The organism is Vibrio hyugaensis, from assembly GCF_002906655.1.
Lineage (GTDB): Bacteria > Pseudomonadota > Gammaproteobacteria > Enterobacterales > Vibrionaceae > Vibrio > Vibrio hyugaensis.
The window spans coordinates 1,496,275-1,726,960 of sequence record NZ_CP025794.1; the positions used below are offsets into that span (position 1 = coordinate 1,496,275).

Annotated in this window: 188 protein-coding genes, 4 tRNA genes, 3 rRNA genes, 1 other RNA gene, 1 pseudogene and 2 other annotated features (1 of these 199 cut by a window edge); of the genes and pseudogenes, 63 read left to right on the forward strand and 134 right to left on the reverse strand. The window is 45.2% G+C overall.

Features of this window, described 5'->3' with window-relative positions; all coding sequences use genetic code 11:
- Nucleotides 1-364 precede the first annotated feature (364 nt).
- Nucleotides 365-4,276, reverse strand: coding sequence for a phosphoribosylformylglycinamidine synthase (purL, locus tag C1S74_RS07560; RefSeq protein WP_045400157.1), 3,912 nt, complete (start codon nt 4,274-4,276; stop codon nt 365-367).
- A gap of 323 nt (nt 4,277-4,599) precedes the next feature.
- Between purL and mltF the strand changes: the two genes are divergently transcribed.
- Nucleotides 4,600-6,201: a membrane-bound lytic murein transglycosylase MltF gene (mltF, locus tag C1S74_RS07565; RefSeq protein WP_039975395.1), complete on the forward strand. Its 1,602-nt coding sequence runs from the start codon at nt 4,600-4,602 to the stop codon at nt 6,199-6,201.
- A gap of 483 nt (nt 6,202-6,684) precedes the next feature.
- Here mltF and tadA read toward each other — a convergent pair whose 3' ends face one another.
- The 6 genes from tadA to C1S74_RS07600 all read right to left on the reverse strand — a co-directional run bounded on the left by tadA (nt 6,685) and on the right by C1S74_RS07600 (nt 12,323).
- Entirely contained in the window at nt 6,685-7,218 is a 534-nt protein-coding gene (gene tadA, locus C1S74_RS07575) for a tRNA adenosine(34) deaminase TadA (protein ID WP_045495257.1), read from the reverse strand.
- 453 nt (nt 7,219-7,671) lie between these two features.
- Nucleotides 7,672-9,231, reverse strand: coding sequence for an AbgT family transporter (locus C1S74_RS07580; RefSeq protein ID WP_005440222.1), 1,560 nt, complete (start codon nt 9,229-9,231; stop codon nt 7,672-7,674).
- A 288-nt stretch (nt 9,232-9,519) separates the two neighbouring features.
- Nucleotides 9,520-9,930 (reverse strand): type IV pilus modification PilV family protein, encoded by a 411-nt coding sequence (locus C1S74_RS07585; RefSeq protein WP_045400151.1) that lies wholly within the window; start codon nt 9,928-9,930, stop codon nt 9,520-9,522.
- Nucleotides 9,920-11,161 (reverse strand): hypothetical protein, encoded by a 1,242-nt coding sequence (locus tag C1S74_RS07590; RefSeq protein WP_045400149.1) that lies wholly within the window; start codon nt 11,159-11,161, stop codon nt 9,920-9,922. The genes C1S74_RS07585 and C1S74_RS07590 overlap by 11 nt, the downstream gene beginning before the upstream one ends.
- Entirely contained in the window at nt 11,161-11,796 is a 636-nt protein-coding gene (locus tag C1S74_RS07595; protein WP_045400147.1) for a PilW family protein, read from the reverse strand. The genes C1S74_RS07590 and C1S74_RS07595 overlap by 1 nt, the downstream gene beginning before the upstream one ends.
- Before the next feature lie 11 nt (nt 11,797-11,807).
- On the reverse strand, nt 11,808-12,323 hold the full coding sequence (locus C1S74_RS07600) for a GspH/FimT family pseudopilin (protein ID WP_045400145.1): 516 nt from the start codon (nt 12,321-12,323) through the stop codon (nt 11,808-11,810).
- Nucleotides 12,324-12,426: 103 nt separating this feature from the next.
- Between C1S74_RS07600 and C1S74_RS07605 the strand changes: the two genes are divergently transcribed.
- A complete protein-coding gene (locus tag C1S74_RS07605) occupies nt 12,427-12,864 on the forward strand; it encodes a type IV pilin protein (RefSeq protein ID WP_045400142.1) in 438 nt (145 codons plus the stop codon).
- Between the two features lie 90 nt (nt 12,865-12,954).
- On the opposite strand, the gene dnaJ is transcribed toward C1S74_RS07605, so the two are convergent.
- The 4 genes from dnaJ to grpE all read right to left on the reverse strand — a co-directional run bounded on the left by dnaJ (nt 12,955) and on the right by grpE (nt 18,840).
- A complete protein-coding gene (gene dnaJ, locus C1S74_RS07610) occupies nt 12,955-14,103 on the reverse strand; it encodes a molecular chaperone DnaJ (protein WP_038868766.1) in 1,149 nt (382 codons plus the stop codon).
- 201 nt (nt 14,104-14,304) lie between these two features.
- Nucleotides 14,305-16,221, reverse strand: coding sequence for a molecular chaperone DnaK (gene dnaK / locus C1S74_RS07615; protein WP_045400140.1), 1,917 nt, complete (start codon nt 16,219-16,221; stop codon nt 14,305-14,307).
- 326 nt (nt 16,222-16,547) lie between these two features.
- Nucleotides 16,548-17,822 (reverse strand): dicarboxylate/amino acid:cation symporter, encoded by a 1,275-nt coding sequence (locus C1S74_RS07620; protein WP_038868768.1) that lies wholly within the window; start codon nt 17,820-17,822, stop codon nt 16,548-16,550.
- Nucleotides 17,823-18,243: 421 nt separating this feature from the next.
- Nucleotides 18,244-18,840, reverse strand: a complete 597-nt coding sequence (grpE, locus tag C1S74_RS07625; RefSeq protein WP_045400137.1) for a nucleotide exchange factor GrpE — start codon at nt 18,838-18,840, stop codon at nt 18,244-18,246.
- 145 nt (nt 18,841-18,985) lie between these two features.
- Here grpE and nadK point away from each other — a divergent pair, with 145 nt between their 5' ends.
- From nadK to bamE, 5 genes are all read left to right on the forward strand, one after another.
- Nucleotides 18,986-19,870 carry an NAD(+) kinase gene (nadK, locus tag C1S74_RS07630; protein ID WP_038868771.1) on the forward strand — a complete coding sequence of 295 codons (885 nt, stop codon included), beginning with the start codon at nt 18,986-18,988 and terminating at the stop codon, nt 19,868-19,870.
- Between the two features lie 241 nt (nt 19,871-20,111).
- Nucleotides 20,112-21,299 (forward strand): DUF3103 domain-containing protein, encoded by a 1,188-nt coding sequence (locus C1S74_RS07635; protein WP_045400135.1) that lies wholly within the window; start codon nt 20,112-20,114, stop codon nt 21,297-21,299.
- Nucleotides 21,300-21,467: 168 nt separating this feature from the next.
- A complete protein-coding gene (gene recN / locus C1S74_RS07640; protein WP_045400133.1) occupies nt 21,468-23,132 on the forward strand; it encodes a DNA repair protein RecN in 1,665 nt (554 codons plus the stop codon).
- Between the two features lie 21 nt (nt 23,133-23,153).
- Nucleotides 23,154-23,636 carry a GNAT family N-acetyltransferase gene (locus C1S74_RS07645; protein ID WP_045400131.1) on the forward strand — a complete coding sequence of 161 codons (483 nt, stop codon included), beginning with the start codon at nt 23,154-23,156 and terminating at the stop codon, nt 23,634-23,636.
- Nucleotides 23,637-23,887: 251 nt separating this feature from the next.
- The gene (gene bamE, locus C1S74_RS07650; RefSeq protein WP_045400128.1) at nt 23,888-24,247 is read left to right on the forward strand and encodes an outer membrane protein assembly factor BamE; all 360 of its coding nucleotides are present in this window, start codon (nt 23,888-23,890) and stop codon (nt 24,245-24,247) included.
- Between the two features lie 134 nt (nt 24,248-24,381).
- Here bamE and C1S74_RS07655 read toward each other — a convergent pair whose 3' ends face one another.
- Nucleotides 24,382-24,684: an RnfH family protein gene (locus C1S74_RS07655; RefSeq protein WP_038868778.1), complete on the reverse strand. Its 303-nt coding sequence runs from the start codon at nt 24,682-24,684 to the stop codon at nt 24,382-24,384.
- On the reverse strand, nt 24,674-25,117 hold the full coding sequence (locus C1S74_RS07660) for an SRPBCC family protein (protein WP_005424743.1): 444 nt from the start codon (nt 25,115-25,117) through the stop codon (nt 24,674-24,676). Before C1S74_RS07660 ends, C1S74_RS07655 begins: the two co-directional genes overlap by 11 nt.
- Before the next feature lie 119 nt (nt 25,118-25,236).
- On the opposite strand from C1S74_RS07660, the gene smpB reads away from it, so the two are divergent.
- The 5 genes and pseudogenes from smpB to C1S74_RS07680 all read left to right on the forward strand — a co-directional run bounded on the left by smpB (nt 25,237) and on the right by C1S74_RS07680 (nt 28,724).
- The gene (gene smpB / locus C1S74_RS07665) at nt 25,237-25,722 is read left to right on the forward strand and encodes an SsrA-binding protein SmpB (RefSeq protein WP_005440253.1); all 486 of its coding nucleotides are present in this window, start codon (nt 25,237-25,239) and stop codon (nt 25,720-25,722) included.
- Nucleotides 25,723-25,790: 68 nt separating this feature from the next.
- Nucleotides 25,791-26,158: a transfer-messenger RNA gene (gene ssrA, locus C1S74_RS07670) on the forward strand.
- 295 nt (nt 26,159-26,453) lie between these two features.
- Nucleotides 26,454-27,559 (forward strand): annotated as a pseudogene (locus tag C1S74_RS07675) (tyrosine-type recombinase/integrase).
- 156 nt (nt 27,560-27,715) lie between these two features.
- Nucleotides 27,716-27,841: a hypothetical protein gene (locus C1S74_RS26970; protein ID WP_269419989.1), complete on the forward strand. Its 126-nt coding sequence runs from the start codon at nt 27,716-27,718 to the stop codon at nt 27,839-27,841.
- A 55-nt stretch (nt 27,842-27,896) separates the two neighbouring features.
- On the forward strand, nt 27,897-28,724 hold the full coding sequence (locus tag C1S74_RS07680) for a tRNA(His) guanylyltransferase Thg1 family protein (RefSeq protein ID WP_045400126.1): 828 nt from the start codon (nt 27,897-27,899) through the stop codon (nt 28,722-28,724).
- Here the strand turns inward: C1S74_RS07680 and C1S74_RS07685 are convergent.
- The 13 genes from C1S74_RS07685 to C1S74_RS07740 all read right to left on the reverse strand — a co-directional run bounded on the left by C1S74_RS07685 (nt 28,694) and on the right by C1S74_RS07740 (nt 46,243).
- Complete coding sequence (locus tag C1S74_RS07685) at nt 28,694-29,995, reverse strand: hypothetical protein (RefSeq protein ID WP_045400124.1); 1,302 nt, start codon at nt 29,993-29,995, stop codon at nt 28,694-28,696. The genes C1S74_RS07680 and C1S74_RS07685 overlap by 31 nt on opposite strands.
- 310 nt (nt 29,996-30,305) lie before the next feature.
- Nucleotides 30,306-31,646 (reverse strand): McrC family protein, encoded by a 1,341-nt coding sequence (locus C1S74_RS07690; protein ID WP_045400121.1) that lies wholly within the window; start codon nt 31,644-31,646, stop codon nt 30,306-30,308.
- A 5-nt stretch (nt 31,647-31,651) separates the two neighbouring features.
- Complete coding sequence (locus C1S74_RS26860) at nt 31,652-33,661, reverse strand: McrB family protein (RefSeq protein ID WP_156145319.1); 2,010 nt, start codon at nt 33,659-33,661, stop codon at nt 31,652-31,654.
- 197 nt (nt 33,662-33,858) lie between these two features.
- Complete coding sequence (locus C1S74_RS07700; RefSeq protein ID WP_045400119.1) at nt 33,859-35,628, reverse strand: DNA/RNA helicase domain-containing protein; 1,770 nt, start codon at nt 35,626-35,628, stop codon at nt 33,859-33,861.
- A gap of 12 nt (nt 35,629-35,640) precedes the next feature.
- Nucleotides 35,641-36,036 (reverse strand): (deoxy)nucleoside triphosphate pyrophosphohydrolase, encoded by a 396-nt coding sequence (locus C1S74_RS07705; RefSeq protein ID WP_045400116.1) that lies wholly within the window; start codon nt 36,034-36,036, stop codon nt 35,641-35,643.
- 12 nt (nt 36,037-36,048) lie between these two features.
- Complete coding sequence (locus C1S74_RS07710; RefSeq protein WP_045400113.1) at nt 36,049-39,345, reverse strand: type I restriction endonuclease subunit R; 3,297 nt, start codon at nt 39,343-39,345, stop codon at nt 36,049-36,051.
- A gap of 28 nt (nt 39,346-39,373) precedes the next feature.
- On the reverse strand, nt 39,374-41,065 hold the full coding sequence (locus tag C1S74_RS07715; RefSeq protein ID WP_045400110.1) for an SWIM zinc finger family protein: 1,692 nt from the start codon (nt 41,063-41,065) through the stop codon (nt 39,374-39,376).
- Nucleotides 41,066-41,266: 201 nt separating this feature from the next.
- Complete coding sequence (locus C1S74_RS07720) at nt 41,267-42,586, reverse strand: restriction endonuclease subunit S (protein WP_045400107.1); 1,320 nt, start codon at nt 42,584-42,586, stop codon at nt 41,267-41,269.
- Nucleotides 42,576-44,180 carry a type I restriction-modification system subunit M gene (locus C1S74_RS07725; protein ID WP_045400105.1) on the reverse strand — a complete coding sequence of 535 codons (1,605 nt, stop codon included), beginning with the start codon at nt 44,178-44,180 and terminating at the stop codon, nt 42,576-42,578. Before C1S74_RS07725 ends, C1S74_RS07720 begins: the two co-directional genes overlap by 11 nt.
- A gap of 180 nt (nt 44,181-44,360) precedes the next feature.
- Complete coding sequence (locus tag C1S74_RS26410; RefSeq protein WP_156117790.1) at nt 44,361-44,606, reverse strand: hypothetical protein; 246 nt, start codon at nt 44,604-44,606, stop codon at nt 44,361-44,363.
- A gap of 180 nt (nt 44,607-44,786) precedes the next feature.
- Complete coding sequence (locus C1S74_RS07730) at nt 44,787-44,990, reverse strand: helix-turn-helix transcriptional regulator (protein ID WP_082039053.1); 204 nt, start codon at nt 44,988-44,990, stop codon at nt 44,787-44,789.
- A gap of 11 nt (nt 44,991-45,001) precedes the next feature.
- Nucleotides 45,002-45,217, reverse strand: coding sequence for a helix-turn-helix transcriptional regulator (locus tag C1S74_RS07735; RefSeq protein WP_045400102.1), 216 nt, complete (start codon nt 45,215-45,217; stop codon nt 45,002-45,004).
- Nucleotides 45,218-45,340: 123 nt separating this feature from the next.
- Nucleotides 45,341-46,243 carry a hypothetical protein gene (locus tag C1S74_RS07740; RefSeq protein WP_045400100.1) on the reverse strand — a complete coding sequence of 301 codons (903 nt, stop codon included), beginning with the start codon at nt 46,241-46,243 and terminating at the stop codon, nt 45,341-45,343.
- 301 nt (nt 46,244-46,544) lie between these two features.
- Here C1S74_RS07740 and C1S74_RS07745 point away from each other — a divergent pair, with 301 nt between their 5' ends.
- The 7 genes from C1S74_RS07745 (at nt 46,545) to C1S74_RS07775 (ending at nt 54,100) form a co-directional block, all read left to right on the forward strand.
- Nucleotides 46,545-47,267, forward strand: a complete 723-nt coding sequence (locus tag C1S74_RS07745) for a hypothetical protein (protein ID WP_045400098.1) — start codon at nt 46,545-46,547, stop codon at nt 47,265-47,267.
- A gap of 183 nt (nt 47,268-47,450) precedes the next feature.
- Nucleotides 47,451-48,068 (forward strand): hypothetical protein, encoded by a 618-nt coding sequence (locus C1S74_RS07750; protein ID WP_045400095.1) that lies wholly within the window; start codon nt 47,451-47,453, stop codon nt 48,066-48,068.
- A 47-nt stretch (nt 48,069-48,115) separates the two neighbouring features.
- A complete protein-coding gene (locus C1S74_RS07755) occupies nt 48,116-48,478 on the forward strand; it encodes a hypothetical protein (RefSeq protein WP_045400092.1) in 363 nt (120 codons plus the stop codon).
- Between the two features lie 318 nt (nt 48,479-48,796).
- Nucleotides 48,797-49,690, forward strand: a complete 894-nt coding sequence (locus C1S74_RS07760; RefSeq protein ID WP_045400089.1) for a LysR family transcriptional regulator — start codon at nt 48,797-48,799, stop codon at nt 49,688-49,690.
- Between the two features lie 99 nt (nt 49,691-49,789).
- Nucleotides 49,790-51,832 (forward strand): FUSC family protein, encoded by a 2,043-nt coding sequence (locus C1S74_RS07765; protein WP_045400087.1) that lies wholly within the window; start codon nt 49,790-49,792, stop codon nt 51,830-51,832.
- 145 nt (nt 51,833-51,977) lie between these two features.
- Entirely contained in the window at nt 51,978-52,553 is a 576-nt protein-coding gene (locus C1S74_RS07770) for a DedA family protein (protein WP_005440257.1), read from the forward strand.
- 179 nt (nt 52,554-52,732) lie between these two features.
- Nucleotides 52,733-54,100 carry a Na+/H+ antiporter NhaC family protein gene (locus tag C1S74_RS07775; RefSeq protein ID WP_038868783.1) on the forward strand — a complete coding sequence of 456 codons (1,368 nt, stop codon included), beginning with the start codon at nt 52,733-52,735 and terminating at the stop codon, nt 54,098-54,100.
- Between the two features lie 47 nt (nt 54,101-54,147).
- Here the strand turns inward: C1S74_RS07775 and C1S74_RS07780 are convergent, their stop codons facing one another.
- The 3 genes from C1S74_RS07780 to C1S74_RS07790 all read right to left on the reverse strand — a co-directional run bounded on the left by C1S74_RS07780 (nt 54,148) and on the right by C1S74_RS07790 (nt 57,782).
- The gene (locus tag C1S74_RS07780; protein WP_045400084.1) at nt 54,148-54,984 is read right to left on the reverse strand and encodes a beta-keto acid cleavage family enzyme; all 837 of its coding nucleotides are present in this window, start codon (nt 54,982-54,984) and stop codon (nt 54,148-54,150) included.
- On the reverse strand, nt 54,975-56,306 hold the full coding sequence (locus tag C1S74_RS07785; protein WP_045400081.1) for an aspartate aminotransferase family protein: 1,332 nt from the start codon (nt 56,304-56,306) through the stop codon (nt 54,975-54,977). The genes C1S74_RS07780 and C1S74_RS07785 overlap by 10 nt, the downstream gene beginning before the upstream one ends.
- A 207-nt stretch (nt 56,307-56,513) precedes the next feature.
- The gene (locus C1S74_RS07790; RefSeq protein ID WP_045400078.1) at nt 56,514-57,782 is read right to left on the reverse strand and encodes an O-acetylhomoserine aminocarboxypropyltransferase/cysteine synthase family protein; all 1,269 of its coding nucleotides are present in this window, start codon (nt 57,780-57,782) and stop codon (nt 56,514-56,516) included.
- Nucleotides 57,783-58,029: 247 nt separating this feature from the next.
- Between C1S74_RS07790 and C1S74_RS07795 the strand changes: the two genes are divergently transcribed.
- On the forward strand, nt 58,030-59,772 hold the full coding sequence (locus C1S74_RS07795) for an amidohydrolase (RefSeq protein WP_045400075.1): 1,743 nt from the start codon (nt 58,030-58,032) through the stop codon (nt 59,770-59,772).
- Nucleotides 59,773-59,826: 54 nt separating this feature from the next.
- Here C1S74_RS07795 and C1S74_RS07800 read toward each other — a convergent pair whose 3' ends face one another.
- The 4 genes from C1S74_RS07800 to C1S74_RS07815 all read right to left on the reverse strand — a co-directional run bounded on the left by C1S74_RS07800 (nt 59,827) and on the right by C1S74_RS07815 (nt 64,796).
- Nucleotides 59,827-60,963, reverse strand: a complete 1,137-nt coding sequence (locus C1S74_RS07800; RefSeq protein ID WP_045400072.1) for a lipase family protein — start codon at nt 60,961-60,963, stop codon at nt 59,827-59,829.
- Between the two features lie 3 nt (nt 60,964-60,966).
- Nucleotides 60,967-61,548: a DUF6795 domain-containing protein gene (locus C1S74_RS07805; protein ID WP_045400069.1), complete on the reverse strand. Its 582-nt coding sequence runs from the start codon at nt 61,546-61,548 to the stop codon at nt 60,967-60,969.
- A gap of 190 nt (nt 61,549-61,738) precedes the next feature.
- Nucleotides 61,739-63,688: a methyl-accepting chemotaxis protein gene (locus C1S74_RS07810; protein WP_045400065.1), complete on the reverse strand. Its 1,950-nt coding sequence runs from the start codon at nt 63,686-63,688 to the stop codon at nt 61,739-61,741.
- Between the two features lie 211 nt (nt 63,689-63,899).
- Nucleotides 63,900-64,796 (reverse strand): LysR substrate-binding domain-containing protein, encoded by an 897-nt coding sequence (locus C1S74_RS07815; RefSeq protein ID WP_045400061.1) that lies wholly within the window; start codon nt 64,794-64,796, stop codon nt 63,900-63,902.
- 106 nt (nt 64,797-64,902) lie between these two features.
- Here C1S74_RS07815 and C1S74_RS07820 point away from each other — a divergent pair, with 106 nt between their 5' ends.
- A complete protein-coding gene (locus C1S74_RS07820; RefSeq protein WP_045400059.1) occupies nt 64,903-66,159 on the forward strand; it encodes a D-amino acid dehydrogenase in 1,257 nt (418 codons plus the stop codon).
- A gap of 307 nt (nt 66,160-66,466) precedes the next feature.
- The gene (locus C1S74_RS07825) at nt 66,467-68,014 is read left to right on the forward strand and encodes an alanine/glycine:cation symporter family protein (protein ID WP_045400056.1); all 1,548 of its coding nucleotides are present in this window, start codon (nt 66,467-66,469) and stop codon (nt 68,012-68,014) included.
- 128 nt (nt 68,015-68,142) lie between these two features.
- Here C1S74_RS07825 and C1S74_RS07830 read toward each other — a convergent pair whose 3' ends face one another.
- From C1S74_RS07830 to guaB, 5 genes are all read right to left on the reverse strand, one after another.
- Nucleotides 68,143-68,736 (reverse strand): acetate uptake transporter, encoded by a 594-nt coding sequence (locus C1S74_RS07830; protein WP_009705589.1) that lies wholly within the window; start codon nt 68,734-68,736, stop codon nt 68,143-68,145.
- A 179-nt stretch (nt 68,737-68,915) separates the two neighbouring features.
- Nucleotides 68,916-70,625: a glycoside hydrolase family 19 protein gene (locus C1S74_RS07835; RefSeq protein ID WP_045400053.1), complete on the reverse strand. Its 1,710-nt coding sequence runs from the start codon at nt 70,623-70,625 to the stop codon at nt 68,916-68,918.
- 200 nt (nt 70,626-70,825) lie between these two features.
- Nucleotides 70,826-72,349, reverse strand: coding sequence for a Na+/H+ antiporter NhaC family protein (locus tag C1S74_RS07840; protein WP_045400050.1), 1,524 nt, complete (start codon nt 72,347-72,349; stop codon nt 70,826-70,828).
- A gap of 301 nt (nt 72,350-72,650) precedes the next feature.
- Nucleotides 72,651-74,204 (reverse strand): glutamine-hydrolyzing GMP synthase, encoded by a 1,554-nt coding sequence (gene guaA / locus C1S74_RS07845; RefSeq protein ID WP_039977093.1) that lies wholly within the window; start codon nt 74,202-74,204, stop codon nt 72,651-72,653.
- Nucleotides 74,205-74,330: 126 nt separating this feature from the next.
- Nucleotides 74,331-75,794, reverse strand: a complete 1,464-nt coding sequence (gene guaB / locus C1S74_RS07850) for an IMP dehydrogenase (protein WP_038869606.1) — start codon at nt 75,792-75,794, stop codon at nt 74,331-74,333.
- 233 nt (nt 75,795-76,027) lie between these two features.
- On the opposite strand from guaB, the gene xseA reads away from it, so the two are divergent.
- Complete coding sequence (gene xseA, locus C1S74_RS07855) at nt 76,028-77,359, forward strand: exodeoxyribonuclease VII large subunit (RefSeq protein WP_045400047.1); 1,332 nt, start codon at nt 76,028-76,030, stop codon at nt 77,357-77,359.
- On the opposite strand, the gene C1S74_RS07860 is transcribed toward xseA, so the two are convergent.
- From C1S74_RS07860 to trmJ, 21 genes are all read right to left on the reverse strand, one after another.
- The gene (locus C1S74_RS07860; protein WP_045400044.1) at nt 77,356-77,580 is read right to left on the reverse strand and encodes a zinc ribbon domain-containing protein; all 225 of its coding nucleotides are present in this window, start codon (nt 77,578-77,580) and stop codon (nt 77,356-77,358) included. The genes xseA and C1S74_RS07860 overlap by 4 nt on opposite strands.
- A gap of 71 nt (nt 77,581-77,651) precedes the next feature.
- A complete protein-coding gene (locus C1S74_RS07865) occupies nt 77,652-78,656 on the reverse strand; it encodes a sensor domain-containing diguanylate cyclase (protein WP_045400042.1) in 1,005 nt (334 codons plus the stop codon).
- A 296-nt stretch (nt 78,657-78,952) separates the two neighbouring features.
- Complete coding sequence (locus C1S74_RS07870) at nt 78,953-79,822, reverse strand: alanyl-tRNA editing protein (protein ID WP_045400040.1); 870 nt, start codon at nt 79,820-79,822, stop codon at nt 78,953-78,955.
- Between the two features lie 77 nt (nt 79,823-79,899).
- Nucleotides 79,900-81,396: a ribosome biogenesis GTPase Der gene (gene der / locus C1S74_RS07875; protein WP_038869600.1), complete on the reverse strand. Its 1,497-nt coding sequence runs from the start codon at nt 81,394-81,396 to the stop codon at nt 79,900-79,902.
- A 181-nt stretch (nt 81,397-81,577) separates the two neighbouring features.
- Complete coding sequence (gene bamB / locus C1S74_RS07880) at nt 81,578-82,738, reverse strand: outer membrane protein assembly factor BamB (RefSeq protein WP_045400036.1); 1,161 nt, start codon at nt 82,736-82,738, stop codon at nt 81,578-81,580.
- 12 nt (nt 82,739-82,750) lie between these two features.
- A complete protein-coding gene (locus tag C1S74_RS07885; RefSeq protein WP_045400035.1) occupies nt 82,751-83,365 on the reverse strand; it encodes a YfgM family protein in 615 nt (204 codons plus the stop codon).
- Between the two features lie 125 nt (nt 83,366-83,490).
- A complete protein-coding gene (hisS, locus tag C1S74_RS07890; protein ID WP_045400032.1) occupies nt 83,491-84,759 on the reverse strand; it encodes a histidine--tRNA ligase in 1,269 nt (422 codons plus the stop codon).
- A gap of 55 nt (nt 84,760-84,814) precedes the next feature.
- Entirely contained in the window at nt 84,815-85,933 is a 1,119-nt protein-coding gene (ispG, locus tag C1S74_RS07895) for a flavodoxin-dependent (E)-4-hydroxy-3-methylbut-2-enyl-diphosphate synthase (protein WP_005424674.1), read from the reverse strand.
- 5 nt (nt 85,934-85,938) lie between these two features.
- Nucleotides 85,939-86,895 carry a cytoskeleton protein RodZ gene (gene rodZ / locus C1S74_RS07900; RefSeq protein ID WP_045400030.1) on the reverse strand — a complete coding sequence of 319 codons (957 nt, stop codon included), beginning with the start codon at nt 86,893-86,895 and terminating at the stop codon, nt 85,939-85,941.
- A 413-nt stretch (nt 86,896-87,308) separates the two neighbouring features.
- Nucleotides 87,309-88,436, reverse strand: coding sequence for a dual-specificity RNA methyltransferase RlmN (rlmN, locus tag C1S74_RS07905; protein ID WP_038869592.1), 1,128 nt, complete (start codon nt 88,434-88,436; stop codon nt 87,309-87,311).
- 210 nt (nt 88,437-88,646) lie between these two features.
- Entirely contained in the window at nt 88,647-89,072 is a 426-nt protein-coding gene (ndk, locus tag C1S74_RS07910) for a nucleoside-diphosphate kinase (protein ID WP_042606296.1), read from the reverse strand.
- Nucleotides 89,073-89,171: 99 nt separating this feature from the next.
- Nucleotides 89,172-90,470, reverse strand: coding sequence for an aminopeptidase PepB (gene pepB / locus C1S74_RS07915; protein ID WP_038869587.1), 1,299 nt, complete (start codon nt 90,468-90,470; stop codon nt 89,172-89,174).
- Between the two features lie 171 nt (nt 90,471-90,641).
- A complete protein-coding gene (gene iscX, locus C1S74_RS07920; protein WP_038869586.1) occupies nt 90,642-90,836 on the reverse strand; it encodes a Fe-S cluster assembly protein IscX in 195 nt (64 codons plus the stop codon).
- Between the two features lie 47 nt (nt 90,837-90,883).
- Complete coding sequence (gene fdx / locus C1S74_RS07925; RefSeq protein WP_005424889.1) at nt 90,884-91,222, reverse strand: ISC system 2Fe-2S type ferredoxin; 339 nt, start codon at nt 91,220-91,222, stop codon at nt 90,884-90,886.
- A 13-nt stretch (nt 91,223-91,235) separates the two neighbouring features.
- On the reverse strand, nt 91,236-93,089 hold the full coding sequence (gene hscA, locus C1S74_RS07930; protein ID WP_045400027.1) for a Fe-S protein assembly chaperone HscA: 1,854 nt from the start codon (nt 93,087-93,089) through the stop codon (nt 91,236-91,238).
- 21 nt (nt 93,090-93,110) lie between these two features.
- Nucleotides 93,111-93,626, reverse strand: a complete 516-nt coding sequence (gene hscB / locus C1S74_RS07935; RefSeq protein ID WP_045400024.1) for a co-chaperone HscB — start codon at nt 93,624-93,626, stop codon at nt 93,111-93,113.
- 55 nt (nt 93,627-93,681) lie between these two features.
- Nucleotides 93,682-94,005: an iron-sulfur cluster assembly protein IscA gene (gene iscA / locus C1S74_RS07940; RefSeq protein WP_038869579.1), complete on the reverse strand. Its 324-nt coding sequence runs from the start codon at nt 94,003-94,005 to the stop codon at nt 93,682-93,684.
- Nucleotides 94,006-94,079: 74 nt separating this feature from the next.
- A complete protein-coding gene (gene iscU, locus C1S74_RS07945) occupies nt 94,080-94,463 on the reverse strand; it encodes a Fe-S cluster assembly scaffold IscU (RefSeq protein WP_005424883.1) in 384 nt (127 codons plus the stop codon).
- Between the two features lie 37 nt (nt 94,464-94,500).
- Nucleotides 94,501-95,715: an IscS subfamily cysteine desulfurase gene (locus C1S74_RS07950; RefSeq protein WP_045400022.1), complete on the reverse strand. Its 1,215-nt coding sequence runs from the start codon at nt 95,713-95,715 to the stop codon at nt 94,501-94,503.
- Nucleotides 95,716-95,743: 28 nt separating this feature from the next.
- Nucleotides 95,744-96,250 carry a Fe-S cluster assembly transcriptional regulator IscR gene (gene iscR / locus C1S74_RS07955; RefSeq protein ID WP_038881779.1) on the reverse strand — a complete coding sequence of 169 codons (507 nt, stop codon included), beginning with the start codon at nt 96,248-96,250 and terminating at the stop codon, nt 95,744-95,746.
- A gap of 125 nt (nt 96,251-96,375) precedes the next feature.
- Nucleotides 96,376-97,095, reverse strand: a complete 720-nt coding sequence (gene trmJ / locus C1S74_RS07960; RefSeq protein WP_045400020.1) for a tRNA (cytosine(32)/uridine(32)-2'-O)-methyltransferase TrmJ — start codon at nt 97,093-97,095, stop codon at nt 96,376-96,378.
- A gap of 231 nt (nt 97,096-97,326) precedes the next feature.
- Here trmJ and suhB point away from each other — a divergent pair, with 231 nt between their 5' ends.
- Nucleotides 97,327-98,130 carry an inositol-1-monophosphatase gene (gene suhB, locus C1S74_RS07965; protein WP_038869570.1) on the forward strand — a complete coding sequence of 268 codons (804 nt, stop codon included), beginning with the start codon at nt 97,327-97,329 and terminating at the stop codon, nt 98,128-98,130.
- A gap of 71 nt (nt 98,131-98,201) precedes the next feature.
- On the opposite strand, the gene C1S74_RS07970 is transcribed toward suhB, so the two are convergent.
- The 7 genes from C1S74_RS07970 to C1S74_RS08000 form a co-directional block, all read right to left on the reverse strand.
- Entirely contained in the window at nt 98,202-98,648 is a 447-nt protein-coding gene (locus C1S74_RS07970; RefSeq protein ID WP_231572692.1) for a hypothetical protein, read from the reverse strand.
- Between the two features lie 199 nt (nt 98,649-98,847).
- Nucleotides 98,848-99,795 (reverse strand): protein translocase subunit SecF, encoded by a 948-nt coding sequence (gene secF, locus C1S74_RS07975; protein ID WP_005440322.1) that lies wholly within the window; start codon nt 99,793-99,795, stop codon nt 98,848-98,850.
- Nucleotides 99,796-99,809: 14 nt separating this feature from the next.
- Nucleotides 99,810-101,666 (reverse strand): protein translocase subunit SecD, encoded by a 1,857-nt coding sequence (secD, locus tag C1S74_RS07980; protein ID WP_082039052.1) that lies wholly within the window; start codon nt 101,664-101,666, stop codon nt 99,810-99,812.
- Between the two features lie 21 nt (nt 101,667-101,687).
- The gene (gene yajC / locus C1S74_RS07985; protein WP_010446143.1) at nt 101,688-102,017 is read right to left on the reverse strand and encodes a preprotein translocase subunit YajC; all 330 of its coding nucleotides are present in this window, start codon (nt 102,015-102,017) and stop codon (nt 101,688-101,690) included.
- 165 nt (nt 102,018-102,182) lie between these two features.
- A complete protein-coding gene (gene tgt / locus C1S74_RS07990) occupies nt 102,183-103,316 on the reverse strand; it encodes a tRNA guanosine(34) transglycosylase Tgt (protein WP_039977015.1) in 1,134 nt (377 codons plus the stop codon).
- A 206-nt stretch (nt 103,317-103,522) separates the two neighbouring features.
- Entirely contained in the window at nt 103,523-104,575 is a 1,053-nt protein-coding gene (gene queA, locus C1S74_RS07995) for a tRNA preQ1(34) S-adenosylmethionine ribosyltransferase-isomerase QueA (protein ID WP_045400014.1), read from the reverse strand.
- 233 nt (nt 104,576-104,808) lie between these two features.
- Nucleotides 104,809-105,975 (reverse strand): trypsin-like serine protease, encoded by a 1,167-nt coding sequence (locus C1S74_RS08000; RefSeq protein WP_045400011.1) that lies wholly within the window; start codon nt 105,973-105,975, stop codon nt 104,809-104,811.
- Nucleotides 105,976-106,236: 261 nt separating this feature from the next.
- Between C1S74_RS08000 and C1S74_RS08005 the strand changes: the two genes are divergently transcribed.
- Together C1S74_RS08005 and C1S74_RS08010 are read left to right on the forward strand one after the other, a co-directional pair.
- Nucleotides 106,237-106,458 carry a hypothetical protein gene (locus tag C1S74_RS08005; protein ID WP_045400009.1) on the forward strand — a complete coding sequence of 74 codons (222 nt, stop codon included), beginning with the start codon at nt 106,237-106,239 and terminating at the stop codon, nt 106,456-106,458.
- 229 nt (nt 106,459-106,687) lie between these two features.
- The gene (locus tag C1S74_RS08010; protein WP_095760575.1) at nt 106,688-107,134 is read left to right on the forward strand and encodes a CBS domain-containing protein; all 447 of its coding nucleotides are present in this window, start codon (nt 106,688-106,690) and stop codon (nt 107,132-107,134) included.
- A gap of 108 nt (nt 107,135-107,242) precedes the next feature.
- Here C1S74_RS08010 and aceA read toward each other — a convergent pair whose 3' ends face one another.
- The 3 genes from aceA to C1S74_RS08025 all read right to left on the reverse strand — a co-directional run bounded on the left by aceA (nt 107,243) and on the right by C1S74_RS08025 (nt 111,845).
- Entirely contained in the window at nt 107,243-108,556 is a 1,314-nt protein-coding gene (gene aceA / locus C1S74_RS08015) for an isocitrate lyase (protein ID WP_038878398.1), read from the reverse strand.
- 148 nt (nt 108,557-108,704) lie between these two features.
- Entirely contained in the window at nt 108,705-110,333 is a 1,629-nt protein-coding gene (aceB, locus tag C1S74_RS08020; protein WP_045400007.1) for a malate synthase A, read from the reverse strand.
- Between the two features lie 606 nt (nt 110,334-110,939).
- Complete coding sequence (locus C1S74_RS08025; RefSeq protein ID WP_005440336.1) at nt 110,940-111,845, reverse strand: hydrogen peroxide-inducible genes activator; 906 nt, start codon at nt 111,843-111,845, stop codon at nt 110,940-110,942.
- A 200-nt stretch (nt 111,846-112,045) separates the two neighbouring features.
- Here C1S74_RS08025 and C1S74_RS08030 point away from each other — a divergent pair, with 200 nt between their 5' ends.
- The 5 genes from C1S74_RS08030 to C1S74_RS08050 all read left to right on the forward strand — a co-directional run bounded on the left by C1S74_RS08030 (nt 112,046) and on the right by C1S74_RS08050 (nt 116,069).
- Nucleotides 112,046-112,654: a peroxiredoxin C gene (locus tag C1S74_RS08030; protein WP_005424820.1), complete on the forward strand. Its 609-nt coding sequence runs from the start codon at nt 112,046-112,048 to the stop codon at nt 112,652-112,654.
- Between the two features lie 275 nt (nt 112,655-112,929).
- Nucleotides 112,930-113,673, forward strand: coding sequence for a copper homeostasis protein CutC (locus C1S74_RS08035; protein ID WP_045400005.1), 744 nt, complete (start codon nt 112,930-112,932; stop codon nt 113,671-113,673).
- Nucleotides 113,674-113,739: 66 nt separating this feature from the next.
- The gene (gene ppk2, locus C1S74_RS08040) at nt 113,740-114,516 is read left to right on the forward strand and encodes a polyphosphate kinase 2 (protein ID WP_045400002.1); all 777 of its coding nucleotides are present in this window, start codon (nt 113,740-113,742) and stop codon (nt 114,514-114,516) included.
- A gap of 9 nt (nt 114,517-114,525) precedes the next feature.
- Nucleotides 114,526-115,458, forward strand: coding sequence for a LysR family transcriptional regulator (locus C1S74_RS08045; protein ID WP_045400000.1), 933 nt, complete (start codon nt 114,526-114,528; stop codon nt 115,456-115,458).
- A gap of 134 nt (nt 115,459-115,592) precedes the next feature.
- The gene (locus C1S74_RS08050; protein WP_045399998.1) at nt 115,593-116,069 is read left to right on the forward strand and encodes a hypothetical protein; all 477 of its coding nucleotides are present in this window, start codon (nt 115,593-115,595) and stop codon (nt 116,067-116,069) included.
- A 3-nt stretch (nt 116,070-116,072) separates the two neighbouring features.
- Here the strand turns inward: C1S74_RS08050 and phoU are convergent, their stop codons facing one another.
- From phoU to C1S74_RS08070, 4 genes are read right to left on the reverse strand one after another with little or no spacing between them, the layout of a single operon-like run.
- Nucleotides 116,073-116,771 (reverse strand): phosphate signaling complex protein PhoU, encoded by a 699-nt coding sequence (gene phoU / locus C1S74_RS08055; RefSeq protein ID WP_045399996.1) that lies wholly within the window; start codon nt 116,769-116,771, stop codon nt 116,073-116,075.
- Nucleotides 116,772-116,802: 31 nt separating this feature from the next.
- Nucleotides 116,803-117,621, reverse strand: coding sequence for a phosphate ABC transporter ATP-binding protein PstB (gene pstB, locus C1S74_RS08060; protein ID WP_005424834.1), 819 nt, complete (start codon nt 117,619-117,621; stop codon nt 116,803-116,805).
- 2 nt (nt 117,622-117,623) lie between these two features.
- A complete protein-coding gene (gene pstA, locus C1S74_RS08065; RefSeq protein ID WP_045399994.1) occupies nt 117,624-119,297 on the reverse strand; it encodes a phosphate ABC transporter permease PstA in 1,674 nt (557 codons plus the stop codon).
- A 27-nt stretch (nt 119,298-119,324) separates the two neighbouring features.
- The gene (locus C1S74_RS08070; RefSeq protein ID WP_045399991.1) at nt 119,325-121,529 is read right to left on the reverse strand and encodes an ABC transporter permease subunit; all 2,205 of its coding nucleotides are present in this window, start codon (nt 121,527-121,529) and stop codon (nt 119,325-119,327) included.
- A 209-nt stretch (nt 121,530-121,738) separates the two neighbouring features.
- Between C1S74_RS08070 and ppk1 the strand changes: the two genes are divergently transcribed.
- A complete protein-coding gene (gene ppk1 / locus C1S74_RS08075; protein WP_045399988.1) occupies nt 121,739-123,829 on the forward strand; it encodes a polyphosphate kinase 1 in 2,091 nt (696 codons plus the stop codon).
- Nucleotides 123,813-125,318: an exopolyphosphatase gene (gene ppx, locus C1S74_RS08080; RefSeq protein WP_045399986.1), complete on the forward strand. Its 1,506-nt coding sequence runs from the start codon at nt 123,813-123,815 to the stop codon at nt 125,316-125,318. Before ppk1 ends, ppx begins: the two co-directional genes overlap by 17 nt.
- Before the next feature lie 30 nt (nt 125,319-125,348).
- On the opposite strand, the gene C1S74_RS08085 is transcribed toward ppx, so the two are convergent.
- From C1S74_RS08085 to phoB, 3 genes are read right to left on the reverse strand one after another with little or no spacing between them, the layout of a single operon-like run.
- A complete protein-coding gene (locus C1S74_RS08085; RefSeq protein ID WP_045399984.1) occupies nt 125,349-126,314 on the reverse strand; it encodes a PstS family phosphate ABC transporter substrate-binding protein in 966 nt (321 codons plus the stop codon).
- Nucleotides 126,314-127,612 carry a phosphate regulon sensor histidine kinase PhoR gene (gene phoR / locus C1S74_RS08090; protein WP_045399982.1) on the reverse strand — a complete coding sequence of 433 codons (1,299 nt, stop codon included), beginning with the start codon at nt 127,610-127,612 and terminating at the stop codon, nt 126,314-126,316. The genes C1S74_RS08085 and phoR overlap by 1 nt, the downstream gene beginning before the upstream one ends.
- Before the next feature lie 40 nt (nt 127,613-127,652).
- Nucleotides 127,653-128,342, reverse strand: coding sequence for a phosphate regulon transcriptional regulator PhoB (gene phoB / locus C1S74_RS08095; RefSeq protein WP_005424836.1), 690 nt, complete (start codon nt 128,340-128,342; stop codon nt 127,653-127,655).
- 224 nt (nt 128,343-128,566) lie between these two features.
- Between phoB and rdgC the strand changes: the two genes are divergently transcribed.
- The 3 genes from rdgC (at nt 128,567) to C1S74_RS08110 (ending at nt 131,304) form a co-directional block, all read left to right on the forward strand.
- Nucleotides 128,567-129,481, forward strand: a complete 915-nt coding sequence (gene rdgC / locus C1S74_RS08100; protein ID WP_038878364.1) for a recombination-associated protein RdgC — start codon at nt 128,567-128,569, stop codon at nt 129,479-129,481.
- Between the two features lie 165 nt (nt 129,482-129,646).
- Nucleotides 129,647-131,047, forward strand: coding sequence for a prephenate-dependent tRNA uridine(34) hydroxylase TrhP (gene trhP, locus C1S74_RS08105; RefSeq protein WP_045399978.1), 1,401 nt, complete (start codon nt 129,647-129,649; stop codon nt 131,045-131,047).
- Nucleotides 131,048-131,049: 2 nt separating this feature from the next.
- Entirely contained in the window at nt 131,050-131,304 is a 255-nt protein-coding gene (locus C1S74_RS08110) for a YfhL family 4Fe-4S dicluster ferredoxin (RefSeq protein ID WP_042606310.1), read from the forward strand.
- A 42-nt stretch (nt 131,305-131,346) separates the two neighbouring features.
- Here the strand turns inward: C1S74_RS08110 and C1S74_RS08115 are convergent, their stop codons facing one another.
- The 13 genes from C1S74_RS08115 to rluD all read right to left on the reverse strand — a co-directional run bounded on the left by C1S74_RS08115 (nt 131,347) and on the right by rluD (nt 144,046).
- Nucleotides 131,347-131,655: a hypothetical protein gene (locus C1S74_RS08115; RefSeq protein WP_045400207.1), complete on the reverse strand. Its 309-nt coding sequence runs from the start codon at nt 131,653-131,655 to the stop codon at nt 131,347-131,349.
- A 335-nt stretch (nt 131,656-131,990) separates the two neighbouring features.
- Nucleotides 131,991-132,830 (reverse strand): penicillin-insensitive murein endopeptidase, encoded by an 840-nt coding sequence (mepA, locus tag C1S74_RS08120; RefSeq protein ID WP_045400205.1) that lies wholly within the window; start codon nt 132,828-132,830, stop codon nt 131,991-131,993.
- 12 nt (nt 132,831-132,842) lie between these two features.
- Nucleotides 132,843-133,175 (reverse strand): DUF1904 domain-containing protein, encoded by a 333-nt coding sequence (locus C1S74_RS08125; protein WP_045399975.1) that lies wholly within the window; start codon nt 133,173-133,175, stop codon nt 132,843-132,845.
- Between the two features lie 397 nt (nt 133,176-133,572).
- Nucleotides 133,573-133,649: transfer RNA gene (locus C1S74_RS08135), tRNA-Trp, on the reverse strand.
- A gap of 36 nt (nt 133,650-133,685) precedes the next feature.
- Nucleotides 133,686-133,762 (reverse strand) — tRNA-Asp (locus C1S74_RS08140).
- Nucleotides 133,763-133,794: 32 nt separating this feature from the next.
- Nucleotides 133,795-133,911 (reverse strand): 5S ribosomal RNA (gene rrf / locus C1S74_RS08145).
- An 88-nt stretch (nt 133,912-133,999) separates the two neighbouring features.
- Nucleotides 134,000-136,890 (reverse strand): 23S ribosomal RNA (locus C1S74_RS08150).
- Nucleotides 136,891-137,198: 308 nt separating this feature from the next.
- Nucleotides 137,199-137,274: transfer RNA gene (locus C1S74_RS08155), tRNA-Glu, on the reverse strand.
- Nucleotides 137,275-137,316: 42 nt separating this feature from the next.
- Nucleotides 137,317-137,392, reverse strand: a tRNA-Ala gene (locus tag C1S74_RS08160).
- A 99-nt stretch (nt 137,393-137,491) separates the two neighbouring features.
- Nucleotides 137,492-139,044, reverse strand: a 16S ribosomal RNA gene (locus tag C1S74_RS08165).
- Together the 16S, 23S and 5S rRNA genes with 4 tRNA genes alongside form the textbook arrangement of a ribosomal RNA operon.
- Before the next feature lie 572 nt (nt 139,045-139,616).
- Complete coding sequence (clpB, locus tag C1S74_RS08175) at nt 139,617-142,190, reverse strand: ATP-dependent chaperone ClpB (RefSeq protein ID WP_045400219.1); 2,574 nt, start codon at nt 142,188-142,190, stop codon at nt 139,617-139,619.
- 148 nt (nt 142,191-142,338) lie between these two features.
- Nucleotides 142,339-143,067 (reverse strand): peptidoglycan editing factor PgeF, encoded by a 729-nt coding sequence (gene pgeF / locus C1S74_RS08180; RefSeq protein ID WP_045400221.1) that lies wholly within the window; start codon nt 143,065-143,067, stop codon nt 142,339-142,341.
- Nucleotide 143,068: 1 nt separating this feature from the next.
- On the reverse strand, nt 143,069-144,046 hold the full coding sequence (gene rluD / locus C1S74_RS08185) for a 23S rRNA pseudouridine(1911/1915/1917) synthase RluD (protein WP_038874005.1): 978 nt from the start codon (nt 144,044-144,046) through the stop codon (nt 143,069-143,071).
- 136 nt (nt 144,047-144,182) lie between these two features.
- Here rluD and C1S74_RS08190 point away from each other — a divergent pair, with 136 nt between their 5' ends.
- The 5 genes from C1S74_RS08190 (at nt 144,183) to yjjX (ending at nt 149,197) form a co-directional block, all read left to right on the forward strand.
- Nucleotides 144,183-144,911, forward strand: coding sequence for an outer membrane protein assembly factor BamD (locus C1S74_RS08190; RefSeq protein ID WP_038874006.1), 729 nt, complete (start codon nt 144,183-144,185; stop codon nt 144,909-144,911).
- A 152-nt stretch (nt 144,912-145,063) separates the two neighbouring features.
- Nucleotides 145,064-146,521, forward strand: coding sequence for an MltF family protein (locus C1S74_RS08195; RefSeq protein ID WP_045400226.1), 1,458 nt, complete (start codon nt 145,064-145,066; stop codon nt 146,519-146,521).
- A gap of 369 nt (nt 146,522-146,890) precedes the next feature.
- Entirely contained in the window at nt 146,891-147,217 is a 327-nt protein-coding gene (hpf, locus tag C1S74_RS08200; RefSeq protein ID WP_038868798.1) for a ribosome hibernation-promoting factor, HPF/YfiA family, read from the forward strand.
- Between the two features lie 108 nt (nt 147,218-147,325).
- Nucleotides 147,326-147,447, forward strand: a sequence feature (Phe leader region).
- 13 nt (nt 147,448-147,460) lie between these two features.
- Nucleotides 147,461-148,639, forward strand: a complete 1,179-nt coding sequence (gene pheA, locus C1S74_RS08205) for a prephenate dehydratase (RefSeq protein WP_038866429.1) — start codon at nt 147,461-147,463, stop codon at nt 148,637-148,639.
- A gap of 24 nt (nt 148,640-148,663) precedes the next feature.
- Nucleotides 148,664-149,197 carry an inosine/xanthosine triphosphatase gene (yjjX, locus tag C1S74_RS08210; RefSeq protein WP_045400229.1) on the forward strand — a complete coding sequence of 178 codons (534 nt, stop codon included), beginning with the start codon at nt 148,664-148,666 and terminating at the stop codon, nt 149,195-149,197.
- Nucleotides 149,198-149,296: 99 nt separating this feature from the next.
- Here yjjX and trpR read toward each other — a convergent pair whose 3' ends face one another.
- Nucleotides 149,297-149,599 carry a trp operon repressor gene (gene trpR, locus C1S74_RS08215; RefSeq protein WP_045400230.1) on the reverse strand — a complete coding sequence of 101 codons (303 nt, stop codon included), beginning with the start codon at nt 149,597-149,599 and terminating at the stop codon, nt 149,297-149,299.
- Nucleotides 149,600-149,612: 13 nt separating this feature from the next.
- A complete protein-coding gene (locus C1S74_RS08220) occupies nt 149,613-151,559 on the reverse strand; it encodes a transglycosylase SLT domain-containing protein (protein WP_039973771.1) in 1,947 nt (648 codons plus the stop codon).
- Between the two features lie 373 nt (nt 151,560-151,932).
- Between C1S74_RS08220 and ettA the strand changes: the two genes are divergently transcribed.
- From ettA to C1S74_RS08235, 3 genes are all read left to right on the forward strand, one after another.
- On the forward strand, nt 151,933-153,600 hold the full coding sequence (ettA, locus tag C1S74_RS08225; protein WP_038866420.1) for an energy-dependent translational throttle protein EttA: 1,668 nt from the start codon (nt 151,933-151,935) through the stop codon (nt 153,598-153,600).
- Between the two features lie 257 nt (nt 153,601-153,857).
- Complete coding sequence (locus C1S74_RS08230; RefSeq protein WP_045400231.1) at nt 153,858-154,226, forward strand: PilZ domain-containing protein; 369 nt, start codon at nt 153,858-153,860, stop codon at nt 154,224-154,226.
- 29 nt (nt 154,227-154,255) lie between these two features.
- Complete coding sequence (locus C1S74_RS08235; RefSeq protein WP_045400233.1) at nt 154,256-155,257, forward strand: M23 family metallopeptidase; 1,002 nt, start codon at nt 154,256-154,258, stop codon at nt 155,255-155,257.
- A gap of 68 nt (nt 155,258-155,325) precedes the next feature.
- Here the strand turns inward: C1S74_RS08235 and tyrA are convergent, their stop codons facing one another.
- The 3 genes from tyrA to nagZ form a co-directional block, all read right to left on the reverse strand.
- Nucleotides 155,326-156,453 (reverse strand): bifunctional chorismate mutase/prephenate dehydrogenase, encoded by a 1,128-nt coding sequence (tyrA, locus tag C1S74_RS08240; protein ID WP_045400236.1) that lies wholly within the window; start codon nt 156,451-156,453, stop codon nt 155,326-155,328.
- Nucleotides 156,454-156,478: 25 nt separating this feature from the next.
- On the reverse strand, nt 156,479-157,552 hold the full coding sequence (locus tag C1S74_RS08245) for a 3-deoxy-7-phosphoheptulonate synthase (protein ID WP_045400468.1): 1,074 nt from the start codon (nt 157,550-157,552) through the stop codon (nt 156,479-156,481).
- A gap of 239 nt (nt 157,553-157,791) precedes the next feature.
- The gene (nagZ, locus tag C1S74_RS08250) at nt 157,792-158,775 is read right to left on the reverse strand and encodes a beta-N-acetylhexosaminidase (protein ID WP_045400238.1); all 984 of its coding nucleotides are present in this window, start codon (nt 158,773-158,775) and stop codon (nt 157,792-157,794) included.
- A 100-nt stretch (nt 158,776-158,875) separates the two neighbouring features.
- Between nagZ and C1S74_RS08255 the strand changes: the two genes are divergently transcribed.
- Nucleotides 158,876-159,988: an anhydro-N-acetylmuramic acid kinase gene (locus C1S74_RS08255; protein WP_045400241.1), complete on the forward strand. Its 1,113-nt coding sequence runs from the start codon at nt 158,876-158,878 to the stop codon at nt 159,986-159,988.
- A 64-nt stretch (nt 159,989-160,052) separates the two neighbouring features.
- Complete coding sequence (gene murQ / locus C1S74_RS08260) at nt 160,053-160,979, forward strand: N-acetylmuramic acid 6-phosphate etherase (RefSeq protein ID WP_045400243.1); 927 nt, start codon at nt 160,053-160,055, stop codon at nt 160,977-160,979.
- Nucleotides 160,980-161,067: 88 nt separating this feature from the next.
- On the opposite strand, the gene C1S74_RS08265 is transcribed toward murQ, so the two are convergent.
- Entirely contained in the window at nt 161,068-161,397 is a 330-nt protein-coding gene (locus C1S74_RS08265) for a hypothetical protein (protein WP_005440588.1), read from the reverse strand.
- Between the two features lie 110 nt (nt 161,398-161,507).
- Complete coding sequence (locus C1S74_RS08270; protein WP_009707688.1) at nt 161,508-161,849, reverse strand: DUF2799 domain-containing protein; 342 nt, start codon at nt 161,847-161,849, stop codon at nt 161,508-161,510.
- Nucleotides 161,850-162,165: 316 nt separating this feature from the next.
- On the opposite strand from C1S74_RS08270, the gene C1S74_RS08275 reads away from it, so the two are divergent.
- From C1S74_RS08275 to btsR, 3 genes are all read left to right on the forward strand, one after another.
- Nucleotides 162,166-163,650, forward strand: coding sequence for a carbon starvation CstA family protein (locus C1S74_RS08275; RefSeq protein WP_045400245.1), 1,485 nt, complete (start codon nt 162,166-162,168; stop codon nt 163,648-163,650).
- A 138-nt stretch (nt 163,651-163,788) separates the two neighbouring features.
- Entirely contained in the window at nt 163,789-165,459 is a 1,671-nt protein-coding gene (locus C1S74_RS08280) for a sensor histidine kinase (protein ID WP_045400247.1), read from the forward strand.
- A 33-nt stretch (nt 165,460-165,492) separates the two neighbouring features.
- Nucleotides 165,493-166,221, forward strand: a complete 729-nt coding sequence (gene btsR / locus C1S74_RS08285; protein ID WP_045400249.1) for a two-component system response regulator BtsR — start codon at nt 165,493-165,495, stop codon at nt 166,219-166,221.
- A gap of 83 nt (nt 166,222-166,304) precedes the next feature.
- Here the strand turns inward: btsR and ispH are convergent, their stop codons facing one another.
- From ispH to murJ, 6 genes are all read right to left on the reverse strand, one after another.
- Complete coding sequence (gene ispH / locus C1S74_RS08290; RefSeq protein WP_045400251.1) at nt 166,305-167,270, reverse strand: 4-hydroxy-3-methylbut-2-enyl diphosphate reductase; 966 nt, start codon at nt 167,268-167,270, stop codon at nt 166,305-166,307.
- A 23-nt stretch (nt 167,271-167,293) separates the two neighbouring features.
- Nucleotides 167,294-167,725 (reverse strand): FKBP-type peptidyl-prolyl cis-trans isomerase, encoded by a 432-nt coding sequence (gene fkpB / locus C1S74_RS08295; RefSeq protein WP_045400252.1) that lies wholly within the window; start codon nt 167,723-167,725, stop codon nt 167,294-167,296.
- A 227-nt stretch (nt 167,726-167,952) separates the two neighbouring features.
- On the reverse strand, nt 167,953-168,459 hold the full coding sequence (gene lspA, locus C1S74_RS08300) for a signal peptidase II (RefSeq protein WP_005440576.1): 507 nt from the start codon (nt 168,457-168,459) through the stop codon (nt 167,953-167,955).
- Nucleotides 168,460-168,532: 73 nt separating this feature from the next.
- Nucleotides 168,533-171,361: an isoleucine--tRNA ligase gene (gene ileS / locus C1S74_RS08305; RefSeq protein ID WP_045400254.1), complete on the reverse strand. Its 2,829-nt coding sequence runs from the start codon at nt 171,359-171,361 to the stop codon at nt 168,533-168,535.
- A 64-nt stretch (nt 171,362-171,425) separates the two neighbouring features.
- Nucleotides 171,426-172,361 carry a bifunctional riboflavin kinase/FAD synthetase gene (ribF, locus tag C1S74_RS08310; protein ID WP_038866392.1) on the reverse strand — a complete coding sequence of 312 codons (936 nt, stop codon included), beginning with the start codon at nt 172,359-172,361 and terminating at the stop codon, nt 171,426-171,428.
- A gap of 70 nt (nt 172,362-172,431) precedes the next feature.
- Nucleotides 172,432-173,994: a murein biosynthesis integral membrane protein MurJ gene (murJ, locus tag C1S74_RS08315; RefSeq protein ID WP_039973782.1), complete on the reverse strand. Its 1,563-nt coding sequence runs from the start codon at nt 173,992-173,994 to the stop codon at nt 172,432-172,434.
- A gap of 294 nt (nt 173,995-174,288) precedes the next feature.
- On the opposite strand from murJ, the gene rpsT reads away from it, so the two are divergent.
- The gene (gene rpsT, locus C1S74_RS08320; protein WP_005440571.1) at nt 174,289-174,549 is read left to right on the forward strand and encodes a 30S ribosomal protein S20; all 261 of its coding nucleotides are present in this window, start codon (nt 174,289-174,291) and stop codon (nt 174,547-174,549) included.
- A gap of 133 nt (nt 174,550-174,682) precedes the next feature.
- Here rpsT and C1S74_RS08325 read toward each other — a convergent pair whose 3' ends face one another.
- Complete coding sequence (locus C1S74_RS08325; RefSeq protein ID WP_038866389.1) at nt 174,683-174,985, reverse strand: ArsR/SmtB family transcription factor; 303 nt, start codon at nt 174,983-174,985, stop codon at nt 174,683-174,685.
- A 126-nt stretch (nt 174,986-175,111) separates the two neighbouring features.
- Complete coding sequence (gene nhaR, locus C1S74_RS08330; protein ID WP_038866387.1) at nt 175,112-176,002, reverse strand: transcriptional activator NhaR; 891 nt, start codon at nt 176,000-176,002, stop codon at nt 175,112-175,114.
- 386 nt (nt 176,003-176,388) lie between these two features.
- Here nhaR and C1S74_RS08335 point away from each other — a divergent pair, with 386 nt between their 5' ends.
- Nucleotides 176,389-177,534, forward strand: a complete 1,146-nt coding sequence (locus C1S74_RS08335; protein ID WP_027726695.1) for a Na/Pi symporter — start codon at nt 176,389-176,391, stop codon at nt 177,532-177,534.
- 469 nt (nt 177,535-178,003) lie between these two features.
- On the opposite strand, the gene C1S74_RS08340 is transcribed toward C1S74_RS08335, so the two are convergent.
- From C1S74_RS08340 to rppH, 5 genes are read right to left on the reverse strand one after another with little or no spacing between them, the layout of a single operon-like run.
- The gene (locus tag C1S74_RS08340; RefSeq protein WP_045400257.1) at nt 178,004-178,855 is read right to left on the reverse strand and encodes a thymidylate synthase; all 852 of its coding nucleotides are present in this window, start codon (nt 178,853-178,855) and stop codon (nt 178,004-178,006) included.
- A 9-nt stretch (nt 178,856-178,864) separates the two neighbouring features.
- On the reverse strand, nt 178,865-179,686 hold the full coding sequence (gene lgt, locus C1S74_RS08345) for a prolipoprotein diacylglyceryl transferase (protein ID WP_045400258.1): 822 nt from the start codon (nt 179,684-179,686) through the stop codon (nt 178,865-178,867).
- 39 nt (nt 179,687-179,725) lie between these two features.
- A complete protein-coding gene (locus C1S74_RS08350) occupies nt 179,726-180,517 on the reverse strand; it encodes a sulfite exporter TauE/SafE family protein (RefSeq protein WP_045400260.1) in 792 nt (263 codons plus the stop codon).
- Between the two features lie 6 nt (nt 180,518-180,523).
- Nucleotides 180,524-182,770 (reverse strand): phosphoenolpyruvate--protein phosphotransferase, encoded by a 2,247-nt coding sequence (ptsP, locus tag C1S74_RS08355; protein ID WP_045400262.1) that lies wholly within the window; start codon nt 182,768-182,770, stop codon nt 180,524-180,526.
- 9 nt (nt 182,771-182,779) lie between these two features.
- Nucleotides 182,780-183,298 carry an RNA pyrophosphohydrolase gene (gene rppH / locus C1S74_RS08360; protein WP_005434895.1) on the reverse strand — a complete coding sequence of 173 codons (519 nt, stop codon included), beginning with the start codon at nt 183,296-183,298 and terminating at the stop codon, nt 182,780-182,782.
- Between the two features lie 616 nt (nt 183,299-183,914).
- Here rppH and mutH point away from each other — a divergent pair.
- The gene (mutH, locus tag C1S74_RS08370) at nt 183,915-184,595 is read left to right on the forward strand and encodes a DNA mismatch repair endonuclease MutH (RefSeq protein WP_038876241.1); all 681 of its coding nucleotides are present in this window, start codon (nt 183,915-183,917) and stop codon (nt 184,593-184,595) included.
- On the opposite strand, the gene C1S74_RS08375 is transcribed toward mutH, so the two are convergent.
- Nucleotides 184,596-184,907 (reverse strand): DUF6482 family protein, encoded by a 312-nt coding sequence (locus C1S74_RS08375; RefSeq protein ID WP_038866376.1) that lies wholly within the window; start codon nt 184,905-184,907, stop codon nt 184,596-184,598.
- A 154-nt stretch (nt 184,908-185,061) separates the two neighbouring features.
- On the opposite strand from C1S74_RS08375, the gene C1S74_RS08380 reads away from it, so the two are divergent.
- Nucleotides 185,062-186,096 carry an NADP(H)-dependent aldo-keto reductase gene (locus C1S74_RS08380; protein ID WP_045400266.1) on the forward strand — a complete coding sequence of 345 codons (1,035 nt, stop codon included), beginning with the start codon at nt 185,062-185,064 and terminating at the stop codon, nt 186,094-186,096.
- 124 nt (nt 186,097-186,220) lie between these two features.
- On the opposite strand, the gene C1S74_RS08385 is transcribed toward C1S74_RS08380, so the two are convergent.
- The 7 genes from C1S74_RS08385 to xerD all read right to left on the reverse strand — a co-directional run bounded on the left by C1S74_RS08385 (nt 186,221) and on the right by xerD (nt 194,951).
- Nucleotides 186,221-186,472, reverse strand: a complete 252-nt coding sequence (locus C1S74_RS08385; RefSeq protein WP_038866374.1) for a hypothetical protein — start codon at nt 186,470-186,472, stop codon at nt 186,221-186,223.
- A 505-nt stretch (nt 186,473-186,977) separates the two neighbouring features.
- Nucleotides 186,978-188,312 (reverse strand): cyclic-di-GMP-binding transcriptional regulator VpsR, encoded by a 1,335-nt coding sequence (gene vpsR, locus C1S74_RS08390; protein WP_045400268.1) that lies wholly within the window; start codon nt 188,310-188,312, stop codon nt 186,978-186,980.
- Between the two features lie 245 nt (nt 188,313-188,557).
- Nucleotides 188,558-190,090: a lysine--tRNA ligase gene (gene lysS / locus C1S74_RS08395; protein ID WP_045400271.1), complete on the reverse strand. Its 1,533-nt coding sequence runs from the start codon at nt 190,088-190,090 to the stop codon at nt 188,558-188,560.
- A gap of 35 nt (nt 190,091-190,125) precedes the next feature.
- A protein-coding gene (gene prfB / locus C1S74_RS08400) for a peptide chain release factor 2 (RefSeq protein WP_096030938.1) occupies nt 190,126-191,224 on the reverse strand; the annotation gives its coding sequence in 2 pieces (ribosomal slippage) (nt 190,126-191,148 and nt 191,150-191,224; 1,098 coding nt in all).
- Nucleotides 191,225-191,397: 173 nt separating this feature from the next.
- Nucleotides 191,398-193,137, reverse strand: coding sequence for a single-stranded-DNA-specific exonuclease RecJ (gene recJ / locus C1S74_RS08405; protein WP_045400274.1), 1,740 nt, complete (start codon nt 193,135-193,137; stop codon nt 191,398-191,400).
- 46 nt (nt 193,138-193,183) lie between these two features.
- Nucleotides 193,184-193,972: a bifunctional protein-disulfide isomerase/oxidoreductase DsbC gene (gene dsbC / locus C1S74_RS08410; RefSeq protein WP_009707701.1), complete on the reverse strand. Its 789-nt coding sequence runs from the start codon at nt 193,970-193,972 to the stop codon at nt 193,184-193,186.
- 61 nt (nt 193,973-194,033) lie between these two features.
- Complete coding sequence (gene xerD, locus C1S74_RS08415) at nt 194,034-194,951, reverse strand: site-specific tyrosine recombinase XerD (RefSeq protein WP_038876233.1); 918 nt, start codon at nt 194,949-194,951, stop codon at nt 194,034-194,036.
- Between the two features lie 157 nt (nt 194,952-195,108).
- Here xerD and fldB point away from each other — a divergent pair, with 157 nt between their 5' ends.
- Nucleotides 195,109-195,627 (forward strand): flavodoxin FldB, encoded by a 519-nt coding sequence (fldB, locus tag C1S74_RS08420; protein WP_045400276.1) that lies wholly within the window; start codon nt 195,109-195,111, stop codon nt 195,625-195,627.
- Between the two features lie 87 nt (nt 195,628-195,714).
- Here fldB and brnQ read toward each other — a convergent pair whose 3' ends face one another.
- Nucleotides 195,715-197,028, reverse strand: a complete 1,314-nt coding sequence (gene brnQ, locus C1S74_RS08425; RefSeq protein WP_038866441.1) for a branched-chain amino acid transport system II carrier protein — start codon at nt 197,026-197,028, stop codon at nt 195,715-195,717.
- A gap of 330 nt (nt 197,029-197,358) precedes the next feature.
- On the opposite strand from brnQ, the gene C1S74_RS08430 reads away from it, so the two are divergent.
- Nucleotides 197,359-198,078 (forward strand): tRNA1(Val) (adenine(37)-N6)-methyltransferase, encoded by a 720-nt coding sequence (locus tag C1S74_RS08430; RefSeq protein WP_045400279.1) that lies wholly within the window; start codon nt 197,359-197,361, stop codon nt 198,076-198,078.
- A 107-nt stretch (nt 198,079-198,185) separates the two neighbouring features.
- Nucleotides 198,186-199,409 (forward strand): ATP-dependent RNA helicase SrmB, encoded by a 1,224-nt coding sequence (srmB, locus tag C1S74_RS08435; protein WP_039977403.1) that lies wholly within the window; start codon nt 198,186-198,188, stop codon nt 199,407-199,409.
- Nucleotides 199,410-199,469: 60 nt separating this feature from the next.
- Here srmB and C1S74_RS08440 read toward each other — a convergent pair whose 3' ends face one another.
- The 3 genes from C1S74_RS08440 to C1S74_RS08450 form a co-directional block, all read right to left on the reverse strand.
- Nucleotides 199,470-200,105, reverse strand: coding sequence for an alternative oxidase (locus tag C1S74_RS08440; protein ID WP_045400282.1), 636 nt, complete (start codon nt 200,103-200,105; stop codon nt 199,470-199,472).
- A gap of 201 nt (nt 200,106-200,306) precedes the next feature.
- Nucleotides 200,307-201,083, reverse strand: coding sequence for a peroxide stress protein YaaA (yaaA, locus tag C1S74_RS08445; RefSeq protein ID WP_038876225.1), 777 nt, complete (start codon nt 201,081-201,083; stop codon nt 200,307-200,309).
- A 108-nt stretch (nt 201,084-201,191) separates the two neighbouring features.
- Nucleotides 201,192-202,628: an alanine/glycine:cation symporter family protein gene (locus C1S74_RS08450; protein ID WP_038876224.1), complete on the reverse strand. Its 1,437-nt coding sequence runs from the start codon at nt 202,626-202,628 to the stop codon at nt 201,192-201,194.
- A 722-nt stretch (nt 202,629-203,350) separates the two neighbouring features.
- On the opposite strand from C1S74_RS08450, the gene C1S74_RS08455 reads away from it, so the two are divergent.
- A complete protein-coding gene (locus tag C1S74_RS08455) occupies nt 203,351-203,536 on the forward strand; it encodes a DUF3545 family protein (protein WP_039977404.1) in 186 nt (61 codons plus the stop codon).
- Between the two features lie 228 nt (nt 203,537-203,764).
- Here C1S74_RS08455 and C1S74_RS08460 read toward each other — a convergent pair whose 3' ends face one another.
- The 3 genes from C1S74_RS08460 to nfo all read right to left on the reverse strand — a co-directional run bounded on the left by C1S74_RS08460 (nt 203,765) and on the right by nfo (nt 206,432).
- The gene (locus C1S74_RS08460; RefSeq protein WP_042599726.1) at nt 203,765-204,316 is read right to left on the reverse strand and encodes a hemerythrin domain-containing protein; all 552 of its coding nucleotides are present in this window, start codon (nt 204,314-204,316) and stop codon (nt 203,765-203,767) included.
- Between the two features lie 143 nt (nt 204,317-204,459).
- Nucleotides 204,460-205,140, reverse strand: a complete 681-nt coding sequence (ung, locus tag C1S74_RS08465) for a uracil-DNA glycosylase (RefSeq protein WP_045400287.1) — start codon at nt 205,138-205,140, stop codon at nt 204,460-204,462.
- A gap of 404 nt (nt 205,141-205,544) precedes the next feature.
- Nucleotides 205,545-206,432, reverse strand: coding sequence for a deoxyribonuclease IV (gene nfo / locus C1S74_RS08475; protein WP_045400290.1), 888 nt, complete (start codon nt 206,430-206,432; stop codon nt 205,545-205,547).
- Between the two features lie 326 nt (nt 206,433-206,758).
- Between nfo and grcA the strand changes: the two genes are divergently transcribed.
- A complete protein-coding gene (gene grcA, locus C1S74_RS08480) occupies nt 206,759-207,136 on the forward strand; it encodes an autonomous glycyl radical cofactor GrcA (protein WP_005434930.1) in 378 nt (125 codons plus the stop codon).
- A 111-nt stretch (nt 207,137-207,247) separates the two neighbouring features.
- Here grcA and C1S74_RS08485 read toward each other — a convergent pair whose 3' ends face one another.
- The 4 genes from C1S74_RS08485 to thrA all read right to left on the reverse strand — a co-directional run bounded on the left by C1S74_RS08485 (nt 207,248) and on the right by thrA (nt 212,740).
- Nucleotides 207,248-207,907: an NADPH-dependent FMN reductase gene (locus tag C1S74_RS08485; protein ID WP_045400293.1), complete on the reverse strand. Its 660-nt coding sequence runs from the start codon at nt 207,905-207,907 to the stop codon at nt 207,248-207,250.
- A 119-nt stretch (nt 207,908-208,026) separates the two neighbouring features.
- Nucleotides 208,027-209,307 (reverse strand): threonine synthase, encoded by a 1,281-nt coding sequence (gene thrC / locus C1S74_RS08490; protein WP_045400295.1) that lies wholly within the window; start codon nt 209,305-209,307, stop codon nt 208,027-208,029.
- Nucleotides 209,304-210,260, reverse strand: a complete 957-nt coding sequence (gene thrB, locus C1S74_RS08495) for a homoserine kinase (protein WP_045400298.1) — start codon at nt 210,258-210,260, stop codon at nt 209,304-209,306. Before thrB ends, thrC begins: the two co-directional genes overlap by 4 nt.
- Before the next feature lie 20 nt (nt 210,261-210,280).
- On the reverse strand, nt 210,281-212,740 hold the full coding sequence (gene thrA, locus C1S74_RS08500; protein WP_045400301.1) for a bifunctional aspartate kinase/homoserine dehydrogenase I: 2,460 nt from the start codon (nt 212,738-212,740) through the stop codon (nt 210,281-210,283).
- A 53-nt stretch (nt 212,741-212,793) separates the two neighbouring features.
- Nucleotides 212,794-212,913 (reverse strand) — a sequence feature (Thr leader region).
- 440 nt (nt 212,914-213,353) lie between these two features.
- Between thrA and C1S74_RS08505 the strand changes: the two genes are divergently transcribed.
- A complete protein-coding gene (locus C1S74_RS08505) occupies nt 213,354-213,824 on the forward strand; it encodes a ribonuclease regulator (RefSeq protein WP_045400305.1) in 471 nt (156 codons plus the stop codon).
- On the opposite strand, the gene C1S74_RS08510 is transcribed toward C1S74_RS08505, so the two are convergent.
- Nucleotides 213,821-214,303: a putative 4-hydroxy-4-methyl-2-oxoglutarate aldolase gene (locus tag C1S74_RS08510; protein WP_045400308.1), complete on the reverse strand. Its 483-nt coding sequence runs from the start codon at nt 214,301-214,303 to the stop codon at nt 213,821-213,823. The genes C1S74_RS08505 and C1S74_RS08510 overlap by 4 nt on opposite strands.
- Before the next feature lie 53 nt (nt 214,304-214,356).
- Entirely contained in the window at nt 214,357-214,767 is a 411-nt protein-coding gene (locus tag C1S74_RS08515) for a DUF3293 domain-containing protein (protein WP_045400311.1), read from the reverse strand.
- Nucleotides 214,768-215,128: 361 nt separating this feature from the next.
- On the opposite strand from C1S74_RS08515, the gene arcA reads away from it, so the two are divergent.
- Nucleotides 215,129-215,845, forward strand: a complete 717-nt coding sequence (gene arcA, locus C1S74_RS08525) for a two-component system response regulator ArcA (RefSeq protein ID WP_045400313.1) — start codon at nt 215,129-215,131, stop codon at nt 215,843-215,845.
- A gap of 68 nt (nt 215,846-215,913) precedes the next feature.
- On the opposite strand, the gene C1S74_RS08530 is transcribed toward arcA, so the two are convergent.
- From C1S74_RS08530 to mnmL, 4 genes are all read right to left on the reverse strand, one after another.
- On the reverse strand, nt 215,914-216,363 hold the full coding sequence (locus C1S74_RS08530; protein ID WP_038866326.1) for a hypothetical protein: 450 nt from the start codon (nt 216,361-216,363) through the stop codon (nt 215,914-215,916).
- A 1-nt stretch (nt 216,364) separates the two neighbouring features.
- Nucleotides 216,365-218,725 (reverse strand): aerobic respiration two-component sensor histidine kinase ArcB, encoded by a 2,361-nt coding sequence (gene arcB, locus C1S74_RS08535; protein ID WP_045400316.1) that lies wholly within the window; start codon nt 218,723-218,725, stop codon nt 216,365-216,367.
- A 220-nt stretch (nt 218,726-218,945) separates the two neighbouring features.
- Entirely contained in the window at nt 218,946-220,691 is a 1,746-nt protein-coding gene (locus C1S74_RS08540; RefSeq protein WP_045400319.1) for a sensor domain-containing diguanylate cyclase, read from the reverse strand.
- Nucleotides 220,692-220,741: 50 nt separating this feature from the next.
- A complete protein-coding gene (gene mnmL, locus C1S74_RS08545) occupies nt 220,742-221,686 on the reverse strand; it encodes a tRNA modification radical SAM protein MnmL/YtqA (protein ID WP_038878188.1) in 945 nt (314 codons plus the stop codon).
- A gap of 554 nt (nt 221,687-222,240) precedes the next feature.
- On the opposite strand from mnmL, the gene gltB (C1S74_RS08550) reads away from it, so the two are divergent.
- The 3 genes from gltB (C1S74_RS08550) to gltB (C1S74_RS08560) form a co-directional block, all read left to right on the forward strand.
- A complete protein-coding gene (gltB, locus tag C1S74_RS08550) occupies nt 222,241-226,791 on the forward strand; it encodes a glutamate synthase large subunit (protein ID WP_045400322.1) in 4,551 nt (1,516 codons plus the stop codon).
- Complete coding sequence (locus C1S74_RS08555) at nt 226,791-228,260, forward strand: glutamate synthase subunit beta (protein WP_045400324.1); 1,470 nt, start codon at nt 226,791-226,793, stop codon at nt 228,258-228,260. Before gltB (C1S74_RS08550) ends, C1S74_RS08555 begins: the two co-directional genes overlap by 1 nt.
- Nucleotides 228,261-228,711: 451 nt before the next feature.
- Nucleotides 228,712-230,686, forward strand: partial view of a glutamate synthase large subunit gene (gene gltB, locus C1S74_RS08560; RefSeq protein ID WP_045400327.1) — the 5' portion only. Its footprint extends 2,489 nt past the window's final position; the window shows 1,975 of its 4,464 coding nt (coding positions 1-1,975); its start codon is at nt 228,712-228,714; its stop codon lies beyond the right edge, outside the window.

The window sequence follows — 230,686 nt, forward strand, 5'->3', positions numbered from 1 at the left end:
GGAGACGGGAGACGGGAGACGGGAGACGGGAGACGGGAGACGGGAGACGGGAGACGGGAGACGATTTCATTTTGCCTATTGAGGGACAAATACTGTCAACACCTTTTGAATCCAACGCATTTTAATCGTCATCCTCAAGAACGAGGCACGTGTGAGTTGGGGATCTATCCCTATTCATTGTTAAAAAGAGATTTCCTACTCTTTCCTTCGTCAGTCTAGGAAATGACGCCGCTATTCTTTCTCGCATCTCGAAGCGCAGCGTCCTGTAGGACGAAGTCCGTTCTCGACTCCCTTAAATAAAGAAAGCGCCGGTCTCTCAACCAGCGCTTATCTATTTCGTTAACGTTGACGAACGACGTCGTGATTAACCGATGTTCTTACGTGCATTTTGGAACATACGCATCCAAGCACCGTTCTCGCCCCAACCTTCTGGAGACCATGAGTTAGCTACTGTGCGGAATACACGCTCTGGGTGCGGCATCATGATAGTTACGCGGCCATCTTGAGTCGTTAGACCCGTGATAGCATTTGGCGAACCGTTCGGGTTGTTCGGATATTGCTGCGTTAGGTTACCGTGGTTGTCCACGTAACGAACCGCAACCGTACCTGATGCTTCAATCGCGGCTAGATGGTCAGCATCACGCACTTCTACGCGACCTTCACCATGAGACACTGCGATTGGCATGCGAGAGCCTGCCATGCCGTCGAAGAATACAGAATCAGACTTCTGTACTTCCACTAGGCTAAAGCGAGCCTCAAAACGCTCAGATTCATTACGAACGAAGCGTGGCCATAGGTCTGCACCTGGGATTAGCTCTTTCAGGTTTGATAGCATCTGACAGCCGTTACACACACCTAGAGAGAAGGTATCTTCACGCTGGAAGAAGCCCTCGAACTGGTTGCGCGCTTGCTCGTTGAACAAGATAGACTTCGCCCAACCTTCACCCGCACCTAGTACGTCACCGTAAGAGAAGCCACCACACGCCACTAGACCTTGGTACTCTTCTAGAACAGCTTGACCTGTTAGGATGTCGCTCATGTGAATATCTGTTGCTTCAAAGCCTGCACGGTCAAATGCTGCTGCCATCTCAACGTGAGAGTTAACGCCTTGCTCACGTAGAATTGCCATCTTAGGCTTCGCGCCTGTATTTACCATAGAACCCGCGATGTAAGGTGCAGCGATGTCCTCGTTTACGTCGAAGCTTAGCTTAACGTTCAGACCTGGGTCTGAGTTATCTTTCTTCGCTTCATGCTCTTGGTCAGCACATGCTGGGTTATCACGTAGACCTTGCATCTTATGCGTAGTCTCCGCCCAGATAGTACGTAGTTCAGTACGATTACGCTCTAGAACTACCGTGTCACCAGAAGTAATCACTAGCTCATCAGATGCTTCAACGCTGCCGATAACGTGCGAACATGCTTCAAGACCGTTTGCTGATAGCGTTGAAAGTACCGCGTCTAAATCTTCGTTCTTAACCTGAAGTACTGCACCTAGCTCTTCGTTAAATAGTGCTGCTAGTACGTCTTCACCTAGGTCAGCAATATCTGCTTTCACACCACAGTGACCTGCGAATGCCATCTCAGCAAGAGTCACGAATAGACCGCCATCACCTTTATCGTGGTAAGCCACTACTTGGTCGTTCGCGACTAGGGTTTGAACGCCTTCGTAGAAGCCTTTCAGTTGTGCTGCGTTGTCTACGTCTGCTGGCTTATCACCAAGCTGCTTATAAACCTGTGCAAGAGCTGTTGCGCCTAGACGGTTTTGACCATTACCTAGGTCGATAAGTACAAGGCTAGAAGCACCTTTGTCAGTACGAAGCTGAGGAGTAATCGTCTTACGAACATCTTCAACACGTGCAAACGCAGTAATAACAAGAGATAACGGAGACGTTACTTCTTTCTGCTCGCCGTTCTCTTCCCACTTGGTCTTCATCGACATTGAGTCTTTACCAACTGGGATAGTTAGACCAAGTGCTGGACATAGCTCTTCACCAACTGCTTTCACTGCTTCGTAAAGACCTGCGTCTTCACCAGGGTGACCTGCTGGAGACATCCAGTTTGCAGAAAGTTTAATGTGTTTGATATCACCGATGTTTGTCGCTGCGATGTTTGTGATTGCCTCACCAACCGCTAGACGAGCCGATGCACCGAAGTCTAGAAGAGCAACTGGTGTACGCTCACCCATCGACATCGCTTCACCGTGGTAAGTGTCGTAACTTGCCGCTGTTACTGCGCAGTTAGCGACTGGAACCTGCCACGGACCAACCATTTGGTCACGCGCTACAAGACCAGTCACCGTGCGGTCACCGATCGTGATTAGGAATGTTTTTTCTGCAACAGTTGGAAGACGTAGAACGCGATCTACCGCTTCGTTTAGCTCGATACCGTCACGGTTAACCGCTGGGTTGTTCGCTTTAAGTGTTTTCGCATCACGGTGCATCTTAGGTGTCTTGCCAAGAAGCACATCCATTGGCATGTCGATTGGCGTGTTGTCGAAATGCGAATCTTCAAGTTTCAGTTCACGCTCTTCCGTTGCTACACCTACTACGGCGTATGGTGCACGCTCACGCTTACAGATCGCATCGAATACTTCCATATTCTCTGGTGCAACCGCCATTACGTAACGCTCTTGAGATTCGTTACACCAGATCTCAAGTGGGCTCATGCCCGGTTCGTCGTTTGGTACGTCACGTAGTTGGAAGATACCGCCACGCTCGCCATCATCGACAAGTTCAGGAAGTGCATTAGAGATACCGCCCGCGCCCACATCGTGGATGAATGCGATTGGGTTAGCATCACCAAGCTGCCAACAACGGTCGATCACTTCTTGACAACGACGCTCCATCTCTGGGTTTTCACGCTGTACAGATGCAAAATCTAGGTCTTCTGCTGATTGACCAGACGCCATTGAAGAAGCAGCACCGCCGCCAAGGCCGATGTTCATCGCCGGACCACCAAGTACGATTAGGCTTGCACCTACTGGGATCTCTTTCTTCTGAACGTGCTCGTCACGAATGTTACCCATGCCACCAGCAATCATGATTGGCTTATGGTAACCACGAACCTCTTCACCTGCATGAGAGTTTACTTTCTCTTCGTAAGTACGGAAGTAACCCAGTAGGTTTGGACGACCAAATTCGTTGTTAAACGCCGCGCCGCCAAGTGGACCTTCTAGCATGATGTCTAGAGCGGTAACGATACGACCTGGTTTACCGAAATCTGTTTCCCATGGCTGTTCAAAACCAGGAATACGTAGGTTAGATGTAGTGAAGCCAACAAGACCTGCTTTTGGCTTACCACCAATACCAGTCGCGCCTTCGTCACGGATTTCACCACCAGAACCAGTCGATGCGCCCGGCCAAGGAGAGATAGCCGTTGGGTGGTTGTGCGTTTCCACCTTCATTAGGATGTGCGCTTTCTCTTGGCTGTAACCGTATTGGCGAGTTTCTGGGTTCGGGAAGAAACGACCTACATCTGAACCCACCATGACTGCTGCGTTATCTTTGTACGCAGACAGTACGTTTTCTGGTGTCGTTTCAAATGTGTTTTTGATCATTTTGAACAGAGACTTCTCTTGCTTCACGCCATCGATAGTCCAGTCTGCATTAAAGATCTTGTGACGACAGTGCTCTGAGTTCGCCTGCGCAAACATCATGAGCTCAATGTCAGTCGGATTGCGTTCTAGCTTATTTACGAACGCATCGTAAAGGTATTCAATTTCATCATCTGCAAGTGCAAGACCTAGGGTAACGTTTGCTTTTTCAAGCGCTGCACGACCGCCTTTTAATAGGTCAACATCTGCTACAGGAGCAGGTTCTGCCGCTTGGAATAATGCGTTTGCCGCATCAAAATCAGTAAATGTCACTTCCATCATGCGATCATGGATGAGTGCTTTTACATCAGCAACTTGGGCATCGTTAAGAGGAGTCAATGTCTCTACGTAGTATGCAGTACCGCGCTCAAGACGTTTTACTTTGTCTAGACCACAGTTGATTGCGATATCAGTAGATTTAGAAGACCAAGGCGAAATAGTACCCGGACGAGGCGTAACAAGAAGTAGAAGACCTTCTGGCTCATGCTCTTCGATCGTAGGACCGTAAGTCAGCAATTTTTCCAGTTTTTCCAACTCTTGAGCATCAAGGTCAGACTTTAGATCCGCAAAGTGCATGAACTCTGCGTAAATGCCAGTGACAGGCAGATCTTGTTCACGACAAAGTTCCAGTAGTTTATTAACACGAAACTCAGAAAGAGCTGGGGAGCCACGCAAAATTCTCATGTGCTTAGGTCTCTTATTGCAAGTGATTAAGGTGATATTGGAATAAATTCAGTGGGTTATACTGTTTTCTTCGAAGCTATTCCCGAAGGTTTTTCAAACCTATGCCGATGCCACCTCTTCGTTGCGAGCGCATTATATAGCAATTGTTTTTGTGATGTAACATCAAAAGCAACCGTTTGCGTCATTTTTTTCGTCAAATTTGAATTACGACTAAAATGTCGATAAATCACACAATGTCGCACTCTATCTGCCTGATTCACTTTGCCCAACCAGCTCGCTTTGATATAAAGGCAACTAGAAATTTATCGAGACGTACCGAATTAATGCAAATAAGTCAGTTCAACCGACTCAAGCGCAGCGCCCTACTTTTCGCGTCTGTGCTTTTACTTTCTGCTTGCCAGATTGAATCGGAGCCAAAAAGTGAATTCGAGCAAATCCAAGAGCGTGGTGTCCTACGTGTTGGCACGCTAAACAACCAACTCTCCTACTACATCGGACCTGATGGTCCGGCAGGTTTGGATTACGAACTGGCACGAAAATTTGCTGAGCAGTTAGGTGTGAAGCTGGAGATTCGACCGGCGTTTCGCCAAGCGGATCTCTTCCCGGCACTAAAGAAAGGCGACATAGATATTATTGCGACAGGTTTAAACCAAACTTCTGAAGCTGTACAACGTTTTCGTCCTGGGCCCGCTTACTATTACGTCAGCCAACAAGTGGTTTATAAAAAAGGTCAGCTTCGTCCTCGCGACATTAATCAGCTGATCAATTATCAAGCTAAAAAAGACAGTAATGCGGAAGAAGGTTCAAATGCTGGGGCAGAAACCCTTCAGATAGTTGAACAATCTCAGTTTGTTCCAACCTTAACGGCGCTACAGAAACAATACCCAGATTTCCAATTTGAGATTGTTGGTGATGCGGATACGCGAGATCTGCTCAAGCATGTCTCAACAGGTGAGTTACGTTTTACGGTAACCGATTCAGTAGAACTATCTTTGGCCCAGCGCCTTTACCCGGATCTTGCTTTAGCCTTTGAATTGACAGAAGACCAACCCGTCTCTTGGTTTACTCGTCGCTCTGAAGATGAAAGCTTCTACGCAATGTTGATCGAGTTCTTCGGCAACATTAAACAATCTGGCGAACTGGCAACTTTAGAAGAGAAGTACATTGGACATATCGAAGCTTTCGATTATGTCGATACACGTGCTTTTATACGCGCACTGGACAATACCTTGCCTAAATGGGCACCGCTGTTCCAAAAATACAGTGAAGAGTTTGATTGGCGCTTGATTGCTGCATTGGCTTATCAAGAGTCTCATTGGAAACCAAAAGCGAAGTCGCCGACTGGCGTTCGTGGCATGATGATGCTCACGCTCCCTACCGCTAAAAGTGTTGGTGTAACAGATCGTCTTGATCCGGAACAATCCGTACGCGGTGGCGTGGAATACCTACGTCGTATTGTCGCACGTGTTCCAGATTCAATTAATGAACATGAAAAGATTTGGTTTGCCTTAGCATCATACAACGTGGGTTATGGTCATATGATGGATGCACGACGCCTGACTAAAGCACAAGGCGGCGATCCAAACGCGTGGGCAGATGTTAAAGAGCGTCTACCCTTGCTGCGCCAGAAGCGCTTCTACAGCCAAACACGTTATGGTTATGCTCGTGGTGATGAAGCACGCAACTATGTTGAGAACATTCGTCGCTACTATCAATCCATCATTGGTCATGTCAGCCAAAAGCCTGCGATTGACGAAGACACAGAAGATCTGCAAGTCATTCCACCACTCTCCCCAGATCTGTTAACGTCAGGAGCAGTGGAAACCTTAGCTGAGCAAGTTTCGGGAGCGGTCGAGACAACACCAAGTACTGAGGCCAGCCCAACTCAAAATGCAGAGCAAACGCCGAATCCAAAAGAAGAATAAACCTTTCGAAAATAGCGAGCTAACAGCTCGCTATTTTTTTATTGAGTCGACAACAGAAACTCACTAGAATCCCGTCTTTCGAGCTCATTTATCTAGCCAGTTTTTTCGTGAAATACCGAGTAACGGAAGAGAAACAGTGAGCTCAATTGGTCACCCTCTCCTTGATATGATGTCACCATCATCCATGAGTATGCATCATAAGAATGACATCTATTGATCATGAATCGGATACTTTGCTATGCGAGTGTCGGAGAGTGTGTTCGTTGTCTGCAAGAGGTTCTGATAATGAGAAAACGCAGAGTGCAGTCAAAACGTTTGAATAAAACAGTGGCTGCTAACCGCCGTAAGCGCACGCTTACAACCATGAAAAGAAAAGTCAGTGCACGTAATCGTGTTTTCGTTCACTTAGTGAATCACTGAAAACTTGAAGCAAACATCTACTGCACGGTAGGTGTTTGCTAAAAACAACCATCAAACTCCCTGTTATTCGTCTTTTGTTCCCTGTTCATTGTCCAACGCTTTTTGCGCCTGCTTCTTCGCTTTAATTTCTTTACGTCGACGTTTAAAGAACGCCTGTAACTGACCTCTGCATTCCTCTTCCAGCAAACCGCTTTCTACTGTCGCATAATGATACGCGGCTTGGCTCTCAAACAAATTCAGAACGGTCCCTGCAGCGCCAGCTTTAAGATCTGGTGCTCCATATACCACGCGCTTTACTCGACTGTGTAGTAACGCACCTGCGCACATAGGGCACGGCTCTAAGGTCACATAGAGCGTAGTATCAAGTAAACGGTAGTTCTCGAACGCCTCGCCCGCTTTACGCAAGGTTTGGATCTCAGCATGAGCGGTCGCATCGTGCGAACAAATAGAGCGGTTCCAACCTTCAGCGACCACTTCACCATCTTTCACAAGCACAGCCCCAACAGGCACTTCCCCTTCCGCTTCAGCTTGCTCTGCAAGCTCTATCGCACGGCGCATAAATAGTTCATCTTGAGGGGAGAATTGTGAGTCTGACAAAAGAGGCTCCAGTTTTGGGATCGGTCATTATGGAAAGTGGATTTTAACCTTCAAAGAGAGGAAGTGGAAGCGGGATGCGAGATGCGAGATGCGAGATGCGAGATGCGAGATGCGACTTATTTTGTTTTTCTAGGAGCAAGCTCTATCAACTTCTCTTTGAACTGCGTTTCTTTCACCAATCTTGCAGCACACACCTCTCGATTTCTAAAGCGAAGCGTTATTGAATCTCTCAGCGGAGCATTCTTTAGGACAAAGTCCGTTCTAGATTTACGAAAAAAAGCGCCAGTCTCTCGACCAGCGCTTTCGAATTGCCAATACCTACATAGTTGGTGTTATAGCTAGGCAACGAGCAAGTTCAGCCCTATGAGCATAGAGGCTCTATGTGATTAGGGCGGCCGGCGACCCAGTGAACTTGCGCAGTTAACAACGCTACAGCGCCAAATATGACGGTATTTACATTGTGTAAGTGTATGGCGCTTGGATACCTAGAGGAATACCTAGCATCCAGTAAGCAACTAGGAAGATAGACCAGCCGATTAGCATCGCAATCGAGAATGGCATCATTAGAGAAGCTAGCGTACCGATACCTGTCGACTTCACGTAACGTTGACAGTAAACCACTACTAGAGGGAAGAATACCATCAGAGGTGAAATGATGTTCGATACAGAGTCACCTACACGGTAAGCCGCTTGAGATAGCTCAGGCGAGATACCCACAGCCATTAGCATAGGCACTAGGATAGGACCGATAAGAGCCCATTTCGCTGATGCAGAACCGATTAGAAGGTTTACAGAAGCCGTTAGAAGAATCATACCGATGATAGTTGCTTCACCAGGTAGGTTCATCGCTTTCAGGCCTTCCGCACCGTATAGCGCTAGCATCGTACCGATATTTGATTGCGCGAACGCAGATAGGAACTGCGCACAGAAGAACGACATTACAATGTATGCGCCCATCGTAGACATAGTATCCGCCATCGCTTTGATGATGTCGTTACTTGTCTTGAACGTGCCAGAAACGCGACCGTAAACGTAACCCGGAATGATAAACAGGATGAAGATCAACGGAACGATAGACTTCATGATTGGCGCAGAGAACGCAGTGATTTCACCTTCAGGTGAACGCAGTGCAGAGTTTTCTGGGATAAGTGCCACAACAAGAAGTGCGATACCTGCCATCATAGCCCAACCAGCGTAACGGAAAGCTTTTGATTCAGTTTCAGTGAAAGAACCAAGATCTGGTGCTTTTTCTGCATCTTCATCAACAGGCGTGTTCGCTAGGCGAGGTTCGATGATTTTTTCAGTTACGTACCAACCAATAGCAACGATGATTACTGAAGATAGACCAGTAAAGAAGATGTTCGCTAGCGGGTTAACCACGTACTCAGGGTCAAGAACCTGTGCCGCTGTTTGAGTAAAGCCAGCTAGTAGAGGATCGATACCTGAAGGGATGAAGTTTGCAGAGAAACCACCTGATACACCAGCAAACGCAGCTGCGATACCCGCTAGAGGGTGACGACCTGCTGCGTGGAAGATGATACCACCAAGAGGAATAACTAGAACGTAGCCCGCATCCGCCGCAGTGTGCGATACGATTGCCACAAGAATTAGCATTGGAGTAAGAAGTTTTGCTGGCGTGAAGTTCAGCATCTTCTTAAGACCAGTGGTGATGAAGCCAGACGAATCGGCAACACCCACACCTAGCATCGCAACAAGTACGATACCCAGTGGAGCAAAGCCAGTGAACGTTGTCACCATGTTAGCAAGGAAACTTGCTAGTGCTTCACCCGTAAGAAGGTTAGTAATAGTAAGAGCTTCGCCAGTTCGAGGGTTTAGAAGGTCGAAAGAAACATTCGACAAAAGTGCAGACGCAGCCCAAGTAATGATTAGTGCCCAGAAGAACAGAATCGCTGGATCAGGAATTTTATTACCCGCTCTTTCGATAAAGTTCAGAAAGCGATCCATCCCGCTCGGCTTCGGTGACGGTGCTTTATTTACAGCTTGGTTACTCATGGTAACTCCATATGAATGATGTTGGTGCCATGGCCTATTTGAGTAATTATAACGGCCTATTTTCAACCGAGCATTCTATTAAATAGTGATTAAGAAAGCACAAGGTTCTATGTTTTTTTCCATATTTGGAGACATATTTTGCAAAAACGACATATCAATTAAACATAAAAAAAACAGTAGCACACCATTCGCATTAACAGTTCTAAAACCACCTATTAACCACCGAAAACAGCAATAAAAAGCACAAATGTTAACGACAAAGGTAATGACGAGAAAAATACAAAATCGTTAGTTTTCGAATTCACTGTACTGCGAAATCATTGTTTTCAACTCAAGGGATTGCGTCTCCCCTATCCTATCTTTCCAACTAGCAGTTATCGTGATGGTCTTGAGAGATCCGGAGATCGTTGCTGCAGGAACTTCCCATTCCACGGTATAGGCTCCCGTAGCAGAAGATCCTGTTGCAATCGAAGCAAAGGAAGCGGTAGAGATGGTAGAAAGCGCATCAGAAGCCCCGCGAGTCCTAAACCATTCGAGCTGGTTTTCAGCTAAACGCAGCGCTTCAATACTGTGGATAGCATATTCTGATTTACGCTCCATGTAGATTTGCAACTTTGTTAGACCAAGCGCTCCGATTCCCAATAACAGAAAAGAAATCAGCACTTCGATTAAGCTAAAACCTTTTTGTTTAGAGATCATGCCAAGAGCCTTTTTTCCATTTAACTGTCTTGTGATCATTTGGTACAGATGTGGAATCAAATTCCAAGTTAACAGCCGCACCAAATACACTTAACCCTCCAGGAGTGTCGAACACATACCCGCCAACCGGTTTAAATGATCCTCCAGAAAAAAAGGTTAGCTTACTTTTTTCCGTAGTAGAGAGGGCTCCTATTTGGGCAGAACCAGACACTTCAGATGACCACCTCGATGTCATATCACCCACCGGTGAGGTAAAAAGGTGATACACAGTTCCAGGAAAAGAGTCAGTGCCGAAAACTGACAATAACCCATTTTCGACAACAAGAAGTTTTGGGCTTGCTGTAGCACTAACGCCGAGACCACTCTCAAGATCACAATCACCAGCAACCCAAACAGCATCGCTCATCGCAAAAGCCGCAATGATTTTATCTGCACAAGATTGCGTTGTCCCAGAGGTAGTAGCCACACTACCATCTATGACGACGAACTCATTCTTTATATCTGCTAATTGGCTTCGCGGGTAACCAAAAAAAGCTTCAAAAGGGTCAAGGTTTGGGTCATGAATAAAATCATGCTCAAACATTTTTTCGTCACCAATATAATTTTGATTGTTACCGATGACTTTCACTTTGTAATCGTATATACCGCCTGAGTCATCACAATTAGAATCACCAGCTACACATAACCCTGAGCGCTGTGTGTTTGTCATTTGGGTTGGATTGCAAGCTTTTCCAGAAGGGCTAACTGTAACAAATGCTCCTTCTAGAGCAACAGACGTTTGGAAACGAACGGAAACACATGTGTCAGGGTCGACAAATTCAGGTGTAAAAAGATAAGACCCCGTTAACTTCAAATCAGAACGGGCTTGTATCGCTCCGGTAGGCCTGCCAACTACCTCAATACTTTTGAAGGTCTCAGTTCGGTTGTTCACACTCGAAGATAGCTCGTAGAATTTGGGGTCGACTAAAGATTGAGTTGCATTAACATTGCTTTGCGCACAACTAGAGTAGTCTTGCGTATTCGGTGCGCTCGACATATCCGCTTTGTTTAATGCGTAAGCGCACTCTAATCCCCCCTCAGCTAACCAATGTTCTTGTCGAGCTTCAATTTGGTTGTTTGCTCGCTTGATTTGATAAAAAAGGGATTTATAGCTTCCTAGTGACATCATCAGCGCTGCAACAAGCAACACACTGACGACCAATAACGCGGCGGCACCTTGTTGTTTTCTCATTACTGCCAATTCCTTTGCTTCACTGTAAACGACTGCTCTGTTCGAATATCAGTCGCATCTTTTAACTCTGTCCCTAACGTAACCGTTACCATTGCACTCTCGGCGTCGGTATTTTTTACCGTAGCCGCAGCCAACGTAAATTGATTCACATGAATCGCTTTCTTATCAAAAAGCGTGTTACATGACCCCGTTCCAGATAGAGCGATTACATCAGCCACACTCCAGATCGTTGTTTGTTTTTTTTCACATACAAACAGAGATTCTGGCGTATCGACGCGTTGTTCATATACAACGTTTTTATACAAAGCCGTCGCTCCGGAAGACCCGACATTGTAGGCGTAAGCAATAAGCCCCATACCCGGAGCATCAAGGGTGTAGATGGTATTACTGGCTCCTGAAATCTTCACGGAGTTACCATCAATACCATCAATACCATCGAATCCAGCGCGTTGAATGTCGTTCCTCAACATCTGTAAAACGCTGGCTGTATTTTGCAATAGCATCAGTTCCTTAGAGCGCTCCATTGCAGCCTTTTGACCGCTGATATACAGCGAACCAACAATAGCGAGAGAAATGAGCCCCAAAGAGGACGCAATCATAAACTCAACGAGGCTCGCCCCTTTTTGCTTTAACATATCAACCCTTACTAAGAGCAAGTGGAATAGCCAAAGTATTCAGTTGAGTTGTTATCACTGCATACTCGAACACGGGCGGAAAGTGTGTGGGAAATAAGCTTAAGCGCTTTTGCAGATTCTCCAACCGGATAGAATTGAATATTGCCCGAAGAAGGACGACCATGAACATCATCAAAGCTTATTTGACCAGACGAATAACTAGGTGTGACGACTATCCCGTCATAGGGAACGCCAGAAAAAGAAAACAATACGGTCCCAGCACCTTCGGTTCCATTGTCAGTTAATTCAATGCGCCAATCGCCATCGCTCGATGAGTTTCCAGACATGATGATATGCGCCCAAAGTCGCTCACGGCGCAATACCGCTTCAGATTTCCCCTGAATAACAAAGCCATGCAACTCATCTGCTAATCGCTGCATTTTGTTGGTTTCAAAAACATTTTGAAAAGATGGTGCCGCAACAGCTAACAATATGCTCATTACAGCAATGGTGATTAAGAGCTCCAACAACGTAAACCCGCGAGGCATTTCCCAAATTCCTATGCAAACGGCGAGAAGGCCGTAATTCATCTTGCACAGATGCTATCACCTGAGAAAAATAGTCGGAAAAGTGAAAAGGGAACTACTCGTCATGATTCGAATTTCTAGTTGTAACGGATACAACAGACGATTAAGAGGGATGACATTGATCGAATTACTGATTGCAGTCGTGATTGTTGGGATCATTGCAGCTATCGCTTATCCATCTTATTCAGGTCATACGATCACATCGCATAGAACGGTCGCGTTGAGTGATATTAGCCGTATTCAATTGGAGCTCGAAACATCTTACAACGGTGGCTATGACTGGAGCGGGATTATCTCTGGAGGTAGTTGTACGATTTGTGATTCGGACACAGACCGTTTCTCCTTTGCTGTCGCAAGTTCAGCAACAGTGGCATACACAATTACGGCAACCGCGAAATCTGATCGTGGGCAAGACGGGGACAGTTGCTTTCCTAGCGGCCAAGATAAAAAAATAACACTCACTTCAACCAACATTGAATCGCCAAGCGAGTGCTGGAACTGATCCAAGCAGCCTTCTCTGGCGACAAGAAAACAGATACGAAAAAGCCCGCATCAATGCGGGCTTCTTATTAAATTTTAACTTAGTCAGCAGTTAGCTAGTTAAGTCATCAAAGAACTTCTTCACACCATTGAAGAAACCTTCTGATTTTGGTTTGTGCTTAGTCGCAGCATCACCACCACAAGACTCATCAAACTCTTTAAGCAGTTCTTTTTGGCGAGAGCTTAGGTTAACAGGTGTCTCAACCACTAGCTTAACGATTAGGTCACCCACACCGCCGCCACGAACACCTTTCACACCTTTACCACGCATACGGAACATACGGCCAGTTTGCGTTTCTGTCGGTACTTTAAGGTTCACACGACCATCTAGCGTCGGAACTTCAACTTCACCACCAAGTGCCGCCATCGCAAAGCTTACTGGTACTTCACAGTACAGATTGTTACCTTCACGTTCGAAGATATGGTGCTCTCTTACGTGAACTTGAACATATAGGTCACCCGCTGGTGCGCCCATTTCTCCTGCTTCGCCTTCGCCAGATAGACGAATACGGTCGCCAGTATCAACACCTGCTGGGATCTTAACGTTAAGCGTTTTCGTTTTCTGTTTGCGACCTTGACCATGACATTCATTACATGGGTCTTTGATGATCTTGCCTTTACCATGACAGGTAGGACAGGTTTGTTGAACTGCAAAGAAGCCTTGACGCATCTGTACTTGACCATGGCCATGACAGGTGCCACAAGTTTCAGCCGTTGAGCCTTTCTTCGCGCCACTGCCATCACAGGTATCACAGTGAACTAGCGTAGGCACTTCGATCTCTTTAGAAACACCGCGAACGGCTTCTTCTAACGACAGTTCCATGTTGTAACGCAGGTCCGCACCACGTTGTGCACGCTGCTGACCACCGCCACGACGGCCGCCACCAAAGATATCACCAAATACATCACCGAAGATGTCGCCGAAATCAGCGCCACCGCCACCAAAACCGCCGCCGCCGAAGCCGCCACCGCCTTGTTCAAAAGCCGCATGACCATACTGGTCGTAAGCCGCTTTCTTTTGAGGCTCAGTTAGAATTTCGTACGCTTCTTTTACTTCTTTAAACTTGTCCGCAGCAGACTCATCACCCTGGTTACGGTCTGGGTGGTATTTCATCGCTAGACGCTTGTACGCCTTTTTGATATCGCGCTCAGAGGCATCACGGCTTACGCCTAATACTTCGTAAAAATCACGTTTTGACATGTTCTTCGTCACCAATTATTTACTGCAAACGGCATCGATTCACCGCTTGGTGTTTGTATCATTCTAGCTAAGTGCACTTATTGCAAAATACTTAGCTAGAAGGACAACGTTGACAAACAGACGGGCGTAAGAGTCACCCCAAACGCCCGTACACAAAGTCTTATCGACTCTAGGCGACCGTAGTCGCCTAGTTAAGAAAGCTTATTTCTTGTCGTCTTTAACTTCTTCGAACTCAGCATCAACTACGTCGTCTTCTTTAGACTGTTGAGCATCAGCGTCAGCACCTTGTGCTTGTTGAGCTTGAGCTTGTTGTTGAGCGATTTCCATTAGCTTTTGAGCTGCAGTCATAAGCGCTTGAACTTTCGCATCGATCGCTTCTTTGTCATCACCCTTACGAGCAGTTTCAAGCTCAGCGATAGCTGCTTCAATCTTCTCTTTCTCATCGGCAGGTAGAGCTTCACCAGCTTCTTCTACTTGCTTACGAGTACCGTGAATCATTTGGTCAGCTTGGTTACGTGCAGCCGCTAGCTCTTCGAACTTTTTGTCCGCTTCTTTGTTAGCTTCTGCTTCTTGAACCATTTTCTCGATGTCTTCGTCGCTTAGGCCGCCAGAAGCTTGGATAGTGATCTTCTGTTCTTTACCTGTTGACTTATCTTTCGCAGATACGTGAAGGATACCGTCAGCATCTAGATCGAAAGTTACTTCGATTTGTGGCATACCACGAGGCGCAGCTTGAATGCCTTCTAGGTTGAATTGACCTAGAGACTTGTTGTATGACGCTTGCTTACGCTCACCTTGAAGAACATGGATTGTTACCGCGTTCTGGTTGTCTTCTGCTGTAGAGAAAACTTGGTTCGCTTTAGTTGGGATAGTTGTGTTTTTCTCAACTAGCTTAGTCATTACGCCGCCCATTGTCTCAATACCTAGAGACAGTGGAGTTACGTCTAGTAGAAGTACGTCTTTTACTTCACCCGCAAGTACACCACCTTGAACTGCAGCACCAACTGCTACTGCTTCATCAGGGTTTACGTCGCGGCGAGCTTCTTTACCGAAGAACTCAGCAACTTTCGCTTGAACCATAGGCATACGAGTCTGACCACCAACTAGGATTACGTCAGTGATGTCGTTTACAGATAGGTCAGCGTCAGCTAGAGCAACTTTTAGTGGCTCAAGAGAACGTTGTACTAGGTCTTCAACTAGAGATTCTAGTTTCGCACGAGTCACTTTAACGTTCATGTGCTTAGGACCAGTCGCGTCTGCAGTAACGTAAGGTAGGTTTACGTCAGTTTGAGAAGTGGAAGAAAGCTCAATTTTCGCTTTTTCTGCTGCTTCTTTAACACGTTGCATTGCTAGTGGGTCGTTCTTAAGGTTGATACCTTGCTCTTTGTTGAACTCGTCAACTAGGTAGTTGATTAGACGAGTATCAAAGTCTTCACCACCAAGGTGAGTGTCACCGTTAGTTGCTAGAACTTCGAACGTTTTTTCGCCTTCAACTTCATCGATTTCGATGATTGAGATATCGAATGTACCACCACCAAGGTCGTATACCGCGATAGTACGGTCGCCGCCTGACTTGTCTAGACCGTATGCTAGAGCAGCCGCTGTTGGTTCGTTGATGATACGTTTAACTTCTAGACCTGCGATACGGCCAGCGTCTTTTGTTGCTTGACGTTGAGCATCGTTAAAGTAAGCAGGAACTGTGATAACTGCGCCAGTTACTTCCTCACCTAGGAAGTCTTCAGCAGTTTTCTTCATTTTTTTCAAGATTTCAGCAGAAACTTGAGGAGCAGCCATTTTTTGGCCTTGCGCTTCTACCCAAGCGTCACCGTTGTCAGCCTTAACGATTTTGTAAGGCATGATTTCGATATCACGCTGAACTTCTTCATCTTCAAAGCGACGACCAATTAGACGCTTAATTGCAAATAGCGTGTTAGTTGGGTTTGTAACCGCTTGACGTTTTGCAGGTTGACCTACTAGCGTTTCACCATCGGTATATGCAACAACCGATGCCGTTGTGCGTTCGCCTTCAGCGTTTTCAATTACACGAGGTTTGTCGCCGTCTAGTACAGCAACACATGAGTTAGTAGTACCTAAGTCAATACCAATGATTTTACCCATCAGGCTATCTCCGAATAAATTCTATTTTCGTTTTGCTATATCCCCTATGTGGGGACGTAGAATCGGGTTTCAACCCTTGCTCACAAACAAAAATAATTATGTTTGCTTCTCTTATGCCCAATAGATAAGGGCTGCAAATAGCTTTTCAAGGGAGAGAGCAAAAAAAAATTGAAAAAAGTTGCGTAAAAAATGAAATGCGGGATTCTCGAATCTCGGAGCGCAGCGTTCCATAGGACGAAGTCCGTTCCCGAAGCGAAGCGTCTCTAAAACGAAAAAGCGAGGCCCTAAGACCTCGCTTTGAATTCGATTAAGTGAGCGATTAAGAATTATGCACTAGCTTGTGCTGGCTCAGCATCTACGATTTCTTCTTTACCAATCTCACCTTCAGACTTAGCAACAATCGTGTTTACTGCTGTATCGCCGACTACGTTAGATGATGTACAGAACATATCGTTAATACGGTCAACCGCTGCAACGATTGCTAGACCTTCTGGTGGTAACCCCAATTGGTGAAGGATAACACCAACCATCACAACGCCACCGCCAGGTACACCGCCTGCACCGATAGACAGTAGCAGAACCGTGAAGCCAAGAGTCACTAGGTCAGATACCGCGATAGGCTGACCAAACGCATTCGCACAAAATACCGCTGCGATTGCGATGTAGATTGAAGCGCCCGCCATGTTCATGGTTGCACCTAGTGGGACACCGAAACCGGCTACCGACTTAGATACACCAATTTTGTCAGTAAGAGTGCGCATCGTTACCGGAATCGTCGCGTTTGAGCTTGCTGTCGATAGAGAAAACAACACTTGCTCACGCGTCTTACGAGAGAACTCACGCGCAGAAATACCCGTGAACATTTGAACCGCTAGTGGGTAAACCACGAAGATCCAAAGCACCAGCATTGAAACCACAAGAGCAACGTAACCGGCTACTGATGCAAGCGTACCCGCATCCAAGGTTGCGCCAAGTTGAATCATCAGAGCAAATACACCGTATGGCGCTAGGCTCATTACGAGACCAATCAGTTTCATCATGATTTCGTTCGCCATCTTAAAAGTACGAACCGCAGGGCCGCCTTTTGAATCAAGCGCTTGGATTGCAAGACCTGTCAGAATTGCCATAAAGATGATTTGTAGCATGTCGCCATTTGCAAACGCCTGTACAGGGTTGCTTGGAACAATATTCACAACCATAGAGAAGATGTCTGGTGTTTCTGTTGACTTAAGCGCCACAGAGTCAGAAATCGTACCCGCTAAGTTTGCCCCTGCACCTGGCTGAACAATCATAGCAACAGTAAGGGCAGCAATGATCGCGACGACGGTATTTAAAATGTAAAGAGTAAAAGTTTTACCACCCAAGCGACCAAAAGAACGAATGTCCTTAAGCTCTACAATGCCACAAACGATTGATACGTAAACCAGAGGTACAACCAAAAGCTTAATAAGCGATACGAACATACCGCCCGCACCTTCTGCTGCACCTAGAATATAGGTATCAAAAATCGCAATACCGCTAAATAAGTACTGAATAGCTGTACCCAGCACGAGGCCGGCGAACAAGCCGATAAAAATCTTACTAGAAAGCGATTTATCCATCATAAATCTCCGAAATGTTGTGTTTGCTATTTATGTTTTTATAGTTACATCTGCTGATTTTTACGGCAGACATCGCGAATAATACACATCAGGGTTACAAAATAAAGACTTTCTTTACAAGAATGTTAATAACTAACATTAAAAGTAAATCACCAGTTCTAGATTGATATTCAGAATTTAATTTTGAATACAAGTCATAACAGGTACTTATAGACACAGCATCCCATAAGTAAGCAAGATAAAGAGAGGATATCTCCTATAGGAAAATTATTTCCCAATAGGAAAAAGTTTGAAGAGGATCAAATTTCGAAATTTGGCTCATATTCAGAGGAGTGAATATGAGAATGACAATGTTTGAAACAAAAATGCCCACTGAGAGTCAGTAGGCATTTAAATAAATATATATCAGTAAGTTACTGAATTATTTTGCAACCATAACCATTGCAGGACGTACCACACGACCGTTTAGCTCGTAACCTTTTTGCATTACGAACATAACGGTATTTGACTCATGGTCAGGGCTTTCTTGAATAGACATCGCTTGATGGAATTCAGGGTTGAAAGCTTCACCTTCTGGATTGATCTCTTTCAAACCAAATTTCGATACTGCGTCTACAAACGTCTTATGCGTTAACTCAACACCTTCAAGAATTGGCTTAACCATTTCATGCTCAGCATCAGCAGCTTGGATGGCACGCTCTAGGTTGTCGATAACAGGAAGAAGCTCTTCAGCAAACTTGTTCAAAGCGTATTTACGCGCTTTATCGATTTCTTGCTCTGTACGACGACGCATGTTTTCTACTTCTGCTTTAGAACGTAGAACGGCATCTTGCTGATCTTTCACTTTCGTTTCACTTGATAGAAGTGCTGCTTCTAGTTGAGCAATCTTAGCGTCTTTTTCATCACCAATGTCTTCAAGTTCCGCTTCTGCTTCTTGAGCTGCTGCCTCTACTTTCTCAGCCTCTTCGATGATCTGATCAAGCTCGGCTTCAGTAACTTTGTTTTCTTCGTTGCTCATGATATCTCCAGAATCAACATAATGTCCTCAAAGCTCACGCACGTTTTGCGGGCTCTAACCACATTAAAATTCGCATATTTAGGTAACTTGCCATTATTATGGGGATGAAGATTCCTGATTCAAGCCTCTTTAATGCGGAAATGCTATGAAAAACCCATGTAACGTGATCGCGATTATCGGAAAACCTCGAGATCAGCAGGCTATTCAAACTCATAGAGAGCTTTACCAATGGTTAACCTCTGAAGGTTACCAAGTGTTTATCGATGACCGCCTTGCTGCAATTTTAGACGATATTCCACAAAATCAATTTGCCAGCCTAGTGGAACTTGGTAAAAACGCCGATCTTGCTATTGTCGTTGGAGGCGATGGCAACATGTTAGGCGCAGCTCGCATTTTATCTCGCTTTGATGTCGCAGTGATCGGTGTGAACCGAGGTAACCTTGGTTTCCTAACGGACCTTAACCCCGATGATTTCAAAACGGCATTGAAAGCCGTTCTGAATGGCGAATATATTGAAGAAGAGCGATTTTTACTTGAGGCCGAAGTGCATCGTCATGGCCAAATTAAAAGCCACAATGCCGCCCTAAACGAAGCAGTGCTTCACCCTGGTCAAGTCGCACATATGATCGAGTTTGAAGTTTACATTGATGATAGCTTTGCGTTTTCGCTGCGCGCCGACGGTTTAATCGTTTCAACTCCAACAGGTTCAACCGCTTATTCCCTTTCCGGTGGTGGTCCTATCTTGTCACCAAGCTTGAATGCTATCTCTTTGGTACCGATGTTTCCTCACACTCTTTCAAGCCGTCCTTTGGTGGTTGATGGAAAACGACGCATTAAATTGATCGTGTCACCGGAAAACCGCGGTACGCAAGAAGTCAGTTGTGATGGACAAGTCTCACTACCGGTTTCTCCAGGCGATGAAGTTCATATTTATCAAAGCCCGAATGTACTTAAACTGATCCACCCGAAAGACTACAGCTACTACCACGTGCTAAGAAACAAGCTCGGTTGGTCAAGCAAATTGTTTTAACAAGAAAGGTTGATGTGAAGGCATCAACCTTTTTTTTATGCTCTCATTAACTCCAATTTCATCGCCCACCCAAGGCGACACAGATTAATTCCTTGTTAAATTTAATTTTATAAAACCTGATCTTGTGGGTAAATTCTATACAAAATTCTGAGCTCAAATTGAAAGGTGTCCGACTGATGATATTCTCAGCATGAATAGAATATAAACTCTAATTCATACTTATTATCTCAAAGGGCACATTATGAAAAAAACAATGATATTGTCCGTTCTCAGTACGTTAGCGCTTGCTGGCTGTCAATCTGAGGATGCAAAGGTTACCGATATATCAAACGCAAAAGCCGAGGACATCTCGAATACCAAGCGGACACTGGCTCTGCAACTCAGCGAAAGTTATGCCAACATAGAACCCATGCTGCGCAAAGACATCACTGCCGAACACATTAATGTCCCCCTTTCCTCGTTCGCCGAACAGAAACCTTTATCAGCATTTAGCCAACAACTCATACAAGCCGATACACAAATTCGAGCGTGGAAAGGCATCTCTGAATACTCCGATCAATTGCTTGAAGTTCGACTTGCAAATGAAGAAATGCTCGGCGTGTGGCAAGAAGGGACCGTCGACCCACTCTTTGCTTTCGAACCAACAGGGGATGATGAGCAGTGGCAATACATCGAAGCTTACGATGTTTATGGCCAAGTCCACCAACTCGATGTCTATCAACTTCCAGACGTGCCTGTATTGGTTGTCGACAGCAACAGCTCTGCAGAGCTAAAAGCTGGGCTACAGGCTATGCAGGCAGAAATGAGCAAGCTTGGGCAAGCAACCATGGTCCAACCCTATATGACTGACATCGCAAAGGCTCAAAAATCTCTTTTCTCCCACGCAGAAAGTACACCTCAACCAATTCAAACTACGGTTTTGAAGAAGATTCGTCTTGCCAATGACCAAGAGCCTTGGATTTCAGGAAAAGCTGAAATCTACGCCATTGTCACAGGTGTAAACCCTACGCGTGATGAACCCACTTTGGATCTCGTCGAGCTACCTTATTTGGATTACGACAACACCACCTACTTACCCAACCAAATCATCATTCACTGGTCTCGTTACCGTTGGGGGGCGGCGGATATCGTCTTAATGGAGCAAGATGACGGCACCGATTACAAACAGTTAGCCAAACTGCTTGTTCAGGTTGCAGAAGAAGTCCTGAAGGCAATTCCAGATCCCGAAGTTCAGGCCTATGCCATTATTCCTCAGATCACCAACAAAATTATCGATGCGATTCCGGATGGCGCACTCACTAACGATGACGATTTTATCGATGTGTATTACACCCTGATGCAAGACACTTCCTATGTCGACCATCCTGGAGCAGGGGTTAATACTGTGGCAACGTTTGAGCCGCTCACAATTAACCCAACTCGACCGTAACTTGTTCAATTTTAATAGGTCGTTGCATTTGCTCGGCCTATTTTTCTCTTCACCATCACAAAAAATACCTTCTTCCTACAAAAAATCCAGCAGCCACCTTTACTGTATAAAGAAACAGTATATACTGTTTTCTTATACAGTATTGTTCAGTTATACAGGTAAATAAAAATGCTGGCTCATCTAAGTGTTAATAATTTTGCGATTGTTAAGTCTTTACAGCTCGAGCTTTCAAAGGGCATGACCACCATCACTGGTGAAACAGGTGCAGGTAAATCTATTGCAATTGACGCATTAGGTCTTTGTTTAGGCGGGCGTGCCGATGCAGGCATGGTACGACAAGGCGAAGAGAAAACAGAAGTCAGCGCCGCCTTTTTACTGGACAACAATCTACACGCAACGCGTTGGCTAGAAGATAACGACCTGCTGGATGGCAGCGAATGTATCTTGCGTCGCATCATCACGAAAGAAGGCCGTTCTCGAGCCTTTATCAATGGCAGCCCAGTCCCTCTTTCACAACTCAAATCTCTTGGGCAGTTATTGATCAACATCCATGGACAGCACGCGCATCATCAGTTGATGAAGAGCGAGCATCAAATGGCCATGCTGGACCAATATGCTGGACATTTAAACCTACTAAAAAGCACACGCAGTGCTTACCAGCATTGGCGTCAAGCAGACAACAACCTTAAGCAACTAAAAGAGAACAGCCAGCAAAATCAGGCCCAAAAACAGTTGCTTGAATACCAAATTAAAGAACTGAATGAGTTATCGCTAGGTGAAGAAGAATTCGCAGAGCTCGAGCAAGAGCACAAACGACTGTCCAATAGTGGTGAACTCGCCACTACCTGTCAGCAAGCCCTCGAACTTATTTACGAAGGTGAAGAAGTCAATGCGCTTGGTATTTTGCAATCGGCCAATCACTCCCTAATCCAGTTAGCCGAATTGGATGAGAAGTTAGCTGAATTGCCAAACATGCTGGCAGAGGCAATGATCCAGCTAGAAGAAACCAAAAACGAACTTCGCAGCTACCTAGATGGCATTGATGTCGATCCCGGTCGCATAGCTTATGTCGAAGAACGTTTTTCTAAAGTGATGTCGATGGCTCGCAAACACCATGTTATGCCCGATGAGCTATACCAACATCACCAAGATCTTCTTGCACAAATCGAAGCATTAGATTGCTCTGACGAGCGTCTGGATGAACTCGCTCAAGAAGTAGAACAGAAATACCAAAGCTTCTTAACTCAAGCAGAGAAGCTGCACAAGTCACGTAGCCGTTACGCAAAAGAGCTGAACAAACTTATCACGCAAAGCATGCACGAATTGAGCATGGAGAAAGCGGTATTCAGCATCGAGGTAAACAATGAAAACCTCCACCCATCTCCATTGGGTATGGACAGTGTGTGTTTCTTGGTCTCAACCAACCCAGGTCAGCCATTACAACCTATCGCTAAAGTCGCATCAGGTGGTGAGCTATCACGTATCTCGCTAGCAATACAAGTTATCACCGCACAAAAAGTGGATACGCCAAGCTTGATCTTCGATGAAGTGGATGTCGGTATCAGCGGCCCAACGGCTGCGGTTGTCGGTAAGATGCTGCGCAAGTTAGGCGAATCGACTCAAGTGATGTGTGTAACCCACTTACCGCAAGTTGCTGGCTGTGGTCATCAACAAATGTTTGTTGCTAAACACACCAAGAGTGGGCAAACCGAAACCAAAATACATGCCCTAGATGAACAACAACGTGTGGCAGAACTCGCTCGTTTATTGGGCGGAAGCCAAATTACCGACTCAACATTAGCCAACGCAAAAGAATTACTCATCGCGGCTTAACCATTCAACAAGGGATGAGAAATGGATATCAAAGCCATCAGCAAAGAAAACTGTTTAGAGCTCGTCCCTCTTTTTATTGAGTTAGAGTGCTATTACTTCAAAGAGGACGCCGCATCAGAGAATGAATTGACGCACTATCTAAAGCACCAAGTCTTCTCTGAGCATTCTAGTATCAAAATCATCGCAGCTTATGAGCACGACTCTATTATTGGTTTTGCGTCTTACACAGTGATGTACCCTGCCCCTAAACTTTCCGGCCAAATGTACATGAAGGATCTCTTCGTTTCTTCAATCGCGAGAGGAAAAGGCGTTGGTATTCAACTAATGAAACATTTAGCAACCCTAGCGGTTACCTCAGGTTGCCAAAGACTTGATTGGACAGCAGAAAACACCAACCCTATCGCTGGTCAATTTTACCGCTCCATCGGTGCAGCACACCTTGTTGAAAAAGAATATTATCGGTTTGAAGGTGAAACGCTCCAAGCATTTTCCCTCCCGCAATAATGCAACGCACGACCAACAGTGGTCGCCCTCGCGAAATATTGCGGACATTCTCGTAAATCCCATATCATAAAAAGCACACAACATGCTTGATGAGTCATGTTCCGCCAGTTATCGTCTAATATCAGCGAATAAATGCAACTCAACTCAAAATTCGTTGTCAGATTTTCTACCATACGACGCATAGCTTTTTACATCTGCGTCGAGCTTGTTTATTATCAGCGCAGTATTTTAAAGGTTACTAAGAAATTATTATGCAATTAAAGAAGTGGTTAGTTGCCGTACCATTAGCAATGACTTTGCTGACAGGATGTTCGGTATTGGAAAAACTGGTTTATCGTATTGATATCAACCAAGGCAACTATGTAGAACAAAGTGCGGTTGATAAATTAAAGTTTGGGATGACTAAAGCACAAGTTCGCTACGTTCTTGGTTCGCCTATGTTGGTTGAAAATGGCTATCCAAATACTTGGTACTACATTTACCATCACACTCCTGGGCACGGTGAATCTGTGCAAAAAGATCTGGTTGTTCAATTCAATGATCAAGGTACGTTAGCCGATCTGACTGGCGACTACCCGAAAAGTGATGCCTTTTACGAGAAGATTCAGTAACCCATCTTTATTTTCACAGAATTCTCAAAGCCTCCTCGCTGGCTGTCTCTTATACACAAATCCCCAAGCTTGTAGCTTGGGGATTTGTGTATAAGAGACAGCCATTTGGGAGGTTTTTCAGCTGTCCATAAGCGTTATTTAGCTGCTTTTGCTTGCTCTGCACGTTTACGGCGAATTTCTTTTGGATCGGCCAATAACGGTCGATATATCTCGATACGATCTTTATCACGGATAGTCGCATCTAAACGAACATTACGGCTGTATACGCCGACTTTATTCTTTTTCAAATCAACTTCAGGGTACAGTTCCAGAACACCAGATTGACGAATGATCTCTTCAACTGTCGCTTGTTTGTTCACAACTAGATTAAACACACGTTGTTCTTGAGGAAGCGCATACACCACCTCAACGTGAATCATGTCCGACTCAATACTCATAACACTCGTACACCTGTTTCGCACGTTTAGTAAAAGCGTTCACCATATTACTGGTTAGCTCATTAAATATTTTGCCGAAAGCCATTTCGATCATTTTGCTCGAAAACTCAAACTCAAGCTTCAGTTCTACTTTACACGCTTGCTCATCCAACGCAGTGAAGATCCAACCACCACGGAGCGTCTTAAAGGGACCATCCACCAAGTTCATCATAATAGCCTGACCTGGGATGAGTTCATTTGAAGTTGTGAACGTTTTGCTGATACCCGCTTTCGCAACATCGACAGAAGCCACCATACCCTCGCCCGAAGACTCAATGATTCGTGAACCTGAACAACCAGGTAGAAACTCAGGATACTTCGAAACATCATTGACCAGATCGAACATCTGCTCTGCACTAAAAGACACCAAAGCAGAACGGCTGATTTGCTTCATACACACTCCTATCGATACGCGTACATGTTTTAAGGCTTGTGCCAATTTTACTTTTATTCCACGATAGCGCAAATAAAAGGATTTCCTAACGTATATCCAACCCGTATAATGAGCCCATTATGGTAAAGAAAAAATCAAAGCAAAAAGCGGGTAGCAACACTATCGCGCTGAATAAAAAAGCTCGCCACGAATACTTCATTGACGATGAAATTGAAGCTGGCTTAGAGCTTCAAGGCTGGGAAGTGAAAGCCCTTCGCCAAGGAAAAGCCAATATCGCCGAAAGCTATGTTTTCATGCGTGACGGAGAGGCTTTTGTGAGCGGAATGACCATCACTCCTCTTAATCAAGCATCAACTCACGTTGTCGCAAACCCTACACGTGTGCGCAAACTATTGATGAGTCGTCGTGAACTCGACAACCTTCTTGGCCGCATTAACCGTGAAGGTATGACACTAGCAGCATTGTCGCTGTACTGGTCTCGCTCTTGGGTGAAGATCAAGATCGGTGTTGCGAAAGGTAAAAAACTTCACGACAAGCGTACCGATCTGAAAGAAAAAGATTGGGCTCGTGAAAAAGCACGCGTGATGAAGAGTTCACTGCGTTAAACTTGACCACTTAGACGCATAGTACTGGACAGCCAAGGCTTTTCTGTTACTATGCCGATATTACCTCTGGGGCTGATTTAGGATTCGACGGGAATTCAGAAGTCTGAGGTGCATGCCGAGGTGCGGTAGGCCTCGTTAACAAACCGCAAAAAAATAGTCGCAAACGACGAAAACTACGCACTAGCAGCTTAATAACCTGCTCAGAGCTCTCTCGCCCTAGCTTCCGCACGTAAGACGGGGACCAACGAGGGATCAAACCCAAACGCGCTAGTCCGGATTCTCCCGCCTGAGAGATGAACGACGAATTATAATTCAGGATAGTCATTTACTAGCGTGTCGGTTCGCAGGTGGATGGTGAATTTAAAGATCGACTAAGCATGTAGTACCAATGATGAAAGGTTTTCGGACGCGGGTTCAACTCCCGCCAGCTCCACCAATTATCATATTAAAGACGTCCTAGGGCGTCTTTTTTATTGCCCCCAATTCAGTAAAATCAATAACTTACACTCCATAGACATCTGAACGCTTCCGAGGGTTACTTTGTGTTTTAGGTACACAAATTAATACACTGTGTACACAGCAACCAATTCTGTGTACCAATTATGGCAAGAAAGGCATCATATCTAAGCAACAAAGAAATCAAAGCGGCTAAGCCGAAACTTAAAGAGTACCTGCTCATTGATGTAAATGGTTTACGCCTTAGCATTTCACCAAATGGATAAAAGCGCTAGTTGGTAAACTACAAAGACCCTATCACCGAAAAACGTACTAACCTTTCTCTAGGCTCTTATCCTGTGATCGCTTTAGCAAAAGCCAGAAAGCTCACCATGGAAGTACAAGAACTCATTGAGTTAAGTATCAGCCCTAAAGAACACCGCGACGAAAAGCGACGTCAGAAGCAAAGTATTTCCGGGCATACTTTTCTCAATGTTACTTCTCAGTGGTTCGAGCTAAAGAAAGACTCCATAACCGATGATTACGCAGTCGATATTTGGCGATCTTTTAAAAATACCTCTTCCCTAAATTCCAAGACACGCCAATAAAAGATTTAACCGCTCCTGATGTAATAATGGCTTTGAGACCGATTGAAGCTAGAGGAAACCTTGAAACCGTTAAGAGACTCGCTCAACGAATCAATGAAGTAATGGTTTATGCCGTTAACTGTGGTCTAGTCTTCTCAAACCCTCTTGCAGGCATTAAAGAAGCATTCAAAAAGCCGAAGAAGCAGCGTATGGCAGCACTAACACCTGAAGAGCTACCTGAACTAATGCTGACGCTTGCCAGTGCTTCAATAAAAAAGTTACCCGTTCATTGATTGAGTGGCAACTTCATACAATGTCACGCCCAGCTAAAGCTGCGAGAGCAAAGTGGGAAGAGAGCGATTTAGAGCAGCGTATGGACAATTCCACCAGAAAGGATGAAGAAGAACAGAGAACACAGGATTCCACTCACCGACGAAACCATCTCTATTCTCGGGAACTTAAAACCAATTACTGGTCATCGGGAATACCTATTTCCCTCAGATAGAGACCCGAAAAAGCACTGTAATAGTCAAACGGCAAACATGGCGCTGAAACGAATGGGATTTGCAAATAGACTCGTTAGTCATGGCTTAAGATCATTGGCGAGCGCTACCTTGAATGAGCAAGGTTTTGAATCTGATTTAATTGAAATGGCGTTAGCTCATGTCGATAAAAACCAAGTTCGCAGTGCTTACAACCATTAAGACTTTCGAGAACGGCGCAGACCTATGATGAGCTGGTGGAGCAAACATATTGCTGAAGCAGCTCAGGACAACCTTTCGGTTACCGGCACCAAACAATTCAAAGTCATTTAGTCTACCTCCGAGCATTCACATTCCCATTGCTTGATGCAGTCTTCATCAAGCAATGCCCTCTTTTCTGAATCTTTGTAATTTTGGAAATTTCCCCCTCTTCTCAGCGTGTAGCTCTATTTGTCATCATAAGCCCGAACATTAAAACGGAAATACACAATGGAAAAACATGATTGGGATAATTACTCCCGACAGCTAGATCCAGAACACGATGCGTACTGGCAAAGCCGAGGAGGAGAAGAAAGACCTGACGACTGGCAAGAGCAGTTAGAAGACGGTGAATAAAACTCTGGGGGGCGAGGTAACTTCCTCCTCCCCTATTAAGAACAAGGAAGAGAAAATGTGTATTGCTTCTGAAATAACAACCTTATGTGATAAGCACGCTAAATTCAAAGCTATCGAACAACGCTCAGCAAAGATGAGCTCTGTCCCGGAAGACACGTACCTGGTTATTCGGCTAGATGGTATTGGCTTGAGTAAGAGATGTCTAAAAGACCATCTCGAAAACAAGCTATTTCAAAAAGTAATGTTAAAAGCAGCTCAAGATACATACTACGTAATGAGAAGAAAAACCCCATCCAACGCGCAGCAGATCTTTTTAGGTGTGCTCATCGCTTCAGATGAAGTTTCTTTTATCTTGAATACCAGCAAGAGTTACCTTGATCATTCAATAATGAAGCTAGTAACCACGATAGCATCAACGTTCAGCTGTTTTTTTACAAAAAATGGGCTTGCCCAAGCCCCTCAGACTAAGCTTTCAGGGTCATTTGATGGAAGACCTTTAGTGCTCTCAACAACTGAAGAAGTAAAAGAATACGTCGCCTATAGAGCTGCAATTTACAACAGGAATACGATGGCAAAGGCTTTGAGGTTAAAAGGGGTACCTGACGAAGAGCTGTTCGGCGACAATGAAAATGACACTGAGTATTACTTTGAAAAATACAGAGAGTTAAGGCTTAGCACTGAAGACATAAACAAAGGTTGTATATTCTTATCACCATGCAAAGACAACTCTAAGCTGACGAGTTACCAAAACAAGTCTCTATCTAAGTTTATGTCTCTTTACTCTAGGCAAATCGACTTCACAGAACAAAACCTCCGCGAGCTTAATAGCTCCACAAGATCAGAGTACGACGATCACAAAGAGTTATCTACAATTCCTTCATAACGTTCGCAGTGGAACTTGTAGTATTCACTGTAAGCACCGAAACATTGCTTCCAGATAGAAAACACATCAACTTCGTCGCCAAACTCTTTATTCACTAATGAGCTCTTAACCATTAGAGCTCTATCAATCGCAAATACGCTCGAAAATACATCCCCTAACCCATAATCGATTGTTGTTCCTGTTTTAGCTGCAATGACCTGGAGAAAGTCATTCAACGCATTATGGGACGGTAAATCAATGCTTCTTAACCATTTATATAGCTTATTCTTTTGAGCGATTAACACATCTGCTTCATCGGTAGTACCTTCCGAGACTTGGTAAGGAACACAAGAGGCTAAATCCGTGAAAGTAAAATCAATGTCATGTTCCTTAAACCACTCAAGTAAGACTTCCACAAGGCATCGAGTCGATGTATGAGAATTATCCTTATGCGTGTACCTTTTTAGTACTTTCGATATCAACCACCTCTTGTCAGTCTTTGGCTCCTCTCCATGGGAAACAACATAGTCAACCTCATAAGAAGCTAGCAAATTGAGATAAAATTCATATTCAATATCGAACATACAACGAACCAACACAGAGGTTTGATGCTTGTCCAACTGACTTGTATCTAGCTCTTCTTTTACTAGGTCACCGATGAAGTTCAATACTTCTTCATTGATCAGTGAATGTTCTGCATAAAGGGGGGTAACCCAAGAGCCCCAAGGTGAACTGAGGCTTTTGTTACTATTTCCACCAGCCGAAGCTGCTTTGACACGTTCCAACAATTCAACTTGTTTATTACTCCGCTCGACAATAAATGAGCTTAGACAACGAAAGTTATTAGATGCTTGAGCGTTTAGAGATTTTGAAAAGCTCAACCATTGAAGGGCGTTAATACTAACCCTACTAGCCCTCTCAAGCTCCTCATCCTTACCCAAAAGAAAGCGAAGCATTGGGCTCATCAGAGATGCCGCTATTGGCTGCGTAAAAACGCTCATGAACCTTTTGAATACTGACTTCCCAACACCATTTCGCCCTATTTCATGAAGGGCACTTGAGGATATGTTCGGACGTTTAACTCCAGCCTCTTCCAACCTATCCAGCATAGTAGTCGCATTGTGCTTTACACCTAATAACTCACAAGCATCTTGCATGGAAGGTAAGAAATAATTCTGCGGACCATGGACAAACTTAAAAGGCCTGTCCTTTGTAATGTCTAGGCTGGCTCTTACAATTGCAGACTCTAGCTCTTCAAGTTCAGTTTTTATTGGAGCCTGTTTTTCTAACACAAGTAATTCCTTTAATTACTATAAACTCGTCCGACTTTATAACGTCGCATCCTTGATGATTCCTCATGCATTAACTTGGTCATTCTTTTTTTCTTTAGAAACCAGGAGCACAGTTGGGCTGGCCCCCAAACCGGTATGAGAGGGAGTAAAATAAAAAGAATAGAAACTCGCCAAGCTGTGGAATCACTAACCGACACATAAGGAACTCGGAGCTTGAATGGCCGATTAGCTAACTCCTTATAATGTTGGTACATATCTTCTGGGTGTGGACGTCGTCTTCTCATTACTCACCTCTTCCTATTACTAATAGCTATTTGCTACGAAGCAGTTCCAACTCGTCAGGAACAACAAACTTTGCTTCTCCTGGTCTTCCAATCACAAAAGGAACAACCCACAGTTTATGCTGTTCCCCAAGGTCAAAAGAATGAGGAAGAGGTTGATCGAAGTTATCTTGCGAAGGATACACCAACACAACGTCACCTCTTTCTCCGGGCAAATACTTCTTGGCGTAAGCAAATAACTGATAAACATCAGACTGCGAGACGTTGGCATTGGTGAGAGATACATCCAAGAGTTTCCACTTCGTATCCAATACCATCCGGTTCTGCTTACCTTCAGTAATAAGTAAGTCAGGACGTAGGCTAAATTTGTTCATCCCGTCATAACTCGCAAGGAACCGACCTTTAGCTTGAGTAATGACATCTAGCAAAGGGTGGCTTGAGGTAAGCTTTGACTTTAAATGCTTTGCTACATAATCTTCGAAGACTTTCTCCATAGGAAATAAGAGCGAAGCTGCATGGTTACTACCTTTCATAGTTTGTGGCGAGAACCCCTCAAGGATCAGCTTGCACCAATCTAATGAGGCTTGGTAATAGATCATTCCCCGATTAAGGTTTAATTTGGCGAAGTCCAGCTTGTGATCATAGCTCTCTGGTACCTCGTGAAATACAAACTCTAGTTCTTGCAGAAGCTTTTGGTTATTGGCACTTCGACTGAGACTTTTAGCTTTCTTTAGCGCAGCGTGAATAAGTCGGTTTGCAGGGCGGTCTAGCTGAAACTCATCATACTCACAGTAAAAATGATGCTTATTTACTGCGTTATGCCTTAGTTGCTTACCAATGTTGAGCTTCCCTTTCAGATAACTTAAATTATCCTCCCTTCGAATATAATCACTACGAAGCCCCCGTTTAACCAAGTCATTTACAGACTGTAGAAACTGACTAATAAACACCTCTAGCAGTGGCATTTTTTGCTTATCAATATTAGCGTTTGAGGTCTGTACATGCGCAAAGCCTTTCAAGCTCTTCAACATGATAAGCAATGACTGACGAGCTTTTTCATGCGCGTTTAAGCGCCCATCACCATCCTCCTTAAAGCTCTTACCAAGTTTTGGTAACACTTCTATTTGAGTCCTATCTGGAGTAAAAATTACCCCAGCGTAATTTTGAACTTGAAGAACCTCTAACCCACAGCGGCGACGCAGTTGTAAAAGGTTGCGCTCACTCTCTTCACTTAGACAAAGCTGCTTGAGATATTGATAAGCTCTGTCAGCTACAACGTGGATGCTTGAAGGTACGCGCTTACCTCCAAGCTCTCTCTCACCAACCAAACAATCGTATTCAAAAAGGATAATCTCGTTCTTAGCTTTCACGGTGACTACTCTTTGTTGTTTGAATACATACCAACATAAGCCTCAGGTTCATCCCATACAGAGCCCTTCTCAAAAGGTCTAAGGGCATAAGTGACTTTCATATCATCGTATAGGTCTAAGTCATGCTCAGAGCCGAACAAGCTGGCGTACGATTGCTCTATCTTCCTTAGGAAATGAAGATTCTTCTGCTCATTTCCTTTCAAACTATCCCCCAACACTAGGCGGATCTTATTCCAATCTTCGAAAAAGTACTCTTCAAGAAGAGGGATTATCTTATTCTTAAATGCATCTCGAAGAGCTACAAAAGCTTCATCGTTTTTGCCTTGCTTTACCAAGTCATATGCAGGGAACAAGAACGCATGGCCAAGCATGTGTTCACGATCATAGAGAACTTCAATACGGGAATTCAGGGCGCTGAGCATGCTCTCGAAATTAATGCTACACCCACCTTGAACAAGCTGGTGGTCACGGAACAAGCTTGGTTTTGGCATCATTTCTTTAAAATCAAAGCGACGACGTAAAGCAGTGTCCATCATTGCCAGAGAGCGGTCTGCAGTATTCATTGTACCGATGATGTATAGATTATCTGGCACTGAGAAAGTATCACCAGAATAAGGTAAGGTGACTTCTAGCGGCTCCTGTGCACCTTTGCGCTTAGAAGGTTCAATCAAAGTAATCAGTTCACCAAAAATTTTTGAGATATTACCTCGATTGATCTCATCGATAACTAACACATAGTTTTGGCGTTTTATCGCAGGCTGTTGCTCGATATCCACTAGCCCCTTTAAGTAACGAACCAGTGGGTTATAGTAAACACCAAGACCTGTTGAGTATTCCCTTGAGCCTTCAAAGATCTGCTTTAGCGTATTGATGCTAAGAGTGTGATCTTTCTTACCGTTACTTTTCTCAAAGAAAATGCGCTTTTCATTGAAATCAACAACATGAAAAGAGGTTTGTGACATGTTAATTTCAAGACTGTCTACTTCTGCTAGCTTTGCTGCGAAAGCTTGCCAACATACCTCAAAGTTGTGGCCTTGTGATGCTGCTTTTTCAGTACTGTGTTTTTCTGCTTCCTTGCAGATTTCCCGGAACACCCCTTTCTCGACGTCATAAGAGATATCACCACCCTCAGAATTTGCTTTTAACCCTTCAACAAACTCTTCATAGCCATAGCTTTGATGAAAAGTAACAAAGCGAATTTGACCAGTTCTTGTGAGCTCTTTGTATTTTTCCACCAACTTTGTTCGCTGTTCTTCTGATGCGCCACCAGCTTGTTCGCTAATATTAAGGTTGGCGTAAAACCCTGGTTCTGCAGCTTGAACCGCCGCTTCAATAGTGTGGTAGGTTTTGCCTGTCCCTGGTGGTCCATACAAAATTTGGTTAAGCGGAGAATTGATTTTGTGATTACTAAATTCCTGGCTCATTTGGCTTTCCTTCTCACTAGCATGCTTAACTCTCAGTTCATCCAAAGTCATCGAGTAGTATGGTTGGAGGATGCTCTCTTCGAATAGGTTTAAGTCTTGTTTTTGCTGATATACCTTTGCAAGAGTACTGTTGTAGTTTGGTGCCCAACCTTTACTTGGACCGGAGTACTTTTGTAACTCAGGCAAAGAGCGGACTAACTCATACTTTCGAAACGCCCAACCACTATCTAAAGGAGATTCATCATCGAACAAAGCCTCTCCACTGACTCGAACCAAGGCCTTTAAATAACCGCTGCGAGAAAGGCTTACGATATCACCAACTTTGACTTCCTTGATAAACCGACTGCCCTGGCTTTTAGCCGTTTCGCTATGTACAGCTAGGTAGTTATTTTCGTCTAGCCACTGAGATACGCTTTCAGATATTTCGTTGAAGCCATGGGAAACTTTCCAAATACTAGGGATAGCTTGTAGTGGGTCTTTGTTGACCAGTTTATATCCATGCTTTTCAAAAAACCTCTCAGCGTCAGAGGTGTGACACTTACTGTGGTGAACATCAAAAACCACACTGTAGAGTCTTTTTGCTGGATACAAATTGCCCTCAATTTCAACAAAGTGATGAAAGTCCTTTTTCGTAATAACTATCTTGCTTCAACTGAGCTACTGCATCCTCAATTGATCGCTTTGAAACGTCCATACCTAGCCTCTTTCCTTACTATTTTTCTTGCTTTGTCCTGTCCTAACAGGCTCTGATAAAAACAACTGTAGTTTTGATTGAACGATTAGTGCCTTTAAAGCTCTTGTCCGCCTGCACTTTCAAAAAAGGCATAAGTTTCATCAAATAGCGACTCTTGAGGGAAGAATAAAATCACTCCATCTCTACCCCTAGTCATCAAAACGCGATAACTATTAAGCTTTATTTGATAGGGATCTCTTACATTTCGCTTCGATTTGTGAAGTTGCCATCCTTTCCCATCAAAAAGAAAATCATCAGCCCAAACAAGAATCGGCATATCAAGCTCTAAACCTTGGCACTTAAATTCATCAATGGTCCGCTCAAATCGACAACACGATTTTGGAGCACTCACATCATCATGAAACCATGGACCAACAGATTCTTCAGTGTACTTAGTATTACTGGAAGAACTTAGTAACCCATACTTCTTGGCAGTGCCTTGGTACCTAGTTCGGCAATACCTTTTAGCTTTTTCCAAATCTCTCGTCACATAGATATTGAATCCATTTTTAATAGCCTGCTTTGCTAAATCATCATCGGACTGCCCTCTTAATACTCCATCAACCCAGTTAGGGTATAAATTTGCACTGTGAGAACGTAAAGATTGATCAAGATTAAGCAATGGGTTCATTCTAACTCTCTCACTGCTTAAGAAATTAAAATGATGCTTCAGCGTTGGCGGGCAAAAGATTAACCAAGGTTTACAGCTCTCTTTGAGTGCATCACACCATAAAGAGATACCAACTTCTTCACCGGTATGTATTTCTTGTCCTTCCCCTATCAGGGCAACATAGTGACAAGGTTTAGGGTCTTTATCGGCAATATGAATAATGCAAGAAGGCTCAGACATCTGGTAATTTTTGTTTTTCTGTTCATCCCACATCCTCTGAGCTTCATCAAAAACAATCAAATTCGTGTGGGGCTTACTACCTTGTTTCATATATTGGCGTTTGAAGTCCTTTAAGGCGCGAACAAACGTTTTATTTTTTAGAGCGTGCTGCAATACATCGACTAAAGGGCCGTTCCCAGATAGAAACTGGCCTGTTTTGTTTCGATGAACAAACTCAAGGCCTAGTAATGTCTTACCAGCACCAGGAACACCAGTTACCAGGGTTAGTACATTGGCTTTATTTCGATTCCCCGCGCCTTCGACCCACTCAGTAACCTTGTCTAGCTCATTCAGCGCGTCATATATTCCTGCACTTTTGGCACTTTTCAGCTCGTCTATTGGGTTGTCATTAAATATTTCGACCGCCGCATCAACTAGGTTTGGTAACGGTACATACGCGGATTCAAGCCATGATTTCAATTCAGTACAGGTTGGAGCCCCGGTTAGATGCTTATCTAAGAAAGCTCTCAACTTATCGCTAGATAGAATAGAAATATCGCTTTCGATTTCAGCTAGCTTACTGGTGGATTGAGTTAAAACCAAACCGGCAATCACATCTAACTTTGCACTTTCATGATGATAATTACAGATATCTCGATAGTAACCACACAACTGATCATAATCGGCCCGTTGGTAACCATCTTTCATTTTAAATTCTAAAATGAACAGCTTGTTCTCGATAAGCAACAGGACATCTGGCCGACGCCCTCCTTCCATAGGCAGGACATATTCAAAGATTATATAACCGTCAGAAAGAGTACACTTGGACAGCTCTACTTGAAGGTGTTTAAAGCAATCGGCCCAAGCTCGCTTTTGAAGATCTCCAAGCTCTAAACCTGGGAAATTACTCTCAAACTCAGAGCTCATTTGAGTTAACCATTGCTCTTCTTGCACTTGAAGAAAGGCACCAATCTTATCGGCATAACAATGTGTCATTGAAGTGCCCTCTCAGTTTCTAAGAAGCTTTTCAACGATAGGAACATCAGCTTCAGCCCAATCTAGAGAAGGCAGTTCTTCGCGATTTAACCACTGAGCATCAATGTGTTCAGTAAGTACAATCTTTCTATTCTCTACCGGGCATAGATACGCGTGCATAGTGATGTGAAAATCAGGGTAAGTATGCTCAACCGTCATAAAATAATCGACATGCTCAACACTTAAATGCAGTTCTTCCTTCAACTCCCTTTTTATCGCACATTCACGAGACTCACCTACCTCGACCTTACCTCCTGGGAACTCAAACTTTTCATGAATATAAGCCAGTTTCGAGGGGCCACGTTGAACACATAAAGTTATACCTTCATGTTGAATAACGGCTGCCACTACTTCAATCTTTTTAGCCAAACGGACTTCCTTTTAACTATTCTTCTTATAATTCTCAGCCTGCTCTAGCACGCCTTTATAAACATCATCATTTGCGATTGGCGGGAAGCCGAACCTGTGCAGAAGCAGAATCAGGTCTACCTTAAGCTTGGCTTTGATATCATCCCGCCCCGCCCAATCTGGGTACTGGGCAACGTCATCGACAATCACTTTCATCTCTTTGGCAAGCTCTAGCATCTTGTCGTCTTCGTATTCAAATTCATACTTGGTGCGCATGTGCTCCAAGATATCGAGGAAAGCTTTCTCTTCCATGTCGATGCCAAGGTCTACGAACGAGGAGAGTTCAGTCACCATCTCGCTCATTAGAGAAGTCATCTCTTTGATGATCCCTTCAAACATCTCATCCACGAATGGCTCGAACTCCTCACCTCGTAGTTCGTTACCTTCACGGCGCTCGTTGTATTGGTCCACCAGCGATTGTAAGCGCTTGGAGAAGTCGACACCTTTGAGCTGGTTTACCTTTTTAAAGTCACTAATGGCTTTGCCTAGCAGCTTTTGGAGCAACTGGATTTTGGTATGAGGCAGTTTAAGCTTTAGAACACGTTCCATGTACTCGTCATCGAAGATATCGATAGACTCAGCTTGCTCTTCACCGATAGTGAAAATTTCTTCTACGCCTTCAGCACGTAACGCTTCTGCCACTAATTCGCGAACATGCTTGTTCATTTGTGCCGTGTCTGGCGCATCACCTTTGGTCAGCTTGTAAATGATTGACCGAACAGCAATGTAGAAATGAATCAAGTCACGTTCTTGCTTAGAAAGCGACTCGCTACCACAACATACGTCATAAGCCGCCTTTAAACGCTTCACTAAGCCCATGAAGCGGTGTTCACTCTTCTTGTTCACCAAGACAAACTCTGCGGCAAGATTTAAGCACTCAAGCTGCAATCTAGGTTCGCCACTAAAGTATCCGGAACGGTCAAAGTTATGGAACATCTTACCCAGTAGGTCGATGTGATTCTTAACCTCCACTACCGAGAGTTGCACATCCTCAAAGTTGCTTTCATCGGCCTTTGAGTACATCGCAAGTGCTTGGTTCATTCGAGACTTGATGCCGATATAGTCAACGACCAAACCTTTGTCTTTGCCTTCAAACTTACGATTTACACGTGAGATAGTTTGAATCAAGTTGTGCTTTTGTAGTGGTTTATCGATATAGATGGTGTCGAGCTCTGGTACATCAAACCCCGTTAGCCACATATCCACGACTATCGCGATCTTAAAGTTAGATTTCGGAGTTTTAAACTGAGCATCTAGTGACTTGCGGTAATCTTTGGTTCCGAGTAACTTGTAAAGCTCATCTTCATCGTTACTGCCACGAGTCATCACCATTTGTACCATTGCCAAAGGCAGGGTCTCTTTAGCTTCTTGCTCAGTTAAGGTTTCACCCTCTAGGCATTTTTTAACTTCGAACCACTCAGGGCGAAGTCGCTTCACTTGTTTGTAAAAGTCGTAGGCAATTTCACGGCTGGCACACACAAACATTGCCTTACCTTTTACTGTCGACCCCTCCGCGACACGCTCTTCATAATGGGCAACAAAGTCTTTGGCTAATGCTTCCAAGCGGTCTTCATCACCTAAGATGGCATTCATGTTGGCAGAGGCTTTTTTGCTCTCTTCAATCTGATGCTCACTAGCGCCTGCCTCAGCACATTTCTCATAGTACTTCTCGACTTCTTGCAGCTTACTGTTATCGAGAATAACCTTTGCCGCTCTGCCCTCGTACACAATGCGTACCGTGATTTCATCATTCACAGACTCCGCCATTGTGTAGCTGTCTACAGGGTTACCGAACACATCTAACGTGGCATCAATTGGCGTACCTGTGAAGCCGACATACGTTGCACTAGGCAATGAGTCATGAAGATACTTAGCAAAGCCGTAGCTCTCTTTTACATCAACAGCGACACCATCTTTGTATTGCAGTGTGACCTTTTTATCGAGATTGACTTGAGAGCGGTGCGCCTCATCCGAGATACAAATAATGTTGGTACGGTTAGAAAGTACTTCTATATCTTCAGTGAACTTGTGGATGGTAGTGAGGAACACACCACCACTTTTTATTCCTTGGAGTTTGTCACGAAGGTCTTGTCGGCTCGTGACAGAAACCACCATCTCGTCACCGATATAATCACTGGCATTGCAGAACTGTTCAGAGAGCTGAGCATCTAGGTCGGTACGGTCAGTAATAAGAACAAGGGTTGGGCTTTCAAAATCAACGCTCTTCATTAACAAGCGAGACAAAAACTGCATGGTGTAGCTCTTACCACAACCTGTCGCCCCAAAATAAGTACCACCTTTACCGCTACCCCATGGCTTACGCTCTTTGTCGATGTTGTAATAAAGCTTACGAGCGGCGTAGTACTGAGGATAACGACAACACACTTTCACTTCTTTCTTCGAGGTATCAGGGAAGAAGATGAAGTTTTTCAACACGTCTAACAATCGAGTTTTATCAAACAGACCCGATATCATGGTATAGAGCGAATTGATGCCTTGTTTCTCAGTGGACTCGTTGCCAGTCACCTTGCGCCAAGCGTAGTAGAAGTCATAAGGGGCAAAGGCGTTACCCATTTTGTTGTTTACGCCATCGCTAATAATCGTCAGGGCGTTAAACACAAACAATTTAGGAATAGCACGCTTATAGCGGATGTGGATTTGTTCCCACGCATCATAGATGGTCGCTTGCTCTTCACGTACAGCGCTTTTGAATTCAAACAGGACTAGCGGTAAACCGTTAATGTAGAGAATGCCATCAGGGATACGTTCTTCATCACCATTTTCAATCTTCAATTGATTTACGACTTTGTAGATGTTTTGGTCTACAGGTTCGAAGTAACTGAGCCGATCTTCTGCGACTTTTGGCTCAGCAGATTGTGCTTTGTCTTCCAGAAGAGGCACAAACATTAATCGCAGTGCTTGTGCCAAGTGTTTGGTGTCTATCAGCTCAACATAGAGGTCTTTCTTGGAGCGGTCTTCACGCTTAAGTAGAAAACCATTAGCAAGCCAATCACAAAACGTCTTGTTGCTTTCGTATAAGTCACTAGCAGGTAGGCGATTAAGCTGGTGGACGATTTGGTCAATCTCACCTTCGGTAATGTCGTCCGCTTGATATTGCTTGGTAAGGTAAGTGCGTAAGTCATCAAGAAGCAGCACCTGTTCTGTATCTTCACGGGCTATTTGCTCACCAACGACATGCGGATAACCTTGCTCGCCCAATAACTCAATGATGGCTTGTTCGAGTTTGGCTTCAGTAAATTTTAAGCTCATGGTTTAAGGCGCTCCCTACATCAAAAGGTTACAAATGGGCGGCATAGTGCTGCTTGAACAGCTTTAACATATTACGCTTGCGCTTATAGGTGCTTGCTAGCTCTGCCACTTCACTATAAAACTGTGCTTTCTGTTTATCGTGTGGCTCAAGCAGCGATTCGGCTTTTCTCAACAATTCGATAGCAGAGGTATAAGCGTCATTATTGGTTTGTTCTATATAAACAGTAACGACTCGCAAATAGTAACTTAGCGTGTTATCGGGCTTTTTATCGACCACTGCATCAGCAAGCTTTAGCAACACATTGGTCGAAACTTTACGTGTTGACACCCAGTCACACGCTTCGCTTAACTGATGGTTATCCATATAGAACAGCACCAAGGCATCCATCACATCAGACAACGAAAAAGATTGGCTTGGTGGCTGATAAGCCTTCTTAAAGATGCGCTCAACACGAGTAAGAAATTCATCATCCTCAACTTGATAGTTTTGTTTAAACTTCGCTAAGCGTTGGTAACGTTGAAAGCTTGGCAGTTGTTCTAACTTTCGGTTGGCTAACATCCACGCTGAATGGATTTCACCCAGCTCTACATAAAGGCGGAACTGAGCCTCATCACAGGCGTTAAGCTCATACTGACTGGCGTTCTTTCTTGCTTTTGCGAGCCAATATTCGGCTTCTAACGGCTCGTGGTTATCAATAAACATATCAACAACCTCAAGGTAATCACGGTGCGTTCGCGCAATTTTTTGCTTGATCGCCACCACTTCACGCCAATCAGAACTTTGTTCAATCAGTGGCATCGCCCATGATCGCAGGTTCCAACCACTTTCATCCTGTGAAGCTTGTTCAATTGCTTGGCGGCATAAATTGAGGAAACAGGTGTTGGTTTGCCAAAGCGATTTAAAATGCTCTTCAATAGAGGGAAACACATCAAACTCATAATGGGTTAAGCGTTCAAACATCCACTCTGCTTTCGCCTGTTCGCTCCAATTCAGTTTTGCCAAAATAGCAGGCATGTGGGTATTAATCAGCGCTTCAATATCAAGCCGATCACCACTCGAATCATCAATATACTCAAGCACTTTATTCAGGCGCTGCACTAAATATTGGATGAGCTTCCATTGTTGATCCGCTTCTAAGCTTTGCATCGACTCAACAATCATACTGAGTTGTTCATGTGCTGAATGGAAATAAGCGGAACTTTCGCGCCAATCCCAGATCTCCTCGCGAGGAAGAGCTTGAGTAACGAGTTTTTTTAATTCGCTGTATACGGCCGGCTTTTCACGTATTTCAATTTTTGTGAGCAGTGCATTCCATGCGTATTCATCCTCTTCGAGGTAATCAAGCAGCATCTCTAACGTGGCCTCTTCACCGAGACTTTGCAGATGTTTTTTGATTATCTTCCGCTCACTTTGTTGATCAGCCAGAAGATCTTGGTCTTGAAGAATCATGGCAAGCGCAACGGCATGCTTACAGACGTTTTGATACTGAGCTGCAGGGCAATCACACGTCGCTGACAGTGACGTGGAGCAATCAAGGCTAACGTGATAGTCATAACTGCCTCTTACTATGGCATTGGCGGTATGCTTTTCGACAATGACGTTACGCACTGCACCATTGCGGGCGAGCTGTATCCCCTTTTGTAAGGTCGCGGTTTCACACATGGACATCAACTCAGGTAATTGAGGCCATTCAATGCCTGTCGAGAGGTGTTTATTCATACTCGTTTCCTTTACTTCACCAATGCTTTGGCTTGCTCTACTTCAGATGCTCATTCCCTTCGTTATCTCAGAACCTTCCACTTCCGTCATCTCAGAACCGAGGGACGAGGCATCTGAGATCTCGCTTTTCGTTCGCATTACCGCATTAAAAGCGAGATTCCGGATAAGTTCGTTCCTCACTTTCCGGAATGACGATACGGGTTAGTCCACTAGCGCTTTGGCTTGCTCAACTTCCGGAGAATCAAGGCGCAATTCGCCCGAGATTAGCTTTGGAAGCAGTGTGTCACGGAGTTTTGTTAACACATCAACCTCAGAAGCAATCAATGACATTTTTTCTATGGTTGGTAGTACATTCATCTCAAATTGCCTTTGAATATCAGAAGATCCAATTACAACCTGCTGATTTCCGAAGTCACCTTTCCTGAAAAACTCACGGGCGCTTCCTGATGCTAACCCTTGATTTTTTAACACCAAATTGTCGAGCATGTGCTTAATAAAACTCTGGGAGGCAATGCTCTTATCCTTTGCCCGAAAACACCACATGTTTTGATTACGCAACGCTGGCAAATGATGCTCGAAAATCAAAGCACATTTCCCAACACTAGCTCCAACCATGACCAAATGATAATCAAGGGGCTTACAAAGATACTTACTATGACTATCTAAAAACTTATCCGGTAGGAATACGTCATCATGTGCCTTTTTAACTTGGTTTTCAGAAAAATTCTTAGTTCTCAAAACAAAATTTCCAGACGTCACATAGTCTTTACTTTTAAAAGCAAATCCATTGAGAATGTCAGATATTTCACTAACGCTTGTTACGCTCCACCCCTTAGGCACCCAACCCAACCCACTCTCTTCAAATTCACTTGGGAATAGCTGACGTACATCATCAGGCAGTGGCTTAAAATCCGCACTTTCACGCACGGCTTTACGGCGCTCAACACGGGCTTCAAATACCTCTGGAATGTAACTGCCAGCATCAAGGGCGTTATCAATCACAGGGTCAAAATCGACAAACCAAGATTTAAACAACGTTTGCGCCATTTGCTCTAGGGTTTGGTTAATTTGGTTGTTTAGAGAAATCTTTTTATCAAATGCTCTCAATTGGCTTGCTAGCCTATTTTGATACTTAGGGCATACAGGAACACGCACCTTCGCCTTATGAAGATGATTTCGGTTGATTCCGGGAACAGCAGCTTTGTCGGTATAATCTTTATATGGAATAGTCTTCAAAAAATAATAGATAAATAGAGGGTCATTACCTTTAAAGTCTCTTACATACAATGTTGTATTTAGAGGCCAAAAGTTATCTTCAACATAAAATACTTGACCAATAGTTCCATATCGACCAGTTACAACACCTGGTGCAGAAACTTTATATTCATTGTGTTCTCCAGACTCTCCAGAGGAGGAAATAACGGGAACAACACCGTCCTCTCTTTTCGTCTTTGGTAAATCGTAGCCACGTTTGAGCTCTAATACATCTCCAAGCTCACACTCTTTCCACTCACTCCCCATAACCCAATGCCTCCAAGTTACTGCGAATTGCTTTATCTAGCGCTTCGGCTTGGTTCATTTGGCTATATAGAGTTTGGGATAGCTCACGCATCTTGGTTTCAAACGGAATACCATCATCTTCAACTTCAGCAGCCCCCACGTAGCGCCCCGGAGTAAGTACAAAGTCATTAGCTTTGATCTCATCGAAATTCGCTTGCTTACAAAAACCAGCAACGTCTTGGTATTGTTCAACTTTGCAGTCGCCACGCTCTACACGAGCTTTTAGCTCGACTTCATCACTGCGCCATGCGTGGTAAGTATCCGCAATAAGAGCAATATCATCTTTGGTCAGCTCTTTATGTACACGGCTGGTCATAGTGCCCATTTCACGTGCATCAATAAACAGCGTCTCTTTTTCACGCTGGCGGTAGCCTTTCGAAGTATTGGCTTGCTTGTTCTTAGTGATAAACCAGATACAAACTGGGATTTGGGTTGAGTAGAACAGCTGACCCGGTAAGGCGATCATACATTCCACCACATCGTTCTCGATAAGCTGTTGGCGGATCTCACCTTCACCAGAAGTGTTTGAGCTCATTGAGCCGTTTGCCAATACAAAACCTGCTGTGCCTGTTTCGCTTAACTTAGACAGCATGTGCAGAATCCAACCGTAGTTGGCGTTACCTGTTGGCGGTGTGCGGTAGCCAGAGAAGCGAGGATCTTTAGTTAGCTCGTTCTCATCACGCCATTGGCTGATGTTGAACGGTGGGTTCGCCATAATGTAATCGGCTTTAAGGTCTTTGTGTTGGTCTGCAAAGAAGGTATCCGCTGGGCGCTCACCCAAGTTGCCTGATAAGCCGCGAATGGCTAAGTTCATCTTGGCTAGCTTGTAGGTGGTTGACGTCAGTTCCTGACCGTAAATTGCGATGTCTTTGGTACGGCCTTCATGTTGTTTAACGAACTTCAAAGACTGAACGAACATACCGCCCGAGCCACAGGCAGGGTCATAAATTTTGCCTTGGAATGGCTCTAGCATTTCTGTAAGTAGGGTTACGACAGACTTTGGCGTATAAAACTCACCGCCTCCCTTACCTTCGGTTGCAGCAAACTTACCAAGGAAGTATTCGTAAACTCGACCGACGAGATCTTCTTCGCTCATGTCACATTCATTGGCGAGCGTGCCGATGTTCTCGATGGTATCGATCAGTGACGCAAGCTTTTTCACTTCTAGGTCTTGGCGAGAGAAGTAGTTGTCTGGCAATGCACCTTTTAAGCTTGGGTTGGCTTTTTCAATATTAGACAAAGCGGTATCGATGATGACTGCAATGTTGTCTTGCTTAGCGTGCTTTTTCACGTATGACCAACGAGAAGCTTCTTCTAGGTAGAAAATGTTGTCTTGTTGGTAAAACTCTTTCATTTCAACAAAAGCTTCTTGCCCTTCGTCGATCATCTGTTGGCGACGTGATTCGAATTTATCGCTAATGAATTTAAGGAACACAAGGCTTAATACAACGTGCTTGTATTCTGATGATTCAACGCTGCCGCGCAGCTGGTTGGCGGTATCCCAAAGGGTTTCTTCAAAACCTTTTGCAGGTTTCTTTGCTGGTGCTTTTGCCATGTTTGGTACTACTTATATTAAGTTGAGACTTTGCTGGTGGAACAAGTCATTCATGGCGTGGGATTATATATGAAATGAGATTCGTTGGGTTGATATGGATTCAATATTTGCGGATGTTACAGAGAGAAGGGAGCTCCCCTGTAAGGTCAGCACTTTAGAAAACTTAAAAGTGACATGTTTTTATGCTGGAGTAACTTTAACCTTATCTAATCGACTGTTTAGATAAGGAAAGTCATTCGTAGATATGGATAAAGTTGCAATAAGTCTGCGTTCTCCACCTGCAACTCTTAGCCTTCCATCGCGGCCAGTTGCTCGATACTTTTCCTTAATTTGGTGAGTAAAAATTGGCATACCTTCACGTGCGTTAACTTCATACACTTTTCCTTCATATCGCAAGTAAGGTGAGCAGGATTGATGTTTCTTCATATCACTCCTCTCATCCTTTGGTGGAAGGGGAAGTAGGTAGACAATATAAAATACCTACCTCCACAGCGATGATGTAAAACCATCTACCCCAGAGGTCTGAAGGTCTGAAGGTCTGAAGGTCTGAAGGTCAAAATAATAGAGGCCAACCAGATAACGAATGTAGGTATCTGGCGCTCAAATTCATTCACCATCATGCAAATGCGTTTGAACACAAGAGGATAGCCCTCTTAGCCACTGTTCTACAGACTCTTTGTCCCATCCAAATGTTCTACCGTTGTACTGCAATGGCATAGGGAATCTTCCCGTCGTCCACCGGCGGTAAAGCGTAGACGGAGAGCGTCGAACCATAAGGCAAACTTCATGTGTAGTGAGTATTTGGCTCATGATGTTCCTCCCTAAAATGACTTGCTGTATAAAGGTTTATTCAAACGGGAGCCTCGCAGTCTCACTCTAGAATCAATCCATTCACAAACCTCTGACTCAAGCCATCCGACTGCGCTTCCACTAAAATTTACATTGGCAGGAAATTCATCCATCGACATTCGTTCATAGATAGTGGAACGGGATAAGCCAGTCATAGCCATAACTTCTTTTAAGCGGACAATTCTCATTTCTTTTCCTTTAACGTGTGTTGTTAAGACGAAATGAGATTAATCGGGATCAGAGCGGACTATTGGACACTTTGAAAAATGTCTAAACGAGAAACAAAATGTCCAAAGTTCATCTCTCTTTTGCTAGAGGGTTAACTTATCTTTGTAACCCCCTTTTAACCAACGCAATAAAGAGCGGAGGTTTGGAAAGTAGCTATTGAGAGAAATACCTTTCCGTGCGAACAAATGCTCAACACGATGATGGAGTTCACTAGGTTTATTAAGTAAGTCAGCGCCTAATTCTGGATGAGAGGCAATGAGACCACATATCATGGCCAGAGCTTGATCTGCTGGTTTTCTCGGTTTTCTCTCTGGTGTGAGCTGAGTTTCACCATACAACCCAAGCTGAGTCATAGGTTTTGCTAAGTGGTAAGCTTCGAGCATTCGGTACGTATCTAGGTAACTGATGACGAGTTGTTCTCGACGAGCGTTTACTAAGAACCCTGTAACTCTGACCTTTCCAGTTTCAGCTTCTAGTTCTTGATACCAACATTCATCAACGTAAGGTAGAACTTCTACCATGAGTTCTTCATCGCCTTCTATATTCAGCATCTTGACTGCTTCTTCGTTGCTGGTTATCTGCCAAAAACCATGCAAATACGCACTAACTTCACCAATGCCTGTGCCGTGCGCTTCATAGCCAGTAACAACGGCTTGCGATGCATTACTCGAAATAAGTTCATCGATATTAGACAACATGAGCTTCTGGAAAGGGCTAACACCAATAACGTTATCGTCTGCTATTAACTCGGGTTCAACAACCTCAACATTCCCAAGCACTCCTTCACACCCAACAACACACGATGAAGACTGGCAAGGGGCACGGCTATCTAACAGCACACAAGGGCGAATGAGGCCACAAACAATCGCTTCCTCAATATACTCGATAGACACGCCAATTTGATTCGCAGCTTGTTGTAAAGAGAAATACGGGAGAGGGAAGAGTTTAAATTGTAAAGAATGAGAACTTTTTTGATCTGATGCCATCAGTAACCCCATGTCATAACGCATGATTTGTGTAGGAGTGCACATTTTTGCGTTTTACTGAATGAAGGTCGAAATAATTAATAACTAAGTGCGTACACGATCACACTGAAAATTAATAATAAGTAAAACAAATTCAATAAGTTACATATCAAGTTCATTTCCTAAACGTCACAAAAAGTATTGAAGCAAACATAGTTTAAGATTCTATACATACAGTAACATATGGAGTATAAGGCATATTAAATCATGCACTTATTCATGATAAACGACTTAAAAGCTGTAATGAAAGAGTACGTAAAAAATGAGCAAGAATGTCGCCCTTTTGGTTGCTGAAGCACCGTGGTTTTCGTTTAAAAAGAACCACGACCAAGCAAGCTGTTTGCCTTTCTTTGAAGGAGTAAAAAAGCTGGTAAATGATGGTACTGATAAACCACAACTTAACATCTATCACTGCCACTACTACGACAACAAATCCCTTTCCTATGCCCTTGACCACTTGGTCGATACAAGTGAGAACATTCAGATACTTTACATCGGTGGCCATGGTGATGGTAAACGCATCGCAGATGCAACAATCAACAAAACAACAGAGCTCATTAAAGAACGAGGAAAGAAAATCAAAGGCCTCATCGTGAGCTCATGTATGGCCGGCTTGACCGATAAATTAGCCGCAGCAACAGAAAGTTCAATCTCTGCAAATAGCCTTTCGACTCTGTGGGTGAATGGTCCTAACTGGGTTATCTCTTATAGATATGCTGTTGATTGGTTTCCATCTGCACTGCTAGAGACGGCAATCATCAAAGAATTCAGTGAGTCCTATCACCAAGAAGGGAAGCTGAATTCCAAAGCAAGCATTCTTGAATGTATGCAGAGAGCACTCGCTCCTTTTGATTTGAACGCAAGATTCGCGTCAGACGGAGATACATCAAAAACAATCAAAAACACTTTACGGATCTGGGTTCGCGCTCAAGGGGCAAGTAACCCTACAGAGATTACAGAAGAGTTGTTTGACAGCTTCTTGTAGTAAGTAATCCAGACAGGAACTCACGTAACGACCTGAGTTTTCGGCAGAATCGTAAGATTAATTTCTCGCGTTTCGGTATAACCAAGATTCAACACACCTCTTTACGATACGACGCCCTTTCATTCCCATGCTAGGGCGTTTTTCTCTTCTATAACTTTTCCATTTCAGAAGTAAGGAAACATAATGGCTATAAACAGAAGAAAAGAAGCACAAGAAACCCTATCAGCCAAACAAGTGGCAAAACTCATCCTTCTCATCAATGCGACGTCTCCGGAATACAAAGAGGAACTGAAACCTAAGTTTAAGATGCAAGAAACGGCAGTTCAGCAAATTCTGGGGATGCCACTTTCCGATGAAGACCGTAAACTCATCGTCCGAGAGCTAAATCTTCTTGGGTGGGAAGTCGCAATCAACTGTCGCTATTGGCTTGTATTTACAGCAGATGATACTCATCTATGGCATGAAGCGGGCACTAAAATGCAAATGGCAGTGCAGGCTGATTTCTCAGATGCCTCTGCATTTTCTTCTTTTAGCATTCAATCTCGCACAAATTCTCTACCAAATGACGTAGCTAAATTTCAAGAATACACAGATGACGAAGTTCGCGATGAGCTGATCCAATACGCTTATGGCCGTGCTTCGGAGTCGGCCATTGAGAAATTCGAAGATACAGATGATGAGTCCTATTTGGGTATTGAAGAAGGAGCACAGCTTCCCATTTGTCACTTTACTTACTGGGAGTACCTTGATTACTTTTTGGCAAAGAAAGGCTTGAACAGAAAAGCGCCTCTAGTCGTGTAACCACCAGCCCCTCTCTGCTGTTGTCTGGGAGGGGAAAGGAAGTACTTATGGACCCCAAATGGCTATCAAAGCTTCCGGACAGTATTGCAACAGCTCTTGTAGAGGCATATGAATCGCTGGACGAAATGAAGCGCACGTCAGATTTACTCACTGAGCAGGCCGCACTTGCAGAGCTCCAAGTTTACCTGCTCAACGTAAGTCTTTTAAGTACACAAACGTTTGAGCCGGGTTTAACTATTTTTTCTGTACCAAAACTAAAGCAGCTCGCCCGTCGTTTTCGCTCTTTTTATCGGCAATTGGATGATTTGGGATATCACTTCGGATGGATTCAAATTGACTCATCATTTCGACAGAGGGAACTGGAAAAGTATCTTTCGGAACAAATTGAGAATCTAGAGAGCCCCGGTTAGCCTTCAATAAACTCCCGACAACGACGCCTATATGTGCGCACGTCCACATTTTTGTAATTTTCCTTGTTCAAGGCTCAAGAATTAGTACACAACCGCGTACACAACACAAAACTTGAATCGATACATTACCTTAAATTTCATAAGGTTAGATATTGAATTCAAATTACGCCAGCTCCACCGAACGTTTGGAAAGGGCCAACTCGAAAGGGTTGGCCCTTTTTGTATCTGCAATTTGTATCTCCCCCTCAACTCATCGCTTTGATTCCCCATCAAAATCTCTTAGTCTGTAGTTAAGCATTCTTCAATGGACATGAGTTTATGCTAAAAGGCAGTGAGTACCCTTCTATTCGTGCGCTTCGAACCTTTGTTGCGGTTGCCAACCATCTGAGTTTTTCTAAAGCGGCAGAGAGTTTGTGCGTGACCCAAGGTGCGGTGAGCAAACAGATTGCGACGTTAGAGCAACTGGTTGGGTTGCCTTTAATTCAGCGTGGTATCAATGGTATTGAGCTCACCGAAGAAGGAAAACGTTACTTACCCAAGGTGACCGAAGCGTTGGAGATCATCCAACATGCGACGGCAAACTTGATTCAAACCAACACAGAGCAAGAGTTACTGGTAGTCGATGTAACCCCTTCTTTCGCCAGTTTGTGGTTAGTGCCTAACATTGAGGTATTCCATCAAATCCATCCTGATATCCGCGTTAAACTTCGCACCAGTGATGGCCCAATAAATCAGCTAGACGTAGACAGCGACATCACCATTCGTTGCCTTCCTCTCTCCAGTCACTACGAACATGGTCGATTGTTGCGTCAAGAAACGCTGCTGCTAACGGGCTCATCAAGTTCTTCAACGTGTAACGACAAACAATCCATTACGGATTTCGCTTTTATTCCTCAAACGACGCGCCCACAGTTGTGGGAACAGTTCAAACTAGAACAATCTCTGCAAAGCGCGATTCATTATCACCCTGTCGGTCATGAGCATTTCTATCTTTCTTATGAAGCGGTAAAGCTTGGCAAAGGGCTTGCCCTCATTCCTGATTTTATGGTGCAGCAGGCGATGTCGAGAGATGAGGTCTACCACATCCAACAATTGAGTATGCATAGCCATTATGGCTATTACGTATTTGTGCCGAACTACCGTTTAGCGGCGCGAAAAGTCTCGTTGTTCAATGATTGGCTATTTACTCAGCTTGGAGAAGGCGTCGGTTAGATAACGACTCCGCTTCAATTTTTCAATCTGTGGTTGAAGCCAGCATATCTAAAGATATTCGCGTTACACTGAAGGTGTTGCCAACTGTAATGAGGGTTTATGACGTTATCTCCTGCCTTTCTGCGTAAAATCTGGTACTCCCCTTCTGTCAACCTTGGCCTACGTGCCACCAGCGCGATTGTTCTGTTCATGGGATTGGGTCTGCTATTCAACCAAATCAATCTCGCCATGACAGCTTTAATGACCATGCCCGCAGCATTAATCAGTGGTTTAGACACTGCCGGTCCTAGACGCTGGACCCGCTTTGCGATTACCGCTTTCACGTGGAGCATTACGCTCATCATCAGTTATGCTCTGCTGAATATGGGCTTACCACTGTGGCTGACTTACGGCGCGATGGGAGCAGTATTGGCGAGCACAGCAGTGAATGGTCCGTTTTGGGGACGTCTTGGCATGTCGAGCTTACTGATCGCGGTCGTGAGCTTGTCGCTGCATAACTCCAGTGCGGTACTTGGCCTCTATCCTATGTTGGTGTTGGGACCTCTCACTTTTGCGCTGTTCAGTTGGCTTTGGTTTGCTTTATGGAAGCATTACGCGCTGCGTGTTTGTCTTTCTGCGATTTACGAGACGCTAGCGGACTACATTCAATATCGCCAAGCTTTCTTACTTGGAAGCGAAAACGACGCCCCGAAACGACGCATCAAATATCAGTTGATTGAACTATTCCAACAAGCCCTGCAATCTGAATCTTTTCGCTCGAAACATGAAGATGCCAACTCACTACGTCAGGCTCTGTTTTTGGCGCTCGATACATTTGAAGTCGTCTTGAGTAGCCATACCAGCAACCCTGATCTGCTCAAGCAATTTCAATCCAGTAAACCGAAACGAGATCTGCTCTTGGTTTGGAGCCAACACTGTCAGCAAAGATTAAGACACAAAGCCAAGCAGCTTTTGCATAACACGCATGAAGAGATGGAACACTTGAGCTCACTAGAGCAAGAAGCCCATGATTTAATTGAGGCGGTGAAGCTAGAAGACCAACCTCGCTTTCGCTACTGGGCATACGCGGTAAAACACATTTCTCGTCGTATTGAGCTGAATGAACCCGCTTATGAACGCTCATTTGAGGTACAACCGTTCGAGCTGTCTTTTCGTCTACCAAGCCGAGGTAACCCGGTTTGGCGCCACGTGACTCGCGTTGGTTTGATGTTTGCTCTTGGTGCTGGGATTGCCGAATATTTTGAATTGATTCGCCCGGATTGGGTATTGATTTCCATGTTGATGGTGATTCAACCGAGCTTCTTGGCAACCCGAAGTAAAACTTGGCAACGCTGTTTAGGTACGGCGCTTGGGGTATTGTTCGCCACCTCCTTGATTCATCTTGGCGTACCAACGACCATCCTGTTTGTGTTAATAGCTGTCCTATTACCCGTCGCGATGCTCAATATTATGCGTCATTACTCGCTGGCGATTGGTTGTATTACCGCACTGTTGATTTTGGTTTATCAGACCATGGCACACCAAGGGCTCGACTTTGCCGCTCCGCGCTTGATCGACAATGTCGTCGGTGGCGCAATTGTCTTGCTCGGTTATGGCTTATTGTGGCCGCAGTGGCGAGGTAAGGAGATTCATACCCAAGCATTAAAAGCACTCGATAGTTCAAAAAGCTTATTTGTGTATTGCTATGAGCAGTTACAAGTCGACACAGAGCAACGTGATCATATGGCGCTCACTAAGCAACGTGCCGCTATGCTCACTGCTGAAAGCGACCTTGAGCTGATTTACAACGAGATGCAGCAAGAGCCAAGGCACACTCGCGCCGATCCGCATTATTACGAAGATATGTTGAGCCATTATCGCTTGTTGAGTCACTACCTCTGCTTGCTGATCCCTCTAGTGAGAACGGGCACCCACTACCAAGGCTCACTGCAAGTCGAACGTCTGATTCATGATGCGATGGATGCGTTGATCAGTACGATTTGTGACAATCGCGTGCATGAGCTTCCAGCACTGAGCAATAAAACCGATGCCAATCATCCCTCCTCAACGGCTGGTCAACGATCTGTCGAAGAGATCATCTGGTTAGCATTGATGACGATTAAACAAATGCACGACTTAGTAAGGCGTAACCTAAAAGACTAAATCCGCAGCACTATTATCAACGGCGTGTCAGACTTTACTAACGGAGAACAACGTCGATTGACCAAGCGAACTAACAGGAGTATCACTCCAGCTTCGTTCCAGTTTTGTTAGAGGAAAGCGTTTGGAACACATAAATGAACTATTAATGGCGATGAAGCCGCTGCTTGAGCAATATGGCTATCTCGCCCTTATCGTCAGCATCTTTCTTGAAGGCATTGGCATTCCTATGCCCGGGCAATCGCTGATGATTGCGGCGTCTATCATCTCATCTGAACATGTCATGAACCTCAGCTTAGTGATGATAGTGTCTTGGTTGAGCTGTTTTTTTGGTAACACGTGTGGCTACCTAATTGGCTATTACTTCGAAGGTTGGCTAGATAAGAAAGGCTACATTTCTGGTCCTAAAATGCAGAAGCTGCAAAGTACGATTCAGAAGTATGGTCCTGCTTGTTTGGTTGTCAGTCGCTTTGTTGAAGGGATGAAACAGTTTATGCCGCTTGCTTGCGGTATTGCTAAGATGCCGCGCAAAGAATTCTTGTTAGGCAACGCGCTTGCAACCACCATTTGGGTTGCCGTGTTCAGTTTGCTCACTAACTTTGCGTTTGAGCATCTGAGCGTGCTCAGCCAGTTCTATACCGATCATCGCTACGTAGTTTGGTCTAGCGCAGCACTGCTGTTCTCACTGATGATCTTCGCACTTCTCAAACGAAAAAAAGCGTAAATGCTCTAAAACAATATAATTCCACAAAGGCTCGCTGTATCAATAAGATATGTTATGTGAGCCTTTTTTATTGGTCTTTTCCATTTAAAATAACCAGCCATTTAGACGTCTAGACGTTGACAAGTCTTTGGTGTCCGATTAGTCTGCTCGCCTTATTTGTTGATTATGTTGTCGTTCACATGTCTGGTTCTAAAAATTCTAATAAAGCAATCGCACCATCAGCGGTCGCACTTTTACCTTTAGTACTATTCCTTGCGCTGTTTATTGGCGTGGGCACTTACTTGTCTCTGCAAGGGGTAGATTTCGCGTTCTACCAACTGCCAGCGCCTATCGCAGTATTGCCTGCGGTGATCCTTGCGCTCATCCTAAGCAAAGACAAACTCAATCGTTCTATCGAACACTTTATGCGTGGCGTAGGTCATCCAGACATCATCGCGATGTGTATGATCTATCTACTTGCAGGTGCCTTTGCTGCGGTAGCAAAAGCGTCTGGCGGTGTGGATGCGACTGTTAACCTTGGTCTTTCTGCGATTCCAACCAGCATGATCTTGCCGGGTATCTTCCTGATTTCTGCATTTATCGCGACAGCGATGGGCACCTCAATGGGCACTATTGCAGCAGTTGCGCCTGTTGCTCTGGGCATTGCTCAATCTGCAGGTATGAGTCTTCCACTAACGGCAGGCGTAGTGCTAAGCGGCGCAATGTTTGGTGATAACCTTTCGATCATCTCGGACACCACCATTGCGGCAACACGCTCTCAAGGCTGTGAGATGAAAGATAAATTCAAAGAAAACATCCGTATCGCACTGCCAGCAGCACTGGTTGCGCTTGTTATCTTCGCCTTCAACAGCACAGCGACTCAAGTACCAGAAACCGGTTCTATTGAGTGGTTGAAAGTACTTCCTTACATAACGATTCTTATCCTTGCGGTATCAGGCATGAATGTGTTTGTCGTACTGACTATTGGTATCGTTTTGGCGGGCGGCGTGAGCTTGTCTTCTATCGAAAATTACGGTCTAACCAACTTCGCTCAAGACATCTACTCAGGCTTTGGCAATATGCAAGAGATCTTCTTGCTGTCCATGCTGATTGGCGGTTTGAGTGAGCTTATGCGTCGCCAAGGTGGTCTCGCGTTTCTGACTAACCTAGTGAGCGGCATCATCCGTACGTTTGGTTCTAGCCACTCGAAAGAAGCAAATGGTCGTGCAAGCGAACTAGGTATTGCTGGTCTGGTTTCGATGGTGAATACCTGTACCGCTAACAACACCGTTGCCATCATCGTATCAGGTAGCGTGGCTCGCCAACTGGCAGAAGAGAACAACGTTTCACCGCGTCGCTCTGCAAGTTTGTTGGATATCTTCTCGTGTGTTATCCAAGGTGTATTGCCATACGGTGCACAGGTTCTGCTATTGGGCTCGGTATTTAACCTTTCTCCACTAGAAGTTGTTGCGAACTCTTACTACTGTTTTGCTCTGGCAATTGCCGCTGTCGTAGCAGTGTTTATCAAACATCCAGCGCGCCAAACAGTGACTCAGGCTGAAAACTAAAATACATTTGAAGAAGGCTCCGATTGGAGCCTTTTTTGTACCTGTTGCTAAATGGATTCTCGAAAACTCTCCGCATCATGCAGTGGCACATCGAGCAATTCACAGATCTCTTTTAATCGTTGAACTTGCTCCGCATTGCTGTTCGCGGGCTGACCATCAGCACTCAAATGGTTGTTCTCAAAGCCTACCCGAACATCCAACCCCAATAACAATGCATGGGTTAAACAGTCTTGCTCTCTCGCGCCAAACGCGCACACGGCACACCTAACCTTCTCTTCGATAAATCGCTCTAAATGCAGTGCCCGTAAATCCCATGGCGAAGATTGTTGAGCCTCATGATATCGACCAAGTACAACTAACGCGTGTTTGTTTTGCTTTGGTAAAACGCCTCGCTCTCTTAGGGATAAATAGCGCTCAATGTCTGCCTGATCATACAAAATGATTTGGCTGAGAATGCCCTGTTCAGCGACCCAGTCAAAAAAGACAAAACCTTGCTCTTCACTCTGCTCATCAGGAATCAGTTCACGCAAAGCAAAAGAAGCGGCTTCTGGTTTTACCGCTTTAACCAGCGCCATTTGCTGTTGTGGCGAATACGTCCCAACTGCCTCAGTCGTGAGCTGAACAATCATCGAATCACCAACCGCAGCTTTCACCGCGTGGTAGATTTCTAAGTTGTCATCAACCTCTAGAGAATGCCTGCCTTGCGCATCTCTCGCGTGCAAATGGATCATGGCAGCCCCTGCCGTTTGACATGCTTTCGCCTCGACAACCATTTCTTCAATAGTCATCGGCAATTGAGCATGGGCTTGCTTGGTTTTTCTCGCTCCATTGGGCGCAACAATAATCGCGATTCGAGCTCTTTCAGTTGGGGAACTTATTGCCATGTTTGCGACACCTCTTTGAGTGTACGAGAGAGCTTTTCCACCAGCTCGTCAATGTGGTTTCGTTCGATGATAAAAGGTGGGGCAAGAAGGATATGATGTCCGCTTACACCATCAATCGTTCCGCCCATTGGGTAACACATCAACCCATTTGCCATCGCTTGTTGCTTGATCTTTTTGTCTGCCAAAGTTGAATTAGGCAGCGGTGTTTTACTTACTTTGTCTGCTACAAGCTCAATGCCAAGAAACAGCCCTTTACCACGAATATCTCCAAAATACGGGAAGTCTGAAAGCGCCGATTCGAGCTCTCTTTTTAACATCGCCCCTTGTTGATTGACGGCTTGCAAGAGCTTTTGGTCACCGATGGTTTGAATGGTTGCAACGGCAGCTGCGCACGCAACAGGATGCGCCATAAAGGTATGCCCATGCTGAAAGAAACCGCTACCAGACGCAATCGCCTGATAAACTTTATCGTTGGCAACAACGGCTCCGATAGGTTGATAACCCGCTCCTAAACCTTTCGCCATGCAGACTAAATCCGGGACGGCTTGCTCTTGTTCAAAAGCAAAAAAGCTACCGCTGCGCCCAACGCCACACATCACCTCATCCATGATCAGCAACACATCATAGCGATCGCAAATCTCTCGTATTCGTTTGAAGTAACCTTGAGTGGCTGGCACTGCACCAGCTGTTGCGCCAACAATCGGCTCTGCAACAAACGCCATAACGTTATCCGCACCCAGTTCTAAAATCTTAGCTTCAAGCTCATTGGCGGCTCTCAGTGAATAATCGAGTTCTGACTCATCTTCTCTTTGATAACGATAGGCATAACACGGCGCAATATGATGGCTTGGGTGCAAGATGGGTTTAAAAGGCTCACGCCGCCATTCATTACCACCAACAGCCAACGCACCAAGTGTATTACCGTGGTAGCTTTGTTGGCGGGCAATAAACTGCTTTTTCTCAGGTTTGCCACATTCCACAAAATATTGCCTTGTCATCTTTAGCGCAGATTCAACCGCTTCAGAGCCCCCACTGACTAAGTAGACATGATTAAATTGCGATGGCATTTGCTGGCAAATCAACTCAGCCAACTGCTCACTAGCTTCGCTAGTAAAAAAGCCCGTGTGAGCAAAAGGCACTTTTTCGATTTGGTCGAGCATGGCTTGTTTAACAGCTTGGTGGCTATGCCCAAGGTTTGAAACGGCAGCACCGCCGCAAGCATCGAGGTATTGGTTGCCTTGATTATCGAACAGGTAAACCCCTTCCCCTCTGGCGATAGTGGGCAACTTGGTGTGGCAATGACGGTGAAACACGTAAGACATGAGCGTCCCTTCCTAGTGACTATTTTCTAAGCATAGTCAGTAAGATGAGACTTATACGCAAGGTAAGAAAAGTACACCATCATGAGCATTTGGAATACCGCAACCCAAATAATAAAAAATCATTATAAATAAGTACGTTATAGAAATAAGGCCAGCTTTTATTAAGGCTGGCCTATGGGTAACCCAAAGCTCTGTTAGAAAGTATAATTACGCGTTCAGCGCTTGTTCTAAATCAGCCAGAATATCATCGATATGTTCAATGCCGACAGACAAACGAATCATCTCTGGAGAAACGCCCGCTTGCTTTTGCTCCACCTCACTCAACTGTCGGTGTGTAGTTGATGCAGGATGACAAGCAAGCGACTTCGCATCACCAATGTTCACCAGTCGCTTGAATATCTTAAGCGCATCGTAAAAACGTACACCCGCCTCGTAACCATCTTTCAACCCAAACGACAAGATCGCCGACGGCTTACCTTGCATGTATTTCTCAGCCAACGGATAGAACTCAGAGTCAGGCAAGCCTGCGTAACTTACCCAACTCACTTTATCGTGCTGGCTTAAATATTCCGCAACTTTGAGTGCATTTTCGGTGTGTCTCTCCATACGCAGCGACAGCGTTTCCAGTCCCTGCATCAACATAAACGCATTCATCGGTGACAAGGCTGAACCGGTATTACGCAAAGGAACGGTACGAGCACGGCCAATAAACGCTGCCTCTCCAAATGCCTCGGTGTAAACCACGCCGTGGTAAGAAGGTTCAGGCTGATTAAATACTGGGAAACGATCTTTGTGCTGCGCCCAAGGAAACTTGCCCGAATCAATGATGATGCCACCTAATGTCGTACCGTGACCACCCACATACTTAGTCAGTGAATGAATCACGATATCAGCACCAAATTCGATTGGCTTACATAGCACAGGAGTTGCGACTGTATTGTCTACAATCACAGGTACGCCCTGCGCATGAGCCAACTCAGCAACACGTTCAAGATCGATGATATTGCCAGCCGGATTACCAATGCTTTCACAGTAAACCGCTTTGGTATTCTCATCGATAAGCTCAGCGAGACTTTCAGGTTTGTCATCCTTGGCAAAACGTACCTCAATACCTTGGTTCGGCAACATATGCGCAAATAAAGTGTAGGTGCCACCGTATAGCTGAGGAGTAGAAACGATGTTATCGCCGGCTTGCGCAAGCGTGAGAATGGCGTAGTTAATTGCCGCACTGCCTGCACTAACAACCAAACCAGCAATACCGCCTTCTAGTGCTGCCATACGCTTTTCCAACACATCATTGGTTGGGTTCATAATTCGAGTGTAAATGTTTCCCGGAACTTCGAGGTTGAATAGATCGGCACCATGCTGAGCATTATCAAACTCATACGCGACGGTCTGGTAAATCGGTGTCGCAACAGATTTGGTTGTTGGGTCGGTTTCGTAGCCAAAATGGATCGAGAGTGTTTCGTCTTTCATGCATCTTCCCTGAACTATTGAGTGAATGGTTATTCTTTTATATTGCCGATTTTTTCAGCAAAGAAAAGCGCCCTAAGTCACACAACTTTTGCGACTTTAATCCCTCACTGATCAAGCCTCGGCTAACAGATTTCGCACGCATATTCCCTATTTACCTGATCGGGCTTATAAATCCATGCAACATTGTACACACCGCAACAGATATGCACTAAATTGATTAAAATCAACATCAGAACGGAGTCTTTATATGAAATCAACGTGTATTCCCATCGCCCTTTCAAGCCTTATACTTACGGGATGCTTTTCTGAAGAAACGAAACAAACAGAAGCCGTTGCAGAACCAATCAAAGTGACCGCTGCCGATAAGATCTATTTTGGTGGCGAAATCCTCACAATGGCAGGAGACACCCCAGAGTACGCCGAAGCAATTGCGACATTGGGTGAAAAAATTATCTACGTAGGCAGCAAAAAAGGCGCGATGGAACATCAGTTTGGTAAAACCCAACTGGTTGATTTAAAAGGCAAGGCTTTACTTCCTGGCTTTGTTGATCCACACAGCCATGTTTATGGTGTCGGCTTGCAGGCAATGGTGGCAAATGTTCTACCTTCTCCTGATGGTCAAGCAGACACTGTGGATGAAATTGTGGCAATTCTAAAATCCGCTGGACAAGACGATACACAACGCCTGTTCATTGAGAAAACCGATTGGATACTAGGGTTTGGTTACGACGATGCACAACTAGATCGCTATCCAACCAAAGCCGATTTGGACAAAGTCAGTACCGAAAAGCCAGTGATGATCATTCATACGTCCGGACACTTGAGTGTCGCGAACAGTAAAGCGCTTGAATTAGCAGGTATCACAGCGGAATCTCAAGATCCTCAGGGTGGCATCATTCGTCGAATGGAGGGCAGCCAAGAACCAAACGGGGTATTAGAAGAAAATGCGCACTTTGCTATGCTCTTCGGTCTCACTAAGGTTATAGACCTTGAACTGCAAGACATGATGCTCGAAGCCGCTCAGAAGATGTATGCCGAATATGGTTATACAACGGCTCAGGAGGGGCGCGCTACTATCGAAGGTTATGAAGCGATGAAACGAGCCTCCAAAGACGGCAAATTGATCATCGATTTGGTTGCTTACGCCGATATGGTTTCAAGCAGTGAATTTATGAACTCGGAATACAACTCGCCAACCTACACAAATCACTTCCGTATTGGTGGTGTTAAACTCAATTTTGATGGCTCCCCGCAAGGTAAAACAGCATGGTTAACGCAACCATATTTCCACCCACCTCATGGACAAGCAAAAGATTATGCAGGGTATCCAACATTTAAAGATGAACAAGCTTATCAATACGTTGAAACCGCTTTTAAAAATAATTGGCAGGTGCTAACCCACTCAAATGGTGATGCCGCAATAGAGCAATTTATTGATGCTGTCGCGAAAGCCAACGAAAAGTTAGGCAAAAAAGACCGACGCCCAGTACTGATACACGGGCAAACCATTCGCCAAGATCAAATTGACCGCTTAGCTGAACTTGGGATATTCCCATCTCTCTTCCCAATGCACACGTTCTATTGGGGAGATTGGCACGCTGAATCCGTTCTTGGCCACCCTCGAGCGGACTTTATATCACCAACAAAAGCGGTACGTGAAGCCGGTTTGATGTTCAGTACTCATCATGATGCCCCTGTTGCTCTACCAAACTCATTCCGAGTATTAGATGCAACTGTCAACCGAACCACTCGAACAGATGAAGTCTTGGGACCTGATCAAAGGGTAAATACCTACACGGCGCTGCAAGCCATGACGATTTGGCCCGCTTATCAGCATTTTGAAGAAACGAAGAAAGGCAGTTTAGAAGTAGGCAAGAACGCCGACTTGATCATCTTAGATAAAAACCCACTCAAGGTGGAACCCGCAACCTTAAAAGACCTAAAAATCCAAGAAACAATTAGCCGCGGAGAAACGGCTTATAAGCGCTAAACCTGTTGGATATCGGAACCAAAAGCCGCCTCATTTGAGGCGGTTTCTACATAATTAGAACGTTGTTTTAAGGGCAGCTTTAACCGCTTGATTCAATTTGCCTAAAACCAGTTCGAATACCCAGCGGATAAATGAATAGGTAAACTTAATCGCAATCTGGGCGACTTTACCTGCAAACACTAACATGTGACCAAGCAAGCCTTTTACACGCTCAGCAAACTCGCTAGAAAGTTCTGAGATTTTGACCATAGAACGAGCCATCGCATCGTAAATGGTCGCAATCGCTGCGCCACCACTTTGTAGAGCAAAAACCGTCGCCGCAAAGCCACCATCGATTAACAGGGTGAGGATTGCCGCTGAAATCTTGTCTGCCCAATCAGCAGACGGTTTCGCTTGAAGTCGGTTTTCGTAATTCAAAACAACTCGTTTAAAGGCTGAATTCGCTTTTTGATGACCAAGGCTATCCCACGTTGCTGTTTGTGTATAAGAGCTATACTCCGACATAAAATGTGCGCTAGGAAGAAGCCCCTGAGCACGATTCAATATGTACTCAGAACCATCATAAGGCACATGATAAAAAGGCCACACTGGCGCTTTGGTAACTGGATCAGCACCATTCACACAGCGGAAATGCGACGATATACGCGGCGAAGAGTTCAGCGAAAAAGACTTCATTCCAACTCTTGGTGAGCCAAAGGTATACAAATTCACTTTTCCTTTAAACTCAGGAGAGGCCGATATCCAGTTCGCAGCCAAAGTCGCTAATGCGCCACCTAAACTGTGTCCAACACAATGAATAGTGCCATTGCCAGTTACCGGATTATCACGCAGAAAACGAGTAAGTCCTTTTTTCATTGAATAAAAAGTCGTTTGAAACCCCGAGTGAACAATCTCTCCAGTCCCCGTTCCTTTTCCACTACACGTTAAGTCAGTAATTCCATCCGCTAATCCCGCTGTGCCTCTAAAAGCTAAAACAAGGTCGTTCTTATGGCGCTGACTTTTTCCTTTTCCTAGCAAAGCAAATCCAGTTTCTGGGCGAAAGAAAAAGCCACCAGATGTACCTACTTCTACTTTCGAAAAACTAAAGTGATTATCAACAACAGCAGGCAGTTTCACACGTTCAAGGTTATGCTTAACCTCATAAGCAGTAATACTTAGTTCACTAGCCATTAAAGGAGAAATAGTGCTCATTAATTACTCTTCCTTGGTCTTGTTTTTCAACACGTGGGTATCAGTACTTTCATCATATTCGTATGTATCAATTTTCTGATTGTGCCAGTCACATACAGAATGAACGGGAGTGCGCCTATTACTTTCTGGAGATATTTCAACCTCATGAATTCGCTTACTGTTTGATAACTCACAGTCTACGTTCATTAGCATCCAACTCAGAGATTCCGCACCTTCAGTTGGCACCCACGCGCCCCAGATTTCTTTCTTTTCAGAGTCGCAATCAACACAGATGTTTTGATAGACCTTCAAACTACCTCCAAAGAGATCTCCAGGAGCACTAGAACGAACAGTGATACGTTCAAAAGAAAACTCTCCTCGCTCATTGGTCTGAGCTTCGTCTGTTAGGGTTTTGCCTTTTTTGTACCCTTCATAATAAAGCTCTCGATAAACCGTTAACCCTATCTGCGGCACGCCATCAAGTTTGATGACACCGCGTACTTCTGGAGACATTTCCACATCGTATTTTTTAAACGGCCAAAACATTGCACTTGCTCCTACCGAAAATAGAGCTAGGGCCAACATAAGGAAGGATCTTTTAGCCATACTCTTTCTCTATCCATTGATTATTTTTTGGATGATATGGAAAAAGACGCAAGAGTGAGAGGAGTTAATAAACAGGAAGTAATTTGTGGGAAGCAATTCGAAGTATCATGTAATTAAGAAATTTGTTTTTATTAATTCTTGAACACGACTTAAAAGAAAAACCGCCTCAATTGAGACGGTTTAACCAGAATTAGACTTTAAAGTCGTCCACGATGTCTTTTAAGTTCACGGCGACACGAGCCAGCTCTCGGCTGGACGCAGAGGTTTCGTGTGCTCCTGAGACGTTCTGAGTTGCAAGATCTTGGATGGTCAAAAGGCTACTGTCTATGCCGCCTGACACCTTAGCTTGCTCTTCCGTGGCTTGGCTAACAGACGACGTTTGGCGATGAATTTGCTCCATGGTACCAACCACCGTTTCAATCATGGTGCCCGTTTCTTGCACTTGCTCCATCGTTTGTCCTGCCACTAACTTACAGTTATTGATGATAGCCTCGGTTTGCTCTGCCTGTTGATTAACCTTGTGCACCATTTCTTCAATTTGCTCAGTCGACACTTGCGTGCGCTGCGCTAAGTTGCGAACTTCTTCTGCTACCACCGCAAAACCACGTCCACTTTCACCAGCTCGGGCAGCTTCTATCGCGGCGTTCAAAGCAAGTAAATTGGTTTGGTCGGCAACACCACGAATCACATCAAGTAACGTGCTGATTTCACGAACTTGTTCTGCCAATTGCACAACGTTATTGTTGCCTTCGTCAACTTGTTCAACCAAACCTGAAACGGTATGTACCGTTTGGGTGATTCGTTGAAGCTCTTGCTGACAATCTTGGTTCGCGTCCGCGGCTGAAACAGACACCACACTTGCACTGCCCGCCACTTCACTGATGGATGACGTCATTTGATGAATGGCTGTGACGGCTTGCTGAAGTTCGTCATTTTGAACATGTAGGCTTTGTTCTGATTGCTCAGTCACTACGCTCAGTTCTTCAGACGTGGCGGCAAGTTGAGAGGAGGCATCACTGATGTCTTTGATCATCACCGTTAAATTGCTCGCCGTCGTGTTCAACGTCTGTTTTAAGCTGCCCTCTTCGGCTTGAGAAATATTCAATCGCAGATCGCCCTGAGCCAGCTGATTCATCAGTTCTTTCATCTCCTCAGGTTCGCCGCCCAAAGGTTTCATGACTGCACGAGTGACAACAAGTGCAACACCAACGCCTGCAATGACGGCTAGCAATAATACAATGCCATTCAATGTCATGAGTTCCTTGATAGGTTGCTCCGCTTCTGCCACATCTATCTCGGACAACAACGCCCAGCGGTGCCCATACATATCAATAGGAGAATAGGCTGACACGACCGGATTACCGTTGTAATCGATAATCGTCTCAACGCCAGATGTACCTGCCAATGCACGTTTTACTGCGTCACTGTCTACGCCATTGTTTTCCACCGTGCCCGCAAAAGAAGCTTGGATAGTTCGGCCGACAGGGTCAAGGAATGAGTCAGAACGCATTCTAAAGTCGGAGCCAACAAGGTACGTCTCTCCAGACTCCCCCATACCACTACGAAGGTTCATCAACTGATTAATACCATCAATCGACATCTGAGTAGCGACCATCCATTGCTCCCCCTCGACTTTTAGAGGAACGCCAAGGAAAGCGGCTGGGTCACCATTCGATGGCGCATAAGGGGCAAAGTCGACCGCCGCAAAATGCTTGCCCGCTCGAAGGGCACGGTAAACATCACCGAGACCTGAGTTTGAATAAGCCCCCGCGACCAAGTTGGTTTGATAATCAGCTTCTCGTGCGACGGTATAGATAACCTCACCCGCTTCATCGACAATGAAAATATCGTAGAAATCGAGTTCTCGATTTAAGTCCGTCAATAACCGATGAAAGTCATCGCTCAACAATTGGTCTATATTCATCGAAACCACCTGAGCAACCACTGAAGTATTGTTCTGATAGCGTTCGAACAATTCATCAAGACGCGCTTGTTTGGTATCTCGAAGCGCGACCAAACGCTCCTCATTCAAGGTGTTCAAACTTTTTGTAGAGGAATAAACGGAGACGAACAGAGCCACTAATACCGGAACGATACTCGTGAAAACCACCCAACCTTTGACTTGTGTACTGAACTTCATTAACGACTCCCTGCTCAGAAAAGAGATTGCTACTGCTCACGTCACTTTTGCAGCACGCAAAAAGATCAGTAAGCTAGCAATCACAACAGATATTTAACACACGCCGGATGGTATGAGCTTGGTTCCGCACAATCAAGGAAGTTACTGATACTTAAGTAGATTAAATGTATCAGGAAGTGAACAGCCAACAGCTTTAGTGAATAGGCTCGAATTATTGTTGAATTTGCCGCACCAGCCACTGTCGAAACCGTTCGGTTGGCTCGCTTTTTGTATTGATAATCAGATAGTAACCAGCATTGGCATCAACCGGTTCAAATGGCGAAACCAAACGACCAGATTCGAGTTCGTCTTCCACCAGCGCCATACGTGCCATTGCAATACCCACTCCTGCTTCTGCCGCGGACATCGACATATCCGTACGATTAAAGAAATGCCCAGAATCCGTTTTAAAATCCAACCCCATATTCGATGCCCAATAAAGCCACTCATAGTCGCGTGGAGCTCTATCCCACGGCATGGCATCGTGCAGTAACGTCGCGTCTCGCCACTGTGCAGGTGTCGCCGCCGGAGTTTTTAACCACCCATGTTCCTCAAGGTATTTTGAGCTCATTACAGGTAAAAGTTGCTCATCAAGAATCCGCTCCGCGCTCTTGTTTCGATAAGGATGGGGTCCATAGTCTATCGCAACGTCATAGTCTTTTAACTCGCTATTCACTAACGCGCCCTCTGCAAAAATCTGCACTTGGAGATCGGGATTATCTAGGTGGAAACTTTCTAGTCTTGGAACCAGCCATTTAAACGCAAAAGAAGGCGTCAGCTTGAGGCGAATTTCATTGTGGGGCTTTTCAGCTTGTAACTCTTCAACCATTTTCCCGAGTTCGGTGAAGTGAAATTGCGTGGATTGGGACAGCTGTAGCCCTTTGGGCGTCAGTCGAATCCCGCGCGAATGGCGTTCAAACAAAGTAAAGCCTAATTGCACTTCTAGCTGGATGATTTGCTGACTAATGGCGCCTGTCGTCAAGTGCAATGCCTTTGCTGCACTGGTAAAACTGCTGTGCCCCGCCACTTGGTTAAATAACCACAATCCACTAACGACGCTACTTTTCATCCTTGAGCCTATAGTTTTTCTAAACGCTGAATGTAATTTATATCGATTGTTAATAAAAGGTAAAGAAGACACACTGCGCAACATCGAAAATGTGTGGAGCGCATCAATGGAAGTCATCGTATTAGGCAGTGGAGTTATCGGTTTGACCTCAGCTTGGTACCTATCTCAAGCAGGTTATCAGGTCACCGTGATCGATCGTCAACCAAGCAGCGCGATGGAAACCAGCTTCGCCAATGCCGGACAAATCTCTTACGGTTACTCCTCTCCATGGGCAGCTCCGGGCATTCCACTCAAAGCCATAAAGTGGCTCACTGAAGAACACGCACCACTCAAAATAAAACCTTCTCTCAGTCCGGAGCTTATCCGCTGGGCTACGAAAATGGTGTCTAATTGCACCTTGTCTCGCTATCAGATTAACAAAGCAAGAATGCTATCCATTGCCAATCATAGCCGCGCTTGCTTAGAGCAGCTGCGCCGTGATCATGCGATTGAATACCAAGGACGCCAGTTAGGAACCTTGCAAGTATTTCGATCTCAACAGCAGCTAGACGCCATAGAAAAAGACCTTAATTTGTTAGAACAAAGCGGTACACGTTTTCAGCTAATGAATGTCGAGCACTGCATCAAACAAGAGCCTGGGTTGGCATTAGTAAAAGAAAAACTGGTCGGTGGGTTATACCTGCCCGATGACGAAACCGGGGATTGTTTCCAGTTCTGCCAACAGTTAACAGAGCTAGCGAAAGCCCATGGTGTCAGGTTTGAATTCAATACTGAGGTGAGTAATTGGGTTACTGTAGGCAAAAAGATCATGGGTGTCCAAACGGACCGTGGTTTGTTTAAAGCAGACCAGTTTGTCCTTGCCTCTGGCAGTTACTCTACAGCGTTACTCAAACAGCTTGAGATCGACATTCCTGTCTATCCCGTCAAAGGATATTCACTGACGGTTCCCATTGAATGTGAGCAATTTGCGCCGCGTTCTACGGTCATGGATGAAACCTATAAGGTAGCAATGACGCGTTTTGATGATCGTATTCGCGTCGCAGGAACCGCAGAGCTTGCTGGCTTTGATCCTTCGTTACCGCAAAAACGCAAAAATACGATTGAAATGGTGATTCGAGATCTGTTTCCGCAAAGCGCCGATTTTACTAAAGCCGAGTTTTGGAGTGGATTTCGCCCTATGACTCCCGATGGTACGCCCATTATCGGGACAACACCTTACGAGAATTTGTTTACGAACACAGGGCATGGCACGCTCGGTTGGACTATGGCTTGTGGCTCAGCTCAGATACTGACAGACGTCATCATGAACGCCGTTCCCAAAGTGACAAATCACTCAGAATTGAACCTGAGTCGTTACGCCTAAACACCTGCAAACCATTTCAAACAGTGCATTACTCTACAAGTTGAATGGCATTTGGAAGATATGACTTCCAACTCAAGCAGCACATTTTCATGACAATGTGCTGCATATTCAATCAATTCATTGTTATTTCCAATAAAAACCACACAGATACATAACAAGAACCAATTTTTAACAATATTTAACCATTCTGTGCCCACCATCACGCTACAAAGGATTTTTAGTTAAAAAGATTAACAATTGCATTACAAAAAAGGGTAATGTGTTGTACGAAAAACAACCACAACCATAACAAACAGGGAAAATACTCATGCAGTCATTAGTTGATTTTCTGAATGGAATTATCTGGAGTCCGGTACTGATTTATTTGTGCCTTGGCGCTGGTTTGTTCTACTCAATCATGACGCGCTTTGTGCAGATTCGTCACTTCTTTGAAATGTGGCGCTTGCTACTTAATGGTAAGAGTTCAACCAAGGGGATTTCATCATTTCAGGCTTTGGCCGTTTCACTATCTGGCCGTGTAGGTACAGGTAACATTGCAGGTGTTGCAGCCGCTATCGGCTTCGGTGGTCCAGGTGCAGTATTCTGGATGTGGGTTGTTGCCTTCTTTGGTGCAGCAACTGCATACGCAGAATCAACACTCGCACAGATTTATAAAGAGGAAGACGAAGGCGAATTCCGCGGCGGTCCAGCTTACTACATCGAAAAAGCAATGGGTCAGAAGTGGTACGCATGGATCTTCGCTATCGCAACCATATTTGCATGTGGTGTTCTACTTCCTGGCGTTCAATCGAACAGTATTGGTAACGCAGTAGAAGCAGCATTTGGCTCAGGTGACATGATTGAAACCGCTATTGGTACCTTCAGTTTCGCTAAAATTTTCACTGGTACGGTTGTCTGTGTCATTCTTGCCTTCATTATCTTTGGTGGCGTAAAACGCATCGCGAACTTCACGCAGATTGTGGTTCCTTTCATGGCGCTGGCTTACATCATCACAGCGTTCGTTATCATCCTACTTAACATCGGTGAAATCCCACGTATCGTTGGGATGATTCTTGGTGACGCATTCACGCCGATGGCTGGTATTGGTGCAGCGATTGGTTGGGGTGTAAAACGTGGTGTTTACTCTAACGAAGCAGGTCAAGGTACTGGCCCTCACGCAGCAGCTGCGGCAAGTGTTGATCACCCTGCCCAACAAGGTCTGGTTCAATCCTTCTCTATCTACATCGATACACTGCTCGTATGTTCTGCAACGGCGTTTATGATTCTGATCACGGGTGCATACAACGTACAAGGCGCAGTAGAAGGCTCATTCTTAGTGCAAAACCTACCTGCAGATATCGGTGCGAATGGCCCTGTATTTACGCAGATGGCGATTGAAAGCGCTCTACCAGGCGTTGGTAAACCATTCATCGCAGTTGCATTATTCTTCTTCGCTTTCACTACAATTCTGGCGTACTACTACATCGCAGAAACTAACATTGCCTATATTCGTCGTACGGTGAAGGTAAATGGCTTGATGTTCATTCTAAAGCTGGTGCTCATCTCTGCGGTATTCTACGGTACTGTAAAGACTGCAAATCTTGCGTGGGCAATGGGTGACGTGGGTGTAGGTCTGATGGCATGGCTAAATATTGTCGGTATTCTGATCATCTTCTTCATGTCTAAACCTGCACTAAAAGCGTTAGCCGATTACGAAGAGCAACAAAAACGCGGTGTGACTGAGTACACCTTCAACCCTGTTGCACTTGGTATTAAAGGTGCAGATTACTGGGAAGAGAAGTACAAGCGCAAAACAGGTAAAGCGCCAACCGCAGACAGTGATACAACAGAAACGGTAGAGCAACCATCTACCTAATGCTTGATTTGATCACCTCCCCTAACGGGTTGGCAGGTATATAAGAAAAAGCAGTGGTCCGAATAACGGACATTAAAAAAGGGTTAGCCAGTGGCTAACCCTTTTCTTTTGCATTCAATTCGGAGCGATTATGCAGCGATTTCTTGCGTAGCAACTTGAGGCTTTTGCTTTTCACCAACAGGAAGTACGGTACGGCCGTATTCGTTGTTTAGTACTTGAGCCATTGCAAAGTAGATTGCGCTCGCGCCACAGAAGATGCCTTCGAAGCCTGCGATAGTACCGATCAACTCGCTACCAGTGAAGTCACGTGCCGCTAGTAGGAAGAATAGGATAGTAAGAGAACCAAATACTACTTGCTTCGCTACTGGGTAGCATAGAGAACCAATGAACATGAAGCCAGTGAAGATGCCCCATAGTAGTAGGTACCAACCCATGAAGTGTGCTGGGCTTGCTGGAAGGCCCATGTAAGGCATTACGATTAGACCAACCAGTGTTAGCCAGAATAGACCGTAAGAAGTAAATGCAGTCGTACCGAACGTGTCACCACGCTTGAAGCACATCATGCCAACAAGTACTTGGCTTAGACCACCGTAAAAGATGCCCATAGCCAGAATCATAGAATCCATTGGGAAGAAACCTGCGTTGTGGATGTTTAGCAGGATGGTAGTCATACCAAAACCCATTAGACCTAGTGGCGCTGGGTTAGCCAGTTTTGTAGACATGTACATTACCTTTTCAAAAATGTTGATAAAAATTGCGCGCGAATTTTAATGGACTCAAAAACAAAAGAGAAAAGACGTTATTGAAAACTTAGATTGCACAAATAAGCAACCAAACGAATAAAAAAAGACCCTGCTAAAAAGCAGAGTCTTTATAGATGGTTAGACTATTTATTGTTCAATTACTGGCAAGAGATCTCATCCCAGAACCAATTGCTCTGTGTCGGTGATTCCCATACACCCGGTCCATTTTTCGCGATAAAGCATTTTCCTTGATAAGTCACTTTGTCGCCATTAGCCACTTGAGTCACACCTGGTTCCCACGCAATAAAGTCACCCGATACTGGTGGTTCAGTAACCGGAGGCTCTGTCACTGGCGGCTCGGTGACGGGTGGTTCTGTTACAGGAGGCTCAGTCGTTGGCGGTTCAGTCGCTGGTGGCTCTGTTGGCGTACCTGAGACCAATTTCCAAGGGTCACCTTTAGTAGGCTCATTACCTTGTGACCACCACTTCGCTTCATATACCGCCCCCTTGTAAGAGACTTGGTCGCCTGTGTTATAAACCTTTCCAGCATCCCATGCACCAACACCACCTACAGGTGGATCCACCGGATCGACAGGGTCTAATTTATCGACAACGCGAACTTCAGGCCAACCAGCATGAGATTGGTAGAAGTTAGTAACACACTTCTCGTAATCACCAGCCACTAGCGCTGAATACGCCGTTTGGAAGCCCACTAACTCACACTCAAACGAATGACCACCTGGGCGATCTGAGTAGTACTTCCAGTTGCCGTCCCAGTTGGTGTAGAGCACGTCGGTTGCACCATTGAGATTTAAGCTACCGTAAGGCGTTTGTTGCCAACAGGTATTGGTCTCATCGGCTTCGATAGGAATCTGATAGTGCGCCGCTAGACCTTCCCAGTAACGAATACGGTTAACTGGCTGACCTTTATCTTTGTTTTGCTCACCACATTCAATACCACCGTTGATGACGTTGATGGTGGTACCAAAGCCGTAACCAATGCCCGCGTCGATTTCACGTTGTGAAGGCACCCAAGTACGGTCAATCACGTGCAGCATTGCTGGTTTTGGCGCTTGAGGCGTGAGGAAGAACCAAATTGCTGAAGCTAAGTTCAACCATGAGTCAGCGACTAAGCCCGGATTTTTCAGTAATACTGATGCATCGCCATCAAACATCACTTCAGAGAACGCGCCGTAGTTAAAGTGGTAAGAAAGCTGTTTTGCACCACGACCGAAATACCCTTGACCTGGTTCACAAGGCCAACGCTTATTTTGCCAATCGTTCTGACCACAGCCTGTGGTGTAGCCTTCTTGACCTTCAGACCATCCCATTTCACGCACATGAACCAATGCTTGTTGCCACTCTTCAAGTGCAAGCGGGTTGTCAGATACGTTATCGACGGCAATATGACCACCGGTTTCCTGAGCAAAATGCGCGAATGCTGTCACGATGGATTTCTTACAAATCGCGTCTGAATCACGCCCGTCCGTGTACTCACCACAGAATGCTGGGAATTTACCGATCGCACGCAAGAAACGTGTGTACGTATATTCCGGTGCCGCCATCTGAGTAAGGAAGTTCCATTCGCTCTCAGGGAAGACACGTTCAACTCGCTTAACGTTGTCAGGGTTGCTTGCTGCTCCCGGAACAATCGCTTCAACAACCGTATTTGGACGAGTTTCTAACGCTTGTGCCCAGATGGCGTACATAGGGTCAGAGGTTTTGCTTTGCTCTACAGCTTGAATGTCGCCACGAGCAATAACGTAACCATTTGGATTTTGTGGATCAGGTTGGATATTCATGCTGGCATGAGCTTGTGCAGCAAGTACACAACCCAATGCGAGAGGCAGATGTTTGAGTGCAAACATGTCTAATCTCCGTATTTAACAATACAATATACAAGGAATAACTAGACACATAGTGGATCATGTAGAAAAAACGCCGAGTGAAGTGCATTCATTCTGCGACGCAACGTTTATAAATAAATACTGTTACACAGCGAGTATCACAAAAACTGTTACCTTGACTCAAAAGAAAACGGGGGATAATCCCCCGCTCTCATTTATTGCTATTGCTCTACTGTTGCTTGCTCTAACGTTGGTGAAGATTGCTGCTTAGAGAGCACCAAGTAAATGGCAAACTGCACGACTATTGCCACCAGCACAATCACAGGAGAAGCCATCACACCCGCAACAAGGAAGCTCGTCAGGGCGATAGCGCCGTTGAGTACCGCATAAGGCAACTGGGTTCTAAAGTGCTCATACTGCTCACAACCTGCCCCTGTAGAGGACAAGATGGTGGTTTCTGAAATCGGTGAGCAGTGGTCACCAAATAAGCCGCCAGATAGCACCGCACCGATACACACCAACAATGGTGCATCAATCGCCACTGCGGTTGGAATGACCAATGGCATCATGATGGCAAAAGTACCCCACGACGACCCCGTAGCAAAGGAAATAATACCCGCCAATAAAAACGCCACAGCAGGCAATAGCCAGTATGGGAAGCCAGCTTGTGCTTGCTCTGCAATATAGGCCGCAGCACCAAGCTCTTTACCGACAGAACTCAGTGACCAAGCCAGCACCAAGATCACCGCAACGGACATCATGTTCGACATCCCTTTTAGGTAAACCTGAATACCATCAGAGAGTTTTCTCACACCATAAAACGCCATCAGGCTGATCAAAGTAATCGCAGCAAAGAAATACGACGACGACAGTGCTGCACGGAAAGTTGAGCCTGCTACTTTCTGAAATGGAAAACCGTGAGGAACCAATATTGAACAAAGCACCACAAGCATAACGAGCAGCGGTGCCCAAACAAAACTTGTTTTTGCATTTTTATGCTCAAACACATTCAATGAATCTTGCACTTTTCCAAAATCAGAACCCTGCTCTGCAAGCTGCTCGGCTTTCGCCATTGGTCCAAAATCCAGTTTGAAGAAAGAGACAATCGGCACAATTGCGATCGCTAAAAAGGCATAAAACTGGTAAGGAATCGCGCCAATAAAGGCATCCCAATCACTGATACCCATATCCAGCGCATCAAACTCTTTTTGAATCAGGCTCATGATGTAAACGCCCCAACCAATGAAAGGGATGAGGATAGCCACAGGGGATGAAGTGGAATCAATAATAAACGCAAGCTTCTGGCGGGAGACTTTCAGTTTATCAAAAAGAGGACGAAAAACAGGGCCAACAATCAAAGGCGTACCAAGGTCAGAAAAGAAAATAACAACGCCTCCAAACCAAGCAGAAAGCTGCGCTTGGCATTTACTGGCAACCCATTGAGTGACCTTTTTAGCGAACGCCACGCCACCGCCAGATTTTTCCATCAAGGCCACAAAGCCACCAATAAAGACTAAGAGCAAAATGACGCCCGCATTGTAACTGTCAGTCAGTTGCGGTAACAGGTAACTTTTCATCAGTGCGCTAAACGAATCGAGCGGACCTTTATCGACGAATGTGCCTTCTAACATAGCCACACCACTAACAACGCCGGCAAAAAGACCGACAACAACGTTTCTTGTAGTTAGCGCGAGGACTAACGTAATAATGATGGGGATGAGGGAGGTAACTTCTGCCTGTTCCATAGCAATACCAACTTTAATATTTAAACACTAAAAATGAATATACATTCAACAATCTCGCATGTATATCTTTTCTAATAAAAAAGTTGAGACCTGCGTTCACACTTTTCAGGCATAAAAAAACCAGCCCGAAGGCTGGCTTTACTATTTTAATCTTTACGTCAAATACGAAAACTAATTCCCAAAATAGTTGGAGTTGCAACTAGGCGACAAGCCATTTCAGCCCTATGAGCATAGGTTTACTATGTGATTAGGGTGAAATGGAGAAGTCAACAACGTTGCTACTTCAAATATGAAGGGAATATTATTCCCATTCGATTGTCGCTGGTGGCTTACCAGAGATGTCGTAAACCACGCGAGAAATACCTTCAACTTCGTTGATGATACGGTTAGAAACCTTACCTAGGAAGTCGTATGGTAGGTGCGCCCAATGCGCAGTCATAAAGTCGATAGTTTCTACCGCACGTAGAGATACAACCCAATCGTACTTACGACCGTCGCCCATTACACCTACAGAACGAACTGGTAGGAATACCGTGAACGCTTGAGATACTTTGTTGTATAGGTCCGCAGCGTGTAACTCTTCAATGAAGATAGCGTCTGCACGACGTAGCAAGTCACAGTACTCTTTCTTGATTTCACCAAGAACACGAACGCCTAGACCAGGACCTGGGAATGGGTGGCGATAAAGCATGTTGTATGGAAGACCAAGCTCTAGGCCGATCTTACGAACTTCATCTTTGAACAGCTCACGAAGTGGCTCAACAAGACCCATTTCCATGTCATCTGGAAGACCACCCACATTGTGGTGTGATTTGATCACGTGCGCTTTACCAGTCTTAGATGCAGCAGATTCGATAACGTCTGGGTAAATCGTACCTTGAGCTAGCCATTTCGCGTTTTTCAGCTTCTTAGACTCTTCATCGAATACGTCTACGAATACGTGACCGATTGTCTTACGCTTCTCTTCAGGATCCGCTTTGCCTTCTAATGCATTTAGGAAACGCTCTTCTGCGTCAACTTTGATGATGTTCAGGCCGAACTTGTCGCCAAACATATCCATAACTTGTTGACCTTCGTTTAGACGAAGCAAACCGTTATCTACAAATACACACGTTAGCTTGTCACCGATTGCACGGTGAACCAGCATCGCTACTACAGATGAATCCACACCACCAGATAGACCTAGGATAACTTCGTCGTCACCCACTTGCTCTTTAATACGAGCAACCGCGTCTTCGATGATAGATTCAGAAGTCCATAGACGCTCACAGCCACATACGCCAAGAACGAAGTTCTCTAGCATTTGTAGGCCGCCTTTCGTGTGCGTTACTTCTGGGTGGAACTGAACGCCGTAGTATTTCTTCTCTTCATTCGCCATCGCAGCGTACGGACATGTGTCTGTCTCACCGACTTTCACGAAGTCAGCAGGAATTTCGACTACTTTGTCACCGTGGCTCATCCACACGTCTTGAGTTAGCTCAAGATCTTTAAACAGTGCAGATTCACCAGAAACTTTAACTTGTGCGTAGCCGAATTCACGTTCAGTAGAACCCGCTACTTTACCACCTAGCTGCTCAGCCATAGTTTGCATGCCGTAACATACACCTAGTACTGGCACACCAGAGTCAAATACGTATTGAGGAGCGCGTGGAGAGTTATCTTCCGTTACGCTTTCTGGACCACCAGATAGGATAATACCGTCTGGATTGAATTCACGAATATCCGCTTCTTCAACGTCCCAGCTCCACAGTTCACAGTAAACACCGATTTCACGTACACGGCGCGCTACTAGCTGAGTGTACTGAGAACCGAAGTCCAAGATCAGAATACGTTGGTCATGAATATTTTTAGTCATTTTGAGCAGTCTTATAAGCTAGGTTATTAAAACGGAGGCGAGTGTACTCGCCTCTTATTAATGCTTCAAGGAAAAAAGCAAACGTTTACGTCGAGTGTATAGGTTTTATTTTTACAACAGTAAAAATTAACCGCGACGGTAGTTTGGAGCTTCCTTAGTGATTTGAACGTCGTGTACGTGTGATTCAGCCATGCCCGCACCTGAGATACGAACAAATTCAGCTTTAGTACGCATATCTTCAATCGTTGCAGAGCCAGTAAGACCCATGCTTGAACGTAGACCACCCATTTGTTGGTGTACGATTTCTTTTAGACGACCTTTGTATGCGATACGACCTTCGATACCTTCTGGTACTAGCTTGTCTGCTGCATTGTCAGACTGGAAGTAACGGTCAGATGAACCTTGAGACATCGCACCAAGAGAGCCCATGCCACGGTAAGACTTATAAGAACGACCGTTGTAAAGAATCACTTCACCCGGTGCTTCTTCTGTACCTGCGAACATTGAACCAACCATCACACAAGATGCGCCAGCCACGATTGCTTTACAGATGTCACCAGAGAAACGGATACCGCCGTCAGCGATAACTGGAATGCCGAATGAATTCGCCACTTCTGCCGCGTCTGCGATTGCTGTTACTTGAGGAACACCAACACCCGTTACGATACGAGTTGTACAGATTGAACCAGGGCCGATACCAACTTTAACTGCGCTAACGCCCGCTTCGATAAGTGCCTTAGCACCAGCACCTGTCGCAACGTTACCACCGATGATGTCTAGATCTGGGTAAGCAGCACGAGTTTCGCGGATACGGTTTAGTACACCTTCAGAGTGACCGTGTGAAGAGTCGATAAGTAGAACGTCAACACCAGCTTCAACCAAAGCAGCAACACGCTCTTCGTTACCAGCGCCAGCACCAACAGCTGCGCCAACACGTAGGCGACCACGCTCATCTTTACATGCGTTTGGTTTACGTTCTGCTTTGTGGAAGTCTTTCGCAGTGATCATACCGGTTAGTTGGAAATCATCATTCACAACCAGTACTTTTTCAACGCGTGCTTCGTGCATCTTTTCTTGCACTTCTTCACGAGTTGCACCTTCTTTAACTGCTGCAAGGTTTTCTTTTGCTGTCATTACTGACGACACTTTCTTAGAAAGATCAGTAACAAAGCGCACATCACGACCAGTGATAATGCCTACAAGCTCGTTGTTCTCTGTGATGACAGGGAAACCAGCGAAGCCGTGTTTTTCAGTTAGAGCTACCACGTCAGCGATTGTCGCTTCAGGGTTTACCGTTACTGGGTCAGAAACGACACCAGCTTCGAACTTCTTAACTTTACGAACTTCAGCAGCTTGCTGCTCAATAGACATGTTTTTGTGGATAAAGCCAATGCCACCCTCTTGCGCTAGCGCGATAGCTAGACGAGCTTCAGTAACAGTGTCCATAGACGCTGAAATCATTGGGATGTTTAGGGTGATGTTCTTAGTCAACTGAGTGCGAAGATCAGCTGTGTTTGGGAGAACAGTGGAGTGAGCTGGCACGAGTAGTACGTCATCGAATGTCAGCGCTTCTTTGGCAATTCTTAGCATTTGCAATATCTCACAATTAGAGGAGTAGAAAGAACAATCCAATCTCATCGTTTCGCATAATGAGGGTAACCAGTTTTAGGTTGTTGGCTACATTTGGATTAGATATTGCGGAGGGATTATACGGTTAACGCAATCGCTTGACCACAAATTTTTTAATTTTTTTTCTTGCAATTACCCCCTTGCTATGTATTATATTGCCGCTAATTTCCATACTCACGTCTACGGAATTAGCTGTGCTCTCCCAGACCAATCAAAACATCTTCACTGTTTCTCGACTCAATGCGGAAGTCCGCCTGTTACTTGAAAACGAAATGGGGATAGTCTGGCTTGTCGGAGAGATATCCAACTTCTCAGCTCCTGTCTCTGGTCACTGGTACCTCACCCTTAAAGATTCTCGCGCTCAAGTTAAATGTGCCATGTTCCGTGGTAACAATCGTCGCGTCACTTTCAAACCTGCTAACGGCAATCAAGTATTAGTTAAAGCACGTCTGTCTCTGTATGAGCCACGTGGTGACTATCAATTGATCATCGAAAGTATGCAGCCAGAAGGCGATGGTCGTCTGCAACAAGAGTTTGAAGCACTTAAGATGAAGCTGGCGGCAGAAGGCTTGTTTGCTCAAACCAATAAGCAGCCCTTACCAGAACACCCAAAACGCGTTGGTGTGATTACCTCAAAAACCGGTGCTGCACTTTACGACATCTTAGACGTATTGAAACGCCGTGATCCTTCCCTACCCGTGGTAGTTTACCCAACCATGGTGCAAGGTGAAGAAGCGGCCATTCAAATTGCGCAGGCAATCGGCCGTGCAAACAGTCGTGACGAATGTGATGTATTGATTGTTGGTCGTGGCGGCGGCTCGTTAGAAGACCTTTGGTGCTTTAACAACGAAATTCTTGCTCGCACTATTGCTGCAAGCCAAATTCCGATCATCAGTGCAGTTGGTCATGAGGTTGACGTGACTATTGCCGACTTTGTAGCGGACATGCGAGCGCCGACTCCATCAGCGGCGGCTGAATTGGTAAGCCGCGATAACAGCCACAAAGATCAAGCTTTGGTGACTCGCCAACATAAGCTAGCCAGTGCAATGCGTTACTACCTAGCGCAACAAAAACAGCAATCGGCTCAACTGATGCACCGTTTAGAGCGCCAACATCCAAGCTATCAATTGCAACGCCAGACGCAACAACTTGATGAGTTGGAGATGCGCCTACAACGCGCGATGCAACGATTCATTACTACACGCCAACAAGCTGTTGAGCGTAAGCATCATCGCCTACAACTGAACTCACCAGTAAAGCGCTTGGCTGAGCAGAAGTCGAAGCTTGATCGAGTTGAGCAAAAATTGCTGGATGCGATGGACCGTAAGTTACTGACCATGCGCCATCAACTGGCAATCGCGGCAGAGAAGCTAGATACGGTAAGCCCACTGGCAACGCTAAAACGTGGCTACTCGATTACTCAAACTGAGCAAGGTCAGGTTGTTACCCAGGCGAAAGATGTAAAAATGGGCGACGTTTTAGTCACCCGCTTATCTGATGGTGAGCTTCGCTCAACCGTTAATTAACGGACTTTTTGAAACTCAAATCGAACACGTGATTTCGATTTGAGTTCATTACAACTATTGCAGAAATAGTTAGCCGCACCGCAAGCTTGCAGCTTTTCTAGTTCAGCATCGCAATCTGGACAAAATCCCACTTTCTTATAATCCGACTCACATTGATTACAGTGGTATTGACCTGTCCACTCCAGCTCAATATCGCATGTTGGGCAAATATTCGGTTGCATGGTTACCCCTAAAAACTTCTATTTACTGACTCACAGTCTAATCATACGGCAATCTTGTGCTTTGATCTTAATCACGCTCGTTTGGCACGCTTGTTTTGATACATTGCCACATCAGCTTGTTGAATAAGCTGCTCTAACACTGCGCGTTCACTCGCTAAACTGCAAGCCCAACCAATACTTGCCCTAACTGAATATTCTTCTAAATGACAGATTTGGTTGAGCTCCGCTTCTAAACGGATACCAAACTCTTGATAAGCGCGATCATCAGCAAAGCAGCTAAACCCAACAAACTCATCCCCTCCATATCTCCCTATCACTGAACATGAACGAAAGACCTGCTTTAAATGCTCAGCCACTAAAATAAGCACTTGGTCACCCGCTTCATGACCAAAACGATCGTTGATGTACTTAAATTCATCGATATCGACAAAAAAGCAACCGACAACGGCATTCCGGCCACATTCACCATTCACTTTGTGGTCAACCTCGGCCAATAAAGCTCGACGATTGAAACAGTGAGTTAATGAATCTCGACTAGCATGAAAGTGGAGCTGCTCTTCCAGGCGAAACTTCTCCAATGCAATCGCATACAAAGCCGCAAGCATTTCTAGTACTTCAATTTCATAAGGGTGCGGTGTTGATGGCTCAGTACTGTAGACCGCAAATGTACCAAGCACATGACCATCGGAAGCAATAATAGGGACAGACCAACAAGAATGCAGATTCGCTCGCTGAGTAAATTTAAGAAAAGCCGCCCAGTTAACATGATGATCAATATCACTCACTACAACGGTTTGCTTTAAAAATGCGGCAGCCCCACAAGAACCAATATCAGGTCCAATAGGAACTCCTTCAATCGCTTGGTTATAAAAATCAGGCAAATGCGGGGCAAATTCTAAATGAAGTGTGTTTGTATCTGGCTGTAATCGTAATATTGAAGCTTGCCTCTTTCCGAACAAATGTTCACTTAACTCAATCACTTCATGATTAAGTTTATCGCGACTCATCCCAAGAGCAAGCTTACCTAAAAGACGATTGACTGCTCGGTGAGCATCTAACAGTCTATCTTTATCCATCGTATTGCGTATTCACATTGTTATTATGTTTGTTAGCTAGGAATATAATAAATCTATTAATATTACACAGGTAGCTAACTCACATTATGCGCACGCGACACTATAAAAGATCACATACTGATCTTCGGATATTTCCCCTTTGATCAGCGATCACCCCTTAAAAGAATATTTATATAACCACATACCGAAAGCATAAGTTACATATGCTGTCTTTCAATTTTATTTGGCATTTAAAACCAAACCAAACTCTTAAAAACCAAAATTTAAGAATTTAATAAAAAGATCAAAATCCTAATTTAGCGTTTTACATCGGTGTGCATTTCAACTGTCTGTGCATCTACTTCCACTAGGGTGACTAGGATAGAACCAAAGTCATTCAAATGGCTCGCATGCGTTCCCCCACAAGGGATGACAGCGATTTCACCTTCACCCAAATCACACTGCCAATAACGTGAGTCCGTGAGGTGTTCCCCATGGCAATCGACAGTGATCGCAGCGTCTCTTTTTAACCAATCCCCCAACAGAACATTCACCTGTTGTTCGATACTTTTCAGGTCAGACAGCATATCTGCACTGTTTAAACCCCTTTTGCGGAGTGTTTTGCCTAAACGATACGTATCCAGACATTTGTCTTGGGTGACAAAACTGGTTTCTTGCGCATAGCTATTGAAATCGTAGTTACCATGCGGGTCTTTACGGTCAGCATCTTTACGCCAATAGTTCTGCGCCAGCACCTTATTGAGCGCAAGATATGCGATGTGTCCTGCGCTATGACCGCGACTTAGAGACAGTTGGTATTCTTTGTCTACTTCCAGCAACGCAATATCACCAGCATCAAACGTATCGGTGAATGGCAAGACATGCACTACAACAAACGCCCACCCTTCCGTATCACGTTTTACCGGAATAGCTTGGCCAATATATAACTCGCCGCTTGCTAGTTCTACAGCACCAACTTGGCAGTCAACCACTTCAAACTTCATTCCTTTTATAGTTAGTGTGCCTTTATCCGCTGGATGATCTGGCCAAATATGGCTGACTGGATGAAAAGGCGTGACATCAGTAACAACATGGGTAGCTTCTGATGTAGATTGAACAAATTGTACGTGCGCCTCTAACTGCCAAGTTTGATGACAGAAGCGAGTCTTGGTTGCTGTTATTGCCATGTGTTATTACTTCTTATAAAAGCTTCGAATAAAAAAATACCCAAGTCGAAACTTGGGTATTCAAAATTTGATATCAATTACTTGTTGCGATTTTTAACCGCAGACATCATACGTTTGCGCTTACGCTCTTGAGAAAGAGTCAGTTTCCCGCCACGGTTCTCATATGGGTTATCGCTGTTTTGGAAGTTAATACGGATTGGTGTACCCATGATTTCCAGCGACTTACGGAAGTAGTTCATCAAGTAACGTTTGTACGAATCAGGTAGATCGCGAACCATGTTACCGTGAACAACCACGATAGGTGGGTTGTAACCACCCGCGTGCGCGTACTTCAGTTTGATTCGACGGCCACGAACCATTGGTGGTTGGTGATCGTCTGTTGCCATCTTCATAATACGAGTCAGAACAGAAGTACCAACACGTGTCGTTGCCGACTTGTACGCTTCTTGAATCGACTCGAACAAGTGACCAACGCCTGTACCGTGCAATGCAGAGATAAAGTGAATACGAGCAAAGTCAACAAAGCCTAAACGGCGGTCGAGTTCTTTCTTCACGTTCTCTTTTACATCGTTATCCAGACCGTCCCACTTGTTTACTGCTAGTACGATTGAACGACCAGCATTCAGTGCGAAGCCAAGTAGGCTAAGATCTTGGTCAGAAATGTTTTCACGCGCGTCGATAACCAATAGAACCACGTTTGCATCTTCTACGGCTTTCAGCGTTTTAACAACAGAGAATTTTTCTACTGTTTCGTTGATACGACCACGACGACGTACGCCCGCAGTATCGATCAGCACATACTCACGACCATCACGTTCCATTGGAATGTAGATAGAGTCACGAGTGGTTCCTGGCATGTCGTATACCACTACACGTTCTTCACCAAGAATACGGTTAGTCAGCGTTGATTTACCTACGTTTGGACGACCAATAATTGCCAGTTTGATTGGCTGATCTTGCAAACGTTTGAACTCAGCTTCTGCGTCTTCTTCGGTGTAATCTTCGATCGCTAACTCTTCATCTTCGAATTCAGTCAGATCTTCGATCTCACCTTCTTCAGACTCACTTGCCAGTAGATCATCGAAAAATGGCGCTAATGCACGCTCTAGCAATGCCGTTACACCACGACCGTGTGCCGCAGCGATTTGGTACATATCGTCAACACCAAGCTGCCAGAAATCGGCACATGCGGCGTCAGCATCAATACCATCGATTTTGTTTACTACCAACATCGCTGGCTTTTCGATTTTACGCAGATGCGCAGCAATCGCTTCATCCGATGGCGTTAGTCCAGCACGACCGTCAACAAGGAACAGCACTACGTCAGCTTCATCAATAGCCGCTAACGATTGTTCTGCCATTTTTGTTTCTACGCCTTCTTCCGTACCATCAATACCACCGGTATCAATAACGATGAATTCGTGTTCCTCACCAAGGCGAGCTTGGCCATATTTACGGTCACGCGTTAGGCCAGGGAAGTCCGCAACCAACGCATCACGAGTACGAGTCAATCGGTTAAATAGCGTAGATTTACCTACGTTTGGACGCCCCACAAGAGCAACAACAGGTACCATAACAACCTCTACAATAATCTTTCTTCTGTAGTTATAGGTAACGACTTGCCTAATGCCAAATCAAACCAGCTTTTTACCTATAACCACGTCAGGAATAACTGTTAATAAATAATAATTTCAAACAACAAAACGGCCCCTAACTGTTACCAGCCAGGAGCCGAATGTGAATTATATCACGATATTATTCGTTAATGGTTAGTTTCTTTACATCGCCATTGCGAGTGGTAATCACGTAACCATCTGACAACAGGGTTGGCCCCACAGCGAAACCGCTGTCATCGACAAACTGTTGTGCTACGAACTCACCCGTTGAACGATCCATCCAGTGCAAGTAACCCAATGTGTCACCAACAACAAGATAGTTATCAACAAGAACAGGTGCTGTTAGCTGGCGGTACTCAAGCTTGCTGTTTTCCCAAAGCTCAGTACCACTACGTGCATCAACAGCGACCACATGATCTTTCTCTGTAATCACAAAGATACGACTACCATCTGTCGCAATATCTGTGGCTGATGAGTAGTTACGTTTCCAAATTGGGTTTGCGCTGCGCAAGTCGATAGCAATCAACTGACCGTTGTAACCAACAGTGAAAAGAGTACCGCCAAGAACGATAGGAGAAGAATCTACGTCAACCAGACGATCAATCTCAGTTGCGCCTTTTGGTGTTCCAACCGGCTGTTGCCAAATCAACTGACCGCGTTCAACGATTGCCGCCGCAAGACGTCCATTCGCTGTACCCCAGAATACACCACCACCGATTGCAGTTGGTGTGCTATCGCCACGCAAGGTTAGGTTTGGAACTTCAGTGCTCAGTGCCCAACGTTGCTCACCAGTGCTTTCGTCAAGCGCAATGAGAGTGCCACGGCTAGTATTAACGATGATCAAACCTGAGTCTGCGATTGGCTTCGCCAATACTTCACCGCCAACTTCAATACGCCAAATCACGTCACCAGTTTCTTGGTCAAGCGCGATCACTTCACCGTTTTCAGAACCAATATAAAGATTTTCGTAAGCCGCTGTAATACCGCCAGAAAGACGAGCAATCACATCTTCTTCTAGATTTACTTGCCACTTCTGCTTGCCGTTTTCTGGGTCCAATGCTTTAACTAAACCATCACGACTAGCAACAAACAGAGTGTCATTGGCCATAACAGGAGACAGCTTAGAGAAGTAATGACCTACGCCATCTCCAATTGATGTACTCCATTCACTGTTTGGTGTGAACTGGCTATCTACCTGAGGCAGTGGAGCCATAACAATGGTGTCTTCCTCGCTAGCACAACCGGCAAGAATTCCCACTGTTAATACCCCTAACAAGGCTTTCTTAAAGACTCTTTTCATCCAATGCGGTCCTTATTTCGCCAGATCGTCCAATTTCATTTGTAGCGTCGGGCTAGCATCTGCTGCTTGCTGAGCTTCCGTGTAAGCTGCGTATGCCGCTTCTTTGTCACCTTGACGAAGTGCGATATCACCACGAAGTTCTGCAATGCGACCAGTCCATGCTGCATCTGTTACTTTGCTTAGCTCAGCATTTGCTGCGTCAAAGTTGCCCATTTCCGCTTCAATGCGCGCAATACGGTAGCTGATAAGTGGAGTTAGCGCGGCATCTTTCGTGTTGCTTTGAGCCCATTTCAATTGCTCAAGCGCAGCGGCAAGATCTTTTGCATCAACCTGAACTTTTGCTAATTGAAGTGATGCAAGTACTGAGTACTCTTTCACTTTATTTGAATCAATGAACGCTTGAATATCTGTTTGAGCATCTGCGCCTTTCGTTTGCAAAGCATTCATCGCTGTTGTGTAGCTTTGAGAAGCTGCTTCACTCGCCTGAACGACAGAATCCTGGTAGTAACGCCAGCCAAATAGACCACCTAAACCAACAACCGCACCGATGATGACGGCTTTGCCGTTTTCCTTCCACCAGTCTTTAATGGCTTCAACTTGTTGTTCTTCAGTATCGTAAAGTTCCACTTCCTGTCCTCTTAAAACATGTAAATGGCAGCAAGAGCTACCATTGCTCCTATTCGTCGAAAGGCTCCTATCTTGGGAGCCTCGTTATTACAAATTAGGATATAATCTTTAGCTTATTAAAAGACTTAGATAAGTGCTGCGATCTTCTCAGCAACTTCTGCTTGATTGTAAGTCTCTTGCTCACCACCAACCAAATCTTTTAGTACTACGGTATTATCCGCAACTTCGTTTTCGCCCAGCACTAATGCTACAACAGCACCGACTTTGTCTGCGCGTTTAAACTGTTTCTTGAAGTTACCACCACCGAAGTGATTCATCACACGAACACCTGGGACAGCTTCACGAAGCTGTTCTGCTAGCTTCATGCCTACCATCATTGTGCCTTCGCCAGCTGTCACTACGTAAACATCGACACTTCGACGAACATCGGTTAGCTCTAGTGTTTCTAGCATCAAAACAAGACGCTCTAGGCCCATTGCAAAACCAACTGCTGGTGTTGCGTTACCACCTAATTGTTCTACAAGGCCATCGTAACGACCACCGCCACATACTGTGCCTTGAGCACCTAAGCTCTCAGTGATCCACTCAAATACCGTGCGGTTGTAGTAATCCAGACCACGAACTAGACGCTCGTTAACTGTGTATTCGATACCTGCAGCGTCTAAAAGTTCACATAGACCTGCGAAGTGTGCTTTAGATTCTTCACCTAAGTACTCAGAAAGGCGAGGTGCATCGCCTAAAATAGCCTGAACGTCAGGGTTCTTCGTATCCAGAACTCTCAGTGGGTTCGTGTGCATACGACGCTTACAATCTTCGTCTAGCACATCGATATGTTGCTCAAGGAATGCAACCAGTGCCGTGCGGTAATCTGCGCGATCTTCTTGAGAACCGATAGAGTTAAGCTCAAGACGAACATGTTCATGGATACCCAGCTCACGCCATAGACGTGCTGTCATCATGATAAGCTCAGCATCAACATCTGGACCATTTAGACCGAACACCTCAACACCACACTGGTGGAATTGACGGTAACGACCTTTCTGCGGGCGTTCATGGCGGAACATAGGCCCCATGTACCATAGACGTTGTTCGTCACGGTTGATCAGACTGTTTTGAATACATGCACGTACACAGCCAGCTGTACCTTCAGGGCGAAGTGTTAGGCTGTCTCCGTTACGATCATCAAAGGTGTACATTTCTTTTGAAACGACGTCTGTCTCTTCACCAACCGCGCGGCTGAATAGGTTTGTTTCTTCAACGATTGGCATGCGCACTTCGTTGTAGCCGTATGCGCTCACGGTACTTTTTACTGCGTTTTCAAGTTTCTGCCACAGCGGAGACTGAGTTGGAAGGCAGTCGTTCATGCCTCGGATTGCTTGGATTTTCTTTGCCACAATAATTACCGTCGCTTAGTAACCCGAGCACACTTAGCGTGCTCAAGCTATGAGATTAATCTTCTTGTTTGATATCGATGCGGTTAGCTTGGTCTAATACAGACGCTTTCGCACGGATTTTCGCTTCTAGCTGGTTCACTAGATCATCGTTGTCGAAACGCTCTTTCTGACGTTTGCCGTCTTCGTAGAATGCGCTCTTCTTATTGCTGCCAGCTAGACCTAGGTGTGAAACCTCAGCTTCACCTGGGCCGTTTACTACACAGCCGATGATAGACACATCCATAGGTGTGATGATGTCTTCTAGACGCTCTTCCAGTGCGTTAACTGTGTTAATCACGTCGAACTCCTGACGTGAACAGCTTGGACAAGCAATAAAGTTGATGCCACGTGAGCGAATACGCAAAGACTTAAGAATATCAAAGCCAACTTTGATCTCTTCTACTGGATCTGCCGCCAATGAGATACGTAGCGTATCACCGATGCCTTCAGCCAAAAGCATACCAAGACCAACCGATGACTTAACAGCGCCAGCTCTTGCACCACCTGCTTCGGTGATACCTAGGTGTAGTGGCTGGTCAATCTGTTTTGCCAATAGACGGTATGAATCCACCGCTAGGAACACATCCGACGCTTTCACACTGACTTTAAACTGGTCAAAGTTAAGACGATCTAGATGATCCACGTGACGCATCGCCGACTCTACCAATGCCTCTGGCGTTGGCTCACCGTATTTCATCTGCAGATCTTTTTCCAAAGAACCACCGTTTACACCAATACGGATAGGGATGTTTTTGTCACGGGCACAATCAACAACAGAGCGAATACGCTCTTCGTTTCCGATGTTACCTGGGTTGATACGCAAACAATCAACACCGTACTCTGCCACTTTCAGGGCGATACGGTAGTCAAAGTGAATGTCCGCAACTAACGGCACAGACACTTGCTGTTTGATGAGCTTAAAAGCTTCCGCAGCATCCATAGTAGGAACAGAAACACGTACAATGTCTGCACCCACTTTTTCTAATGCTCGGATTTGTGCGACTGTAGCTTCCACATCAGTCGTGCGAGTGTTTGTCATTGACTGTACAGCAATCGGTGCACCATCACCAATTGGCACATCACCCACATAAATACGCGTCGATTTACGACGAATAATTGGAGATTCGTGTTGCATAATATTTATAACGGTAAAGTGAATCTAGCGACTTTGCCTGAAGTATACCCAGAAAGGTCGACAGGTTCACTTGCAAATGTCATGGTTACGCCTTCTGGTGCGCCTAATATCACTTTAAAAGGTGCTTTTCCGGCAAGTTCTACGTCTTGACCCGGTTTACGGGTCCCGCTTACTAGCGTTTTGCCATTCGAGTCCTTAACCTGAATCCAGCAGTCTGCTTTAAACTTCATGGTTAATAACGTCATGCCCTCTGGCACAACAGGCGTCATTGGTTCTTGAGTTGCTTGAGCATCTTCGATGACCGCAACAGGCTCTTCTGCCACAGCTTCTGTCACCGCTTCTTCAGTTGCTGCTACCGCGCTTTCTGCTTTACTTACCGTCTCGTCAGCAGATGAAACGGCTTCAGTAACTTCTACCACTGGCGCAACTTCCGCAGGCGTGCTTGCGATAAGTTCATCGGCACTCATTAGATCGATATCAGCATCGTCCGCTGTTTGTTCCGTTTCTGAACTTGATTCTGTCACAACTTGAGCAAGGCTGTTTTCTTGCTGGTTCTGCCACCACCAAGCGCCAGAGATACCAGTAATCACAATCGCAATCGCCCATGTGAGCAGCATAATTCGGCTATTGTGTTTCTCGTGTTTGGTTTTACGAGAGAAACTTTGCATCTCTGTTTCTTGTGGCTTAACGTGAACTTCAGAAGTTTGCTCTAAAGCTGCCAAAACAATCTTTTCATCAAGCCCAACAAGCTTTGCATAAGAACGTAAGTAACCACGAGTAAACGTAGTAACTTGCTGTGCTTCAAATCGATTGTTTTCAATATCTTCAATAACAGAAACGCGAAGTCTTAGGCGATCAGCAACATGCTTCTGAGTCATCCCTAGAGATTCGCGTTTGTTTTTTAGTAACGTGCCAGCTTCCATAGAAAGCGGGACTTCATTGGTGTTTTCGTGTTCTGTCATAATGGCGGTATTTAATCTGTTTGGTGGCTAACACAGTTATTTATTTTCGTTTTTGTTCTTAAGCCTCACTTAAAGATAGCTAGCCTAAACGCGTTAACCAAAATAATCTTTTAGAAATTCTCAGTGTTCAGAGTATGAATGCTCGCTTGCAATGAATCAGCAAACGTAATTGAGAGAATACTGAGAATAGTCAGTGTCTTTGTTATATTTCGCTCACCATGATAAGCGAATGTATAAGGAAGACAAAAACTCTTTGCTCTCAAATTAACAGATAGCTCAAGCTTTTGTCCAAAAATTGACACAGCTAAGTAATATTTCTACTCACAACGCTGTGTCTATAAGGATACAGTGTAGATATTACAAACAAAATAGCCAGAGCATAAGGCTCTGGCTATTCAAGAATTTGTTACAACTTATACTGCTTTTACGTCGATGGTTTCTGCACCACGCGCAGCTTTTAGAGATGCTGTACGTTTGGTGCGGTCAATAACATCACCAACTAACTGCCCGCATGCGGCATCAATATCATCACCACGCGTTTTACGAACCGTTACCGTGTGTTCGTATTGCATCAATGTTTTCTGGAAACGGTCGATGCGTGAGTTACTTGGTTTTTTGTAAGGAGAACCTGGATACGGGTTAAACGGAATCAGGTTGATCTTACATGGCGTATCTTTCATTAGCTCCGCAAGTTCACGAGCGTGGTCCATATCATCATTCACATGATCAAGTAGTACGTACTCAACGGTTACTTTTCCGCGGTTAGCATTCGATGAAGCGATGTAACGACGAACTGATGCAAGGAAATCTTGAATGTCCCAACGGTCGTTGATCGGCATAATTTGGCTACGTAGTTCATCGTTTGGCGCGTGTAGAGAGATCGCCAATGCGACGTCAATTTTACCCGTCATCTGATCAAGACCAGAAACCACACCAGAAGTAGATACGGTGACACGACGTTTAGACAAGCCAAAACCAAGATCATCAAGCATGATTTCAAGCGCAGGGATAAGGTTCTTCATGTTTAGAAGAGGCTCACCCATGCCCATCATTACCACGTTAGTGATTGGGCGACGACCGGTTTCTTTTTGCAAACCAACTTCGCGCGCAGCACGCCATACCTGACCAATGATTTCAGAGACTTTTAGGTTACGGTTGAAACCCTGTTGAGCGGTTGAACAGAACTTACATTCCAGCGCACAACCTACCTGAGACGATACACATAATGTCGCACGATCTTCTTCTGGGATATAAACCGTTTCTACGTCCTGATCACCAACCTTCATCGCCCACTTGATTGTGCCGTCTGAAGAGTGCTGAGCTTCTGCTACCGTTGGTGCTTTGATTTCGCACTTGTGTTGCAGTTTTTCACGTAGCTTCTTGTTGATGTTCGTCATGTTATCGAAGTCATCAACACCGAAATGGTAGATCCACTTCATAACCTGATCCGCACGGAACGCTTTTTCGCCTAGCTCTTCCGCGAAAAATTGACGCATGCCTTTGCGATCAAAGTCGAGTAGATTGATTTTTTCAGTGGTCATGTTGCCTCTCAATGACTGAAACAAGAATAAGGGCGCGAATTGTACAGCCTTTATGCAGCTACAACAAGGGCTCTAAGACCCTGAGTTTGCTAAGGCATTAAAATCTTATAGATTAAATTTTAGACAATAGGTGTAATCAGTTCTCAGTCAATTTTCGATAATAAAAAGCCCCGGAAAATTCCGAGGCTCAACATTCATATTAGAACAAGATTAACGCGGGCAAATCTCTGACTCAGGGAAGAAGAATTCAATCTCACGAGCTGCAGATGCAGGACTGTCTGAGCCATGAACAGAGTTGTAACGCATACTAAGTGCGTAGTCTGCACGGATAGTGCCACATGCCGCTTCTTCTGGATTTGTTTTCCCCATTAGCTCACGGTAACGAGCGATTGCATCTTCACCTTCCAAAACCTGAACCATGATAGGGCCAGATGTCATGAACTCTTTCAGTGCAGGGAAAAAAGGTTTGCCTTCATGTTCTGCGTAAAAACCGCTCGCCTGTTCTTCTGTCAGATGAACCATTTTTGCAGCAACGATGCGTAGACCAGCTTTTTCAATGCGGTGGTAGATCTCACCAATCAGATTGCGTTCTACAGCGTCGGGCTTAACAATTGAAAACGTTCTTTCTAGAGCCATAAAGTTTCCTTTTTGTACTTGTAATAATAGTTTTATATGAGGGACTTGCGTCTCTCTTAGTTATACCAGTACAGACAAAAGTCTGCACTGGCAAAAGTCTTATTTTGTGGCTTGTTCGTTTAGGAAACGGGCAAGAGTACGAACCCCCATACCTGTCGCACCAGCAGACCATTTATCTGACGCTGACTTACGGTAGGTACCCGCGCAATCAAAATGCAACCAACCTTTCTTGTAATCTTCAACGAAGTAAGACAAGAATGCCGCGGCAGTGCTCGCACCAGGAGAGTAATCACCAGAACTGATGTTAGACAGGTCAGCAAAGTTTGATGGCAGCATGCCACGGTGGAAATCAGCAAGAGGTAGTGGCCACAGACCTTCTTTCTCTTGGTTCGCGGCCGTTAGCGCTTGATGAGAAAGCTCGTCATCAAAACTCATTAGTGCATGGTAATCATTACCTAGTGCGTTCTTCGCTGCGCCTGTCAGCGTTGCACAGTCAATGATGAGCTCTGGGGTTTGCTCACTTGCGTAAATAAGACCATCAGCAAGTACCAAGCGCCCTTCGGCGTCGGTGTTCATGATCTCAACCGTCTTACCGTTTTTGTAGGTAATGATGTCGCCAAGTTTAAGCGCACGACCAGATACCATGTTCTCAGCACAACAAAGAATCAGCTTCACACGCTTGTTCAGACCACGAAGAATAGCGAGACCAAGACCACCAGTAATCGTACCTGAACCGCCCATATCAGCCTTCATTGCCGTCATGAAGTTTGATGGCTTAAGGCTGTAGCCGCCTGAATCAAAGGTAATGCCTTTACCAACTAAACATGCAAATACCGGTGCGTTTTCATCACCTGTTGGATTGTAGTCAAGTTGCAGCATTGCTGACGTTCGCTCAGAACCACGACCCACTGCGTAGATACCTTCCCAGCCTTCCGACAGTAGGTCTTTATCTTTTACGATACGAGCAGTAACTGTACCTTGAGGCGCCACAGATTTGATGAATTCCGCAGCCATGGTTGCCAGTTGACGAGGGGCAACTTCTTCTGCTGTTTTGTTGATAATGTCACGAGTAAAGTCGGTTGCAGTGATGCGAGCATGAAGCTCAGCTTGGTCTTTTTCAGACAGAGCAATCCACTCTAATGTGCCGTGTTTTTTCGGGTTGCGGTAACCTTGGTGGAAAGCCCAAACGCTTTCAACATCCCAGTTATCACCAGCAAGTAGAATTGAACGAATTCCTTGGCCATCTAGTTGACGAGCTGCACGTTGGACTGCGCCAAGATCATGCCCTTCACCTAGGTGAATCGTTGCGCCATTTTCAGCGAAAGAAAGCAATGCTTTGTCGCCCCAATGTGGTGCCGCTGGTTCTTGGCTTAGAAATACAGACATCTGTGTAGACATGGTTTCTCCTTGTCTTATAACGGCGTTGCCTACGCCTCTTCTTTTTAATAACTAACGGATGTTAGCATTATGTAGGGTAAAAATGTCAACTTGATAAAAAAACGGACCTTGAGGTCCGCTTTTTTTAGTGAGAATTGTTAACTCTGCTGCGTTTTACCGCCGAATCGAGCATTAGTCAGCTTCATCCATCCAGCACAAGATAACGGCTTCTAGGATCTTTTCATTAGAACGGTTTGGTTCATCGTCAAACTCTTCCAATTCAGTGATCCATTGATGTAAATCCGTAAAACGTACCGTTTTAGGATCCGTATCAGGAAACTTGTCACAAAGCTCAATCGCGATGTCGCGAGAATCTGTCCATTTCATTGCTCATCTTCCTTTTGCTTCGCCCCTATATTATTGGGGAGATAGTATTAGTGATCTTCTGACGCGTGGTTCAACGTGTATTTCGGAATCTCAACAACCAAATCTTCATCAGCGACCTTCGCTTGGCAACCTAAGCGAGATTCTGGTTCCAGACCCCATGCTTTATCTAGCATATCGTCTTCTAGTTCTTCACTCTCTTCCAGTGAATCAAAACCTTCACGAATGATCACGTGGCAAGTTGTACAAGCACATGACTTTTCACATGCGTGTTCAATACCGATACCGTTTTTCAGTGCTACGTCTAGAACGGTGTCACCAGTGTTTGCTTCCAACACTGCACCTTCTGGGCACAAATCTTCGTGCGGTAATACAATAATCTTAGGCATAACTACTTATCTCTTATATATCATTAACTGACTGACCAGACAGTGCAGCTCGAATTGATTTATCCATACGTCGCGACGCAAAGTCTTGGCTTGCTTTGTCGGTGTCTTTAATACCTTGTTCGATTGCTGCGACATCGTCGCCATTGCGCAACTCGATCAACGCTTCAATAACTTTAACTAATGCTTGTTTTTCTTGCTCTGACAGCAATTCATCGCCATCAGCTTGCATTGCCGCAATCAAGCCCTCAATCACTCGGTCAGCTTCAACACATTGCTCCGCTAGAGCTCGAGCTTGCATGTCTTCTTTCGCAAACGCCATTGAATCACGTAGCATGTTCGCGACTTCGTTATCACTCAGACCGTACGAAGGCTTCACCTGAATCTCAGATTGTACGCCTGTGCTTTTCTCCATCGCGGTCACGGACAATAGACCGTCAGCATCCACTTGATAAGTCACGCGAATGTGTGCTGCACCTGCTGCCATTGGAGGAATGCCTTTCAATGAGAAACGAGCTAGTGAACGGCAATCGTCCACCATTTCACGTTCACCTTGAACGGTGTGCACTGTCATAGCCGTTTGACCATCTTTAAATGTGGTAAATTCTTGCGCTCGTGCTACTGGGATTGTGGTGTTACGAGGAATAATTTTCTCAACCAGACCACCCATGGTTTCAATACCAAGAGACAATGGGATGACGTCAAGCAGAAGCATTTCAGAATCAGGTTTGTTACCTGCCAAAATATCCGCTTGGATACCGGCACCGATTGCGACGACTTCGTCTGGATTGATCGTAGTAAGCGGTTTGCGACCAAAGAAGTCACCGACCATTTCGCGAACAAGTAACGTTCGTGTTGAGCCACCCACCATTACGGCTTCAAGTACATCTTCTGCATCGACATCTGCATCTTTCAATGCTCGACGACAAGACATCAGCGTTTTCTTAACCAGAGGACGAATCAAATCTTCGAACTGCTCACGAGTCACTGAGCCTTTCCAGCCAAATACATCAACATCAACGCGGTCTTGCTCAGAGAACGCAATTTTCGTCTCGGTTGCAATGTTCAGCAACGCACGGTTTTTCTCAGCAGAAAGCGGCGCTTCTAAGCCAGCTTGCTCCATCAGGTAGTCTGCTAAAAGATGGTCAAAGTCATCACCACCTAGCGCCGAGTCACCACCTGTTGCTAATACTTCAAATACGCCTTTCGACAAGCGTAGGATAGAGATATCAAACGTACCACCACCCAAGTCGTAAACCGCAATAACGCCTTCTTGGCCAGAATCTAAACCGTAAGCAATCGCAGCCGCTGTTGGCTCGTTAAGCAGACGTAGTACATGAAGACCAGCCAATTTCGCCGCGTCTTTTGTACCTGCACGTTGAGCGTCATCAAAGTAAGCTGGAACAGTAATTACCACGCCAGCTAATTCACCACCTAGCGTTTCTTCTGCACGCTTGCCAAGCGCTTTAAGAATGTCGGCGGACACTTCAATCGGGTTTTTGTCACCTTGAGCGGTTTGCAGAATTGGCAGACCGTTGTCGCTTTCTTTAAATTGGTAAGGCAAAGATGGGTAGCGAGCTTGAATGTCTTTTAATGAACGGCCGAGCAGACGTTTTACCGAGATGATGGTGTTTGCTGGTTCTAGCTCTGCTTTTGCTTTGGCATCGTAACCAACTGACGCTGAATCTTGCGTGTAGTTTACCACTGAAGGCAAAATGCTACGGCCTTGGTCGTCTGTCAGTGTTTTTGCGTCGCCGCTTCGAACTGATGCAACCAAAGAGTTAGTGGTACCTAAGTCGATACCCGCTGCTAACTTATGCTCATGAGGTGCCGAGCTTTGGCCCGGTTCTGCGATTTGAAGTAGTGCCATGATGGGTCCTTGTCACGCTAACTAGCCGAGGAGTTTGTCTTCAACCAGTTCAATTTCGTTCTTTAGTTTGGCAATAAATTTGAGTTTTCGAACTCGGTCTGCGGCTTCTGGCCAAAGACTATTATCAAGTTCTTTTTCTACACTCGCCAAATGCTGTTTGTACATTTTGCTGACCTTAGAGTCGAAGTCAAAAAGCGCTGATTCCGGATCAGAGCTGTCAGCAATTTCTTCCAATTCTTCACGCAATTCCATTTGTTCCATCAAGAACATTGGGTCTTGCATAGTTTGTTGTTCACCACGGATTTCAATGCCATTTTCAGCCAAGAGATATTCCGCACGTGAAATAGGCTGCTTTAGAATTTGATAAGCATCGTTAATTTGCGCTGCTTTTTGTACCGCCATCAAGCGATCACGCTCAGAAGCAGTAGCAAAGTTATCTGGGTGGAAGCGTTTTTGTAGTTCTCGGAACTGAGAAGAAAGAAGGCTACCATCCAGCTTAAACTGACTTGGTAGCCCAAATAATTCAAAGTGATTCATTAAGATCGGGTCCTAGTAAAGCCTTCTGGACTCGGTCGCCCAGAAGGACGAACAATTAGACGTTGAAGCTTTCACCACAACCACATTCACTTTTTGCATTCGGGTTGTTGAATTCAAAGCCTTCATTCAACCCTTCCTTCACGTAATCTAACTCGGTACCGTCTAAGTACACCAAGCTCTTCTGATCGATAATGATTTTCACACCTGAAAGGTCAAATACTTCATCTTCTTCGTTAAGATCATCGACAAACTCAAGTACGTAAGCCATGCCGGAACAGCCTGTCGTCTTCACTCCAAGACGCAAACCGACACCCTTGCCTCGGTTGTCTAGAAATGCTTTTACGCGACTTGCCGCTGTTTCTGTCATTGTGATGGCCATACTGCACCTTAAGTTTGTCTAAATTACGTTTTGGAATGGGAGCGTTTTAAGGGCTCCCATTATATACGGAATACTTATTCCTGGTGTTTTTTCTTGTAGTCAGCAACTGCTGCTTTGATTGCGTCTTCCGCTAGGATTGAGCAGTGTACTTTCACTGGTGGAAGTTCTAGCTCTTCGGCAATCTCTGAGTTTTTGATAGATGCTGCTTCGTCGATAGACTTGCCTTTTACCCACTCAGTTACTAGTGAGCTTGAAGCAATCGCACTACCACAACCGTATGTTTTAAACTTCGCGTCTTCAATGATGCCTTCTGGCGTCACTTTGATTTGAAGTTTCATTACGTCACCACAAGCTGGTGCGCCAACCATGCCGCTGCCTACTGATGGGTCTTCTTTATCGAAAGAACCAACGTTACGTGGGTTCTCATAGTGATCAATTACTTTTTCGCTGTATGCCATGATAAATTACCTCGAATCCTCTATTCAGTCCGTGAGATTAATGGTGAGCCCATTCAACAGTGCTCAGATCAACCCCTTCCTTGTACATATCCCATAGAGGAGACATGTCGCGTAGCTTAGTCACTGCAACGCGGATTTGTTCAATTGCGTAATCAATTTCTGCTTCAGTTGTGAAACGACCGAATGAGAAACGTACTGAGCTGTGCGCCAATTCATCGTCTAAACCAAGAGCACGAAGAACGTAAGATGGCTCTAGGCTCGCTGATGTACAAGCACTACCAGAAGAGACTGCTAGGTCTTTTAGTGACATCAGTAGAGATTCGCCTTCTACGAATGCAAAGCTCACGTTTAGGTTGTGTGGAACACGCTGTTCTAGATCACCATTCACCGTTACTGCTTCTAGATCTTTAACGCCATCTAGAAGACGGTTACGAAGTGCTAATGCGTGATCGTAATCTTTTTGCATGTCTTCTTTTGCTACGCGGAACGCTTCACCCATACCTACGATCTGGTGAGTTGGAAGTGTACCCGAGCGGAAACCACGCTCATGACCGCCACCGTGCATTTGCGCCTCAAGACGGATACGAGGTTTGCGACGTACGTAAAGTGCGCCGATACCTTTAGGACCGTAAGCTTTGTGCGCAGAAAGTGAAATCAGGTCAACCTTCATTTCTTGTACGTCGATTGGCAGTTTGCCAGCAGATTGAGCAGCATCGACGTGGAATACGATCTTACGCTCGCGACACAGTTCACCGATAGCAGTGATGTCTTGAATAACGCCGATTTCGTTGTTTACGTGCATGATAGACACTAATACTGTGTCCTCACGCATTGCCGCTTGCAGCTTGTCTAGATCAACTAGGCCGTTTGCTTCTGGCTCTAGGTAAGTCACTTCAAAGCCTTCACGTTCTAGTTGACGACATGGGTCAAGAACGGCTTTGTGCTCTGTTTTACAAGTGATTACGTGTTTACCCTTCTTAGAGTAAAAGTGAGCCGCACCTTTGATTGCAAGGTTGTCTGACTCAGTCGCACCTGATGTAAATACGATTTCGCGAGGATCTGCATTTAGAAGGTCAGCAATTTGCTCACGAGCAGTATCTACAGCTTCTTCTGCCTGCCAGCCATAACGGTGCGAACGCGAAGCTGGGTTGCCAAATGTGCCATCCATTGTCATGTACTGAACCATTTTTTCAGCAACACGAGGATCGACTGGACATGTAGCGGAATAATCAAGATAAATCGGCAGTTTCATTCTCTACTCCAATGTAAAATGCTGACCGCTAAGAGCGGACGTTTACACCGATGGGCGCGGTGGTTGTATTTTTGTTTGATAACCCATGAGTGACCACAAGATCAATGTCCTGACGATCAGAAATTTCTAAGACTTCATTATCTGTCATTAGCTCACCGAGCGTAATGTTATTTAAGAAGTCACTAATACGAGAGCTTAGGTCACGCCACAAAGTGTGGGTTAAGCAGCGAGTGCCACCTTGGCAGTCGCCTTTGCCTTGGCATTTGGTTGCGTCAACTGACTCATCAACCGCTGCGATAACAGTGCCAATAGCAATGCTGTGAGCGTCAGTACCAAGTCGGTAACCACCGCCAGGACCACGAACGCTGGCAACAAGACCGGCTTTGCGCAATTTTGAAAAAAGCTGCTCTAAGTATGAGAGCGAGATACCCTGACGCTCTGAGATATCTGCTAGAGGTACTGGGTTTTGTTGCGAGTGCAGTGCCACATCCAGCATGGCCGTCACCGCATATCTTCCTTTAGATGTAAGTTTCATACCACACCGTATCCACATCGTTTGTAATGATTAGGATTTTTCCATACCCGACTAAAATGGTCAAGTATTTATTTGACTAAAATAGTCAGGTATTCATCCTTACACCTAAAGTGGTTATTCTTTGTTCAGAGTTTCTTTTCAATCGCCGTCAAAACACCACGCAAAATATTAAGCTCTTGAGCCTCTGGTCGAGCTCGTGAATACAAACGACGAAGCTTGTTCATCACCTGACCAGGCTGTTCTTTGCTAATAAATTGGGTCTCCACCATTACTTTTTCAAGGTGTTCGAAGAACATTTCTAATTCTTTATGGCGAGGGTACTCTTCAGGCTCACTTGGCGTGTACTGGCTTTGTTCTAGGTTGAGGTGTGCAACACGCACTTCATAGCTCAGCGTCTGTACGGCCATCGCTAAGTTGAGCGAGCTGTATTCAGGGTTAGCTGGAATGCAAACATGGTAGTGACACTTCTGCAATTCTTCATTAGTGAGGCCTGTTCTTTCTCGGCCAAATACCAATGCAACAGGGTGCTTTTGACCTTCAACGGCAAACTTTTCACCACATTCACGTGGTTCAAGCATTGGCCATTCTAAAGTGCGTGAACGTGCACTAGAACCCACCACTAGACCACAATCTTCAATGGCGTCTTCTAGTGTTTTTACTACCTTGGCATTTTGTGCAATATCACCTGCCCCTGCCGCTAGTGCTAGGGTTTGGTCGTCGACCTCACATTGCGGATCAACCAATACAAGCTGGCTTAAACCCATGACTTTCATTGCTCGAGCTGCCGAGCCAATGTTGCCTGAATGAGAAGTTCCGACGAGTACGACTTTTACTTGATCCAACATCTGTGATTGCTACCTAAATTAAAACCGAAGGATGTTACCATAATTTTTTAACACACCCTAGGGTGAAGCAGGTTTCTATTCGCATTCTCATCAATTGTTTTTCAGCTTTAAGGTAGAGCCAATAGTGCGGCTTTCACATGCGGCCAAAAAATAACCACTTCCCTTTTCTCTGCACTCTGGTATACTCGCCGCCGCTTTAAATTGTTCTTTAACATCCGTTGGGAAATTCGTATGCATCCAATGCTAAACATTGCTATTCGCGCTGCGCGAAAAGCAGGCAATCATATTGCTAAATCATTAGAAAACACAGATAAAGTTGAGTCTACGCTAAAAGGCACTAATGACTTTGTTACTAACGTAGACAAAGAAGCAGAAGCTATCATCATTGATACTATCAAGCACTCTTACCCAGAGCACTGTATCGTTGCTGAAGAAGCTGGTCTTATCGAAGGTAAAGATAAAGACGTACAATGGATCATCGACCCACTGGATGGCACCAATAACTTTGTAAAAGGTTACCCAACTTTCGCAGTATCTATCGCGGTTCGCTTCAAAGGTAAAACTGAAGTGGCTTGTGTATACGATCCAATGCAAAACGAGCTATTCACTGCACAACGTGGTGCTGGCGCTCAACTAAACAACGCTCGTATTCGTGTAGCTCAACTGAAAGACCTTCAAGGTACTGTTCTAGCAACTGGCTTCCCATTCAAACAGAAGCAACACGCTGAGTCTTACATCAAAATCGTAGGTTCTCTATTCACTGAATGTGCTGACTTCCGTCGTAGCGGCTCTGCTGCTCTTGACCTATGTTACGTGGCTGCAGGCCGTGTTGATGGTTACTTCGAACTAGGTCTAAAACCTTGGGATATGGCAGCAGGTGAGCTTATCGCTCGTGAAGCTGGTGCAATCCTAACTGACTTTGCTGGCGGCACTGAGTACATGAAGTCTGGCAACATCGTTGCTTCTAGCGCTCGTGGCGTTAAATCAATGCTTAAACACATCCGTGAAAACGGCAACAGCGCGATCCTTAAGTAAGATTCTGAAGTCATACTAAGCCCGTCACGCTGATGACTTTTGAATAGCCCCGCTCATTGAGCGGGGCTTTTTTATTTCGAGCAATCTGCCTGTTGGTAAAAACGGTCGTAGTCAGGTAAGTAGTCTATTTTTGCGTGCTTAACCTTCCATATTTTTTCCTTCATTAGAAACTGCAACGAAACCGTGACTGGCTGGTATACATCGCCAAAGCCGTTTACGGAAAGACACCCAACTCCTCCATCCTCACTGTATGCTTCAAAGTAAGACAGCTCCGTAATCAAACTTGATGGGATGGATGACAAAAATGGAAATTGATGACCAAATTTTATTGGGTGAGACTGAATTTCTCGTTTCTCTTTAGGGGAAAGCTCTAGCTCTGCAATAACCTTCAATACCTCTTCATATTGCATCTGATACAAGTCTTTTCTGATCGTTAAGTAGGTTTCATGGAGTTGACCTGCAACAGCACCTGGTACATTCATGATAACCAAACAGAAAAAAGATAACCCAAACTTCATCACCATCTTTATACTGAGCTCGAAAAAGCCCTGCTCTCCTATCAATCTTGAAACAAAGAAACATAGACATTCCTATTCCACCGATCAAAATGGAGCATCAGAGCCTCGAAACAGTTCAAAGAAAATTGAAAGGCAGAATTTTAGATACAAAAAAACCGCTGACTGCTCAGCGGTTTTTGTTTTCGGTTCTCAACCTGCCTTATGGCATCTCGTCGAACTCTGCACCTTCTTTTTCTACTTGAGGTGGCATCAAGTGCTCTTTCTGGATACCCAGTTTTAGCGCTAGTGCTGATGCTACGTAAATAGAAGAGTAAGTACCTACAGTGATACCTAGTAGAAGTGCGGTTGCGAAACCGTGAATCATCGCACCACCTTGCATGAACAGTGCAATTACTACGAACAAGGTTGTACCTGACGTAATCAATGTACGGCTCAATGTTTGAGTGATTGACGCATCCATGATGTCTGAGGGTTCGCCCTTACGCATCTTACGGAAGTTTTCACGAATCCGGTCGAATACAACGATGGTATCGTTGAGCGAGTAACCAACAACCGTGAGTAGTGCCGCTACGATGGTTAGGTCCACTTCGATTTGCATCAGTGAGAAGACACCCAGCGTGATAATGATATCGTGTGCCAGTGCCATTACCGCACCAGCCGCTAGACGCCATTCGAATCGCATTGATACGTAGATCAGGATACAGATCAGCGATACAAGAATCGCTAGGCCGCCTGCTTCTGTTAGCTCATCACCAACGTTTGGACCTACAAATTCAATACGACGCATTTCTACGCTTTCGCCAGTGCCTTCTTTGATTGCACCAATGATTTGGTTACCTAGCGTTTCACCAGACATATCGTCACGAGGACGAAGACGAACCATTACATCGCGAGCACTACCAAAGTTTTGTACTGTCGCATCGCCGAAGCCTTTTGAATCTAGTGCTGCACGAATCTCTTCAAGGTTTGCAGGTTGTTCAAAACCCACCTCGATAAGCGTACCACCAGTAAAGTCTAGGCCCCAGTTCAACCATTTGGTTGATAGCGTGAAGATAGAAGCTGCGATCATAACAATAGAGAATACGAACGCGACTTTCGACCAACGCATAAAGCCGATCGTGTTTTCTGCTTTTAGAATTTGAAACATATTAATTCCCAGCCTTAGATCGACAATTTATCAACGCGTTTGCCACCGTAAATCAGGTTCACGATACAACGTGTACCCACAATAGCGGTGAACATTGAAGTTAAGATACCGATAGATAGTGTTACCGCGAAACCTTTCACCGCGCCGGTACCTACTGCAAATAGAATGATTGCAGTGATAAGCGTTGTGATGTTCGCATCGGCGATAGTACTGAATGCGTTTGCGTAACCTTGGTGAATCGCTTGTTGTGGACTACGCCCATCTCGAAGTTCTTCACGGATACGTTCAAATATCAGTACGTTGGCATCGACTGCCATACCGACCGTCAATACGATACCGGCAATACCAGGCAGCGTCATTGTCGCCCCCGGAATCATCGACATAACACCAATAATCAAAACCAGGTTCGCCATCAATGCAATATTGGCAATCAGACCGAACCCACGGTAGTAAAGCAGCGTAAATAGCATTACGGCTACCATACCCCAGATACACGCTTGAATACCCATATCGATGTTTTGCTGACCCATTGATGGACCGATGGTTCGTTCTTCAACGATTGAGATAGGCGCAATTAGAGCACCAGCACGAAGTAGAAGTGCTAGGTTGTGAGCTTCAGCAGCAGAGTCGATACCGGTAATACGGAAGTTACGGCCAAGCGCAGACTGAATCGTTGCTTGGTTGATCACTTCTTCGTGTTTATCCAGAATCACACGACCTTCTGGCGTACGACGACCACTATCTTTGTACTCTGCAAACACGGTTGCCATTAGCTTACCGATGTTCTTTTTAGAGAACGCAGACATCTTGTTACCACCTTCGCTGTCTAGCGAGATGTTAACCTGAGGACGACCGTATTCATCAACACTTGAACTTGCATCTGTGATGCTTTGGCCACCGAGAATTACGCGTTTCTTCAGAACAACAGGACGGCCATCGCGATCTTGCTTAATCTCGCTACCAGCTGGTGCTCGACCGTTTGCCGCAGCAGAAAGGTCAGCTTTGTCGTCGACTTCGCGGAATTCTAGTGTTGCCGTAGCACCTAGGATTTCTTTTGCACGAGCGGTGTCTTGAACACCAGGCAATTCAACTACGATGCGGCTAGTACCTTGACGTTGAACCAATGGCTCAGCAACACCAAGTTCATTTACACGGTTACGAAGAATCGTGATGTTTTGTTCTACTGCGTAGTTACGTATTTCTTGTAAACGTTGCTCGGTAAAGGTGGCAATCAACGCGTAACGACCATCAGAATCAGAATCGACAAAATTCATGTCTGGGTGATTCTTTTCTAACGTAGCTTTCGCTTCAGCTAGTTGCTCTTCATTACGTAGCAATACTTCCACGCCTTCTTTACCAGAAGGACGGATTGCGCGGTAGCGAATCTTAGCTTCACGAAGTTCACTACGGAAAGCTTCTTCTTGTTGACCAACCAGCTTTTCCATCGCCGCGTCCATATCCACTTCCATCAAGAAGTGAACACCACCTCGTAGGTCAAGACCTAGCTTAAGTGGTGACGCACCAATTGCTTCTAGCCAATCTGGCGTAGCTGGAGCAAGGTTGAGTGCAACAATTTTATCTTTGCCAAGCGCTTCACTGATGATATCGCGGGCACTGATTTGAGTGTCAGTGTCATTGAAACGAACAAGGATTGATCCATTCTCGAGAGCAATGGATTTATGAGAGAGATGCTCTTTATCAAGAGCTTTGGTGACAGCATCCAGCGTTGACATATCTACAGAGGCACCACGTGCCCCTGTAACTTGAATAGCCGGATCTTCACCGTAGATATTTGGAAGTGCGTACAACGCAGCGGTGATGATGGCAAAAAATACCATCAAGTACTTCCATAATGGGTAACGGTTTAGCACAGCGAGGATCCTTTAGCTGTTTTATAGAGACTTCAGCGTACCTTTTGGTAGCACTGCAGTTACGAAGTCTTTCTTGATTACAACTTCATTGTTTGCGTTAAGCTCAATTGAAATGTAGTCATTGTCTTCAGCGATTTTCGTGATTTTACCCACTAGACCACCGCTTGTTAGCACTTCATCGCCTTTGCCCATGGAAGACATCAGGTTTTTGTGCTCTTTTACACGCTTAGATTGTGGACGGTAGATCATGAAGTAGAAGATCACCGCGAACATGCCTAGCATGATTAGCATTTCAAAACCGCCGCCAGCTGGAGCGCCTTCTGCTGCTGCATGAGCTTGAGAAATAAACATTAAAACATCCTCATTATATTTTATTGATAATCCAACAAGTTGGGCTTTCGTAATTTAGATTCAAGTCTAAGAGTGAGTAATAGAGATCACCTTCTCAAAAATAACGTACGTTAGCCTACTTTATTAGCAAAAGCCTCTGGCGACATGCCAAAGGCTTTAATTCTTTTATGCTTTGCTTAGTGGTGGCACTTCGCGGTCACGACGAGCGTAAAACTCTTGAACAAACTCATCGAAACGGTCTTCATCAATCGCCGTGCGAATGCTTTCCATCAAACGCTGGTAGTAGCGCAAGTTATGGATAGTATTCAAACGCGCGCCTAGAATTTCATTACAACGCTCTAGGTGGTGAAGGTACGACTTGCTGTAGTTTTGACAAGTGTAACAGTCACAGTGCGGATCTAGCGGAGTTGTATCCGTTTTATGTTTCGCATTACGGATCTTGATCACACCACCAGTCACAAATAGGTGACCGTTTCGTGCATTACGCGTTGGCATTACACAGTCAAACATGTCGATACCGCGACGAACACCTTCAACCAAATCTTCCGGCTTACCTACGCCCATTAGGTAACGAGGCTTATCTTCTGGAAGCTGTGGACACGTGTGCTCAAGGATACGGTGCATGTCTTCTTTCGGTTCGCCTACTGCAAGACCACCAACTGCGTAACCATCAAAACCGATTTCAGTTAGACCTTTAACCGATACGTCACGTAGGTCTTCGTAAACACCACCTTGAACAATACCAAATAGGTTGTTCGGGTTTTCTAGTTTATCGAAATGGTCACGTGAGCGTTGTGCCCAACGTAGTGACATTTCCATCGATTTTTTCGCTTCATTGTGTGTCGCAGGGTATGGCGTACACTCGTCGAAAATCATTACGATATCAGAGCCTAGGTCTTTTTGGATTTCCATCGACTTTTCAGCGTCCATGAAAATCTTGTCACCGTTTACAGGGCTGCGGAAGTGAACACCTTTTTCGGTGATCTTACGCATTTTACCGAGGCTGAATACTTGGAAACCGCCTGAGTCAGTAAGAATAGGACCGTGCCAGTTCATGAAATCGTGCAGGTCACCGTGCATTTTCATCACTTCTTGACCAGGACGTAGCCATAGGTGGAACGTGTTACCTAGCAGAATTTCTGCACCAGTGCCTTTTACTTCTTCCGGAGTCATGCCTTTAACCGTACCGTAAGTACCTACTGGCATAAACGCTGGAGTTTGAACAGTGCCACGTTCGAAGGTCAATTGACCACGACGCGCATTGCCGTTTTTCTTTTTAAGATCGAATGATAATTTCACGATGCCTCCGAGTGTCAGAGAAACAGTCTGACTATGTATCTTGGGGGTGTTCCCCACTTTAAGGAGCGGTCGCTTTCCTTGCGAGAGACAAAGCAGAAGTTCTACTCTGTTTCCTAGCGTACTGCTAGCACTCGTAAATCATTAGCTTTCTCCCCCTCCTAACCTCCCCCCTTTCACAAGGGAAGGGCTAGGGAGGGGTTAAAACATTATGCCATTTTCTTCTTAATAAACATTGAGTCACCGTACGAGAAGAAACGGTATTGGTTATCCACAGCGTGCTTGTAAGCATTCATGGTGTTCTCGTAACCTGCGAATGCACTGACCAACATAATCAATGTTGACTCAGGCAAGTGGAAATTGGTGATCAAACAATCCACCAGCTGGTACTCGTAGCCAGGGTAGATAAAGATTTCAGTATCACCAAAGAATGGTACCAATTCCGTACCTTTCTTCAGTGCGTCTTGCGCTGCACTTTCAAGCGAACGAACTGATGTAGTACCTACGGCAACGATTCGGCCACCGCGTGCTTTAGCTGCATTAATCGCATCAACAACATCTTGCGGTACTTCAACGTATTCTGCGTGCATGTGATGATCGTTAATGTCGTCCACTTTCACTGGTTGGAACGTACCGGCACCAACATGAAGTGTTACGTAAGCAAACTCAGCGCCTTTCGCCTTGATCTTCTCAAGCAGAACATCATCAAAATGAAGGCCTGCCGTCGGTGCAGCTACCGCTCCTGGCTTTTGGTTGTAAACCGTTTGGTAACGCTCTTTATCTGCGTCTTCATCTGGGCGGTCGATGTAAGGAGGAAGTGGCATGTGACCAATTTCTTCCAGAATTTCTAAAACCGTCTTATCTGACTCAAACTTCAGTTCAAACAGAGCATCATGACGAGCAACCATTTGCGCTGAATATTCATCGTTCTCGCCAACAATAATAGTCGAACCTGGCTTTGGTGATTTTGAACAACGAACGTGAGCCAGAATGCTCTTTTCGTCCAACATACGCTCTACCAACACTTCTAGTTTGCCGCCAGACTCTTTTCGACCAAACATACGCGCAGGGATAACGCGAGTATTATTGAAAACCACTAGATCACCAGCTTGAACTTGGTCCAACACATCAGTAAATGTGCCATCAATAAGTTCGCCAGTATTGCCATCCATTTGCAGCAGTCGGCTAGCGGTACGCTCTGGTTGAGGGTAGCGGGCGATAAGTTCATCTGGAAGGTCGAAATGGAAATCTGATACTTGCATGTTACTTGTCTTATATATTGGTCAAATCACGTCGAAAACGACGATAAAATTGCGACGAGTTTTTCGCAGCAGACTAGTATATGTTTACATGCTGCAATAGCAAGCAAATCCCCTTAGATTGACTGTAAAACCTTTCACTAAGAGTGTAATAAAACGTGAAAGTATCAAGATTAGCAGCAATAAAAAAGCAGCGGAGTTCGCTGCTTATCTTTTCTATCTATTGCGGCCTGATTTTATACTTTACGTCGGCGCAACCATGTAAATGAAGCTAAAACACTCAACCACCAAATTCCTAAGCTACCACCATCGTCTTCAGAGCCTCTAAAATCACAGTTGTTGGTCGCAATACCATCGTGACACTCTTCTTCTCCCCCATTGTCATCATTGGCCTCTTTAATAAAGTTGGGTTCAATGATGTAACTGCTTGGGGGGGCGTCAGCGGTAATGTAAGACTGTACCCAATCATGATATTGGCTCACTTTGGTGTAGAAACTTGGGATAGTGAGTGAACCACATGTCGGAAGAATAAGAGGAGCACCGCTTACAATACCGATCTGCTTCCCCGTTGCGACATCGATGAGTGGACCACCACTGTCACCTTTACATGCAGAATTGCCATATTGGGTATTACTCTCCGAGTCCAGCACTTCATTCCGAGTTGGCAAAGTACATATTTTGGTTAAGTTCTCACGTGAATCAATGATTCCCGGAAAGCTGCTGCCAATTTCTAAGCGCTCATAACATTTGTCGATGGGTAAAAAGGTGCTAATGGTGGTTTTAAGTGTATCTGAGGATTCAGACGCATCAGGTTGAGTGGTTCCCCAACCAAATACTTGCACGTTTTCCACACGCTGATTAGTTAGATAATTGTCGTTCCAATCAGCAGCCAGACGCGCTTCAATATTCTCCATCTCAGTTTTGTTTGCTAAGTCCGCAAATCTTGCATTCGCGACCGGACGAGTGAGATACAACAATGCAATATCAGAATCTAAACCCGTTTGAATTGGTTTGACGTTGCCGTTACTGTCGATGTCCGCTTTAGATATACGCGTGTAATCCGGATGCACTACCACATGTGAAACTGGATAGAAGTTATCAAGCCCTGCAGTATTTAGATCATACACATTGGCATTCACGGACAGTTCACCCGGAGGGGTCACATAATAGCTAGCTTCATTAGTTCCCTGCCCCATCACCACACAGTGTGCCGCAGTTAATACCCATTGTTCCGTCAGCATGGTACCGCCACACAGCGGAAACTCTGCCATGTTACTTGCGCGTAAAGTCACGCGATCAACCGGGTCGGTTTGCTCATCTCCTAACACAATCGCTTGAGCGGATTGCACACTGAATGCCGCCACTGCCAAAGCAATGAGCTTGTTGCACGTCGTTCGTTTCATTTAGGTTGTTATCTTCAATCTGGTAAGCCTGAGCGTATCTTCTTCCACAGACTTACCTTGGAAAATCAAGCAAGTAAAAATGTGCGATTCAATTCATTGGATTAACTGCGCCCTACACACCTTATCAGTCAAAAGTGCAAACTGACTCGCATTGAGTTCCCACCCTGCAATTACCAATTAAAAACAAACTTATCAATAGGGATGAGGGGCGACTATATTGATAGTGAGCGATACGCTCTTTGATGATAAATTGAGGTAAGTATGAAGATCTTTCTAGCCACTTTAAGTGCTTCAATATTGTTGTTTTCTGCCAGCAGTTTTGGCGATGGGAGAACAGATTTGTTTCGTGCTCAGCAACAAGCTTGTGCCTTAAAACAAGTCCCTCGCCACTGCGCTGTAAACGTACCTGGTAAACACTACATCGGTCGCTGTGTCGATGCGAAAGCGTATGGTCTTATCTGTGTGCATTTCAAGCAACGTTAAGAGTAACCAAAGGTTTCAACGCCTTAGCTTTGGTTATTTATGATAGCGCTTACATCCTAACATCACCCCAAATGAGTAGCTGGAATTATGGAAAACTCCAGTACATTCTCACCTCTGATTGATCTCCATCTAATCGTTTTATTTTATTAGTGAAAAACGAGGCAGCTCCCAGATATACGGAAAAATATTCTCTATATTTAAAGGAAGGACAATGCCGCTGGAGGTCTCTATGATCAAGGTTGAAGACATGATGACTCGCAACCCTCATACCTTGCTGCGTGAGCACACATTACGTGACGCAAAAAGCATGATGGAAGCGCTTGATATTCGACATATTCCGGTTGTTGATGCCAATAAACACTTACAAGGCTTGGTGACTCAACGCGATATTCTTGCCGCACAAGAATCCTGTTTACACCCAGATGAGGCTGAACAATCTTTTACCCTCGACACCCCGCTTTATGAAATGATGCACACCAACATCATGACAGCAGAACCAAGAGCTGGATTAAAGCAAAGTGCTATCTATATGCAAAAACACAAAGTAGGCTGTTTACCTGTGGTAACTAAAGGTCACTTAGTCGGGATTATCACCGACACAGACTTTGTTTCCATCGCAATCAACTTACTAGAGCTTCAGGAAGAGGTTGAACCTGAAGAGCTAGAAACAGAATAGTTTGAGCAGAACTTATTGCACTCACAACAAATAAAAAGCAAAAAAAGAGCGGCTAATTCGCCGCTCAAGATGTCATTACTAACGTAGTAATTATGGACTCTATGCTTGTTAGAATTGGTCTTCTTCGGTAGACCCTGTCAGTGCTGTCACTGAAGATTGCCCGCCTTGGATAGTATTGGTCATTCTGTCAAAGTACCCCGTACCTACCTCTTGCTGGTGCGCTACGAACGTGTAGCCTTTCTCTGCTGCTTCAAACTCAGGACGTTGAACTTTCTCAACGTAATGACGCATGCCTTCACCCTGTGCGTAAGCGTGTGCCAGTTCAAACATGTTGAACCACATGTTGTGGATACCTGCTAGCGTGATGAACTGGTACTTATAGCCCATATTCGCCAGTTCTTGTTGGAACTTAGCAATGGTTTCTGCATCTAGGTTTTTCTCCCAGTTGAATGAAGGCGAACAGTTGTATGCCAACAGTTGGTCTGGGTACTCGGCATGAATCGCTTCTGCAAACTTACGAGCTTCTTCTAGACATGGCGTTGCCGTCTCACACCAGATTAGATCCGCGTATGGAGCGTAAGCTAAACCACGAGAAATCGCTTGGTCGATACCTGCACGAACACGATAGAAACCTTCTGGAGTGCGCTCTCCTTGAATAAAGTCTTTATCGTATGGGTCGCAATCAGACGTTAGCAAGTCGGCTGCGTTTGCATCGGTACGCGCAATAACCAGTGTTGTTGTGCCAGCAACATCCGCGGCTAGGCGAGCTGCTACCAGTTTTTGCACCGCTTCTTGAGTTGGAACCAGTACTTTACCACCCATGTGACCACACTTCTTCACGGATGCCAGTTGGTCTTCAAAGTGAACACCTGCCGCACCTGCGTCGATCATCGATTTCATTAACTCGTAAGCGTTAAGTACACCACCAAAGCCTGCTTCTGCATCCGCGACGATTGGTAGGAAGTAATCAATGCCGCCTTCATCTTCTGGCGATTTACCTGCTGTCCATTGAATTTGGTCTGCACGACGGAACGAGTTATTGATGCGTTTAACGACCGAAGGAACAGAATCTACTGGATACAGAGATTGGTCTGGGTACATCGTAGACGCAGTATTGTTATCTGCCGCTACCTGCCAGCCAGATAGGTAAATCGCTTCGATACCTGCTTTCGCTTGCTGTACGGCTTGACCACCCGTTAGTGCACCAAGGCAGTTAACATAGCCTTTCTTTGAGCTACCGTTGACCAGTGACCAAAGTTTGTCAGCACCACGTTGTGCAATCGTGTTCGCAGGTACCATAGAACCACGCAGTGTTACTACTTCTTCCGCAGTGTAGGTGCGTTTTACGTTTTTCCAGCGTGGGTTGGTTGCCCAATCTTTTTCCAGAGCTTCAATTTGTTGGCGGCGAGTTAAATTAGTCATTGGTCTATCCCTCTTATAATGTGCACTTGTGCATGTGCGTTGAGTTTTCCGTTCTCAGGCAGTACATCCTTATCTGCCTCGAATCCTTCACGTATTGGTTAAATAAACATGTATTAGTTAGATAAATTGAGTGTTTAAAATCTTTGGGTTAATCCAAGTAGTCATAACCTGGAATGGTTAAAAAGTTGGTCAGTTCATCGCTTGTGGTGAGCCTAGCCATCAAGTCTGCCGCTTCTTCAAATCGACCTGCTTGATAGCGTTGCTCGCCAATTTCTTGCTTCACGACTTCAATCTCTTCTTTCAGATAGAGTTCGAACAACTCTTTAGTGACCTTCAATCCGTTGTCGAGCGACTTACCGTGTTGAATCCATTGCCAGATAGAAGCACGTGAGATTTCTGCGGTAGCAGCGTCTTCCATCAGTCCGTAAATCGGCACACAACCGTTGCCAGAGATCCAAGCTTCGATGTATTGCAGCGCAACGCGGATGTTATGGCGCATACCCTCTTCTGAGCGTTCACCCTCGCACGGTTCAAGTAACTCTGTGGCGGTGATTGGTGCGTCTTCTGCACGGCTTACCTCCAATTGGTTAGTACGCTGTCCCAATGTGGTGCTGAACACTTCCATTGCAGTATCTGCCAACCCTGGGTGAGCAACCCAAGTGCCATCGTGACCGTTATTGGCTTCCAATGACTTGTCGTTGCGGATCTTATCCAGCACTTTTTGGTTTTCTTGTGGGTCTTTAGCCGGAATAAAGGCCGCCATGCCGCCCATCGCAAATGCGCCACGTTTATGACAAGTACGCACCAACAATCTTGAGTAAGCGTTGAGGAATGGCTTGTCCATGGTCACCACTTGGCGATCTGGCAGTACGCGATCTGGGTGGTTTTTCAGTGTCTTGATGTAGCTAAAGATGTAATCCCAGCGACCACAATTCAAACCAACGATGTGTTCTTTCAGTGAGAACAGAATCTCATCCATTTCGAATACGGCTGGTAAGGTTTCAATCAGCACAGTCGCTTTGATGGTGCCAGTATCCAAACCGAAATACTCTTCGGTGAAATGGAACACTTCGCTCCACCACTTCGCTTCATGATGCGATTGCAGCTTTGGAATGTAGAAGTAAGGACCGCTTCCCTTTTTCAGTAGCGCCTTATAGTTGTTGTAGAAGTACAGAGCGAAATCGAATAGCGCACCTGGAATGATCTGACCGTGCCACGTTACGTGTTTTTCTTTTAGATGCAGTCCGCGAACACGGCAGATCAACACCGCTGGGTCTTCTGCCAGCTGATAGTGTTTGCCATTGCTAGAATTGGTGTAGCTGATGGTGCCGTTAACAGCATCGCGCAGGTTAATTTGACCATCCAGAACTTTACTCCATGCAGGAGACATCGAATCTTCGAAGTCTGCCATGAACACTTTTACATTCGCATTCAGTGCGTTAATCACCATCTTGCGATCAGTTGGTCCAGTAATCTCCACTCGGCGATCTTGCAGATCTTGCGGGATTCCAAGGATCTTCCAACTTCCTTCACGAATGTCTTGTGTTTCTGGTAGAAAATCTGGCAGCTCACCAGCATCAATGCGTGCTTGCTTCTCTTCTCGTGCTTCCAGTAACTGTTCAACACGTCCGGCAAATTTTTCACACAGTAGAGATAAGAAGGTTTGGGCTTCAACATGGAAAATTGCTTGATGTTCAGGAGCAACGACTCCATTCACCTCAAGCATGCCTTGGGTTTGCTTTAGTTGTTGTGTTTTTTGTTCTGTCTGAGCAAGCATAATCATTCATCCTTAACGTGCTTTATTCATCTTGGGCAGTCAGCCTAAAGCTACATTTGTAAGTTATGAACAACAAATTACATCCTTTGATTTGGCGTTCACTTCGCTTCGTTATGTCTATACCTTGCGCAACCTGAATTGCTTTTTCAATCTAGACATAAGTCTTACAAGCCTTTAATTAAGCTAACCCAACAAAGGTTTAAGCGAAACCCCTCAAGTAAACAAAACGTTAAATTCAAAGTTTTATTCGGTATCAAACAAGCGTTTGATTTTTGAGCTCAATTTGTAATTTATTACGTAATTTAATTACATTAATTTTACAGGTCATTTTTAAATTCAAACAATCGTATGAATAGTGAGGCGGGAGAAAAATCCTTGTATTCACAAGGGCTAGGAAGAGGGAATTAAACGCGACTTAAACGCGTTACACAGGTAGTTGTGTAAAATTAACATTGTGAAATTTCACTATTTTATGAAAGCTTCATGAAAGTTCATCTGTAAAATTTTACAAGTCAAAGTTCACGCACAGAATAAAATGCTAAAAAGCGCACTATTTCTAGTGCGCTTTTTGATATTAGTTCGGGAGTAGCAGGCTAATACTAATAGCTAAAGCAGTTCAGAGACGACTTCTGCCAATTGATTGAAAGTGTTTGATCGTGACGAACTCGGACGCCAAACCAAACCAATATCGCGATATGCTTGCTGACCTGGAGGGTCGATCACCACCAAGTTCTGGTTGTGAAGTAAACCGTGATCAATCGCCATTTGCGGAATAAACGTGGTACCCAGACCATTAGCAACCATCTGTACTAAGGTATGAAGACTGGTCGCGGTGAAGGGGTTGATCTTCTCTTTATCCGTCAACTTACACGCTGAAACCGCGTGTTCAGTAAGACAGTGCTCTTTCTCTAATAAGAAGACGGATTCATCTGGCAAATCTGCATAACGGATCGGCACAGGAACGGAATCCGCTTGATTGGCGCTGATCACCATGCGGAACGGGTCTTGCCCCACCACACGGCTTTCCATTCCTTCTATCTCTACAGGCAGAGCCAGAATCAACACGTCCAACTCACCGTGGCGAAGTGCTTGCAGCAAGTTGGTCGTCGTGTCTTCTCTTAATAGAAGGTTTAATTGCGGGAAGCGGTAGTTCACCTCTTGAACAAGGTCGCACAATAAGAAAGGAGCAATGGTCGGAATACAACCTACTTTTAGCTGCCCTTCCATATCATCACCTTGGCATAGGCGCCCCAGCTCAACAAGATCTTGCCCTTTAGCGAGCAATTCTCGACCATGTTGCACCACCATCTCACCAGCTTGGGTGAAAACTAATGGGCTTTTTTTATCTTTCTTTTCATAAAGCGGGCAACCAATCAACTCTTCAAGGTTTTGGATGCCTTTACTTAAGGTAGATTGACTGACAAAACAACGCTCAGCAGCATCACTAAAATGTCGAGTTTCATGCAGAGTGACCAAATAGTGTAACTGCTTCAAGCTAGGCCATTTATTCATAATTCTATTTGTATCTATTGCTGTTCCAGTGATCGAGATAATAGTTTCGGTGTTATCGCTTTTTTCGATGAACTCAATCTATTTATTTCGCTTTTTTCAATACTACAATCTGTACTATAGTTTGTCTCGCACAAACACGGACCAAACCTAAATAACTGAATGTAGGTTTGGAGCAAACCAAAATTTTTAGGAGCAAAAAAATGGTACTAGTAGGTCGTCAAGCCCCTGACTTTACTGCAGCAGCTGTTCTAGGTAACGGCGAAATCGTTGAAAACTTCAACTTTGCAGAATTCACTAAAGGTAAGAAAGCAGTAGTATTCTTCTACCCACTAGATTTCACGTTCGTTTGCCCATCTGAGCTAATCGCATTCGACAACCGTCTAGCTGATTTCCAAGCTAAAGGTGTTGAAGTAATCGGTGTTTCTATCGATTCTCAGTTCTCTCACAACGCATGGCGTAACACGGCTATCGAAGATGGCGGTATCGGTCAAGTTAAATACCCTCTAGTTGCTGACGTTAAACACGAAATCTGTAAAGCGTACGATGTAGAACACCCAGAAGCAGGCGTTGCTTTCCGTGGTTCTTTCCTAATCGACGAAGACGGTCTTGTACGTCACCAAGTAGTTAACGATCTACCACTAGGTCGTAACATCGACGAAATGCTACGCATGGTTGATGCACTAAACTTCCACCAGAAGCACGGCGAAGTATGTCCTGCACAATGGGAAGAAGGTAAAGCAGGTATGGATGCATCTCCAAAAGGTGTTGCAGCGTTCCTATCTGAGCACGCAGACGACCTAAGCAAGTAATAGACACTGCCGCCCAAGCTCAATGGGTGTGTTGGTTGGATGTATATATAAAGCAAAAAGCTATAGCGGAAAAACCGCAAACGCCAATCAGTCTAAGTAAAGTCATAAAAAAGCCCAGAGTTCGCTCTGGGCTTTCTTTTTATCTGCACTTTTGAAAAGCAAAAGAGGCAAGCATCACGCAAAAAGTTTACCTCTATTTCCCTGCCTTCTTATAAAGATTCTCCTCTTTCGTCCTGCTAGTATTTGCTGTAATTACAATAATTCAGGACAACCTCGTGAACACTCAACTTGAAGTCTGTATTGATAACATTGAATCACTCCACAATGCGATTGCCGGTGGTGCAACCCGCATCGAACTCTGCTCTTCACTTGCTTTGGGTGGTTTAACACCAAGCTATGGCTTTATGCAGCAAGCCGCTAAACGCTCTACTATTCCGGTTTACGCGATGATTCGCCCTCGCCAAGGCGACTTCTTCTACAGTGAGGAAGAAGTCGAAATGATGCGTTGGGATATTGAAGTAGCCAAACAAGCAGGCTTGAATGGTGTCGTGCTCGGCGTGCTCACTCAAGACGGCGACATTCATATGCCTTACGCAACAGCACTGTGTGAATTTGCCCAAGCGCTTGGTTTAGGTGTTACCTTCCATCGTGCCTTTGATCAGTGTCGCGATGCTGAAAAAGCCTTAGAAGAAGTGATCAGCTTAGGCTGTGAACGTATTTTGACTTCCGGCCTTGCACCTTCTGCACCGCAAGGTATCGATGTGCTTAAAGCCTTAGTTGAACAAGCACAAGGACGCATTGCGATCATGGCGGGCGCCAGTGTGAATGCAGACAATGTAGGTCAGATCGTTGAACAAGCCAAAGTCACCGAAGTGCATTTATCTGGCAAGACAACTCGCCCAAGTCACATGACCTTTATTGCCGAGCAAAGCAAAATGGGCGCTGCCGATGTAGATGATTTTTCGATTCCAGTCACCAATACCGAAGCTATCGCTAAAATGGTAACAGCTCTCAATTAAGGGCTTTCAAATCCCGTCTTTGGTTATTGAGTGCTAACATATTGATAACTAAGGACGGGAGGAAACATGGCGAAACTGAAGAAAAAGGAATACGAAGAAGCACTAGAACAGCTGCAAATTGAATTAGTTAAGCTCCAAGAATGGGTCAAACACAAAGGGCTTAAAGTCGTGGTACTGTTTGAAGGACGCGACGCTGCTGGCAAAGGTGGCACCATCAAACGCATCACTGAAAAACTCAACCCTCGTGTCTGCCGTATCGCAGCCCTTCCCGCCCCAACAGAAAAAGAAAAAACACAATGGTACTTCCAGCGCTATGTAGCACACCTGCCTGCTGCTGGGGAAATCGTGCTGTTTGACCGCAGTTGGTACAACCGTGCTGGCGTAGAGAAAGTCATGGGCTTTTGTACCCCTGACCAATATGAAGAGTTTCTCCGCTCTTGTCCTGAGTTTGAACGCATGTTGCAACGCTCTGGCATCATCTTAATTAAGTACTGGTTTTCAGTCTCCGATGAAGAACAAGAAAAGCGTTTCTTAGAACGCATCAATACCCCAATCAAACGTTGGAAGTTCAGCCCGATGGATTTGGAATCACGTAATCGCTGGGCAGAATATTCAGAGGCAAAAGATAAGATGTTTGCCTACACAGACACGAAAAACTGTCCTTGGTGGGTGGTCCCTTCTGATGATAAAAAGAAAGCTCGGCTGAACTGCATCAGTCATTTACTCAGCCAAGTCGAGTACGAAGAACTTGAGCATCCCGTTATCGAATTACCAGAGCTGAGTAAAGAAGGTTATGTTCGTGCCCCTATCGACGATCAAACCTTTGTCCCTGATAAATACTAGAGAGACACCATGGCGAAAGACTTGTTTCATACCCTTGATCTGAACTTACTCAAAACCTTTATGATTTTGATGCAAGAGCGAAACATGCGTAAAGCGTCACAACGTCTATTGGTCTCGCAGCCAGCAATCAGCCAAGCATTACAAAAGCTGCGTAATCACTTTGATGACGAGCTGTTTGTGAAAGTAAAAACAGGTCTTGAACCGACACCTTTCGCCGAATCCCTCGCTAACGATATTACGCCGCTCCTCGATGGTTTAGCTTCGGCAGTTAATCGTTCCCATCAGTTTGATCCTATCGAAGTGGATATAAAAATACGTATTGCGCTTGCGCCAATTACAATGACTTGCTTGCCCGGTTTCCTCTTCGAACAAATTAGAATATTAGCCCCTAACGCCCAACTTGAACTGGTCGGTTGGTCAAACAGTACTGTGGATGAAATCTTAAAGGGTGAAACCCTGATGGGCATAAACTACGAATTACTTCTGGCAAACAAAGAGATTTATGCTCCTAAAGTACTCGATTTGAAAGGACGAATTTTTGTTCGAGAAGGTCATCCAGTCACAAAATCTCACGTTGAGCCACGTGATCTTAGCGGTTACCCAATTGCTTCTTTAATTTCCCCAGGGTGGAACGACAAATTTAGCTATGCATCTGAACTTCTTACCGAAATGGGTATCGAGCACACGATTGGATTTCGCTCTGAGTTAGTCATGGCGATCATTGATGTGGTGAAACATACCGATATGTATTTACCTCACTCCAATCTATTTCCTATAGAGCAGTTTCCGGGCTTAAGGGCTGTCGATTTGACCATCAATGGTCAACCACAAATGAAGTCTGTACATTGCCACATACACGTCCGAAACCGGAATAACCCTTTAGTAAACTGGCTAAAAGGTCTGATTGAAATGGCGTTAATTGATGAGTCTAATAAGCATTGATTATCACTAAAATAATGAAAGCTATTTAGTTATAAAAATTACTTCTCAATAGAATGACTTGTCCCTAGCTAACTGAAAGGATGTCAGCTCAAATTTGCAAGGAGGCCTCTTAGATAAATGCATTGAGAAGTTACATGAAAAATATCCTCCCTTTACTTGCACTCTTCGTCCCCTTATCAGTAAGCGCATCAGGGCTTTATATCTCTCCAGAAGTTAAGATTGGCTCATTTCGAGGGGCTGGTATCCAAATGGGTGCGTCCGATATGGCGGGCTTTGATGCGCTGTATTTTGATTACTCCCAGATTACTTATAAGAGCGGTAATTATGATGAGACCATCGACGCCTATCGCATTGGCTTCCAGCACTTATTTGGCCACCAGCCGCAGATGGGGTTTCAAGCAAGCTTAGGATTAGCTCAGTACGATGGAACGTACAAAAGTGAACGCAGAGAGACAAACGGATTGAGTATTGGTGGCGCTTACGTATATCAAGTTAACCCAATATTGTCGGTAAGAGCAGGGGCGGATTTAGACGTTTTCATGAACGATAAAACCCACACCTTTACTGATACGGCAATTAACTTTTCTCTGGGCTTTGGCCTGCGCCTTTAAGACTTACTTCAGTACGTCATCGATGCTTTGATCACCAAGGTGACGTACGTCTTTGCCTTTCACGAAATAAATGATATATTCACAGATGTTTTGACAACGATCGCCCACACGCTCAATGGCACGTGCCGACCACATCACTTGCAGAATATGTGGAATGTTTTTCGGGTCTTCCATCATGTAAGTCATCAACTGACGAATCACCGCTTCGTATTCCGCGTCCAACTTATCATCAAGCTTGTGTACTTCTGCTGCGGCTTCTACGTCCATACGCGCAAAGGCATCGAGCACTTGGTGTAACATTTGGATCGCTTGACGACATAAAGGCTCTAACGAGACTTGGAATTGGCGCTCTTTCGATGATGGGCTTTCAATTGCGACATAAGCAATGCGCGTTGCAACATCGCCAATGCGCTCAAGATCTGTGATGGTCTTAATAATCGCCATGATCAAGCGTAAGTCTTTTGCAGTTGGCTGACGCTTGGCAATGATACGGGTACAAGCATCATCAATAGACACTTCCATCGCGTTCACTTTATGATCATCACGCACAACTTTACGCGCCAGTTCGATGTCTTCCTTATGCAAGGCTTGAATAGCATACGACAGTTGCTGCTCTACCAAGCCGCCCATGGTAAGTACATGGGTACGAATCGATTCTAGCTCTACGTTAAATTGTCCTGAGATGTGACGTCCAAACTGCATGGCTTTCCTTTAATCCTTAAGAGATCGTGACTTAACCGTAACGACCGGTGATGTAATCTTCGGTTTGTTTCTTCATTGGAGAAGTGAAGATCGAATCCGCATCCGAGTATTCAATCAACTTACCCATATGGATAAATGCAGTGTGGTCACTGACGCGCGCCGCTTGTTGCATGTTATGGGTAACGATAACCACAGTATATTGAGTCTTGAGCTCATTGATAAGCTCTTCAATAGTTAAAGTTGATATTGGGTCCAATGCCGATGTCGGTTCATCCAATAATAGAACTTCGGGTTCGATAGCGACGGCACGAGCAATCACCAAACGCTGTTGCTGGCCGCCAGAAAGTCCAAATGCGTTTTCATGCAGACGGTCTTTTACTTCGTCCCATAATGCCGCAGATCGTAGTGAACGCTCGACCGCATCATCCAGCATGCGACTGTTCTTCACACCTTGCAGACGAAGGCCATAAACCACGTTTTCGTAAATCGACTTAGGGAATGGGTTTGGGCGCTGGAATACCATGCCTACGCGGCGACGCAGCGTGGCGACATCCACACTTGGGTTGTAGACGTTCTTACCATGCAAACGTACTTTACCCGTCACTTTACAACCTTCAACTAAGTCGTTCATGCGGTTGATACAGCGCAGCAGTGTGGATTTACCACAACCTGACGGGCCGATGAACGCCGTTACGCGCCCTTTCGGAATGCGCATGGAGATATCATGTAGCGCCTGAGCCTGGCCATAGAAAAGATTAAGGTTCTCAATCGAGATAGCCGTTTGTTCATCCGTCAGGTTATGCACATCCAATGGTGGCTCGTAACCCAATGTATTATCAAAGTTAAACATGCTTAATCTTGTCCTAAAGTTCTGTATTTCTCTCGCAGATTATTACGAATGCTGATTGCTGTTAAGTTTAGTCCGACAATAACCGTCACGAGTAAGAAAGAAGTCGCGTAAACCAGCGGGCGCGCGGCTTCGATATTCGAAGTCTGGAAGCCAACATCGTAAATGTGGAAGCCTAGGTGCATGAACTTTCTGTCCAAGTGCACATAAGGGAATTGCCCATCCACTGGCAAGCTAGAAGCCAGCTTCACAACGCCCACCAGCATCAATGGCGCCACTTCCCCCGCAGCTCGGGCAATTGCGAGAATTAAACCTGTAATGATCGCAGGGGTTGCCATAGGCAAAACCACACGCCACAGCGTTTCGAACTGCGTTGCGCCCAACGCCAACGATCCATGACGAACAGAACTCGGAATACGGGTTAAACCCTCTTCCGTCGTTACAATCACCACCGGTAGCGTCAAGACAGCCAGAGTCAGTGCCGACCACAACAAGCCAGGCGTGCCAAAGGTTGGAGCGGGTAACCGCTCGGCGTAAAACAGGTTATCGATAGAGGCACCAATGGTGTAAACAAAAAAGCCCAAACCAAACACGCCGTAAACGATCGAAGGAACGCCAGCAAGGTTAATAACTGCAATACGGATCACTCGAGTAAGCGCATTGTTCTTGGCATACTCATGCAAGTAAATCGCCGCAACCACACCCAATGGCATCACTATGATAGACATGATGATAACCAAGAAAACCGTACCGAAAATTGCTGGGAAAACACCGCCTTCAGAGTTCGACTCTCGAGGGGCTTCGGATAAGAACTTCCAAACCTGTTTCCCCCAATGGGCAACCTTCTCAGGCAATGACATTTGGTTTGGATACCAGTAGTCCAAAATGTCTTCTAATGGAATCGAAACCTGAGTTCCAGTCATGTCTTCGACAATGAGAGAATAATCAGAGAAGCCTAAACGTAACCCATCAAGCTGAGTATCTAGCTTCACGAGTTCCGCTTCAATTTCGGCTTTTCGTTGGCTATTGTTCACCAAAAACTCGTCCGTGATGGTGTCGTTGAGCTCGTGCTTGCGTTTGTCTAAGCGAAGCTGCTCTAACTGCCATCCCAAGTCTTTTACTTGATCATCCACCAACATATCAATTTCATGATGTAAGGTTTCTGCATCATCGAGCTTCTGATCCAAAAGCGTTTGGATGTTGTTTTCGTAGCGTTTTTTCCCGTCTTGGAAGGCTACAAATTTACCAAAGAAGTAGCCACCACTGCTGCGTTCGATCACCGCCCATTCACTCGGCGTCGTCGGATCATCCAACTGTATTTTCAGCACAGAAATAAAATCTGATGGATACAATTCACGGTTAGCAATTTTGATGTTTAAGCGCGTCGCGAATTCTTCATCATCCTCGAGTTTATTCGCCGCATCTTCTGGTAGGTAACTTCTTGGTACAAAACTGCGCTCGTAAACTTGACCAACAAGAGTCGAGTTTTCATGCAACACTTCGCCTTGCACAGGAGTCAGCGCAGCAACATTCCATTGATAAAGTGGCGCGGGCCAGAAGTATGTGAGTCCCTTCCAACCAATCAACAGCAATAAACCAAGGACAGAAAGCAAGCTGATGCTTACCGCTCCCCCAGTTAACCATATCCAAGGTGCGCCAGAACGAATCCAATTTAACACGCTATTACTCGCTCTTTCATTAACTGATTACAACGCACGATATTTATCTCTAAGTCTTTGACGAACCCATTCCGCCAATGCATTCACCGCAAAGGTGAAGACAAACAAAATTAATGCTGATAGGAACAATAATCGGTAGTGAGAACTGCCCACTTCCGACTCTGGCAATTCAACCGCAATGGTTGCCGACAAACTACGTAAGCCTTCTAGCACGTTCCAATCCATTAATGGTGTATTGCCCGTCGCCATTAACACAATCATGGTTTCACCCACAGCGCGACCAAGCCCCATCATGATTGCCGAGAAAATCCCCGGACTGGCTGTCAGCAGGACGACATAAATCAAGGTTTGCCATGGCGTGGCTCCCAGAGCTAATGAGCCATCCGATAGGTGCTTCGGCACTGAGAAAATTGCATCTTCTGCAATGGTAAAAATCGTAGGGATAACCGCAAAGCCCATCGCTAAACCAACCACCAGCGCGTTGCGTTGGTCAAAGCCAATACCATGATCAGTCAGGAACAAACGCATGTCACCACCAAAGAAGGCTTGCTCAAGCATTGGCGATACCCACACACCTAAACCAATCAACAGCAAAATCAAAGGCATTAACACCAAAGCATGCCATCCGTTTGGCAGGCGGTTACGTATTGGTTGTGGGATCAGCGCCCATAGTCCGCCCATCACCATGGTGCTCAGAGGCAAAACAAACAGCATCACCACAACGGTAATCAGGTGGTCTTCCACAATCGGAGCGAACCAAAGCCCGGCAAGGAAACCAATGATAACCGTCGGCAAAGCTTCCATTAACTCAATTGAAGGCTTCACCACACGACGCATTCGAGGCGACATAAAATAAGCCGTATAAATCGCTCCTAGTACCGCCAAAGGTACCGAGAATAACATCGCGAACATCGCCGCTTTAATGGTCCCAAACGCAATTGGAACCAAGCTGAATTTCGCTTCGAAATCATCACTGGCCGAGGTCGATTGCCATACAAACTCTGGCTCAGGGTAACCTTCATACCACACTTTTTGCCATAAAGATGACAACGATACTTCTGGGTATGGGTTATCAACGAACGCCACATTTAACTCGTCATTTTGCCAAGTAATCAGATAACGCTCGTTATTCGACATTCCCGCCATCACAGGTGCCTGCTTGTATGCACGCTTAAACAGCACCAGTTTCTCGCTGGTGGTGTAATGGCTCTGCAACGTTCCGTTAGTGTAGAAGCTGTAAAAACCTTTGCGGTGGGAATCCGGCAACAAGTACTTAAGCTCCGATGCCAACTTGAATTCACGAATGTGCGTCAAGGTGCGTTGATCACCTTGTAGGGTATCAAACCATTGAGAAACGTGACCATCGTTATGAGTAACCAAGATGGAATAAGCGCCGGCTAATAAGTCAATGGTTCTCACCGAATGTTTAGTATCACCTTGAGTAAGATCGATGACCTCACGCACAGAGAACTTATCTTCTCCTTTCACTAACACAATCAGCTCGGAGCCATTACGTAGGTACAAGTTTTTTCCGTCGGGTGTTAGTAACATTTGATCGGGTGAATCAAAACCTGATGAAAAAGTGTAATCAATGGTAATCGGTGGTGCGTCTAATAACTGTGGCTCTTGCCAGCGAGCTTTAAGCACTCCTGTCTGAGTCTGCCATACTAACGTTGGGGTTTGGGTCGAAGCACTAAAGACAAACTGTGTTACCGGATCGCTGGCATCTGTTAGCTGCATATCCATGCCAGAGCTAAAAGGAATGACCTCTGGTGGACGGGTATTTTCTCTTAATGTCGCGTTAAATTCTGGCTTAAAAAGGTGAGCGAAACCATTTTCATCAACTAATCCATACCAACCTAAACCAGGGGCTGATTGAGCAAACGCGACAGGGTTACGAGCCATTTGTTGTGTGTATAAAGCTGGCTTACTTGGGTGATCCAGCGATAAGAAACGAACCTCCCCCGACTGGGTTAACACCAGTCCAATTTGAGAATAGTCATCGACAGAAATTGCGAGAGGCTTCCCACTTTGGGTTACTCTAGAGGCATAATTGGTTTCGATCTCTGCATCAGAAAACAGAGGGATGATCACCATTGCAAGGTAAACGAAGATCAAAACAAGGGCTGCTAAAACCCCTACGCCACCGGATGTCACTGCAAATCGAACTAAACGATCTTTGATCAATCGTTTCTTATCTTTTTCCTGCAATGAAAACTCGGCTTGTGCCATTGATCTCTCTACCCTTTTTGACTTAGTACTAGAATATGTCGTTAAGATGACAATTATATTACAGATCACATTAAACGACTGAAAAGAATACAACTCTTATGCATGCCGTGGTATGAAATAAATCTGTAATGAAAAACTCATAATGTTCACACTCCTCTTTTATCCCACGATGAGTGCGGATTTACTTCTTTTTTAGGCTAGGTAAGGTTATGAGCGCAGAAAAACTATATATAGAAAAAGAACTGAGTTGGTTATCTTTCAACGAACGAGTACTGCAAGAAGCTGCCGACAAAACCGTCCCTCTCATTGAACGAATTCGCTTTCTTGGGATCTTCTCTAATAACTTAGATGAATTCTACAAAGTGCGCTTTGCTGACGTAAAACGTCGGATCTTGATCAGCCAAGAACGAGGAGGAAGCGACAACTCTAAGCACTTGTTAACTAAGATGCAAACCAAAGCGTTGAAGCTTAACGAACAATTCGACGAACTGTACGGTGATTTGATCAGAGAAATGGCACGACGCCGTATTTTCTTAGTTAACGAAAACCAACTCGATGATACGCAAAAGCGTTGGATCACCAAATACTTCCGCAAAGAAGTCATGCCACATATCACCCCTTTACTGATCAAAGATGACATCGATGTGTTGCAGTTCCTTAAAGACGAATACGCCTACATCACGGTTGAACTGCGCAAAGAAGAACATTCCCAATATGCTTTGCTCGAAATCCCGACCGACCACTTGCCTCGCTTCGTCATGGTACCGGAACAAAAAGGCAAGCGACGCAAAACCATCATCTTACTCGACAATATCATCCGTTATTGCCTCGATGAACTCTTTAAAGGCTTTTTCGAATACGATGAGTTGAACGGCTATGCAATGAAAATGACTCGCGACGCCGAGTATGACTTACGTAATGAAGTCGAATACAGCTTACTCGAGCAAATGTCAGAAGGCGTTAACCAACGCCTGACCGCAATGCCAGTTCGTTTTGTTTATGAACGTGACATGCCACAAAAAATGCTGAGTTTCTTATGCGATAAATTAGGCATATCAAATTACGATAATTTGATCCCTGGTGGGCGTTACCACAACTTCAAAGACTTTATTGGCTTTCCTAACGTTGGTCGAGATTACTTAGAAAACAAGCCGATGCCGCCGATGAAATGTGCGGATTTTGAAGGCTACGCAAACAGCTTTGAAGCGATCAAAGCCAAAGACATATTACTCTACTATCCGTACCACACCTTTGATCATATTTCTGAGTTAGTACGACAAGCCTCTTTCGATCCTAAAGTTCTTAGCATCAAGATAAACATCTATCGAGTGGCGAAAGACTCTCGCCTCATGAACTCACTGATTGATGCAGTGCATAACGGTAAAAGTGTCACCGTCGTTGTGGAACTGCAAGCTCGCTTTGATGAAGAAGCCAATATTGAGTGGTCTAAAGTGCTTACCGATGCCGGGGTGCACGTGATCTTTGGTGCTCCAGGTCTAAAAATCCACTCAAAACTGCTACTGATTAGCCGCCGTGAAGAAGGTGAAATTGTACGTTACGCCCACATAGGGACTGGAAACTTTCATGAAAAAACCGCACGTATTTACACCGACTTTTCCCTGCTTACTGCCGATCAGGAAATTACTAATGAAGTGCGCAATGTGTTCGGCTACATCGAAAACCCGTATCGCCCAGTAAAGTTTAATCATTTGATCGTTTCTCCACGTAATTCGCGAACGCAACTTTACCGTCTTATTGATGGCGAAATTGCCAATGCAAGAGCCGGAAAGAAAGCGGCACTGACGATAAAAGTCAATAACTTGGTCGACAAAGGCATCGTCAATAAACTTTATGGAGCGAGCAATGCTGGAGTGAAAATCAATATGATCATCCGAGGCATGTGCTCATTGGTTCCAGGGATTGAGGGAGTGAGTGAAAACATTCGGATCATCAGTATCGTCGATCGCTTCCTAGAGCACCCTCGCGTCGTGATTACTCACAATGACGGTGACCCACAGGTGTACATATCCTCAGCGGACTGGATGACTCGAAATATCGATCATCGTATTGAAGTTGCAGCCCCCGTACGTGATCCACGTTTGAAACAAAGAATTATTGATATAACTAACATCCACTTTACCGATACAGTAAAGGCTCGCCTGATAGATAAAGAGATGAGTAATGCTTACGTACCACGCGGTAATCGTAAAAAAGTTCGCTCACAAGTTGCCATCTACGACTATCTTAAAAATATAGAGAAGCAAATAAGAAAACAAAAAGCAGATGCCTCAAATACTTGAACAAGATGTACGCCATATCGCTGCCATTGACCTCGGGTCAAACAGTTTCCATATGGTGGTAGCGAAAGTTGTCGGTAGTGATCTTCAACTTGTCAGTCGCCATAAACAACGTGTCCGGTTAGCCGCTGGACTCGATTCAGAACTCAATCTCAGCCATGCGGCAATGGAGCGTGGCCTCGAATGTCTCGTCATGTTCGCAGAGCGACTGCAAGGCTTTGAGGCGTCGAATGTAAGAATTGCCGCAACTCACACTTTAAGGCGAGCCAGTAACGCTCACTTATTTATCCAGCGAGCCAAAGACGTTTTACCCTTCCCTATTGAAATCATTCCCGGCGAAGAAGAAGCTCGCCTTATTTATCTGGGTGTCGCCCACACCCAAGTCGAATCGAACTCAAAACTGGTGGTTGATATTGGCGGCGGCAGTACGGAAATGATCATTGGCCAAGAGTTCGAGCCCGAGTTACTCAACAGTAAACAAATGGGGTGTGTGAGCTTTACCGAACAATTTTTCAACAATGGCAAGTTGTCTCGTAAAAACTTTAGCAAAGCGATTCTGGCCGCCGAACAAAGCATGGAATCCATTGCCAACAAATATCGTAAGAAAGGCTGGGATATCGCACTAGGCTCCTCAGGGACCATCAAAGCAATTCGTGAAGTATTAATTGGTCTTGGCCATGAAGATGGACTGATCACCAACAAGCGTTTAGGCAAGCTTATTGACACACTGTGCGAGTTTGAATCCATTGATGATATAGAGCTGGTCGGCCTGACTGACGAACGCAAACCGGTTTTTGCTGCTGGTGTCGCTATCTTGTCTGCGATATTCCACTCGCTCAAAATCAATCAGATGTTCTTCTCCGATGGCGCATTACGAGAAGGCTTGCTGTACGAAATGGAAGAACGCTTTGCTCGGTCTGATATTCGAATGCGTACGACTGAGAATTTAGCCAAACAACATCGCGTCGATATCGAACATGCGGCTCGCGTAAAAGGTCATGCACGGGAAATGCTATGCAATGTTCGTTCTGAACTTGGAATCAAGAAGAAGAGTGAGCTGTTTGATTTACTGGAATGGGCAGCTTTGCTGCATGAAGTCGGCTTGAGCATCAGTCTACGCGGTTTCCATCGTCACTCGTTCTACATTCTGCTGCATTCCAACTTACCGGGCTTTAACCGCGAACAACAGCTCGTTTTGGCGACCTTGGCTCGCTTCCAACGTAAATCTCTTAAGTTGAATGAGTTCCCAGAGTTTAACCTCTACAAAGAGAGTGACATCATCAACTTAATTAAGGTTCTGCGTCTAGCTATTGTGGTCAACGGTCAACGCAATGATGACCCGCTACCAGAGCTTACACTATCGATACAAGAAGATAAGTGGGTACTTACCTGCGTAGAAGAAGATTGGTTGGAGAATAACAAACTGCTCGATGCCGATTTGCAGGAAGAACAGCAACGCTGGGAAAGCGCAGGATGGGAGTTAAGCTTCTAGCGACTAACGTCAAGAAAGAATAAGGTCGGCTTATAAACCGACCTTTTTTAATTCCTCTGCAGCAAAATCAGCAGTAATCGGAACATAACCGTCTTTCGCGACCAGCGCTTGTCCTTGGGCAGAGAACATAAAGCGAATGAATTCCGCTTCAATAGGACTTAATGGATAATCCGGATGTTTATTTACGTATACATATAGGTAACGTGATAGTGGGTACTTACCTGAAATAATATTTTCACGTACTGGGCTAACATAGTCTGTGCCTGTTTTTGCAATTGGGACTAAACGAACACCCGCCACGCGATAACCTACACCGGAGTAACCAACACCGCTAATCGTAGATGCCACAGACTGCACTACTGACGCTGATCCAGGTTGTTCATTCACACGAGTTTTAAAATCACCACCACATAAGGCATTACTTTTGAAGTAACCGTAAGTGCCCGATACCGAGTTACGTCCAAACAACTGCAGATTACGTTTCGCCCACTCGGCTTTGATGCCTAACTCACGCCAGTTAGTGGTGAACTCACTTTCACCGCAGCGCAATGTCGCAGAGAACATCGCATCCAACTGATGGAAATTAAGCCCTTTGATTGGATTGTCTTGATGAACGAAGATGCCAATCGCATCAATAGCAACACGAAGTGCCGTTGGCTTGTAACCATGCACACGCTCAAATGCTTCGATTTCACGCATACGCATAGCACGACTCATTGGACCGAATTGCGCCGTTTGTTCCGTTAACGCCGGCGGCGCAGTCGATGAGCCAGAAGCTTGAACCTGAGCATTAATGTTCGGGTAGATAGATTTAAACTCTTCCACCCAAAGCGTTGTCATGCCCGCTAGCGTATCCGAGCCGACAGACAATAAGTTGCCCGCAATCCCCGTTGTCTTTTGATAATTCGGCAGCGGTTTATCTTGTGCAACAACCACGCTAGAAAACACTAACGTGGCTAGAGTGATTTTTTTAATAGCTTTGGATATGACACTCATTACTTCACCACCAAACGACTTGGTAGGATGAAGGAGAACTTACTGCCGACACCAACTTCACTGTAGATTTCGAGGTGAGAGTCATGGTGGCTCAATGCGTGCTTCACGATGGCCAGACCGAGACCACTGCCCCCCGTATCACGAGAGCGTGCTTTATCCACGCGATAGAAACGTTCCGTCAATCGATGTAAGTGTTGTGGCTCAATACCATCACCGCTATCCTCCACTTCCAGACACGCGCCTTGCGCGGTTTGATACCAACGGACATTAACGTGAGCACCTGGAGGGGTGTACTTCACCGCGTTGTAAACCAAGTTGGAGATAGCACTGCGTAACTGGTCATCATCACCAAGGACACGTAAGCTAGAATCAACATCGAACGTCAACTGGTGCTGATCATCACCACTCAAACTGACCGCTTCTTTCTCAAGCACTTCTAACATACTTGGTACGTTCACAACTTCTTCTAGCTCATGCATTGGTGCCGCTTCGATCTTAGACAGCGTTAATAACTGGTTCACCAAACTGTTCATTCGGTTTAGCTGCTCGGTCATTACACCATGTGCTTTACTCCACATTGGACCAACGATCATGTCTGGATCTTCCGTCATCTCTAAATAACCTTGCAGTACCGTCATTGGGGTACGCAGTTCATGAGATACGTTAGCGAAAAAGTTACGGCGCATACCTTCAAGCTGTTTAAGTTGGCTCACATCACGTACCACCATCAAGTGCTCGCCTTCGGTGTAAGGCACGATACGCAATTCCAACATACGTTCGACGTTGAGCGGCGAACGCATTTCTAGCGGCTCAGAGAAATCTTGCTTGTTGATGTACTTGATAAAATCAGGAGTACGGATGAGATTAGAAATAGGCTGTCCAGAATCTTCTGGCCAGTGGAATCCTAAAAGGTGCTGCGCAAGCTTGTTACACCACACAATATTGCCTTCAGCACGAAAAACCACTACCGCATCCGGTAGCGATTCAGCACCATTACGGAAACGGCGAATTAAATTGGTGAGCTCTTTACGTTTTCGACGCTGACGTTGTTGTAAGCGGTATAAACCGTTAAACAAAGATTCCCAGTTACCACTACCTGATGGTGGAGTCAGACGCTTTTCATCCCATAACCAAGCCGATAAGCGAACCTGATTATGCAGATGCCAGACAAGCTGCAAAGCCGTGGCAGCTAAAAGCAACCACGGCATATAACCGAATATCCATCCTATGATCACCCAAGGGGTGTAAAAAAAAGCCAGCTCCCAGGCCAGCTTTTTCCAAGTTAATCTTTCAACCACTCATAACTCCAGAAATGGTATTGATAAGCTGCTAACGATGTTATGCCTTCGTCGAGAAACGGTAACCTGCACCACGAACAGTTTGGATGAGTTTGTCGTGACCTGCCGCCTCAAGCGCTTTACGCAGACGACGAATATGTACGTCAACCGTACGGTCTTCAACATACACGTTGGTGCCCCAAACGTTGTTTAGCAGTTGTTCACGACTGTAAACACGCTCTTGGTGCGTCATAAAGAAGTGCAGCATTTTGAACTCTGTTGGTCCCATATCAACCGCTTCATCATTTGCGGTCACACGGTGAGAAACAGGATCCAATTTCAGACCTTGTACATCAATCACATCTTCAAGCGCAGTCGGCGTCACGCGGCGAATAACGGCCTTAAGACGAGCAACCAACTCTTTTGGTGAGAAAGGTTTCGTGATGTAGTCATCCGCACCAACTTCTAAGCCGCGCACTTTGTCTTCTTCTTCACCACGAGCAGTCAGCATCACAACGGGAATGTTGCGCGTTAACTCTTCACGCTTCATGTGTTTGATGAAGTTAATACCACTGCCACCTGGTAGCATCCAGTCTAGTAGCACTAAATCCGGGAAGGGTTCAGCCAGTTTGGTTACCGCAGAGTCGTAATCTTCTGCTTCTACTGCTTGATAACCTTTCTGTTCAAGCACGAAGCATAGCATTTCGCGAATCGGAGCTTCGTCTTCAACAACCAGAATCCTTCTAGACATAATTGAATAACCTTATGTGAGTTGAGCTAATGAATTTAAAGGACAAAGCGCCCCTCTATGCATAAGCATTATTACTACCAATTATGACACTTTTGTGACCTTTGAAAACAAATTTTCATATAAGTTTCTTTTGAGATTCATCGTGATCTTTTTCAATTCTATTAGGACATCAGTGGGAAAATTCCCTATGATTAGTCCCTTGTCATCAAGCCTAGAGAAGATTTATGTGGTTTAAAAACTGTCTGGTATACCGTGTTAACCGTGAGGTTAGCTTCAACGCCGATCAACTAGAAACTCAACTTTCAGAGTTCCGATTTACCCCTTGTGGCAGCCAAGATAAACAAAAATTTGGTTGGGTTAGTGCAATGGGCAGACACGGCGACATGATGACGCACGTTTCTGAAAACCGCATTCTTGTTTGCGCTAAGAAAGAAGAGAAAATGCTTCCTGCATCAGTGATCAAAGATTCATTGAATGCCAAAGTTGAAGCAATGGAAGCGCAAGAAGGTCGCCCACTCAAGAAGAAAGAGAAGGACAACCTCAAAGATGACATCGTGATGGATCTACTACCACGCGCATTTAGTCGCAGTAGCCACACTCACGTGCTTATCATGCCAAAAGAAGGCTTCATCCTTGTTGATGCAAGCAGCTACAAAAAAGCAGAAGATGTATTGGCACTTTTACGTAAAACAATGGGTAGCCTACCTGTTGTGCCTGCAATCCCTGAAGTCGCGATTGAAACGACCTTGACTGAATGGGTGAAAACTGGCGACACGCCACAAGGCATTTCTATGATGGACGAAGCAGAGCTTAAGTCTGTGCTAGAAGAAGGCGGTGTGATTCGTTGTAAGAAGCAAGAACTGACAACTGATGAAATCCGCAACCACATTGCTGCAGATAAGGTGGTGACTAAGCTAGCACTAAACTGGCAAGATCGTATCGAATTCATCATGGCAGAAGATTCAGGCATCAAACGTCTTAAGTTCTCCGACGAACTTAAAGATCAAAACGACGATATCCCGCGTGAAGATCAAGCAGCTCGCTTCGATGCAGACTTCTCTCTGATGTGTGGCGAGTTCAGCGCGTTCCTACCAAATCTGTACGAAGCATTGGGCGGCCTGCCAAACCCTAACGCTTAATTTCGCACAAAGATCAACCATAACGCCCTCACTTTTTTTGAGGGCGTTTGTTTGTCTGAACCATAATTCTCCTAGTCACAGGTCACATTTTGACGTAAAATTTGCGCCCCATTTCCATGAGGTGGAATTGGCCTGACTTGTGATCAGATATAAGAGAATTGAGCAATGACAACAGAGAAAGTATTCGTACCTGAGCTACTATCCCCAGCAGGTAGCCTTAAAAATATGCGTTACGCATTCGCCTACGGCGCAGATGCAGTTTACGCAGGCCAACCTCGCTACAGCCTTCGTGTACGTAACAACGAGTTCAACCACGAAAACCTACAAATTGGTATCAACGAAGCGCATGCCCTAGGCAAAAAGCTTTACGTGGTATGTAACATCCAACCGCACAACTCTAAGCTTAAAACTTTCATCCGCGACCTTAAACCTGTGGTAGAAATGGGCCCAGACGCACTTATCATGTCTGATCCAGGTCTTATCATGATGGTTCGCGAAGCGTTCCCAGAAATGCCAATCCACCTGTCTGTACAGGCGAACGCAGTAAACTGGGCAACAGTGAAGTTCTGGGCTGCAAACGGCGTTGAACGTGTGATCGTTTCTCGTGAGCTTTCTCTAGAAGAAATCGAAGAAATTCGTGAGCACTGTCCTGAAACTGAATTAGAAGTTTTCGTTCACGGTGCTCTATGCATGGCTTACTCTGGTCGCTGCCTACTGTCTGGTTACATCAACAAACGTGACCCTAACCAAGGTACTTGCACTAACGCATGCCGTTGGGAATACAAAGTAGAAGAAGGCAAAGAAAACGACACTGGCGATATCGTAGAAAAATTTGACCCAACGGAAACGCAAGCAATCGAAGTCGCTGACGAGCGTCCTGAGACAACCATCGGTCGCGGCAAACCAACCGATGAAGTAGTTCTGCTTTCTGAAGCGCACCGCCCTGAAGAAAAAATGGCAGCGTTCGAAGACGAGCATGGTACTTACATCATGAACTCGAAAGATCTTCGCGCAATCCAACACGTTGAGCGCCTAACTAAAATGGGCGTTCATTCATTGAAGATCGAAGGTCGTACTAAGTCGTTCTACTACTGTGCTCGTACTGCACAGGTTTACCGTAAAGCAATCGATGATGCGGTCGCTGGCAAGCCATTCGATGAAAGCCTAATGGGCACATTGGAGAGCCTAGCTCACCGTGGTTACACAGAAGGCTTCCTTCGCCGTCATACACACGACAGCTACCAAAACTATGACTACGGCTACTCTGTATCAGATGCTCAGCAATTCGTTGGTGAGTTCACAGGTAAGCGCCGTGGTGACATGGTAGAAGTTGAAGTTAAGAATAAGTTCATCGTTGGTGATAGCCTAGAGCTAATGACGCCAAAAGGTAACGTAATCTTTACGCTAGAAGCGATGGAAAACCGTAAGTCAGAATCAATTGAAGACGCAAAAGGTAACGGCCACTTCGTATTCATCCCAGTACCAGAAGATATGGATCTGGAATACGGCCTGTTGATGCGTAACTTAAATGCAGGTCAGGATACCCGTAACCCAACTGGTAAGTAATCATGGCACTACTTATTACCGATAAGTGCATCAACTGTGATATGTGTGACCCAGAATGCCCTAACGGTGCTATTACTATGGGTGACAGCATTTTCGAGATTGACCCTGCTCTATGTACAGAGTGTAAAGGTCACTACGAAAAGCCAACATGCCAGTCAGTGTGTCCTATTACGAAATGCATTATCACCGACCCGAATCATGTAGAAACAGATGAGCAATTGCTAGAGAAGTTTGTAATTATTCAAGGGTTAGCGTAATTTGAAAGAGGTTCAACTTTGCATTCAAAGTTGAACCTTTTTTTAACCCGATTTTTCGATAGGGATGATATTGCAGAACAGCTCTTTCTCGAAATGATATTCTAGCCTTTCGCGCCAGTTTTCAGCTTGAGAAACCGGTATCAAATAGAAGCTTTCCCGACTCGTATCAGTAACGAAAGCCATCCCATATTGCATTAGTTCGTAATGCACATCATTAACAAACCCTGGATCAAGACGTTGGCGTCCAGTCAGGTGATTAACATCCTCTCGAGTCAAAAAGACCCCTTTATTATCACTGCTAAATCTGTGTCTTAACCACTCTGCAAATTCTTTTGCACAAATCATAGTCATGGTTTTATCCTTGATTAACTCTTCGATGGGATTAAGCTTCCATCCCCCACCTAAATACACTTGTCTGCGTTGTCGTTTATCCTTTACCAACCAACAGACATATTGCTAAGAAATCAGAGAATCGCGACGAAAGATCTTTTAAAAACTCAGTTGCCACTACTTGTGTAACACCTGCAACTCTGTGTTTATTTTAGATTTCTATAATATGCCAACAAAACTAATCTGATTAGTTTTGATACTGGTACTATTCAATGTAGACAAAACTATGATGTTTCTCCAGTTTCATAAAAGAGATACAAATAAGAACTTTTAGCCCGAATGAGAAAAAGTAAGGGTTAGCGTTTAGTGATTAGAGGCAGACATCGAGAAGGAATGATCTTTCTCTTCTTAGGTTTAGGCGGAATCTTAGTTGCATTCTTTTTAACTGGAGGTGGGGTTGCCTTCGGTTTCCAACTTGCAAGCTCAGCACCACAACCATCACCAGCAGGAGGTGGTGCTTGATCCACACAGTTAGCGCTTGATGTCGGACAACTCAACCTTACATGAAAGTGATAATGATGCCCCCACCAAGGTCGAACCTTACGTAGCCAATTACGCTCACTCGCATTTTCCTGTTTACATAATTGCTCTTTGATCACTGGATGAACAAAGATCCTAGCTACGTCTTCATTTTGAGCTGCGCTTCGAATAATTTCAAAGTGTCGATCTTCCCAGCGATGCTCTAGAATCTTGTATTTTTTAAGATCAACGACGCTAATTGGCTTCGGCAACTGCAACTCATTATAAGAAAGCGGCTCATCAGCTAAACGTAGCCAAATATCTATGTCTAGCCCTGTTTGGTGGCTCGTGTGACCCGAAGAGAAACGTCCACCACGAGCTAAAGACAAGTCACCAATAAGCAGTGTCGTATTAAGGTCGTGATTTGCTTGCTTTGCCAATTCTTCAACAAAGCTAATAGTATGAGGATGCCCATAGTAACGTTTCGTCTTACTACGTAGGACCTGATAGCCAATGCCATTTAAAGGGAGAGGGGATGCTCCATCCAAACAGCCATTCGCATAACTACCAATGGAAGAGGATGGGTTATTTGTGGGACCAGAGACCTGCTCCCACGGGGTCGCGTAAAGTGAAGCTGAGAATAGAAAACTTAAACAAAAAGAAAGACTCAGCCTCATCATGCGTATCCCTTAGTAGTGCTCACCATTATCATAGTAGGCATTTGGAGAGAGCGCAGAAAAAATTACCGCAACATCGATATCGGCACCAACAACACCACGTACTTGCTGAGTAATCGCCTTCGCAACTTTATCCTGCGTATCTTGCCCACGGTCAAACCACAGAACTTCAACAAAAGGATATGCACTGCTTACTTCACCTTCACTGAAGAAAGTACTGTAGATGTATTCAAACGTGAAGTCTTCACGAGGACATTCCATTAATGGCTGTAATTCGTCAGTAAGAGGCTTTGATAAAGCTTGAACGGTTTGAGGCTCTACTGCGCGAAATCGAAGATGTGGCATAACATTACTTCCTAATTATTAGAATTCAGCGCCGATGATAACAGGAAGTCACCTTCTAATCACGTTGAGCGCTAGCTATGCACTACAAAATGGCGCACATACCGCAAGACATAAGTAAGAGTTACAATTTAATGAGGGAGCAGAAGCTCGATTCGTCTGACGGTGCCATTACCGCCAAATTTGCGCCTGCTTGGCAAAGACACAAATACAAGAAAGGCTCAATATTTCTATCGAGGTTTTCGAATATGACTGGGATGGACTGGGTCGGCACTCCGGAGATTCGATAGGAAATGCAGCCAAGCGGACTACGCTCCAAGGGGCGCCAAGTTATCCTAATATCACTTGTAGAAGTGATAAAAACGAAAAGGCTCCAGCATTTCTGCTAGAGCCTTAGATATGGCAGGGGTGGAGAGATTCGAACTCCCAACACGCGGATTTGGAATCCGCTGCTCTGCCAATTGGAGCTACACCCCTGTAGTTCGTGTTTAGTGAGACGACTCTCGGAATAAGTGGCGGAGCGGACGGGACTCGAACCCGCGACCCCCGGCGTGACAGGCCGGTATTCTAACCAACTGAACTACCGCTCCGCACTGGTTAGACTCTTGAGTCTAAATTTAAAGCCTGGCGATGTCCTACTCTCACATGGGGAAACCCCACACTACCATCGGCGCTAATTCGTTTCACTTCTGAGTTCGGAATGGAAGTCAGGTGGGTCCAAATCGCTATGGTCGCCAAGCAAATTCTTTAATTCGGAAAGCTGTTTCTAAGTTCTTACACATTCAATCGTTCTTGCATTGAGTCCATCAAAACCCCTTGGGTGTTGTATGGTTAAGCCTCACGGGCAATTAGTACAGGTTAGCTCAACGCCTCACAACGCTTACACACCCTGCCTATCAACGTTCTAGTCTCGAACAACCCTTTAGGATACTTAAAGTATCAGGGAAGACTCATCTCAGGGCTCGCTTCCCGCTTAGATGCTTTCAGCGGTTATCGATTCCGAACTTAGCTACCGGGCAATGCGTCTGGCGACACAACCCGAACACCAGAGGTTCGTCCACTCCGGTCCTCTCGTACTAGGAGCAGCCCCCTTCAATCTTCCAACGCCCACGGCAGATAGGGACCGAACTGTCTCACGACGTTCTAAACCCAGCTCGCGTACCACTTTAAATGGCGAACAGCCATACCCTTGGGACCGACTTCAGCCCCAGGATGTGATGAGCCGACATCGAGGTGCCAAACACCGCCGTCGATATGAACTCTTGGGCGGTATCAGCCTGTTATCCCCGGAGTACCTTTTATCCGTTGAGCGATGGCCCTTCCATACAGAACCACCGGATCACTATGACCTGCTTTCGCACCTGCTCGAATTGTCATTCTCGCAGTCAAGCGGGCTTATGCCATTGCACTAACCTCACGATGTCCAACCGTGATTAGCCCACCTTCGTGCTCCTCCGTTACTCTTTGGGAGGAGACCGCCCCAGTCAAACTACCCACCAGGCACTGTCCGCAACCCCGATTAGGGGTCGACGTTAGAACATCAACACTACAAGGGTGGTATTTCAAGGACGGCTCCACACAATCTAGCGACTGTGCTTCAAAGCCTCCCACCTATCCTACACATGTAGGGTCAATGTTCAGTGCCAAGCTGTAGTAAAGGTTCACGGGGTCTTTCCGTCTAGCCGCGGGTACACTGCATCTTCACAGCGATTTCAATTTCACTGAGTCTCGGGTGGAGACAGCGTGGCCATCATTACGCCATTCGTGCAGGTCGGAACTTACCCGACAAGGAATTTCGCTACCTTAGGACCGTTATAGTTACGGCCGCCGTTTACCGGGGCTTCGATCAAGAGCTTCGACCGAAGTCTAACCCCATCAATTAACCTTCCGGCACCGGGCAGGCGTCACACCGTATACGTCATCTTACGATTTTGCACAGTGCTGTGTTTTTAATAAACAGTTGCAGCCACCTGGTATCTGCGACTCTCGTCAGCTCCATCCGCAAGGGACTTCACCATCAAGAGCGTACCTTCTCCCGAAGTTACGGTACCATTTTGCCTAGTTCCTTCACCCGAGTTCTCTCAAGCGCCTTGGTATTCTCTACCCGACCACCTGTGTCGGTTTGGGGTACGATTCCTTACAATCTGAAGCTTAGAGGCTTTTCCTGGAAGCATGGCATCAATGACTTCACTACCGTAGTAGCTCGACGTCGTGTCTCAGCCTTAAGAAGAGCCGGATTTACCTAACTCTTCAGCCTACGCACTTGAACCTGGACAACCGTCGCCAGGCCCACCTAGCCTTCTCCGTCCCCCCATCGCAATTGTAAGAAGTACGGGAATATTAACCCGTTTCCCATCGACTACGCCTTTCGGCCTCGCCTTAGGGGTCGACTTACCCTGCCCCGATTAACGTTGGACAGGAACCCTTGGTCTTCCGGCGAGGAGGTTTTTCACCCCCTTTATCGTTACTCATGTCAGCATTCGCACTTCTGATACCTCCAGCATGCTTTACAACACACCTTCAACGGCTTACAGAACGCTCCCCTACCCAATGAAGTAAACTTCATTGCCGCAGCTTCGGTTTATTACTTAGCCCCGTTACATCTTCCGCGCAGGCCGACTCGACCAGTGAGCTATTACGCTTTCTTTAAATGATGGCTGCTTCTAAGCCAACATCCTGGCTGTCTGAGCCTTCCCACATCGTTTCCCACTTAGTAATAATTTGGGACCTTAGCTGGCGGTCTGGGTTGTTTCCCTCTCCACGACGGACGTTAGCACCCGCCGTGTGTCTCCCGGATAGTACTTACTGGTATTCGGAGTTTGCAAAGGGTTGGTAAGTCGGGATGACCCCCTAGCCTTAACAGTGCTCTACCCCCAGTAGTATTCGTCCGAGGCGCTACCTAAATAGCTTTCGGGGAGAACCAGCTATCTCCAGGTTTGATTGGCCTTTCACCCCTAGCCACAAGTCATCCGCTAATTTTTCAACATTAGTCGGTTCGGTCCTCCAATTGATGTTACTCAATCTTCAACCTGCCCATGGCTAGATCACCTGGTTTCGGGTCTATATCCAGCGACTAAGTCGCGCAGTTAACACTCGCTTTCGCTACGGCTCCCCTAGATGGTTAACCTTGCCACTGAATATAAGTCGCTGACCCATTATACAAAAGGTACGCAGTCACACCACGAAGGTGCTCCTACTGCTTGTACGTACACGGTTTCAGGTTCTATTTCACTCCCCTCACAGGGGTTCTTTTCGCCTTTCCCTCACGGTACTGGTTCACTATCGGTCAGTCAGTAGTATTTAGCCTTGGAGGATGGTCCCCCCATATTCAGACAGGATATCACGTGTCCCGCCCTACTCGATTTCACTGAATGTGCGTTGTCAACTACGGGGCTATCACCCTTTATTGCCGGACTTTCCAGACCGTTCGTCTAACGCATATAAAGCTTAAGGGCTAGTCCAATTTCGCTCGCCGCTACTTTCGGAATCTCGGTTGATTTCTTTTCCTCGGGGTACTTAGATGTTTCAGTTCCCCCGGTTCGCCTCGCTGCGCTATGTATTCACGCAGCGATACTAACTTATGCTAGTGGGTTTCCCCATTCGGAAATCCCAGACTCAAGTGGTTTTTACTACCTAATCTGGGCTTATCGCAAGTTAATACGTCCTTCATCGCCTCTGACTGCCAAGGCATCCACCGTGTACGCTTAGTCACTTAACCATACAACCCGAAGGAGTTTCGAGTTGATGTTCAAATCACCAAAGTTGTCTCTCATTATTTGAATGAGCGAGAGACATTTCGATTTTGCCGGACTCAATTTCGAATAATCACTGTAAAAGTGATATTCCCAAGAACACTGAATGTGTTTTTTGGTGTTTGTCATAAAGACAAACATTGAGAACTTTACAAGTAATCTTAAAGATTACTTTGTCAGCTTTCCAAATTGTTAAAGAGCTAATCACTTCTTATGAAGTAACCATTTTTAAGAACACTTAAGACTTTTTATTTAAAAGAAATGCACTTAAAGATGGTATCCCGTAGGGGAGTCGAACCCCTGTTACCGCCGTGAAAGGGCGGTGTCCTAGGCCTCTAGACGAACGGGACACTGTAAGCTTGTTTTGCTAAAAGCAGAAACAATATAGCTAGTGGTGGAGCTAATCGGGATCGAACCGATGACCTCTTCGCTGCCAGCGAAGCGCTCTCCCAGCTGAGCTATAGCCCCACATAAAATCGCTTCAGCATTTTATGCAGAACCAATCTTTTGCTCTGAAATTTAAACCATATCAATCTGTGTGGACACTCATCGTGAGTAATCATCGTATAAGGAGGTGATCCAGCGCCAGGTTCCCCTAGCGCTACCTTGTTACGACTTCACCCCAGTCATGAACCACAAAGTGGTAAGCGTCCTCCCGAAGGTTAAACTACCTACTTCTTTTGCAGCCCACTCCCATGGTGTGACGGGCGGTGTGTACAAGGCCCGGGAACGTATTCACCGTGGCATTCTGATCCACGATTACTAGCGATTCCGACTTCATGGAGTCGAGTTGCAGACTCCAATCCGGACTACGACGCACTTTTTGGGATTCGCTCACTATCGCTAGCTTGCTGCCCTCTGTATGCGCCATTGTAGCACGTGTGTAGCCCTACTCGTAAGGGCCATGATGACTTGACGTCGTCCCCACCTTCCTCCGGTTTATCACCGGCAGTCTCCCTGGAGTTCCCGACATTACTCGCTGGCAAACAAGGATAAGGGTTGCGCTCGTTGCGGGACTTAACCCAACATTTCACAACACGAGCTGACGACAGCCATGCAGCACCTGTCTCAGAGTTCCCGAAGGCACCAATCCATCTCTGGAAAGTTCTCTGGATGTCAAGAGTAGGTAAGGTTCTTCGCGTTGCATCGAATTAAACCACATGCTCCACCGCTTGTGCGGGCCCCCGTCAATTCATTTGAGTTTTAATCTTGCGACCGTACTCCCCAGGCGGTCTACTTAACGCGTTAGCTCCGAAAGCCACGGCTCAAGGCCACAACCTCCAAGTAGACATCGTTTACGGCGTGGACTACCAGGGTATCTAATCCTGTTTGCTCCCCACGCTTTCGCATCTGAGTGTCAGTATCTGTCCAGGGGGCCGCCTTCGCCACCGGTATTCCTTCAGATCTCTACGCATTTCACCGCTACACCTGAAATTCTACCCCCCTCTACAGTACTCTAGTCTGCCAGTTTCAAATGCTATTCCGAGGTTGAGCCCCGGGCTTTCACATCTGACTTAACAAACCACCTGCATGCGCTTTACGCCCAGTAATTCCGATTAACGCTCGCACCCTCCGTATTACCGCGGCTGCTGGCACGGAGTTAGCCGGTGCTTCTTCTGTCGCTAACGTCAAATAATGCAGCTATTAACTACACTACCTTCCTCACGACTGAAAGTGCTTTACAACCCGAAGGCCTTCTTCACACACGCGGCATGGCTGCATCAGGCTTGCGCCCATTGTGCAATATTCCCCACTGCTGCCTCCCGTAGGAGTCTGGACCGTGTCTCAGTTCCAGTGTGGCTGATCATCCTCTCAGACCAGCTAGGGATCGTCGCCTTGGTGAGCCATTACCTCACCAACTAGCTAATCCCACCTAGGCATATCCTGACGCGAGAGGCCCGAAGGTCCCCCTCTTTGGCCCGTAGGCATCATGCGGTATTAGCCATCGTTTCCAATGGTTATCCCCCACATCAGGGCAATTTCCTAGGCATTACTCACCCGTCCGCCGCTCGACGCCGTTATCGTTCCCCGAAGGTTCAGATAACTCGTTTCCGCTCGACTTGCATGTGTTAGGCCTGCCGCCAGCGTTCAATCTGAGCCATGATCAAACTCTTCAATTTAAGATTTTGTTCGGCTCAACGAATACTGACTTCAAAACTCATCCTTACTCGAAAGTAAGAAGTAATTTTAAAGCTATTATCATTCCAACAGAATGATAATGAATTGACTGTGCCAAGTCCCCTAATGTTGCCAAAAGAAGTCTTGATTGGTCACTCAGTTCATTGAAACCTAATTTGAAACCGAAGTTTCTAATTGGATTATCATCAACGAGTGCCCACACAGATTGATAGGTTCTTATTTTTAAAGAGCACACTCTGAAGTTCTCTTCAAAGTGGACGGCCATTTTAGCGAGATAACTTATCGTGTCAAACACTTTTTTAAGTTATTTCTCTGTGAGTTACTTTCGAACTCACTGACCTTGTCATCTCGGCTTCGCTTTGTTTGCTTTCCCGTGACAACGGAGGCGCATTATAGGGAGTTCGTTTAAGAACACAAGCCTATTTTTCAAAAAAACTTGCCTTTTTAACTCGTTCGATTAGAAAACAAGCAAAAGCCGATAAAAGTGGAGCAAAAAGGGGGCTTACGCCCCCTAAAACTTGAACTTCGTCTCACTTTCACTGCATTAATATAATTACTGGTGAGCGATGATTTGGTCATTATTCACAATCAGCTGCACTTTCTTGTCTGGCAAGATTTGACCAGCCAAGATTGATTTCGCTAATGGGTTCTCAACATTCTGTTGAATTGCACGTTTTAGAGGTCGCGCACCATACACAGGATCAAAACCAACTTGAGCAATCAAATCGAGGGCTTTTGCGGATACCTCTAATTGGTAACCTTTTTCTTCTAAGCGTTTAGCTAGACGTTCCAGTTGAATAGAAGCAATCGACTTTATGTGCTCTTGACCAAGCGGATGGAATACAACACTTTCATCAACACGGTTTAAAAACTCAGGACGGAAGTGCTTACTAACCACATCCATAACTTCATTCTTAATGCCTTGGTAATCCAGAGTAGCAAAGTTCTCTTGGATGCGAGCTGAACCTAAGTTCGATGTCATGATCACTACAGTATTACGGAAATCAACCGTTCTACCCTGACCATCAGTTAATCGACCATCATCCAATACTTGCAGTAAAATATTGAACACATCGGGATGCGCCTTTTCTACTTCATCTAATAGGATGACAGAATAAGGTTTGCGACGAACCGCTTCTGTTAGATAACCACCCTCCTCATAACCAACGTAACCCGGAGGCGCACCAACTAACCTTGCCACAGAATGTTTCTCCATGAATTCAGACATGTCGATACGTACCATTGCATCTTCGCTATCGAACATAAAGCTCGCGAGTGTCTTACACAATTCCGTTTTACCCACCCCCGTAGGGCCTAAGAATAAGAAGGAACCAATTGGTTTGTTTGGATCTGATAATCCGGCTCGACTACGGCGGATTGCATTCGATACCACTTCTACCGCTTCTGCCTGACCAATCACACGTTTGTGCAATACTTCTTCCATGCGGAGCAGTTTTTCTTTTTCTGCTTCGAGCATTTTAGAGACTGGTATACCCGTTTGCTTAGATAGTACTTCTGCAATCTCGTTGTCCGTCACCTTATTGCGCAGTAGCGTCATCTCTTGCATCTCAGCTTGAGTTGCAAGGTCGAGTTGTTTTTCAAGTTCAGGAATACGACCGTATTGCAATTCAGACATACGGTTTAAATCACCAGCGCGGCGAGCAAAATCCATATCCATACGCGCTTGCTCTAGTTCACCTTTAATATGTTGTGTACCAGAAAGGGCCGCTTTTTCAGCATTCCACACTTCTTCAAGCTCCGCGTATTCGCGTTCTTTTTCATCCAACTCTTCATTAAGTGCATTTAAACGTTTTTCACTCGCTTCATCATGTTCATTACTTAATGCTTGTTGTTCGATTTTAAGCTGAATGATCTTACGCTCTAGCTTGTCTAGTGACTCAGGCTTGGAGTCAATCTGCAAACGAATGCTAGAAGCCGCTTCATCAATTAAGTCGATCGCTTTGTCTGGTAATTGACGGTCTGACACATAACGGTGTGACAAACTGGCCGCTGCTACAATCGCAGGGTCGGTAATCTCTACATGATGATGAAGTTCATAGCGCTCTTTTAGACCACGCAAAATCGCAACGGTATCTTCAACACTAGGTTCGTCCACCAGCACTTTTTGGAAACGACGCTCAAGTGCGGCATCTTTCTCTATATACTGACGATATTCATCCAATGTTGTTGCACCGACACAGTGAAGCTCGCCACGTGCCAACGCTGGTTTAAGCATATTGCCTGCATCCATAGAGCCTTCGCCTTTACCAGCGCCGACCATAGTATGTAATTCATCGATAAAGAGAATAACGTTGCCTTCTTCTTTGGCTAATTCATTCAATACCGATTTCAAACGTTCTTCGAATTCACCACGATATTTCGCTCCTGCTACGAGCGATCCCATATCTAGTGAAAGCACACGACGCCCGCGTAGACCTTCCGGAACTTCATTATTAATGATGCGCTGCGCCAAACCTTCCACAATAGCGGTTTTACCCACGCCCGGCTCACCGATAATGACAGGATTGTTTTTAGTTCGACGTTGCAGTACTTGAATGGTTCGACGGATTTCATCATCGCGACCGATCACAGGATCCAGCTTACCCTGCTCTGCACGTTCGGTAAGGTCAATCGTGAACTTTTCCAAGGCTTGGCGAAGCTCTTCTGCATTGGGGTCATTGACCTTTTGACCACCTCTGATCTTTTCGATTGCTTGGCTAACTTTTTGCTCAGTTAAGCCGAGCTCTTTAAGCAATTGACCAAGAGGACCGCGGTCTTCCATTGCAGCAAGTAAGAAGACTTCTGATGAGATGTAAGAGTCCTGACGCTTTTGAGCCACCTTGTCACACAGGTTAAACAAAGTCCCCATTGAACTAGACAATTGAACATCACCACCAATACCGCTTACTTTTGGCAATCGGTCTAACATCTCGCTCAACTTTGAACGTAACTGAGTAACGTCGACATCTAACATTGTTAGCAATGGACGAATTGGGCTACCGTTTTGATCCAGCAAAGCCACCATAAGATGGACTGGTTCGATGTATTGATGATCGCGCCCTAACGCCAGTGACTGAGCATCAGAGATAGCGATTTGAAACTTACTTGTGAATCTATCAAGACGCATATCTTCCTTCCTAACCTCAACTTAAGAGAATTCTTTTGACAGTTAGAAAGATGGATACGCAAAGGGGGAATTTCAAGGGAGTGAATCAATAAAGATAGCTTTGCAAAAATAGAGCTATGCATCATAGCGAATTTGCGCTTGGTCAGAGTTAATCTTCAATCCAAATAAAAGTGGCTTGTCGACCAGTCACACCATCACGGCGATAGGAATAAAAGTCATCTTTGTCTTGAAAAGTACATAGACCTGAATCAAATACTTGAGTGACACCAAGTTTATTAAGACGCTGAGTTGCAAGCTTGGACATATCCGCTAACCACTTTCCTTCAACATCACGAGGGGTAAAGGCTTGATGAGCTTGTGAGTCGAAATCCATAAAGGCTTGGAGGACATCCTCCCCCACTTCAAATGCTTTTGGTCCAATAGCAGGACCAAGCCACGCCATTACCTCACCAGAAAACAACTCTAATGCGTTTTCAATGATACCATTCGCTAAACCACGCCAACCGGCATGCACCGCAGCAACTTGGGTACCTTGCATATTGGTCAGTAAAACGGGTAAACAATCTGCCGTCATAGCAGAACAGATAACATTGCTTGAAGACGTATATATGCCATCCGCATCGAGCACTTGCAAAGTCGGAGCACTCACTTGAGTGACAACCGTCGAATGAGTTTGGTTTAACCAGATAGGTGCGGTCGGCATATTTGCCTGTTGCGCTAACCATTCGCGGTTTTTTTCAACTAATGACAGTTCATCCCCAACGTGTGCACCTAAGTTAAGCCCTTGATACGGAGCAGAAGAAAAGCCCCCTACTCTCGTAGAGGAAAAAGCTTTTACATTCTTAGGCGCAGGCCAGTTGGGAATAACTGTCTTCATATTAGAACTCGTCTGGTAGACCGTATTCTTCTGTATCTTTGCGCAACGCTTCTGTCATGACGACCATATCCGCAGGCACTGGAGCATGGAACTCAAGCTCTTCACCAGTGATAGGATGTTCAAAGCGAAGCATTACCGCGTGCAGTGCTTGACGGTCAAAGCCACGAATCATCGCAGTCACTTCTTCTGAAGCACCTGTCGGGATACGAGCACGACCACCGTAAGCAGTATCACCTAATAGCGGATGCTGCAGGTAAGACATGTGCACACGGATTTGGTGTGTACGACCGGTTTCTAGACGAAGACGAATGCGTGTATGCTCGCGGAAGTGCTCAGCAACACGGTAGTGTGTTACTGCTGGCTTACCCAGAGGTGCTACAGCCATCAGCGTACGCTTAGTAGAGTGACGACCAATTGGCTTATCCACTTTACCGCCTGCTGTCATACGGCCGATAGCAATCGCTTCGTATTCACGTGTAATGTTACGTTTTTGCAGAGCACGAACTAGACGAGTTTGCGCCGGAACGGTTTTTGCGACCACCATTAGGCCAGTCGTATCTTTATCCAAACGGTGCACAATACCTGCACGAGGTACTTCTGCAATATCAGGATAATGATGCAATAGCGCGTTGAGCACGGTACCATCTGGAGTACCCGCACCAGGGTGAACAACAAAATCACGAGGCTTATTGATTACGATGATGTCATCATCTTCGTAGACGATATCTAGAGGGATATCTTGCGCTTCCCAGCGTTCTTCATCTTCCAGCTCGGCTTGCAAGGTAATTTCCTCGCCACCCATAACTTTGGTGCGAGGTTTAGTGACAACTTCACCATTCACTTGTACTTTCCCGTCAAGAAGCCATTCTTTCAGGCGAGAGCGAGAAAAGTCTGCGAATAATTCGGCGATAGCTTGGTCCAAACGTTGACCTAATTGGCTATCTTTTACGGTGTTGGTTAAAACAATCTGCTGAGCCATATCGAACTTTTTTAAAAACTGTGAGACTAATGCTCACGACTGTGGAAAAATAGACTATTACGTCATTGTATCTGTTACTGGAAAGAAAGTAACGGCAGCTTAAGAAATATTTAGATTCAAGGAACAGACTCCTGATATGAAACATCAGACTTTAACAGGCCTTTTAGCGGTATCCCTTCTGTTTGGCTGTGCAAGCAAAGAAGAAATCGTTCCTGATGTGCCACCTTCTGAACTGTATGCTGACGCGCAAACGTCGCTTCAAAGTGGTAACTGGCTTTCTGCTATTGAGAAATTGGAAGCTTTAGATTCGCGTTACCCGTTTGGTGCCTACTCTGAGCAGGTACAACTTGACCTTATTTACGCGTACTACAAAAACGACGACCTAGCATTAGGTCTTGCAACGATTTCTCGCTTTATGCGTTTGAACCCAACTCATGAAAAAATGGACTGGGTATTGTACATGCGTGGTTTGAGCCACATGGCGCAAGACCGTAACTTTATGCATGACTTGTTCAATGTTGACCGTAGTGACCGAGATCCAGAGCCAGTTAAGAAAGCATTTGATGATTTCAAAAAACTGCTAGAGCGTTACCCAAACAGCCCATATGCTGAAGATTCACAAAAACGCATGGTGGCACTGAAAAACCGCTTAGCAAACTACGACCTTGCTACTGCGGACTTCTATCTACGCCGTGAAGCTTGGATTGCTGCGATTAACCGTGCCCAAGAACTTCAAAAAGCATTCCCAGATACTGAAGCAGCACGCAAGTCACTGGATATTCAGTTAGAAGCTTACAAGCAACTGGAACTAAAAGATGCAGTTGCCAGAACGGAAGAGCTGATAAAGCTTAACCCAGTAAAATAACACCAACCGCCACAGCTTTGCTTGTGGCGGTTTTGTTCCCCCCTTCCTTATTTTTGCTTTATCCTTTCTCGTTACCACATTCATTACCTTGATGATTTTTTAAGCGACACATATGCTTAAGGTTCTCCTTCACCATCAACATGGATGTGAACATGGCATTATCAAAGCTATGGACAGGACTTCTACTGTTACTCTCAGCATCAGCATTTGCTTTAGAGTTGTCCCCTCTGAGACAGCCCCCTTACACAGGTGATCTCGATGTCATTAAAGAGAAGAACGTCTTGCGTGTGTTGGTATCTGCCGATTTGGGTTTCTACTACATAGAGGGAGGTGAACCAAAAGGGATTGGCGCTGAGTTGCTTGCGCATTTTGAGAGAGATTTACGCAAACTCAAACCTAAGATCAATATTCAAATCATTCCTGTATCTCGTGATGAGCTGTTTCCTTCCCTAGAACAAGGGCTGGGAGATCTGGTTGTTGCGAACCTCACCATTACCGACGCACGTAAGAAATTGGTTGATTTTAGTGATCCTGCCATTACGGGAATTGAAGAGTGGGTGATCACCGACAAAAAAACACCTGTGATGACCAAGCTTGACCAGTTAAGCGGCAAGGAAATATGGGTACGTGCCAGTTCAAGTTACTTCGAGAGCATTCAGGCATTAAACAAACAACTTAATAAGAAAGGCTTACCACCTGTTGTTGTGCATTTCATAGAAGAAACACTACAAGACTACGAATTGGTGGGAATGCTCAACAATGGCTATGTCAAAGCCATCGTTCTTGATAGCCACAAAGCCAAGTTGTGGATGAGCTTTATGGATGATATTCGCTCTCATACCAAAATCCCCCTCCGCACCGGCGGTGAGATAGCATGGGCAATGAGGCACGATAGTCCAGAGTTGAAGAAAGTGGTGAATAAATTCATCAAGACATCAAGATCCGGCACCTTATTGGGCAATGTGATTTACGGCAAATATATCGATAATACTAATTGGCTCAACAAAGCCCTCAACCCGAAAAAAATCGCGCAATTAGAAAAGCTCTCTTCCTTATTCTCTAAATATGGAGAGAAATACGATTTTGATTATCTGCTTATCGCCGCAGTGGCCTATCAAGAATCTGGATTTAACAATAATCTAGTATCGAGTCGAGGTGCAGTTGGCATCATGCAAATTCTGCCAAGTACTGCCAGCGACCCAAACGTAAACATTAAAAACGTTCGAAACTTGGAGAACAATGTCCATGCTGGTGTGAAGTACATGGCCTTTCTACGTCAATACTACTTCAGCGATGAAGCAATCAGTAAAGAGAACAAACTGTACCTAACGCTTGCCGCATACAATGCAGGGCCTGGAAATATAGAGAGAATGCGCAAACGCGCCGCGCAACAAGGTTATGACCCAAACGTTTGGTTTCACAATGTAGAAGTGGTGACGCGACGTAGCTTAGGCGAGACCGTCAGATACGTCACTAACGTGAACCGCTACTACGTTATTTACAAGCAACTCGAAAGCCTCGACCTAGCCAAGACATTGGACAACGTCTTATTAGCGCCAGAAGACCCTGTGTTCATGACGCCATTGAAGAAAATAAGCCAAACGCCATAAAACCGAGAACAAAAAACCAAAAACGCCGCTCAGTTCATGAGCGGCGTTTTTGAATCTAACTTACTATGCACTTTAAGAGTGATCTGATTCACATCTTTGTTCTGGTTGATTTTTAACTAACTAGAATTACAGGCCGTATAACTCCCCTAAAAACGGGATAGTTTTCAGCTCAGTACTCTATCCAATCTAATGATTTCGAATCCGATAACAAGCAATTTTCACAGAAATCTAAACAGTTCTTGAGAAAGATCACATTCACTTCCCACCTATAAAAAACCACTCAAAATAGTGATCTATATCACATTATTTTATCCTCAGAGCGGTAATCTGAATTCAACCCATGAGGGATGAAACAGAGGAAAAACATTTATGACAATGAACATCACTGGTAAAAATATCGAAATCACCTCTGCAATCCGAGCTCATATTGAGAGCAAATTTAAAAAGCTGGAGAAATGGCAAGTAGACATCATCGGATGCCAAGCAACTTTCAGTGAGGAACCAAACAAACAGAAGAAATTCGAAGCCGTTATTACGGTTCCTAAAGGGCAACTAATCGCCTCAGCTACTCACGAAGATCTTTACGCAGCTATCAACGAAGTGGAGCAAAAACTAGAACGACAATTGAATAAGCTGACCCACAAACCTGAAGCTCGACGTGCTAGCAAGCCGGAGTTAGTGGAAGAAGAAGAGTAAACCGACCAGATCGAGGAAGTAGCGCCGTAAGGCGCTATTTTTTTGCTTGACGCTCCCCGCCTGCTTGCTTATTGTGTTTAAACACTCACAAATTAAGCACTATTTATGCATTTGACTCACCTGTTTCTTTTTGACTTCTTTTTCCTTCCATAGTTGGAGGGGCTAACTCGTTTGTGAAAGAAAAGTCAAAAACAAACAGAAAGCCTCCCAAATCGGGAGGCTTTTTTTATAAGGAAAGAATTGATGACTGACCAACCTATTTCCCTGGATGAAATTCGTTTACGTTTGAATGAGCTTGATGACGAGCTTTTAAGCTTGCTGTCTGAACGTCGTAAGCTCAGCATTGAAGTAGCAAAAAGCAAAGTCCAAACATCAAAACCTGTTCGTGATGCTGTCCGTGAACAACAACTACTAGTAAAACTGATTACCAACGGCCGTGATAAATACGAACTCGACGCTCAGTACATCACCAAACTTTTCCATACGATCATCGAAGATTCGGTGCTTTTGCAACAAAGCTATCTACAGAACCTAGTCAACCCTCAGCAAAGTCGTAAACCATTAGCACGAGTGGCTTTCTTAGGAGCTAAAGGGTCTTACTCTCACTTAGCTAGTCGTGAGTACTTCAGTCGTAAAAATACAGAGCTAATTGAACTCAACTGCGAGCACTTCAAAGAAGTAACTCAGACCGTTGAATCTGGCCATGCTGATTATGGTGTTCTACCAATTGAAAACACCAGTTCTGGTTCAATTAACGAAGTCTACGACCTTCTACAACACACAACACTTTATATCGTAGGAGAGCTGACTCAACCGATTGAGCATTGCCTTGTTGCAACCAAAGACATTCGTCTAGAGAACATCAAAACGCTTTACTCTCACCCGCAGCCCCATCAGCAATGCAGTGAGTTCCTTAGTAGAATGAAAGGCGTTCAACTCGAATCTTGTGCGAGCACAGCCGATGCGATGCAGAAGGTACAAGAATTGGGCCGTGATGATGTCGCCGCTATCGGTAATGCTTCCAGTGGTAAGCTTTATGGCTTACAAGCGATCCAAGGCAACATCGCGAACCAAACTGAAAACCATACCCGCTTTATTGTGGTTGCTCGTAAACCTGTCGAGGTCTCCACACAGATACCGGCAAAAACCACATTGATTATGTCTACCTCTCAAGAGGCAGGTTCTTTAGTCGAGACCCTGTTAGTACTGCAACGTTTCGGTATCAACATGACTAAGTTAGAGTCCCGTCCGATCATGGGTAACCCATGGGAAGAAATGTTCTATGTTGATTTAGAATCACACCTTGGTTCCACCGCCATGCAGCATGTGCTCGATGAGCTCACCAAGATAACTAAACACCTGAAAGTATTAGGATGTTACCCAAGTGAGAACGTAAAACCCACTCAAGTAAAATTGGGTTAATAGACATCGATAGGTAAAAAGATCATGGTAGACCAAAAAGTCGTTATCGCTTCACTCAACCCTGCAAAAATTAAAGCCGTAGAGAGTGCTTTTCAAAGTGCTTTCCCTGAACAACGTTTTAACTTTTTCGGAGTCAGTGTCCCGAGTGAAGTTTCAGACCAGCCAATGACCAATGATGAAACACGCCGAGGTGCTTTAAATCGTGTTCGCAATGCTAAAACTGAGATGCCGAATGCTGATTTCTATATTGGTTTAGAAGCGGGTATTGAAGGAAAAGTTACTTTTGCTTGGATGGTGATTGAATCCGAGACTCATCGTGGAGAGTCGCGTTCAGCAAGTTTGATGCTACCACCAGAAGTGCTAGAAAAACTTGAACATGCCAATGAACTGGGTGATGTAATGGATGAAGTATTTGGTACTGACAATATCAAACAAAAAGGTGGCGCAATTGGCCTGTTAACTCAAAACCAACTGACGCGCAGTTCGGTCTACCACCAAGCTTTGATTCTGGCGTTGATTCCTTTTACCAACCCTGAACATTTCCCTGCAAACCTATAGCTGTGTGGCTCTTATTAAGAGTCTGAAGCTGATAGTCGAGTAAAGTACGTATTAAAAAGGGCGGATATTCCGCCCTTTTTGCTGCCCGTAACTCAAAGATTATTGAGCGCCCTGCTCTAATAATGTCTTAAGTTTGTCTTTGTCGACATCGGACTTTGACTTTAACTCGTTAGAGCCACGGGTAATTGTCGCAATACCAACCCCAAGCATTTGACTGATTTGACGCTGTGAGAGCTCACCTTTTAGCAACTCGTTGAGAATATTAACGCGTGCGGTCAGTGACTCTCGCTCATCCGGTGTCATTAGCATGGTCAACAACATTTCGTGTTGCTGATTGTCCACACTTGAACGGATTAACGCGACAATCTGTTGCCAGTCTTTGTACTCAGGTTCATGTGACATCAAGTTACCTCACTCAATACTTGGTATTGATCTCTTCTTGGGTCAAGAACGAACCGTCGACACCTAAAAGGTCGCGGTAGTACGTTTCGAACATCAAAATGTTCTGTACATACCCACGCGTCTCTTTAAATGAAATCGCCTCTATAAAGGAATAAGCATCCACTTTTCCTTGAGTTCGCTCTCGCCACATTTTTACTCGGTTAGGCCCTGCATTATAAGCAGCGAGCGAAAAAATACGATTATTATCGTAATCTTCCATTAAGCCTTGTAAGTAATGGCTACCAATTTCAATGTTCTTACCTACATTGTAGAGATCTTGCGTACCTTGATATTTCAGCTTGTACTTGTTTGCCGTGTACTTAGCCGTCGCAGGCATAATCTGCATCAGACCACGAGCTCCAACCGGAGAGCGCGCTTCAGAATCAAGTGCACTCTCTTGTCTCGCCAAAGACATCATTGTGATTGGGTCGATATTGTGTTTCTCAGCGTAAAAGTTAAACCACCAGCGATGCGCGACAGGGAATCGCAACGGAATGTTATCCCACATCTGAGCTTGAATACTCGCAATAACCGTCAAGTTATGCCAATGCTTAGACGCGGCAAAAGCGGCAAGTTGCGTTTTCTCCTCTTTACCAACACGACGGAGCAAATGTGTCCATTCACTCTTCGCCGCAGCGATCTTGTCGGTTGCTATCAGCTCTTCAATACGAAGCAGCGATTTTTGATATGGCTGAATGGCTTTCTTATCGAGCTTAACAGAACTTGATGGATACTTGATCGATTGACCAATCGCATTCGCTGCGGCCACACTGTAAAAGTTACGCTGGCCAGTCTGTTTTGCTAAACGTTGCTTACCTGCGACTTCATCACCCAATGCGATTTCACTGCGCCCTAACCAGTATTGCCACCGAAGTGATGCTTGCTCTTCATCATTAAGCACTGCGATCCATTTTTTTACCCCTTGCCAGTCGCCATTTTGAATCGATAAACGAATACGACTTTCAATCAGAGGTAGGTTTTTACTGGTTTTTGTTTTGTCATCGCGCCACTTCGCCAATGAATCTGATTCAGTACGAATCAAACGAATCGCAATGTAATCCGCCAGTGCTTGAGCCTTTTCTGGAGAGAACTTTTGCCCTTTCACTACGGTCGCATAAGCATCTTGCGCTTGCTTGGTGTTTTTTCGAGCCAGTTTCTCTAATGCGAATTCTGCTTGAGTTCGATTAAAGTCATTCGCTTGTTGCTTCTTGGCAAACTCCGCCACATTTTCAGGCTTATCGAACAATGCCTTCATCGCTTTGGCTTGCTGCTGAGCTTTGGCCGATGTAGGCAACTTTTGCAGATAGGCCATTAGCCCGCCATTACGCGCATCAAATGCTAATAACATGCGTTGTAAAATCATGTCATCTGTACGTTCACCCGCTTTGTCCCATGCAGAGAACAGTGGGTCACATTCATCAGCAATACTCTTGCCGCGCAGCCACATGTGCTCTGCGCCTTTAAAGGCAGCAACTTGTTTACCCTGTTCTAATTGAGCGACATAAAAAATACACTGATAACGCTCACCACTTGGCTCAACTTTCTGGAACTCGGTAATGGTTTTCCAATCTTTCTGGCGATAAAGGTTATCTAGATACGGGGCGCGAATACGACGTGAGAATGGAAAAGCTTCATGTTCACTAATAAACGCATCTACCTGTTGTGGTGACTTGCTCGATAATTGCCTCAGAAATACCCGATAGTCCACATAAGGAGTGAGTGGATAATCAGCGATTTTGGAACGAATAGACAAGTAGCCATCAATGTCATTCTTGTCTAATAAATTTTGTGCCTGCTCATAGACTTGACGCTGCTTTTCTAGGCTCAGCGTCGCGTTTGCCGACACGCTTACCGCACATAAAGCGGCTGCGTAGCATACTCTTTTAGCCAATTCAGTTACGTTGAATTTCATGTGCGTCATTTTCCCCAGACGTTTCTCTCTTCATGCTTTACCACTGGTGAATACAAACGTAGTAAGCAATAAAGCATATGCATCTATTTACACCGTAATAAGTGCTTATTGTAAAGCGACTTGATGTAATAAATGTTGTACTCGTAAAACTTTAGAACCCTTTAAGACAAATAGATTCCCATCAATTCATCCAACTAAATGAACTGTTGGCTTTGATTTAAAGACGAACAAGAAAAGTGTATACCCTAAAGTTGAGAGTTTCCGGTCAGCGATGAAGAAGAAATCACACAAGATGCTAATTTCTTGCAATGCGGTAACAAAACTGAAGGAGTTGGTATAAAATAGAGCCTTTGAATGACAGTTAATTTAGGAACGATCGGCAATGGCTGAATACGTATATACCATGTCGCGGGTGAGCAAAATTGTGCCACCTAAGCGTCAAATTCTTAAAGACATCTCTCTAAGCTTCTTCCCTGGTGCAAAAATCGGTGTTCTAGGTCTGAACGGTGCGGGTAAATCTACGCTGCTACGTATCATGGCGGGTATCGATACCGATATCGATGGTGAAGCACGCCCACAACCGGGCCTAAACGTAGGTTACCTACCGCAGGAGCCCGTTCTGGACGAGTCAAAAACCGTTCGTGAAATCGTTGAAGAAGCTGTTGCAGATGTTGCTGGCGCACTTAAGCGCTTGGATGCGGTATATGCAGCGTATGCAGAACCAGATGCCGATTTTGATGCTCTAGCAAAAGAACAGGGTGAACTAGAAGCGCTAATTCAAGCGAAAGATGGTCACAATCTAGACAACGCGCTAGAACGTGCTGCTGATGCACTTCGTCTTCCTGAATGGGATCAAAAAATCCAACACCTATCCGGTGGTGAGCGTCGCCGTGTGGCTATCTGTCGTCTTCTTTTAGAAAAACCAGACATGCTACTGCTCGACGAACCAACCAACCACTTGGATGCTGAGTCTGTTGCATGGCTAGAACGCTTCCTAGTTGATTACACTGGTACTGTAGTTGCGATTACCCACGACCGTTACTTCCTAGATAACGCAGCGGGTTGGATCCTAGAACTTGACCGTGGTGAAGGTATTCCATGGGAAGGTAACTACACCTCTTGGCTAGAGCAAAAAGATGCGCGCCTACAACAAGAAGCGTCGCAAGAAAAAGCTCGTCAAAAGACCATCGAGAAAGAACTTGAATGGGTTCGTCAAAACCCTAAAGGTCGCCAAGCGAAATCTAAAGCACGTATGGCGCGCTTTGAAGAGCTACAAAACACTGACCACCAAAAACGTAACGAAACTAACGAGCTGTTCATCCCGCCAGGTGAGCGTCTAGGTGATAAAGTTATCGAAGTGAACAACCTGACTAAGTCATTCGACGGTCGCGTTCTTATCGATGATCTATCATTCAGCATGCCTAAGGGTGCCATCGTGGGTATCATCGGTGCCAACGGTGCGGGTAAATCAACCCTATTCAAGATGCTAAGCGGTACTGAGCAACCTGATTCAGGTACGATTGAACTGGGTGACACTGTGAAACTGGCTTCTGTTGAGCAGTTCCGTGATTCAATGAACGATAAAAACACAGTATTCCAAGAGATCTCAGAAGGCGCTGACATCATCAAGATCAACAACTTCGAAATCCCTGCACGTGCTTACTGTTCTCGCTTTAACTTCAAAGGCTCAGATCAACAGAAAGTTATCGGCGAGCTTTCTGGTGGTGAGCGTAACCGTGTGCACCTTGCTAAGCTGCTTAAAGCCGGCGGTAACGTACTACTACTCGATGAGCCAACCAACGACCTTGACGTTGAAACACTACGTGCACTTGAAGAAGCGCTGCTTGAGTTCCCTGGCTGTGCCATGGTTATCTCGCACGACCGTTGGTTCCTAGACCGTATCGCAACGCACATCATCGACTACCGCGATGAAGGCCAAGTTAACTTCTACGAAGGTAACTACAACGAGTACATGGAATGGCTGAAGAAGACCCTTGGTCCTGAAGCAGCTGAACCACACCGCATCAAATACAAGCGCGTATCGAAGTAATTTCGTTTATAAGATGAGTGTGCGGTATATCACCTTACACTCACCTTTGCTTGTAATTCGTACAAAGGTCGCTATCATAGCGGCCTTTGTTGTATGTGTTGCATAAATGGCTCAGATTGGCATTTTTTCAATTAAGAGCTTGACCTTTAGCAATCGTAACTCTGTGCTAGCTCGACATTTTAAGAACAACAATTGAACAAATTTTGTTCTATTTGATATAGTCATCGACAGATTCGACGACTTAATGAGAAAGCTCTATGACGGAGAGACGACGCTTTTCACGCATCATCTACCAAGTTTCTGCTTTAGTGGAACAAAGTGACTTGGCACTACAAGCCACGATTCAAGATCTCTCATTACATGGTTTATTGTTAAGAGCTGAAAATGCAAACTCACTTGAATCGTCACTACCGGTAGAAGTCGCATTCTCGTTCGCTCAATCAGAACAGGTGATGCAGTTAACCGCTGATATCATCTCTGTTGCAAATAACGAGATCCGGCTGAAGATCATCAACATAGACATCGACAGTATTAGCCAATTAAAACGATTTATAGAGTTAAACGTAGGCAATAACGAGCTGCTGAATCGAGAGTTAGAATACCTTTCTGATTTGGGGGAAGAATAAATTGAACGCCTGCTTTAGTAACAATAACTATGTCTAAAAAAATCATCATGCAGATCCCAACAAAAGATGGGAATCAGCAATTTTATGTGGGTCGCCTTTCGATCCTTGCAGTATGTGTGTCAGTCATCGCTTTGCCTGCCGTCGTTGGTAGCGCTTGGTATTTGAATCAGCAACAAACATACAATCAAGAGACGCTTAACCAAACCATCGCAAAGCTGGAAGGTGAAAAAGCGGAGATCACGGCACTGTATGAAGAACAACTTGATACGAACCACTCTCTTTCTCAATCTTTAACTGACAAAAACAATCAGATTCAATTGCTAGGTAAGCGTGTATATGATGTGGAGTCGGTTCTGGGTCTCGCTGACGAAGAACTTGAAAGCGAAGAGTACAACGTTGCCCTAGAAGAGCGTATTGATGCCGCAGCAATTGATTCAGCAGTGCGCGCAACGATGTTCCGTTTAATTCCAAACGACAGTCCGATGACTTACCAACGTATCTCCTCCCCTTATGGCAGTCGGATTAACCCTATTTCTGGCAAACGTCATGTGCATACAGGCATCGACCTTACATGTAAACGCGGCGAAGAAATCTTAGCCCCAGCGGATGGTGTGGTAGAAACGGTGCGACCAAGTAATCGTGGATACGGTAATTACCTTACGCTCCGTCATTCATTTGGTTTCTCAAGTTCATTCGCTCATCTGAACAAATTCAGCGTGAAAAATGGTCAGTTTGTCAGTAAAGGCGATGTAATAGCGAAATGTGGTAATTCAGGTAACTCGACTGGGCCACACCTTCATTACGAAGTACGCTTTCTTGGGCGTACGCTAAACCCGCGCTACTTAATGGATTGGACACCAGAGAACTTTAACTCCGTGTTCGAGAAAGAAAAGATGGTGAAATGGGGTCCTCTGGTTCAGTTGATCGATAACGTGGTTCGTCTGCAAATCAATCTAACCAATTCGCCATACCGAGATACCAGCATCAGCACAGTATCGAGTGAAGATAACAGCGCTACATCAACCAACTGATCATTACGAAACATACGAATAAAAAAGAGCAGCGAATAAGCTGCTCTTTTTACATTTAAAATCTGCTCTTATCCACGATGGATATTGTCATTAGCCTGTTTGAGCAAGTTCTGACTTTCGTTCATGAATTGCTGCGAGTAATCACCAAACCAATCACTCACTTGTTCGAAGCTTTCGACAAACTCAGCCTTGTCTTTACTGTCTAAAACAGACAAAGCTTCACCAAAGCGTTGGTGGAAACGCTTAATCATGTCGATGTTTTCTTGTGATGAAAGAATGATGTCACCGTATAGATTTGGGTCTTGACCAAACAGACGCCCTACCATCGCTAGCTCCAAACGGTAAATCGGCGAGCTCAGCTTTAATAGTTGCTCAATGTTCGGATTCTCTTTGCTTAGGTGCATGCCGTAAGCAAAGGAAGTGAAGTGGCGCAGCGCCTGAATCAAAGTCATGCCATGGTCGTGCTCTTGCGCATCGATTTGGCACAAGCTTGCGCCCCAAATTCCAAACTGTTGCAATAGCCATTGGTATTGCTCATTACCACGACCGTCACAGTAGACAATCACCTGCTTCGCTAGGCTCGGAACATCTGGGCCAAACATTGGGTGCAAACCAACAACCGGACCTTGGTGCACATTCAACATAGCTTGCAGCGGCTTAGACTTAATGGAAGTCAGATCACAAAGAATGCAATCTTGTGGCAAGTTACCGAGCTTCTCAATCACACCTTCTGTTAGGTGAATCGGCACAGTAACCACCACCAGCCCCGCATCTTTTAGGATGTCATCGGCCTGATCCCAGTCTTTACTGCCCAGCACTTTGACTTGGTAACCAGATAGTTTGAACATTCGACCAAACAGACCACCCAATTGACCATTACCACCAATAATAACCACTGAGCGCAATTCTGGGTTCAAACACTTAAAACCGGAATCTTTCTCGCTGGCATAAGACTCACGCATTGTTCGACGAAGAATGTCTTCTATCAGCTGTGGAGGGATCCCCATTTTTTCAGCTTCAGCTCGTCGTGATGCCAGCATTGCCGCCTCACGATCTGGGGCGTAAATTGGCAAACCGTGTTCGCTTTTTACTTCACCCACTTTCTCTACTAGCGCTAAACGCTGAGAGAGTAGCTCTAGCATTTGCTTGTCGACTGCATCAATCTGATCGCGTAATGCGTTAAGTTCAACTGCCATTGATGTTCCTTAAATAAGTTCCGTTTTAGCCTTTAAGGCGATTCTCTAAGAAAGGCACCAGCTCTTCGTGTGCATGACGTAATAGTGCCTCAGTTGAATCCCAATTGATACACGCGTCGGTAATTGAAACACCGTATTTCATCTCTTCGAGAGTAAGGTCTGAAGATTGATTGCCTTCATTAATATGACTTTCAATCATCAGGCCAATGATCGACTTGTTGCCTTCTCGAATCTGGTGAATCACGTCTTCTGCAACTAACGGCTGACGGCGGTAATCTTTACGTGAGTTCGCATGGCTACAATCCACCATCAAGGACGCATCAAGGTTGGACTTCGCCATCTCTTGCTCACACTCGTTAACAGACACTGAATCGTAGTTAGTTTGCTTGCCGCCACGCAGAATCACATGACCATTCGGGTTACCTTGCGTAGTCAGAAGCGCGACTTGACCTTCACGGTTAATACCCATGAAACGGTGGCTAGAAGAAGCCGCTTGCATCGCGTTAACAGCAGTAGCCAAGCTACCATCCGTACCATTCTTAAAACCGATTGGCATAGAAAGACCACTTGCCATCTCACGGTGTGTTTGTGACTCAGTCGTACGAGCACCGATCGCTGCCCAGCTAAAGGTATCCGCAAGGTATTGCGGGCTGATTGGGTCAAGGGCTTCTGTTGCCAGCGGGATTTCCATCTCTGCCAATTCAACCAGCAATTCACGACCAACATGCAGACCATGTTCAATGTCAAAGCTGCCGTCTAGGTGTGGGTCATTGATTAGGCCTTTCCAACCAACTGTGGTTCGAGGCTTCTCAAAGTAAACACGCATTACAATATACAGTTGGTCGCTTAGTTGTTCTGAAAGAGCTTTTAGACGCTTAGCGTAATCCTTCGCAGCTTCTACGTCATGGATAGAACACGGTCCACATACAACGAGTAGACGATGATCTTTTTTGTGAATGATGTCAGCGATGGTTTGACGAGACTCTTGAATAAAACGACGTGCTTTTTCACTTAAAGGAAGCTTCACTTTTAGCTCCTCTGGCGTGATCAGAACTTGTTCTTCGCTGATGTTGATGTTGCTCAATTCACTTCTTTGCATAACTTTGACCTGTATATTTTTGTTTACACCCAACCAATTCCTTGGTGAGACAACTAAGCTTTATCGACAAGATAACAGGCTAAAAAAGAAATACAACCGTACACAATAAAAAACATTTAATGTAAACTTAAATTTACACTAAAAGAAAAAGCCGAAATGCAGAGCACTTCGGCTTTAAATGGATGTTTTAGAAAGTTTACGCCTCCCCCTGAACAAACCATTATTCAGAGGTGAGATGGCTAGCCAACCAATCGCTTCATAGCTTCAGACGCATCTTTCCACTCTTGCGAAAGTTTTAGCTCGCTTAGAGAAAAGCTTTGCTTCTTCAACAAGGCATCTGCTCGAGGAACAGAAGTGATTGGTAGATTATCAAGCACCTCAACTTGCGCATCGCGCTTATTGCAAACCAGCAGCATATCGCAGCCAGCGTTTAATGCTTGTGCGCCACGCTGAGCAGGACCACCCATAATTGCGGCACCTTCCATGGTCAAATCATCTGAGAAGATCAAACCTTTAAAACCAAGTTGCTGGCGCAGGATTTGTTTAAGCCAATATTCAGAGCCACTAGCAGGCTGGTCATCATAATTTGGGAAAATGACGTGAGCAGGCATCATCGCGTCTAATATGCCAGCATCGATTTGCGCTTTGAAGATAGCCATATCTTGCTCAAAGATATCGCTACGCTCATCGTACGGTGTCTCTAGGTGTGAATCAGCAATCACACCACCATGACCCGGGAAGTGCTTACCTGTTGTTGCCATGCCGACACTCTTCATACCCTGCATATACGCGGTGCTGTGACGTAAAATGGTGTCCAGACCCTCACCAAAGGCACGGCTGCCAATCGCTTTACACTGGTGACCTTTATCTAGTACTGGTGCGAAACTTAGATCGATATCATGAGCAATCAACTCAGCAGCCATCAACCAACCGCCCAGACGAGCCAGCTCTTCACTGTTTTGGTGTTTGGCGTATTCGTCTGCCGCAGGAATCAGTGAGAAGCCTTCACGGAAACGCTGAACGCGCCCGCCCTCTTGGTCAACACCAATCAAAATCGGACGTTTCGCCGCTTTGCGGATAGATTGGGTAAGAGCTTGAAGCTGCTTGCTGTCGTGGTAGTTACGCGTAAATAAAATCAAACCACCAACCGTTGGATGCTCCAAAATTTCTCTGTCTTCTGCAGTCAGTTCATAGCCTGCAACATCAACCCATAACGGTCCCATTTTTTCTCCTCAAAATCGGCTGAATATCTCGTATTCGATGAGGTTATTCGCTTCAGAATTGCTTTACAATAAGTGAATCGAAGAATTGACGGAATTGGCTGTGAATCTTAACAAACTGTATGTCGGTGTGATGTCTGGAACCAGTATGGATGGTGTAGATACCGCACTGGTTGAAATTGAAGATAACCGTGTTCGCTTAATCGCACACGATGATTACCCAATGCCCGCTCATATTAAGCAGACGCTTTTGTCGGTTTGCACTGGGCAAGACACGAATCTAAAAGCCATTGGTGAGCTCGACCATCAACTTGGCCATCTGTTTGCCGATGCGGTTTTACAGGTACTGGATAAATCCGGCTATTCCGCAGAGCAAATCCGAGCCATTGGTAATCATGGTCAAACCGTGTTCCATCAGCCAACTGGCGACCTGCCCTTCACCACCCAACTGGGTGATGCCAACATCATTGCAGTAAAAACTGGCATTGATACCGTGGCAGATTTTCGTCGTAAAGACATGGCGTTAGGTGGCCAAGGTGCACCTCTCGTCCCGGCTTTCCATAAAAGTATTTTCGCCATGCAAGATTCCACCACCGTGGTGCTTAACATCGGTGGAATTGCCAATATCTCGGTACTGCATCCTGAGCAAGCAGTGATCGGCTACGATACGGGCCCGGGCAACATGTTGATGGATGCATGGTGTGAACAACACACCGGACAAGGCTTCGACAAAGACGCGCGATTTGCTCTGCAAGGTAACATCGATGCTGTACTACTGACCCAACTCTTAGCAGAACCTTACCTCGCTATGTCAGCGCCGAAGAGCACTGGCCGAGAGCTGTTCAATATCGGTTGGCTGCATCATCAGTTAGCTGGCCACAATATCTCAGCACAAGATGTACAACGCACGCTGTGTGAATACTCGGCGAAGACCATTGCAAACGAAGTGGAGAAATTCACGTATGGCCAGCAACCACAGCTGTTGGTGTGTGGCGGTGGTGCGAGAAACCCCCTATTGATGCAACGTTTAGCGGAACTTCTGCCGCAGTGGCAAGTCGCAACAACGGATGATAAAGGTGTCGATGGTGATTACATGGAAGCCATGGCGTTTGCTTGGCTTGCTCAGCGACATATCGACGGGCTGCCAAGCAACTTACCTGAAGTGACCGGTGCGAGCCGTCTTGCTTCACTGGGTGTACTCTATCCTAAAAACTAAATGCGTTGTGCCAGACACAGCGACAAAATAAATCGAAATCAGTATTCAAAAGGCTTAAACCACTATGACAAATGACGCGCTTATTGCTGCTCTTGCCCACCTAGTATCAGAAGGTCGTAACCCAGATACGATGGACATCGATTTACTGCCTTCTCTGGACATTGTTCAGCGACTTAATCAGCAAGATAAGCTCGTACCACTTGCGGTTGAGAAGGTTTTACCCGAAATCGCACTCGCGGTGGATAAGATCACCGACGCGTTTAAAGTCGGCGGTCGTCTAGTTTACATGGGCGCAGGCACCAGTGGCCGTTTGGGTGTGCTTGATGCATCGGAATGTCCGCCGACATTTGGTGTATCTGACAAGATGGTGGTTGGCCTGATTGCGGGTGGCCCAGAGGCTATTCTAAAAGCGAAAGAAGGTGCGGAAGATTCGCCGGTTTTGGGTGAGCAAGACTTAAAAGATATCAAATTCACAAATCTCGATGTTGTCGTCGGTATCGCTGCAAGTGGCCGAACGCCTTATGTTATTGGTGGTTTGGAGTACGCCAACGAGATCGGTGCAACCACAATAGCGCTATCTTGTAATCCAGATTCGCCAATCGCCGATATTGCCGACGTCGCAATTAGCCCTGTTGTAGGCCCTGAAGCATTAACAGGCTCAACACGTTTGAAATCAGGTACCGCGCAGAAACTGGTTTTAAACATGCTGACAACCGCAAGCATGATCCGTTTGGGTAAGAGTTATCAAAACCTAATGGTCGATGTCAAAGCAACCAACAACAAGCTCGTCGCACGCGCAGCGCGAATTGTGATGCAAGCGACCGACTGCAGCAAAGAGCAGGCTACCGACGTACTTAAACAAACTGGTTATGAGGTGAAACTGGCGATCTTAATGATCCTGACCGATCTTGATATTGATTCTGCTCGTGCCCACCTACACCACCAAGACGGCTTCTTACGCAAAGCAGTGGAAAACCACCAGCCGAAATAAATCTTGAGTCCGGCAACTCAAACCTGTCGATACAAGACAAACAAAAAGGAGACCTCGTGGTCTCCTTTTTTGTTTTAGATATCAAGATTTAGTCTTCATACAACCATTCATCAAACTCTTGGTTAAGCTTGTCATTTGCTTTACGTTTGATGTGATCAGGATTCGTTATGTTCTTAACGTTCTCTACTTTATTGGTGTACTTGCGAGTGGTTTGGTTTACTTCTCGCTTCACTTGGTTCTCGACATAAGTACCGTCAGTGACTTCTTTAATATTACGCTTGGTATTGTTGATGGTATTGGTAATACGATGCTTATCGTGATCGTATTTACGCTTCATCTTAATCGACTCTTTCAACACGTTGGTCGCACCAACCGTTAAGGGCAACAATGCTAATGCGACCAAAAAATACTTCTTCATGTTTTCATTTCACTTCTGATTGAATCTCAAGCCATAAGTACAGCAAAGCAATAAAATCCAAATGTCAGAAGATCAACAAGCAAAACCATAGTCTCGATTATAAAACAGATCTAGTTGCTGTATTCGTTCCAGCCACGTTGCCATTCCATACGGAATTTTTGTGCCCCAGGCGTTCCCTCACATACACCTTCATAATACTGACCAGACAAGCCCATTTGGTAAGCAAAATCAGGATTACAATATTCAGTTACCCCTTCAAGGTAACCTTGGTCATAATCGCCTTGCTTTACATTTCCTAACGAGCGAAGTTCTTTCATGGTACGAGAGGTATGCCCAGCGACACCATCTTGATAACCGATCTGGTACCAATCTCCGGACTGCGCCAGTTCTTCCGTTGTTGCCGCACACCCTGCTAGTAAAGCCAGCGCCAAGCCTAACGTTGCCTTTTTCATCATTCTTCCTTAACTAATTGTTTTCAAAACAAGCTTACCACTAAAGCCTGTGCTTTGCCGCTTATCTGTTGATTTCACCACTTAACTCTTGAGCTCGCCACTCACCCTTGATAACCACCGCTTAATGGTTAATAGAACCACTCAGCCCTAAGTACTACCACTAGGCAAACGATAAAACCACTTAACCGTTATATCGACCACTCGCTTCTCTATTCGACCACTCATCCATAGAGCGAATGCACTTAACAAAAGAGATGAATACCATACATCCTGAGCTTAAAAAATTACCCTACCTAACAAACCAAGGACAATTGCTATGATGTGGTTTCTAACCTGTGTCGCAGCCCTCATCGGCGGATACTTCATCTACGGTGCTTTCGTTGAGAAGATTTTCGGCATCAATGAGAATCGTCAAACGCCAGCTCATACTAAGACGGACGGCGTTGACTACGTTCCAATGTCAACCAAGCGTGTATACCTTGTTCAGCTTCTGAACATCGCAGGTGTTGGTCCTATCTTTGGCCCAATCATGGGTGCCCTATACGGTCCTGCTGCAATGCTTTGGATTGTTGTTGGCTGTATCTTCGCAGGTGCGGTACACGATTACTTCTCAGGCATGCTTTCTGTTCGTAACGGCGGTGCATCAGTACCAACGATTACGGGTCGCTACCTAGGTAATGGCGCAAAACACTTTATGAACATCTTTGCCATTGTCCTATTACTTCTTGTTGGTGTGGTATTCGTGTCAGCGCCAGCAGGCATGATCACAAACCTAATCAACGACCAAACCAGCTTTAGCGTAAGCATGACAACCATGGTTGTGTTGATTTTCGCTTACTACATCATCGCGACAATTGTTCCTGTAGACAAAATCATCGGTCGCTTCTACCCATTGTTTGGCGCGCTACTGATCTTCATGTCTGTAGGTCTAATGACTGCTATTGCTTTCTCTAGCGAACACACTGTAATGGGTGACTTCCAAGTAAGCGACATGCTGACTAACTTGAACCCGAACGATATGCCTCTATGGCCTGCACTATTTATCACTATCGCATGTGGTGCTATCTCTGGCTTCCACGCAACTCAGTCTCCACTGATGGCGCGTTGTATGGAAAATGAGAAGAACGGTCGCTTCGTATTCTACGGTGCAATGATTGGTGAAGGCGTTATCGCGCTAATCTGGTGTGCTATCGCTCTGTCTTTCTTCGGCACGCTTGATGGTCTTGCAGAAGCAGTGAAAAACGGTGGCCCTGGTAACGTGGTATACAGCGCTTCATTCGGTCTACTGGGTGTATTCGGTGGTGTGATTGCTTTCCTTGGTGTTGTTATTCTACCAATCACATCAGGTGACACCGCATTCCGCTCAAGTCGTCTGATTCTTGCTGAGTACTTCGGTATGGAACAGAAAACACTACGTAACCGTCTTCTAATGGCTCTACCACTGTTCGTTATCGGTGGCATTCTGACTCAAGTAGATTTCGGTATCATCTGGCGCTACTTCGGCTTCGCAAACCAAACAACAGCAGTAATGATGCTTTGGACTGCGTCGGCTTACCTACTACGTCACAACAAACTGCATTGGATTACGACTATCCCAGCAGTATTCATGACAACCGTGTGTGTAACTTTCATTCTAAACAACAGCACGCTAGGTTTTGGTCTGCCAATGCAAATCTCGACAATCTCTGGCGTTTTGTTCGCTCTTGCTGCAGCGGCTTACGTTATCAAAATCTCGAAAGGCAAAGGTGAGACTGAGCTAGCAGATGACGAGAAGCCACAAGCAGCCTCAGAAACCGCATAATGAATACCATCGCTTGCTAACCGATTCATTATCGATGTCTGGATAAACCAAGAGCCTGCCCTTTGCAGGCTCTTTTTGTTTCTCTTCGAAGATTTAATTCACTTACAATAAAAACATCATTTTTAGGTTAGGTTCGCTATGGAACTGATCATCTCCCTTTTGCAACAAATGTGTGTTTACTTAGTGCTGGCTTATATGCTGAGTAAAACGCCAATCATTCTTCCCCTACTGAGCATTTCTTCTCGCTTAAATCACCGACTCATTTGTTATGTGCTTTTCTCTGGTTTTTGTATCCTAGGCACCTACTTCGGTTTACAGATCAACGACGCGATAGCAAACACGCGTGCAATTGGTGCCGTGATGGGAGGACTGTTTGGCGGTCCTGTTGTCGGTTTTGCGGTGGGCTTAACTGGGGGGATTCATCGTTATACTTTAGGCGGTTTTACCGACTTAGCTTGTGCGATTTCCACAACAGCAGAAGGGCTCATTGGGGGGCTACTCCACGTTTACCTCATTAAGCGTAACAAAGGGGCAATGCTGTTTAACCCGAGCGTAGTATTCAGCATTACTTTTGTTGCAGAAATCGTTCAGATGGTGCTGCTGCTTGCTGTCGCAAAGCCCTTCGATCAAGCGTATGAGTTAGTGTCGGCCATTGCTGCACCAATGATCATTGCCAACTCTGTTGGTGCGGCGTTGTTCATGAGTATTCTGGAAGATCGTAAGACCATATTCGAAAAATACTCGGCCACCTTTTCTCGTCGAGCCTTGAGCATCGCAGATCGCTCTGTTGGCATTCTTAGCACAGGTTTTAACAGCGAAAACGCCGATAAGATTGCCCGTATTATTTATGAAGAAACGAAGGTAGGCGCGGTGGCGATCACCGATCAAGAAAAGATTCTGGCTTTCGTCGGTATCGGCGATGATCATCATAGGCCGAATACTCCTATTTCATCGCAGAGTACGCTCGACTCAATGGAGAAGAACGACATCATCTACCTTGATGGCAGTGAGCGCCCTTACCAATGTTCATTGGCACAAGACTGTAAACTGGGCTCCGCACTGATAATCCCACTACGGGCAGGAAAAGAAGTGGTGGGCACCATTAAGCTTTACGAACCAAAACGTAAGCTGTTCTCGACGGCAAATATGTCGATGGCGGAAGGCATCGCTCAGCTTCTTTCCAGCCAAATTTTGTATGGCGATTATCAGCAGCAGCAAACCCTACTGGCTCAGGCAGAAATCAAACTGCTGCACGCTCAAGTGAACCCACACTTTTTGTTCAATGCACTTAACACCATCAGTGCCATTACTCGCCGTAACCCTGATAAAGCACGAGAACTGATCCAAAACTTGTCGCACTTCTTCCGCAGTAACTTAAAACAGAACATCAATACGGTGACGCTGAAAGAAGAGTTAGCACATGTGGATTCTTACCTTTCGATTGAGAAAGCGCGTTTTACTGATCGATTGGAAGTCGAGATCGACATTGAACCAGAACTGCTCGATATCAAGTTACCGAGCTTTACTCTCCAGCCATTAGTCGAAAACGCGATCAAGCATGGTGTTTCCAACATGCTAGAAGGTGGCAAGGTAAAGATTTACAGCCAAACACACCCGCAAGGCGCACTGATAACGGTTGAGGACAACGCAGGAAGCTACCAGCCGCCAAAAGAGAATCATTCTGGTTTAGGCATGGAAATTGTCGACAAGCGCTTGTCGAATCAATTTGGACGTGATTCAGCGCTAAAAATTAACTATCAACAACACCAATTTACTAAAATGAGTTTTATCATTCCCTCATCGCGATAAGCGCAATAAAAACGCATAAAAAGGTAATGCTGGATGTTAACCGCCCTCGTCATTGATGATGAACAGTTTGCTCGTGAAGAGCTGGCAGAGCTATTGGACGAAACAGGCCAAATTGAAGTAATAGGCGATGCATCAAACGCCATTATGGGCCTTAAGAAGATCAATGAGCTCAAGCCCGATGTGGTGTTCCTTGATATCCAAATGCCCCAAGTGACAGGAATAGAACTGCTTGGTATGCTCGACCCAGAAACCATGCCTTATGTTGTGTTCGTGACCGCGTATGACCAGTATGCGATTCAAGCTTTTGAGGACAATGCGTTCGACTATCTGTTAAAACCGGTTGATCCATGCCGCTTAACAAAGACGGTGAAACGCTTAAATAAAGTCGTTAGCCAATCAGCTTTGACACAACAAATCTCCAGCATTGCACCTGATAGCCTTGATCAAATCCCATGCATTGGCCACAACCGCATTGTGATCATGGCAACCGAAACAGTTGAGTCTGCTTACAGCGATATTAGCGGTGTGCATGTGCGCTCTACCAACCAAACGGCCAGTACACAGTTAACGTTGAAAACCTTGGAAGAAAAAACGCCACTGGTGCGTTGTCATCGCCAGTATCTGGTGAGTATCAAAGCCATCAGCGAGATTAGATTATTGGAAAATGGCCTAGCTGAAATCATCACCAAAACAGGCTTTGAGATCCCAGTGAGCCGCCGTTACTTAAAGGTGCTCAAAGAACTTCTAGGCATCAGTCACTAAGCTCAGACTCTGGCAGAACTCGTGTAGAAATTCCCAATTAAAAAGGCGACCTTGTGGTCGCCTTTTTGATGTTTTAATTCGTCTTAATCGACTTGCTTAATTTGCAGCTCTTTTGGCACTTCGAAGAACATGTTCTCTTCACGACCAAGCACTTCGTCTACCGCTTCTGCACCAACCAGCTCTTTGATGCGATCTAGGATTTGGTTTACCAGCTCTTCTGGTGCAGATGCACCAGCAGTCACACCAACTTTCACTTTGCCTTCAAACCATTCAGGCATGATGTCTTCTGGGCAATCCGTTAGGTAACCCGGAGTGCCTAGCTTTTCAGCCAGTTCTTTTAAGCGAGTAGAGTTCGATGAGTTCTTAGAACCCACAACCACCATCACATCAACATCAGCAGAAAGCTCACGAACGGCATCTTGACGGTTTTGCGTTGCGTAGCAGATATCATCTTTGCGAGGACCTTGGATGTCTGGGAATACGCGGCGTAGCTCTTCAATCACATCTGCGGTTTCATCAACAGACAATGTCGTTTGGCTTACGTAATGCAGATCTGAAGGATCTTTTACGATCGCTTTTAGCTTCTCAACATCAGCAGGAGTTTCGACAAGGTACATGCCGCCGGTCTCACTAGAGTACTGGCCCATTGTGCCTTCTACTTCAGGGTGACCTGCGTGGCCAATCAACACTACTTCCATATTACGACGGCTCGCTCGCGCCACTTCCATATGTACTTTGGTTACCAGCGGACATGTCGCATCAAACACCGTAAGATCACGAGATTTCGCTTCTTGGCGAACAGCTTGTGACACACCATGAGCGGAGAAAATCACAATGTTGTTATCTGGCACTTCGTGCAACTCTTCAACGAAGATCGCACCACGTTGCTTCAGGCCTTCAACCACAAAACGGTTGTGTACCACTTCATGTCGAACATAGATTGGTGGCTGATACATCTCTAGCGCACGCTCTACAATGCTAATCGCGCGGTCAACACCAGCGCAGAAACCACGTGGGTTAGCTAACAGGATTTTCATTTCATTGCTCATGGACATTTTCTTTATTTGATTCGCTATTCTACTGACAAAATTTCGACTTCGAAAGTCACGTCTTGTCCCGCTAATGGATGGTTAAAGTCCACGGTCACTGAGTCACCAGCAATCTCAGTGATAATACCTGGAATTTCCATTCCATCTGGGCCACTAAACGCCATAATCGTACCGACTTCCACTTCTGACTCACCCACGAACTTAGTACGATCCATATGGTGGATATGATCTGGGTTCGGCATACCAAAGGCGTCTGCCGCTTTTAGTTCAATGGCTTTTTTCTCGCCTACTTGTAAGCCTAGTAGGCATTGCTCGAAGTTCTCACTCAAGCTACCATCGCCCATAACGAACTTAGCAGGCTTGCCCATATTGTGTGTACTGTCCGCTACAGAGCCATCTTGCATTTTGATGGTGAAGTGCAGCGTTACTGCTGAATCTTGATTTATTGTTGTCACGTTACTGCTTCCTTGAAGTCATTATTGTTTTTCTTGGTGTATACCCTAAATAGTTGGAGTTGCGGCTAGGCGACAAGATAATTCCTCCCTATGAGCATAGTGCGCTATGTGATTAGGGGGAATTATCGCAGTCAACAACGCTGCAGCTTCAAATATGACGGGTATACTAAAAAGCGTCGCCAGAATCAACCGACGACGCTTAGGGTTATTCGATATATCGCAAAAGATTACTTGTCCGCGTCCTTTTTGCGGAAGCCATCAAGAATGATCATTGCCGCACCAATACAGATGGTGGTATCTGCAAGGTTGAATGCTGGCCAGTGGTAGTTACCCCAGAAGAAGTCTAGGTAATCAACAACAAAGCCGTGAACGACGCGGTCAAACACGTTACCCACTGCACCACCAATAATCAGTGCGTAAGCGATGTTGTTCCATTTTTCCTTTGCTGGAAGCTTGCTCATCCAGTAGGTCAAAAGACCTGTCACAACAAACGCGATACCTGTGAACAACCAGCGCTGCCAACCCGCCTGATCGCTCAAGAAGCTGAAAGCGGCACCGTAGTTATGAACATAAAGTAGGTTGAAGAATGGCAGCACCTCAATTCGGTTTGCCCATCCGTAGCCCATGTTATCCATCACCACCAATTTGATGCCAATATCTGCAATAAATACCAGAATTGCTAACCACAGCCAGCGAACTCCAGATTGCTTTAACGTCAGTGCTTTTTCACTCATTACTTTACCTACAAACAGCCCCAGTAAATACTGGGGCTGTTAATTTTAAAAAAAGTTCAGTCGTTCTAGGCAATTACGCGAATTTACGTACTTCACCTTCGCCGTCTACGTTAGACACACAACGACCACAGATCTTCTCGTGACCTTCGATTGTGCCTACGTCTGGCGTGTGGTGCCAACAACGGTCACACTTCTCGCCTTCAGCTGCTGCTACTTCAACAAACAAGCCTTCGATATCTGTCGCTTGTGCTGCATCAGTCTTCTCACTTAGTGGCTTAACTTTCGCAGCAGATGTTAGTAGAACAAAGCGCAGTTCATCTTCAAGTTTGTTGATCTTAGCCGCTAGTGCGTCATCAGCAAATAGAGTCACTTCAGCTTGTAGTGCACCACCAATGGTTTTCTCTTTACGCGCATCTTCTAGAAGTTTGTTTACTGCACCACGAACCGCTTGGAGCTCAGTCCAGAATTCGTTGTTCAGCTCTTCACCTTCAGCAAGACCGAATAGACCGTCGAACCACTCACCAGTGAATACGAATTTGTCGCGTTGACCTGGCATTTCGTTCCAGATTTCATCTGCAGTGAACGACATGATTGGCGCCATCCAACGAACTAGCGCTTCTACGATGTAGTAAAGTGCTGTCTGACAGCTACGTTGAGCGTTGCCGCCACGTTTTGCTGTGTACTGACGGTCTTTAATAACGTCTAGGTAGAAAGAGCCCATTTCGATTGAACAGAATTGCATTAGACGTTGAGTCACACCGTGTGTGTTGTACTCTTCGTATGCTTTAACAATCTCTTCTTGTGCAGCTAGTGCACGACCAACCGCCCAGCGATCTAGCGCAACCATTTCTTCAACAGGAACGATGTCTGTTTCAGGATTGAAGCCGCTTAGGTTAGCAAGGAAGAAACGCGCTGTGTTACGGATACGACGGTAAGCATCTGCGCTGCGTTTTAGGATTTCATCAGAAACCGCAACTTCACCAGTGTAGTCTGTTGAAGCAACCCATAGACGAAGAATGTCAGCACCTAGCTTGTTGGTTACATCTTTTGGCGCAACCACGTTACCGATAGATTTAGACATCTTACGACCGTGACCATCAACCACGAAACCGTGTGTCAGTACTTGTTTGTAAGGCGCTTCGTCTTTCATCGCGATAGATGAAATTAGAGAAGACTGGAACCAACCGCGGTGTTGGTCAGAACCTTCTAGGTATAGGTCTGCACTGTTGCCGTTGTACTCTTCACGAGCATCAACAACAGAGAAGTGAGTCACACCTGAATCGAACCATACGTCTAGTGTATCTAGTACTTTTTCGTATTGGTCAGCGTCAGCACCTAGTAGTTCAGCTGCATCTACATCCCACCATGCTTGAATGCCTTTCTCTTCAACCAGCTTAGCGACTTTCTCGATCAGCTCTAGCGTGTTTGGATGAAGTTCTGCTGTTTCTTTATGAACAAACAGAGCAATTGGCACACCCCAAGTACGCTGACGAGAGATACACCACTCAGGGCGACCTTCGATCATACCTTCGATGCGGCTTTGACCCCACTCAGGCATCCACTCTACGTTCTTGATAGACTCTAGTGCTTTAGCACGTAGGCCAGCTTGGTCCATAGAAACGAACCATTGAGGCGTAGCACGGAAGATGATTGGAGTTTTATGGCGCCAACAGTGTGGGTAGCTGTGTTCGTAAGCGTGGTGGTGTAGTAGTGCACCTTTTTCTTTCAGTACTTCTACTACTGCATCGTTCGCTTTAAATACGTGCTGACCAGCAAATAGCTCTGTATCTGGTAGGTAAACACCGTTTGAACCAACTGGGTTTGCTACTTCTAGGTTGTACTTGTTACCAACCGCGAAGTCTTCTTGACCGTGACCAGGTGCAGTGTGAACAACACCAGTACCTGAATCAGTCGTAACGTGATCACCAAGGATCGCTGGTACAGTGAAATCGTAGAATGGGTGTTGGAATTGAGAAAGCTCTAGATCCGCACCTTTAGCAAAGCCAAGGTTGTGGAAGTGCTCGATACCTGCACGATCCATTACGTCTTTCGCTAGCTCAGCAGCAACGATGATACGCTCAGCGTTATCGCCTTCTGTTTGGATAAGCACGTACTCTAGATCATCACGTAGACATACTGCGCGGTTTGCTGGCAGTGTCCAAGGTGTTGTTGTCCAGATAACGATAGATACGTCACCGTGACCTTCATGACCTTCTGTCAGTTCAAACTTAGACAATAGTGCCGCTTCGTCAGCCGCTTTAAAACGAACGTCGATAGATGGCGATACTTTATCTTTGTACTCAACTTCAGCTTCAGCCAGTGCTGAGCCACAGTCTGTACACCAGTGAACTGGTTTAAAACCTTTCAGTAGGTGACCTTTGCTTGCGATCTTACCCAGTGCACGGATGATGTTCGCTTCAGTTGCGAAATCCATAGTGCGGTATGGCTTGTCCCACTCACCCATGATGCCAAGACGCTTGAAGCTCTCTTTTTGACCTTCAACCTGACCTGCAGCGTACTCACGACATTTCTCGCGGAACTCAGCTGCTGTCACTTTTTGACCTGGTTTGCCGACTTTCTTCTCTACCATCAATTCGATTGGTAGACCGTGGCAGTCCCAGCCTGGGATGTAAGGTGCGTCAAAACCTGAAAGTGTTTTGGATTTAATAATAATGTCTTTAAGAATCTTGTTTAGTGCGTGACCAATGTGAATGTCACCGTTCGCGTAAGGAGGGCCATCGTGCAATACGAATGACTTTTTGCCTTTCTTCGCTTTACGGATTTCACCGTAAAGATCTTCTTTGTACCAACGCTTAAGCATTTCTGGCTCACGATTGGCCAGGTTGCCGCGCATTGGAAACCCTGTTTCAGGTAAGTTCAGGGTATCTTTATACTCACTCATCGATTCTTAATTCCGTTATATTGGGCGAAAATTAGACATTATGTTGAACGGTGGAATAAACCGCTCAACGCTTAAGCTGACGCAGCCACACCCTTGCTGCTTCAGCATCCAATACGATTTGTTGTTTAAGTGCTTCAAACGACTCAAACTTTTGCTCATCTCTAAGTTTATGCAAAAGTTTCACTTCTAGCTGTTTACCATATAAATCAGCATGAAAGTCGAATAAGTGTACTTCTAACTGTTGGCGAACACCATTAACCGTCGGTCGTTGACCAATGTTAGCGACACCACCAATCGGCTTATCTCCTAAGCCAAGCGCTTGAACAACATAGACTCCGGAAACCGGAGAAACACAGCGCTTCAAAGGAATATTTGCCGTAGGGAACCCGATGGTTCTACCTAGTTTTCTTCCATGTGAAACACGACCGCTGATGCTGTAATCTCTTCCCAGCATCTCATGTGCGGACTGCAAATCATCACGAGCCAATGCATCTCGAATTGCTGTACTGCTGACTCGTAACTGCTGTAAACAAAAGCTTTGAGTACTTACGACTTTAAAGCCGTACTTTTCCCCCGCTTCTTGTAGCATTGCAAAGTTACCTGTTCGACCTTTGCCAAAACAGAAATCATCACCAATGACAAGAAACTTAACACCCAATCGAGTAACCAACAAGTCACGGATAAACTCTTCCGCCGTTAGGTCGGAAAAATGACGATTGAAGTTAACGCAAAGTAAGCGATCAATATCCAGCTTACTCAGCTGGACAAATTTGTCTCGCAGTCGCGTTAACCTTGCTGGGGCCTTATCTCGAGCGAACAGCTCCATAGGCTGAGGTTCAAAGGTCATCACAACCGAAGGTAACAAAAGTTTCTTCGCTTGTTCAGACACTTGTTGCAATACTTGTTGATGGCCTCTATGTACGCCATCGAAATTGCCAATAGTCAGCACGCAGCCTTGATGGCGCGACTTGATATTGTGAATGCCTCTAATCAGTTCCATTGGATACTGCTTTATGCCTCTGTTTTTACTTTGCACTGTGTGAAACTGACGGATTATATACCAATCAACCTTATTCTGTCCCAGCTTTTAGGTCTTTTAAACGAACACCGAGTAAAAACACCACAGCAAGGTAAACCACGGCACCTAAACCAATCAACATCGCTAGCACACCACTACGGTGAGCAAAGCTCCAATCCAACCACACCGACATGTCTTCGAGCTGCCATAGAATTGCCGCAACCATTGCGCCACCCGCCACCATCAAACGAACAATAAAAAAGACCGTTCGCTTGGTGACTTGGTACACCCCAGCAATATGTAAACCACGATACAACAATGCCATGTTTACAAACGCAGAGAGTGCAGTGGCAATCGCAAGGCCAACATAACCGTAGAAATAAGCAAAAATTGCATTGAAAACCATATTGGTCACCATAGCAATAATGCCGTATTTCACAGGCGTTTTGGTGTCTTGACGCGAGTAGTAGCCCGGAGCGAGCACTTTAATTAACATAAAGTTAAGCAAGCCCGAGGCGTATGCTAATAAAGAGAGAGAAGCTTGATGTACATCTTGCGGGGAAAACTCTCCACGCATAAACAACACCATCAACATAGGCTTCGCTAATGCCATCAACCCAAGCATGGCAGGAATACCCAGTAAGGTCACCATGCGCACGCCCCAATCCATGGTATGAGCAAAACCTTCACTGTGAGCATCTACGTGTTTACGTGACAATGCAGGAAGAATCACCGTCGCAATCGCGATACCAAACAAACCTAACGGGAATTCAAGTAAGCGATCTGAATAGTACAACCAACTGATCGAACCGGTTTGCAGAAAACTGGCAATAAAAGTATCAAACAATAAGTTGATTTGGCTTACCGACACACCAAATAAGGCAGGAATCATCAAGGTACGAATTTTCACTACCCCCGGATCGCGCCAGCCCCATTTAGGCTTAACCATTACTCCCGCTTTAATAAGGAAGGGAATCTGGAATAGAAACTGAACAAGGCCACCTAGCAATACGCCAATCGCAAGACCGATTTCTGGTTGCGACATCTGAGGCGAAATAAACCACGCCGCCAAAATGATCATCACATTGAGGAAGACAGGCGTAAAAGAAGAGACGGCAAACTTACCTAAGGTATTAAGGATCGCACCAGAAAGCGCAACAAAAGTAATGAACCATAAATAAGGAAAGGTAATCTTGAGCATGACACTGGCAAGTTCAAACTTCTCAGCGGCCGGGCCGCCATGCATCCAGTCTAGGAACCAACCAAAACCAAACAGCGCCGTCACTACACCAGAGCCCAAAACCCCGAGAATGGTAACAATAGAGACAATCACGCCCAGCGTACCAGCCGCACGAGCAATCAACTCACGAGTTTTATCCATATCCCCTTGAGCGTGACTTTCGGTTAGTACTGGCACAAAGGCCTGAGAAAATGCGCCTTCGGCGAACAAACGGCGTAAGAAATTAGGAATTTTATTGGCAAAGAAGAAGACGTCGGCACTCGCGCCTGCCCCCATCAAGTTTGCTACTACCACATCACGAACTAAACCTAGGACGCGCGAAATTAATGTCATGGCACTGACGATCATGCCAGACTTGAGCAGTCGTTTACTCACTGTAACCTCGGAATATCACCAAAAGATAGCCAACCCTATTCCTCTAAGCCTTTGAAAGCTACAAATGGGCGTTAAAAATATATCCGTTTATTGTCAGATCTAGGCGGATAATTATTAGCAATGGTCTAAAAATGCTGTTAGAATCCCCGCCATCTTAACCGCGATAACCTTTCTTACCAAAATTTGTTTTGGCTTCGATTGGTTTTTGCACAAATCATTTGACATTTAGGCGCAAATGAGGGATAGTCCTCGCCCTTAAATTGTCACAGAAATAAGTTTTTGGGAGTTAGACCCTTGGCAAATAGTAAATCTGCTAAGAAGCGCGCTATCCAAGCTGAGAAACGTCGTCAGCACAATGCTAGCCGTCGCTCAATGATGCGTACTTACATGAAGAAAACTGTTGCTGCTATCGAAGCAGGCGACAAAGAAGCTGCAACTGCTGCATTCGCTGCAGTTACACCTATCCTAGACCGTATGGCGACTAAAGGCCTTGTTCATAAGAACAAAGCAGCACGTCATAAGTCTCGTTTCGCTGCACAAATCAAAGCTCTTTAATAGAAACTTGATTTTACAGTGAAGAAAAAACCGGCTACTGCCGGTTTTTTTATATCTAAATTCCGTGTAACTCGTCGAATTTTAGACAATAAAAAAGCTGGCGATGCCAGCTTTTCTCATATGTGACCTGTCATCACATGGCCTCTGCACAATAAAGGCCATGAAGCGTTTGAATTAATTCCTTCACTTCATCACTCTTTAGCGTGTAGTATACCGTTTGTGCTTCTTTTCTCGTAGCCACCAGTTCGTCGCGACGAAGCCAAGCTAAATGTTGAGACAGTGCCGATTGGCTCAACTCTAGTTTTGCGCAAAGTTCCCCGACCGATAGTTCTTGATTATGCAGCATGCAAAGGATTTGTAGGCGTCTCTCGTTTGCCATTGCTTTAAGCAACACGACAGCTTTGGCGGAGTTTTTCTCCATTTCTTGTAGATTCATGTGCTGGACCTCTAGCTACAACTTACTTTCCCCAACCCTGGCCAGTTTGTTGTGTTACAAAGATTTTATAATTTAGAGTTATAGTTTTGTCGATAGTAATCTATTTATTTGCGCAACGAAACGTGTTCATTCAAACATTTGGCTAAAATCTGCATCACAAACGTTCTTAACTGCTGGATGTTGTATCATTCGTTCAGCAAAAATAACGTAATACTCTTCTTTAAGGTCGTCTACGTGACCGATCAGTTGTAAATTGCGGTCATCTTCAATCTCCGACATATAAACGGTCGGAGCTAAAAAAATCACATCATCACGATAACGAGCAAATGCCTTCATTAAGGCAACATCATCAAACTCGCCCAGCACATCTGGCTGTAATCCTTGTCTATCAAACCACTGCAATACTTTACGTCCCATTGCCGTTCTACTGGCTGGGATAAGTAATTTTTTATTCTCTAAAACTTCAGGAAATTTCACATCTGGTATTTCAGACGAAGCAAAAAAGCTCATGCTACTCTCACCTAACTTCTTGCTGTAAAGGCCCGGACTTTGTGTTGAGTCCACCGGACAATCAGAAAGGATCATATCAAGTTTATGCTGAGATAAACGCTCCAAAAGCAGTTCGTGAGTCGATTCATAGCAGCGCAAGTGAATGCTGTTATCTTCAGGAACCGTCGTCATTAATACTTTGCTGACGAGTCGCTTAGATAGTGCATCGGCAACGCCGACTTCGAAAAGAATATTAGAGTGCTGGCTGTAGTTAACGATATCGAGCATTTCGTAGCTCAAACCAAACATACGGTCAGCGTACTTAAACACCAACTGTCCTAGTTCTGTTGGTTCTACCGTGCGCCCATTGCGCTTGGTCAACTTCCCCTTCATGCGGTCTTCAAGTGCTTTGATCTGCCCAGTTACGGTTTGTGGTGTTAGAAATAAAGCATCAGCAGCTTTAGTTACAGAACCTTGTTTGCACACCATCCAGAAGTAATAAAGGTGGTTGTAATTTAGATGTGACATCGTCAATCCCTATAAAGAAGATGACACTTTTTATATCAAATGTGACAAGGGCAGACAAGAAGTTCGGCAAAACCTACAATAAATAAGGAAAAGATAAGTTTTACCGAAAATAACGAATTCACACTGTCATAAAACTTGAAGTAAAACGCACTTTTTTAATCTCATCAAGATAAGTGGCAGCGAACCCATAGCACAGAAAATTACATAAATTTCAATCAATTATAATGCTGTGGATTTTTCTTCACAGGCAACTATTAAAAAGAATAATAAAAATTCTCCATAGAAACCGAACTGTAATATTACTGAAATATTTAATCTCTAACATCGCCCTCAGTTTCAACAACAGACCAAATAAACGAACTGAAAGGTCCACGGAGAAAATTATGATGAACCAAGCTACTTCAACAGCAGCACCAATCTCGAGCACGACTCGCTGGTTACGCTGGGCTAACTTGGCATTCATGTTATATCTGCTTCTTCTAGCAGTATCTATGGTTGGTAGCGGCTTCAAATGGGCGACTGGCGATCAAGCTAAAGTACTCTTTGAATTTGCGTCTCACCCAGTCGCAGGTCTAATGATCGGTTTGGTGGCTACGGCCCTAATCCAATCTTCAAGTACCGTAACTTCTATTATTGTAGGTTTGGTTGCAGGTGGTTTACCTGTAGAAACCGCTATTCCTATGGTAATGGGTGCTAACATCGGTACTACCGTAACGAATACTCTTGTTTCACTTGGCCACGTACGTTGTAAAGAAGAATTTAAACGTGCATTCGCAAGTGCAACAATCCACGATTTCTTTAACTTACTTGCAGTACTGATCTTCCTACCATTGGAAATGATGTTCGGCATTCTAGAAAAGATTTCACACTGGTTAGTTTCGCCTCTACTAAAAACTGGCGATATGAGCATGGGTGGTTTTGACTTCATCAAACCAATCACTAAACCTGTAGTAAGCGCGATTAAAGAGCCTCTATCTACATTTGGTGACACCATGGGTGGTGTAGCACTAATCGCTCTAGGTATCGGTACTATCTTCGTCGCTATCACTGTTATGGGTAAGCTAATGAAGAGCCTGATGGTTGGTCGTGCTCGTGACATCCTTAAGAACGCAATCGGTCGTGGTCCTATCCACGGTATCGTATCGGGCTCTGTAGTAACGGTTCTTGTTCAGTCTTCTTCTACGACAACAAGTCTAATGGTTCCACTAGTAGGCTCAGGTGTTCTAAAAGTACGTGATATCTACCCGTTCACTCTAGGTGCTAACATCGGTACATGTATCACGGCTCTACTAGCAGCAACTGCAGTATCTGGTGAGTTCGCAGTGTTCGCACTACAGATTGCACTAGTACACTTAACGTTCAACATTCTGGCGACACTGTTCATCTTCGGTATCCCGTTCCTACGTGAGATTCCAGTGAAATGTGCAGAAGTGATTTCAGAAATGGCAATTAAGAACAAGGCAGTTGTAGCAGGTTACCTGTTAGCAGTATTCATCGTGCTACCGGGCTCTATCCTTGCTCTGACAGCATAATAATAAGATTACCATCGCTTATTTTAGGCTCCACTTCGGTGGGGCATTTTTTCGTTTTAGAGAAGTAAAAACGGGCTCGCCCTAGGAACGCTAAGCTTCGAGAGGGACAAGGGACAAGGGACAAGGCTCGATGATATCCACCTAAGACATCAAGTCCTGCCAAAATTCTTTAAGTTCAACTTCCTTTCACTAAGCTTCCAAGCCCCCACTCTCGATACCTACAGCGGAGCGCTCTCATTTCTTAATCACGCAGTAAACTGTGGTAAAAGAGATTCCCGACGACCGTTTGATTTCAGAGTGAGTGAACATCATCTTCAAGAGCGAGGCTCGAGTGGGTTGAGGATCTTTTATTCCCTCTCACATCTCGAAGCGCAGCGTTCTGTAGGGCGAAGCCCGTCCCCTCCAGTCCCCACCCTTCGGACATAAAAAAGCCGCCCATAAAGGCGGCTTAGAAAACTCAATATACTCGTTAAACTGAGAACGGGTACTGAATTGGATCGTGGTGCTCGTAACCTTCTACCCAGAAGTCATCTAGGGTTACCCATGTTTCTAAATCTTCTAGAGATTTGATTTCTGGATTGATGTGGAAGGTTGCTGCTTTCAGAGGTTCACGCTTCAACTGGATGTCACGCATTGGCGCAAGCTGATCTTCGTAGATGTGTGCATTAACAATCTTATGATAAGCCTGACCAGGTTTCTTACCTGTAATTTGCGCCATGATTGCCAAGAACACATACACTTGAACCATATTGAAGTTCAGACCTAGCGGAACGTCACAAGAGCGCTGCGTGCTGTTTAGGTACAGCGTGTCACCTAACAGTGAGAAGTGGTGGCTGTACATACATGGGCGCAAACACCCCATATGGAACTCACCAGGGTTGTAGAAGTTTAGGATTTCACCACGGTCATCAACACCGCGCGTTAAATCATCCACAATCTTACGCAGCTGGTCGATATGACCGCCATCTGGCTTCGCCCATGAACGACCTTGAACGCCGTATACACGTCCCATGTCGTCTTCACCCTTGCGGAATGGGTTGTTCAGCCATGCTTCATTTAGGTTTGCGTTCGCATCCCATGTTTTCGTACCTAACTTACGGAAGTCTTCAGCGTTGTCGTAGCCACGGATATAACCAAGTAGCTCAGCAACTGCCGCTTTCCAAAAGCTCTTACGTGTCGTTACTAATGGGAATTGGTTGTTGGCAACATCGTAGTTCAAGTCTGCGTTGATCACTGTTAGGCAGCGTTTGCCTGTGCGTTCGTTTTCAACCCAAGTGCCTTGGTCAACGATACGCTGACACAAATCTAAATACTGTTTCACACCAATTCCTTACTTCGTTTCTGCTTGGACTTTGTCTTGGTAAAGACCACGTTTGTACGCCCAAACCATCATAAGCACACCTAGAATGATCATTGGTGAAGATAGGATTTGCCCCATCGAAATATAGCCACCAAATAAACCAAGCTGTGCATCCGGTTCACGGACAAACTCAACTAGGAAACGGAATGTACCATATCCAGCTAAAAATAGCCCTGATACAGCACCCAAAGGACGAGGCTTTTTAATAAACCAGTTCAAGATTAAGAACAGTACGATCCCCTCTAGGAACATCTCATAAAGCTGAGATGGGTGACGTGGAAGCGGTCCACCATTCGGGAAGATAATCGCCCATGGTACGTCTGTCACACGGCCCCAAAGCTCACTGTTCATAAAGTTACCCATACGGCCCATACCAAGACCAAATGGTACAAGCGGAGCCACAAAGTCTGCCACGCCAAAGAAAGTTCGACCATTCTTGTGCGCGTACCAGAACATGGCAGTAATCACACCCATTAAACCACCGTGGAACGACATGCCGCCGGTCCAAACTTTAAATAGGTACAAAGGGTCCGCTAAGAATAAATCGAAGTTGTAGAAAATCACGTAGCCAACACGACCACCAATCACAACCCCAAGGAACCCCGCAAACAACAAGTCAGAAACTTGCTCACGTGTCCAACCACTGCTCGGCTTATCTGCGCGGCGGTTTGCCAGCCAAAGTGCGAACATGAAGCCGACAAGGTACATCAAACCGTACCAACGAACAGAAACAGGACCAATAGAGACTAAAACCGGATCAATATTGGGAAATTCAAAGTATCCCTGAGACATAACTCATTCTCTTCTTATTACTAATAAAACAGGTGGACTTTACAGCAGCATGGTCGCTGCAACAAACATCAAGAATACGGCAAATATTTTCTTCAATACCGCAGTTGGAAGGGTAGAAGCCAGTTTTGCGCCAACTTTCGTCGTGAGCATCGACGTCATGGCTATTGCTAACAAAGCTGGCAGGTAAACATAACCCACACTGTAGTCAGGTAATCCTTCTACTTTGTAGCCATGTAAGATGAATCCAATCATGCCTGAGATGGCGATCACGCAGCCGCACACCGAAGAGGAGCCAACCGCTTTACGCATTTCAATACCATGTTTGTTCAAGAAAGGGACCGACAGTGAACCACCGCCAATACCCGCAAGACTTGATACCACACCAATTCCCGTTCCGTACATCATAGTGATCGGACTACTCGGCATGGGCTTCTCGCTTTTCGTTTTAATTGAACGAAACATCTGTACCGCTAGACACAACACAATCACACCAAAGACTTTCGGTAAATAGTGTGTAGGGATCCATTCGGCGATATTGGCGCCAACAAAGCCACCGATAACCACACCAGGCATCAGCCATTTCACGACGAACATATCGACGTTACCCAGCTTAAGGTGATTCATCGCCGACGAACCGGAGGTTACGATGATACTCGCCAAGGAAGTAGCAAGTGCCATGTGCATACTCATTTCAGGAGAAATGCCAGCTAAAGGAAGAAGGTACAGTAACGCAGGTACAACTATCAGCCCGCCTCCGATGCCTAAGAGTCCTGCCATCACGCCAACGAAAGCGCCTAGCGCGAGCAATAATATAAATAAAGAGATGGTCACAATTACCTACTTCTTACCTGCACGAATAAAGCCGGCAAAACCTTGTTGAATAAAGAAATCATGCATCATTTGATGGATTTCTTGCCCATAAGAGCATGACATGGCTTTTTCGACGAGTTTTTCTAATTCTTTTTGCTGGCTATGGCGAATCAAATACTTCACCTTAGCCACGTTTGAGGTGTTCATACTTAAACTGTTGTAACCTAAGCCCAACAATAAGAGCGCACCAAATGGGTCACCTGCGAGCTCACCACAAATACACACTGGTACTTGATACTGGTGGCAAACATCATGAATTTGTTTTAACGCCAACAACACCGCAGGGTGCATGGATTCATAGACATCAGCAACACGAGAATTGTTCCGATCGACCGCCAACAAATATTGAGTTAAATCGTTAGTACCAACAGAAACGAAGTCAACACGATGGGCTATCGCAGGCAATAAGTACACCATTGATGGCACTTCAATCATTACCCCAACCTTCGGCGCTTGAATACGGTCATCAAGTAACACGACTTCGCTGTAAGCTTGGTTAATCAGCGTAATAGCATCATCCAGCTCTTTAATACCAGAAACCATCGGCAGTAAGATGCTTAGATTACCACTTTCCGCACTCGCCCTAAGCATCGCACGCAACTGGATCAAAAAGATATCAGGGTGATCCAACGTAAAACGAATACCTCGCCAACCCAAAAACGGATTATCTTCTTCAATCGGAAGATACGGTAACGGTTTATCACCACCGATATCCAGCGTACGCATTACGACTCGTTGATTTGGATAGCTATTGAGGATTGCTTGATACTGATGATACTGCTCATCTTCCGATGGAAAGTGATGCTTAAGTAAAAAAGCGATTTCAGTACGGTACAAACCCACGCCATCCACACCAGAGTTGATGGCAATATTGCTATCCGCACTCAAGCCCGCGTTGAGCATGACTTCAATCGGATGGTCATCTTGTGTGATCGCAGGTAGTGCAAGATCTTTGTTCACCATCGCGAACAATTCAGATTCTTCACTCACTAAGCTGCGATATTCACGCAGCAATTGACGGTTCGGTTCTAAATAGATCTCGCCAGTGTAGCCATCGACAATGCCCTTCTTGCCGTTTACCGCGCGAGTATTAATGTTTGCGCCCATAATGGCAGGAACACCCAGCGCACGAGATAGAATCGCAGCATGAGAGTTCGCCGCACCTTCCAGCGAAACAACGGCAAGTAAGTGCTGTTTTGGTATTGAAGCAAGTAGCGTCGCCGTGAGTTCATTGGCAACTAAAATCACTGGGCGATCAATCGAGGCATGCTCTTGCTCACTATTATGTAAAAAGTAAAGCAAGCGTTGCCCAAGCTCGCGAATGTCTTGAGCACGTTCACGTAGATAAACGTCTGACATACGCGCGAAGCGGTTTGAGTAGGTTTCGACGACTTGTCGCAATGCCCAATCCGCTCGGTCGCCTTTTTCGATCTGCTTCTTAAGATCACCACGCAACATTGGATCGTTGAGTAAGTGGGTAAAGAGGTCAAAAATAGCTAACGCGTCTTTATTGATTTCGCTGTCAAACTTCTTACGCATACGGCGAAAGTCATTCAACGCTCTTTCCACAGCAACCGCCAAAAGTTCATGTTCCCTTTCTTTATCTAAGGCAGAGGCAGGGAAAACATCACTTAAATTAGGTTGAGTATTATCAAACCAGAACTCGCCGATAGCGACACCAGTCGAAGCTGGAAGCCCCTTGATAACAGTAGGCTTGGAGGCGAGTTGCCAGTGACCTAAGTTTTGCGCATGCGCAATCAACACAGCAAGCTGCGCAGATAAGGTCACAAGGAAAGACTCTTCCATCTCACTAAACAAGCGTGGGGTTTTCTGCTGGATAACCAGAACACCGAGCACTTGTTTACGATGAATGATCGGCGTACCTAGAAAGGAGTGGTAAACCTGCTCACCGAGTTGAGGGAAGAATTTAAAATCAGGATGGGTTGAAGCCTCAGCTAAGTTTAGTGGTTCCGCACTGCGTTTGACTAAACCGACCAAGCCTTCGTTGAAGTTGATATGAATACTATCGCCTTCAAAAATAAGGCCTTGAGTTGCCATTAACTCAAGGCGCTGCATTTCATCATTAGCTAGATAAATAGTACAACACTCAGTGCATAGGGCTGCGCAAGTCTCTTTAACCAATATATCCAGTGCCAGATGCACATCATCGACTCTGGAGACTTTCTCAACTATTTCCCTTAGCTGACTGAGCATGTTGATCCTCTATCTACGTTGCTTTTTTCTTTTCCCTTTCGTCTTACGCTCTCGAAAAGGCATGGCTAAAGATGCAAACTCTTTCATCGCACGACGATAAACGTCTCGCTTGAAAGAAACAACTTGCCTAACTGGATACCAGTAGCTTACCCAGCGCCAACCATCAAATTCAGGGGATTTCCCACGCTGCATATTGATGCGGGATTCATCGCATTCTAATCGCAGCAGAAACCATTTCTGTTTTTGGCCGATACAAACAGGCTTGGAGTCCCAACGCACCAATCGCTTTGGTAGCTTATATCTTAACCAATGACGACTTGTTGCGATGATCTTAACGTCTTTTTTCGTCAGACCGACTTCTTCATATAACTCCCTGAACATGGCTTGTTCAGGTGTTTCACCTTCGTCAATCCCACCTTGTGGAAATTGCCATGAGTGTTGCCCGTATCGTTTAGCCCAGAAGACCTGACCATGGTTATTACAGATCACAATACCAACATTAAGTCGGTAACCATCGCCATCTATCACCGGCTAACCTCTATGAATAATTTTTTATTACCGTGATTTTTCCACATATCCCCATTACTAGCAAACTTACTGATGTGATATGAGCAAGATTTATTACCTTTTGGCCTTTTTTGGATATCTTTTAGACAGACATTATTTTATCAACACAAGATTGAGACATAGCCCACATTTATTCACCTTTTCTGTGAATAACTTTGTGAAGAAATCATTATCAATAAAGATTTTTGTTCAAAACCATTACAAGCAATATTTTCCAACCACAAACAAAACAAACATAAGATATTGATTATAAAAACATAAACCCAAAAATGGCGATTTAACGATCTTTATTTTCCTGATGATCTTTTCACCAAATACAGATCGGTCAAAGATCGCTCAATCGGTTATTTATCCACATTGAACAGGTAGGACTTCATGACATCTCAATAAAATCAAGTCTCAATCCATCTTTAAACCCCTGTTTATTCATCCAGCCTACATGGAGATCCTATTGGTGGCTTTCTAATCTGTGGATAAGTTATGAATTGATCATTCTTAATCCAGCTCGGTGAAATCTTGGACAGTCGATTTTGATGAAATTTGGTAGACTAACGTTTTCCCTCATCACATTGCCGTTATGAAACCAGAACCACAATCCGAAGCTGAACTGATGGAGCGCGCACATGATATTGCGGGCTTAAGCTTTACAGAGCTTGCCGAAGAGGCAGGAATGGCTGTTCCTGAAAACTTAAAACGCGATAAAGGCTGGGTTGGGCAATTACTGGAATGGCATTTAGGTGCGCCAGCAGGAAGCAAACCGCAACAAGACTTTGCCAAGCTTGGGATCGAACTAAAAAGCATTCCGATCAGTTATTCAGGTCGACCACTAGAGACAACGTTTGTCTCTGTCGCTCCATTGACTGGGGTTCAGGGACTCACGTGGGAAACCAGTCACGTTCGCAACAAACTGTCACGAGTACTGTGGGTACCTGTAGAGGGCGAGCGCGAGATTCCTTTGGCAGAGCGAAGAGTTGGTAGCCCATTGATATGGTCACCCGATCAAGAAGAAGAGTTAATTCTAAAAAATGATTGGGAAGAACTGATGGAATTGATCGTGTTGGGTAAGTTTGATCAAATTTCCGCCAGACATGGAGAAGCGCTTCACTTGCGACCTAAAGCAGCAAACGCAAAAGCACTAACTGAAGCTTACAGCTCAAATGGTAAACCGATAAAAACCCTGCCCCGTGGTTTCTACCTTAGGACACAATTCACCGAACAGATATTATTGAAGCACTACATCAACGCCCAATCAGAATGATCAGTGCGTCACGAGTGACAACTCAATATCACAGTACGAGGCTGTACCTTCACTGCCAAACTCATCGTAAGCATTGTGCAGCCTCAAATAAGCTTTATCTATCCCCAACCTCAGCAGTTCTTCTTTCACCAGATCCAATGAGCCGAAATGAATCGGATCTTCACCGTCTTTGATCGGTTCAAGTTGGTGTTTGTACTCCACTGCTAATAGGTAATCAGAGACATCAGAACAACCAATCACAAAGACCTTAGGCGTTTTATAGGAGTCTTTGTGATAGCCATGCAACCACATGTCGAGTTGATGCTTCTGCATATTGCACCTCCTTTACAAGATCCTTTAAGTCTAGTTACCGTATTGATAACTTTCGAGTTAACTACATCGCGAAACTTAAATCATTTGCGACAGCAACTAAAAATCCCCTATATTGGAATGACTTATTCAGTCGGTAACTCTTCAAGGATGTGAAATGCAATATACAAAACTACCGCACTCATCACTCGAGATCAGTAAGATCTGCCTTGGCACTATGACGTTTGGTGAGCAAAATACCGAACAAGAAGCTTTTCAACAGCTCGACTTTGCCCTCGATCATGGGGTGAACTTCATCGATACTGCCGAGATGTATCCCGTACCACCGAAAGCAGAGACACAAGGACTCACCGAGCAGTACATTGGCAATTGGTTAGCGAAAAGTGGTAAACGTGAGAAAGTGGTTTTAGCAACTAAAGTAGCTGGTCCGCGCAACGTCCCATACATTCGTGAAAACATGAGCCTTAACCGTCGCCATATTCATACTGCGATTGATGACAGCCTTAAACGCCTACAAACCGATTATATTGATCTGTACCAGCTGCACTGGCCGCAACGTCAAACCAATTGCTTTGGTCAACTCAACTATCCTTACCCAGACAAACAAGAAGAAGTCACGCTGATTGAAACGTTGGAAGCGCTCACTGAACTAGTTAAGGCTGGGAAAGTGCGTTATATCGGCGTATCGAATGAAACGCCGTGGGGGGTGATGTCACTGCTGCGTTTGGCAGAAAAGCATGACTTACCAAGAATCGTTTCAATCCAAAATCCATATAACTTACTTAATCGCAGTTTCGAAGTTGGTTTGTCTGAAATCAGCCACTACGAAGGCGTTCAGCTACTGGCTTATTCACCACTAGCATTTGGTTGTTTGAGCGGTAAATACCTCAACGGAGCAAAACCAGAAGGTGCGCGTTGCACGGTTTGGGAACGCTTCGCTCGCTACTTCACACCACAAGGTGTTAAAGCGACAGAAGCATACGTCAACCTAGCGAGAGACCATGGATTAGATCCTGCGCAAATGGCGCTTGCCTTCGTCAATCAGCGCCCGTTTGTGGGTTCAAATATCATTGGCGCTACTAACCTAGAACAGCTCAAATCCAATATCGACAGTATCGATGTTCACCTAAGTGAAGCGTTGCTAAATGATATCCAAGCGATTGGTACGACTTACTCGAACCCATGCCCATAGTATTTCACTTCCCAATAGACTAAAAACAAAGAGGCTGACCACAATGGTCAGCCTCTTTGCATTGGCGAATTAAACCCAAGTTGAACCGAATAGATATAATTGAGAGCTCTACTTGGGTTATTGATTACGTTGGTATTCGCGCAGTTAAAACACGACGTAGATGACGAACTCGGCGTTCAACTTTGACAGCATCAGGCACACTGACATGGTTTGAACGACCTTCTTTATCTAAGCCAATATCTTTTAACAAGTGCTCATTTGTCCAAGGGATTTGATGAGCATTACGGCGGACCATACGTTGCCATTGCTTTTCTTCACGTTTGAGATCGGCTTTTAAAAGCACGGTGGCCAGTTTCAAATAGATAGAGTGACGCATAATTTTTCTCCAAATAGCGATAGATAATCGACAGGGAAAAATAGTGGGCTAATTAAACAGAAAGACTCTGTTGAGGCTAAGCCGCTACTTTTCCGCAGCCTAGTAATAAGAGGTAGGTTACGGATTAATTTAATCTAATGAGCCAGTAGTATCTTGTTTGATCGCTTCAAAGGTTGAGCGAGCATCAGACATACGATCAGCGCAAGCAGTGGTGTTAACAACGTAATGTTTCATCTTGCGCCTCCTAGCTAAAAATTAATCCGTGATTGATGTGGTATAACTCTTTGAGTTACGGCTAAATTGTAAGCAACAGAGGATATTTATCAAACAATTTTTATCCTTTCGATTAAAAACAAACCATTAGCCTAAAATAAGGTTGCATATGGTTTTTTGAATAACATATTCAACTAAGGAATATATAAAAACTCGAATTTTATAAATATCAGAATGTTACGTACAAAAAAGGAGCGCATCTGCACTCCCTTTCTATTAAGTTTGTTATCGATTAAACCGTTTGATCTGAAATCAAATTGTGCTTATTCAACAGTCTATACATGGTTGCACGTGATACACCAAGCTCTTTTGCTGCATTAGATACCTGACCAGAGTGCGACTCTAATACCACCAGCAACGCATCTCGTTCACTCTTCTCACGAATAGACTTCAAGCTACGTTTCGAGTCATTTCGTTGAGGAAGATCTAAATGATGCTCTTCAATCAATACGCTATCAGACATCAAAACCGCACGTTTCACTTGGTTCATCAACTCTCGTACGTTGCCTGGCCAGAAGTAACGAGTCAGCGATTTCAGAGCGTCTTCAGAGAAGCTCTTGGCTTGCGAGTTGTACTCTTTCGAAAACTCTTGAAGATAGAAACGTGCCAGCATGCCGATGTCGCTTGCTCTTTCTTTTAAGCTCGGTACGTTGATGCGCAGTACATTGATGTAATGGTAAAGCTCTTCGTTAAAGTCACCATCAATCAGCGCTTTTTCAACGTCTGAAGAGTTAGCAGCAAGAACACGAACATTAACGTTCTTCGCACCATCACGAGTTTCAATCGTGCCTTCTTGCAGGAAGCGTAGCAGGTTCATCTGCTGCTCTTTTGAAATGGTTAGGATGTCATTGAAAAGAACCGTACCGCCATCCGCTTGCTCTAGTAGGCTTGGTCCCATCTCTTCTTCTGCATCAATACCAAATACTTCTGCTTGGAAACGTTGCTCATTGAGCGCACGGCAGTTAATCGATAGGAACGGCTTGTGTGAACGTGACGACACTTTGTGAATTGCACGAGCGACAGCCTCTTTACCAGTACCACTTTCACCGTAAATAAGGATACTCACATCCGTTGGACCGATACGCTTTACTTGGTCACGCAGGCGTTTCATTGGGATAGATTCGCCAATCAGCCCCATATCTAGGCTGTTACCGAAGCTCGGCCATACTTTCTTCTCTAGTTTCAGCATACCCAATTGGTGACCAATGGTGCTGAGTAGCTGCGCATCTGGGATTGGCGCAGTAAAGAAGTCGATACAGAAGTTCACGATGAACTGACAGATGGTATCAGTTCCAAGTTGAGATTCACGAATAAACGCCAACCAACGAACGTGTTTATGAGAACTTACTAAGTTTGCCAAACCGTTAAGACTGAACTCATCATGGCTGAGGTCAACTATACCGATGCATGGTCCAATATCTTCTAACAATGTGTTGGCTTTACGTAAGTCACCGACTTGATGACACTTCCATCCCACTTGTTCTAGTACTGATAACCAAGGTTCATAAGTACCGCCAACTACGACTAGCGATCCCGGAATGGAATCCATCTTAAACTGCCCAGCCATTCTCTAACCCTTATTGCTTGTTGATAGAAATTTCGCGCCACAAACCCATCTTTGCGAACGGGTAACATTATCGAGACTACGCCTGACGAAGTCTGTCTCAATATTAAGACTATGCAACAGATTGAGATTTGGCGAATACTTATTTCCCTCACCTATCCATACTTAAATGCAAATAGTTGAATTTGTTCAAATTAAAGATACAAAAAAACCACCCGAAGGTGGTTTTTTATGGCTCAGCGAGGAGATTACGCTTGTGGGCGCATCGCTGGGAATAGGATCACGTCACGAATTGTGTGCGTGTTAGTCAATAGCATAACTAGACGGTCGATACCGATACCTTGACCTGCTGTTGGCGGTAGGCCGTGCTCTAGAGCAGTAATGTAGTCTGCATCGTAGAACATTGCTTCATCGTCACCAGATTCTTTCGCTTCAACCTGTGCTTTAAAGCGCGCATCTTGGTCTTCTGCATCGTTAAGCTCTGAGAAGCCGTTCGCAACTTCACGGCCGCCGATGAAGAATTCAAAGCGGTCTGTGAAGAATGGGTTGTCATCGCTGCGACGAGCCAATGGAGAGATATCTGCTGGGTAGCCAGTGATGAACGTAGGCTGCATTAGCTTAGGTTCTGCTGTTTCACCAAAGATCTCTTCAAGAAGCTGACCACATGTCCAGAAAGGTTCTACTTCAACGTGAACAGATTTCGCGATAGAAACCATTAGGTCACGGTTTTGAATGTCTTCTTCTGTTAGCGCTTGGATTTGCGCGTGGTCTGGGTTGTAGTGCTTGATTGCTTCGAACATGCTCATGCGAGTGTAAGTGCCACCGAACTCTACTGTATCTTCACCGTAAGGCATTGATGTTGAACCTAGAACTTCTAGTGCGATAGAGCTTAGTAGTTCTTCAGTTAGGTCCATCAGATCTTTGTAGTCCGCGTACGCCATGTAGAATTCCATCATTGTGAATTCAGGGTTGTGACGTGGAGAAAGACCTTCGTTACGGAAGTTACGGTTGATTTCAAATACGCGATCGAAACCACCAACGACTAGACGCTTCAGGTATAGCTCTGGCGCAATACGTAGGTACATTGGCATGTCTAGTGCGTTGTGGTGCGTGATGAATGGACGCGCACTCGCACCGCCAGGGATAACGTGCATCATTGGCGTTTCAACTTCCATGAACTGTTTAGAGATCATGAAGTTACGGATTGCAGACATTACTTTAGAACGTACTACGAACGCTTGACGAGAATCTTCGTTAACGATTAGGTCAACGTAACGTTGACGGTAACGCATCTCTTGGTCAGTTAGACCGTGGAACTTCTCTGGAAGTGGACGTAGTGCTTTGGTTAGCAACTCGTACTCTTCCATGTTCACGTATAGGTCGCCTTTACCAGACTTGTGAAGTGCACCTTTCACACCGATGATGTCACCGATATCTAGGCCTTGGTATTGGTCTTTCAGTACTTTTTGTACCGCTTTGTCAGCGTAAGCTTGGATACGGCCAGAAGTCTCTTGGATTACCAAGAATGGACCACGTTTAGCCATGATACGACCAGCGATTGCTACTACGTGGTTAAGCTCTTCTAGCTCTTCCTTCGTCTTTTCACCGAACTCTTTCTGAAGGTCGCCCGCTAGTGCGTCACGACGGAAGTCGTTTGGATGGCCGTTCGCTTTGCAGCTCTTTCGGATTGCATCCAGTTTAGCGCGGCGTTCAGCAATTAGCTTGTTCTCTTCTTGTGCAGAGGCTTCTTGTACAGTTTCGTTTTGAACAGCATCAGTCATTTTCGATGTATCCTGTTTTTTGTCGGTGAAAAGCTTTATAGACCTGATTTCAGGCTAGCTTCAATAAATTTGTCCAGATCGCCATCAAGAACCGCTTGTGTATTACGGTTTTCAACGCCCGTACGGAGGTCTTTAATGCGTGAGTCATCCAATACGTAAGAACGGATCTGGCTACCCCAGCCAATGTCAGACTTAGCGTCTTCATTAGCTTGTTTTTCCGCGTTTTGCTTTTGCAATTCAAGCTCAAATAGCTTCGCTCGAAGCTGTTTCATTGCCTGATCTTTGTTCTTATGTTGAGAACGGTCATTCTGACATTGCACAACGGTGTTCGTTGGAACGTGTGTAATACGTACCGCAGATTCAGTCGTGTTGACGTGCTGACCACCTGCACCTGACGCTCGGTAAACATCGATACGTAGGTCAGAAGGGTTAATGTCGATAGCAATGTTTTCATCAATCTCAGGGTAGATGAACGCAGAAGCAAATGACGTATGACGACGGCCGCCTGAATCGAATGGCGATTTACGTACTAGGCGGTGAACACCTGTTTCCGTACGTAGCCAACCGTAAGCGTACTCACCAGAAATCTTAACTGTCGCGCCTTTAAGGCCGGCAACTTCACCTTCAGATACTTCGATAACCTCTGCCTTGAAGCCTTTTGCTTCAGCCCAACGCAGGTACATACGTAGCATCATGTTGGTCCAGTCTTGTGCCTCGGTACCACCTGAGCCTGCTTGCAAGTCAATGTAGCAATCAGAGCTGTCGTGGTCGCCAGAGAACATACGACGGAATTCAAGCTGTTCTAGCTTCTGTTCCAACTCAGCAAGTTCTGGTTCGATTTCGTCAAACGTTTCTTGATCTTCTTCTTCAACCGCAAGCTCTAGAAGACCATCAACGTCTTCTACACCTTGTTCTAGTTGAACGATAGTTTCAACAACCGCTTCTAGAGATGCACGTTCTTTACCTAGTGCTTGCGCACGCTCTGGCTCGTTCCATACATCTGGTTGTTCAAGTTCTGCGTTGACTTCTTCTAGACGCTCTTTCTTTGCGTCATAGTCAAAGATACCCCCTCAGGACATTCGTGCGCTCAGACACGTCCTGAAGACGGTTTTTAATTGGATTGATTTCAAACATGTTTGCTCAACATTTTAGAATAGAATTTAACCGAGAAATTCTACTCAAAAATGTGACGGAGATACAGGAAAATTTCGGCTGGGAAATCAGATTGCAATTAGAGAGAGCACGGTCATAAAATTTTTGCCCCACTTAAAGGCGACCGTACTCTATATAAAGTGTAAAACCTGACTTTACTTGGCTTCGATGTAGTCAATCATCAATTGCAACGATTGATTACCACGAAACTCATTCACATCCAACTTATACGCGAGACGTACCGTTTTGACCGAGGCATCTGGCCAACGACGCAAATCAACGTTGAAGGCAATACCATCGATCATCACATTAGTTGGGTGACCTTTATGCAGTGGCTCTAACATTAGCTTAAGGTGTTTTTCTCCCACCAGCTTTTGATGTAATACTTTAAACTCGCCATCAAAGATAGGTTCCGGGAAAGCCTGACCAAATGGACCACCTGAGCGCAGTTGCTCCGCAATGTGCATAGAAAATTCTTCTGGCTTGAGCTCACCATCAGACATGATCACGCCTTTTAGCGCCGCTTCATCAAGTTCTTTTTTCACAACATCATCGAATAGACGACAAAAACGCTCAAAGTCTTGCTCTTTGATGGTTAAACCTGCCGCCATCGCGTGACCACCAAATTTGATGATCAAACCTGGGTTTTGCGTATCGATAAAGTCCAACGCATCACGCATGTGTAAGCCAGGAATCGAACGACAAGAACCTTTGATCGTCCCTTCTCCGCCATCAGCAAAAGCAATAACAGGACGGTGGAACTTCTCTTTAATACGTGAAGCCAGAATACCAATCACACCTTGGTGCCAATCACGTTGGAATAAAGCTAAACCGTAAGGCAGTTCACTGTTTTCACCAAACTGAAGACGCTCACAAAAAGCCATCGCTTCTTGCTTCATGCCTTCCTCAATCTCTTTGCGAGTTTGGTTCAAACCGTCCAACTCACTCGCCATGCGACGAGCAGCATGGATGTTGTTACACATCAGCAGTTCTACACCGAAAGACATGTCATCAAGGCGACCTGCGGCGTTAATGCGTGGACCTAAAGCAAAACCAAAGTCTGATGCGACTAAACGACGAGCATCACGCTTCGCGACTTCGATCAACGCTTGAATCCCCGGACGCGCTTTACCTGCACGGATGCGCTGCAAACCTTGGTGTACAAGAATGCGGTTGTTCTCATCGAGTGGAACAACGTCGGCGACCGTACCAAGTGCAACAAGGTCAATCAGTTCCATCAATTTAGGCTCTTGCATGCCTTGCTGCGCGAACCAATTTTGTTTGCGCATGTGCACACACAGCGCCATCATCAGATAGAAAGCAACGCCAACCCCCGCCAACGCTTTCGATGGGAAAGCACAACTGTCGAGGTTCGGGTTCACCATAGCATCCACATCCGGTAGCACTTGGCCCGGTAAGTGGTGGTCAGTCACCAGTACAGTAATGCCGTTTTCTTTGGCGTAGCGGACACCTTCAATCGACGAGACACCGTTGTCTACCGTCATGATCATCTCAGCACCAAGCTCTAACGCTTGGTCCACAACTTCCGGACTGAGGCCGTAGCCATCTTCAAAGCGGTTTGGCACTAGGTAATCGACATTATTACTGCCAAGCATACGCAATGCGAGAACAGACAGAGCCGAGCTGGTTGCGCCATCAGCGTCAAAGTCGCCTACGACAATAATGCGTTTTTTCTCATCGATCGCTTGGAATAAGAGCTCGACCGCTTTATCAATGCCGCCAAGTTGTTGGTAAGAGTGCAAGCCACGCGCAGAGGTCTCTAGCTGTGCTACATCCGTAATACCACGGTTGATGTAAATACGCTTAAGAATGGCAGGAATAGAATCGGGAAGAAGAGAAAGATCCGGTTCGGGACGTCGTTGAATTTCTATCATGTTTGAAAAGAGCCAGCGAATATCACTGGCTCTGCTCCTTAAAGGATTATTGTTGCTCTAAACGTTTTAGCAGATCTGCCGGTGGAAGGTAACCACCTACTAGCTCACCGTTTGGTAGGAAGATTGCTGGTGTACCAGAAATACCAAGCTCACGACCTAGGTTGTAATGCGCTTGGATTGTCTCTTTACACTGCTTAAGATCTTTCGCTGGATTATCAAACGTGCGATCTACTTTTGCGTTGTGCATTGCTGATTTCGGATCTTCTGCACACCAAATTGTCGCCATCTGTTCAGCAACTGGACCTGTTGCACCTTGACGAGGGTAAGCCATGTAGCGAACCGTAATGCCTAGGTCATTGTAACCTTGCATTTGGCTATGTAGGCGCACGCAGTAACCACAAGTGATGTCAGTGAATACCGTCACAACGTATTTCTCGTTGTCCGCTTTATATTCGATCACGCTGTCAGAGAACTTCGCGATTTTTGCTGCATTCAGAGGTGCTTGACGTTCAGCAATTACGTCTTTGTAACCGCCGTTATCATCGATGGCGTAAAGTGTACCGGCAATAAAGTGGTTACCATCGTTTGATGCGAACAGCACACCACCATTGGTTTGAATTTCTAAAAGACCAGCAACGTCTGATGGTTGGATATCAAGAATAGACACACCCAACTTAGAAAACTTCGCTTTTAGCGCTGCTTCATCAAAGTTCTGTTTTGCCGCTGGCGCGACTTGTTGTGCAGGAGTTTCCGTTTTTGCCTGACTTTCTTCAGCACCACAAGCGGCAACGAAAAACGGTAAAGTCAGCAGAGTTAGTCGGCGTAATACGCTCATTAAATTCACCTTAAAATAAAATCCTTTCATCCAATGAGATAATGGATGAACCAAACCATCATTATGCTCTTGGGTGGTGTTGACTGTGGATCTGTTTCAATCGCTCAGTCGCCACGTGAGTATAAATTTGCGTGGTCGATAAGTCACTATGCCCCAACAGCATCTGTACGACCCTGAGATCTGCGCCATAGTTCAATAAATGCGTTGCAAATGCATGACGTAAAACGTGTGGCGACAATTGGTCAGTATCAATACCCGCAATCACAGCATAGTACTTGATACGATGCCAGAAGGTTTGACGGGTCATTTGTCTGGCACGTTTACTTGGGAATACCACATCTGACGTAGTCTCTCCCAATAGAGCAGACCGACCTTGCTGGATAAAAGTTTCAATCCAATCGACGGCGTTCTCCCCCATAGGTACAAGACGTTCTTTACCACCTTTACCCGTCACGCGCACTACCCCTTGGCGCAAACTGACGTTTTCCATTGTCAGACTGACCAGCTCTGTCACACGCAACCCCGTCGCATAGAGCAGCTCTAGCATGGCTTTATCACGTAGTTCTACTGGGTCATTCGGATCTGGCGCTTCAAGCAAAGCATCCACTTGTTCTTCACTGATGTCTTTTGGTAGGCGTTGAGGCAGCTTTGGGCTTACCAGTAACGCACTTGGATCATCCGCGCGTACTTTTTCACGATGAATGTATTGAAATAAACGACGAATCGCCGACAACATACGCGCGCGGGACGTTTGTTTGTAATCCAAATCAACAAGGTAACTCTGGTACTCTTGCAAACCTGACAAGCTGATAAAATCGAGGCGGTAGCGATGTTGCTCCATCCACACGAGCAGCTTCATTAAGTCATTTCGGTAAGAAGCTAGTGTGTTCTCTGATAAACCACGCTCCATCCACATTGCATCTAAGAATTGTTCAACAAGACCAAAATCTTGTTGATTGACAGGCTGTTGTGCCGTCATGAACGCGTCCTTATCTGTTTATATTTACAGTATTGAGAGTAAGGCAACAGCCAAGCCAATACCATAAAAAATCATCTCCCTCGGGATATTCGCTGCAATCTTCTTCAATTTATGGTTAGAATCTGCCACAACAGCAACACAAAAAACGACGAATATAATGAAAATCGGACTCTATTACGGCTCAACAACCTGCTACACCGAAATGGCAGCAGAGAAAATTCGCAACATCATTGGCGCAGACCTTGTCGATATTCACAACGTGAAAGAGACACCGTTGTCACTGATGGCAGACTACGATTTATTGCTGATTGGTATCTCTACTTGGGACTTCGGTGAAATCCAAGAAGATTGGAGTGCTATTTGGGAAGACATTGCAACCACACCTCTAAAAGACAAAGTAGTTGCACTGTTTGGCTTGGGTGACCAAGAAGGCTACGGCGAATGGTACCTTGATGCGATGGGCCTACTTCATGACGAACTCAAAGCAACGGGGGCGCAGTTTATCGGCTACTGGCCAAATGAAGGTTATGAGTTCGAGGCATCAAAAGCTTTAACAGAAGATGGTAGTCAATTTGTTGGCTTGGCATTAGATGAAGATTCCCAGTACGAATTGAGTGACGAACGCATCGAGAAATGGTGTGAGCAAGTGTTGGTTGAGTTTCACGACACGCTATAAGTCCGCATAAACCCTGATAAAACGACAGACAAATAAAAAGCCCGGTGAATCACTTCACCGGGCTTTTTTAATCTTGCGAGTCAGCAGTTATGCCGCTTCTTCAGTCAACTCAGGTTGAGAAGATTTAGCAACAAAGAACATGCAAACAATTGCTGCAAACGTTGGTAGAACCCAACCCATGCCCACTTCGAACAGTGGTAGCATGTTGAATGCTGAAACGTCTAGACCTGCTACTTTCGCTGCATCAATCAATGCAAACAATAATGATACTAGCAACACAGAGCGGTATGCTACTCGCGGGTTTGGTAGCTTGCTACGTACAAACGTTAGCGCAACCAATGCGACTGCTACTGGATACAGCGCAAACAATACAGGAACTGACAACGAAATCAGCTGTGATAGACCTACGTTCGCAATCAGTGCACAAGCGGCACCGTTAATGATAACCCATTGCTTGTAAGTCAGTTTCGTCTTAGAGCTGAAGAAGTCTGAACATGCAGAGATAAGGCCGATCGCCGTCGTCAAACACGCCAATAATACAATGATTGAAAGAACAATCTGACCGTAAGGACCAAATAGTGCCTGAACGTATTGGCTTAGTACTGCACCACCGTTGTCTGCACCAGCTGCGATAGTTGCACTCGTCGCACCTAGGTAGAACAATGAGATGTATACGAACGCCAGACCTGCTGCTGCAATACAACCTGCGCAAATTAGGTATTTCGTCGTTGCAGCACGCTCAGTGATGCCTTTACTGCGCAGTGCATCCACCATTAGCATACCGAACATCAACGATGCGAACGTATCCATGGTGTTGTAACCTTCAAGGAAACCTTTGGTTAGTGGCTGCGTTAAGTACTCACCATGCGCACCCATCATCTCACCTTGCGGATCAACGAATACCGCAATAGCAAGTACGATAAGGCCAAGGAACAAAACTGGCGTTAACACTTTACCGATCAAGTCAATCAGACGACCTTGGAACCAAGCAAATAGCATCGCTACTGCAAAGAACAGGATAGAGAATGACGTAAGGTGTGCTTGTGTCGCATCAACGAAGAAAGGCTTGATTGCCATTTCGTAAGCCACGAGACCAGTACGCGGCGCTGCAAATGCAGGACCGATAATGATGAAGATAAGCGCAGCCATAAGTACTGCTGCTTTCTTAGGAAGGTCTTGCGTTAGATGATCCCAAGAACCACCTGCAACAGCAATAGCAACGATAGTAATAAGAGGTAGACCTACCGCTGTTAGCAAGAAACCAAACATTGCTGGCATCAAATGATCACCGGCTAGCTGACCCGCTAGAGGTGGAAAGATGATGTTGCCAGCACCCAAAAAGAACGCAAATAGCATAAAGCCTACTGCGATAATATCTGTTAGTTTTAACGTCTGCTTCACAGATAACCCTTTTTCTGAATTGATGAATGTTGTGTATGCATCGACCACTTTTTGTATACCCAAATAAAATGAGTATCTGTGGTTCAATCTATAAATTTTCCGCCGCATAATGACGAAAGACCCATCATTTGGCAACCTTTAAGAAAAAAAACACCATATTAATTTAGTTTGCAAACTCAAAAGCAGTGGATATCACTACACTGACATTTATGACCAGTTCTTTATCTCGATCAAAAAGCAATACAAATTAATAACCAACAAGATAACAAACCATACAATTTAGAAACAATAGAGCATTTAACTCTATTATTGAGTAAATATAAAACAATCATGAAGAGCGATACATTCAAGACTAAAGGCTTCAAGTTTAAGCAATTTTCCATCGATGGTGGTGAAAGTGGCATGCCTGTCAGTACCGATGGCGTGATGCTGGGCGCTTGGACAAAGTGTCCATCGCAGTGCAATATTCTGGACATTGGTACTGGTACGGGTCTGTTGGCTCTAATGTGCGCACAACGCTTTTCAGGCGCAATGATCACCGCGGTTGACATCGAATCAACCGCAGTCGAAGCCGCCCAGACCAACTTTACGCATTCACCTTGGGTTGACCGATTAACCGTTTTGCACACCGATGTATTAACGTTTGAACCAACGCAACGTTTTCAGCACATCATTTGTAATCCGCCCTACTTCAATAATGGTGAGCAATCAAAGCAGACTCAGCGCGCCACCGCCCGACATACCGACACATTGCAACATCGCGCGTTATTAGCGTGTTGCTATGACTTACTTGAAGAAGACGGCAAAGCCAGTTTTGTTCTGCCAATCACCGAAGGTGAGCAGTTTATTGTCATGGCGAAAACACAAGGCTGGTATGTATCACGTCTATGCTACGTGCAACCATCACAGAAAAAAGCGGTGCATCGTGTACTATTTGAGTTATCGAAAAAGGTCTACGACACCGAAGAATCACAATTGACCATCCACTCAAATCAGGGTTATGACGAAGAATTTATCCGTCTAACTCACGAGTTTTATCTTAAGATGTGAAATAACATGTGATCCTTGTCACCAATCACTTTATAATGTGCGACCTTTTTATATTCTATGCTGCTGCGGCGAACCATTAACCAAGCTTTGCTTGTGGAGAACTCATTGTGATCAGAACCTTTGCTGAACTTGATCTAGACCCAAACCTACTTGAAGCCATCGAAGAGATGGGCTACGAACGCCCAACTAAAATTCAGGCTGAGGCGATTCCACAAGCGTTGGATGGTCGTGACATTCTAGCGTCAGCACCAACTGGCACAGGTAAAACGGCAGCATTCGTACTGCCTGCGTTGCAATACCTGCAAGACTTCCCTCGTCGCAAGCCTGGACCTGCTCGTATCCTGATCCTGACGCCAACACGTGAACTTGCTATGCAAATTGCAGATCAAGCGCGTGCGCTTGCAAAGAACACAAAATTGAATATCTTCACCATCACTGGTGGTGTTCAGTACCAAGAGCACGCCGATATTCTTGCAACAACGCAAGACATCGTCGTAGCTACACCGGGTCGTCTACGTGAGTACATTGATGCAGAGCGCTTTGACTGTCGTGCCATTGAATGGTTAGTGCTGGATGAAGCAGACCGCATGCTAGACATGGGCTTCGCACCAACGGTAGACCGTCTATCAAACGAATGTCGCTGGCGTAAGCAAACCCTTCTGTTCTCCGCAACACTAGAAGGCAAAGGCGTAGAAGGCTTCACAGCAGACCTACTTAACGAGCCAGCAGAGATCGATGCAAAATCACCATTGCGTGAGCGCAAAAAAATTGCTCAGTGGTATCACCGTGCCGACACAGCAGAACATAAGCTAGAACTGTTAAAACACATCATCACAGAGCAAGCAGAACGCACAATTGTGTTCTTGAAGACTCGTGAGCGTCTAGCTGAGTTGCGTGGCCAATTAGAAAGTGCGCAAATTCCTTGTTCATGGATCCAAGGTGAAATGCCGCAAGATCGTCGTAACAATGCCATTGCACGCTTTCGTGAAGGTGCTGTGAACGTACTACTTGCCACTGACGTTGCTGCTCGTGGTATCGACCTTCCAGACGTATCACACGTTGTCAACTACGACATGCCTCGCACAGCTGACGTATACCTTCACCGTATTGGCCGTACCGCGCGTGCAGGTAAAAAAGGTAACGCTATCTCTATCGTAGAAGCGCACGACCAGCCAATGATGGATCGTGTTGCACGTTACGTAAAAGAAGACATCAAAGAGCGTTTCATCAAAGAGATGCGCCCTAAACACAAAAAACCAGTGTTTAAGAAGAAAAAGAAAAAAGACGACAAGAAGAAAGTAGCGAAAAAGAAAACCGCTAAGAAGAAGTAATCACGTCTGATTGATTCCAAATCTAAAAGAGCCGCAATCGCGGCTCTTTTTGTTTTTCATCTATAATTGATGAGCTGGAAGAGTTTTATCTTCATAGGCATCAGCGAAGCCATGGTTGCGATCACGGTGCCCCGCTTCATCTTCTCGAATACGCAAAATCACGTCTCTTAGCATCGCATCAGCAGGCAGCTTGTAGTAGTCAATCGCCAGAGTCGGAGCTGGTGCATTCTCCACTTCCCCGCTATCAATTTTCTCTAGGTACTCAGTGTAGCTATTACACGCTTCTTCTTCGAAGTAACCCACAACACGGTGAGCAATTTTAGAAGAAAGCAGATAGATGAAGCTGTACACAACAATGAAAACACCTTGTCCCAGCAACACCAATAAACGCTCAACCAAACTTGGTTTGGCAATGTCGAGGAAAATCATTAGGTGCATACGCTCGTTTTCGGCCTCATCGAGGAGTTCTCGGATCCAGCCTTCATCGTCTTTCATTCGGCGCAGCGCTTTCAGGTGATTGAACATCCCAGCCACCATACCCGGCACAGCGGCGATCGTTTCGAGAATCACGGCTCGCTTCGCGTATTTCTTGCCATAAAAGATATTCAGAGTGAATTTCAGCAACTTGGTGATACGCAGTGCAATGTACTCCGATAACTTAGAGGCTTTTTTGTGTGTGAGCTTGAAGTCTGACATAGGAGAACTCCTTTATTTTAAAGTTGCATTTAAAATACAAATTTAACCCTTGTTACTCAACTATTTTTTAAGATATAAACTTTTTATGTAAAAACTTCGATTAAGATCAGATCGAATAGGCATAAAAAAGCCGGATAACTATCCGGCTTTTTGGCGTACTTTATTTCGCTGAGTCATCCACTCGCGATTGACTTACTTCAATCAGTTTTGCTCTTCGCGTTTAAACACCAAGTCAGTTGGCGTCGACTCTTCTTCAACGAAGTAGTAACCCGCAACATCAAACTTAGTGAGGTCAGCAACGCTTTCGATACGGTTTTCGATGATGTAACGCGCCATCATGCCGCGCGCTTTCTTCGCGTAGAAGCTGATCACCTTGTATTGACCATTCTTACAATCTTTGAAGATTGGTGTGATCACTTGAGCATCCAAGTTCTTTGGCTTCACCGCTTTGAAGTATTCGTTCGATGCAAGATTGATCAGCACGTTGTCGCCTTGCGCAGCAATCGCTTCATTCAGCTTATCGGTAATGACATTACCCCAGAACTGGTAGAGGTTAGTGCCCTTTTCGTTTGCTAGCTTAGTGCCCATCTCAAGACGGTATGGCTGCATCAAATCAAGCGGCTTAAGCAGACCGTAAAGGCCAGACAGCATACGTAGATGACCTTGAGCGTAATCGAAATCGGTATCTGAAAGAGTTTCCGCTTCAAGACCAGTGTACACATCACCTTTAAACGCAAGAATCGCTTGGCGCGCGTTGTCGGTAGTGAAGGTTTCACTCCACTCTTGGAAACGACCAACGTTCAAATCAGCGATTTTGTCGCTCACTTTCATCAGTGATGAAACATCGGCAGGTGTTAATTTACGGCATACCTCGATCAGCTCTTTTGAATAGCTAACCAAGTCTGGTTGAGTAAACTTCTCGGTTGCAAGTGGAGACTCGTAATCAAGCGTTTTAGCTGGAGAAACGACGATAAGCATGACTTTAACTTCCCTAATTTTGTTTTCCATTAGGGTACAAAAAAAGCCATGCATTGTCTGCATGGCTTTTTGAATCGTGTTGATAGCTTTCAACAATGATTAAGCGACTTAGTCTGCCTTCTTGTTGTTGTCCCAAATACCTTCCTCTAGCTGAGATTTCAGCTCAGGGAAGTCATTCGGATCAAACGTTGGCACTTTACCTTCGCTCAGCTGGCGGTTGTAGTCTTTCGCCAGTTTAATCACGATGCCAGATAGCAAGATGATCGCAACCAAGTTCACAATCGCCATCAGACCCATAGAGACGTCAGCAAGCGACCAAACCACAGGCAGAGAAGCTAACGCACCAAACATAACCATACCTAGTACAACGATACGGAAGATGCCTAGACCCGCTTTATGGTTGTGCTCTAGGAAGATAAGGTTTGTTTCAGCGTATGAGTAGTTAGCAATGATTGAGGTAAATGCGAAGAAGAAGATCGCAACCGCAACAAAGATGCCCCCCCAATCACCCACTTGCGAGCTCAATGCACGCTGAGTTAGCTCAATACCGGTCACTTCTGTTGCTTGGCCTACGTACTCACCTGACATTAGGATGATAGCAACTGTCGCCGAACAGATAACGATCGTATCCATGAACACGCCTAGCATTTGTACGTAACCTTGAGATGCTGGGTGTGGTGGATAAGGCGTTGCTGATGCAGCCGCGTTTGGTGCAGAACCCATACCCGCTTCGTTCGAGAATAGACCACGCTTGATGCCGTTGATCATCGCCTGTGCGATGGCATAACCAAGACCACCAGCTGCTGCTTCTTGCAGGCCGAATGCACTCTTGAAGATAAGCATTAGAACGTCTGGTAGTTTCTCTAAGTTAGAAAGCATCACGAACATCGCAAGAACGAGGTAAGCCAGAGCCATTACAGGAACAACTAACTCAGCAACTTTCGCGATACGCTTAATACCACCAAAAATAACGATAGCGGACAAAGCAACAACTGCGATACCTACGTAAAGGTCATCCCAACCAAATGCATTGCTCATTGCATTCGCGATAGAGTTTGCTTGAACGGCATTAAATACCAAACCAAAAGCGATGATTAGGAAAATTGAGAACAACACGCCCATCCAGCGCATGCCCAAGCCTTTTTCCATGTAGTAAGCAGGACCACCGCGGTAGTTGCCATCATCATCTTTGGTTTTGTATAGCTGTGCCAGTGTGCTTTCTGCAAACGACGTCGCCATACCAAGCATCGCAATCAACCACATCCAGAAGATTGCACCAGGGCCACCCGCAGTCAGTGCAACTGCAACACCCGCCATGTTCCCCGTACCAACACGTGCAGCAAGACTAGTACAAAGCGCTTGGAAAGAAGAGATACCAGCTTTGTCTGCTTTACGACTGTTCTTTAGAACAGAGAACATGTGGCCGAAATGGCGGAATTGAATGAATCCCAATCGAACGGTGAAGTAGATTCCTACACCAACAAGAAGATAAACAAGAATCGAGCCCCAAAGGAGGTCGTTCATCAAATTGATTAAGTCTGTCATGTGTACCTCAAAGTGAGTTGCGCCAGTCTTTGCTTCCAAGCCATCCACCAGATTGCATGCTAAGTGTCAAAGTCTGCTTAGCTTTTTGAATAATGTTTATTTCGCAATCTAGAATCGTAAACGTCGCTTCATGCATCCATTTTACGTACCAGCGTATTTTTTGACGGGCGGATAATGCAGCCTCGACAAGCAAAAATCAATATGCAACCAGTAAAATAACCTTGTTATTTTTCACTATAAAGTCACCAATGATTAACATAAAATGAAAACTTATTACTCACAAACAGCAACATTGCATTTATCAAAACTCAACATAAATAGCCCTGCAATCGTTAACAAAACACCATCCCATTTATTTTTAGCGAGGCTAGCAACCACAAGGTATCTGACAAATTTTAATGACCTCGCTTTGTTACGATTGGATACATTTTCATCAAAGCGATGCTATGCAACCTTAGTATTCAAAATTTAAGTAAAATCTGTCGCTCGAATTAACATACCAAATCTCTTCATTTAATCGTTTTCGTGAGTTCGTTCGCTTATTTTTTGCACACTCCATCCCCATGCAAAATGTGATTCTGTAAGTATTTTTGCGCGAAAATGTCATGTTACCGACACAAATGCGAAATATATCATGGTTATCCTCACGTCTATTGTGGTACTTAAAAAGCTCCACAAGGACTGGTTACAACAGTTTAGATATAGAAAGGTAAAGGTGGCTTATGGAAGGCTTTCAACTCGATGACCTATTTGGTCTGGATACTACCTCAACATCAAAATCTCGTGCGAAACCATTGAAGCGTAAGTGGCGAGAAATAGAAGAAATGAACGACCGACGTAATTTGCTAAAGGAACTGCGTGAACTGGATGTCTGTCACGACATCTCTCTAGAAGATATCAAACTATAATTTAGACAAAAGGCACCCCGTGGGTGCCTTTTGTCATTTATAGACCTATGAATTTGATGGGTGTTTTTGCGTTGAATTTCGCCCTATAACACCCATTCTTATTGATTGAGAATTTACCTCAAAATTCTGCCCTATTTGTAAGAATCCAATTTACCCTCAATTCTCATCAAATAAGAAAACGCAAAATAAACCGCGCTAAAGCAATCGTTTACCTTGTAATAATTCGCTCTAAACGAACTCTACATCGTTCTGACGCACTCGTTCAGCCAATTGTTTATAGCGATCTGCAATAGTACTACCAAATACTGGATCATCTTCACTCTGATGCCATAGGCTTTCTACATATTGCCAATCGTCCGAGGTAAACAGTTCTTCAATAAGAGGCAGTACCTGTCGCTCTTCCATCTCCAAATGACGTTTTTGAGTAACAATAAAGTCCTCTAACTGTGTTATGAATAACTCTTGTGGAACGACAGCATCTTGCAGGATCATTTCTAATAGCATTGAGAAGTCTTTGGTTTTGCTCGCCAACACTTGATGCTCAAGCTCTAAGTTCTCAATTGTCTTCTGCTGACCGTACTGTTTTAGGAAGTAATGGTAGAGAATGTCTTCTTTAGGGTGGTGGATTTTTTCAGAATGGTTAGAGAGGTAATCTACGATTTCGCTCACCAACGCATAATTGATGGCATTCTCTTGTTTAATCTCATTTAATTTATGGCGCAATATCGCCAGTAAACGGACCATATAGCCGTGTTCTCGTCGAATTCTTTCGATCATCATAGCGTCTCTCCTTAACACCTACTTTCTATAAGTGTATATGAGAAACCTAATATCTGATTCGACGGTGTTCAAAAAAACAGCGATCGTCTTCCCACGATCGCTGTACTGATTTATTTCTCTATATATAAGAAGGAAATTGAGATTTACACCGTCATAGGTAAGTGCCAATTGATGGCTTCTTTACCTTGCTGAAGCAGAATCTGGTTCGCTTGTGAGAATGGCTTACTACCAAAGAATCCACGATGTGCCGATAACGGCGATGGATGCGGTGCTGCCAAGACGTGGTGTTTATTGCGATCGATAAAGCGTCCTTTCTTCTGCGCATGTGACCCCCACAGCAGGAACACCACACCTTCTTGATGCTGGTTAATGGCTTCAATAACGCGGTCAGTAAAGGTTTCCCAGCCGGTTTTCGAATGTGAGTGTGCTTTGCCCTGCTCTACTGTTAACACTGTATTGAGTAGCAACACACCTTGTTCAGCCCAGCTTTGTAGAAAGCCATGTTGAGGAATTTGGAAACCCTCCATATCCTGCGCCAGTTCTTTGTACATATTCACCAAAGATGGTGGAGTTTTAATGCCAGGCAGCACAGAGAAACACAAACCATGCGCTTGATTAGGACCGTGGTAAGGGTCTTGCCCCAGAATCACTACTTTAACGTCTTTGAACTCGGTAAAACGAAACGCATTAAATACGTCTTTCGCTGGCGGATAAATGGCTTTGCCTGCCGCTCGTTCTGCTTCAACAAAATTCAAAGTATCGACAAAGTAGCTCTGTTGTTTCTCTTCGCCGATCACATCGTGCCAAGTGGGTAACTGATTCATGGAAAGTTCCTGTCCTAATGTTTCCCTCTATTCTAACGAGCGAAACTCAAACAAACAAAAACTTACCACCAGCTTGAGACGGCTTCTCAAAAACTGATGAACAGACAACGCGCGTTGATCTTGCTGGTTTGGCTAAAACCAAAATAACCAATACTAATAATGATGAGGCTAATTACGCTGCGGCGTTCGAAAGTGCCCTTGTCCTGAGATATGGCGGTTTGGGGTAGGTAAACGTAATACTCGTCGAGAGTGTGTCGCTGGGATAAAAGAAACTGGTCGAGACATATTGTCATCCTCCTAACTAGCTTCGCCTAACTACAACGTTGAGTTCAGGCGTTTAAAACAAGCGCATAACCGCTCAATGTACTTAGCCAAGAAAGAAGGATGCCAACTTTGCCATCCCGTTAGGAATTAACCATTTCTTCCATGTGGAATTGGCGTAAGGTGTTGATTTCTTGCAGCCAAATATCAGGGTCAATTGTTTCTAAAATCAGAGGGATACCATCAAAACGTGGATCTTTAGCGATGTACTCAAAACAGCTCCAGCCGATCTCGCCTTTGCCTAATGAGTGGTGACGGTCAACCTTGCTAGCGAATTCGACTTTTGAATCATTTAGATGCATTGCTCTTAAATAGTGCATGCCTACGATACGATCGAACTCAGCAAAGGTATGCTCACAATCCTCTTTAGTACGCAGATCGTAACCTGCGGTAAACGTGTGGCAAGTATCGAGACACACACCAACACGTTCTTTGTCTTCTACTTGCTCGATGATTTCAGCCAGATGCTCAAACTTCCAACCTAAGTTAGTGCCTTGACCTGCCGTATTCTCAATCACTGCGATCACATTCGGCACTGCTTTGTGCGCGAGGTTGATCGACTCGGCGATCGTCGCCAAACACTCCTGTTCCGACACTTTCTTTAAGTGGCTACCAGGGTGGAAGTTGAGCAAGGTTAAACCTAATTGGTTACAGCGCTCCATCTCATCAATAAATGCCGCGCGGGATTTATTCAACTTTTCTTCTTCTGGAGCGCCCAAGTTAATCAGATAAGAGTCATGGGGAAGAATGTGCTCGGCGCCAAAACCAAGCATTTTGCAGTTTGCTTTGAACGCACTAATGGTTTTTTCTTCGAGTGGTTTTGCAACCCATTGACGTTGGTTCTTAGTAAACAGAGCAAACGCATTCGCACCAATTTCACGAGCACGAAGAGGCGCTTGGTCAACCCCTCCAGCCGCTGACACGTGAGCACCAATAAATTTGTTTCCAAACTTGTTTTTCATGTTTGTCATTTAATCACTTTAGACTTTCAGTATGGCTACCTAAATACAGGCAGTTGCGTAAACAAGGTTAAGTTTTGAACTCATTTTGTAGTAAATTTACAACAAAATTAACTTTTAAATATTTTTTATATTATCAAATAAATTGTAAATAGTATGTTTTCAAACGTTTTATTGATTTAACTCAATAAAATCACCTTCAAAAAATTAAGGTTTTTGGTTGTTTTTTGACTTAAATCAATATTAAAATAATGGATATTGGCTATATAATACTTAGCTCGACAAAAATTCGAAAATTAACACCAATAATCACCACGTAAGTGGTCTAGGAGATAGTGATGATCCAAGGTATCCAAATTACTAAAGCAGCTAACGACGAACTACTAAACTCAATCTGGCTACTAGATAGTGAGAAGAACGAAGCGCGTTGTGTTGCTGCAGCATCAACTTACGAAGCAGACCAAGTTATCGCAATCAGCGACCTAGGTGAATACGAAAGCCGTGAAGTAGCAATCGAAACAGCTCCTCGCATCGAAGGCGGTCAACACCTAAACGTGAACGTTCTTAAGCGTGAAACTCTAGAAGATGCAGTTGCACACCCAGAGAACTACCCACAGCTAACTATCCGTGTTTCTGGTTACGCAGTACGTTTCAACTCGCTAACTCCAGAACAGCAACGTGACGTAATCGCTCGTACTTTTACTGAGTCTCTATAATCTCTCAGTAAACTAGCTTGTTAGAATTTAAAAAGCTTGGTCAGCAATGACCAAGCTTTTTTTGATTCTGGATCCTTCTAATCCCTTCCGGTAGTGGAGAGCAGCTAGACTCTATGGGGCGTTTCTTTGCGAAGGATCGTTCTTAAATGCTTGTGCCAACGAGGTTGGATCAAGCTTCTCTCTTTGCTGTAGTGCCCCATCTGCCCACCAAATCAATTGGTGCATAGTGCGATTCATATAACTGTCCCACTGCGCCTGCTCCGACTCGTCCGTAACGACACCGTGCTCATCAAACACCTCTTGTGCTTTCGGGATGTGGATCATTGCCGACACAGGCAAGCACCCCAGCTCTGATAAGAAAGTACGCATCGACACCGCAGCTCGCGCGCCACCCCATTGCCCGGCAGAGTATGTCACGATAGCGCTCGGCTTATAAGAAAACAGCGAGCTGCCAAAGTGGTTAAGCATGTTTGCCAAGGCAGGGCTCATCGAATGGTTATATTCCGGACTGACCATCACATACCCATCGGCACGTTTGATTTTATCTGCCAGTTCGCTTAGATGTTCCGGCACTTTAGAACGGTGATAAGCAAACTCAGGTTTAAATACATCGCCAAAGTCGTAATTCAAAGGGTCGATGATTTCTACAGTATGTGTTGAATGTTGACTCGCGATAAGCTTTTCACACGCTCTACTGACTCGCAACCCCAAGCGAGCTGGTCTCGGTGGCGTGCTGTCTCTCACTGAGCCAAGAAAAATCAAAAAATGCATGCTTCCCCTTCCGTCTATTTCATCAAGTTCGTTCTCAATCTTAAAGAAAGTCGAAACTCACAAGCAATAAAAAAGGCGAATGATCACTCATTCACCTTTCTTCGTTCATCTTTTGTCACTTACTGAACGCGACGTAGTACTTGCTTCAGTGCGTCAAAATCGGCATCTAAATCTTCCGATAACAGCTCCATCACCGCATGCTTCGCTAGTGGTGCAGGAAGATCAATGTCAGATTGCAGAATGTCATCCACCACTTCTTTGAACTTCGCAGGATGAGCAGTACATAGGAACAGACCTGTCTCACCTTCTTGCAGTTGCTCTTCAAGAACGCGGTAAGCAATCGCACCGTGCGGCTCACACAAGTAACCCAGTGCGTATAGATCTTTTACTGACTGCGCGCTTTGCTCATCAGATACTGCACCTTTACCTAGCGTCTCCAAGCCCCACTCTTTCACGCGGCACAGCTCTTCGATACGAGGCCAGTTGTTTGGTTGGCTCACGTCCATCGCATTCGATGTCGTTGCGACTGTTGGTTTTGGCTCCCACTTACCTGTTTCTAGGTAGCGAGGAACAGTGTCATTAGCGTTAGTTGCAGCGATAAAGCGTCTGATAGGCAGACCCAGCGCTTTTGCCAATAGACCAGCAGTTAGGTTACCAAAGTTACCGCTTGGTACAGACACAACTAGGTTTTCACGCTCTTGCTTGCTCATTTGCGCAGCTGCTTCAAAGTAGTAACAGATTTGCGCCATCAAACGGCTGATGTTGATTGAGTTTGCAGAGTTCAGACCGATCTCTTCACGCAGCGCAGAATCATCAAAAGCTTGCTTAACCAGAGCCTGACACGCATCGAAATCACCATCGATCGCAACAGTGTGAATGTTCTTACCAAGCGTACAGAATAGTTTCTCTTGCAGTGGGCTGATCTTGCCTTTCGGGTAAAGAATCACAACGTTGATGTCTTCCATACCGTAGAAAGCGTGCGCAACGGCAGCGCCAGTATCGCCTGAAGTCGCCGTAAGAATGGTGATTTTGCCACCGTCGGAAACCGCTGCTAGCGATTGCGCCATGAAACGACCGCCAAAGTCTTTAAAAGCGAGCGTTGGGCCGTGGAAAAGCTCCAGTGCGTAAACACCATCTTTTACTTGATTGATTGGCGCAGGGAATTGGAACGCAGCGTCAACCAATGCGTTAACTTGCTCTTCTGCAAGTTCATCACCGATTAATGCCGATAGAATCTTAGTGCTACGAGAGACAAAGTCTTCTGCTAGTAGCGCATCGATATCATCAAACTTTGGCAATTCCGATGGAAAAAATAGGCCTTGGTTGCGACCTAACCCTTGGCGAACGGCTTGGCCAAAGGAAACTTGTTCATCATTTTCTTTTATATTGTAAAGCTTCATAGCTCACTTCCTGTTACTTTCGAACCCTGTTTATCTAGACGACAAACGTGGACGAATCCTTCTTCGTTTTGTACGTAGTTCTGTTCTAACCAGCGAGCAACTCGCTCAGCGACATCTTTCTCTTTGCAAATACTGAACAGCGTCGGACCACTGCCAGAAATACCAGTAGCAAGTGCACCCGCTGTTGCGGCATATTGACGAGCATTAGCAAAACCCGGGAGCAGTTTCTCACGATACGGTTCTGCAATGACGTCTTTGATCATTTTTGCAGCAAGCTCTGGCTGACCAGAATGACATGCATGGATGAAGCCTGCAAGGTGGCGACCATGAGCAATGATATCTTGTCGACGATATTGAGATGGTAGGATCTCACGAGCCTCTGCTGTCGAGACCTTGATGCCCGGATACGCCATCACCCAATACCAGTCATCAAAACAAGGGACTTCTTGGCTGATGATACCGAGTTCTTCAAGCATCAATTGCACACCGCCAAGGTAACATGGCGCAACATTATCATAGTGAATACCACCTGAAATCTTGCCTTCCATCTCCCCCATCAGAGCAAGTAACTCAGTCTCATTGAGTGGCTGACCGTGGAATCGGTTTAACGCATCCAACGCAGCAACGATAGAACACGCACTTGACCCTAAACCAGAGCCAATTGGCATGTTCTTCTCTAGCGTCATTTCCAAGGACTTTAGCGCGACGCCTTTTTTATCAAGCTCACGAGCAAACACCACCCAACAATCGTAAACAATGTTCTCTTTTGGCTCGGTAGGCAACTTTTCAACGAAGTCACCGGATGTTTTTAGGCTGAACGGCTCAGCCCCTAACTTTACCAATACTCTGTCACCCAAAAGAGTGCCATCAACTGGGGACACTGCGGCGCCCAGAACGTCAAAACCAACGCTTACATTGCCAATTGATGCTGGGGCATAAACCACAACATCCATATCACTTGAACTCATTGTTGTTATACCCCTAGCTTCCAACCTAAAGTACGCATCACATCAGAGAAGACACCAGCCGCCGTTACCTCAGTACCTGCACCGTAACCACGCAATACCAGTGGAATTGGTTGGTAGTAGCGACTGTAGAATGCCAGTGCGTTTTCTCCATCTTTGATCTTAAACATTGGGTCATTTTCATCTACCGCTGCAATGCTTACCGTGCACTTACCGTCAACGATTTCACCCACGTAGCGCAGTACTTTGCCTTCTTCTGCCGCTTTTGCTGACTGCTCTTTAAAGTACGCATCCGCTTCTGGCAGGCGTTCCATGAATTCATCAACACTGCCTGAATCATCAAAGCCCGGTGGTAGCGCTTGGTCAACAACCACATCTTCCAGTTCTAAAGACATGCCAGCTTCACGAGCAAGAATAAGTAGCTTACGCGCCACATCCATACCCGATAGATCGTCACGAGGATCCGGTTCCGTAAAGCCGTTTTGTTTCGCGATGTTTGTCGCTTCACTTAGGCTCATACCTTCGTCTAACTTGCCGAAGATGTAAGACAGAGAACCGGAAAGGATACCACTGAAACGCTCTAGCTCATCACCAGCTGAAATTAGGTTTTGAAGGTTTTCGATAACCGGTAGACCTGCGCCTACGGTTGTTTCGTACATCAATTTACGACGAGAGCTGCGCGCTACATCGCGAAGTTGATGATAGTACGCCATGCTTGCCGTGTTAGCTTTTTTATTTGGTGTTACGACGTGGAAACCTGCGGCTAAGAAGTCTGCATACTGATTCGCAATGGCTTCGCTGGACGTACAGTCAACTAACACGGGGTTAATGATGTGATTACGTTGAACCAATGAAATCATACGCGCTAGACTGAATTCTTCAGTTGAAGCAGACATACGGTCACGCCAATGTTCTAGAGGCAGACCTTCACTATCAAGTAGAAGACCTTTGCTGTTTGCCAAGCCACACACGCGAATCACGATGCCTTTCTCTGCAAGCTTCGCCTGTTGACGTTCGATCTGATCCACCAGCTCACCACCAACGCCACCGATACCAACAACGAATACGTCTAGGAAGTGCTTCGAGTTGAATAGGTTCTCGTGACACGCTTTGATCGCTTCAGAAATTTTGTCTTCAGGAATCACGGCTGAGATAGCACGCTCAGATGAACCCTGTGCGATTGCCACGATGTTTACGTTCACTTCAGCAAGAGATGAGAAGAAGCGAGAAGCAACACCACGAGAAGTGCGCATACCATCACCAACTAGCGTCACAATAGACACATCGTCGATAAACTCGACTGGTTCAAGTAGACCGTCTTTTAGTTCCAATTCAAACGCGTCAGCCAACACTTGCTGTGCTTTGGCTTTATCTTGCGCTTCAATACAGAAGCTGATGCTGTACTCAGAAGAAGATTGTGTGATAAGCACAATAGACACACCCGCTGATGACATCGCACCAAAGACACGGCTTGCCATGCCTACCATGCCCTTCATACCTGGGCCAGACACGTTAACCATCGTCAGATCATTTAGCGTCGTGATGCCTTTGATATCTAGATTATCTTCGCCAGTATCTTGGCCAATCAATGTACCCGCACCTTGTGGGTTAAAGCTGTTTTTGATCAGGCATGGGATATGAAATTGTGCAATTGGTGCGATGGTTTTTGGATGCAGAACGGACGCACCGAAGTAAGACAGCTCCATCGCTTCTTGGTAGCTAAGCGACTTGAGTAGGCGTGCATCTTCAACTAGACGAGGGTCACAGTTGTAAACGCCATCCACATCAGTCCAGATTTCACAGCAGTCTGCGCGCAAACATGCGGCCAGTACCGCTGCGGAGTAATCAGAACCATTACGACCCAGAGTTACCAATTCACCTTTTTCATTACCAGCTGTAAAGCCCGGCATGATGCTGACATGGCCTTGAGGAAGTGGGTTTTGGCGGAAGTTCTGCGTAGAGACTTCAACATCAACCATCGCTTCTAGATGATCGCCTTTCGCGTATAGGTACTCAACCGGATCGATAAGATGCGCAGGTTGGCCTTTTGCTTCTAGTACCGCTTTCATCAGTTGAATCGACACACGCTCGCCTTTACTGATAATGCGTGCGTTGACGTTGTTTGGACACATACCAAGAAGATTAATGCCGTGAACAAATTGACGTAATTGAGAAAGTGAGGTTTTAACTTGGTTATCGAAAGCCGTGCCATCCACATTTGGAACAACCGCTTGGATTTCGGAAAATAGCGTTTTAAACGACGCTTCTAGCTCATTGATTTGAAGCTCTGCTTCACCGTTTCGAAGTGCGCCTTCGATCACCGCAACAAGCTTATTGGTCGTTTTACCCGGTGCAGAAAGCACAACGGCAACGTCTTCCTGTTGAGCGTTATTGGCAATGATATCCGCTGCTCTTAAAAAGCGATCTGCATCTGCTAATGATGAGCCGCCAAACTTCAATACTCGCATCCCTTCCTCCGATGTATCTTCTTAATTCTGTCTAAATTTCATTTAAAAAAGCATAAAAAAAGGCCTGTATCTTGTTGGATACAGGCCTTTTTTGTGAATTTCTTTCGCTCAGCAGCCTGCCCCAACATTGGTCGTGTTGGTAATAATAATGGTTGTGGTCATTACTACTAGGCTGTTTGATGGCATAAATAAATATTCAACGATAATTGTGTGTTTGCTTAACTCTACGTTTACCGAGTTTCCGGTACAGAGTCAACAAAAAATTGTCTATTTTCCGGTCTTGTAGTGATTTCTGCTACGCAATGTCTTTGATATTTCAATGTAATTACAATGGGTTGCGAATTATCATAGTCAATTGAACTTTTTCTCTCTCTACAACGGTCTGTTTGATATAGAAGCAAATAGCGGTGATGGCACCTGATCCTCTTCTATCTACATATGATCAAAACATCGATCCTCATGAATACTAATTAACAACAAGTTAACTGTGATCAAAGTTCATAGGATTGAATTAAGTGGAAAATAAGTGAGCTGGCTTTCATATTCTATGCTTTAATATTGAGAAGCTTTAAGCACATACTAATAACAAAGTTCGACACAAGGAGTGGCCAACATGAAAAAATGGATTTTTCTGTTACTGTTTGTTGTGCCTAGCATTTGTGTAGCGAACGAGCTACCACCTCTTCCTGGGAAAACTACAACTTCCCCACACAAGCTTTTCATTTCCAGTGAAAACTACCAAACCGACAGTTTTGACGTCTGGAATATTGACGGCGGTTACGCGTACGAGCTGTTTGACTCTGTGGATCTTTATGTTGGTGCGCGTGTAAATAACTCACCAACGCAAAATCAAAGTGGCTTTTTAAGTGGGATAAGCTACCACTTAAATGATCGTATTACTGTGAAAAGTACCGTTCGTTCTTATAAAGGTGAAACTACGGGTGGTGTCCGAGAAGAAGACAGTAGCCTGGCTGCCGAAGTCTCGAGCCGCGTAAAAATCACTGAAAACTTGGATGTTCACGCCACTTTAGATTATCAAGATTGGCAACAAGGCTTTGAGGTAGGGCTTGGTTTCCGCTTCTAAAAATCCAATGCCTCTTTAGAGATCAATACACCATTCCAATCTGCATATACGTAATGCTTAGGTTGAACGATTTGATTTTGCATCGTCAGCGTGACGTTCACTTCACCTACACCCCGCTTTTCCGTTTTAAACGGACACGTGCCTAGCGCTTGAACCCCAATATCCATTTGAGACATCTGAACGACATCGCGAATAGCGCCGTACACTATGATGCCTTCCCAACCATTTTCGATACCAAGAATAGCCAACTGGTCACCCAGCAATGCTTTTTGACAAGAACCGTGTCCATCCACAATCAGCACTTTGCCTGCACCATTTTCGCTAAGTACCTCGCGTACCTTTGAATTATCGTGGTAGCAACGCACTGTGACTATCTCTCCATGAAACGCGGTACGTTGACCAAAATTCTGCAATGGTAAACTCAGCAACGTTACTTGGTCTTCAAATTGGTCACAAATATCTGGTGTTATGTCTCTCATAGTTCCTCCGTGAAATGTCTCACCCGAGTAAAACTCCAGTGAGTAGTATCCTTCTATACGACGAGCCTTGATTTCATCGAACCAATCTTGTGTAAAATCTCCGGTTCTGAACACGCTATCAGGTATAGTTCGCCATCAATAACATAGTAAATCGCGTTCTGTTGGAAATCCTTTGCCAGCGATATCGCCACTTCTGTCGTCAGTTCTGCTGCGTAACTTTCTTCAAACCATTCAAATGCCTGATCGCCAACCGTGACAGGCACGTACTTAACGTGGTTTAATTGCTTTTCGAGTTCGTGATTACTTATGCAATTCATCTCTTTTGACCGCAAATTACTGTAAGGGTTCCAAGCGGTTATTACTGCATAGCTTGGAGAGTACCAATTAGTATGAAAACGAAAGAAAGATTCTGAATAAGCATTCCATAACGATGAGTCTATGTTCGTATTACTTTTTTTTATCATAACTCTTAAACGATTAATAACGATTACATTTCATCAATTGATGTAAATCAACAAACTGAATGGAATTAACATTTGAGCATTGTTAGCATGCTGTTAACAATATAAAATCCGCTCCATATCTTAGGGTGTTTACGTTTCAGGCCCCGCGAAGGCTAGGAAATGAAAGGTAAACAAGCCCTATAGAATAAACGTCGCCATCGGATACTGGTGAGTTGGCAAAATTCCAAGGAAGGCGGATAGCTGAAAGAAGTGTTTTTTTGATTAACTTGATTTATTATCAAAATCACATTACCTGTATGTTATATTTTTGCCTAGAATTTATTCTATTAGCACAATTTTGTCACAAATTTAGGTACCGCCAATGCAAACCCCGCAGATTCTTATCGTAGAAGATGAGCAAGTAACTCGTAACACTCTTAAGAGTATTTTTGAAGCAGAGGGATACGCTGTTTTTGAAGCCAGTGACGGTGAAGAGATGCACCAAGTGTTGTCTGAAAATGCAATCAACTTGGTTATCATGGACATTAATCTTCCAGGCAAGAATGGTCTCCTTTTAGCACGTGAACTTCGCGAGCAAGCGAACATCGCACTGATGTTCCTAACTGGTCGTGACAATGAAGTAGACAAGATCCTAGGTCTTGAAATCGGTGCTGATGACTACATCACTAAACCATTCAACCCACGTGAACTGACTATCCGCGCACGTAACCTGCTAAGCCGCTCAATGAGCACTAACGCAGTACAAGAAGAGAAGCGCTCGGTAGAAAAATACGAGTTCAACGGTTGGGTTCTAGACATCAACAGCCGCTCTCTTGTGAGCCCAGCTGGCGATGGCTACAAACTGCCTCGCTCTGAGTTCCGTGCACTACTGCACTTCTGTGAGAACCCAGGCAAGATTCAAACTCGTGCTGATCTTCTTAAGAAGATGACTGGCCGTGAGCTTAAGCCACACGACCGTACTGTGGACGTAACAATCCGCCGCATTCGTAAGCACTTTGAATCAGTATCAGGTACACCTGAAATCATCGCAACAATTCACGGTGAAGGCTACCGCTTCTGTGGCGATCTAGAGGACTAGTCGCTTCAACGCAAACAATAAGGGCTTGCTCCATGAGTAAGCCCTTTTTTATCTGAAAAAACGCAAAATCAGTACACTTTATCAATCTTAATGTGCTTCTCTACCAGCCAACCTTTCTTGCCTGCATCATCCAGTAACAGAGCTAAGTCGACCGACTTTTCCATATCCGCTTCAATTTGCCATACAAAGGCAACTTCCCACTGGTTCTCACTGTGGGTGCGTAACTCAAGCAAGTCACCATCAATCTGCCATTCAGAATCGCCTTGTTTGATGATCAATGAATCAACGGTCAAGTTCGCTGGTAACTCCTTGTCTGATTTTAAGTACAGAGCACCATGTACATTTTGCTCTTGAACCTCACCAATGGTTGGCATTAGGTTTACCCATAAGTTGCTTTTCAGCTCAACATTCACTTTGTTCATGGTGATTTGGCTGTCTTCTTGCCAACCCACTTGAGGAGCAGAACTACAACCAGCAAGTAATGCGATTGCCAGTGCTGCCGATGCAAATTTTTTCATGTTATTTCCTCTGTTCCAACCAACTTTTTAAGACTTGAATGTCATTTTGATATTCATTCTTTATTTCTTCGACCCAATCCGAGATATTCTCCCACCAAGCGGGCATATCTGGCGACTGCGCTTTCTGCGCAACGCTTTGGATATGTTTAAGACCAATGGAACCTGCTGCTCCTTTGATCTTATGAGCTTCTGAAACGATGCCATCTTGGTCTTTGGCCATCATATTCGAGTCTAGGATTTGCATGTAACCTGGCATCATATCTTCGAACATCTTAATGCTGTCATAGACAGGTTTTACCCCAACAATATCGACATAAGACTCTAGCATATCCAAATCGAGCAAATGGGTTTCAATAACCGGTGATGGCACCAACTCAGCCACTTCAATCACTTCTGGTTCGATATAGATCTGTTGTTCAGTATCAATACGATTAACGAAGAACTTATCAATCACTGACTGCATCGCTTGTACCGCTAGTGGTTTGCTGATCGCATCGTCCATTCCATTGTCTAAGTATTCACGACGGTCTTTCATCACATTCGCCGTTAGTGCTACTAGTGGCGGCAAGTTGTCGTAGTGCTCTCGGTAGTACTTAGCGACATCAAAACCGGTCATGTCTGGCAGTTGGATATCAAGCAACGCTAAGTCATATTCATCTGGTACAAAGTTCACCAGCGCTTCTTCACCCGTCATGGCAACAGTGACGGTATGTCCCAAGCTTTCAAGCAGTGACTTAGCAACGGTAATGTTCAGTTCGATATCTTCTACCATAAAGATATTTAGATGCACTTTATCTCGCTGAGCATCGATAACAGGCTCTTCCAATTCAACAATCGGAACGTGAATCGAAACGGTAAAGGTACTACCGAAGCCCTCTTCACTCGCAACAGTAATGTCGCCATCCATCATGTTGATAAGCTGCTTAGAAACCGCCAAACCAATGCCAGTACCAACCGCATGAAGGTTGTCTTTGCCTGACTTCACTTGGTAGTACATCGCAAAAATCTTATCCAACTCTTCTTCAGGAATGCCAATGCCTGTGTCTTCCACTTCCATGATGATGGTCACGTAGTCGTCTTCGACATCTGCGCTGACTGTCATTACGACGCCACCTTCTTTGGTGAACTTCATTGCGTTGCTAACCAAGTTCCAGATAACCTGACGCAGGCGGGTCGCATCCACTTCAATCGCTTTTGGTAATGCGCTCAAACGTTCAAGGTCGAAACGCAACCCTTTCTGTTCCGCCATCAGTGCAGAGATGCTTTCAATCTCTGCTACAAAATCCTCAAAGTTCAACGGTGCAGGCAGCAGCTCCAATTTACGACGGTCGAATTTATCCATATCGATAATGTCATTGAAGATGTTGCCCAATGTAATGGCACTGACGTTAATGGTTTGCATGTGCTTACGCTGCTCTTGCGTTAACTGACTATCGAGCAACATTCGGCTCAAACCAACGATGCCATTCAATGGCGTGCGCAGTTCATGACTGATGGTGGAGATAAAGGTGGTCTTGTCACGGCTGGCTTTTTCTAGTGATTCTTCATGGCGTTTTCGTTCGGTAATATCTCGTCCAAAACCAACCAGACCAAGGTGACGACCATCTTTACTGTAGAAAGGCACTTTGCGTAATTCGAAGTAGTGCTTGCGACCATCTGGATATTCAAGCCATTGCTCGTAAGTGATGGCCTGATTGTCTGCAAAGACCTTTTGGTCGGTATCTACGATGTGCTCGGCCACTTCTTTGCTGTAAACATCCCATGGGCTTAGGCCCACCAATTGATGCTCTTTCTTACCAGTGAGTTCTTCCATTGCTCGGTTACAACCAGAGAAGACACCATCGGCGTTACGGTAGTAAATCAAGTCTGGAGATGCATCAATGAAAGAGCGTAACAGTGCGGTACGCTCGGCAAGCTCTAACTGAGTGCGTTCACGTTGGAATACTTCGTTCTCCAAATCTTGCATGGCTTCTTCGCGCGCTTCTTCCGCCTTGATGCGCTCTTCAATTTCTTGATTGAGCTTTTCAATGTTCTGCTGCAATTGGAAGTTCAGTTCTTGGTCACGCGAACGCATGTCTTTGAGCTTAGAGACTAGTTTGGTCAATCGTTGACGAGATTCTTCTAGCTGATCAACGACAACGGAAAGAAAGTACACCGCCCAAGGGGTAATAAGCAGACCAAAGAAAACAGAACGAACAATATCAATATCGTCGACGTTCCCTTTCAAGGCGAGCGTAATACCAACTTGCACCACAACAGCCAGTGCCACCAGCGCTAAGGCCAGCAATATAGAGAAACGGACAATCCCCAGCTTAACCAATAGGTCAACATAGTACTGGGCGAGGTTTTTCATGGGCTTCATTCACTACTCCATGGAACAAGCTAGATATCGAACCCTGACAGTTAGAGAAGTTAAAACAGTGAAGATATTTTGAGCTGTTTTAAGTTTGGCAATACACATTGGCGAACCAGCGAAGCTTCAGGGCTAGCAGACACCTCACACCATGTATGGGCAGTTTAACGTGTTTAATACGGTGATTAAAACCGCCTACTCTCAACTTAGAGCAAGCGGTCACAAAGCGTTAGCAAGAACTTGGATGAACACTAGTTCGATCACGACCATCAGCCTTCGCTTGGTAGAGTGCACTGTCTGCCATCGCGACCCCCATTTCAGGTTCATCGCCGTGCTGAGGAATGTAAGAGACAAAGCCGATACTGACCGTCAATTGAGCAAAAGCTTCTGAACAGCAATGTTCGATGCCGAGGTCGTGAATGCGTTCATGTATCCGCAGGGCAACTTTTTGAGCCCCTTCCGTCGTGGTATTTGGCAAGATGAAAGCGAACTCCTCACCACCATAACGAGCGACACAATCGGAAGAACGACTGACCACCTGCTGGAACGCCGATGCCACTTTTATCAACGCTTCATCACCTTGCTGATGACCGTAACAATCGTTAAAGAGCTTAAAGAAGTCGATATCACACAACATAATACACAGAGGTAACTTCTCTCGAACATGATGGTACCAAAGCGTATCGAGTTGCTCGTCAAATCGGCGTCGGTTTGCGACTTGAGTTAGGCTGTCTAAGAAACTGAGTTTCTCCAACTCCAAGTTGGCTTCTTCAAGTTTCTGCTCCGCAAGATAACGCTCAGAAATATCGCGAGCCATGATCAGCACACCATTGGTACCAGAAGCTTTATCTTTAAAGGGTGACTTCACCACATCAAACCACGTGTAATAACCGTCGGTACTGGTCACTTTGTCGATATAACGCACGGGGTGAGTTTGCTGTAAAGCTTGAAGATCACTGGCTTCTAGGCGGATGTAAATATCTTCAGGGATCACATCTTGTAGACGCTTTCCAATTAGGTCCGAAACATCTGGAATCCCCAAAGCATTCACAAACGGCTTATTACACGCTTGATACACCATGTTTTCATTGAAGATACCAATCGAATCTGGACTGGCGTCCAAAATGGTCTGAAGAATGGTGTCACGCTGAGCCAGAGCCACTTCCGTATCTTTACGACGATCCATTTCATCACGTAAGTTTTGCTGCATCTTATGCCATTCAGTTACATCATGGCTAATTGAAAGCGTCCCTATCATTTCCCCAGTTTGAGACACTAGTGAATTCTGATTCACTTCTAGCAAACAACTGCGTCCTTGAGGATCCGTTGTCCAACGACGGTCACTTTTTCTAGCAGCCATCGAACTGGATTTTGAAGTGCATGCTTCGTTTTCTCGACCTTGCCAAAATTGATCAAACGCGCGGTTAGTGGTCAGTACTTTGCCTTGTTGATCTTGCAAACAAATCAATTCAGACAACGAGTCCAAGGCAGAACGAGCAATGTTTAGTTGGGCCAGTTCTTGTTGCTGATCTTTCAGGGTCATTTGATGACTTTGAGCATACAGAATCCATACTCTTTGCCTACGCAGTAAGCTCTTTCGACCAGATAACTCAACTTTGATGCTTTCACCATCGGATAAACGCCAGTCAAAAATTTGCTGGCGAAATTGTCGGCTTGAAAAGCTATCAAGCAATACGACAAATTCATCTAAATTAAATGAAGCCGGATAAAGGAAACCAGAACCTAAAGGACGAATACCCAATAGTTGCATCGCGGGATGGTTGGATAACAGAAGCTGCCCATGGTTAGCATCAACCACAAGCACAGGATAAGGGGAATCAGTAACAACGTACTTTAAAGCGGTTTGAAAACGTAAATAAATTAATGTAACGGCAACGGCAAACACGAAAAAGAGCAGGACTACAAATTCGTAGTTGCCCCACCCATCCCATAACCAATCGAGTAACTGATCCATTTTTCCGACCTTTAATGCAAATCGGGAAAAATATACCAGTTATTAATCGATCAATCTGCCTTTAATTCTGGCTTACTATAGATGAAAGGGTCACCATTCAAACTGCCCTGAGCCCCCTCGCGATCCAAAGCTCTTCCTATCTCTGTCATTGCTAGCCAACGGTTCTCACACCACAACGGGGAGAGCAATGTTGGGCGACGTGCAGCCGAAGAGACACGATGATAGATCACCTCTTTAGGGGTCATACGGATCATTTCACTGGCAATCGCTACATACTCTTCCAATTCTGGAGCTTCTAGTTTTCCAGCACGCCATGCCTTTGCCATCGTGCTGCCATCAACAATATGCAAGCCATGCAACTTGATGCCATCAGTGCCTACTTCAAGGACTTTACGCAGTGTTTCAATGTTATCGCTGCGTGTTTCTTTTGGTAAACCAACAATAAGATGAGTACATACTTTGATGCCTAGCGCACGAGCGCGCTTGGTGATATCGGCATAGCATTCAAAATCGTGACCTCGGTTGATTCGCTTAAGTGTGTCGTTTTTGGCAGTTTGAAGGCCCAATTCCAACCAGATCTCATAACCTTGATTGACATAATCCGACAACAGATCCAATACGGCATCAGGAACACAATCTGGACGAGTGCCTACACACAACCCCACGATGTCAGCGGCCTTGAGAGCTTCTTCATACATATTTTTCAGTACCTGAACTTCCGCGTATGTGCTGGTATAGGCTTGGAAGTAAGCAAGGTACTTTTTCGCACGATGGATCTCTCCCGCACGATCTTTCAATTGATCATGAATGCTTTTGATCTGGACTTCTTCATCCGCAAAGGACGCGACATTACAAAACGTGCAACCACCTCGACCAATGGTGCCGTCGCGGTTTGGGCAGCTAAAGCCACCATGTAAAGTCAGCTTATGGACTTTTTCGCCGTAACGACGCTGAAGGTCTTGACCTAGTGTGTTGACCAACTCATGTAATTGCATAGATTCTCACCAATCGTAAACCGTAATAAATCTCACTACGATCTATGTAAATAAATTACATCCCTGCAAGAAAAAACAAATAATTCTAGTCAATTCAAACAAGACCATAATGGTTTGAAATCAATAAAACTGCATAAAACCAACTTAAAAGCAGCCATGTTGCGCAATTGTTAAACAAAAAGTGCATATTTAAACGAAAAAATTGGGTCACAAAAGCGACTTTTCATTGCATTACGAAGTCACAAAATTGTAGGATACTTACACAACCCCGCTGTTTTTGTGACTTTTATTACAATGACAACTGCGGGAATTGTCGGCGATACCCCGCTCCCACCGATATAAAGCACTAGATAGTGATAATAAATAAAGGGATATCACCAAGGATTGTTTTTCTCGCAAAATTTTTCCTGCGAGATACGGAAAGGAATCAAAACTGACCAACCTAGGTCGGTTTCGAATCATAAATATAAAGGACAAGACGCACAGAGCGTACCTAAGACAGCCAAGATCTGTCTGGGATTCTTGCGTCGACATTGAACTGGAAGGATGTATCTATGGTAGATAGAGAGCAAAATTCACAGGGTCTGTACACTCCGGAGCTGGAGCATGACGCTTGTGGTATCGGTTTTGTTGCTCACCTTAAAAACCGTAAATCTCATGAAGTAGTGACTCAAGCACTAGATATGCTGGCTCGCATGGAACACCGTGGTGGTCAAGGCTGTGACCCATGTAGCGGTGATGGCGCAGGTATCTTGCTACAAAAACCTCATGAATTCCTATTAGAAGAAGCCGTTAAGCTAGGCATTAAACTGCCTTCGTTTGAAAAGTATGGTGTTGGTGTCGTTCTTTTCCCGAAAGACGAATACAAACGCGAACAATGCCGTGACATTCTAGAACGTAACGCACAGCGTCTAGATCTTGAAGTTATCGGCTACCGAGTACTACCAACCGACAACTCAATGATCGGTGCAGACCCTCTAAGCACAGAGCCTCAGTTTGAGCATGTGTTTATCTCTGGCGGTCCTGGCATCACACCTGAAGAGCTAGAACGCAAACTGTACGTACTTCGTAACTACACTGTGCGTGTTAGCCTAGAAAGCGTTTCGAACATTGGTGACGACTTCTACATTAACTCCATGTCTTACAAGACATTGGTGTACAAAGGTCAGTTAACGACAGAGCAAGTACCTCAGTACTTCCTTGATCTGCAGAACCCGACCATGGTGACCGCACTGGCACTGGTACACTCTCGTTTCTCTACCAATACCTTCCCGAAATGGCGTCTTGCACAGCCTTTCCGTTACATTGCACACAACGGTGAAATCAATACAGTTCGCGGTAACTTGAACTGGATGAAAGCCCGTGAAGCAATCCTAGAATCAGATCTGTTTACTCAGGCTGAAATCGACATGCTCCTTCCTATTTGTCAGGAAGGCAGTTCAGATTCATCTAACTTTGACATGGCACTTGAGCTCCTAGTTCTTTCTGGTCGTAGCCTGCCACATGCATTGATGATGATGATTCCTGAAGCATGGCAAGAAAACAAGAACATGGATCCTAAGCGTCGCGCGTTCTATCAGTACCACGCGAACATTATGGAACCATGGGATGGTCCTGCTTCAGTATGTTTTACTGATGGTGTTCAGGTAGGAGCAACACTCGACCGTAACGGTCTGCGCCCTTCTCGCTACACAGTGACCAAAGACAACTTCCTTGTAATGGCATCAGAATCTGGTGTTGTGGATATTGAGCCAGAGAACGTTGAGTTCCGCGGTCGTCTGCAACCAGGCCGTATCTTCGTTGCAGACCTAGAGCAAGGTCGCATCATCTCTGATGAAGAAGTGAAAGACACCATCGCAACAGCACAACCTTACGAGAAGTGGGTAGAAGAAAACCTACTGAGCTTGAAGAAGCTACCAGATGCGAGTAACCAGTTCAGTCAACCTTCTCCAGAGCGTTTGCTGCACCGTCAACAAGCTTTCGGTGTGAGCACTGAAGAAGTGAACGAAATCATCGTTCCAATGGCGAATGATGGCAAAGAACCACTATCTGCTATGGGTGCCGACTGGCCTCTTGCGGTTCTATCTCATCAGTCTCAGCACCTTTCAAACTACTTCAAACAGCTGTTTGCACAGGTAACTAACCCACCGATCGACCCGATCCGTGAGCGTATGGTTATGTCGCTGAACACTTACTTGGGTAAAGACCAAAACCTTCTGACTGAAACACCACTTCACTGTCAGAAAGTAGAACTAGAGTCACCTGTTCTGGCCAACTCTGAGCTTGAAAAACTGCGCGCGATCGATAACGAGCACCTACAAGCGAAGACGTTGGATATCGTATTCCAAGCGAATGAAGATCAAGGCAAACTTGAGCGTGCACTAAAACGTATCTGTCAATACGCAGAAGACGCGGTTATCGATGGTTACTCAATCATCCTTCTAACTGACCGTGCAGTGAACTCAAACCACGCGGCGATCCCAGCAATGCTGGCAGTTGGCGCAGTACACCACCACTTGATCCGTAAAGGTCTACGTGCGAAGTGTGACATCGTGGTTGAAACTGGTGACGCACGTGAAACGCACCACTTTGCAACACTATTTGGTTACGGTGCAAATGCGGTGAACCCATATTTGGTTATCGAAACCATTATCGAACTGCAACGCACTAAGAAGCTGGATCCAGAAGCGAACCCTCGCGACTTGTTCAACAACTACCGCAATGCCATCAATGGCGGTCTGCTGAAGATCTTCTCGAAGATGGGTATTTCAACGCTTCAGTCGTACCATGGTGCACAAATTTTCGAAGCTTTGGGTATCCACAAATCAGTGGTCGATAAGTACTTCACAGGTACGGTTTCTCGTATCCAAGGTCTTACCCTTGATGATATCGCCAAAGAAGTGCTGATCCGTCATCGCATCGGTTACCCGCAACGCGAAATCCCAATTCAAATGCTGGATGTTGGTGGTGTTTACCAATGGAAACAACGCGGTGAGAAGCACCTATTCAACCCAGAAACTATTTCTCTTCTGCAAGAGTCTACGCGTAACAAGAACTACGAACAGTTCAAGCAATACGCGACAGCAGTTGATAAGCAAGGTGACAACGCGGTAACACTGCGTAGCCAACTTGAGTTTATTAAGAACCCTGCTGGCTCGATTTCAATTGATGAAGTAGAACCATTAGAAAGTATCGTGAAACGCTTTGCGACAGGTGCAATGTCATTCGGTTCTATTTCTTACGAAGCACACTCCACACTGGCTGTTGCGATGAACCGTCTTGGCGCGAAATCGAACTCTGGTGAAGGTGGTGAAGACCCAATGCGTTTCGAGCGCAAAGAGAACGGCGATTGGGAACGCTCTGCAATCAAGCAGGTAGCTTCGGGTCGTTTCGGCGTAACCTCATACTACCTAACTAACGCTGAAGAGCTGCAAATCAAAATGGCTCAAGGTGCGAAGCCAGGTGAAGGTGGTCAGCTACCAGGCGATAAAGTAGATGACTGGATCGGTGCAACACGTCACTCTACTCCAGGCGTTGGCCTTATCTCGCCACCGCCACACCACGATATCTACTCAATCGAAGATTTGGCTCAGCTTATCTACGACTTGAAGAACGCGAACCGCGCGGGCCGTGTAAACGTGAAGCTGGTATCAGAAGCAGGTGTAGGTACGATCGCTTCTGGTGTTGCTAAAGCGAAAGCGGACGTTGTACTTATCGCAGGTTTCGACGGCGGTACGGGTGCATCCCCAATGTCTTCAATCCGTCATACTGGTCTTCCTTGGGAACTTGGTTTGGCAGAAACGCACCAAACGCTACTGAAGAACGGTCTGCGTAACCGTATCGTGGTTCAAGCGGACGGTCAGATGAAGACACCTCGCGACCTTGCAGTGGCAACACTACTTGGTGCAGAAGAATGGGGCGTAGCAACCGCAGCATTGGTGGTTGAAGGTTGTATCATGATGCGTAAGTGTCATAAGAACACCTGTCCTGTTGGTATCGCAACTCAGAACAAGACACTTCGCGAACGCTTTGATGGTCGCGTAGAGGACGTCGTAACCTTCTTCCAGTACATGGCACAAGGTCTGCGTGAAATCATGGCTGAACTTGGCTTCCGCACCATCGATGAGATGGTCGGTCAAGGTCAGAAACTTAAGATTCGCCAAGACGTTTCTCATTGGAAATACAAGAACCTCGACTTGTCTCCTGTTCTCCACGTTGAGCAAGCTCGTGAAGCAGATGGTGTATTTAACCAAGCAAAACAGAACCACAACTTAGAAGCGGTTCTGGACCGTAAACTGATTCAAGCCGCAATTCCTGCACTTGAGAAAGGCGAAGCGGTGACAGCCGAATTCCTTATCGTTAACACGGACCGTTCTGCAGGTACCATGCTGTCGAACGAAATCTCGAAAGTGTACAAAGACGCCGGTCTGCCACAACCAATGAACGTTAAGTTCAACGGCTCTGCAGGTCAGTCATTCGGTGCGTTCCTAGCTAAGGGCGTGAAGTTCGAAGTTGAAGGTGATGCCAACGACTACTGGGGTAAAGGCTTATCTGGCGGTACGTTAGTACTTTACCCAGACGCGAAATCAAGCATTGTCGCAGAAGACAACATCGTGGTTGGTAACGTGTGTTTCTACGGTGCAACTTCGGGTGAGTCTTTCATCCGCGGTATGGCTGGTGAACGTTTCTGTGTTCGTAACTCAGGCGCCAAAGTAGTAGTAGAAGGCGTCGGTGACCACGGTTGTGAATACATGACGGGCGGTGCAGCAATTATCCTTGGTTCAACAGGTCGTAACTTTGCCGCAGGTATGAGTGGCGGCGTGGCTTACGTATGGGATAAATCAGGTGACTTTGAGTCGAAACTGAACCCAGAGCTAGTAGACCTAGATCCAATCGAGCAAGAAGACAGAGATCTATTACTCGACATGCTAACTAAGCATGTTCAATTCACAGGAAGTGAAGTCGCTCAGTCTTTCCTAGACAACTTTGAAGCAAGCCTAGCCTCTATGGTTAAGGTAATGCCGCGTGACTACAAAGCGGTTCTTCAAAAGCGTAAAGCTGAAGCACAGTCTCAAGGAAACGAAACTCAAGCGGAGGCCGTATAATGGGTAAGCCTACTGGATTTTTAGAGCATGGTCGTGAACTACCACAGAAGATCGACCCAGCAGAACGCATCAAGAACAACAAAGAGTTCGTTCTGAACGAGGAGTTTGGTGACAAGATCAATACTCAAGCTTCTCGTTGTATGGATTGTGGTGTGCCGTTTTGTCATAACGGCTGCCCTATCGGTAACATCATTCCAGAGTTTAACGATGCGGTTTATCGTGATAGCTGGGAAGAAGCTTGGAACATTCTGAGCTCAACCAATAACTTCCCAGAGTTCACTGGTCGTGTTTGCCCTGCTCCATGTGAAAGTGCTTGTGTACTTGGTATCAACCAAGATCCAATCACTATCTGTAATATCGAGAAAACCATCGTAGAAACGGCGTATCGTGAAGGGTACGCCAAACCAAAAACACCACGTTCTCGCACTGGCAAAACCGTTGCGATCATCGGTTCAGGTCCTGCTGGCCTTGCGGCTGCTGAGCAACTAAACAGCGCTGGTCATACTGTGACGGTATTCGAACGAGACGAGAAAGTAGGCGGTCTGCTACGTTTTGGTATCCCAGATTTCAAACTGGGTATGGATGTGATTGATCGTAAGATCAACTTGATGGCAGAAGCAGGTATTGAATTCAAAGTTAACCAACACGTTGGTGTTGATGTGAATGCCCAGCAACTTCGTCAAGAATTCGATGTGGTTCTACTAACGGGTGGTTCAACCGTTCCTCGTGATTTGCCCGTTCCGGGTCGTGAACTAAAAGGCGTCCATTTTGCAATGGAGTTCCTAGGTCAAAACAACCGTCGTGCCAATGATATGGATCTTAAGGGTGAAGAACTTCACGCTGCGGGTAAGCATGTTGTGGTGATCGGTGGTGGTGATACCGGCTCTGACTGTGTAGGTACATCAAACCGTCACGGTGCAGCAAGCATTACTCAGGTTGAGATCATGCCGATTCCGCCAGAAAAACGCCCAGCAAACATGCCGTGGCCACAGTATCCAATGATCATGCGCACATCGACTTCCCATGAAGAAGGCGTTGATCGTCACTGGAATATCCTAACCAAAGAGTTCATCGGCAATGAGCAAGGTGAAGTGACTGGTCTGCGTATTGCCGATATTGTTTGGGAAGAAGCGAAGCCAGGCGAGCGTCCAAACTTTAAAGAGGCCGAAGGCAGTGAGCGTGTGATCCCATGTGATATGGCATTTCTTGCTATGGGCTTCCTGCATCCGGAACCAACTGGTGTTCTTGCTCAACTGGACATCGCACTAGATGATCGCGGTAACGTAGCAACCCAAGGTTTTGCTACTAACCAAGAAGGCGTATTTGCTGCTGGTGATATGCGTACAGGCCAATCTCTGGTTGTTCGTTGTATCAATGAAGGCCGTGAATCAGCTCGTGCCATCGATGATTATTTGATGGGTGGCACAAACCTAGAAGCGAAAGCAGATTCATTAATGCTTTCAGCTTAAAGGGAGTGCTCTCGCTTCCTCTTTTTAAGTCATAAATCCAGCCATCAGTAGTATCGATGGCTGGTGATAAGAAAAGAAAACAGTTCCTTCCAATCTTTTTATTTTGACCAGCATTTTGTGCTGGTCTTTTTTATGCCTCACAGAATCAAATGTTACTTTTTTGTAACAATCAAATTCCTATCTAGCTGAATTTATTGAAATATTTTAGCCAATTAAATGGTAAATCGCATATTCACGTGATGATTCACTAATAACTTGACCTTTTTTACAATAAGCTATAGGTTGTGAAGTCGATGAAAATAAAACAACCATTTTTTGTTAAGATAATTGACGATTTTTATTGAATAAATATACGTAAAACCATAAAAGTGACGCATAGTTAGTCATCATTATCAACTTGAGCAGTGTTGATATATCTGTCGGACGACAGATAAGCAAAGGGAGAATTGCAATGGCTCTTTATGATCCAAGTCTTGAGAAAGACAACTGTGGATTTGGCTTAATCGCTCACATGGAAGGGGAGCAAAGTCACAAGCTGGTTCGAACAGCAATTTCTGCACTTGACCGCATGACCCACCGTGGTGGTATCGCCGCTGACGGCAAAACTGGTGATGGTTGTGGTCTTCTACTACAAAAACCCGATTCCTACTTACGCCTGATCGCTGAAGAAAACGGCTTTAATCTAGGCAAACAATATGCCGTGGGCATGATTTTTTTCAATCAAGACCCGGTTAAAGCTCAACACGCAAAAGACATCGTAAACAAAGAACTCGCCCAAGAAACTTTAACGATTGCAGGTTGGCGCGACGTCCCAACCAATTCAGAGGTTCTCGGCCCAATTGCTGCCGACTCACTTCCGAATATTCAGCAAGTCTTTATTTCTGCACCGGCAGGCTGGCGCGAGCGTGATATTGAACGCCGCCTTTACATTGCACGCCGTCGTATCGAGAAACAAATCACTGAAGATCCAGATTTCTACATCTGTAGCTTGTCGACACAAGTTCTGGTGTACAAAGGCTTGTGCATGCCTGCGGACTTACCGCGCTTCTATCTTGATCTTGCTGATCTACGCATGGAATCCGCTATCTGTCTGTTCCACCAGCGTTTTTCTACCAACACTCAACCGCGTTGGCCACTGGCTCAGCCATTCCGCTATCTAGCACATAACGGTGAGATCAACACCATCGAAGGGAATCGCCAATGGGCTAGAGCACGAGCTTATAAGTTCTCTTCCCCACTGCTGCCCGATTTACAAACGGCCGCACCTTTTGTCAACGAGACAGGCTCAGACTCTTCCAGCCTAGATAATATGTTGGATCTGTTCCTTTCTGGCGGGATGGATATCTTCCGTGCAATGCGCATGCTTGTGCCACCAGCATGGCAAAACCACCCAGACATGGACCCAGACCTGCGTGCTTTTTATGATTTCAACTCAAAGCATATGGAGCCATGGGATGGCCCAGCAGGGGTAGTACTATCAGATGGTCGTTACGCAGCATGTAACCTAGACCGCAACGGTCTACGTCCTGCGCGCTACGTGATTACTAAAGACAAATTCATTACCTTGGCTTCTGAAGTGGGGATTTGGAATTACGCACCAGATGAAGTCGCCGAAAAAGGCCGAGTTGGTCCGGGTGAGCTATTAGTTGTCGACACACGCAAAGGCAAGTTGTGGCAATCAAGTGAAATCGATAATGACCTGAAATCTCGCCATCCTTATCGTGAATGGATGGAAAATAACGTTCGCAAACTGACGCCATTTTCTCAGCTACCTGAAGATCAAGTCGGTGAACGCAGCTTTGATGAAGACGTACTTAGGACCTATCAAAAGCAATTCGCCATGAGCAATGAAGAAGTCGATCAAGTACTTCGAGTGCTCGGCGATATGGGCCAAGAAGCTGTTGGCTCTATGGGTGATGACACCCCGATGGCCGTCCTTTCTTCCAAAGAGCGTTTGGTAACGGATTATTTCCGTCAGAAGTTTGCTCAGGTAACTAACCCGCCAATCGATCCACTGCGTGAAAAGCACGTGATGTCACTGGCAACCAGTATTGGTCAGGAAATGAACGTCTTCTGTGAAACCGATGGCCACGCGTACCGAGTCACCTTCGATTCGCCAGTATTACTTTACTCAGACATGCAACAATTACTCGAGCTTGGTGACGATCATTACCGTAATACCATTCTCGATATCAACTACGATCCACAGCAGAAAGATCTAAAACAAGCCATCAATGAATTGTGTGATCAAGCCGAACACGTTGTCCGTGAAGGCACCGTTTTGGTTGTGCTTTCCGATCGAGCTTTAGTCAAAGGCAAACTGCCTATCCCTGCGGCTATGGCCGTCGGTGCGATACAAACTCGCTTGATTGATGCAAATCTGCGTTGTGACGCCAATATTGTGGTTGAAACTGCCACAGCGCGCG

What these genes read in the sequence shown, in the direction of transcription:
- pstB (WP_005424834.1), bottom strand. Translation starts at nt 117,621, where the DNA reads ATGTTTAACTTTGATAATACATTGGGTTACGAGCCACCATTGGATGTG.
- dnaK (WP_045400140.1), bottom strand. Translation starts at nt 16,221, where the DNA reads ATGGGTAAAATCATTGGTATTGACTTAGGTACTACTAACTCATGTGTT.
- C1S74_RS07775 (WP_038868783.1), top strand. Translation starts at nt 52,733, where the DNA reads ATGTCTGGTTCTAAAAATTCTAATAAAGCAATCGCACCATCAGCGGTC.
- guaB (WP_038869606.1), bottom strand. Translation starts at nt 75,794, where the DNA reads ATGCTAAGAATTGCCAAAGAAGCGCTGACATTCGATGACGTACTACTC.
- C1S74_RS07770 (WP_005440257.1), top strand. Translation starts at nt 51,978, where the DNA reads ATGGCGATGAAGCCGCTGCTTGAGCAATATGGCTATCTCGCCCTTATC.
- C1S74_RS08510 (WP_045400308.1), bottom strand. Translation starts at nt 214,303, where the DNA reads ATGAGAGACATAACACCAGATATTTGTGACCAATTTGAAGACCAAGTA.
- arcB (WP_045400316.1), bottom strand. Translation starts at nt 218,725, where the DNA reads ATGAAGCCCATGAAAAACCTCGCCCAGTACTATGTTGACCTATTGGTT.
- rluD (WP_038874005.1), bottom strand. Translation starts at nt 144,046, where the DNA reads ATGGCTCAGCAGATTGTTTTAACCAACACCGTAAAAGATAGCCAATTA.
- C1S74_RS08385 (WP_038866374.1), bottom strand. Translation starts at nt 186,472, where the DNA reads ATGCGTCACTCTATCTATTTGAAACTGGCCACCGTGCTTTTAAAAGCC.
- C1S74_RS07740 (WP_045400100.1), bottom strand. Translation starts at nt 46,243, where the DNA reads ATGGCATCAGATCAAAAAAGTTCTCATTCTTTACAATTTAAACTCTTC.
- recJ (WP_045400274.1), bottom strand. Translation starts at nt 193,137, where the DNA reads ATGATAGAAATTCAACGACGTCCCGAACCGGATCTTTCTCTTCTTCCC.
- C1S74_RS07950 (WP_045400022.1), bottom strand. Translation starts at nt 95,715, where the DNA reads ATGAAACTGCCGATTTATCTTGATTATTCCGCTACATGTCCAGTCGAT.
- C1S74_RS07840 (WP_045400050.1), bottom strand. Translation starts at nt 72,349, where the DNA reads ATGGAACAGGCAGAAGTTACCTCCCTCATCCCCATCATTATTACGTTA.
- fldB (WP_045400276.1), top strand. Translation starts at nt 195,109, where the DNA reads ATGAAAATCGGACTCTATTACGGCTCAACAACCTGCTACACCGAAATG.
- ppx (WP_045399986.1), top strand. Translation starts at nt 123,813, where the DNA reads ATGCCTCAAATACTTGAACAAGATGTACGCCATATCGCTGCCATTGAC.
- btsR (WP_045400249.1), top strand. Translation starts at nt 165,493, where the DNA reads ATGTTAACCGCCCTCGTCATTGATGATGAACAGTTTGCTCGTGAAGAG.
- C1S74_RS07730 (WP_082039053.1), bottom strand. Translation starts at nt 44,990, where the DNA reads ATGAGCCAAATACTCACTACACATGAAGTTTGCCTTATGGTTCGACGC.
- rodZ (WP_045400030.1), bottom strand. Translation starts at nt 86,895, where the DNA reads ATGACAGAACACGAAAACACCAATGAAGTCCCGCTTTCTATGGAAGCT.
- pheA (WP_038866429.1), top strand. Translation starts at nt 147,461, where the DNA reads ATGACTGACCAACCTATTTCCCTGGATGAAATTCGTTTACGTTTGAAT.
- clpB (WP_045400219.1), bottom strand. Translation starts at nt 142,190, where the DNA reads ATGCGTCTTGATAGATTCACAAGTAAGTTTCAAATCGCTATCTCTGAT.
- aceA (WP_038878398.1), bottom strand. Translation starts at nt 108,556, where the DNA reads ATGACTAATTTAACTCGCCGCCAACAAATTGAAGCTCTGGAAAAAGAT.
- guaA (WP_039977093.1), bottom strand. Translation starts at nt 74,204, where the DNA reads ATGACTAAAAATATTCATGACCAACGTATTCTGATCTTGGACTTCGGT.
- aceB (WP_045400007.1), bottom strand. Translation starts at nt 110,333, where the DNA reads ATGCTTGCTCAGACAGAACAAAAAACACAACAACTAAAGCAAACCCAA.
- gltB (WP_045400322.1), top strand. Translation starts at nt 222,241, where the DNA reads ATGGTAGATAGAGAGCAAAATTCACAGGGTCTGTACACTCCGGAGCTG.
- nhaR (WP_038866387.1), bottom strand. Translation starts at nt 176,002, where the DNA reads ATGTCACATCTAAATTACAACCACCTTTATTACTTCTGGATGGTGTGC.
- C1S74_RS07800 (WP_045400072.1), bottom strand. Translation starts at nt 60,963, where the DNA reads ATGAGCACTATTTCTCCTTTAATGGCTAGTGAACTAAGTATTACTGCT.
- murQ (WP_045400243.1), top strand. Translation starts at nt 160,053, where the DNA reads ATGACAAATGACGCGCTTATTGCTGCTCTTGCCCACCTAGTATCAGAA.
- thrA (WP_045400301.1), bottom strand. Translation starts at nt 212,740, where the DNA reads ATGCGAGTATTGAAGTTTGGCGGCTCATCATTAGCAGATGCAGATCGC.
- C1S74_RS07655 (WP_038868778.1), bottom strand. Translation starts at nt 24,684, where the DNA reads ATGAGTATTGAGTCGGACATGATTCACGTTGAGGTGGTGTATGCGCTT.
- C1S74_RS08010 (WP_095760575.1), top strand. Translation starts at nt 106,688, where the DNA reads ATGATCAAGGTTGAAGACATGATGACTCGCAACCCTCATACCTTGCTG.
- C1S74_RS08505 (WP_045400305.1), top strand. Translation starts at nt 213,354, where the DNA reads ATGAAAAAATGGATTTTTCTGTTACTGTTTGTTGTGCCTAGCATTTGT.
- C1S74_RS08030 (WP_005424820.1), top strand. Translation starts at nt 112,046, where the DNA reads ATGGTACTAGTAGGTCGTCAAGCCCCTGACTTTACTGCAGCAGCTGTT.
- C1S74_RS08085 (WP_045399984.1), bottom strand. Translation starts at nt 126,314, where the DNA reads ATGAGTGTCATATCCAAAGCTATTAAAAAAATCACTCTAGCCACGTTA.
- C1S74_RS07760 (WP_045400089.1), top strand. Translation starts at nt 48,797, where the DNA reads ATGCTAAAAGGCAGTGAGTACCCTTCTATTCGTGCGCTTCGAACCTTT.
- C1S74_RS08515 (WP_045400311.1), bottom strand. Translation starts at nt 214,767, where the DNA reads ATGATAAAAAAAAGTAATACGAACATAGACTCATCGTTATGGAATGCT.
- C1S74_RS08000 (WP_045400011.1), bottom strand. Translation starts at nt 105,975, where the DNA reads ATGAAACGAACGACGTGCAACAAGCTCATTGCTTTGGCAGTGGCGGCA.
- C1S74_RS08265 (WP_005440588.1), bottom strand. Translation starts at nt 161,397, where the DNA reads ATGAAGAAGTATTTTTTGGTCGCATTAGCATTGTTGCCCTTAACGGTT.
- C1S74_RS07750 (WP_045400095.1), top strand. Translation starts at nt 47,451, where the DNA reads ATGGCTATAAACAGAAGAAAAGAAGCACAAGAAACCCTATCAGCCAAA.
- lgt (WP_045400258.1), bottom strand. Translation starts at nt 179,686, where the DNA reads ATGTCTCAGGGATACTTTGAATTTCCCAATATTGATCCGGTTTTAGTC.
- C1S74_RS07715 (WP_045400110.1), bottom strand. Translation starts at nt 41,065, where the DNA reads ATGAATAAACACCTCTCGACAGGCATTGAATGGCCTCAATTACCTGAG.
- C1S74_RS08450 (WP_038876224.1), bottom strand. Translation starts at nt 202,628, where the DNA reads ATGACAGACTTAATCAATTTGATGAACGACCTCCTTTGGGGCTCGATT.
- hpf (WP_038868798.1), top strand. Translation starts at nt 146,891, where the DNA reads ATGACAATGAACATCACTGGTAAAAATATCGAAATCACCTCTGCAATC.
- bamE (WP_045400128.1), top strand. Translation starts at nt 23,888, where the DNA reads ATGCAATTAAAGAAGTGGTTAGTTGCCGTACCATTAGCAATGACTTTG.
- C1S74_RS07735 (WP_045400102.1), bottom strand. Translation starts at nt 45,217, where the DNA reads ATGAGAATTGTCCGCTTAAAAGAAGTTATGGCTATGACTGGCTTATCC.
- ribF (WP_038866392.1), bottom strand. Translation starts at nt 172,361, where the DNA reads ATGGAACTGATTAGAGGCATTCACAATATCAAGTCGCGCCATCAAGGC.
- vpsR (WP_045400268.1), bottom strand. Translation starts at nt 188,312, where the DNA reads ATGGCTGGGCAGTTTAAGATGGATTCCATTCCGGGATCGCTAGTCGTA.
- recN (WP_045400133.1), top strand. Translation starts at nt 21,468, where the DNA reads ATGCTGGCTCATCTAAGTGTTAATAATTTTGCGATTGTTAAGTCTTTA.
- C1S74_RS07870 (WP_045400040.1), bottom strand. Translation starts at nt 79,822, where the DNA reads ATGGCAATAACAGCAACCAAGACTCGCTTCTGTCATCAAACTTGGCAG.
- C1S74_RS07590 (WP_045400149.1), bottom strand. Translation starts at nt 11,161, where the DNA reads ATGAGAAAACAACAAGGTGCCGCCGCGTTATTGGTCGTCAGTGTGTTG.
- C1S74_RS08375 (WP_038866376.1), bottom strand. Translation starts at nt 184,907, where the DNA reads ATGCAGAAGCATCAACTCGACATGTGGTTGCATGGCTATCACAAAGAC.
- pgeF (WP_045400221.1), bottom strand. Translation starts at nt 143,067, where the DNA reads ATGAAGACAGTTATTCCCAACTGGCCTGCGCCTAAGAATGTAAAAGCT.
- C1S74_RS08070 (WP_045399991.1), bottom strand. Translation starts at nt 121,529, where the DNA reads ATGGCACAAGCCGAGTTTTCATTGCAGGAAAAAGATAAGAAACGATTG.
- C1S74_RS08125 (WP_045399975.1), bottom strand. Translation starts at nt 133,175, where the DNA reads ATGCCACATCTTCGATTTCGCGCAGTAGAGCCTCAAACCGTTCAAGCT.
- suhB (WP_038869570.1), top strand. Translation starts at nt 97,327, where the DNA reads ATGCATCCAATGCTAAACATTGCTATTCGCGCTGCGCGAAAAGCAGGC.
- C1S74_RS08460 (WP_042599726.1), bottom strand. Translation starts at nt 204,316, where the DNA reads ATGATGATCGAAAGAATTCGACGAGAACACGGCTATATGGTCCGTTTA.
- grcA (WP_005434930.1), top strand. Translation starts at nt 206,759, where the DNA reads ATGATCCAAGGTATCCAAATTACTAAAGCAGCTAACGACGAACTACTA.
- queA (WP_045400014.1), bottom strand. Translation starts at nt 104,575, where the DNA reads ATGCAAGTATCAGATTTCCATTTCGACCTTCCAGATGAACTTATCGCC.
- C1S74_RS08190 (WP_038874006.1), top strand. Translation starts at nt 144,183, where the DNA reads ATGAAACATCAGACTTTAACAGGCCTTTTAGCGGTATCCCTTCTGTTT.
- C1S74_RS08280 (WP_045400247.1), top strand. Translation starts at nt 163,789, where the DNA reads ATGGAACTGATCATCTCCCTTTTGCAACAAATGTGTGTTTACTTAGTG.
- C1S74_RS08380 (WP_045400266.1), top strand. Translation starts at nt 185,062, where the DNA reads ATGCAATATACAAAACTACCGCACTCATCACTCGAGATCAGTAAGATC.
- C1S74_RS07700 (WP_045400119.1), bottom strand. Translation starts at nt 35,628, where the DNA reads ATGACACATTGTTATGCCGATAAGATTGGTGCCTTTCTTCAAGTGCAA.
- ppk2 (WP_045400002.1), top strand. Translation starts at nt 113,740, where the DNA reads ATGGCGAAACTGAAGAAAAAGGAATACGAAGAAGCACTAGAACAGCTG.
- C1S74_RS08325 (WP_038866389.1), bottom strand. Translation starts at nt 174,985, where the DNA reads ATGAATCTACAAGAAATGGAGAAAAACTCCGCCAAAGCTGTCGTGTTG.
- fdx (WP_005424889.1), bottom strand. Translation starts at nt 91,222, where the DNA reads ATGCCTAAGATTATTGTATTACCGCACGAAGATTTGTGCCCAGAAGGT.
- phoB (WP_005424836.1), bottom strand. Translation starts at nt 128,342, where the DNA reads ATGTCTAGAAGGATTCTGGTTGTTGAAGACGAAGCTCCGATTCGCGAA.
- C1S74_RS08430 (WP_045400279.1), top strand. Translation starts at nt 197,359, where the DNA reads ATGAAGAGCGATACATTCAAGACTAAAGGCTTCAAGTTTAAGCAATTT.
- C1S74_RS08235 (WP_045400233.1), top strand. Translation starts at nt 154,256, where the DNA reads ATGTCTAAAAAAATCATCATGCAGATCCCAACAAAAGATGGGAATCAG.
- C1S74_RS08455 (WP_039977404.1), top strand. Translation starts at nt 203,351, where the DNA reads ATGGAAGGCTTTCAACTCGATGACCTATTTGGTCTGGATACTACCTCA.
- C1S74_RS07745 (WP_045400098.1), top strand. Translation starts at nt 46,545, where the DNA reads ATGAGCAAGAATGTCGCCCTTTTGGTTGCTGAAGCACCGTGGTTTTCG.
- ettA (WP_038866420.1), top strand. Translation starts at nt 151,933, where the DNA reads ATGGCTGAATACGTATATACCATGTCGCGGGTGAGCAAAATTGTGCCA.
- nfo (WP_045400290.1), bottom strand. Translation starts at nt 206,432, where the DNA reads ATGACAAACATGAAAAACAAGTTTGGAAACAAATTTATTGGTGCTCAC.
- ispG (WP_005424674.1), bottom strand. Translation starts at nt 85,933, where the DNA reads ATGCAACACGAATCTCCAATTATTCGTCGTAAATCGACGCGTATTTAT.
- tyrA (WP_045400236.1), bottom strand. Translation starts at nt 156,453, where the DNA reads ATGGCAGTTGAACTTAACGCATTACGCGATCAGATTGATGCAGTCGAC.
- C1S74_RS07970 (WP_231572692.1), bottom strand. Translation starts at nt 98,648, where the DNA reads ATGAAGTTTGGGTTATCTTTTTTCTGTTTGGTTATCATGAATGTACCA.
- ndk (WP_042606296.1), bottom strand. Translation starts at nt 89,072, where the DNA reads ATGGCTCTAGAAAGAACGTTTTCAATTGTTAAGCCCGACGCTGTAGAA.
- C1S74_RS08555 (WP_045400324.1), top strand. Translation starts at nt 226,791, where the DNA reads ATGGGTAAGCCTACTGGATTTTTAGAGCATGGTCGTGAACTACCACAG.
- mltF (WP_039975395.1), top strand. Translation starts at nt 4,600, where the DNA reads ATGCAAATAAGTCAGTTCAACCGACTCAAGCGCAGCGCCCTACTTTTC.
- C1S74_RS07635 (WP_045400135.1), top strand. Translation starts at nt 20,112, where the DNA reads ATGAAAAAAACAATGATATTGTCCGTTCTCAGTACGTTAGCGCTTGCT.
- C1S74_RS07810 (WP_045400065.1), bottom strand. Translation starts at nt 63,688, where the DNA reads ATGAAGTTCAGTACACAAGTCAAAGGTTGGGTGGTTTTCACGAGTATC.
- mnmL (WP_038878188.1), bottom strand. Translation starts at nt 221,686, where the DNA reads ATGCAATTACATGAGTTGGTCAACACACTAGGTCAAGACCTTCAGCGT.
- xerD (WP_038876233.1), bottom strand. Translation starts at nt 194,951, where the DNA reads ATGACGGCACAACAGCCTGTCAATCAACAAGATTTTGGTCTTGTTGAA.
- C1S74_RS07755 (WP_045400092.1), top strand. Translation starts at nt 48,116, where the DNA reads ATGGACCCCAAATGGCTATCAAAGCTTCCGGACAGTATTGCAACAGCT.
- nadK (WP_038868771.1), top strand. Translation starts at nt 18,986, where the DNA reads ATGAAAAACCCATGTAACGTGATCGCGATTATCGGAAAACCTCGAGAT.
- C1S74_RS07580 (WP_005440222.1), bottom strand. Translation starts at nt 9,231, where the DNA reads ATGAGTAACCAAGCTGTAAATAAAGCACCGTCACCGAAGCCGAGCGGG.
- C1S74_RS07865 (WP_045400042.1), bottom strand. Translation starts at nt 78,656, where the DNA reads ATGGATAAAGATAGACTGTTAGATGCTCACCGAGCAGTCAATCGTCTT.
- der (WP_038869600.1), bottom strand. Translation starts at nt 81,396, where the DNA reads ATGGTACCTGTTGTTGCTCTTGTGGGGCGTCCAAACGTAGGTAAATCT.
- mutH (WP_038876241.1), top strand. Translation starts at nt 183,915, where the DNA reads ATGAAACCAGAACCACAATCCGAAGCTGAACTGATGGAGCGCGCACAT.
- C1S74_RS08115 (WP_045400207.1), bottom strand. Translation starts at nt 131,655, where the DNA reads ATGACTATGATTTGTGCAAAAGAATTTGCAGAGTGGTTAAGACACAGA.
- C1S74_RS07765 (WP_045400087.1), top strand. Translation starts at nt 49,790, where the DNA reads ATGACGTTATCTCCTGCCTTTCTGCGTAAAATCTGGTACTCCCCTTCT.
- lspA (WP_005440576.1), bottom strand. Translation starts at nt 168,459, where the DNA reads ATGAGTGAAAAAGCACTGACGTTAAAGCAATCTGGAGTTCGCTGGCTG.
- ileS (WP_045400254.1), bottom strand. Translation starts at nt 171,361, where the DNA reads ATGAGTGAGTATAAAGATACCCTGAACTTACCTGAAACAGGGTTTCCA.
- C1S74_RS08540 (WP_045400319.1), bottom strand. Translation starts at nt 220,691, where the DNA reads ATGGATCAGTTACTCGATTGGTTATGGGATGGGTGGGGCAACTACGAA.
- bamB (WP_045400036.1), bottom strand. Translation starts at nt 82,738, where the DNA reads ATGAAAAGAGTCTTTAAGAAAGCCTTGTTAGGGGTATTAACAGTGGGA.
- purL (WP_045400157.1), bottom strand. Translation starts at nt 4,276, where the DNA reads ATGAGAATTTTGCGTGGCTCCCCAGCTCTTTCTGAGTTTCGTGTTAAT.
- C1S74_RS07825 (WP_045400056.1), top strand. Translation starts at nt 66,467, where the DNA reads ATGCAGTCATTAGTTGATTTTCTGAATGGAATTATCTGGAGTCCGGTA.
- C1S74_RS08220 (WP_039973771.1), bottom strand. Translation starts at nt 151,559, where the DNA reads ATGACGCACATGAAATTCAACGTAACTGAATTGGCTAAAAGAGTATGC.
- pepB (WP_038869587.1), bottom strand. Translation starts at nt 90,470, where the DNA reads ATGTCTACACAGATGTCTGTATTTCTAAGCCAAGAACCAGCGGCACCA.
- C1S74_RS26970 (WP_269419989.1), top strand. Translation starts at nt 27,716, where the DNA reads ATGGAAAAACATGATTGGGATAATTACTCCCGACAGCTAGATCCAGAA.
- C1S74_RS08275 (WP_045400245.1), top strand. Translation starts at nt 162,166, where the DNA reads ATGATGTGGTTTCTAACCTGTGTCGCAGCCCTCATCGGCGGATACTTC.
- ptsP (WP_045400262.1), bottom strand. Translation starts at nt 182,770, where the DNA reads ATGCTCAGTCAGCTAAGGGAAATAGTTGAGAAAGTCTCCAGAGTCGAT.
- C1S74_RS08195 (WP_045400226.1), top strand. Translation starts at nt 145,064, where the DNA reads ATGGCATTATCAAAGCTATGGACAGGACTTCTACTGTTACTCTCAGCA.
- ung (WP_045400287.1), bottom strand. Translation starts at nt 205,140, where the DNA reads ATGAATCAGTTACCCACTTGGCACGATGTGATCGGCGAAGAGAAACAA.
- yaaA (WP_038876225.1), bottom strand. Translation starts at nt 201,083, where the DNA reads ATGCTTATCGTCGTTTCTCCAGCTAAAACGCTTGATTACGAGTCTCCA.
- C1S74_RS07605 (WP_045400142.1), top strand. Translation starts at nt 12,427, where the DNA reads ATGATTCGAATTTCTAGTTGTAACGGATACAACAGACGATTAAGAGGG.
- hscA (WP_045400027.1), bottom strand. Translation starts at nt 93,089, where the DNA reads ATGGCACTACTTCAAATCGCAGAACCGGGCCAAAGCTCGGCACCTCAT.
- trhP (WP_045399978.1), top strand. Translation starts at nt 129,647, where the DNA reads ATGACAACAGAGAAAGTATTCGTACCTGAGCTACTATCCCCAGCAGGT.
- C1S74_RS07815 (WP_045400061.1), bottom strand. Translation starts at nt 64,796, where the DNA reads ATGAAAAGTAGCGTCGTTAGTGGATTGTGGTTATTTAACCAAGTGGCG.
- iscA (WP_038869579.1), bottom strand. Translation starts at nt 94,005, where the DNA reads ATGGCCATCACAATGACAGAAACAGCGGCAAGTCGCGTAAAAGCATTT.
- nagZ (WP_045400238.1), bottom strand. Translation starts at nt 158,775, where the DNA reads ATGGGACCGTTATGGGTTGATGTTGCAGGCTATGAACTGACTGCAGAA.
- trpR (WP_045400230.1), bottom strand. Translation starts at nt 149,599, where the DNA reads ATGTCACATGAACCTGAGTACAAAGACTGGCAACAGATTGTCGCGTTA.
- C1S74_RS07830 (WP_009705589.1), bottom strand. Translation starts at nt 68,736, where the DNA reads ATGTCTACAAAACTGGCTAACCCAGCGCCACTAGGTCTAATGGGTTTT.
- yjjX (WP_045400229.1), top strand. Translation starts at nt 148,664, where the DNA reads ATGGTAGACCAAAAAGTCGTTATCGCTTCACTCAACCCTGCAAAAATT.
- dsbC (WP_009707701.1), bottom strand. Translation starts at nt 193,972, where the DNA reads ATGAGCGTATTACGCCGACTAACTCTGCTGACTTTACCGTTTTTCGTT.
- C1S74_RS08045 (WP_045400000.1), top strand. Translation starts at nt 114,526, where the DNA reads ATGGCGAAAGACTTGTTTCATACCCTTGATCTGAACTTACTCAAAACC.
- yajC (WP_010446143.1), bottom strand. Translation starts at nt 102,017, where the DNA reads ATGTTTATTTCTCAAGCTCATGCAGCAGCAGAAGGCGCTCCAGCTGGC.
- C1S74_RS07710 (WP_045400113.1), bottom strand. Translation starts at nt 39,345, where the DNA reads ATGAGCTTAAAATTTACTGAAGCCAAACTCGAACAAGCCATCATTGAG.
- rlmN (WP_038869592.1), bottom strand. Translation starts at nt 88,436, where the DNA reads ATGACCACTGAAAAAATCAATCTACTCGACTTTGATCGCAAAGGCATG.
- C1S74_RS07600 (WP_045400145.1), bottom strand. Translation starts at nt 12,323, where the DNA reads ATGCCTCGCGGGTTTACGTTGTTGGAGCTCTTAATCACCATTGCTGTA.
- smpB (WP_005440253.1), top strand. Translation starts at nt 25,237, where the DNA reads ATGGTAAAGAAAAAATCAAAGCAAAAAGCGGGTAGCAACACTATCGCG.
- C1S74_RS07835 (WP_045400053.1), bottom strand. Translation starts at nt 70,625, where the DNA reads ATGTTTGCACTCAAACATCTGCCTCTCGCATTGGGTTGTGTACTTGCT.
- C1S74_RS07805 (WP_045400069.1), bottom strand. Translation starts at nt 61,548, where the DNA reads ATGGCTAAAAGATCCTTCCTTATGTTGGCCCTAGCTCTATTTTCGGTA.
- C1S74_RS07795 (WP_045400075.1), top strand. Translation starts at nt 58,030, where the DNA reads ATGAAATCAACGTGTATTCCCATCGCCCTTTCAAGCCTTATACTTACG.
- ispH (WP_045400251.1), bottom strand. Translation starts at nt 167,270, where the DNA reads ATGAGCAATGAAATGAAAATCCTGTTAGCTAACCCACGTGGTTTCTGC.
- rdgC (WP_038878364.1), top strand. Translation starts at nt 128,567, where the DNA reads ATGTGGTTTAAAAACTGTCTGGTATACCGTGTTAACCGTGAGGTTAGC.
- hscB (WP_045400024.1), bottom strand. Translation starts at nt 93,626, where the DNA reads ATGAATCACTTTGAATTATTTGGGCTACCAAGTCAGTTTAAGCTGGAT.
- C1S74_RS08335 (WP_027726695.1), top strand. Translation starts at nt 176,389, where the DNA reads ATGAACCAAGCTACTTCAACAGCAGCACCAATCTCGAGCACGACTCGC.
- C1S74_RS07595 (WP_045400147.1), bottom strand. Translation starts at nt 11,796, where the DNA reads ATGTTAAAGCAAAAAGGGGCGAGCCTCGTTGAGTTTATGATTGCGTCC.
- C1S74_RS07620 (WP_038868768.1), bottom strand. Translation starts at nt 17,822, where the DNA reads ATGGATAAATCGCTTTCTAGTAAGATTTTTATCGGCTTGTTCGCCGGC.
- C1S74_RS08530 (WP_038866326.1), bottom strand. Translation starts at nt 216,363, where the DNA reads ATGAAAAAATTTGCATCGGCAGCACTGGCAATCGCATTACTTGCTGGT.
- C1S74_RS07820 (WP_045400059.1), top strand. Translation starts at nt 64,903, where the DNA reads ATGGAAGTCATCGTATTAGGCAGTGGAGTTATCGGTTTGACCTCAGCT.
- C1S74_RS08025 (WP_005440336.1), bottom strand. Translation starts at nt 111,845, where the DNA reads ATGAATAAATGGCCTAGCTTGAAGCAGTTACACTATTTGGTCACTCTG.
- C1S74_RS07780 (WP_045400084.1), bottom strand. Translation starts at nt 54,984, where the DNA reads ATGGCAATAAGTTCCCCAACTGAAAGAGCTCGAATCGCGATTATTGTT.
- C1S74_RS07790 (WP_045400078.1), bottom strand. Translation starts at nt 57,782, where the DNA reads ATGAAAGACGAAACACTCTCGATCCATTTTGGCTACGAAACCGACCCA.
- C1S74_RS08230 (WP_045400231.1), top strand. Translation starts at nt 153,858, where the DNA reads ATGACGGAGAGACGACGCTTTTCACGCATCATCTACCAAGTTTCTGCT.
- C1S74_RS07660 (WP_005424743.1), bottom strand. Translation starts at nt 25,117, where the DNA reads ATGAAGCAAATCAGCCGTTCTGCTTTGGTGTCTTTTAGTGCAGAGCAG.
- ppk1 (WP_045399988.1), top strand. Translation starts at nt 121,739, where the DNA reads ATGAGCGCAGAAAAACTATATATAGAAAAAGAACTGAGTTGGTTATCT.
- C1S74_RS26410 (WP_156117790.1), bottom strand. Translation starts at nt 44,606, where the DNA reads ATGAAGAAACATCAATCCTGCTCACCTTACTTGCGATATGAAGGAAAA.
- C1S74_RS07585 (WP_045400151.1), bottom strand. Translation starts at nt 9,930, where the DNA reads ATGATCTCTAAACAAAAAGGTTTTAGCTTAATCGAAGTGCTGATTTCT.
- trmJ (WP_045400020.1), bottom strand. Translation starts at nt 97,095, where the DNA reads ATGTTGGATCAAGTAAAAGTCGTACTCGTCGGAACTTCTCATTCAGGC.
- C1S74_RS08050 (WP_045399998.1), top strand. Translation starts at nt 115,593, where the DNA reads ATGAAAAATATCCTCCCTTTACTTGCACTCTTCGTCCCCTTATCAGTA.
- grpE (WP_045400137.1), bottom strand. Translation starts at nt 18,840, where the DNA reads ATGAGCAACGAAGAAAACAAAGTTACTGAAGCCGAGCTTGATCAGATC.
- C1S74_RS07645 (WP_045400131.1), top strand. Translation starts at nt 23,154, where the DNA reads ATGGATATCAAAGCCATCAGCAAAGAAAACTGTTTAGAGCTCGTCCCT.
- thrC (WP_045400295.1), bottom strand. Translation starts at nt 209,307, where the DNA reads ATGAAGCTTTACAATATAAAAGAAAATGATGAACAAGTTTCCTTTGGC.
- iscU (WP_005424883.1), bottom strand. Translation starts at nt 94,463, where the DNA reads ATGGCATACAGCGAAAAAGTAATTGATCACTATGAGAACCCACGTAAC.
- iscR (WP_038881779.1), bottom strand. Translation starts at nt 96,250, where the DNA reads ATGAAACTTACATCTAAAGGAAGATATGCGGTGACGGCCATGCTGGAT.
- dnaJ (WP_038868766.1), bottom strand. Translation starts at nt 14,103, where the DNA reads ATGTCAAAACGTGATTTTTACGAAGTATTAGGCGTAAGCCGTGATGCC.
- thrB (WP_045400298.1), bottom strand. Translation starts at nt 210,260, where the DNA reads ATGGATGTTGTGGTTTATGCCCCAGCATCAATTGGCAATGTAAGCGTT.
- C1S74_RS08005 (WP_045400009.1), top strand. Translation starts at nt 106,237, where the DNA reads ATGAAGATCTTTCTAGCCACTTTAAGTGCTTCAATATTGTTGTTTTCT.
- C1S74_RS08270 (WP_009707688.1), bottom strand. Translation starts at nt 161,849, where the DNA reads ATGAAAAAGGCAACGTTAGGCTTGGCGCTGGCTTTACTAGCAGGGTGT.
- C1S74_RS08245 (WP_045400468.1), bottom strand. Translation starts at nt 157,552, where the DNA reads ATGCAAAGAAGTGAATTGAGCAACATCAACATCAGCGAAGAACAAGTT.
- C1S74_RS07725 (WP_045400105.1), bottom strand. Translation starts at nt 44,180, where the DNA reads ATGGCAAAAGCACCAGCAAAGAAACCTGCAAAAGGTTTTGAAGAAACC.
- C1S74_RS07680 (WP_045400126.1), top strand. Translation starts at nt 27,897, where the DNA reads ATGTGTATTGCTTCTGAAATAACAACCTTATGTGATAAGCACGCTAAA.
- iscX (WP_038869586.1), bottom strand. Translation starts at nt 90,836, where the DNA reads ATGAAATGGACAGATTCTCGCGACATCGCGATTGAGCTTTGTGACAAG.
- C1S74_RS08485 (WP_045400293.1), bottom strand. Translation starts at nt 207,907, where the DNA reads ATGCATTTTTTGATTTTTCTTGGCTCAGTGAGAGACAGCACGCCACCG.
- phoU (WP_045399996.1), bottom strand. Translation starts at nt 116,771, where the DNA reads ATGCAGTTTGGACGTCACATCTCAGGACAATTTAACGTAGAGCTAGAA.
- lysS (WP_045400271.1), bottom strand. Translation starts at nt 190,090, where the DNA reads ATGACTGATGCTGTTCAAAACGAAACTGTACAAGAAGCCTCTGCACAA.
- mepA (WP_045400205.1), bottom strand. Translation starts at nt 132,830, where the DNA reads ATGAGGCTGAGTCTTTCTTTTTGTTTAAGTTTTCTATTCTCAGCTTCA.
- C1S74_RS08440 (WP_045400282.1), bottom strand. Translation starts at nt 200,105, where the DNA reads ATGTCAGACTTCAAGCTCACACACAAAAAAGCCTCTAAGTTATCGGAG.
- secF (WP_005440322.1), bottom strand. Translation starts at nt 99,795, where the DNA reads ATGTTTCAAATTCTAAAAGCAGAAAACACGATCGGCTTTATGCGTTGG.
- C1S74_RS07860 (WP_045400044.1), bottom strand. Translation starts at nt 77,580, where the DNA reads ATGCAACCGAATATTTGCCCAACATGCGATATTGAGCTGGAGTGGACA.
- C1S74_RS07785 (WP_045400081.1), bottom strand. Translation starts at nt 56,306, where the DNA reads ATGTCTTACGTGTTTCACCGTCATTGCCACACCAAGTTGCCCACTATC.
- C1S74_RS08110 (WP_042606310.1), top strand. Translation starts at nt 131,050, where the DNA reads ATGGCACTACTTATTACCGATAAGTGCATCAACTGTGATATGTGTGAC.
- arcA (WP_045400313.1), top strand. Translation starts at nt 215,129, where the DNA reads ATGCAAACCCCGCAGATTCTTATCGTAGAAGATGAGCAAGTAACTCGT.
- C1S74_RS07720 (WP_045400107.1), bottom strand. Translation starts at nt 42,586, where the DNA reads ATGGGGAGTGAGTGGAAAGAGTGTGAGCTTGGAGATGTATTAGAGCTC.